A 230,686-nucleotide genomic window follows, 5' to 3' on the forward strand; every position below is an offset into this window, starting at 1 on the left:
ATAGCTTCACAATCAAAACCCCAACATCTTCAATACTTGCTAAAAGCATATTTCTGAAAGTCAAGGCTGATTTAGTTAAACTTTTTTTAGATTTTGATGAAATGAGATTATCTTCTCTAATTTCTATAATTTTAGTAAGTCCTAAAACAAGTTTTAAAACCTCAGAACCAAACTGCTCTCTAAGTTCTTCTTCGGTGCAGTTTGTATCTTCGATCACATCATGCAATAAAGCAGCTAAAATATTGCTTTTATTTTCACTTAAAAATCCAACCAGTGTTGCTACTAAAATAGGATGTACCGCATAAGGCTCTCCACTTTTTCTAAACTGCCCTTCATGGCAAAATATACAGTAATCTACCGCTTTTTCAAGAATGGCATCATGGCCACAAATTTCGAAAAGCAAAACCTTAGCAGCTTCTAAATCTTTACAATTTTTTACATTATCGATTAATTGTTCAAGCAATAATTCTTCATCGATTGGTTTCAACTAAACCCTCTAAAGTGATTTTATTTTCTGCAATTTCATATAAAGCTATATCTGCAAGTTTATTTTTATTTTTATCAAAGTCTACCAAAGGGGTTGCTCCATTTGCCAATTGTTCCGCTCTTTTTGCTACCACTAAAGAAAGGCGATATCTATCATTACCCATTTTTTCCAAAGCTTTTGCCGCTACTTCTTCTATTCTTTTATCCATAATTTTCTCCTTAATTATTTTTAACGGTTGAACAAAGGCTAGTATCACCTTGTATGATTTTAAGTAAATTACCCTCTTCAAACATATTACAAACCACAATAGGAAGTTTGTTATCTTTAGCTAAAGCTATAGCTGTATCATCCATCACTTTAATATTATCTTGCATAGCCTCATCATAACTCAAAGTATTTAAAAATACTGCATCATCAAATTGTTTTGGATCTTTATCATAAACTCCATTAACTTTTGTAGCTTTTATTACCATATCTGCATCAATTTCTACAGCTCTTAAAATAGCTGTTGTATCCGTAGTAAAATAAGGGTTTCCAGTACCTGCAGCAAAAACCACAACACGACCCTTTTCTAAGTGTCTTTGCGCTCTTCTCATAATATAAGTTTCACAAAATGCTTCCATCTGAATGGCGCTTTGAACCCTAACTTCAAGTCCAGAGCTTTCCAAAGCTTCTTGTATAGCAATAGCATTGATAACCGTAGCAAGCATCCCCATATGATCTCCACTTGTCCTTTTAATCAATCCGCCCTTAGCAGCACTTACTCCGCGAATAATATTACCACCGCCTATAACTATGCCTACTTCTATTTGATTTTTTATAAGTTCTTTAATCTCTGAAGCTATGAATTTTAAAATAGAATTTTCTATACCAAAGCCATTTTCACCTGCTAAAGCCTCTCCTGAAAATTTTACCAAAACTCTTTTTCTCTCTTGCATTATTTCTCCTTATTTAACTTGAAATTATATTTTAAATTCCATTAAATTTAGCTAATTTAAGCTAATGAGTTCCAAAGGATTGATATGAAAATTTTTTTGAGTTACTTCAAAAGTAAGATCATTTTTTATTCTACCCACTACGGCACCTTTTTTAATATTCTTACCAACTTTAATATTAGGAGCAATCTTATCTAAATGTGCGTATATTGTATGTATGCCATTATCATGTTCAACAATAACAACTCGAGCTAGCATACTAGTATCTTTAGCAAAAACTATTTTTCCATCTAGCACATTTTTAACAACTGCATCGCTTTTATTGCTTCTTAAAACTACATTCTCGTTAAAAATTTTAAGATTGTAAACAGGATCAACATAATTTCCAAATTTTTGCTTCACAGTAAAAGAATCCAATGGAGCTATGGTTTTTTTTCCTGTGTAACGCTTGACTGAACTTCCTTGATAGCTTGAACCTAATTGTCTTATTTTTTGATTATTTTTTACTATTTTAGTATCATTTTTGTTTGAATTTGCATCTTCTTTATCATTAATAATTTTTAATTGATTTAATGTTTTTCTAAGCTCTTCTTGCTGAGCTTGCAAATCATCGAGTTTTTTTACATATATAGCTCGATCTGTTTTTTGTTTATTAATTTCGCTAATTTGTTTTTGTTTTAAACTTTGAAGCTTGGCTAATTGAGCGTTGTAATCCTTAAGACTTTCATTGATTTTCTTAATCTGAGCTTGTTTATCATCAATAAGCCTGCTTACTCCCTCATAATCTTTAGAAATTTTAAAAATTTCTTCATTTAAAACTTTGTTTAAACTTCCTAAAATTTCAAAAGCCATAAAACTTTCTTCACTTTCAATATAGCCTTGAGGGATAGGTAAATCATAAGCAAAATCTTTAGCCATTAAAGATATAAGCTTACCTTCCATATTTGATTTACTTTTAAGCAAATCTTCATTTTGGCTTGTAAGGATGTTTAACTCTTGATTTTGAGCCTTAGCACTTGCTTCAAGCTTAGAAGTTTGTGAATTTAAGCTTTCAATTTGCAAACTTAGATCTTTCAAACTTTTTTCACCATTTAAAATATCGCTAGCCAAATCTTCAAGTTTTTTATTTAACTGTTCTTGTATGCGTTTATTTTCTTCTAAACTTTTTGTTTTTTCATTTATAGCGTTTGCTAAACTTATATCAACAAACAAAAAAAAACAAAAAAAGATAAGAATATTTTTTCTCATCTTTTAACCTTAAACATAACCGTATTTACACACAACAAGCAAATAAACAAAGTAGCTAAAAAAATTAAAGTCAAATGTAAAATAAAATTAATAGGTGGAAAAATAATATCTACAGCCTTTAAACTTTCTTGGATAATAGAAAGATCAAAAATTTGGGTAAAAAAGGCAAGTAAAATAACAAAAGCAATAAAACAATCAACCACAACCACCTTATAAAGCATAAAAGATCTAAACCAAAACGGAGCTCCAAATAAACACATAATTTCAATACGATCGGTATGTTCATAAAGCCAAATTCTCATCTGTTTTAAAAACAAAACAAAGGCAAGTAAAATAATGATAAACAAAAATAACCAAAAAACAAATTTCATCAAAATAAGCAAAGAGTATATCTTATCATGGGTTTTGGAAAAAGTTTCAACCTTACTAACACCTACAATATTTAAAAGTTGATTTTTAATCGAATTTAGTTCATTTTGATCGGGTAAAGAATTTAATTTTAAAGTATAAAATTTTGGCAGAGAATCTTTTAAAACTTTCAAATTCTTTTCAGAAACATCATTTTTCAAACGATCAATTAAATCCTTAGGATCTAAAGATTCAAGTCCAGCAAAAAATGGTACTTTTGTTTTTACTACATTCTGATCAAGTTCAGTTTTGCTGACAACTATAATATTATAATCTTTATTAACAAGTTCTTCATAATGCTTCAAAGTTGCATTTGTAATCAAAATAAATTCAAAAGCAAACATCATAAAAAGTAAAGATAAAATTAAAGATAAATGTGTTTTAAAAAATTTCATTCATTTTTCCATTTTCTATATTAAAACGACGATAATCCACTCTTAAATTACTAGGAATTCTATGTGTTACCACTATAACACAAGTTCCTAAAAGCTCTCTAGCAGACTTTAAAAGAGTCCATATAATATCAGAAGAATACTCGTCCAAATTTCCCGTTGGCTCATCGCAAAGCAAAAGCTTTGGATTATGAGCTAAAGCCCTAGCCATAGCGACGCGTTGTTGCTCACCACCGCTAAGTTGATTAGGCAATTTATCTGCTTTAAAAGTTAAATTTACATGCTTTAAAAGCTTAGTAGCTTGATCATGGCATACTTTTTTGCTATAACCTTTAATCATTAAAGGCAACATAACATTTTTTTCAACACTATATTCTTGTACAAGTTTATAATCTTGAAAAATAATCCCTATTCTTTGACGTAATTTTAAAAGTTCTAAATTTCCAATTTTATTCATCAAAGATCCACATACTTCAAGTTTACCAGAAATAGGTTCTAAATCTCCATAAAAAGACTTTAAAAGCGTACTCTTACCACTCCCACTTTTACCCGTAATAAAAACAAAATCATCATCCTTAAAAGCAAAACTCGCTTCTTTAATAACTAGTTCATCATAACCTAAAGTAAGTTTATTTGCTTGGATTAAATTAGGCATCCTTTTTCCTTAATTTCCCTTTTTAAATTTTTAAATTATGCTTTATTTTTGCTTAATTTTCAAGAAAAATTATATTTTAAACTGAACTTTTAAAATTTCTTTTAATTCATTTATCGCTTTAATATTTTCTTGAATTTTAAATGGCTCTTTAAAAGCAAAATCAATCGTTTTATCAAGATGCAAATAACAATGTTCAGGCTTATTAAAAGCTCCAAAAGCAACCTTTAAAAGCAAATTCTCATCTTGTTTGTAGATGCTTTCAAAATGCAAGAAAAAATCATCTTTTTTTATAGTAATATTTTTAAAGTTCTGCTCTATTTTTTTCAAATCTTCTTTAGAAAATTCAACCGATGAGAGATTAAATTCATTTAACTCATAGTTTCTACACTCTTGGTTAAAATTCCACACCCAAAGATCATATATATTTTTTTCTTGCTTTTTCCATCTATCTTCATATTTGCTTGAAATTTCTAAATTTTCATTTTTTCTAAGACTAAATTTTGGAACAGGAAAAGTCAAAAATTGTTCTAGAGTAAAATTAAAATACTCAAAACTATCTGTTCTAAGTTCAAAACGACCATTTTGGGTTAAAACCCTAGCACATTCTTTGCAAAAATCTTTCCCAATAACTCGCCTATGAGGCTTTTTGTCCCAAGGAACAGGAAAATGTAAAAAAATCTTTTCAACTGATTTTGATTTTAATACACTCAATAACAATCTTGCATCACTTTGGATTAGCAAAATATTATTTACATTTTGTGCTTTAGCAAGTTTAGCCACTTGAGTTAAAGCTGGGTTGTAAATTTCCACCCCTAAAATTAAAACATTTGGATTTTCTTTTGCTTGATAAAGCAAATGTCTTCCTGATCCAAAGCCTATTTCTATATAAATTTTACCTTGAAGCTTAGACAAAAGCTCATCAAAATTATCAACGATAAATGGTGTTTTTTCAATTAAAGCATTGTTTTTAAGTCCAAAAGCTTCATTGATAATATCCTCACAAAAACCTTCTTTAAAGATTTTTAAAGCCTTTTGCAAATAACCTATTTTAGAAGGTTTTGTATGTTTATCGCCTTTAATCACAAAACCATTTTGTGCTTTTTTAATCTGCAGAAAAAAACTCTCTTCTTGAACCTTTGTATAAATAAGACTAACATTATCATTCTTAGCAAGCCAAAGAAATTCAACATCATCCTTGCTACAAGGCAGATTTATTTCTTTGATCTTTTTGCTTTTAAAATTTGGCACTACTGAGCCGCCTTAACTTTGTTTGAAGGTTCTGAACGAAGCCCGGCTGAATCAATAGCAATAACTTCATAACTATATTCCACCCCTGGCAAAGCTTTTACATCTTTTAGTCGCTTTTCTTTAATGCCTTTAAAAACTGCATTTTGCTCCCCGCCATAGCGTCTTACTTCATACTCAACAGCTCTAGTATCATTATCACTCCATTCTAAATTTATCCCTTCGCTTGTGCTTTGAGCCAAAATAATACTAGGAGCCAAAGGGTTGCCTAAAGTTTTACCTTCTACACCATCTTTTGGCATAGGACTTTCAAGACCATCTTTATCCACCATTGTTACTTTATAATACTTGCTTTTACCTGCTCCTTCTACTATATCCTCATAAGAATTTTTATCAGTCTTTGCCAAAACACTAAAAGGAAGGAAGCTTGAGCTCGTAGAATAAACTTTATAATAAGAAAAATCTTCATACGTAGGAGCATCCCAAGTTAAAATGATTTTACTAGAACCATCTGTGCTAGCACTTAAATGCTCAACTTGAGGAGGTAAAGCCTTGCTTGTAGAACTTACAACTTGACTTGACCCACTCTTTATCCCATTAAAACTCACAGCAATAATTCTATAACTTGAATTTTCATTAGGCTTTAAATCACTATCGATGTATTCAGCGTTTAAACGATTTTTTACTTCTGCAATTTTTTTAAATTCTTTATCATCACCTTTGGTTCTTTCAATAATATAAGAATCAACCCTAAAATCAGGATGCGGACGCCAAATAAGTTTAATACGATTAGGCAAATTAGTCACAGCTTGAACAAAAGGAACAGCTTCAAGTCTTGGAGCTGTGCTCACTTCTATAACCTTGCCATCTTCTGAAATTTGTCCTTGCTCATTAAAGCTTTTCATCATATAACGATACTTAGTACCAGGCTCTAATTTAGTATCTACATAATGAGTTTGAAACTTATCTTTAATAGTGCCTACAAGTTTAAAATCAGGATTTTCATCACTAGAACGATACAAATAAAATCCTTTAATATTTTCATTATATAAAGGCTCCCATTCAAAAGCAATATTACTCATATCACTAAGACTTTTTAAACTTTCAACCTTTGGCAAGCTTTCATTTACAGCAGGCTCTTTACTTGAAGCTAGCGAATTCATTTGCGAAACACTACAAGCGCTAAGCAAAAGAGTTAAAAAACTCAAGTAAAAACTCAAGCGAAATCTTTTCATCATTCTCTCCTAAATTAATTTGTTCAAACATAATATTTTTAAAATCTTCCATCAAAGGTGCTTTAACAAAAATTTGTTCTTTGGTTTTTGGATGGATAAAATACAAAAAATAAGCATGTAACATTATCCTACAATCATACTTACCCTTATAACCATACAAACTATCACCTAAAATATAGCGATTTAAACTAGCCAAATGCGCTCTAATTTGATGAGTTCTTCCTGTAAAAAGCTTAGCAGCCATCAAAGTTAAATTTTCAGTTTTTACTACATTTATAAAAGCTGATTTTGCGTTTTTGCTGAATTTATTTTCCTTATCTATGGCTATTTTTTTAATAGCATTAGAAGGCGAACGCATTAAAAATTTTTCTACTATAATTTTATCTTCTTTTAGTGGCAAATCAATTAACGCAAGGTAAATTCTTCCCATGCTTTTATCTGCAAGCTGTTCACTTAATTTTTGATGGGTGAAATTATTTTTCGCTATTAGTATAGATCCGCTTGTATCTTTATCTAATCTATGGACAAGACCAGCTCTTATCTCTCCTCCTAAATTTGATAAAGTATATTTTTTTTCTATTAACCAATCCACCAAAGTGGCATTTTTAACGCTACTTGCTCCATGAACGACTAAATTTGAAGGTTTATTTAAAACAAGCAAGTCTTCATCTTCGTATAACACATCAATATCAAAATCCACTTCAAACTGAGGTTTTATCTCATTGCAAAGCTTTAAACTTGCAATAGAAACAATATCACCATTTTTAAGCTTAAATGAATTTTTATCTTGAATTTTATCATTAACCTGTACACAATCTTTTTCTATAAGTAAAGCAACTTGATTGCGACTTTGGTTTAATTTTTTAGCCAAAAATACATCAAGCCTTGAATTTTCATCTACTAAAAAAGTTTGCATTTTTTCCTTAGAGGTTTTGATAAATTTAAAATTTTAGTTTATAATTATAGCTTTATATTACCAACTGAAGGCAAATTTTGTTTAGATTAGATAGAAGAATTTTAACTCATTTTGACTATATGCAACCCATTTTATTTTTACCCATAATTCTTATTTCATTTTTCTTAATCTTTGAAGCTAATCCTTTTTTAGCAGAAAAACAGTTTGTTTATGCCTGTGTGGGATTGTTTGCTTTTATGGTTTTTTTCTTCTTTCCCATAAGGAAATTTATTTGGATTATTCCTGTTGCTTATTGGATTAATATTTTTTTATTGCTAAGCGTAGATATTTTTGGGGTTGAAAAATTAGGTGCTAAAAGATGGCTTGAAATTCCTTTTACTCACTTTACTATACAACCTTCTGAAATTTTTAAACCTAGTTTTATTTTAATGCTTGCCTATCTTATTTATCAAAATCCTCCTCCAAAAAATGGATACAAACTTAAACAATTCATCAAACTTAGCTTTTACATCATCTTGCCTTTTTTGCTAATTGCAAAAGAACCTGATTTAGGAAGTGCTATGGTTTTACTACTTGTTGGTTTTGGAGTGCTTTTTATCATGGGAGTTCATTATAAAATTTGGTTAAGTATTGTTATAGCTATAAGTGTTAGCTCTCCTATTATTTATACACATCTTTTAAAACCCTACCAAAAGCAAAGAATTCATGATTTTATTTCAGAAAAACCAAGTTATCAAGTAGCCCAATCAATGATAGCTATTGGAAATGGTGGTTTAACCGGAAAATCTCAAGATGAAGCTACGCAAACTCATTTTAAATTTTTACCTATTTCAACTAGTGATTTTATTTTCGCTTACATGATAGAAAGATTTGGATTTATTGGGGGATTGACATTAATTATATTTTATATTTTACTTATTTTTCATCTACTTAGTTTAAATTATAAACTTAAAGATGATTATTTTGCTAGAGTTGCTATTAATTGTGTTGCATTATTTATTTTTATTTATGCGGCAGTAAATATTTCAATGACTATAGGTTTTGCACCAGTAGTTGGGATCCCTTTGCCTTTTTTTAGTTATGGTGGAAGTTCTTTTACTATTTTTATGATTTTTTTTGGAATTTTACAGCATTTAATCACTTTTAGATATTTTTGGACGGATATAAAGGCTAAATAAAATATTTTTAAGCATTAATAAGATATAATTTTATCTTTTAATTCAACTTAGGCGGATTTATAGCTCAGTTGGTTAGAGCAACCGGCTCATAACCGGTTGGTCGCAGGTTCGAGTCCTGCTAAATCCACCATTCTACATATAAGCTATAGACTCTTTCTTTAAAAAATAACTTTTAGTTCTTTAAATATTTCAATCTTATATAAAAAAGTATGTGATGTGATTTTTTGAAAGATAAAGTGGTGGTTAGAGGCAGAATCGAACTGCCGACACGCAGATTTTCAGTCTGCTGCTCTACCGACTGAGCTATCCAACCACAATGTTTGATAAAGTAAAAATGTAATTGTATCTTTTTTTCTTTAATTTAAGTTTAAATACAAAAATAAAATTTTATTTCCCTTAAAGTTTTAATAAGATAGAATACCCGCTTTAGATCATTATCAAATGGAAATTTTTTGAAACAATTTGGACTAGATAGACGAACTTTTAAAATTTTACTAGCTGGTTATATTATTATTGCATTGTTTGGGGCTTTATTGCTACATTCAAGCTGGGCACATACAACTCCTATTGATTTTTTGGATGCCTTTTTTACAAGCACATCTGCTGTTAGTATGACAGGATTAGTAGTTAAGAACACTGCGGTTGATTTTACCTTAGCAGGACAAATTATTATCTTAGCTTTGGTGCAAATTGGAGGCTTGGGATATATGGGTATAGGTTTATTTGTTTATATACTCATACGCAAAAAAGTTGGTTTTAGTGCAAGAAATTTACTAAAAGAGTCTTTATTTTATCCATCAATGGATGGTTTATTTAAATTTTTTAAAAAGGTTTTGCTGTTCATTTTTACTATAGAATTGATAGGCGCTATACTTCTCACCATGCGTTTTACCCTTGAAATGAATTTTAAAAAAGCTTTATGGTTTGGAATTTTTCATTCTATTAGCGCTTTTAATAATTCTGGATTTACTATATTTGAACATGGACTTATAGCTTATAAACATGATATAGCAATTAATCTTATTATCACTTCTTTGATTATTATTGGAGGGCTTGGATATTTTGTTTTGGTTGAATTATACTTTTTTCAAAGAAAAAAATTGCAAAATTTAAGCCTACATACAAAAATGGTTGTTGTTGCAAGTATTTTTCTTATTTTCTCTTCAACGCTTATTATTTTTGCTTTTGAATACTCAAATCCTCAAACTATAGGACATTTTTCATTTTTTGATAAAATTTTAAGCTCATATTTTATCGCTATTAATTACCGCACAGCAGGATTTAATACTTTAGATATGGGACATTTGCATGATGCAAGCTTATTTTTTGGATCATTGTTTATGGTTATTGGTGGTGCACCAGGTGGAACAGCTGGGGGTATGAAAGTAACAACTGTAATGGTTTTATTGCTCTATGCTTATTGGAGTATCCGCGATGGAAGAGTTAGAATTTTTGGACATGAAATTCCAAGAGAAACTATATCTAAAGCTTTTATTATAGCTGTAGGTTCAGCTGTTTATATAGTAATAGCTGTTATTTTGCTTTCCTTGCTAGAGTCAAAATTTGATTTTATAGCCTTGCTTTTTGAAACTTCTTCGGCTTTTGCAACCGTAGGAATTTCAGTAGGAAATGGTGGAACTTTATCTTTATGCGCTTTGTTTAGTGATCCTAGCAAGGTGATTATCATCATTATGATGCTAAGTGGTAGGATAGGTGTTTTTGCTTTTTTACTCTCGGTATTCAAACAAGACAAAGCTATTCATTTAAAATTCCCTGAAGGAAAGGTTAATTTATAAAGGTAAAATCGTGAAAAATCTTAATTATGGAATCATAGGACTTGGAAAATTTGGATCAGTTGTAGCAGATGAACTCATTGCTGGAGGTCATACTGTTATCGTTGCGGATAAAGATGAGGAAGCTTTAAAAAGTATACAAAATCCTCCAAGTTATGCTTATATTTTAGATTCTACAAATATTTCAGCCCTAAAAGAAGCAGGCTTTCATGATGTTGAAGTTGTTATTGTTAGCATAGGAGAAAATGTTGAAAAATCAATCCTTACTCTTATGGCGCTTAAAGATATAGGTGTTAAAAATATCATTGCTAAAGCAACCTCTAATATCCATGGTCAAATTCTTTCTAAGTTAGGTGCAACAAAGGTTATTTATCCTGAAAAAGAAAGTGCTAAAAGACTAGTAAAAGAATTTTTAACTAAAGATGCTGATTATGAAGTTTTTGATCTTTCAGCAAATACTATACGAGCTATTAAGATCAGTATAGATGAAAAATTAGCAGGAAATTCTTTAAAACATGTAGCACAAAATATGAAAGTGATTTCTTATAAAAAATTAAATAGTGACTGGGAAATACTACCTGATTTAGAAACCACGACAGTTTATAGTGGAGATGTCGTAATACTCCTTGGAACAGTTAAAGAACTTAGAGAATTTGAACACTAAGCAAGATTTAAAGCCTTACAAGCCTTTACAAAACGCTTTAAGGCTGTTTTTTCTTTGGTAGAAATTTTATGATATATAACTTCATCTAAATAATATCTAACATCTTTTATATCTAAATCCCTTGTTTTGGCATAATTTTGCAGTATATAATAAGGAATTTTAATCTTTGTTTTTGGAAATTTTTTCAAAATTTGTTTATATAAAGCTTTTTTTTGCACACAAGAAAATCTAGCAAAAACAAAAGGCAATCCTGTTTTTTCGTGCCATTTTGCACATAAATCGATATATTTAGAAGGATCTTTTAGATAAAGCTTTAAAGCCTTATCACCTATAATTACTTTTCCATCTTGTTTTAATACTTTAGCCAGAGCGTTTGAAGTTGCTGAACTTGGATCTTTGGCATTTGATGTATTTTTTTCTACTAATACACTTAAAACTCTTTTATTAGCACAAATACCCAAATCTAAATTTTTATATTTTTTTCTAGCACTTTCTATGCTTGAAATGATAGCTGCATCAATTCTTCTATAAAATAAATCTTTATTTAGCTTACTTGGAACTCCTTTTTTATACTCCATACTTGCTTTATAACCATTAGGTAGGGGATATTTCTTAAGATATATATGTAAAGGTAAAAGATTAATATAATCAATTTTTCCAAAAATCATCTCTTTTAAAGAGTGTTAAACACTCTATCTCCTGCATCTCCAAGCCCTGGGATAATATAACCTTTTTCATTTAAACCTTCATCAATACAAGCCACAAAAACTTCTACATCATCATGCATTTGGCTAAATTTTTTCAAACCTTGTGGAGCAGCAAGTATGGATATAAATTTTATTTTTTTAACTCCTTGGCTTTTTAAAAAATTACAAGCCTCTATAGCAGTCCCACCTGTAGCAAACATAGGATCTATAACAATAGCAGTGCGTTTTTTTGCATCTTTGGGAAGTTTTTGAAAATAAAAATCCGCCTTTAAAGTTTCTTCATTTCTCACAAACCCCAAAAACCCAACACTTGCATCAGGAATCATCTTAAAAACACTTTCAAGCATTCCTAATGCAGCCCTTAAAATAGGACAAATCATAATCTTTTCATCAAGTTTTTTTACTGTAGTTTTTTGTATAGGTGTTGAAATTTCAATTTCTTTTAAAGAAAAATCTTTACTCGCTTCAAAAAGCAAAAAAGATGAAATTTCATCGATTAACATACGAAATTGAAAGGGCTTTGTCTCTTTAGCCCTTAAAATTCCTAATTTATGTTCGATCAATGGATGATTGATGCAATGAATATTTTTCATTTTAAGCTTTCAAAATAAGCTTTCTCATCAAAATTTTTCACCTTAGCCACACCATCTTTTACCGCAGCTGCTGCTACAGCTGTACTTACTGCAGCTTTTACTCTTTCATCAAAAGGTTTTGGTATAACATAATCTCTTCCAAATTCTAAAGTGCTTAAATTATAAGCTTTTTTAACCGCATCGCTTACAGGAAGTTTTGCAAGATCTGCTAATGCTTTAGCAGCCGCTACTTTCATATTTTCAGTGATTTTACTTGCACGCACATCTAAAGCCCCACGGAAAATAAAAGGAAAACCTAAAACATTATTGATTTGATTTGGATAATCACTTCTTCCTGTTCCTACAATCGCATCTTTTCTAAGTCTAGCTACATCTTCAGGCATCACTTCAGGAATAGGATTTGCCAAAGCAAAAATCACAGGATCTTTTGCCATGCTTAAAACCATTTCATCATCAAGAATTTTTGGTGCACTAAGTCCTAGGAAAACATCAGCTCCTTTTAAAACTTCTTTTAAAGTCTTTTCCTTAGAATCAACAGCAAATTCAAGCTTTTGAGGAGTTAAATCATTTCTATCTTTAGAAATCACTCCTTTGCTATCTACTAAAATAATATTTTCGACCCCTAAATTTCTATACATTTTAGCACTTGCTATACCTGCAGCACCTGCGCCACTTACAACCACCTTAATGTCTTTAAATTTTTTACCACTTATTTCCATAGCATTCATAAGTCCCGCAGTTGAAATAATAGCCGTTCCATGTTGATCATCATGCATTACAGGAATTCCTAAATCTTGCAAAGCCGCTTCAATTTCAAAACATTTTGGCGCAGCAATATCTTCTAAATTGATCCCGCCCACAGTTGGAGCCAAAGACTTGCAAAAATTTACAATCTCTTCTATACTATGAACATCAATTTCTATATCATAAGCATTGACATTTGCAAATTTTTTAAACAAACAAGCCTTACCTTCCATAACAGGTTTTGAAGCCTGTGCTCCTATGTTTCCAAGTCCTAAAACAGCAGAACCATCACTAACTATAGCTACTAAATTAGCCTTATTTGTATAAGTATAAGCAAGCTCATTATCTTTAGCGATTTCAAGGCAAGGTTCTGCAACTCCTGGGCTATACGCCAAAGATAGATCATGGCTTGTAGCCATTGGCTTACTTGGTACAATATCAATTTTCCCACCTAAATGGTATTTTAAAGCTTCTTCTTTTAAATTCATTTTATTTTCCTCTAACTTTTAAAAAATTTTCTATTCTTTTTTTGCACTCATCAACCTCTAAAAATTCTAATACTTCAAAAATACTAGGACTTACCGCACTCCCTGTTAAAGCTATGCGTATAGGCTGAGCCAAATCTTTTAACTTTGCTTCTTTTTTTTCTAAAAAATCATTTGTAAAATCTTCAAAATCTTTACCTGTTTTTTGATCTTTAAGTGTATTAGCAAATGCTTGGAGCAATTCTAAATTATTTTTGTTAATAAATTTTTGTACTGCATTTTCATCATAATTTTGCGGCGCATTAACTATACTTTTTGCACCATTGATAATATCATGCAAGGTTTTTGCACGCTCTCTTAATAAATCAAGTAAAAATCCTGCCTTTTTATAAACAGATAAATCAAAGCCAAGATCCTTAAGCTGACGGTTAATCTCTTCAAAAGGCAAAGTTTTAATATAATGAGCGTTAAGCCATTCAAGCTTTTTAGCATTATAACAAGATGCGCTTTTATTAATATGATAAGGATCAAAAAGTTTTTTCAAATCTTCTAATGAAAAAACCTCATCATCACCATGGCTCCAACCTAAACGCACAAGAAAATTAAGCAAAGCTTGAGGTAAAATTCCCATTTCTTTGTATTCCATAACATCAGTTGCCCCATGTCTTTTTGAAAGCTTTTTACCATCTTCTCCATGTATCATAGCCACATGAAAAAAATTAGGAATTTTAAAACCCAATGCCTCATAAAGCACAATTTGTTTAGGAGTATTTGAAAGATGATCATCTCCGCGAATCACATCACTTACCCCCATTAAAGCATCATCAATAACAACAGTAAAATTATAAGTTGGAGTTCCATCACTTCTTGCAATGATAAAATCATCCATTATATCCTCTGCTTTAAATCTCACCTCGCCTTTAACCCCATCTTTAAAAACAATCTCACCGCTTTGAGGTGCTTTAATACGCACAACAGGCTCTATACCCTGAGGTGGCGTGCCTGTAAATTCTCTATATCTTCCATCATATCTTGGGCGCTCTTTGGCAGCTTCTTGCTTGGCGCGCAATTCTTCTAATTCTTCTTTACTCATATAACAATAATACGCCTTGCCTTCATCTAAAAGCTTTTTAACATATTCTTTATAAAGATCAAAACGCTCTGATTGGTAAGTTACTTCTCCATCATGTTCTAAACCGCACCATTTAAAAGCTTCGATAATTGCTTTAGTAGCTTCTTTGGAATTTCTTTTTAAATCCGTATCTTCGATACGAAGTAAAAAATTTCCACCATTTTTTCTAGCGTATAAATAATTATAAAGAGCTGTTCTAAGTCCACCTATGTGCAAATACCCTGTTGGGCTTGGAGCAAAACGCGTTGTAAGTTTTTCGTGCATTTTTTGCCTTTTCTTAAATTTTTATTGATATAATGCGATATTTATACTTAAATAAAGGTTTGAAATGAAAAAAATTTTATTAAGTTTTGCATTTTTTGCAAGTTTAGCTAGTGCAAATACCATTAATGCTATAGCTGTAGTTGTAGATAAAGAGCCTATCACAACTTATGATATAGATCAAACTATGAAAGCACTTAAAATTGATAGAAATAAAGCTTTAGGCGTACTCATCAATGAAAAAATGGAAATTTCACAAATGAAACAACTAGGTATTGTAGTCAATGATCTAGAGCTTGATGATGCTATAAATAAAATGCTTGCTCAAAACAAAACGACTTTAAATGCTTTCAAAGCAAATTTAAAATCCAAAAATCAAAGCTATGAACAATTTCGTGCAAATTTTAAAAAAGACTTAGAAAAAAGAAAGCTTTATGAAAAAATCGCAAGTATGGCAAAAACTGATTTTAGTGATGATGGAGCAAAAAAATTTTTCGAACAAAATAAAGATAAATTCACTTTTTATACACAAATTAATGCAAATATTTATCTATCAAACAATCCTCAAACTTTAGAAAATATCAAAAATACAAAAAAAACAATCCTTAAACCACAAAATGCATCTTTAAACACAAGTAATGCCGATCCAAGACTTTTAGGGCTTTTATCACAAATTCCTGTTGGAGGCTTTTCCCCTGTTTTAAATGGAAAAAATGGCTATGAACTCTATGAAGTTAAAAGCAAAGATGGGGCACAAACTCCTGAATATGAACAAGTTAAAAATGAAGTTTTAAACGCTTATGTAAGCGAACAAAGACAAAATTTCATACAGGATTATTTTGATAAACTCCGCTCTAAAATCAATATAGAATATTTAAGATAAAAATTACAATTAAAATTTCCCTTTAATAGGGAAATTTTAATGTCTTGCAAGATAATTTGTATCGTAATTATTATTAATAAAATCAGGATTTTCCATCATAGAAAGATGAAAATCTTTGGTTGTTTTTATCCCACTTATAAGCAACTCATCTAAAGCTACTCTCATTTTTGCAATAGCTTTATTACGATCTTCTGCCCAAACTACAAGTTTACCTATCATAGAATCATAATAAGGAGGCACGCTATAGTCTTGATAACAATGACTTTCCATTCTTACATTGCGTCCTGCTGGTGGAATGTATTTAGTAATCTTACCTGGACTTGGCAAGAAAGTTTTGGAATCTTCGGCTGTGATTCTACATTCTATAGAATGCCCATTTAATTTAATACTTTCTTGAGATGGTAAAGCATAACCTTCTGCTACTTTAATCATTTGTTCTATGATATCAATCCCACTTACCATTTCACTTACACAGTGTTCAACTTGCAAACGCGTATTCATTTCTATAAAATAAAAATCCAAATTTTTATCTACTAAAAACTCAAAAGTTCCCGCACCTTCATATCCTATAGCTTTAGCTGCCTTAATAGCAGTTTCATGAAGCCTAGTGCGTGTTTTTTCATCAAGCAAAATCGCAGGGGATTCTTCTATAAGTTTTTGATGGCGTCTTTGCATAGAACAATCTCTTTCGCCCACATGAATCACATTGCCAAAACTATCTCCTATAACCTGCACTTCTATATGGCGTGGATTTTGTATGTATTTTTCCATATACATAGTTCCATCGCCAAATGCTGTCATAGCCTCGCTTTCAGCTGACCAATACGCTTTTTCAAGATCTTTTTCATTTTCAACCACACGCATACCACGACCACCACCACCTGCAGCTGCTTTTAAAATCACAGGATAACCTATTTCTTTGGCAAGTTTTTTAGCTGCTTCAGCTCCTGCCAAAGCCCCATCGCTTCCTGGGATAACAGGTACGCCTGCTCTTTGCATGACTTGTTTTGCTTTTGATTTATCACTCATTAAATTCATAGCTTCCACAGAAGGACCTATAAATTTGATGTTATGTTTAGCACAAATTTCAACAAAATTTTGATTTTCACTTAAAAATCCGTATCCTGGAAAAATCGCATCTGCTTCAGCAATTTCAGCTGCTGTAATAATAGCTGGGATATTTAAATAGCTTTCAGAACTTCTTGCTTTGCCTATACAAATGCTTGCATCAGCGTATTTTAAATACAAAGCATCTTTATCTGCTTCAGAGTACACACAAATTGCTTTTTTACCCATTTCTTTAATCGTTCTTAAAGCACGCAGTGCTATTTCTCCACGATTAGCAATTAATATGCTTTTGATTTCCATTTTATAATTTCTCCACCGCAAATAAAGGCATTCCAAATTCTACAGGCTGACCATCAGCAACTAAAATTTCAGCGATCCTACAATCAAATTCCGCTTCAATTTCATTCATGATTTTCATCGCTTCGATAATAGCTATAGTATCGCCTTTTTTAACCGTACTACCTACTTTTACAAAAGGTGCTGCACCTGGACTTGGAGCTTGATAGAAAGTTCCTACCATAGGGCTGTTTATACTTGGTTTGTTTGATTTTACACTTTGACTAGGTTGAGCTTCGTTTACAACGCTTACATTGATAGGTTGTGGAGCTGGAACTGGAGGACAAACAGGAGCTGGAACATCGCAGCACATATCTCTTTCAAGTTCTATTTCAAAACCATCTTGTTCTTTGATCTTAATTTTACTAATATTTGCTTCAGCAAAAAGGTTTACTAACTCTTTAATTTCTTCTTTTGTCATAAAATTCTCCTACAAAATTTAAGAACTTAACCTTGTATTATATAAAAAAACTTGAAATTTAACTTTAAAAAAGAAAAAAATCATAAAAAATATAGATTTTTTAGGTTATAATCCTTACAAACAATTACAAATATTAAAAGGTTAAAAATGGGCTTAAAAGCGGATAATTGGATAAGAAAAATGGCATTAGAACACAAGATGATCGAACCATTTTGCGAAGCAAATATAGGAAAAGGTGTGGTAAGCTATGGACTTTCAAGCTATGGTTATGATATACGCGTAGGACGTGAGTTTAAAATTTTTACCAATGTTAATTCAACTGTAGTGGATCCAAAAAATTTCGTAGAAGAAAATGTAGTAGATTTTGAAGGTGATGTATGTATAGTTCCTGCAAATTCTTTTACCCTAGCTAGAACTATAGAGTATTTTAAAATGCCTGATGATGTCTTAGCTATTTGTCTTGGCAAAAGCACTTATGCAAGATGTGGTATCATCGTCAATGTTACCCCTTTTGAACCAGGTTTTGAAGGACATATTACTATAGAAATTTCAAATACTACGCCTTTACCTGCAAAAATTTATGCTAATGAAGGCATAGCACAAGTGTTGTTTTTACAAGGTGATGAAAAATGTGACACCACTTATAAAGATAAAAAAGGCAAGTATCAAGCTCAAACGGGCATAACCTTGCCAAGAATTTTAAAATAGGAACACTTGTTGCTTTAATTTTAAAAAACTTAAGCAAAGGAAGGCAAAATGTTTAACAAAAAAAATATCTTAATCACAGGCGGAACAGGCTCTTTTGGAAAAACCTATACTAAGGTTTTGCTAGAAAATTATAAACCTAATAAAATCATCATTTATTCTCGTGATGAGCTTAAACAATTTGAAATGGCAAGCGTTTTTAACGCTTCTTGCATGCGTTATTTCATAGGAGATGTAAGAGACAAAGAGCGTTTAAGCACTGCTATGCGTGATGTGGATTTTGTTATACATGCTGCTGCGATGAAGCATGTGCCTATTGCTGAATATAACCCTATGGAATGTATAAAAACAAACATCCACGGCGCGCAAAATGTCATAGATGCTTGTTTTGAAAATGGGGTTAAAAAATGTATCGCTCTTAGTACAGATAAGGCTTGCAATCCTGTAAATTTATACGGTGCAACCAAACTTGCAAGCGATAAGCTTTTTGTCGCTGCAAACAACATAGCAGGTAACAAGCAAACACGCTTTGGTGTTACAAGATATGGCAATGTTGTAGGTTCAAGAGGTTCAGTGGTGCCTTTCTTTAAAAAACTCATCAGCGAAGGGGCTAAAGAACTTCCTATCACCGATACGAGAATGACTCGTTTTTGGATCAGCCTTGAAGATGGAGTAAAATTTGTACTGAGTAATTTTGAAAGAATGCATGGAGGAGAAATCTTTATCCCTAAAATTCCTTCGATGAAAATCACCGATCTAGCCCATGCTCTAGCTCCTAATTTAAGCCATAAAATCATAGGCATAAGAGCAGGAGAAAAACTACATGAAATCATGATTTCAAGCGATGATAGTCATTTAACCTATGAATTTGAAAACTACTATGCCATAAGCCCTAGCATTAAACTTGTAGATAAAGATAATGACTTTAGTATCAATGCCCTAGGCGAAAAAGGACAAAAGGTAAAAGATGGTTTTTCTTATAGTTCGGATAATAATCCTTTATGGACAAGCGAAAAAGAACTTTTAGAAATCATCAATCACACCGAAGGTTTTTAAAATGCTTACTTATTCTCATCAAAACATCGATCAAAGCGATATAGATGCGCTTACAAAAGCTTTAAAAGATGAAATTTTAACAGGGGGTAAAAAGGTAGATGAATTTGAAGAAGCTCTTTGTGAATATGTGGGCGTAAAACACGCTTGTGTATTAAACTCAGCCACTTCAGCCCTTCATCTTGCCTATACAGCACTAGGCATCAAAGAAAAAATCGTTTTAACCACTCCTTTAACCTTCGCTGCTACGGCTAATGCGGCCTTAATAGCTGGAGCTAAGGTAGAGTTTATCGACATTAAAAACGATGGCAATATTGATGAAAAAAAACTAGAAGCAAGACTTTTAAAAGATAGTAAAAATATAGGAGCTATTAGCGTGGTGGATTTTGGGGGAAATAGCGTTGAAATAGATGAAATTTCAAGCCTTGCTAAAAAATACAATATCCCTTTAATCGATGATGCAAGCCATGCTTTAGGTGCTTTGTATAAAAGTGAAAAAGTAGGAAAAAAAGCCGATCTTTCTATATTTTCTTTTCACCCTGTTAAGCCTATCACTACTTTTGAAGGTGGGGCTGTGGTGAGTGATAATGAAGAGCTTATCACCAAAATCAAGCTTTTAAGAAGCCATGGTATTGTTAAAAAAAGGCTTTGGGATAGCGATATGGTAGAACTTGGCTATAATTACCGCTTAAGTGATGTTGCTTGTGCTTTAGGGATAAACCAGCTTAAAAAACTCGATCATAATCTTGAAAAAAGAGAAGAAATCGCAAGTTTTTACGATAAAGAATTTGAAAAAAATCCGTATTTTTCCACGATAAAAATCAAAGGCTATAAAAAAAGTTCAAGACATTTATATCCTATTTTGCTTTTTCCTGAATTTTATTGTCAAAAAGAAGAGCTTTTTGAAAGCTTACTTCATGCAGGAATTGGCGTACAGGTACATTATAAACCAACTTATGAGTTTAGTTTTTATAAAAAACTCTTAGGAGAAATCAGACTCCAAAATGCGGATAATTTTTACAAAGCCGAGCTTAGCATACCTTGTCATCAAGAAATGAATCTAAAAGATGCAAAATTTGTAAAAGATACTTTATTTAGCATTCTTGAAAAAGTTAAAAAGGGATATTGTGAATAAACTAGACTTTAGAAGCCAAGATTTTAGCCAAACTGGAAAGGCTATGTATGAACTAGCTTGCGAACTTTTTCCTATCCCTAGAAGCATCGCAGGGCAAGGTTTTAGAGATAGCTTAGAAATTTTAAATAAAACTCTGGGCGGGGGGGGGGGATACTCAAATTTCACTCTATAAAAAGTGGCACAAAGGTTTTTGACTGGATAGTCCCTGATGAATGGAACGCCAAAGAAGCCTATATCATCACTCCAGAAGGAGAAAAAATTTGTGATTTTAAAAAGCATAATTTACACCTTCTAAATTATAGCGAAGCTATCGATAAAGAAATCGAACTTGAAGAACTTCAAAATCATCTTTACTCCATAGAAGAAATGCCCGATGCTATTCCTTATGTAACGAGTTATTACAAAAGACGTTGGGGATTTTGTCTCACGCATAATGAAAGAAAAAAACTCAAAAAAGGCAAATACAAAGTCTATATCAATGCGAAACATGATGAAAATGGGGTTTTGGATTATGCTGATTTTATCCTACCTAGTACGCAAAATTCAAAAGATGAAATTTTAATTTCAACCTATCTTTGTCATCCTTCCATGGCAAATAATGAGCTTAGTGGTCCTGTGGTGGCTATTTTCCTAGCAAAATGGCTTTTGAGTTTAAAAGAAAGAAAGTATAATTACCGCTTTGTCATCATTCCTGAAACCATAGGCTCTATAGTCTATCTTAGCAAACATTTAGAGCATTTAAAAAAACATGTTAAAGCAGGCTTTGTGCTTTCTTGCTTAGGCGATGATCATGCTTACTCACTCATACACACACCCAAAAAAAACACTCTAAGTGATAAAGTTGCCTTGCATACGCTTAAAAATAAAAAAAATTTCAAAGCTTTTAGTTTTTTAGATCGTGGAAGCGATGAAAGGCAATACAATGCTCCGCTTGTAAATCTTGGCATTGTAGGAGTATGTCGCACAAGATACCTAGAATACGAACAATACCACACCAGCAAAGATGATCTCAATTTTATCTCTGAAAAAGGTTTAATGGGTGGACTTCAAAGCATACAAGAAATGATTTTAAATCTAGAAATCAACGCTGTATATGAAAACACCATAGTATGCGAACCCAATCTTGGCAAAAGAGGACTATATCATACCCTTAGCACTGCCAATGACATTCCTTTAGCTTGTAATTTTCTAGCTTACTGTGATGGAGAGAATGATATCATCGATATAGCCAATATCTTAAATATGCAAGCTTATGAATTTAAAGAACTTTTGAAAAAAATAAAATTTTATGGACTAGTAAAATGAAATATTTTTTAGAACACAATGGCAAAAAATACTCCGATAAGGATTTAATAGATGCTTTTTATCAACTAGGTATAAAAAGGGGTGATATTTTATGCGTACATACAGAACTTATGAAATTTGGCAAAGCTTTGCTTTCTAGAAATGAATTTTTACAGACTATACTCAATTGTTTTTTTGAAGTTATAGGTCAGGAAGGCACTTTGATCATGCCAACCTTTACTTATAGTTTTTGCAAAAATGAAGTTTATGACAAAATAAATTCCAAAACAAAAATGGGAGCATTAAATGAATATTTTCGCAAACAAACAGGAGTAAAACGCACAAACGATCCTATATTTTCTTTTGCTATAAAAGGAGCAAAAGAAGAATTATTTTTAAAAGATACAACAAGTTGTTTTGGGGAAAATTGTGTTTATGAAGTTTTAGCCAAAGAGAATGGAAAATATATAATTTTTGGTTTAAATGAAGGGCACGCTCTAGTTCATTACGCAGAAGAAAAAAATACAACTTTTTGTAGATATTTTAAAAATTTTAAAGGTATTTTAATAAACGAAAAAAGGAAAGAAAAAACAATAACTATTGACTACTACGTTAGAGATTTGCAACAGTCTTATTTATGCGATATTAATAAAATTAATCCTATAATTCAAGAAACGCAAAATTATAAAAAAATAAATTTTGCTAAAAATTTTATAGAAATTTATAATACTAGAGAATATGTTCAAGCAATATGTCAAGCCTTAACCAATGATAAATTAGCCATATATAAGAAAGATCGATAATGAAACAATTTTATGAAATTTTAGAAAATATACTTGAAACCAAAGTAGATGAAAATACAAATTTAAGCATGGAAAACTGCAAGAACTGGACTTCTTTAGCTCATATTGATATCATCATGAGTTTAGAAGAAGAATTTGAAATCAAATTTAGCAAAGAAGATTTAAGTCTCTTAAAATCTCAAAGCGCTTTACTAGAAAAAATTCAAACCCTAAAGGCAGAAAAATGAAAGAAAATATTGAAAAATTATTTCAAGCCATCGCTCAAAAAAATCCTATCCATTCTAAATATCTTAAAAAAATTGAATTTCCACAAGAAGACGAAGAAGAATTTGATAAATTAATTTCTTATTATATTCAAGATGGTATCAGTATAAAAGAACAATGCGATTGTTATTTATTGATCCTTAACGATACTTTAGAAGAAACAAAATTTTTCATAGAAAATGGGGCTTATCGTTATTCTAGCTTTGATGAAGTTAAGGATAAAGTTTATTTTAATGAAAGTTATATGAAACAATACATGATAGGCCTAGCTCTTTCTTCTTTTGTTTGGATAGCTCATATTAAAGTGAGAAAGTATTTTTCGCAATATTTAAAAAATTTTACTCCAAAAACAACTTATTTTGAAATAGGCCCTGGCCATGGAGAATATTTTGCAAGAGCAGTTAAAAGTGGTAAATTTTCCGCCTTTTATGGACTTGATATCTCTCCAACAAGTTGCGAACTTACTCAAAAAATGGTAAAACAACAAGTAGGGGGATTGATTACAAAATGTGATTTTTTATGTCAAGATTTTTTTACTTATGATTTTGATAAAAAAGCTGATTTGATAGTGATTGGAGAAGTGCTAGAACACGTAGAAAAACCTCTTGAATTCCTTAAAAGATCTAAAGAGCTTCTTAGCGATGGAGGGGAAATTTTTGCAACTATTCCTATCAATGCTCCTGCTATTGATCATATTTATTTATTTTCCCATCCTGATGAAGTTAAAGATTTGATAGAAAAATCAGGCTTAAAATTTAAAGCTTATGAATGTTTTATGGCAAATGATTATAGTTTGGAAAAAGCATTGAAATTTAAAAATGCTATCACTATGGCAGTAGTTTTAAATGCTTAATACAACACTCAATTTACCCCTTCATCATATAGGCGTGGCTTGTAAAAATTTAGAAAAAGAAAGGGAATGTTTTTTTAAACTAGGTTTTTATAAAGAATCAGAATTTATAGATGAAAAACAAGGGGTAAGAGGCGAATTTATCATTCCTTGTAATGAAGCATTTCCACAGTATAGATTTGAACTTTTGCAAAATTTAAACGATAAAGGACCACTAGATAGCTATTTGAAAAATAATACCAAAATGTATCATTTAGCCTATGAAAGTAAAAATATCGCCCAAGATTTAATTCTTTTGGAACAACAAGGAGGCATTTGTATTGTTCCTATTATGCAAGCAAGCTATTTTGCTAAACTTTGTTTTATCATGATGCCAAATAGGCTTTTAATCGAACTTGTGGAGCTAAAATGAATCTTTTTTCACCCCATTTAAAACGCAATGAGCTTATAAAATTCGCCAAAGAATTAGACTTTAGCAAAAGTCAAGATCTTCTTATTAATGTCCATAGAAATCATGCTTTTGAAGGAGTGCAAAGTATCATTGCTCCTTTTTTACATTTTGCTAATTTAAGAGCTGAGTTTAATTTCAGCTCTTATGATGATAGCTTGAGTTTTGATAACTTTAAAGAAGCTAGTTTAGAACTTTTATGGCTAGATTTAACCCGCTATAAAAATAATGTGCAAAATTTTATAGAAGAAAGACTTTTAGAACTAAGAAAAATTTCACAAAACCCTATTTTAGTTCTTAGTTTAGGAGAATTTAAAACAGATAAAAAAATTTTAAATTGTGAAATTTTTAACATAGAAAAACTCATAAAAGAGTATTTTGATGAAGAAGATATTTTAGACTTAGCTAAAGAAGAACTTACAGGCTCTAAGCTTAATAATAAAGCCTTGATTTTTTTAGCACAAATTTTAGGACTTAGTCTCATCCCTGCACTCGTAAAACCCGCTCTTAAAGCTCTTGTACTTGATCTTGATAATACCTTGTATCAAGGAATTTTAGGTGAAGAGGGTATAGATAATCTTAATTTAAGTCCTTTGCACAAAACCTTACAAGAAAAAATTAAAACTTTTAAAAAACAAGGCTTTTTACTTGCCCTAGCTTCAAAAAATGAAGAAAAAGACGCAAAAAAACTTTTTGAAACAAGGAAAGATTTTATCTTACAATGGGATGATTTTGATGCTAGAATGATCAATTGGGAACCAAAGGGTGAAAATATCTTAAAAATTGCTAAAAAATTTAATATAAATACTAACGCTATGCTTTTTATAGATGATAATATCGCCGAGCTTGAAAATACCAAATTTACAGGTGTTAAAACACTTTTATGCGATGAAAATATACTTTATAAAATCAAACTTTTTCCTAATCTTTTAAAACTTTCAAATACCAAAGAAGATCAAATTCGTGCCAAAGATATAGCAGCCAATGCTTTAAGAGAAGAGCTTAAAAACTTAAGCGATGAAGAATATTTTCAAAATCTTGAAATCAGCTTAAATTTTAGCAAAAATGATCTGCAAAATATCCCTCGCATTAGCGAACTTTTGGGTAAAACCAATCAATTTATCGCTAATTACACACGCTTAAATCAAGAAAAAGTCGCACAACACATGCAAAAAGAACTCATTGTAAGTGTGAGTATGAGTGATAAATTAAGCGATAGTGGGATTATCGCCATTTTTGTTTTTTCTTGTAAAGAAGGAAATTTATTTATCGATGATCTTTGCATTTCTTGTAGGGCTTTAGGTAGAAAACTTGAAACTAGAATGTTTTTTAAAGCCTTTGAACTAGCTTTACATTTCTTTGATCTTAAAAACAATAATGCAAGGCTTTACTATCAAAAAGGCGAAAGAAATATGCCATTTTTGAGCTTTTTAGAACAAATTTCCAAAGAATTTGAAAAAAACTCAGCCCTTATTCCATTTCAAAATTTAAACTTCAAAGGACTTATAATCCATGAAAACTAGATTTGATAAAGCTAAAATTTCAGGCATTTGCGTAAGCGTACCTGAACATAAAATTTGCATTGATGATGAGTTAGAAAGCGTTTTTTCAAACGATATCAAAACCCTTAAAAGAATGAAAAAAGTCATAGGTTTAAACACGCGTTATATTTGCGATGAAAACACTTGCGTAAGCGATCTTGGAAAACACGCAGCCAATACACTTTTACAAGGTTTAAATATAGATAAAAATAGCCTTGATGCACTCATCGTAGTAACTCAAAGTCCTGATTTTTTCATGCCTTCTACGGCTTGTTATTTACACCAACTTTTAAATTTAAGCTCCAAAACTGTAGCTTTTGATTTAGGGCAAGCTTGTGCAGGGTATTTATACGGCTTATTTGTCGCTCATTCTTTAATACAAAGTGGCTTAGGTAAAATTTTACTCATTTGTGGAGATACTTTAAGCAAATTCATCCACCCTAAAAATATGAATTTAGCTCCTATTTTTGGTGATGGAGTAAGTGCAACTTTAATTGAAAAAACGGATTTTAACGAAGCTTTTTTTGAGCTTGGAAGCGATGGAAAATATTTTGATAAACTCATCATTCCAAAAGGTGCGATGAGAATACCTAAAGCAGATATTTTCAACGATGATTCACTCATGCAAACTGAGGAGTTTAGACAATTAGAAAATCTTTATATGGACGGAGCAAATATTTTCAATATGGCTTTGGAATGCGAACCTAAAAGCTTTAAAGAAATTTTAGAATTTTCTAAAGTAGATGAAAAAGACATTGCTTTTCATCTTTTTCATCAATCCAATGCGTATTTGGTTGATTGCATCAAAGAAGAATTAAAACTTAATGATGATAAAGTTCCTAATTTTATCATGGAAAAATACGCTAATTTAAGCGCTTGTTCACTACCTGCCCTACTTTGCGAACTAGATACTCCAAAAGAATTTAAAGCGAGTTTAAGTGCTTTTGGTGCAGGGCTTAGCTGGGGAAGTGCGGTGTTGAATTTCAAAGATTTATACACAAAAGATATTTTAATTTACACAAAGGAGAAATAATGACAAAAACTGAATTTTTAGAAGAGCTTAAAGAAGCTATGCATAGAGATGAAGACTTAAATGAAGATATGCTACTTGATGATATAGACGAGTGGGATAGTTTGGCTTTTGTATCTGTGATGGTGCTTTATAAAAATCTTTTTACTTTAAAAATCACAGCCGAGGACTTGAAAAATTGTCAAAAAGTAAGTGATTTAATCAATTTAGCAAAGCTTGATTAAAACCTTTAAGGTTTTAATCTTTTATCACTAATTCAAATTTGTCACCCACATCCTTAAATATAAACACTTTATTTCCACAAGGATAAGAGATGGAATTTTCTTGCATGAAAGATTTTCTTCCTTGTAGTTTTTCAAGCATTAAAGGAAGTTCTTTTCTAAATAAGGCTTTGTCAGGTATACCACAACCATGATCTAAATTTTTAATAAATTTTCCATCAATTTTATTTTCATCTATCAAATTTAAGCTTACATCATATCCTAAAATTTTTAATATTTGCATGGTTTGTTGTTTAAAATTGGCAGGCGTTAGAGGATCTTTATCGCTATGATAACTCACATAAATAATATTTTTATTTTTTTGACTTTGCAAAATCAAATGATCCTTATTTAACAATGTTCTAATAAAATAATTTTCATTATTAAAAAAATAAGGTGAATTTTCTTTACGCGTCCAGTGGGTTTTTAGAAAAAAAATAATCCTATTATGTGGAAAATCTTCATAATAATCACCGTAACTATGTTCCATTTCTCTTCCTAAAATATAATTTAAAGGTGGCAAAGCCGAACCCGAATTATCAATCACACCATCCACATACCAAGGAGCTATCTTTGCTATGAGTAAAGATAGGTATCCTCCATAAGACCCCCCCCCCATAAATTTTTGGTAAATCTGCAAATTTTGGAAAGCATTTAACCAAATCTTTTAAAGCATTGATATGATCAATAGCTGCCATAATGCCAAAATTTTGATAATCTCCATTAGGCGGGATAAAAGTTGAAGTAAAATTTAGTTTAAAGTTATGATCGAGTTTATTTTGCATTTTTAAATTTTCTACATGTTTCACTAAAGAATTCGCTAAAAAAAGCGCATTATCATTATTTATTTCACCATAAGAAAAATGAAACTGATTTAATAAATTTTTAATATTTTCAATATCTTCCTCTTGAAAATATTTGTATGCACTATATTTCTCAACATCTGAACGCCTTTGGCAAAAACAATGATAAAAAACATTTATTGTCACTACATCAAAATTTTTAGCAATATAATTTCTATAAGAATCTAAAAAATATATATTTGCATTAGCTCCATAACCTCCTATGACAAAAACTATAGCTTTGAGATCTTTTTCATCATCATAACTTATGCGATATTCAAGCTTACTGGTTCTTTTAATACCTAGTTCTACATCATCACAAGAATCAATTTCAAAGGTTTGGTTTATGAGCATATATTTTCCTTTTTAATTAATGATCAATTTTAACTGATTTTCTACATCTTTAAAAGTAAACACTTTATTTCCACAAGGATAAGAGATGGAATTTTCTTGCATTAAAGATTTTCTTTTTTGTAATTTTTCAAGCATTAAAGGAAGTTCTTTTCTAAATAAGGCTTTATCAGGTATACCACAACCATGATCTAAATTTTTAATAAATTTTCCATCAATTTTATTTTCATCTATCAAATTTAAGCTTACATCATATCCTAAAATTTTTAATATTTGCATGGTTAGTTCTTTAAAATTTGCTGGAGTTAAAGGATCTTCTTTACTATGATAACTCACATAAATAATATTTTTATTTTTTTGACTTTGCAAAATCAAATGATCCTTATTTAACAATGTTCTAATAAAATAATTTTCATTATTAAAAAAATAAGGTGAATTTTCTTTACGCGTCCAGTGGGTTTTTAGAAAACAACTCACAAAAAAATGATCGCCCTGCATATACATATCCCCATTAGTATCTTTGCTTTTAAATTCCAACTCTCTACCAATAATATAATTAAGCGGTGGAACAGCCGAACCCGAATTATCAATCACGCCATCCACATACCAAGGAGCTATTTTTGCTATGAGCAAGGCTAAGTATCCTCCATAAGACCCCCCCCCATAAATTTTTGGTAAATCTGCAAATTCTGGAAAACGTTTAACTAAATCTTTTAAAGCATTGATATGATCAATAGCTGCCATAATGCCAAAATTTTGATATTCTCCACGCGAAGGAATAAAAGTTGCACTTAGTCTTTCTTCAAAATCATAAGGCAATCGATTTAACATTTTTAATTCTGTCATAATCTCGCTCAAATATTCACAATGACTAACTACAGTATTATTGGCTAATTGATCACATGGAATATTGTATTTACGAAGCACTTTTTCTATTAATTTTAAATCATCTTTTGTAAAATCTGCTAATGTTGAATACTTTTCAACATCCGAACGCCTTTGACAAAAACAATGATAAAAAACATGCACTGCTACAACATCAAAATTTTTAGCAATATAATTTCTATAAGAGTCTAAAAAATATATATTTGCATTGGCTCCATAACCTCCTATTATAAAAACTATAGCTTTAATCTCTTTTTCATCATCATAACTTATACGGTATTCAAGTTTGCTAGTTCTTTTTATATTTAATTCTACATCATCACAAGAATCGATTTCAAAGCTTTGGTTTATGAGCATATAAAGGCCTTTTTTATTAATTTATCGATATTATATTACAAAAAATTAAAAAGGTAAATCATGACAACTCATATCTATGATTTTTTAGAAAAAAGTTTAATCAAATTTAGCGAAAAAACTGCTTTTGTAGAACCCTTTGCCAAAGAAAGAAAGGAAATCACTTACAAAGACTTTGATCTCTTTTCTAAAAAACTAGCCAGTGAAATTTTAAAAACTTTAAAAAATAATAAACCTACTCAAGCTCCTGTTTTAATCATCTTGCCTAAAGGGATTGATTGTTTGATTTCATTTTTTGGAGTGGCACTCAGTGGAAATTTTTATACACTTTTAGATGAAAAAAGTCCTAAAGAAAGAGTAGAAAAAGTCATAGAAGTTTTAAAGCCTAAACTTTTTATCACTTCAAAGGACTTAAATTTTAACTTAGATTTACCTACGCTTTATACACAAGACTTTGAAAGTTTTAATATAGATGAGAGTTTGCTAAAAAATGCTAAAGAAAAACACATAGATACTAATTTACTCTATGTTTTCTTTACAAGTGGGAGCACAGGCATTCCTAAAGGAGTAAGCATAGCTCACAAGAGTGTGATTGATTATACTTTTTGGGTGTGTGAGACTTTTAAATTTGATGAGAATGAAATTTTAGCCAATCAAGCGCCATTTTATTTTGACAATAGCATTTTAGATATTTTTTCAAGTGTAAAATCAGGAGCGACTTTACACCTTTTACCTAATCATCTTTTTGCCTTTCCAAATAAAATTTTAGAATGCCTTGAAAAAGAAAAAGTAAGCACTATATTTTGGGTACCTTCGGTGCTGATTTATTTTGCAAATACTGAAGCTTTGAATAATTTTAGTTTAAACGCCTTAAAAAAGATACTTTTTTGTGGTGAAATCATGCCCAATAAACAGCTCAATATTTGGCGTAAACACTTACCCAATGCCTTATTTACCAACCTTTATGGCCCAACAGAAATCACTGATGTATGTTCTTTTTATATCATCAATCGCACTTTTAAAGATGAAGAACTTTTACCGATAGGAAAAGCGTGCAAAAACACAGAACTTTTAGTTTTTGATGAAAATATGAATTTCATAAGTCCTAAACAAATAGGTGTTAAAGGGGAGCTTTTCGTGCGTGGAACTTCTTTATCTTTAGGGTATTATAATGACAAAGAAAAAACCAAACAAGCTTTTACTCAAAATCCTTTACATGATAATTATTTAGATCTTTTGTACAAAACAGGAGATATAGTTTCTTATAATGAATTTGGCGAACTTTTATGCTATGGAAGAGTGGATAATCAGATAAAATATATGGGGCATAGGATAGAACTTGGAGAAATAGAAAGCGTGATTAACTCTCATGCGAGTATAAAAAATAGTGCTTGTATTTTTAAAGAAGATATTATTTGTTTTTATGAAAGTGAAGAAGAAATTAATTTTAAAGCTTTTTTGAAAGATAAATTACCTTCTTATATGATCCCAAAAAATTTTATTAAACTCGACAAATTTAAGCTTAATCAAAATGGTAAAATTGATAGAAAGGTTTTAAAAGAACTTGTTTAAATAAATATTTTATAATTTCAAAAAACTAAAGGAGAAAAAATGCAAGAAATCAAACAATTTTTTATCAATATAGAAAGAACAGATATCAATGAGAGTATGGAAAATCTAGTAAGTGAAGATTTTATCGATAGTATCGATATCATGGCTTTGGTTGCCGAAATAGAAAAATTTTATAAAAAACCCTTAAAAGCAGAATTTATCACACCTGAAAATTTTGAAAGCTTTGAAAATATCAAAAAAATGCTTGAAACTGCAATGAAAGACTAATCTTTCCTTGCAAGTTCAAGCTGTTCTTTTAAAGAACTGATGATTTCATTTTTAGAAACAATAATTTGTGCTATAAAATCCGCCACATCATCCCAGTCTTTGCTTAGTGTATGAGTTAAAGTATAGTTTTGTTCGTATTCTTCCCAATTTACAGGAGTAAAAAGAGAATTTTTATGCGGGAAATATTTGTTTTTTACCCATTCAAGTGAAGAAGCAAAATAATCCACATAAGCTTTAGCAATATCTTTTTGCACTGCAAATTTTAATCTTTTTTCTTTGCTGCCTTCAAATTTTCTTCTTGCCATAAAAAGCAAAGAATTAAGATTATCCTGCTTTAAATCTTTTTGATTTAATCTTGACATAAGCTCCATTCCTAAAAGATTAAAACTTTCATTTTTGGTTTGTTTTAAAACAAAACTCTCATCCCATTCAAGTCCTAAATGATAAACAAAATCCTTAAGTAAAGTCCCTCCTACATAATCCTCCCTTAGAAGTCTTACTATCAAATTTTCTTCTCCAAATACCTCAGCATGAGTTTTGCAAATCCATTCATAGTCAAAAATATATTTTCTAGGATGATCTTGCGGAGCAAAATCAGCAGAATAATACCCCATATTGTTTTTATGATCTTGAGAACAATGTGAGTTTAAATAACCCAAAGTATCTCTAAAATACACAATAATATAAATTTGAGTAAAACCTAACTCTCTCATAATCTTTTCTAAAATTTCTACATGTTTTTTGGTAGAAAAATCCCAAACTATACCCTCAGCTGAAAAAATAAATTTTTTATCTTTATGTAAAGCACTTTCACTTTTAAAATTTTCTATAGCTCTAAGAAGTCTTTCATTTGTGATATGACTTAAAACACTCTCTTTTTTTAAAATATCTTCTTTTTGAACCAATTCTAAAACCATATCCACCAAAGCCCAATGCCTATTTGCCACTCTAAGACTTTTTGGGTAAATATAAGCTTTTTGCAAAAGTTTTTCCTCGTTTTGCATCAAGAAACCTTGTTTTTCTTGATTTCCTGTATTAGTAGTTCCTATATGTAAATATGCTGTCATTTTATATCCTTTATCTTTATTTTATTTATCATCTCTAACTCAAATTTATCTTCTAAATCCTTAAACACAAATACTTTATTCCCACAAGGATAAGAGATAGAATTTTCTTGCATAAAAGATTTTCTTTTTTGCAATTTTTCAAGCATTAAAGGAAGTTCTTTTCTAAATAAAGCCCTATCAGTCATTCTAAGTCCATGCTCTAAACTTTTTACAAATCTACCATCTATATCATTTTCATCCTTTATTAAATGTAAAGTTACATCATATCCTAATTCTTGATAACACTTATAAAGTTCTATTTTATTTTGCACTGGCGCACCCATATCTTGTATACTATGATAGCTTACAAAAATGGTATTTTTATTTAAATTTGATTGAATTTGAAGATGGTTTGAATTTAAAATTGCTCTAATTAAATAATTTTCATCACCAAAATAATAAGAAGAATTCATATTTCTATTCCAGTATTTATATACAAAACAATAAAGTCTATAACCACTTCCTTCGAAATAAAATTCCCCTTGATTCATTTCTCTTCCTAAAATGCACGCTAGAAATGGCAAGCAAACACCTGAATTATCAATCACACCATCCACATACCAAGGAGCTATCTTTGCTATGAGTAAAGATAGGTATCCTCCATAAGACCCCCCCCCATAAATTTTTGGTAAATCTGCAAATTTTGGAAAGCATTTAACCAAATCTTTTAAAGCATTGATATGATCAATAGCTGCCATAATGCCATAGTTTTGATAATCTCCATTAGGTGGGATAAAATCACAAGAAAGTTCTATTTTTTGATTTTCATCAACCAAACCTGCTTGTTTCATTTCATTAACTTTTTGCTCTATAAGAGGAATAATTTGTTCAAAATTATCTTTATTAACCGATAAATGTCCTAAATTAATATTTTTTAAAATACCATTGATACGCTCTAAATCATCTTGATTGGGAATAAGCTTTGGATTATACTTTTGATCAATACTTCGTCTTGCACAAAAACAATGATAAAAAACATGTACCACTACAACATCAAAATTTTTAGCAATATATTCCCTATCAAAATCTAAAAAAGAAATATTTGCATTAGCTCCAAAACCACCCACTATAAAAACTATGGCTTTAATCTCTTTTTCATCATCATAACTAATGCGGTATTCAAGCTTGCTAGTTCTTTTTATATTTAATTCTACATCATCACAAGAATCAATTTCAAAGGTTTGATTTATGAGCATTATTCCACCCCGTTTGCATTATTTTATTGTATTTTAAAGACAATTATACTTAAATTTTAGTAAAATAAAACACAAAAAACAAGGCTTAACTATGAAAAATCTTTGCATAATCCCTGCTCGTGGTGGATCAAAAAGAATTCCTAGAAAAAATATCATTGATTTCCTAGGCAAACCTTTAATCGCTTACAGCATAGAAAATGCTTTAAATTCAGGTATTTTTGATGAAGTGGTGCTTTCAAGCGATGATGAAGAAATCATAGAAGTAGCCTTAAAATACGGTGCAAAAGCTCCTTTTGTGCGTGATAAAAATTTAAGCGATGATTATGCTTCAAGCACTGCTGTAGTGCAAAATGCCATAGAAATTTTACAAAGCCAAAATCAAATTTATAATCATGTCTGCTGCCTTTATGCTACTGCTCCTTTGTTAAATAAAGACATTTTAAAACAAGCCTATGAAAAATTTATACAAAATCAAAGCAAGTTTTTATTTGCTGCTACTGAGTTTGAGTATCCTATACAAAGGGCATTTTATCTAAATGAAAACAATCAAGTTTATATGTTTGATGAAAAACATTATAAAAGTCGTTCACAAGATCTAACAAAAGCTTATCATGATGCAGGAGCTTTTTATTTTGGTACAAGCAAAGCTTGGCTTGAGGAAGATTTTATATTTAAACCTCATTCTAGCGTGTTTGTATTGCCAAGAAATTTAGTTTGCGATATAGACACCATACAAGATTTGGAATTTGCAAAAATACTTTATAAGGTAAATCATGAAAGTGCTTTTTAGAAGCGATAGCTCCAGTCAAATAGGCTTTGGACACATTAAACGCGATCTAGTCTTAGCTAAACAATATGATGATGTAAGTTTTGCTTGCTTGCCTTTAGAAGGCTCCTTGATCGATGAAATTCCTTATCCTGTTTATGAGCTTAGTAGCGAAAGTATCTACGAGCTTATCAATCTCATCAAAGAAGAAAAATTTGAACTTCTTATCATTGATCACTATGGCATCAGCGTAGATGATGAAAAACTGATCAAGCTTGAAACAGGGGTGAAAATTCTAAGCTTTGATGATGAAATAAAGCCTCATCATTGTGATATTTTACTCAATGTCAATGCCTATGCAAAAGCAAGTGATTATGAAGGTTTAGTGCCTTTTAAATGCGAAGTAAGATGTGGTTTTTCTTATGCTTTAATCAGGGAAGAATTTTATCAAGAGGCCAAAGAAAATAGAGAAAAAAAATATGATTTTTTCATTTGCATGGGTGGAACTGATATAAAAAACCTTTCTTTACAAATTGCTAGCGAATTACCTAAAACAAAAATCATCAGCATTGCAACCAGCTCTTCTAATCCTAATCTTAAAAAATTGCAAAAATTTGCAAAATTACATAACAATATTAGATTATTTATCGATCATGAAAATATTGCAAAATTGATGAATGAAAGCAATAAACTCATCATTAGTGCAAGTTCTTTAGTCAATGAAGCCTTGCTTTTAAAGGCAAATTTCAAAGCTATTTGTTATGTTAAAAATCAAGAATCTACAGCAACTTGGCTTGCTAAAAAAGGGTATGAAGTGGAGTATAAGTATTGATAAAACTTAAAAATTTCACAGAACTTAATTCTCAAGAAATAGAGCTGATTTTTAAATGGCGCAATCACCCCGATATCAATCAATTTATGAAAACAAAATATATTGATTTTGAAGAACATTTAAGATTTTTAAAAAAATTACATCAAGATTCTAGCAAAAAATATTTTTTAGTTTTTCAAGATGAACAGATTATCGGCGTAATTGATTTTGTCAATATCACAACTAAATCTTGCGAATTTGGACTTTACGCAAAACCTAATTTAAAAGGCGTAGGACAAATTTTAATAAATGAAATTATAAAATACGCTTTTGAAAACTTAAAAGTAAATACTCTTAAAGCTTATGTTTTCAAAGACAATCGCAAAGCTTTACAATTATATCAACAAAATCATTTTACTATTTATGATGAAGATAAAGATTTTTACCATATTTGCCTAAAGCAATCTGACTGCAAAGCCTTGCCTAGCTAATTCTTCTTTTACATCTTTAGGGGTGTACTTAGAAAAATGAAAAATATAAGCCCCCGCTAAAGCATCAGCACCCAAATTTAAAGCCTTAACTCCATCACTTGGCTTGCTAAGTCCTCCATTGATAATAAGAGGAATTTTAAGTTTATTTTGAAAGATCTTTAAAAGTTCTAAATCATAACCCTTTGCTTTTCCCTCAAAATCCACAGAAGTTAAAAGAAGCTCTCCAGCTCCTTTTTTTTCGTATTCTAAAGCAAGTTCTAAAGGATTTTTTTCAAGTAAATTTCCTCTATCATAAACACAAAATTGCTCTCCTTTTCTTTTAACATCTATAGAGCAAACTATACATTGAGAACCAAAACGATTTGCCGCTTTACTTATAAAATCTTTATCTTCTAAGGCCTTAGAATTGATAGAAATTTTATCCGCACCTAAATTTAAAATCTTTTGTATATCTTCAAGAGTTTTTATGCCTCCACCTATAGTTAAGGGCATAAAACATTCTTTAGCAAGATCTTCTATACTTTCAAAATCTATTTCTCCGCTTTTTGAAGCATCTATATCTAAGATAATAAGCTCATCAACATTGCGTGCATTATAAATTCTCATTGTTGAAGTTAAATGCCCTATAGTGCGAAAATCTTTAAATTCTATACTTTTAACAAGTTGAGAATTTTTTAATAACACACAAGGGATAATTCTAGTTTTTAACATTTAAAGCCTTATAAAATTTTCTAAAAGTTTTAAGCCTAAATTTTGACTTTTTTCAGGATGAAACTGCGTCGCAAAAATATGATCTTTTTGCAAAGATGCGACAAATTTATGCCCATATTGTGCTTTAGCACTTACAAACTCATCTTTACATTTCACATAAAAAGAATGCACAAAATAAAAATCACTCTTATTATCTATGCCTTGATACAAAGGTTCTTGTTTTAAAATTTCAAGTTCATTCCAACCCATGTGTGGGATTTTTAAATTTAAATCCTCTTCAAATTTGACTACTTCACCTTCTATAAAACCAAGTCCTTCGCAAACTCCACCTTCATAACCCCTTTCTAAAAAAAGTTGCATTCCCAAACAAATGCCTAAAATAGGTTTTTTTTGTACTAAAACTTGCTCTTTTAAAGCTTCTATAAAACCAAGTTCTTTTAAATTTTTCATCGCTTCTTTAAAAGATCCCACTCCAGGTAAAAGCAATTTATCTGCTTTTTGCAAATCTTTTGGATTTTTAGCTATGAAATTTGTAGCTCCTATTTTTTCAAAAGCCTTAGCAACGGAGTTTAAATTTCCCGCCTTGTAATCAATGAGCGCTATCATTTTAAAACACACTCGTCTTTTCTTACCAAAGAACCATCATAATCTCTTATAAATTTGCCATTTTCATCACGTTTAAAAATTTTTTTATTGGTAAAAGAATCTACTATTTTTTGAAATTCTTCCTCGCTAAAACCACTAAATTCAAGGTATTTTTTAATAGCCTTTTTAGGGGGCTTGCCATCGTATTTTTGCACCAAACGCACCCCTTCTTCACGGCTGATATAACCTAAACGAATATCCAAACAAGCATTATCCGTTGCTCTACCAAAGCCGTATTTGCAGTATTTTAAATAATCATGCACATGATTAGAATAACAATCTAAATTTTCAAAATTTTCATAAGTAGTCTCAACAGGATGATCTAGAGTTAAAAAACCATATTTTTTAGAAATTTCAAGAATTTTTTTATAATCCCATTTAAAATAATACCCTAAAAATAGCCCAGTAACCCCTACTCTTTGAAGTTCTTCATCACTTGGATAAGTATATAAAAACAAATCTTTTTCAGTGATACCATTTACCCCAAGCATATCAGAAGCACGATTTCCTAAAAGCCCGCCAAATTCTTCAAGCCACTCTCTGCCTAAAATATTTTTATTTTTACTACTCGCAGGACCGCCATACTCTATCTGCGGACTCTCCCCCCAGATGATCAAAGGCACTCCAAAATTTACCGCTATGCGTGGAACAGAAGTAAAAATTCCCAAATGGTTTTGCCACTCATTATCCCCTGTTCTTATAAAAGCTTCACGGGCAAGTTTTTGATAAACTTTTGGATCACGCTTGATATGGATCAAATCCACGCCAAGATGATTTAAATTGTCTAAATTTTTGCGCCCTATTTTCGTAGGTACGCTAGGCTCAAAACACACACACAAAGGATTAAGTCCAAGTTCAAGCATTTTAACCACTTGAAAAGTAGAGTCTTTTCCGCCACTTACTCCGATAACACAATCATAAACAGGATGTTTTTTGTATTTTTTTATAAGCTCAAAAAATTCTTTTTCTCTTTCTTGCCAATTAATATTTTGATTTTTAGCTTCTTGAGAACGACAAGCATCACAAACACCTTCTTCATCAAAATGTAAATCAGGCTTAGTATCTGGCATCACACATTTTTTACAAAATTTCATAAATTTCCTTTAATTAGTCTTAAATATATATATCGTTATAATTAAATTTTATTTTATGATTTTATATATTTATATTATATAAAAATTAAAAAATGAATGAATTCTATAATTTAAATCCATATGGCATTTTTTGAATGAAACCAAGCAAAATCATAACAAAGTTGTAATATTTATATAATATAAATATATAAATTGAAGAAATATATAATATAATTATATATCATTTTAGTCAGGAAATTTACCAAAGAAAGAAAAGTATGCAAATAGGAAATTTTAACACCGATAAAAAGGTTTTTATCATAGCAGAACTTAGTGCAAATCACGCAGGAAGTCTTGAGATGGCACTTCAAAGTATAAAAGCTGCCAAAGAAGCAGGTGCTGATGCGATAAAAATTCAAACTTACACTCCAGATAGCATGACTCTAAATAGCAACAAAGAAGATTTTATTATTAAGGGTGGGCTTTGGGATAAAAGAAAACTTTATGAGCTTTACGAAAGCGCAAAAACTCCTTATGAATGGCATTCTCAAATCTTTGAAACCGCACAAAATGAAGGAATACTTTGTTTTTCAAGTCCTTTTGCCAAAGAAGATTTAGAATTTCTAAAACGCTTTGATCCTATAACCTATAAAATCGCTTCTTTTGAAGCTAATGATGAAAATTTCGTGCGTTTAATCGCCAAAGAAAAAAAACCTACTATCGTTTCAACGGGCATTGCTACAGAAGAAGAACTTTTTAAAATCTGTGAAATTTTTAAAGAAGAAAAAAATCCTGATTTAATCTTTTTAAAATGCACTTCGGCTTATCCTACTGCCATAGAAGATATGAATTTAAAAGGCATAGCAAGTTTAAAAGAAAAATTTAATGTTGAAGTGGGACTAAGTGATCATAGCTTTGGTTTTTTAGCCCCTGTTATGGCAGTAGCACTTGGAGCTAGAGTGATAGAAAAGCATTTTATGTTAGATAAAAGCATAGAAAGTGAAGACAGTAAATTTAGTCTTGATTTTGATGAATTTAAAGCTATGGTAGATGCAGTAAGACAAGCTGAAAGTGCTTTAGGCGATGGTAAGTTAGATCTAGATGAAAAGGCGCTTAAAAACCGTGTTTTTGCAAGAAGCTTATATGCAAGTAAGGATATCAAAAAAGGTGAAATGTTCAGCGAAGAAAATGTAAAATCCGTGCGTCCTTCTTTTGGACTACATCCTAAATTTTATCAAGAACTTTTAGGAAAAAAAGCTAGCAAAGATATAGAATTTGGCGATGCTTTAAAACAAGGAGATTTCCAATGACCTTCACCCCTACCCAAAAAGAACTCTTTAACAAAAACATTGAGGCTTTAAGTAATATTCTTTTAAAAGAAAGTTTAAAAGAAATTAAATCAAGTAAATTTGAACTTATCTTAGGTAAAGATAATCTAGATATCAATTTAAAAGATACAAGTATAAAAAATAATGGGGGGGGGGTATAATGAAAATTTACTTTATCAAGATTCCATTAAAGAATTGCAAACTATGCTAAATACTTATAATGATAAATATCTACTTTATCCTGTATTATATTTTTATGGTTTTGGAAATGGAATTTTATTTAAAGCTTTATTGCAAAATAAAAATCATCAACATATTGTGGTTTTTGAAAAAGATATAGAAATCATTTGGGTGATGTTTCATATCTTAGATTTTTCAAATGAATTACAAAATTCAAGATTGATGATTTTGCAAACAAGTTCTTTGGATATAGAATTTTTTTCTAATTTTTGCTCTAGCAAACCTTTCTTTCAATTTTCTAGAATTTATTTTTTAGAACTGATGAGTCATTATTATGAAAGATTTCATGAAGATATTTTAGGATTGAATAAAAAATTAGCAGAAAATTTTAAAAATTCTATTGTTTCTCATGGTAATGATCCTCTTGATGCTCTTCAAGGTATAGAGCAATTTGTTTATAATCTTCCTCAAATGATTACCCATCCTAGTTATAAAGAATTACTTTCTAAAAGAAAAAATTTAAGTGATACAGCTATTATTGTTTCTACAGGACCATCTCTTACTAAACAACTTCCTTTGTTAAAAAAGTATGCTAGCAAAGCTACGATTTTTTGTGCCGATAGTGCTTATCCTATTTTAGCTAAACATGGTATCAAGCCTGATTATGTTTGCATGTTGGAACGCGATGAAATAGTAGCTGAATGTTTTAATAATGATTTTGGGGAATTTGATAAGGATATTGTGTTTATTGTTAAATCTGTTACACATCCTCACACTATTAAATATCTTCAAAAAAATAATAGAGTTTTTATACTTGTATCCACCTATGCAAGCTTTATACAATATTTAAAATTAGATTATTTTGGATATTTTAATATGGGATTTAGCGTAGCACATATGAATTTTTTATTAACCATTCATCTAAAATACAAAAACATCATTCTCATAGGTCAGGATTTAGCTTATGCCAAAGATGGGCAAACACACTCTCAAGGTTTTATCCATGCTAATTTACACAATGGAGACTATAAAAGGGACTTAGATAAATTTAGCACTACAGCTTATGGAGGAAATGGAAAAGTTCAAAGTTCTGAAATTTGGACACTTTTTAGACATAACTTTGAAAAAGATATAGTCAATATAAAAATGAATTATCACATCACCACCTACAACTGTACCGAAGGTGGAGCAAGGATAGAAGGAACCATAGAAAAACCTTTTTTATGGGCTTGTAAGAATTTACTTGATAAAGATTTAAATAAACCTTTTGAAAAATTAGAACCTTTAAGTTTAAATAAACAAAATGAGTTTTTACTTAAGGCTTATTATAAAGTTTATCAAAGTATTAAACATTGTAGAGATTTTAACGATAATTTTATTAAAGTTTATGATAAAATAAAAAACTCTTTTATGAGTTTACAAAATTCTCAAAAAAATGAAATTTTTATTCAAGAAATTATTCAAGATATAGATAAAACCAAAACTCAAATAGATGAACTTTACAATACTCAAAAAGATTTGATACAAATTTTAGGTCCCTTACTAACTCAATTTGAACTTAATCTTGCTAGAATTTATGTTTTAAATCCTAAAACCAAAGAAGATGCTTTTAATAAAAGCATTCTTTGGATAAAAGAACATTTAGAATTTATGGAATTAGTTTATGGACATATTAAAGCACAAGAAAATGCTTTGATAAAAAATATACTTCCTTTAGAAGAAAAACTTAAAGAAAGAAAATTAGATAAATGGATGGAAAGGGTGAGAAGGTGAGAAATATTTTAGTTACAGGTGCTGATGGTTTTATAGGTTCTCATCTTTGTGAAAGTTTGGTCAAAAAAGGTTTTAAAGTCAGAGCTTTAAGTCAGTATAATTCTTTTAATTTTTGGGGACATTTAGAAAAAAGTTCTTTTTTAAAAGACATGGAGGTTATAAGTGGAGATTTAAGAGACAGTTTTTTTTGCGAAAAAATCACCAAAAATATAGATGCGATCTTTCATCTTGGCGCTTTAATCGCTATCCCCTACTCCTACACAGCCCCACAAAGCTATGTGGATACCAATGTCAATGGCACTTTAAATATGCTCGAAGCAGCTAAAAAAAACGAGATTTCACATTTTATCCACACCTCAACAAGCGAAGTTTATGGCACAGCCTTTTATGTACCTATCGATGAAAAACACCCTTTACAACCTCAAAGCCCTTATTCTGCAAGCAAAATCGCTGCAGATATGATGGCGCTGAGTTATTATAATTCTTTTAATTTAAATGTCAATATTGCACGCCCTTTTAACACCTATGGACCAAGACAAAGCGCAAGGGCTATCATACCTACCATCATCACACAAATTTTAAGTGGAGCAAAGGAAATCAAACTAGGAGATTTAAGCCCTAAAAGGGATTTAAATTTTGTGCTAGATACTTGCGAGGGTTTTATCTCTCTTTTAAATTTAAAACATTTTGGAGAAGTTTATAATATAGGCTCAGGAGTGGAATACTCCATGCAAGAAGTACTTGATCTCATACAAAAAATTTTAGATTCTAAAGTAAAAATCATCCAAGATGAACAAAGATTGCGTCCTAAAAATAGCGAAGTTTTTAGACTTTGTTGCGATGCAAACAAGCTTAAAAAAGCTACAAATTGGCAAAGCAAAATAAGTCTAGAAGAAGGCTTGAGACAAAGCATAGAGTATTTTAAAGAAAATTTAGAAAATTATAAAAGTGAGCTTTATAATGTTTGAAAAAGAAATTTCTTTTATAAAAAGTCTTTTTAATAAAGAAAATATCGCCCTACATGAGCCTTGCTTTATAGGCAATGAGAAAAAATATCTCTTAGAATGTATCGATAACGGTTTTGTTTCAAGCGTAGGAGAATTTGTAACGCGTTTTGAAGAAGCTTTAAAAGAAAAAACCAAAGCACGCTTTGTCATCGCTACAAATACAGGCACAGCAGCTCTTCATATCGCTTTACTAGCTAATGGTATCGATGAAAACTGCGAAGTCATCACTCAAAGCATAAGCTTTGTCGCTACGGCCAATGCTATCGCTTATACAGGTGCAAAACCCGTTTTTTTAGATATAGATGAAAACACTCTAAGTTTAAGTCCTAAGGCTTTAGAGCATTTTTTAGAAAATCAAACTTATCAAAAAGATAATCTTAGCTATAACAAAACCACACACAAACCCATCAAAGCTTGTGTTATTATGCACACCTTTGGTTTAAGCGCTCATATAAAAGCCATCAAAGAGCTTTGTGAAAAATACCACATCCTTTTAATTGAAGATGCCGCAGAAGCCTTAGGAAGCACCTATGAAAACAAGGACTTAGGCACTTTTGGAAAGTGTGGAATTTTAAGCTTTAATGGCAATAAAATCATCACAGGTGGATGCGGTGGGGCGATATTAAGCGATGATGAAAATTTAGCCAAACTTGCAAGACACCTTAGCACCACAGCTAAAATCCCCCATCCTTACGAATACGATCATGATAGGATAGCTTATAATTACCGTCTTTGCAATATAAACGCAGCAATCTTGCTTGCAGGACTTGAAAATTTAGAACTTTTTTTAGAAAACAAAAGAGAACTTGCTAAAATTTACAAGGATTTTTTTAAAAATCACGATAAATGTAAATTTATCGATGAAAAAAGCAATGAAAAAAGCAATTTTTGGCTCAATACCTTGCTTTTTAAGGATGAGAATTTAAGAAATATCTTTTTAGAAGAATGCTTGAAAAATAATATTTTCGTCCGTCCTGTATGGAAAAGCTTACCGAGTTTAAAAGCTTTTCAAAACTGTCAAAGCAATGAGCTTATAAACACTAAAAAATTAGAAAAACGCTTGATTAATTTACCTAGTAGCGTTAGAATAAAGAAATGATATGCTTAAAATAGGATATTTTGCCGATGGAAAATGGGCTAGAATCTGTCTTTTAAAAATACTTCAAAACCCACAAATTCAAATTAATTTCATCGTTTTAAGAAAAACTAAAGATATAAAACTAGAAAAACTTGCTTTAAGATACCAAATCCCTTGTTATACCCATATCGATATAAACTCTAAAGAATTTCTCAATGAGCTTAAAAAATATTCTAACGACTTGTTGGTTTCTATGAGTTTTGATCAAATTTTTAAAGAGGAGCTTTTAAAATTATATCCTAGAAAAATTATCAATTGTCATGCAGGTAAACTACCTTTTTATAGGGGTAGAAATATATTAAATTGGGCATTAATTAATGATGAAAAAGAATTTGGCATTAGTGTTCATTTTATCGACAAAGGTATTGATACAGGTGATATTATCTTACAAAAAACCTATGAGATAAAAGACAGTGATGATTATACCACTCTTTTAAATTTATGTCATAAAGAATGTGCGAATTTACTCTATGAAAGTCTTATTTTATTTTTAGAAGATAATGTTAAAGCTTATAAACAAAAAGAAGGAGGATTTTATTGCCCCAAAAGAAAAAAAGGCGATGAAATTATAAATTGGACTCAAAGTACCAGAGAGATTTTTAACTTTATCCGTGCTTTAAATACCAAAGATTTAGGTGCTAGTGCCTTTATAGATGAAAAAGAAATAAAAATTTATAAAAGTGAAATTTACAAAGATAAAATTTTTAATGCTCCAATAGGAAAAATTGTTAAAAAAGAAAAAAATTTTTTCATCGTAAGCACTAAAGATGGTGCTTTAAAAATTACCAAATTTAAAGGAGAGGTAAAGATAGGATATAATTTTAAAATATATACAAAAAATGAGGGGGGGGGTAATATTTAGAAATTTAGACTTTTCTTTTAAGAAGAGTGCGTAAAAAATATTGCTATAAATATAAATTATGATATTTTTTAAATAAAACCTATAATTTGTATATCAAACATATAGTAATATTGGAATATTTTTTGCTTTATATGCTAAAAATTATAAGGATAAAAATTATGAAAAAAACTCTTATCATCGCAGAAGCAGGAGTCAATCACAATGGTGATTTAAATTTAGCTAAAAAGTTAATAGAAATCGCAGCAGATTCAGGGGCTGATTTTGTTAAATTTCAAAGCTTTAAAGCCAAAAACTGTATCAGCACAAAGGCTAAAAAAGCACCCTATCAGCTTAAAACCACAGCTAGTGATGAGAGCCAACTTCAAATGGTACAAAAACTCGAACTCGATCTTAAAGCTCACAAAGAACTTATATTACACGCAAAAAAATACAATATCACCTTTCTTTCTACTCCTTTTGATCTTGAAAGTGTAGATCTTTTAAATGAGTTAGGCTTAAAAATCTTTAAAATTCCAAGCGGAGAAATCACCAATCTACCCTATCTTAAAAAAATTGCAAAGCTTAATAAAAAAATCATACTTTCAACAGGTATGGCAAATTTAGGCGAGATAGAAGAAGCTTTAAATGTGCTTTGTAAAAATGGCACTAAACGCCAAAATATCACTCTTTTACACTGCACTACAGAATACCCCGCCCCTTTTAATGAAGTCAATCTTAAAGCCATGCAAAGCTTAAAAGACGCTTTTAAGCTTGATGTGGGTTATTCTGATCACACTCAAGGCATACACATTTCCCTAGCTGCGGTTGCCTTGGGAGCTTGTGTGATAGAAAAGCATTTTACTCTAGACAAAAATATGTCAGGGCCTGATCATAAAGCAAGCCTAGAACCTCATGAACTAAAAACGCTTTGTACTCAAATAAGACAAATACAAAAGGCTATGGGTGATGGCATAAAAAAAGCAAGCAAAAGCGAAAGAAAAAATATCAACATAGTAAGAAAAAGTTTAGTCGCTAAAAAAGATATCCAAAAAGGAGAAATTTTTAACGAAGAAAATCTTACTACCAAACGCCCCGCAAATGGTATAAGTGCTATGAGATATGAAGAGTTTTTAGGTAAAATTGCTACAAAAAACTACAAAGAAGATGAGCTTATCCGTGAGTAAAAGAAAGATTTGTATAGTCAGTGCAACAAGGGCTGAATGGTATCTTTTAAGAAATTTATGCCATGAAATTCAAAACGATAAAGATCTAAGCCTTCAAATCATTGCTACAGGAGCGCATTTAAGTCCTGAGTTTGGACTCACTTATAAAGAAATAGAAAAAGAATTTAAAATCACTAAAAAACTCCCTATCCTGCTTGCAAACGATGATAAAATAAGCCTTTGTAAAAGTATGAGTTTAGCTTTTAGTACTTTTAGCGATGCTTTTGAAGACTTAAAGCCTGATATGGTAGTGATTTTAGGCGATCGTTATGAAATGCTTAGCGTAGCAAGCGTGTGTCTTTTGATGCACATACCCTTAGTGCATTTATGTGGTGGGGAGCTTACTTTAGGAGCTATTGATGATAGTATAAGACACAGCATTTCAAAAATGGCACATTTACATTTTGTAAGTCATGAAATTTATAAAAAAAGGCTTTTACAACTTGGAGAAGAAGAAAAAAGGGTTTTTAATATAGGATCTTTAGCTTCTACTATCATAAAAAATATGAATTTTTTAAGCAAAAAAGATTTAGAAAAAGTCTTAGAAATGAAACTAGATAAAGAACTTTACTTAATCACTTATCATCCTTTAACCCTAAATGTAAAAAATACTCAAAAAGAGATTAAAACCTTACTTAAAAAACTTGACACCCTTAAAAACGCAAGTTTGATTTTTACCAAAGCAAATGCCGATGAAAACGGACTTTTAATCAATGAAATTTTGCAAAATTACTGCCAAAAAAACTCACACAAGGCTAAACTTTTTGATAATCTTGGCTCACAAAAATACCTAAGTCTTATGAAAATAGCCAAGGCCATGATAGGCAATTCTTCAAGTGGTATTAGTGAAAGTCCTTTTTTTAAAACTCCTTGCATTAATATAGGCGATAGACAAAAAGGGCGTTTAAGAACTCAAAATATCATTGATTGTGAAATTAATGATCTTGATCAAGCTTTTGAAAAATTAGAAAGCAAAGAATTTAAACAAAATTTAAAAAATTTTAAAAACCCTTATGATAATGATAAAAATCCCAATAAATTCATAAAAACTTGCCTAAAAAATGTAAATTTAGATACAATTTTACATAAAAATTTCATCGATTTATAAGGCTTAGTGTGGATATAAACAAACTCAAACTCACCCCTGATTCTAGCATAAAAGAAGCTTTAAAAATAGTCGGGCAAGAACGCGTTAGACTAGGCATTATAGTTGATAAAAAGGATAAATTTTTAGGAGTCATTAGCGATTCAAACATCAGAAAAGCTTTAATTAGTGGCAAAACTTTAAAAGATAGTATCAAGGATATTTACACTAAAAATCCCATCACCATAAAAGAAAACACAAGCAAAGAACAGCTTTTAAAACTTTCATCTAAAACCGATATTTACGACTTTCCTGTTTTAGATGAAAAAGGGCAAATTCTTTCTATAAAATCTATCTCATCACTTTTAAAAGCTAATCCAAACTCCATTATCATCATGGCTGGAGGCTTAGGCTCTCGCTTAAAAGAGCTGACTAAAGATACTCCAAAACCTATGTTAAAAGTAGGCAAAAAACCCATTTTAGAAAGCATAGTCCAAAGACTTAAAAATCAAAATTTTGAAAATTTTATCTTTTGTGTGAATTATAAAAAACAAATCATAGAAGATTATTTTCAAAAAGGGCAAAAATTTGGGGTTAAAATTTCTTATATCAAAGAGCGTAAAAAACTAGGTACAGCAGGGGCTTTAAGCCTTATAAAACAAGAATTTAAAGAAAGTTTTCTCGTTATGAATGCAGACATTTTAACCGAGCTTGATTTTAATGATCTTTTAAAAGCCCATAAAAAATCAAAAGCTTTAATGAGCGTTTGCGTGCGTGAGTTTGAGCAACAAATTCCTTATGGAGTAATCACCCAAAAACAAGGTTTTATAGAAAATATAGAAGAAAAACCTACCCAAAAATTCCTAGTAAGTGCGGGGATTTATGTACTTGAAAATGAAATTTTAAATTTAATTGCTAAAAATGAATACTTAGACATGCCCGAACTCATCAAACTTGTATTGCAAAAAGGCAAAGTAAATACCTATATCATCAACGATTATTGGATTGACATTGGAAGGCCAGATGAGTTTTTAAAAGCCAATGAGGATTTTAAATGAAAGTCTTAATCATAGGCTTTGGAAGCATAGGAAAAAAGCATTTTTTAGCCTTAAAAAATTTAAATCATGAAGTAAGTTTGCTTTCTTTAAGTGCTAAAAAAGAAGAATTTAAAAACACTCCAATTTATCGCTCTTTGAAAGAATGTGATTTAAACGAATTTGATCTTTTTATCATCGCAAATATCACTACGGAGCATTTTAACACCTTAAAAACTTTAGATGATCTTGTAAAAGATAAAACCATACTCGTAGAAAAACCTTTATTTGAAAAAAGCCAAAATTTCACAAGTTTAAAAAATCACATTTATGTAGCGTATTTACAACGTTTTCATCCTGTGATTGTCGCTTCAAAAAGGCTTTTAAAAGGTGAAAAAATTTATTTTGCTAGTTTGATTTGTAATTCTTATTTGCCCCATTGGAGAGCTTTAGACTACAGGCAAAATTACAGCGCTAAAAAAGAGCTAGGTGGTGGGGTTTTACTCGATCTTTCTCATGAAATCGATCTAGCCTTTTTTCTTTTTGGAAACTTAGAGCTTATATACTCCCAAAATGCTAAAATTTCAGAGCTTGACATAACAAGCGATGATTTTGCCTTTTTGGCTTTAAAAAATTCACAAGAAGCTAAAATTCATATAGAACTAGACTATTTTTCTAAATTTAACAAAAGAGAAATGACCATCCATACTTTAGAAAAAAGCTTTAAAGCCGATTTGATAAACAATAAAATCGAAATTTATCACAAAGATCAAAGTCAAAAAGTCTTAAATTTTGAAAACGATACGATAAAAACCCTTCAAAATTTACATCAAGCAGTCTTTGAAAAAAACAAAGAACTTTGCGATCTTAAACAGGCTTTAAAAGTGCTTGAAATTTGTGATGAAGTAAGGAAAAAAAATGGCTGAAATTTTATGTACTATTTGTGCTAGGGGTGGTAGCAAAGGCGTTAAAAACAAAAATATTAGAAAGATTAACGAACTTGAAATGATAGCTTATAGTATCATACAAGCTCAAAATTCAAAGCTTTTTAAACACATAGTCATAAGTACTGATAGTGATGAAATCGCAAGTGTAGCCCAAAAATATGGTGCTGAAGTTTTTTTCAAAAGAGAAGCTCATCTTGCCAATGATCGGGCTGCAAAACTTCCTGTCATGCGTGATGCCTTGCTAAGAAGTGAAGAGCATTTTAAAACGTGTTTTGAAACTCTCATAGACTTAGATGCTTCAGCCCCGCTTCGCTCAAGCCTTGATATAAAAAAAGCTTATGAAAGTTTTGTTGAAAATGATAATTCCAATCTCATCACCGCAGTTCCTGCTAGACGCAATCCTTATTTTAACCTCGTAGAAATACAAAATAACAAGGTAGTAAAATCCAAAGAAGGAAATTTTACCACTCGCCAAAGTGCCCCAAAATGCTATGATATGAACGCTAGTATTTATATCTTTAAAAGGGATTATCTTTTAGAAAATGATAGTGTTTTTGGCAAAAACACAGGGCTTTTTGTAATGGATGAAAGCACAGCTTTTGATATTGATAGCGAGCTTGATTTTAAAATCGTAGAGTTTTTAATCTCTTTTAAAAATTTATCGCCAAAGGATTTTTAATGCTTGAAAATAAAATCATCTTTGTAGCAGGAGCTTGTGGGCGTATAGGTAAAGCGCTTTGTCAAAAAATACTTCTTAGCAAAGGTATCCCTATACTCGCAGATATCAACAAAGAACGCTTAAATAAATTGCAAGAAAATTTAGAAACAAATTTTAAAACAAAACTTTTAAGCTTAGAGCTTGATATCACCAAACAAGAAAGCTTACAAACCGCCCTTCAAAAAAGTCAAGAAAGATACGGCAAAATCGATGCTTTTGTTAACTCAAGCTATCCTTTTGGCAAAGATTGGGGTAAAACGCCTTATTATGAACTCAAATACGAACAAATTTGTGAAAGTTTAAATTTACATTTAGCAGGCTTTATGCTAGCCGCTCAAGAATTTGTGAAATTTTTTAAACAACAAGGCTATGGTAATATCATCAATCTTAGCTCCATCATGGGAGTTTATGCGCCAAAATTTGAAAACTATGAAGGCACTTCCATGCAAAGCTCTTTAGAATACAGTGTGATAAAAGCAGGGATTAATCACATGAGCTCTTGGCTAGCTAAAGAGCTTTTTAATCAAAACATACGCGTTAATACCCTAGCAAGTGGAGGAATTTTAGATAATCAAAATGAACTTTTTTTAAAAGCTTATAGAAAATGTTGTGCGAGTAAAGGCATGTTAGATGCTGATGATATATGTGGAACTTTGGTGTTTTTGCTTAGTGATGAGAGTAGATTTATCACAGGGCAAACCTTAGTGGTAGATGATGGATGGGGCTTATGATGACCTTCACCCCTACCCAAAAAGAACTCTTTAACAAAAACATTGAGGCTTTAAGTAATATTCTTTTAAAAGAAAGTTTAAAAGAAATTAAATCAAGTAAATTTGAACTTATCTTAGGTAAAGATAATCTAGATATCAATTTAAAAGATACAAGTATAAAAAATAATGGGGGGGGGTATAATGAAAATTTACTTTATCAAGATTCCATTAAAGAATTGCAAACTATGCTAAATACTTATAATGATAAATATCTACTTTATCCTGTATTATATTTTTATGGTTTTGGAAATGGAATTTTATTTAAAGCTTTATTGCAAAATAAAAATCATCAACATATTGTGGTTTTTGAAAAAGATATAGAAATCATTTGGGTGATGTTTCATATCTTAGATTTTTCAAATGAATTACAAAATTCAAGATTGATGATTTTGCAAACAAGTTCTTTGGATATAGAATTTTTTTCTAATTTTTGCTCTAGCAAACCTTTCTTTCAATTTTCTAGAATTTATTTTTTAGAACTGATGAGTCATTATTATGAAAGATTTCATGAAGATATTTTAGGATTGAATAAAAAATTAGCAGAAAATTTTAAAAATTCTATTGTTTCTCATGGTAATGATCCTCTTGATGCTCTTCAAGGTATAGAGCAATTTGTTTATAATCTTCCTCAAATGATTACCCATCCTAGTTATAAAGAATTACTTTCTAAAAGAAAAAATTTAAGTGATACAGCTATTATTGTTTCTACAGGACCATCTCTTACTAAACAACTTCCTTTGTTAAAAAAGTATGCTAGCAAAGCTACGATTTTTTGTGCCGATAGTGCTTATCCTATTTTAGCTAAACATGGTATCAAGCCTGATTATGTTTGCATGTTGGAACGCGATGAAATAGTAGCTGAATGTTTTAATAATGATTTTGGGGAATTTGATAAGGATATTGTGTTTATTGTTAAATCTGTTACACATCCTCACACTATTAAATATCTTCAAAAAAATAATAGAGTTTTTATACTTGTATCCACCTATGCAAGCTTTATACAATATTTAAAATTAGATTATTTTGGATATTTTAATATGGGATTTAGCGTAGCACATATGAATTTTTTATTAACCATTCATCTAAAATACAAAAACATCATTCTCATAGGTCAGGATTTAGCTTATGCCAAAGATGGGCAAACACACTCTCAAGGTTTTATCCATGCTAATTTACACAATGGAGACTATAAAAGGGACTTAGATAAATTTAGCACTACAGCTTATGGAGGAAATGGAAAAGTTCAAAGTTCTGAAATTTGGACACTTTTTAGACATAACTTTGAAAAAGATATAGTCAATATAAAAATGAATTATCACATCACCACCTACAACTGTACCGAAGGTGGAGCAAGGATAGAAGGAACCATAGAAAAACCTTTTTTATGGGCTTGTAAGAATTTACTTGATAAAGATTTAAATAAACCTTTTGAAAAATTAGAACCTTTAAGTTTAAATAAACAAAATGAGTTTTTACTTAAGGCTTATTATAAAGTTTATCAAAGTATTAAACATTGTAGAGATTTTAACGATAATTTTATTAAAGTTTATGATAAAATAAAAAACTCTTTTATGAGTTTACAAAATTCTCAAAAAAATGAAATTTTTATTCAAGAAATTATTCAAGATATAGATAAAACCAAAACTCAAATAGATGAACTTTACAATACTCAAAAAGATTTGATACAAATTTTAGGTCCCTTACTAACTCAATTTGAACTTAATCTTGCTAGAATTTATGTTTTAAATCCTAAAACCAAAGAAGATGCTTTTAATAAAAGCATTCTTTGGATAAAAGAACATTTAGAATTTATGGAATTAGTTTATGGACATATTAAAGCACAAGAAAATGCTTTGATAAAAAATATACTTCCTTTAGAAGAAAAACTTAAAGAAAGAAAATTAGATAAATGGATGGAAAGGGTGAGAAGGTGAAAGAAGAACTTTTTTTAAAAAATACTCAAGCTTTGTTTGAGGTCGATGAGTTTTTAGCTTGTAGACTGAGATCACTTAAATACTTAACTTTTGCACTTATCCAAGATGAAAATGGAATAAATTTTAAAAAAGATGATATTTTTCTTTATGAAAATCCCAATAAAGAGCTTTTGGAAAACCTTACTCTGTTTAAAACCGAATATAACAAATATCCTGTTTTGTTTTTTTATGGCTTTGGAAATGGAATGTTTTATAAAACTTTATGTAAAAACAAACAACATAAACACATTATCATTTTTGAAGACAATCTTGAAATTTTAACTTTAGCTTTTCATTTATTTGATTTTAGCGAAGAATTAAAAAAAGAGCAACTAATACTTTTTTATACTCCAAATATTAATACAGCACAACTCACCACACTTTTTACTTATGAAATCATTCAAAAAAGTGTAAAAATTTTTAATCTTTTTATCCATAATGATTTTTATCAACAATTTTATAGCACTCAAATACAAAATATAAATACTCAACTGATAGAAATGATACGATTTATCGTTTTAAACAAAGGTAATGATCCACATGATTCTTTAGTAGGGATCAAACATACCCTAGACAATCTCCCTAAAATGTTAAATCATGGAATTTTTCAAGAATTTCTCAAAGAAAGAAGAGCTAAGGTTGAAAATGCTATCATTGTTTCTACAGGACCAAGTCTTATAAAACAACTTCCTTTATTAAAAAAGTATGCTAATAAAGCTACGATTTTTTGTGCAGATAGTGCTTATGTTATCCTTGGAAAATACGGTATAAAGCCTGATTATGTTTGCATGCTAGAACGTGATGATATAGTTTCTAAATGTTTTGATAATGATTTTGGCGATTTTAACAAAGGCATACTTTTCATACTTGCTTCTGTGGTTCACAAAGAAGTATTAGATTTTTTAGAAAAAGATCAAAGAACTTATATGCTTGTACATCGCCCTTTAAATTTTGCAGCTAGTTTAAAACTTGATGAATATGGATATCTTGGAGTAGGACACAGTGTTTCCAATATGATCTATGAACTAGCAGGAGCTTTAAGATTTGAAAATATCATTTTTATAGGACAGGATTTAGCTTATGGCGAGGATGGAAGTTCACATCCTAAAGAGCATATACATGGAAGTCAAGGTGAAGAAATCAGAGGAGAAAAATATACACTAGCTTATGGAGGAAAAGGCAAAGTAAGAACTCAACTCACTTGGAATTTATTTCGTCAAGCTTTTGAAAAAGATATATTTTGGGCAAAAGAAAAACTCAATATCACCACCTACAACTGCACCGAAGGTGGAGCAAGGATAGAAGGAACCATAGAAAAACCTTTTTTATGGGCTTGTAAGAATTTACTTGATAAAGATTTAAATAAACCTTTTGATTTTCCAAAATTTCTAGATAAAAAACTAGCCAAAGAAAAATTAGAAAAAACAAAAAAATATCTCCAAAAAAGCATTTTAGAATCCAAAGAATTTATAAAAAAAACTCAAACTCAGCTTCAAAAGCTTAGATACACTTTAGAAAAAAATGACAAGAATTTTCAAACTCTTGAAAAAATCAAAAATGATCTTTTAAATCTTTTTAAAGAATTTAAAAAACTCAAGCTTTTTAATGAACTTTGTCAAGCTATTTATTTTCATAACGAATGCGAAATTTTAAAATTTGAAGTTTTAAACACAAACAAACAAAAAGAAAATTTAATAGACTTTTTGAAAATACAACACAATTGGTTTATCCAAGGTTTAGGATACCTTGATGCTCAAAACCAAACCATAGAAAAAAGTTTAGAAAATTGGAATTTTGACGATATAATCAAAAAATAATTAGGATTTCCAATGACCTTCACCCCTACCCAAAAAGAACTCTTTAACAAAAACATTGAGGCTTTAAGTAATATTCTTTTAAAAGAAAGTTTAAAAGAAATTAAATCAAGTAAATTTGAACTTATCTTAGGTAAAGATAATCTAGATATCAATTTAAAAGATACAAGTATAAAAAATAATGGGGGGGGGTATAATGAAAATTTACTTTATCAAGATTCCATTAAAGAATTGCAAACTATGCTAAATACTTATAATGATAAATATCTACTTTATCCTGTATTATATTTTTATGGTTTTGGAAATGGAATTTTATTTAAAGCTTTATTGCAAAATAAAAATCATCAACATATTGTGGTTTTTGAAAAAGATATAGAAATCATTTGGGTGATGTTTCATATCTTAGATTTTTCAAATGAATTACAAAATTCAAGATTGATGATTTTGCAAACAAGTTCTTTGGATATAGAATTTTTTTCTAATTTTTGCTCTAGCAAACCTTTCTTTCAATTTTCTAGAATTTATTTTTTAGAACTGATGAGTCATTATTATGAAAGATTTCATGAAGATATTTTAGGATTGAATAAAAAATTAGCAGAAAATTTTAAAAATTCTATTGTTTCTCATGGTAATGATCCTCTTGATGCTCTTCAAGGTATAGAGCAATTTGTTTATAATCTTCCTCAAATGATTACCCATCCTAGTTATAAAGAATTACTTTCTAAAAGAAAAAATTTAAGTGATACAGCTATTATTGTTTCTACAGGACCATCTCTTACTAAACAACTTCCTTTGTTAAAAAAGTATGCTAGCAAAGCTACGATTTTTTGTGCCGATAGTGCTTATCCTATTTTAGCTAAACATGGTATCAAGCCTGATTATGTTTGCATGTTGGAACGCGATGAAATAGTAGCTGAATGTTTTAATAATGATTTTGGGGAATTTGATAAGGATATTGTGTTTATTGTTAAATCTGTTACACATCCTCACACTATTAAATATCTTCAAAAAAATAATAGAGTTTTTATACTTGTATCCACCTATGCAAGCTTTATACAATATTTAAAATTAGATTATTTTGGATATTTTAATATGGGATTTAGCGTAGCACATATGAATTTTTTATTAACCATTCATCTAAAATACAAAAACATCATTCTCATAGGTCAGGATTTAGCTTATGCCAAAGATGGGCAAACACACTCTCAAGGTTTTATCCATGCTAATTTACACAATGGAGACTATAAAAGGGACTTAGATAAATTTAGCACTACAGCTTATGGAGGAAATGGAAAAGTTCAAAGTTCTGAAATTTGGACACTTTTTAGACATAACTTTGAAAAAGATATAGTCAATATAAAAATGAATTATCACATCACCACCTACAACTGTACCGAAGGTGGAGCAAGGATAGAAGTAACCATAGAAAAACCTTTTTTATGGGCTTGTAAGAATTTACTTGATAAAGATTTAAATAAACCTTTTGAAAAATTAGAACCTTTAAGTTTAAATAAACAAAATGAGTTTTTACTTAAGGCTTATTATAAAGTTTATCAAAGTATTAAACATTGTAGAGATTTTAACGATAATTTTATTAAAGTTTATGATAAAATAAAAAACTCTTTTATGAGTTTACAAAATTCTCAAAAAAATGAAATTTTTATTCAAGAAATTATTCAAGATATAGATAAAACCAAAACTCAAATAGATGAACTTTACAATACTCAAAAAGATTTGATACAAATTTTAGGTCCCTTACTAACTCAATTTGAACTTAATCTTGCTAGAATTTATGTTTTAAATCCTAAAACCAAAGAAGATGCTTTTAATAAAAGCATTCTTTGGATAAAAGAACATTTAGAATTTATGGAATTAGTTTATGGACATATTAAAGCACAAGAAAATGCTTTGATAAAAAATATACTTCCTTTAGAAGAAAAACTTAAAGAAAGAAAATTAGATAAATGGATGGAAAGGGTGAGAAGGTGAAAGAAGAAAATAATTTTAACAAAAATTTAAAAGCTTTGAGCGGTTTTGAGTATAACAACTTACGCAAAAAACTTGAGGATCTAAAAGAGCTTAGAGAATTTACTTTCACTCAAGGAAAAGATAATCTTGATATCAATATCATAAAAAAAAGCAATTTAAAAAAAATGTATCAAGATCCCATCAAAGAACTTGAAAAAAATTTAGAATATTTTAAAGATTTTACACGCTATCCTGTGCTTTTTTTTTATGGTTTTGGAAATGGAATTTTATATAAAATTCTACTTCAAAATCAAGCACTTAAAAGAATAATCATCTTTGAAAAAGAATTAGAACTTATCTTTTTGGCTTTAAATTTCATAGATTTTAGCAAAGATTTAAGCTTAGGGCGACTCATTATTTTACATCATGATGATATTAATCTTCCTAAAATGGATAAAGTTTTTCGTTTGATAGGAGATTTGTTTTATCGTTCTTATAACCTACACATTGCCAATGATTTTTATGAACACTATAAAGAAGATATTTTAAAACTTAATAAACTCAATATGCAAACCATCAAAAATCACAATCTTATGCATGGTAATGATCCAAAAGATGCTCTTCAAGGCATAGAGCAATTTGTTTATAATCTTCCTCAAATGATTACCCATCCTAGTTATAAAGAATTACTTTCTAAAAGAAAGGGTATAAGTGATACAGCTATCATTGTTTCTACAGGACCATCTCTTACTAAACAACTTCCTTTGTTAAAAAAATATGCTAATAAAGCTACAATTTTTTGTGCAGATTCTTCTTATCCTATTTTAGCTAAACATGGTATAAAGCCTGATTATGTTTGTATGTTGGAACGCGATGAAATAGTAGCTGAATGTTTTAATAATGATTTTAAAGATTTTGATAAAGACATCATTTTTCTAATAGCTTCTTTGGTGCATAAAAAAACCATTTCTTATCTTGAAAAAAATCAAAGAAAATACATTTTAATTATAAAAGGCCAGCCTTTTGCTAGATACTTGGAACTAGATAATTATGGATATATTAACGGAGGTATGAGTGTATCTCACATGGCTTATGAACTGGCTGAAAATTTAGGACATAAAAACATCATTCTCATAGGTCAGGATTTAGCTTATGCCAAAGATGGACAAACACACTCTCAAGGTTTTATCCATGCTAATTTACACAATGGAGACTATGAAAGGGACTTAGATAAATTTAGCACTACAGCTTATGGAGGAAATGGCAAAGTTCAAAGTTCTGAAATTTGGACACTTTTTAGACAAATTTTTGAAAATTTCATTGCTTTTAGCAAAAGTAAAACTTATAATTGCACTGAAGGAGGTGCTAGGATAGAAAGCGCTATAGAAAAACCTTTTAAAGAACTTTGCGAAGATTTACTCAAAAATAAAAAAGATAAAAAATTTAAAAAATTACAAGTTTTAAATACTAAAGAACAAGTAAAACTCGGATTAAAAATCTATCAAAAAATCAAAAAAAATATGAATTTATCCTTGAATTTTAAAAAAGAGTGTAAAAAAGTTCAAAAACAAATTCACAATCTTACCCATGGAAAGAACAAACTCTCTCTTGAACAAATAAATCAAAATATAGACAAAATCAAAGAAAAACTTTCAAATAAAAAATATCTCTTTTTGCAAGAAATTTTAGGCCCTACTTTACATCACGAACAAAGTATATTAACGCCTTTATATCTTAAAGATATCAAAGATGACTCCGATAAACAAAATAAACTTTTTGCTTGGATTTATGCGCATGAATCTTTGATGGAAAATATCATAGAACTTTTAGAAGCTCAAGACAAAAGACTTAAAATCGCTATTTTACCTTTGCAAGACTTTTTAGAAAAGAAAAAAGCACTTTAAAAGCTTAGATGCATAAAAGCATCTAAGAAATTATTGAAGAAGTTTTAAAACATTTTGTTGAACAGCATTAGCTTGACTCATAGCATAAGAACCTGACTGTGCAAGGATATTATATTTAGAAAAATTTGCACTCTCGGCTGCAAAGTCCACATCTCTTATGGTTGATTCAGCTGCTTTAACGTTTACCTGAGTTACGGTAATGTTGTTTATAGTAACTTGAAGTTGATTTTGTACTGAACCAATGTCAGCTCTGATTTGATCAAGATTTGTTGTAGCCGTTTCAGCTATGTCCATCACTGCCATAGCACCCTTAAGTGTGGTAACACCTGCGGTTTCATCTTTTACTCCAAGAACTGAAGTTTTCATGGTTGCAAATTGTGATAAATTTGACCCAACTGAAAAACCAGAACCAGAAGAAACATTATATACCCTAGAAGCTGCAGATGCAGTTGATATAACTGTTGCATTAGCAGTAAGTATAGCAGAATAACCCTTACTACTACCTATAGAATAACCTGAACCTGCTGAAAATCCACTTCCTGCACTACTCATATAAGCAGAAACAGAAGAAAAACCACCTATCACAACACCTTTATTTACAGAACCAAATCCCATAGCATCAGCGATATTAGCATCAAATCTTCCTTTTGATTCTCTTAAAGAAACAGAAGCTTGAGAAATAAAACTATTTGCACCAAATCCTGCAGCAGTTAATCCTGTACCACTTACTAAAATATCCTTACCATCGTTTTTAACTAAAGACAAGCGGCCATAATTTTCTTTCATATTGGCATTGATAAAAGCACCCCCGCCTATATCACCATCAATTTTAATCCCTCTACCTTCTCTTGAAGTAAGCAAAAGTTGTCCATTAGCATCGATTGAAGCTTCAACTCCGGTAGTATCTTTAACTGAGTTAATTGCAGCGACCAAAGCACCGTTTCCATCACCATCTTCATAGGCTACTTGACCTATAGTTACCCCATTGATAGCAAAGTCATTTGAAGTAGTTCCGGCTCTAACTGCAGCCATACCTCTAGTTTCTACTGTAAAAGTAGCTCTAACACCGGTTTTATCAGCACTTTTATTGATCTCTTCTGCCAAGGCTCCAAGTCCTGTTCCAACTGAAGTTGAAATCACAACTTTTTGAAACTTAAAATCATCTATACCGTTGTAGTTTTTAAGAGTAAATTGCACTTCGCCACTAGATGAAATTCTTCCTCCTGTTTCAAAGCGTGTTAAACCGATTTTAGAAGACTGAGTTGCTCCTATAGTAGCTTTTATAGTTTGATTTGAACTCGCACCGATTTGAAATTCTTGATTGATAAAATTTCCACTTAAAAGTTGTTTACCGTTAAATGAAGTAGTATTTGCGATATTGTCAAGTTCTTCCATTAAACGGTTGATATCTGCTTGAAGCATAGTTCTTGTTTTTAAACTTTGTCCATCTTGAGCTGCTTGAGTTGCCTTAGTTTTGATTGTATCTAAGATTTTAAGTTGCTCATCCATAGCCTTATCAGCAGTTTGTAAGATACCTATAGCATCATTACCATTGTTTATAGCTTGACCTAAAGTAGCTGCTTGTGAACGCAAAGAATCTGCTATAGCCATCCCTGAAGCATCATCTGCTGCGGAGTTGATTCTAAGACCTGAACTAAGTCTGCTTAAAGACTTATCCAGCTCTCTAGCATTAACAACTGAATTTGCATGTGCGTTTAATGCACCGATGTTGGTGTTTATCCTAAAACCCATTTTAAATCCTTTCAAAATATTGCATCGAAAAGATTAAAGCAAGAAGTGTTCCAAGTTTTAGTTTAATTAAAAATTCTAGAGTTTAAAATAAAAAAAGCCTAGTTTAAACTAGGCTTGGATTTATATATATTGCAGCTTTTGTAAACTACTGTAGCAATCTTAAAACATTTTGTTGAACAGAATTAGCCTGTGCCATGGCATAAGAGCCACTTTGAGCTAAGATATTTGCTTTAGAGTAGTTTGCACTCTCGGCTGCAAAGTCTACATCACGGATTTGTGACTCAGCTGCTTTAACGTTTACCTGAGTAACGGTAATGTTGTTTATAGTTGATGTAACTTGATTTTGCACTGAACCAATGTCAGCTCTGATTTGATCAAGATTTGTTATAGCCGTTTCAGCTATGTCCATCACTGCCATAGCACCCTTAAGTGTGGTAACACCTGCGGTTTCATCTTTTACTCCAAGAACTGAAGTTTTCATGGTTGCAAATTGTGATAAATTTGACCCAACTGAAAAACCAGAACCAGAAGAAACATTATATACCCTAGAAGCTGCAGATGCAGTTGATATAACTGTTGCATTAGCAGTAAGTATAGCAGAATAACCCTTACTACTACCTATAGAATAACCTGAACCTGCTGAAAATCCACTTCCTGCACTACTCATATAAGCAGAAACAGAAGAAAAACCACCTATCACAACACCTTTATTTACAGAACCAAATCCCATAGCATCAGCGATATTAGCATCAATTTGTCCTTTTGATTCTCTTAAAGAAACAGAAGCTTGAGAAATAAAACTATTTGCACCAAATCCTGCAGCAGTTAATCCTGTACCACTTACTAAAATATCCTTACCATCGTTTTTAACTAAAGACAAGCGGCCATAATTTTCTTTCATATTGGCATTGATAAAAGCACCCCCGCCTATATCACCATCAATTTTAATCCCTCTACCTTCTCTTGAAGTAAGCAAAAGTTGTCCATTAGCATCGATTGAAGCTTCAACTCCGGTAGTATCTTTAACTGAATTGATTGCAGAAACCAAAGATCCATTGGCATCACCATCCTTATAATCTACTTTACCTATAGTTACCCCATTGATAGCAAAGTCATTTGAAGTAGTTCCGGCTCTAACTGCAGCCATACCTCTAGTTTCTACTGTAAAAGTAGCTCTAACACCGGTTTTATCAGCATTTTTATTGATCTCATCTGCCAAGGCTCCAAGTCCTGTTCCAACTGAAGTTGAAATCACAACTTTTTGAAACTTAAAATCATCTATACCGTTGTAGTTTTTAAGAGTAAATTGCACTTCGCCACTAGATGAAATTCTTCCTCCTGTTTCAAAGCGTGTTAAACCGATTTTAGAAGACTGAGTTGCTCCTATAGTAGCTTTTATAGTTTGATTTGAACTCGCACCGATTTGAAATTCTTGATTGATAAAATTTCCACTTAAAAGTTGTTTACCGTTAAATGAAGTAGTATTTGCGATATTGTCAAGTTCTTCCATTAAACGGTTGATATCTGCTTGAAGCATAGTTCTTGTTTTTAAACTTTGTCCATCTTGAGCTGCTTGAGTTGCCTTAGTTTTGATTGTATCTAAGATTTTAAGTTGCTCATCCATAGCCTTATCAGCAGTTTGTAAGATACCTAAAGCATCATTACCATTAGATATAGCTTGACCTAAAGTATTAGCTTGAGATCTTAAACTATCTGCTATCGCCATCCCTGAAGCATCATCTGCTGCGGAGTTAATTCTAAGACCTGAACTAAGTCTGCTTAAAGAAGCATCTAAACTTTTACTATTTAAATCAGCGTTTGCTTTAGCATTTAAAGCTGCAACATTGGTGTTAATACGAAATCCCATTTTAAATCCTTTTAAAAATTTTCAAGCTCATCCATGAACTTGTTAAATGCTATATCGTGCAATCAAAAAAATATTTTATACTTTAGTAATAAAATTTCATACTTTTGACAAAGACTTGTATTTTTGTTCTAACTTTTCTATAAAATAAAGCAACCATTCATGGTAAGCTTTGATATAGGCTGTGATAAAATGTGTTTCATCTTTTATATGAAGTTTTAATACATCGGAAATTAATTTTCCACGATAAGCAAAAGCTCCTCTTAAAACTTCATCCTGTATAAACTCATCTGTATCTAAAGAGTGATTAAAATTTTCTATGTTTTGATAGACTTTTTCTAAAAATTCCAAAGGCAAGATAAAATCTTTACTGAGTATATTTTCTAAAATTTGTTTTAAAGCTAAGGCATCGTCTAAAAATCTTTTGGCATTTTCTTGATCTTTTTGTATTTTTTCTTTGAATTTAACTAGGAGTTTATCACTTCTATTTTTAGTTAAACTTTTTGGAAGTTCAAATTTGGGTTTTTCTTTTGTAAGGAGTTTTTCACAACATTCTTTAAAGGAAAGTTCTTCAGTGAAATTAATCCTTGCTCCACCTTCAGTAGCATTGTAAAACTTTGCTTTTTGTTCGTTGCAAGCAAAAAGGTATTCTAATTTTATACGATAATCATTCCATGCAATATGAGTTAAAACTTCTCCTTTACCTGCATAGGCAGGGATTTTAAATTTATCTATATTAGCTCCTCCTTCATATTTTTCCCCGTAACTAAAACCTTTTGAATGAGAATTTCCTTCTTCATCAAAAGCTAAATCTTGTCCTATCATGATGATATTTTTAAATCCTAAAGCTAAAGCTAAAGTATAAGAAAAATGACTTACATGAGTACCCGTATCTATATAACCAAAGTCATTAAGGTTAAAGCGTTGATATAAAGCTTTATTTCTTAAAATAATCATACAATTTTCAGCCTTTAAACTACGCACAACATTAGGATGCGTGGCACACTCAAGAGCAATGATGCTTTGTTTTAAATTTTCTTTATTTTGAAAAAATTTCATTGCCAAATCCCTACAATCTAAATTAGTAACATAATCAGGTATTATACCTTCTTTTTCAAGCATACTTAAAGCCCCATCTGCACAAAAGATCACCGCTTTATCTTGATAAGCTTTAAGCAAAGAAAGTTGTTTGGCTAAGCTTGGTCCTGCAGAAACTACTATAGCATTGTCAAATTTGTTTTTTCTTTCGCTTAAGATTCTTTGAAAAGGAATACTTCCAAGCATAGAAGGGATATTTTGCAAAAACTGTCCATGTGTTAGCAAAGGTAAAAAACATGTAATATCTGCATTTCTTATTGCTACACTTGCACTTTTAATACAAAGTTCATTTACAAATAAAATAGAAGCTTCATAGTATTTAAGATAATAATGCGAGCTAATAAACATTTCATATAAACTTAAACACTCTAAAATACTTTGCTGATCAAAAATCATAGCAATTTGAATTTCTAAACCCTTTGCAACACAGTCAAATAATACAACCTTATAAACTTTCAACTCCTCACTCAAATCTATCGTGCTTAAAGCTAGGATAAAAAGTTCGATTTCACTTTCAAATACAAAAAGATGTTTATAGTGTTTGGATAAATTTTTAATAAGCAAAGCATTGCCTATACCATAAATACATACAAAAGGATATCTATGAGTTTTTTCTAAAATACTTTGATAGAAAAAATTTAATTCTTCTTCTAAATTTTCATACATGAAAACATTATGAGTTTTATCATAGATATTTAAATTTTCATCTATACTAAAACGAGAACAAGTTTTATTTTGTATGAAATTTAAAAGTTTATTTCCTAAGGGTTCATTTACCCCACTTAATAAAGCTTGTATGTTTTTTTCTAGCAAATTCATGGAAGTTCCTTAAAAGAATCGATGATAATATTTATTCTTTGCTCTAATTTTTCCATAAAATAAAGCAACCATTCATGGTAAGCTTTAATATAAGCTGTGATGAAACTAGCATTATCTACAATATTTTCTTTATAAACTAAACTTGTCTTAAGCCCTCGCTCATACATCACTGCTTTTAAAATACCATCCTGTATAAACTCATCTGTATCTAAAGAGTGATTAAAATTTTCTATGTTTTGATAGACTTTTTCTAAAAATTCCAAAGGCAAGATAAAATCTTTACTGAGTATATTTTCTAAAATTTGTTTTAAAGCTAAGGCATCGTCTAAAAATCTTTTGGCATTTTCTTGATCTTTTTGTATTTTTTCTTTGAATTTAACTAGGAGTTTATCACTTCTATTTTTAGTTAAACTTTTTGGAAGTTCAAATTTGGGTTTTTCTTTTGTAAGGAGTTTTTCACAACATTCTTTAAAGGAAAGTTCTTCAGTGAAATTAATCCTTGCTCCACCTTCAGTAGCATTGTAAAACTTTGCTTTTTGTTCGTTGCAAGCAAAAAGGTATTCTAATTTTATACGATAATCATTCCATGCAATATGAGTTAAAACTTCTCCTTTACCTGCATAGGCAGGGATTTTAAATTTATCTATATTAGCTCCTCCTTCATATTTTTCCCCGTAACTAAAACCTTTTGAATGAGAATTTCCTTCTTCATCAAAAGCTAAATCTTGTCCTATCATGATGATATTTTTAAATCCTAAAGCTAAAGCTAAAGTATAAGAAAAATGACTTACATGAGTACCCGTATCTATATAACCAAAGTCATTAAGGTTAAAGCGTTGATATAAGGGATCCTCTCTTAAAACTACGCTTTTATTATCCAAACAACAAACCAAACTAGGATGAGTAGCACATGAAAGCACATTTAAAGAAGTTTTATTTTCTTTATTTTGAAAAAATTTCATTGCCAAATCCCTACAATCTAAATTAGTAACATAATCAGGTATTATACCTTCTTTTTCAAGCATACTTAAAGCCCCATCTGCACAAAAGATCACCGCTTTATCTTGATAAGCTTTAAGCAAAGAAAGTTGTTTGGCTAAGCTTGGTCCTGCAGAAACTACTATAGCATTGTCAAATTTGTTTTTTCTTTCGCTTAAGATTCTTTGAAAAGGAATACTTCCAAGCATAGAAGGGATATTTTGCAAAAGATGAGAATAACACTGAAAAGAAATTGTTAAATTTAAACCTAAATTCCTTATAACAATTTTGATATTTTTTTCACAAAGCTCATTTGCTTTATGCCAAATATCTTCATAAAACTTTTTATAATAAACATTATTTACAAACATTTCATATAAACTTAGATACTCAAACATATCTTTCATATCAAAAAGTATAAGTAGTTGAATATCCACTCTTTCTTCTTTGATATCTACAAGATAAATTTTTCCACTACAAAGTTCCTCACTCAAATCTATCGTGCTTAAAGCTAGGATAAAAAGTTCGATTTCACTTTCAAATACAAAAAGATGTTTATAGTGTTTGGATAAATTTTTAATAAGCAAAGCATTGCCTATACCATAAATACATACAAAAGGATATCTATGAGTTTTTTCTAAAATACTTTGATAGAAAAAATTTAATTCTTCTTCTAAATTTTCATACATGAAAACATTATGAGTTTTATCATAGATATTTAAATTTTCATCTATACTAAAACGAGAACAAGTTTTATTTTGTATGAAATTTAAAAGTTTATTTCCTAAGGGTTCATTTACCCCACTTAATAAAGCTTGTATGTTTTTTTCTAGTATGGTCATTGGGTTTCCTTAAATTTTATCTATCTTTAACAATATTTTGTCATCTTTTTCGCTAAATTTATACAACAAATCCTCACAAGGATAAGAGATGTATTTTTCTTTACAATCTTTTTTTGGATTTTGTTTTATTTTTTCTAGCATTAAAGGAAGTTCTTTCTTAATCAAAAGTTTTACTGGAATTCCCATGCCGTGATTTAAGTTTTTAATAAATTTTCCATCAACTTGAGATTCTTTAGTAATAGAATGCAAAGTTGCATCAAAACCAAGTTTCTCAAGCTCTTTATAAAGCATAGTTTTTTCTTTTAAAGAAACATACTCATCATATAATGAATGATAACTTATAAAGCAAGTTTTTAAACATTTTGATTGTTCTAAAAGATGATCTTCCTCTAAAAGATTTCGAATTTTTCTTCTTGCGGGAGAAAAAAAACGAGGCGACGAAGAATTACTTGTCCAAAAAGTTTTTGTCGAACAATGTGTTTTAATATGATGAAAAAAATCAAAAGTAGCAAATTCGCTATACTGCATAAAATCTATTTCCTTTCCAAAACCTACAACTCTCCATAAAAACTTAGCACCACTAGAATTATCTATCACCCCATCTACCAACCAAGGTGCAATCTTAGCTGCCAAATGTGCTAAATATCCCCCATGAGAACTACCTATCATAATAACTGGTATACCCCCCCCCATAGTATCAAAAGGAGCATGTTTTTTAAGGTAAAGTGCAACATTTAAAAGATCTTGAGCTTGCATAATCCCAAAATTTTGATATTCGTTTTTTGCAGGTTGCAAACTCACATGTAAATTTAAAAAATAATTTGGTGTAAAATTACCTTTTTGCTTGCCTTCAACCATTTGATTATTTACAAAATGAAAAATTTCACTCATTTGTTTATAATCTTGAATTTTATCAACATCATAAGGAAGCTTGATATCCGCAGCTTCACAACTTGCTTTTAAAATAAGCTTGTCTATATCATCTAAATAAAAAGTTGATCCAGTTTGAGGACGATTGCCAATACAATGATAATTTACTCCAACAAAAGCTAAATTAAAATTTTTAAGCAAATACTCTACGATAAATTTTAAATATACATCATTACAATCCGCACCCACTCCTTGCACCACAAACACCAAGGCTTCAGGTGTTTTTTCATCATCATACCAAAGCTTAAATTCAAGCTTTGATTCTCTTTTTATACCAAGCTCTACATCATCACAAGAGTCAATCTCATAAGCTTTACTCACTATCATTACATTCCCCCTATTAAAAGATAAGTTTTACTCGCTAGGTTTTTAAAATTTTCATTCTTACTTAAAATCACACAAGCTTTATTACTAGAAGAGCTTGTAAAGTCTATATTTTCTAAATCTTCATGGCTTTGATTGGCTGCGTTGATGATAGTATTTTTACTTGCTTCATTGCTTGAAATTCCCATGAGTATAAAATCAGCTTTATTTATAAAAACAAGTTTTAAGCATTCTTTATCATCACCTACGCGAAAATTTACTTCTTTTATACCGTTAAAATTACTAAGATCAACATTTTCAACCCCGCTTACATTACTCATCGTTTTTATAGAGCTTAAATGATCATTTTTTAAAGTATAAATGCTTATATCGTTGATCAAAGTTTTAAGGTTATTTAAAGACTTACTAACTTCAGCTTCATCCTTACTTGAACTCATTTTTGGTAAAGCAATAGCGGCTAAAATTCCTAAAATAACAATCACAAAAACAAGTTCTAATATGGTAAAAGCTTTTTTCATTTATATCCTTGAAAAATTTTTATTTTTAGGGCTTAAAATATCTTCTTCTATGCTTACAAATTCCTTTTTTTCATAAGCATCAACCGCAGCTCTTGCTATCATCAAAGCATTATCAGAGCAGAATTTTAAAGGAGCTAGTTTTAAATTTATATTATATTTTTGACATAAATTTTGCAAACGCGAACGCAAGTTAAGATTTGCACTAGCTCCACCTACAACGCCAAAATTTTTAAATTTATAAAGATTAAAAATTTTTTCTAATTTATCCATGATATGATCACAAGCTGTATTTTCAAAGGCATAAGCTATTTCTGCTTTTGTGTCTTCATTTAAATTTTCATGCTTTAAAATTTCCAAACGCACTGCATTTTTAAGCCCTGAAAAACTGAAAGCAAGTTCTTTAGAATACTTTAAAGGTATATTAAAAGAGATATTTTTAAGTTTGGCGTTTTTTGCTAAATTTTCTATGATGACCCCACCAGGATAACCTAAATTCATCATTTTAGCCACTTTATCAAAACTTTCTCCAAAGCTATCATCATTTGTACTTGCTAAAAGCTCTAAGCTTGCATCATCTTTAAGATAAAGCACCATGGTATGCCCACCACTAACAAGCAAAATTCCCATATCTAAAGAAATTTTTTCTTCCAAAAAAAGACTATAAATATGACCTTTAAGATGATTTATAGGGATTAAGGGTAAATTTAGAGCACTTGCTAAGGTTTTTGCCATAGAAATTCCACTGAGCAAAGAAACACTAAGTCCAGGTTCATTTGTCACAGCTATGGCACAAAGATTTTTAAAATACTCTTTACATTGCTTAAGTATCTTTGGTAAAGCCTCGCTATGAAGTCTTGCAGCAAGTTCAGGTACCACTCCCCCATAGATACTATGATCTAATTCTTGGGAAATTTTTTTATGAAATTTACATTCTAAGGTGTTTTTATCAATGATAGCTATAGAACTATCATCACAAGAACTTTCTATAGCTAGGATAAGATTTTTCATTCAAATTCCACTAAAATAGAACCTAAGAATTTATCTTTTGATCTTGCCATTTTAAGAGTGTTTAAATCCAAATTTTTAGCATTTTTGATCAACTTGCTATTGGTATTTGCTTCTAAAAGTTGTTGCAAATTCGCCCCTCTTAACTCATAAAATTCCACTCTATAAATTTTACCTGCCATATCTAAAGAATATTGTGTTTGCATATTTTTTTTATGAACTAAAATACCACTTTCATCTTTTGAGTGATCAAAGCCTATGATATTTACGCGCACATTAGCTATCTTTGGAATAAGAAAATTCTCTTTTACTTTTACCTTGGTTCCAAAAGGAACTGTGGTTTCATTGCCATCAACTTGAAAAGTTACTTCATTAAAAGCATCGCTAAATTCTAAATACTCAGGATATAATCTTGTTTGAAAACGATTGCCATATTGGATATAAAAAGAATTTCCTTCTGCGATAACAGCCGTAAGTTCATTGCTTGTGTTATAATTTAACTCTTTATTTACCGGAAAAGGCACATAGTTGATAACCTTTCTTGGATTTTTTAAAGAAAGTAAAATTCTATCATCAAAAAGTTTTACTTCAAGCTCTTTATTTATGGCTTTATCAACTCCTTGCGGAGTGAGTTCGAAATCTCTGCTAAATTCAATTCCTGCGGTTTTTAAATAATTTTCAATTGCCAAAAGATGATAATAAGCTCTTAAATTTACAGGCAGATTTTTACTTGCTTCATTTGCAAAAGCGGCTTTGTGATTTGAAATCACAAAATAAGTTAAAGCTTTAAGCATTTCCGTATCGCCAAGCTCTTGGGTTTTGGTGTTTTTAAGATGATAAGCATGCTTTGGATCAGCAAGTGAAGAATTGACACTATTTACGGTTTGAGTGGCGATATTTTCAAGATCAGGGTATTTGCTTGCATTGATTTCGCTTGTATCAATCACGCTTGAATTTCCCCAACGCTTAGGATTTTGCATCGCATCGATATAAGTGGGTTTATAAAAACCCCAACCATCGTGAAGATTGATCACCATACTAACTTCAGGAAGTAAAATAAGCTCTTTAATGCGTTGAACGGTTTTATAATCAGGATCTTTTGGGCTAATGTTTGCAAATTTACGGTTTAAATCCCCATTATTCCCACGCGAACGCTTGATAATGCTATCAAAAGCTAAATTTGGAGCCACTATAATCTTACCCTTGGTGATATTATAATCACTCAAAAGCAAACTTGCCGCATGAAATCCACCAGGCTCATCACCTTGAATTCCACCAAAAATTAAAACTGTATTATTATCATCTAGACTTTTTCCATTTTCTCCTACGCTAAAGTCTAGCTCTAAAGCAAAAATGCTTGTTATAAAAAATAAAATTGTTAAAAAAATTTTCATTTTAACTCCTTAAATACTCTCTTGTTTTAAAATCATACTCAAAAACCTCTTCTATACTTGAAATTTTAGGCACTCCAAAATGATCAAGGGCTTTAAAAATGCATTTAGTGATATCTAAAAATCCACTTTTATTTTCTAAAAAATTATAAACACCAACTTCATTAGCAGCATTGATGATAACACCTAAATTTGGCTCTTTTAAAAATGTATTTTTAAGCTTAAAAATAGGATATTTTTTTGTGCTGATTGGATGAAATTTTAAAGCAGGTATTTTACTAAAATCAACAGCCTCTAAAATAGGCGTATCTTGTTTTTCAAATATAGCATCTGAAATAGCTAGTTTCATATCTGCTTTTGAAAAATACGCCGTGCTAGCTCCATTTTTAAATTCACACATTGCATGCACTAAAGATCTTGGTTCTATTAAAGCATCAATTTCTTTAAAATCATATAAATGATAAGCCTCTATAATCTCAAAAAGCTTATTTGCCATAGTCGCACTATCTATAGTGATCTTTGCTCCCATGTTCCAATTAGGATGTTTTAAAGCATCTTTGACACTGACTTGATTTAAATCTTTGATTTTATACTTATAAAAAGCTCCGCCGCTTGCTGTGATATAAAGTTTTGCTATATTTTTTTTACCTTCGAGTAAAAATTTTAAAGCTGCATGCTCACTATCAACGGGTAAAAATTTAGCCCCTTTCAAAAAACTCCCAGCTACTACAAGACTTTCTTTGTTAGCTAAAGCTATGTTTTTGCCAAGCTCTTTAGCCTTTAAAGTGCTTTTAAGTCCTGCAAAACCTACAATGGCATTGAGTAAAAGTTTGTCTTGACATTCTGTTAAAATTTGCTCTAAACCTTCTTGCCCTATAAAAACTCTATCGTGTTTAACTAAATGCTTATTTTTTGAATCTTTTATGGCAACAAATTTGGGTTTAAACCTTGCGATTTGCTCATTTAAAAGAGCGATGTTATCCCCACAAGCTAAAGCAGAAATACGAATGTTTTTTAAAGCAGCAAGTTTAAGAGCGTTTACTCCTATGCTGCCCGTGCTTCCAAAAAGTATCATAAAAGAGCAACCATCACAAAAGCAGCAATGATCACCGCATCGATCCTATCGAGCACGCCCCCATGACCAGGGATAAGATCTCCACTATCTTTTACACCTGCTTCTCTTTTAAAATAACTCTCAAGAAAATCTCCAATCACTGCAAAAATCGCTACAAAAAACGAACAAAGCAAAGAAAGCCAAAAACTATAAACAAAAACTCCCAAAATAGTTCCAATAACACTCGCACAAATCAAGCCACCTATAACACCTTCTAAGGTTTTGTTTGGACTTGTTGGAGAAAAAGGAGTTTTACCCATAAGTTTTCCGATAAAATACGCCCCACTATCACAAGCTGCAACGATAATGATAAGCCAAAAAAGTGCAAACATACCCTGATCTAAATACACTTGCCAAAGTGCTAAAATAGGCAAACTAGGATAAATATAAATAAGAGCTGGTTTTAAGGAAGCCTTTTTATAAACCAAATATCCAACGACTAATAACAAAGCTAAAATCCCAAAAAGCAAAGCTTTATGCGACAAACTTCCCAAAATAAAAGCTATAGCCAAAGGGATAATAGAGATATTTTCTAAAGCAAAAAGTTTTTTTGCTTCACTAAAAGATAGATACAATAAAACCGCAAAAACGATAAAATTGATAAAAAATTGATCAATCAACGCGATAATAATAATAGCCCCTATCATCACAAGAGCTGAAATAATTCTAGTTGTATTAAACATATTTTTCCTTATATACTAATATCTAAGCGATGAATGCTTTGTGCGTCTTTAAAATTTGGATCTTTAGACTCATCTTCTTCATTTTTCTCATCATCGCTGGTTTTAGCTTCTTGATTGTGTTTTTTCTTTTTTTCTTCTTGTTCGGCTTTTTCTTTGATCTCTTCTTTGATTTCATGAGTCTCATTGACTTTTTCAAGCTTGTTCAAAGTTTTTTCTTTTTCATTAAATTCAGCCATATTTAGCGTAGCTGCAAAACCTTCTTTTGCAAGCTCATTGCTTGCTTGTGTAGCTGGATAAGCCATATTCTGATTTATATAATTGATACTTCCTAAAGGGCTAACTGGCATTTTAATCCTTTGTGATATTAATACTTTTAAAATTTGTATAATTTACAAACGCCTTTTGCTGAACCTTGACAAAATTTTTTAAGGTATAATCGACCCAATACGAACCTTTCTTTAACTTAGAAAAGCTTACACAAAGCCTTGCAGCAAATTCTATCACATCGAGGCTGATTTTTTGCTTGTTTGATACAATCAAAGTATGTGCGCTAGGAATATCCCTTACATGAAGCCACAAATCATCTTTTTTAGCATTTTTAAGTAAAAATTCATTGCCTTTTTCATTTTTACCCACGCAAATTTTAAACTCGTTAAAATAAAAATTTGCCACAAGATCTTCTTGTTTATGATCTTGATTTTTTTTGCTATTTTTTTTAGGTAGTAAAATTTCAAGCTCTATCTCACTCTTAGCTTGAAGCAATAATTCTTTCAAACTCAAGGTAAAATCTAACTTTTCTTTTAAATTTTGTCTTTGTATGTTTAAATTTTTAGCTTTTTGTTCTAATTTTTTAGCATTTTTATAATATAAATTAGCGCTTTGCTTAGGATTAAATTCAAGCTTAAATTCAAGCTCTTTGCCTTCAAAATCATCAAGCTTAAATTCCCTTTCATAATCTTTTAAAACACTCAAATTTGCAAACAATACATCAGCCCTTTTTCTGTATTCTAAAGCTTTTAAGAGTAAAGAATTTTCTTCATCTAAACTAGAAAAAAGTTCTTGTAAATTTTGTATTTTTTTATCTACTTGTGCAAGTTTTAAATTTTTTATTTGTTTGATTTTACTCTCATAAATACTTGTAAATTTGCGAGAAAAATAATCTGCAAAGTCTTTGATTTCCTCAAAATTTTCATCCATTTTATAAGGCTTTAAAGACTCTAAAATCACATTAGGTTTTACAACACGATAACTTTTATCAATGTGTCTTAAAGCCTCTATGATCAATTTTTTTTTATCTGTAAGAATAACATTGGTATTTTTACCCGTAAATTCAAAATAAATCTTGCTCTCATAGCTTTTATAAGCCTTATTAGCTTTTACACTAAAACATAAAATACGATTGCCTTCAAGGACTTTAACTTCCTTTATAAAAGCATTGCTAAAATACTTTTTAAGCATAAAATCAAAAGGTGCATTATAATTTTTTGCATTAAATTTAGCCGTATAAATCGCACTCATTGCACGAGTAAGATCAAAAATAAATCTTTCTCTATCAAAGCTTAATTCCAAAATATTGTCATTGATACGCTTGATAAAATCGATTTTTTTAAACCGAGAAAAAAAAGTTTGCAATTGTAAAAGTTCTGTGTATTTCATAAAAGAAATTATAAAATATTTTGGCGAATTTTGTGGTAGAATTACATTAAAAAGGAAATTTGTGCAGCTTAATGAGCTAAATTGCGTGATTTTATGTGGTGGTAAATCTAGCCGTATGGGACAAGATAAAAGCAAATTGATTCTTAAAAATCAAAATTTAACTCAATTTCAAGTAGATAAATTTTCTAAAATTTTTAAAAATGTCTATGTGAGTGCGAAAGAAGACAAATTTGAAAACCATTTTAGCTTGATAAAAGATTCTTTAGAATTTGAAGTTTACTCTCCTATGCTTGCGCTTTACTCTATACTTTCAAATTTTAAAAATGAATTTGTTTTTGTTTTAAGTGTAGATAGTCCTAAAGTAGGTGAAAATGAACTTTTAAAAATGCTTCCTTTTTTAGAACAAAACTATAAAATAATCATAGCAAAAACCCCTTTGCATAAACATCCCTTATGTGGCTTTTATCACAGCTCTTTAGCTCAAACTTGTAAAAATTTCTTAGAAAAAAATGAACAAAAAATAGGACTTTTATTTTCTGAGATTAAAACCAAAATTGTAGAATTTGAAGATGAAGATGCTTTTTTAAATCTTAATTTTTATGAAGAATATGAAAAATTTAAAAGCAAGTTAAAATGAGAAAAATTGCTTTATTTTTAAGCTTATGCGTTTTTATATGGGCTAGTGATTTACAACAAGCTTTAGAGTATGAAAAACAAGGCGATTATAAAAAAGCTATGGAAATTTACAAAAAACTCGCTTTAAAAAATTCATCTGTTTTGATTTCTCAAGAACAAAATAACTCAAGTGAAGCAACACAAATGCAAAATTCTATCACTATAAAAAAAGAAGAAAAACAAGACTTTTCTCGCTTAGCTTTGGCTAATTATCTTGGTGAAAATGAAAGCTTTAATCCCCTTGGCATTAGCTCTTATAAGATGAATTATTTTTTACCTTTTGCTTATAGTTTTAATTCTTTAGGAGTAAATAATAATAAGAGTGAGGCGAAATTCCAACTTAGTGTTAAAAAAAGACTTTTTGAAAATTTACTAGGACTAGATGAAAAATATTATATAGCCTATACTCAAACTTCTTGGTGGCAAATTTATGAGCATTCTTCTCCTTTTAGAGAAACCAACTATCAACCAGAATTTTTTATAGATCTTCCTTTATATCTTAAAGATTATGAATTTTTTAACAATCTACGCGTAGGTATATTGCATGAAAGCAATGGCAAGGGAGATGAGAATTTACAATCTCGCTCATGGAATAGAATTTATGTATCTACTGCTATTTTATATAATAAATTTTTATTTGTTCCACGCCTTTGGTATAGAATTCCTGAAAACAAAAAAGATGATGATAATCCTGCCATCTTGCATTATATGGGAAATTTTGATGTGAATTTAGCGTATTTAGGTGATGATTATTTTATCAATCTTATGCTAAGAAATAATCTTAAATTCCACAATAACAAAGGCGCTATACAAGTTGATCTAGGATATGATATTTTTAATAACGGAATTTATTGGTATTTACAATACTTTAATGGCTATGGAGAAAGCCTTATAGACTATAACAAACACTTGCAAAGACTTTCCACTGGATTTTTGATTTCTTACTAAAATATCCTTTGTAGTTTTATCATTTCTTAAAACAAATTTCATTACAATTTCATTTTTGATAATTATTATTACTATAAGGAAAGATTTGTTTTTTAAGCATATATTGAGTTTAAAAGTGCTTATAGCTTTACTTTTATTCTTTGGAATGATAAGTTTATTTATAGGAGTTATCAGTATCAATGTAAAAGATATTCTTAATCTTAACTCCACTCAACTAGAAATCATAACTCTCACAAGAATTCCTAGACTTATAGCAATTTTACTCACAGGAATGAGTCTTAGTATATGTGGGCTTATCATGCAACAACTCACGCAAAATAAATTCGTTTCCCCAACTACAGCAGGGACCATGGATTGTGCTAAATTTGGCATACTTATTTCTTTAATATTTTTTACTGGAGCGTCTTTTTTCACTCAAGCTATCATTGCTTCTATATTTGCACTTTTGGGTTCTTTTATATTTATCCAAATTTTAAGAAAAATCAAACTCAAAGATGTGATTTTTGTACCTTTGATAGGCTTGATGTTTGGAGGTATTATTAGTGCTATAACCACTTTTTTTGCCTATGCTTTAAATTATATACAAAATATCCAAGGTTGGCTACAAGGCAGTATGGCAAATGTTATGCAGGGAAATTATGAATTGCTCTACATTTCTTTACCACTTTTTATACTTGCTTATTTTTTAGCTCATAAAATCACCATAGTTGGCATGGGCGAAGATATAGCTTTAAATCTTGGAATTTCTTATAATGGGATATTATTTTTAGGCTTGATGATTGTAAGCATTATCACTAGCTTAGTGATTGTAAGCGTTGGAATTATCCCTTTTTTAGGGCTAATTATCCCAAATTTAGTAGCTCTTTATCTAGGTGATAATCTTAGAAAAAATCTTATCTATATAGCACTTTGTGGAGCTTTGTTTTTACTTGTTTGCGATATCATTTCAAGACTTGTCATCTTTCCTTTTGAAATGCCTTTAAGTATCACTACAGGTGTTTTAGGATCTTTAATCTTTATCTTTCTTTTGCTAAAAAGGAAAGCTTATGCGTAAAAAAATGCTGATTTTAAGCTTTTTAACACTTGGTATGATAGGGATTTTTATACTTGTGGATTTAAATGGCTTTGATGAGTATGCCTTAAAAAGTCGTTTTTTACAAATTGCAGCTATTATCATAGTAGCTATTTGTATCGCTGTTTCAACAGTAATCTTTCAAACTTTATGCAATAACAAAATTCTAACCCCTGCCATCATAGGATTAGATTCTTTATATATGTTACTTCAAAGTGCTCTTATCTTTTCTTTTGGTGCAGCTAATTTAAGTGTTTATAAAAACGATATCAATTTTTTAATCACTCTAGTTTGTATGGTGGTTTTTTCACTAGGACTTTATAAAATTTTATTTAGTAGCGATAGAAGTATTTATCTTATCATGCTTTTAGGCTTAGTTTTTGGGACACTTTTTAGCACTTTAAGCTCTTTTTTTGAAGTGCTAATCGACCCTGATGAATTCATGGTAATACAAGGAAGAATGTTTGCTAGTTTTGATAATATTGCTTTTGATGTTTTAATTCTTGCTTATATTATTAGCTTTTTAAGTTTTATATGGATTTTTCGCTATATGAAATTTTTAGATCCTTTAAATTTAGGCAAAGATTTAGCGATAAATTTAGGGATAAATTATCAAAAAATTTCAAAACAATTAATGATTATTATAGCTATTTTAACTTCTATTAGCACCGCACTTGTAGGTCCTATAACCTTTTTAGGGCTTTTGGTGGTAAATATCACTTATGAGCTATTTAAAACTGCAAAGCATAGTATTTTGCTAAGCGCTTGTATACTTATTAGTATTTTGGCTTTACTTGGAGGGGTGTTTTTTGTCTCTAGAGTTTTTGATTATAATGCCACTATAAGCGTGGTTATTAATTTCTTAGGTGGGATATATTTTATCTATCTTGTATTAAAGGGTAATAAATTATGATTAAACTAAAAAATATCACCAAATTTTATGATAATAAAGTCATTATTTCAGATCTTAGCCTTGATTTTCATAAAGGCAAAATCACTTCTATAATAGGAGCCAATGGCGCTGGAAAATCCACTCTTTTAGCTCTAGCAAGTCGTTTGATAAAACCTAGTAGTGGAGAAATTTATATCGATGGAATGAATTTAAAAAATTATAAAGAGCAAATCTTAGCACAAAAAATTTCCATTCTCAAGCAACAAAACAATATCAATTTAAGATTAAAAGTTGAAGAATTAGTCGCTTTTGGGCGTTTTCCGCATTCTCAAGGAAGACTTAATACAAACGATAAAATCAAAATCAATGAAGCTTTAGAATACATGGAACTTAACAACTTAAGAAATGAATTTTTAGATACATTAAGCGGGGGACAAAAGCAAAGAGCTTTTATAGCCATGATCATCGCTCAGGATACTGAATTTATAATGTTTGATGAACCTTTGAACAATCTTGATATGAAGCATAGCGTACAAATCATGCAACTAATGAAAAATTTAGTCAAAGACTTTAACAAAAGTATAGCTGTTGTATTACATGATATTAATTTTGCTTCGATTTATTCTGATGAAATCATAGCCTTAAAAGATGGGAAGCTTTTAAAACAAGGCTCAAAAGATGAAATCATCAATCAAGAAAATTTAAAACAAATTTATGATATGGATATACCCGTAAGTCAAATTAATGGTAAGAAAATTTGTATTTATTTTTAAAAAGGAGAAAATATGAAAAAATCTTTAGTTTTTGCATTTTTTGCATTTTTTTTAAGTCTAATCTTAACAGCTTGTAATTCAAACTCAAATGAAAACAACGCAAGTTCTACAACAAAAACCAACACTGCTACGGTGAAAGTTTTGCCTATTAGTATGAGCGATGAGGGTGATAGTTTTTTAGTGAAGGATAGTCTAGGAGAAAATAAAATCCCTAAAAATCCTTCTAAGGTAGTGATCTTAGATCTTGGAATTTTAGATACTTTTGATGCTTTAAAATTAAATGATAAAGTCGTTGGCGTTCCTGCTAAAAATTTACCAAAATACCTACAACAATTTAAAAACAAACCTAGTGTAGGTGGAGTACAACAAGTTGATTTTGAAGCCATTGATGCTTTAAAACCTGATCTTATCATCATTTCTGGACGCCAAAGTAAATTTTATGATAAGTTAAAAGAAATAGCTCCAACTTTATTTGTAGGTCTTGATAATGCAAATTTTTTAAGCTCTTTTGAAAACAATGTCTTAAGCGTTGCAAAACTTTATGGTTTAGAAAAAGAAGCTTTAGAAAAAATTTCAGATATTAAAAATGAAATTGAAAAAGCCAAAAGTATAGTTGATGAAGATAAAAAAGCTCTTATCATTCTTACAAATTCTAACAAAATTTCAGCCTTTGGTCCTCAATCTCGCTTTGGGATTATTCACGATGTTTTAGGGATTAATGCAGTAGATGAGAATATAAAAGTAGGCACACACGGAAAAAGTATCAACTCTGAATTTATATTAGAAAAAAATCCTGATTATATTTTTGTTGTTGATAGAAATGTCATCGTAGGCAACAAAGAACGCGCTCAAGGCATACTCGATAATGTGCTTGTCGCTAAAACCAAAGCAGCACAAAACAAAAAAATCATCTATCTTGATCCAGAATACTGGTATTTAGCAAGTGGAAATGGACTAGAGTCTTTAAAAACTATGATTTTAGAAATCAAAAACGCTGTAAAATAATATAACTTCGCAAGGGCTAGTCTCTTGCTTCGATACTTAATAAAATACTTGGGATTTTCAAGAAAGTTTTAGTGGCGGACAGAGAGGGATTTGAACCCTCGAGACCCGTTAAGATCTGCACCCTTAGCAGGGGTGTGGTTTCAGCCACTCACCCATCTGTCCAATAAAGTAAAGTATGATTATACAAAAAAATAAATAATACCTAGCTTAAAAAGCTAGGAAAAATCAAAGGCTAAGATAAGCCAAAAGCAAAGTTACAACAACCCCTACTCCAAGAACTGCAAATTGCTTACTTCTATCTTTTTTATTTGCAAACAAAGTAATCATAAGCCCTGAAATATAAAGCATAAATAAAGTAATACCAAAGCCTACACTAAGCACAGAAAAATACCAAGCACCCTTATCTTTATGAAGCATAATCATATCGCCAAGTAAAGATCTTGTTTTTAAGGTAATATTGTATTCATTAGTAGATTTTTGAGTTATATTAGCACTATAATGAGTTCCACCTATTGTTATACCTTTATCTTTACTTTTAATGATATCTGTATTAGATGGTACTTTTAAACCATTTGTTTTTAAAAACTCTATTAAAGCTTCTCTTTCTTTACCACTTTCTATAACTTTTGACAATTGATACTGCTCAACTTTTAAGCCCACATCTTGATTAATACCAAAAATATACGCTATACCCGTTAAAGCAAAAAGCAAAGCACAAGGCAAAAAGAACAAACTAAGATAGATATGAACCTGTCTAAACAATTTATTTTTATTGATCATTTTAACTCCTTTTTGATTATCAAAATTTGTGATATTTTGACAAAACAAAGTGAAGCAAAAGTGAATTTTAAATAAAAAGTTTATATTTTTTAAAACAAAGAAAAGAAAAAGCCCTATGATTATAGGGCTTAAGAATTATTTTTTATCAATCACTTGATAATTATAAGGAGCAAGCTCTTTATCATGCTCTAAAAGTTCTTTTGGAGGATTGCCATTAACATCTTTTTCATCTGCATAGTAACGCTCTCCAGCTTTATGATTATTAACATCTACTTTATAATAAAGCTCTCCTGGATTAAATTTTTGAATATCTTCAAAACCTAAATTTGAAGTTTTAAAATCTTTAATTCCATTTGCCGCTGCAATTTCTACAAGTTTAGTTTGTCCCATTCTTGCCATATCAACAGCTTGCAATAACATTCTTGAAGCTTCGCGAGGATTATGAAAACCAGTTGAGTTTTCAGCATTAACAAAATCTGCTCTCATTTGAGCTTTACGATGAAGTTCTAAAACTTCTTTTAGCTCTTCGCTAATTTTTTTCGCATCAGCTTTTCCATCGCTTTGGAATTTTTCCATATTGCCTAGTTCATCACGTAGTTTTTTAGTATCCATAATCAAACTAACAATTGCATACTCTGCCGTTCTTTGATCATGCGCAACGCTATTTTGTATGTCAAGCACTTGAGCTTTTAAATAATCTTCGCTTTGTTTATGACAAGACTTGCAAGCAGAGTTAATATCTCTTAAAGGAGAGGTGATATTGTGTTGAGTAACCTTTTTAGCCCCTTCTCTAACATAAGGCATATGACAATCCACGCAACTTACTCCATTTACAGCATGCACACCGCCACTATAAAGTTCACTTTCTGGGTGTTGAATTTTAATAATTTGTGCCCCTGTTAATTTATGAATAAAATCAGCTCCAAATACTCCACGAACTTTATCATAATAATCATCTAACATTTCAATTCTAAATGGTTGCCCTTTTTTCCACTCACTCCAAGGAAAAGTTAAAACTATACCATCGGTTTCAATCTCTTTAGCTTTATTACCATCTCTCCAAAATTCATACTCATCATAATTTTTCTGAGTTCCATTCCACCATTTTTTAGAACTATCATCTACAATAGTTTCACCCATTACTTTTACTTTTTCCCCTGTTGGTTTAAAATAGTATTCAACATGGCATTGAGAGCAAACTAAAGTTCTCATTTCTTCTCTTGTAGCTTTTACGCCTTGCACTGGATCTTTTTCATATCCTCTAGAAACTAAAGCATTAATAGCTGCTGGACGAGTAAGTCTTAAACTCATATCATTTGGATTGTGACAATCTGCACAAGTTACACCCATTCTTTTACCACCATGTGGACCTGCATGTTCAGGTGAATTTTCCACTATACCATCAACGGCTGGGATATTTTTAATCATAGTCCAATAATTTGTAGAGTTAAAAGCAGTAAAATCTCCTTTAGCAACATTTTTTATAAGCCATGGAGTCCATCCACTATGACAATTCATACAAGCTGCGGGCTGGCCTTTAAAAGCAGCAAGGCCGTGAGCATTAAGAAAATCTTTGTTGTTTCTTGCTGTTTTCATTTGATCTACTTGAACCCAAAAATGCCCTCTTTCTTCATTGAAATCAAGACTAAAAGGATATCCTGCCCAAAGTATGGTTAATTGAGGAAAGCGAATTAATTTTGAATAAGCTAAATTACCACCAAATTCAGTAGCTTTAGGCTCTTCTTTTTCAACTGTTAAATACATTTTTAGCTGCTCTGGAAAAACCTTACCCCATTTTTCAAAATTTGGATCATCATCACTAAGCAAAGAAAAATCAGCATTTGCTGCAATGGCATTTTTATTTGCTTCATCTTCTTTTTTTTGATTGATATCATTATTTAGCCATAAAACTCCCACTATAAGTAAAACCAAAACAACAATACCCAAGCGTAAAATATTTTTTTTCATTCATCTTCTCCTTATTAAATTCCGTGTTTATGTCCAACATCTTTATGACAAGAAGCACAATTTAATGACTTGTCTGCATGTGGATTTGTTGTAGCATTGATAGCTGTTTGAGCAAAATCTGCATGACAGCGTATGCAGTTTTCTTGCACCATTTTTCTGCTTTTTTCAGTCGCACTCAAATTTGTAGGCAACTTATCAAGTTTAAAAGTAAAAGCATAAGCATGTCCTAAACCACTTTGCGCTTTAGCTATCCACTTAGCTACAAAATTATGTGGCAAATGACAATCCACACAAGTTGCTCTTGGTTCGCCTTTGACTTTTTGAGAGTGTGGTCCTGCCATGTATTCGTTATAAACTTCATTCATAATATGGCAGTTATTACAAGATTCACTTGCATTGCTTAAATAAGATGTGCCCTTAGCGTTATAAAAAGTATAAAACCCAACCGCAAAGAAAACAAAAAGCAAAACAAGAAAAATAGTAAAAAGATTCGAAGTTTTCTTCAAAATTTTCCTCCTTAAAATTATCATTTCTTAAAATCTTCAATGAAACAACAATGTCACAGAATTTCCCAGAAATAAATTTTTTAATTTTAACATAGATGAATTTAATATAATTTTAAAGATATATTTACTCTTAATTAACCTAAAAAATTTAAAACTTTTATTCAATAATTTCAAAATAAATGATAAAATACAACTAAAAAAGGAAAAATTAATGCAAACAAGTCCTGATATGTTTATCAATCGCGAACTTTCTTGGCTTCGCTTTAATTCTCGTGTTTTAGACCAATGTTCTAAAAATTTACCCTTGTTAGAAAAATTAAAATTTATAGCTATATATTGCACTAATTTAGATGAATTTTATATGATACGCGTCGCAGGCTTAAAACAACTTTTTTCAGCTGGAGTTAATGCAAGCAGTAGCGATGAAATGACACCGTTGCAACAATTAAAAGCCATACGCAAATACTTACACCAAGAAAAAGAGCTTTTGGAGCGTTATTTTAATGAAATCACAAGTGAATTAGAAAAAGAAAATCTTTTCATAAAACATTATGAGAATTTAGATGAAAATTTAAAACAAAAATGTGATGAGTATTTTTTCTCCAATATTTTTCCTGTTATTGTTCCAATAGCTGTTGATGCTACTCACCCTTTTCCGCATTTAAACAACTTATCTTTTTCACTAGCGGTTAAAATTTGCGATAAAGCGCATCCTGAACTTGTAAAATTTGGAATGATTAGAATTCCAAGAGTTTTACCTCGTTTTTATGAAGTAAGTGCAAATATTTATGTTCCTATAGAAAGTATAGTCCATCAACACGCAGAAGAAATTTTTCCAGGCTATAAACTCTTAGCTTCAGCAGCATTTAGAGTGACTAGAAATGCAGATATGGTAATAGAAGAGGAAGAAGCTGATGATTTTATGATGATTTTAGAACAAGGCTTAAAACTTCGCAGAAAAGGAGCTTTTGTAAGATTGCAAATTCAAAAAGATGCAGATGAGCAAATCGTAGAATTTCTTAATACTCACATGAAAATTTTTCATAAAGATGTTTATGAATATTCTATTTTACTCAATCTCCCTAGCCTTTGGCAAATCGCAGGAAATAAAACCTTTACGCATCTTTTAAGCCCACTTTACACGCCTAAAACTTTACCACCTTTTGATGAAAATTTATCTATTTTTGACGCTGTAGAAAAAGAAGATATACTCATCATACAACCTTTTGAAAGTTTTGATCCAGTTTATAAATTTATCAAAGAAGCAAGCAAAGATCCTGAAGTAATTTCCATAAGAATGACACTTTATAGAGTTGAAAAAAATTCCAATATAGTTCAAGCTTTAATTGATGCTGCAAGTGATGGAAAACAAGTAACTGTGATGGTAGAATTAAAAGCACGCTTTGATGAAGAAAATAATCTTCATTGGGCGAAAGCTTTAGAAAATGCCGGAGCTCATGTTATTTATGGCATTACAGGTTTTAAAGTCCACGCTAAGGTTTCTCAAGTCATACGCAAACAAGGAGATAAACTTAAATTTTATATGCATTTAAGCACAGGAAATTATAATGCAAGCAGTGCTAAAATCTATACTGATGTGAGTTATTTTACAAGCAAAGCAGAATTTGCAAGAGATACGACAAGCTTTTTCCACATCTTATCGGGCTTTAGTAAAAATCGTCGCCTTCAAACTCTTTCAATGAGCCCAAATCAAATCAAAGAAAAAGTTTTAGAAATGATACGCATTGAAACAAGCAAGAAAAATGAAGGTGTGATTGTAGCTAAAATGAATTCTCTTGTGGATAGTGATATCATACAAGCGCTTTATGAAGCAAGTATGGAAGGAGTGCAAATCGATCTTATCATACGCGGAATTTGTTGCTTAAAACCTGATGAAGAATACAGCAAAAACATACGCGTTAGAAGCATCATAGGAAAATACTTAGAACATGCTAGAGTATTTTATTTTAAACATAGTGAGCCAAATTATTTTATATCGAGTGCAGATTGGATGCCAAGAAATTTAGAACGCCGTTTAGAACTTATGACTCCTATATATGATGAAAGAAGCAAAGCTAAATTAGCTCAATTTTTACGCTTGCAACTTAGTGATAATGTTTTAGCTTATAAGCTTAAAAATAATGGAGAATATGAAAAAATTCCTTCTTCTGAAAAAATCATAGATTCTCAACAAACCTTAGAAGAATATGTAAGTAAAATTTATAAAACACTTAAAAAAGATACAGATCAAAGTCGTGCAACGCACTTAGCTTCCAAACTTTTCAAAGAAAACTAAAAGTTTTTAGGGTTTTTTACTCTAAAGACTTATTTACTTGTTTGTTATAAAAAAGGGCTTTAAGATAAAGCCCTAGGAGATTTCCCATAGAAATAAACAATTATTTCTAAACTATAAAAAGATTTAGAAATGATTTTTAAGATTAAAATTTATACTTAAGTCCTACTTGACCACTTAAGTAAGTTTCATTTTTATTATCTACTTTACCTGCTAGTATTTGTTTAGCACCAAAGCCAAGATTCATACTGAGTTGATTTGTAAAATCTACATTACCCCCTACGATAATTTGTCCGTATGTTTTTTTCTTGTTGTTAGCTTCTACACTAGTAAAGAAAGCATTATTTACAGCTAGGTTAGCTGTGTAATCATCACCACTATTGATAACAAATTGTTCTATTTTTGGAGTTACAAAAATATAAGAGTTTTCATTCATATATTTTCTAAATTCAGCACCCACTTCAATACTTACAGAATTGTTTTTCATAGAATCAATATCTTTAGCAATAGCACCATTTTCTGTATGAGATGGAGTATAACTAAAATAATAATTTACTCCCGCAAAAGGTTTAATAAATAAAGTATTATCACTAAAGTCAAACACACGACCTGCATTAGCACTAAGTCCTAAGAATTTACTTGTATAATCTGAGTTATATGCACCATCTATTTGAACATTGTCTTGTTTAGTTGGAGAAACTTGAGCATAAGCTTTAAGATTAAGTTCCCATTGTGGAGCTATATTGATAGTAGAATACATACCTAATTGGAAGTTATCACTTTTTTGTTCTAGATTATTGTCTTTGATTTTAGCATTTGCATAAGTAAAATAAACACCCCATAAAACATCATCATTAGCTTGTTTATCTACACCTATAGTAGCACCATACATTGCACCACTATCTCCATCGATAATGTTAGCACCACCAAAAGCATTAGCCCAAACACTATTGGTATATTCATTTACATAGCTTGGTCTCATATCGCTATCTAAAGCAGCAAATTTAAGGCCATTCATTTTAGAAGCATAAGTTCCAAAAGGATTGTTTAACATTGCTACACGAGAACCTATAGAAACATCATTAGAAATATTCATAGTGGTATTTACTGCACTAGAAGCTGAATTTAGATTAGATACAGATTTACCTGTATTGTCTGTATCTTTTTTGATATCTAAAGCTAGTTTTACACCTTCTCTACTTGCTAAATCTGCTCCTATACTTCCTAATTGTTCTGTGATAGAACGAAGTGCTAGGATAGAAGCTTTATCATTAGAGTTAAGATTTCAATTTGAATTTTTATTTACTAAATCAATGTATTTTTCATCATCGATTTTACCGCCGTTTTTCTCAGCTTCTTCTAACATTGTTTGAAGTTCAGTTTTTTGTTTTTCAAGAGCTTCTTTGGCTTTTGCCCATTCTTCATCTTGATCGGAATCAAATTCATTTTCAAGCAATTTATCGATAGTATCTATATCTACTTGAAGTTGAACTAGCTTATCTTTAGCCGCTGCAGTAGCACCTCCATTGATCACTAAGCATTTATTGCCACCGCAGTTTTGAACGCTAAGTTTATAATCTACTAAGCCTTTTTCTCCATCGCCGTATTTATCTTCATCGCTAATATCTATTATAGTTCCTGCTTCCAAAGGATCTTTGCCTTGAACATCGGTTGAGATATAATCACTTGCGAATTTTAAAAGTAATGCACCCGCGTTATTATTTGATTTTTCTTCTAAGATATCTTTGTTAAAATCTTTAGCTTGAACTATTACTACATTATTTGCTTCTAAGTCTGTATAAGAGCGTTTCATAAGTCCAAAATTTGAATTTGTAAGATTTGCAGCTCCATTTACCTTAACAAAATTTCCATAAGTAGCAAAAAGAGTTTTATCGGCAGTAAAATTTCCATTTATAGTTAAACTACCATTAGCACTTTTTCCTTCAACTGTTCCATTATAAAGAATTATACCCGAGCCTTTTTTCATCCTCGGTAATGGCTTCATCTAATGAACTAGTCATAGTTAAATCTCCATTAATCACCGAAGGTGCAAAAGCTTGTAAAACTATATCTGTTGTTTTAACCTCTTTAGCAGTAGCGTTTAGATTTGTTACATAAGCAGGATGTTCGCTATTATTGTGTTTAAAGCTTAAAGTATTGTTTTTGCCGATACCAATGTTAAATCGATAATCAGCGCTATCATAATCATCGTTTGGTAAATCCCAAACACTCATTTTGATACTTAAATCTTGCCCTTTGTAATTATCAGGATTTTTGAGATTGATATCCTTACCATTTTCTTCAAAATAATTTCCTATATCTGAAGACTCTGTAAGATTGATTTCTTGCGCAAAAGCACCTGAATAAAGCAAAGTTGCTACACCTAAGCTTAGCAATATCTTGCTCGAAGCATTTTTCTTCATAAGTTTCTCCTTCAATAAATTTAAACTGAAGGAAAATTATACCCCCTAAAAATAAGCTTAAAAATAAAACTATAAATTTTTAATGAAAAATTATAAAACTTAATATATCAAAGTTTTAAGGGTAATAAATCGATCTTAACTTCATATAAAAAATTCTAAAAATTTGAAATAAACTTATGATTTACTTAAAATTAGCGTGATGGTGGAAGCGAGGGGAATCGAACCCCTGTCCAAAAATAATCCCACAAAGACCTCTACATGCTTAGCAAAGATGACTACTTCACCCTACTTCGCTCATCTTCCAAAACTCAAAAGCAAGGCTAAGACTTTATTTCACCTCAACGCTTGTCAAACGCAAGGCTACACTATCAAAGATGACCGAAAATTAAGCTAGATAGTATGACTTAAATTTCAGGCTCAACTGAACTTACGCAGCTTTAGCGTAAGCAGGAGCGAATTTAACGTTGTTTGCGTTTAATTTTATTTGGGCTTTTTACGCTTTGCCCAAAGCGACATGCCATCTAAGCAGACTTACTCCTGTCGAAGCCAAGTCGCTCCCTTATTTAGAAATAATATTTGGAACATTAACAATTAAAGGATTAAAAACCGCTAAAACAGAATCATCATTTTCATATGAACGACAATATTTTTCAAACTGATCACTCATCAAAAGCATCCAATCCGTAAATTCATCACTAGCAGGCCCATTAAAGCGATTTGCTTGCGCCATCATCTCTTCACAAAATACACAAAAATCAGTCACTTCTTCAAGATTTAAGCGTCTTGCTGCCCAAGCGGTATTGTGTGCTAAAGTTTCAAGCTCTTTTATGGCTTCTTTATAACGCACGCTATCGCTTCCAAGCTTGATGATTAAAGGTTCAAACCTATCGCACATGGTTCTAAAAAATTGTAAAAATTTTTCTATATCGTCAATTTCATAATCTAATTCTAATTTTGTTAAAATTCCCATTTTTAAACCATAATCATTAAAGTTTAATGTAAATTCTAGCAAATTTTAGCTAAAATCTTATTTTAATTTTTCCAAAATATAAGCAAAGATATGGATAGAATAGTAGAAATAGAAAAATACTCCTTTGATGAAACTTACGAAACTTCGTTGCGTCCTTCAAATTTTGATGGTTATATAGGTCAAGAAAGCATTAAAAAAAATTTAAATATCTTTATAGCTGCAGCCAAAAAACGCAATGAATGTTTAGATCATATACTTTTTAGTGGTCCTGCAGGACTTGGAAAAACAACACTAGCTAATATCATCTCCTATGAAATGGGTGCAAATATCAAAACAACCGCCGCTCCTATGATAGAAAAAAGCGGAGATTTAGCCGCTATTTTAACCAATCTTAGCGAAGGAGATATACTTTTTATCGATGAAATTCATCGCTTAAGTCCTGCTATCGAAGAAGTGCTTTACCCTGCAATGGAGGATTACCGCCTTGATATTATCATAGGTAGTGGTCCAGCTGCTCAAACCATAAAAATCGATTTACCAAAATTTACTCTTATAGGGGCTACAACGCGTGCAGGTATGCTTAGCAATCCTTTACGTGATCGTTTTGGTATGCAATTTAGATTAGAATTTTACAAAGATAGCGAACTTGCCCTAATCTTGCAAAAAGCAGCTTTAAAACTTAATAAAACTTGCGAAGAAAAAGCCGCACTTGAGATCGCTAAAAGAAGTCGTTCAACTCCTAGAATAGCTCTAAGGCTTTTAAAAAGAGTTAGAGATTTTGCCGATGTTAATGATGAAGAGATTATCACAGAAAAAAGAGCTAATGAGGCCTTAAATTCTTTAGGAGTTAATGAGCTTGGTTTTGATGCGATGGATTTAAGATATCTTGAACTTTTAACCGCTGCCAAACAAAAACCTATCGGACTTGCAAGTATTGCTGCGGCTTTAAGTGAAGATGAAAATACCATAGAAGATGTAATCGAGCCTTATTTACTAGCTAATGGCTATATAGAACGCACTGCAAAAGGGCGTATAGCAAGTGCAAAAAGTTATAGTGCTTTAAAACTAAACTATGAAAAAACTTTATTTGAGGAGTAAATTTTGCAAAATGGAAAATTCTTTCTTATAAGCTTTATTTTAGTTATTTTATTTCTTTTACTTTACCTTTTTAAAGGTTTTTTACTTGTAATTATCATAGCTAGTTTAATGGCGGTAGCTACCTCAAACATCAATGCAAAATTTTTAAATCTTACTAAAGGACATAAATTTTTAGCTTCCATTCTTACAACAGCTTGTATGGTTTTGCTTTTCTTTGCACCTTTTGTTTATGCTATGATAGAACTTGCCAAAGCTTTAAAGAATTTTGATATTAATTTAGTTACACAAACACTTGATTATGTCAAAAACTATCAATTCACCTTGCCTGAAAGCTTTAATTTTTTAGAACCTAAAATTAAAGAATTTTTAGCTTCTATAGATTTAAATAGTATTTCTAAACAAATTCTAAGTTATGCTTCAAGTTTTACAAAATCAGGAGCTAAATTTCTTATAGATATGGTTTTAATTTGTGTGTTTTATTTCTTTGCAAATCTATATGGAACAGAACTTGTTATCTATCTTAAATCCATCATTCCTATTGATAAAAAAGAACTCGATGATGTTTTAAGCGAAGTGGGTAATGTTATGGCTGTTGTGCTTTACTCTATGGTAATTGTAGCAATATTTCAAGGTGCACTTTTTGGTTTAATCACAATATTTTATGGTTATGATGGAATTTTAATGGGAGTAATTTTTGCTGTAAGTTCTCTCATACCTGCTATAGGAGGAGCTTTAATTTATGTGCCTGTAAGTCTTTATGAATTTGCCTCAAACAATCTTAACTCAGCTCTTGTTATTTTTATTTATTCTGTAATTGTAATTTCTTTTATAGCAGATACTTTAATCAAACCTTTAATCATCAAATGGATCAACAAAAAACTTGTAAAAACTCCCACTAAAATCAACGAACTTTTAATTTTCTTGGCCATGATAGCAGGAATTTCAACCTTTGGTTTTTGGGGTATTATACTAGGTCCTGCGATTTTAACTTTTTTTGTATCAACTTTAAGAATGTATGTGATTTTAAAAGATAAGAATTTAATTTAACTTGCCTTAAAAAAGGCAAGTTTTATGTTCTAGGCTTTTGGGCCTATCATTTTAGTAGGATCAACAAATTTATTGAAATCTTCTTCGCTAACCAAACCAAGCTCCATTGCGCTTTCTTTTAAAGAAATACCTTTTTTATGGGCATTTTTGGCTACTTTAGCAGCGTTTTCATAACCTATGTATGGGTTTAGAGCGGTAACTAGCATTAAAGAATTATGAAGATTATGATCGATTTTTGCACGATTTGGTTCTATGCCTACAGCACAATGGATATTGAATGAATGCATAGAATCAGCTAACAAATCAAGACTTTGCAAGAAATTATAAATAATCACAGGCTTAAACACATTAAGTTCAAAATTTCCTTGACTTGCTGCAAATCCGATAGCTGCATCATTTCCCATCACTTGTACAGCAACCATAGTAACAGCTTCACACTGGGTAGGATTTACCTTACCTGGCATAATCGAACTTCCTGGCTCATTTTCAGGGATGATAAGCTCACCAAGACCGCATCTTGGGCCTGAAGCTAACCATCTTATATCATTTGCAATTTTCATCAAATTTGCAGCCAAACCCTTCATAGCTCCATGAGTAAAATTGATCGCATCATGACTTGTTAAAGCATGAAATTTATTTGGACTTGAAACAAATTTCGTACCTATAAGTTGAGTTAGCTCTTCACTTACTTTTTGGCTTAATTCTGGATGCGCATTAAGCCCTGTTCCTACTGCGGTTCCTCCTATGGCAAGTTCTCTTAAAGTTGGTAAAGAAGCGATGATTTGCTCTTTTGAATGCAAAAGCATAGAAAGATATCCACTAAATTCTTGTGCTAGAGTAAGTGGAGTAGCATCTTGTAAATGCGTGCGTCCTATCTTGATAATACTATCAAATTCTTTTACTTTTTTTTCAAAAGTTGCAATAAGCTCATCAAGCGCAGGGATAAGCTTTTTCTCTACTTGCTCAACCGCAACGATACTCATAGCTGTTGGAAAAGTATCATTTGAACTTTGACTCATATTAACATGATCATTTGGATGTACAAGCTTTTCTTTGCGAAAATCCCCGCCCATGATTTCAGTGGCACGATTTGCAATAACTTCATTCATATTCATATTGCTTTGTGTGCCTGAACCTGTTTGCCAAATCGCAAGTGGAAAATTATCATCAAATTTACCTGCGATAATCTCATCGCAAGCTTGAACTATAGCATTTTTCTTAGCATCATCAAGTTTGCCAAGTTTGTTATTGACCAAAGCTAAAGATTTTTTAAGATTTGCAAAAGCATAGATTAAAACCTTTGGCATTTTCTCGCAACCGATTTTGAAATTTTCAAAACTTCTTTCAGTTTGAGCTCCCCAATATTTGTCATTTGGGACCTTAACTTCACCCATGGTATCATGTTCAACTCTGTATTCCATAATTTTTTCCTTTGATTAAAATTTTATTTATTATAAGCTAAAAAAATAAATACTTTCAAAAACGTTTTCCTACTGAACTCATTAAATGCAATTCATAGGCATTATGAGAAAATCTATTCATTAACATAAACTGCCAAAATACATTGTTTTTATATAAAAATTCTGAATTAAAACCTTGACTTAAAATATTATCTTTTAATTTATATTTTTGAATAAAAGTAATAGGAAAATCAACAAAACTAGCCTTATTTTCTAAAGTTCTTCCATAAATTCTTTTTTCAAAAATTACAAAAGTAGAAAAAGAAGCTTGATAATCATCTTGCTCTATATTTTTAGCAAGATTAAAACCTAAATTTGCATTTATGCTATGATGTTTTAAACTTTCATAATTTTTAGCAAAAGGACTTTTATTTTCTTTAAAATCTTCTTGATAAAAAAAACTATGTGTAAAATACATTAAAGGATTAAAAATAAAATCTTGACCTAAAATAATATCTTTAGTTACACCAAGCTGGGCTGAAGTTTGCAATGTTTTATATTTGCCTTCAATTGGCTGCTCTACTACAAAACGATTAAGAGTATTAAATCCTACACCTATACCTAATCCACTTAATATTTTTATAAAATCTAAATCATGGTTATAATTAAGCAATAAATCCATGTTATAACTCTTCAAATCACTACCATTATTAAAATTAAATTTAGCGCTAGAAAGAGATAAAGCATAAGCTAAAAAGCCTGATGAGAAATTTTCTCCTAAAGAGATATTAGCACCTGTTTTTTGACCTGAAAAATCTTTATCTTTATAGTATTTATAACTTGGAGTAAGATGCCAAAAATATTCTTCATTGCTAAAAATTCTAGGTAAATAAGTACTAGCAAGTAAGATATTATTGTTTTGTGCAAAATTATTAATATTAAGAGGATGAAGGGTAAATAACATATTATTTTGCATTAAATTAGATTGATTATGATTACTAAAAGTGCTTAAATACCCTGAACCTTCTATTCTATTTAATTTAGTCTTTACATCTATTCCATTATCTAAAGAAGCAAAAAATTCCTGATAAGTCTGACTCAAGTCTGCCCTAGATCGCAATTGTCTTAAAGCATTTCCCAAGCTTGTATTAGGAATTTCGTAAGCATTTGGCTTTAAATTAGGTTTTATTAAGGTTTTATTAATACTCACTAAATCATCACTTAAAACAAAATCAAAATTTAAAGCATAGGTATTTTGTATCAAAACATGATTAAAAGATGATAAACTTTTTTCCAAATCTCCTAAATTAATTTTCACTGGCTTATTTAAGATATAGTATTTAGGTAAAGGAATATATTCTAAATTCCCGCTCCTAATATCATAAGTTTTTGCAATCAGTTTAGAATTTTTATAATTACCAAAATCAAGTTGCAATTTAGAGTCAACTCCTTCTTGAGTATAAGTTCCTTGCACGGTTAAATCATTCAAATCTTCATTTCCAGGTCTAACTATGCCTTTATTGTTTAAATTTTGCCCTACAATACCATTACCGCTTAGTATTGCTTTTTGTTCTACATAAGCATTATTTTTAACTTTTCCTTTAAGCTTTAATTCTCCTTGTTTGATTAAAGTTGCACCCTCATAAGTATTTTGACCACTGATAATCAAAATACCTTCACCTTCTTTAGATAATCCTATGTTAAGATTAGCTAAATGTGTAGGTTTATTAATAGCACTTGATAAATGAGTACTTTCATCCCATTTTCTTTGACTAATATCATTAGAAAATTCAGCATCATAACCTGCAGTGTTTATAGTATAATAAGCTGTATTAGGTTCTTGCTCATATTTTAATACATCCTGATCACTGAGTCTGTTTGCATCTAAAATACTCAGTCCTTTTAACGCCTTTTGTGCATCTAAAATTCCTTGTCCAAATAATTCTTCTTTCTCAACTCTAACTACTCCATTAATAGAACTAATAGTAGAAGTATTAAGTTTTTGTGACTGCGCACTATCTCTATTATCCCAAATATAATCACTATAATCAATCCATTGTCCATTAACTTGAACTTGTATTCCATTGTAAAGCTGTTTTAAATCCCGTTTTATTTCATCTTCTATCCTAGGTGGATCTTGCGAAATATACACAATAAGAAATTTAGGTTGATTTGTTCCATCGGTTACTTGTTTAACAGTAAATTTTGGAGCCTTATAATTTTTATTTGCTGTACTTAACAGTATATCAGCAATTTGCTTACCATCCAAAAAGGGGAAATTTTGCTTGACCAGTGCCGCTGTTCCACTTACCATAGGTGCTGCCATAGAAGTTCCACTTTTTTTTGTAAACTTATCATTAGTGCTTGAATCAACATTATTAATATTTACTCCAGCAGCAACTAAAGAAAAATTCGTAGCTCCCTTAAAACCATTACTAAAATCAGCCAAACCTTGACTTTTAATTATTAAAGTCCCATCTGATTCTAAAGTAATCTCATTTGCATCCAAAGCTCCAACAGCCAACCAAGCTCTTAAAGATTCATCATAACTTGGTAAAATCGCATGCAAAGCAGGGCTAAGAATTCCTTCATTACCAGCAGCAAATACATTTAATACTCCCTTGTCCTTGCTAAGCCTCATCATATCATTAGCAACCTTATCTGCTTTCATAACATATTCCAAAGGAGTATTACAGATATTATAGCTTGTCCCTTGATTAGTTTGAGTACAATCTACTAATCCAGAATTTGAAGCCTTAAGATTAAAATAAGGATAAAAATTAATACCCCAGCTATTATTAATAATACTCACATCTTTGAAAAAATTATAAATATCAGGAATTTGAGTGTAAGAGCCATTTGGAAACACCCCAGCTCCATAAAATTTTGCCCCATAAGCCACTCCATAAGGTTTGCTATCGCCTATCTTTGCTCCAACAGCTATACCTGCTACATGACTTCCGTGTGTTGATTTTTTCAAATCAGGTATAAGCTGTTTCCCAGCTGTATCAGTAGGATAAGTAGACTTTAAAATCTTATCCTTTAAACTAATATGATCTTGATTAAAAGCATCATCGGCTACACCTATTATAATAGTATCTCCACTATACCCTAGCTTATGTACTTTATCAATATGATGAAGTTCAAATTCGCTTAAAGCAAAAAGTTTACAAACTAAAGTTAAACAAAAAAATTTTTTCATTTCTATTCTACCGTTACGCTTTTAGCCAAATTTCTTGGCATATCCACATCATTGCCAAGTCTTATGGAAATTTCCATCGCCAAAAGTTGAGTAATGACCATCATTTCAAAAAATTCACACATATAATGATCTTGCTCATTGGTTTTTATAAAATCATCACTTAAATCAAATTCTAAAGGTGAAATGCTAAGCACTGTAGAATCCCTAGCAATAAGCTCTTCAACATTTGATTTTGTTTTTTCATAAAGCATGTGCTTTGGCATTAAAGCTATAGTATAAAGCTTAGAATCAGCCAAAGCAATAGGGCCATGTTTCATCTCTCCTGCAGGATAACCCTCAGCGTGAAGATAAGATAATTCTTTAAGTTTCAAAGCTCCTTCTAAAGCCAAAGGATAAAACACATCTCTGCCTATAAAGAAAAAGCCATGTCCATCTAAATAACGCTTGGATAAACGATGAATTTTTTCATGTAAAGCCTGTTTTACACTCACGCAATTTGGAGTATGCAAAAGTGCTTTAATTTCAGCAGAAACATTTAAATTTCTTTTTTGTGCCATAAAAATAGCAAGCATCCAAAGTGTTAAAACCTGAGTAGCAAAAGCTTTAGTTGAAGCAACTCCTTTTTCTATGCCCGCACGAGTTAAAAGACTTAGATGTGCTAAACGCACTATATTAGAATTATCCACATTGCAAATTGCAAAAGTCTTAGCACCCTGCTCTTTTGCAATCTTTAAAGCCTCTAAAGTGTCTGCTGTTTCTCCACTTTGAGAAATAACGATAAATAAAGAATCTTTTTTTATAATTGCTTCACGGTATCGAAATTCACTTGCAATTTCTACTTTAGCTTTAACTTTAGCAATTCTTTCAAACAAATAAGCACTTGCCATTGCAGCATGATAGCTTGTTCCACAAGCACAAAGCGTGATTTCATCTACTTGACTTAAATCTTCATTGTTTAGCTCATCAAAAACGACTTCATCGCCTTGAATACGCCCCATTAAAACTTCACTCATCACGCGACTTTGTTCATAAATTTCTTTTTCCATAAAAAAACGAAAGCCGTCTTTTTTTGCATAAGCCTTATCGCCTGAAAGCTTAGAAAAACAAAGTGATTTTAAAATATCATTTTCATAAACGACAAGCTCATCTTTACTCGCGTATCCCAAGCTTAAATCTTCAAGATGCATTACCTCATCACAACTTCCTATCAAAGGCGCATCACCTGAAGAAAAATACCATTCTTTATTTGCATTTTTACCGATAATCAAAGGAGCAGCATTTTTTGCAAAATACACATGATTGGGATCTTTTTTTGTTACTAACAAAGTAGCAAAAGCACCGCGAAGTTCTTTGATGGTTTTTTGCCAAGCTTCAAAAACTCCCAAATTTCTTGCATATAATTCAAAAAGCTGGACAATAACTTCTGTATCGGTTTGACTTAAAAAACTCACGCCTTCTTTTTCAAGTTTATCTTTGATTTCTTTATAATTTTCTATAATACCATTGTGAATCACACAAGAATACTGTCCTAAATGAGGATGTGCGTTGATTTCAGTAGGCTTACCATGAGTTGCCCATCTTGTATGACCTATAGCAAAACCATAACCTTGACTTTCAAAATCCGTGCATTTATTCGCCAAATTTTCAAGCTTTCCTACAGCTTTAAAAAAACTGAGCTCTCCTTCTTGCATCACTGCCATACCCGCACTATCATAGCCACGATATTCCAATTCTTTAAGTCCATTTAGTATAATTTGTTTTTTTTCATTATTTCCTATATAACCTACGATTCCACACATTTTTTTACTCACTTATTAATAAATTAACTAACTTTTGCTCGCTATGTTCTAATTTTTCATTCTTTTGAAAAATAAAAATATTACGCGTCCTTTGTCTTATGGTTTGAATTTTTGCTGCACATAAAACAAGTTCAAGTTCATTAAAAACATTCATCAAATACGCCATTAAACCCTGCTGATCTTTCGTATTAAGACCTAATTTAGCATACATTTTAGAATAGTTTAAGTCTAATTTTAACTCATCTTTTTTAATGATTGGCTTTTTAATTTTTTTCAAATTAAAACCAGAAAGATTTGAATTTAAAAGCTCGCAAAGTTTTAGTTTTTGCTCATCACTGATAATATTATCATATTCAAATCTTAAATAAATTTTATCATCAAAAAGTTCAAAAAAATTCATGAAAATAAGATTTAAATTTGTTAAAGAACTTAAAATAATGGCAATATTAAAATGAAGTGGTGCAACAATTTGCAAACTAAGATTTGTTTCATTACTAAACCAAAATTTAAAATCATTTTCTTTGGCTAATTTAGAAATCATAACAATATCTTCAAAAGTATTTTTTATAATAAAAAGATTTGATTTGATATGTATGATTTTATCTTGCAAAATTTCATCTTGCTCTAAAAAAATCTTACTTCTTTTAAGTGTTAATTCTTTTTTTACTCTTCTTGCGCTTTCTTCAAGTAGATTTTCATCTTCAAAACCTTGTTTTGCATTTTCTAAAAGTTTATCAAGAACTCTAAAATAAAAAGCATTATAATTTAAAGCCTTAGCCTTTAGCCAAGTTAAAGTGTATAAAAGCTCTAAATTTTCTAAATTTTCTAGCTTAGAAACCAAGCTACTTACAACAATAGGATTGTATATATCTTCTTTTTCTACAAGATCTTTTAAGGCATTATTGTTTTTAAATATCTTAAGACCCCATTCTAAAATTTCATTCTTTAAATCAAATTTGGAACAATACGCTCTATATATGCCTGCTAAAGAAATTTCATTTTCACTTTCTATAGCACTTAAAAGTATCACAAGCTTTAAAATCATTTTTTCATCGGTTTTAAGTTTTTGGAGTATCTCAAGCTCATCTTCGTATTTTTCAAATTCACTTAACATAAGAAAAACTTGCTCATCAAAACTATAATTTCCTTCTTCATCACTTAAAAAACGAACTGTCCAAAAAGGCTTGCATAAATCTTTTAAAATTCCACTATCAAGCAAAAGTTTTAAAACACAAAAACTATGCCTTTTATAAAAAATTTTCTCAAAAAGTATTAAAGCTTTTTCTATATCTTTTTTACCGTATTTCAATCTTCTTAGGGCAAAAACCAAGTGAAGATCGAAAATAACCTGTTTATCTTCAAGTTTTAATAAGTATTCTAAAACTTCCACAAGAGTTTTAAATTTATATTCTTGTTTAAGAGTATGATTTAATCCATCTTGAATTTGCTTTGCTAAAAAGTGTGTATAAAAACCTATAGTATGCATACTTTGCAAAGCCTTTTGAACCAACAACTCATTTGCTCCAAAATGTTTTTTAGCTTTTTTATACATTAATTCACTCAAATCATGAACATTAATAAGTAAAAATTCATCCTCATCTTTAGCACTTAATAAATTCATCGCTGATTTTAAAGAAAGTAAAAAATCTCCAGCTAAACGCAACTCGCTTAAATTTTTTTCATCTATAAAATTTAAAGCATAATTTTTTGGAGAAGTCTTAAAAAGAACAAGCAAACTCTCTAAGGATCTTAAATGATTTAATCCGCCAAAATCTTTTAAGATATTAAATTCTTGCTTTATAAATGGAATGTCAAATTCTTTAAAATTTTCTAGCAAAAGCTTGGCAAAATCATTTTTATTTTCTTTTATAATACTCTCAAATTTTATCTTAATCCCTTTAAATAAAATCCTAGAACCACATATGAAACGAGTTTGTATTATAGAAGTCTTAAGCTCATTGCTAGCATTATAAAGTCCATTAAATTCTAAGATAACCGAATCAATTTGCAAATGCGCATCATTTAAAATTTCGATAAAAGCCTTAATCATAGGTTTTAAATGAAAAGCCTTAATATCTTTATAAACAAAAATCAAAGAAATACTTTCATTAAAACAAAGACTATTATTTGCATATGCTTTGCTTGCTAAAACACAAAAAGGGATATTATCACTTGGAGGTGAAAAATCATCAAAATAATCTTTAAGAACTATATCATAAGCTTTTTTTATGAAATTATCCATATTTTTAGAATGATATAAGCTAAACGCCCCTTGCTTAAGAAAAAATTTTCTACAACTTTGGGTATAGGAACTAAGATTTTTTTTAAAAATTTCTAATTCTTTATTTAACAAAATTTCTACTCTCTTTAAAATTTTAATATTTTAATAATAATCTTAACAAAAATATCTTTTATTTTGGCTTTTTCTATAAACTCTTTTTCAGTAAGCAAAAATTATAATGCTTTATTTAAAAACAGCAAAAGAGTAAAATTAAAATGAAAAATTTAATCACCAAACTAGAAAATGAAGAAAGATTAAACCAAGAAGAAGCCAATGCACTTTGGGATCTAGATCTTTTTACCTTAGGCAAATACGCTCACAAAAAACGCACTAAACTTCATGGAAAAAAAGTCTATTTTAATATCAATCGCCATATCAACCCAACTAATATCTGTGCAGATACCTGTAAATTTTGCGCCTTTTCAGCGCACCGAAAAAATCCTAATCCTTATTTGATGACTCATGAAGAAATCATGAAAATCGTCGATGAAACTGTAAAACGAGAAACCAAAGAAGTGCATATCGTTTCAGCTCACAACAAAGATACAACTTGGCAATGGTATTTAGAAATTTTTAAAATGATAAAAGAAAAATATCCTAATCTTCATGTAAAAGCTATGACTGCTGCTGAAATTGATTTTTTACATCGTCGTTTTAAAATGAGTTATGAAGAAGTGATAGAAAAAATGCTTGAATACGGCGTTGATTCCATGCCAGGCGGTGGAGCTGAAATTTTTGATGAAGAAGTGCGTAAGAAAATTTGTCATGGAAAAGTTAGCAGTGAAAATTGGTTTAAAATTCATAAACTTTGGCATGAAAAAAGCAAGCAAAGTAATGCTACCATGCTTTTTGGACATATAGAAGAAAGACATCACAGGATCGATCATATGTTAAGACTGCGTGATCTTCAAGATCAAACCGGTGGATTCAATGCTTTTATCCCTCTAGTTTGGCAAAGGGATAATAGCTTTATACAAACTGATAAAATCATGGATAGTGAAGAAATTTTAAAAACCATTGCCATTTCTCGTTTAGTGCTTGATAATATCAAAAATATCAAAGCTTACTGGGCAACAATGACTTTAAATTTAGCCATGGTAGCACAAGAATTTGGAGCTAATGATTTAGACGGCACTATAGAAAAAGAAAGTATACAAAGTGCAGGTGGTGCAAAGTCCGCCAAAGGCACAAGTTTAAAAACTTTTATCGATATGATAAAAACTTCAAATCTTATTCCTGTAGAACGCGATAGTTTATACAATGAGCTAAAAACCTACTAAGGAGAAAAAATGAGCTTTTTTAAACTCAAAGAAAACAATACGAGTTTTAAAACCGAAGTTATAGCAGGACTTACTACTTTTTTAGCTATGGTTTACATTATCCCCGTAAATTCTAGCATAGTAGGAAATACAGGAATGCCTATAGAAGCTTTAATCACCGCAACAGCTTTAATTACCATAGTTGCAAGTGCTTTTAATGCTTTTTTTGCCAATACTCCTGTAGCTATGAGTGTAGGAATGGGTTTAAATGCTTATTTTACCTTTGCGGTTTGTTTAGGTCAAAACATAGCTTGGCAAAGTGCCTTAGGAGCTGTTTTTATTTCAAGTATTATTTTTCTCATACTTTCTTTTACGCATTTTCGCCTTTGGGTAATCCGCAATATCCCAAAAGATTTACGCCTTGCAATTTGTGCGGGCATAGGTTGTTTTATTGCATTTTTAGGCTTAAGTCAAATGGGTGTGATAATGCATAATAAAGATACCTTAGTCAGCATAGGAAATTTCAAAAGCCCTCATGTGCTTTTTGGAATTTTCACTCTAGCTTTAATCATCTTTTTTTGGGCTATAAAACTTCGCGGAGCTTTTATTTTGGGGGTATTAGCAAGCTCTATTATTGCTTGGATTTTCCATTTAGACAATGCAAGTTTTCCTGTGCAAATCTTTTCTTGGCCAAATTTTAGCATGGAAAATGGTTTAGGAGCCATCTTTTTACAACTTGATATCAAAAGCGCCTTAAATATTACTATGATACCTATAATTCTTACTTTTTTTATCACTCAACTTTTTGATAGCATAGGAACTATCACAGGTGTGGGTGAAAGAGGAAAGATTTTTGATGATCCCAAAAATGGAGAAAAAAAACTAAGCAAAACCTTAATGGCAGATGCAACAGGATCAGCCTTAGGAGCTATGACAGGCACTTCTACAGTTACAGCCTTTGTTGAAAGCACTACAGGGGTTGAAAGCGGAGGAAGAACTGGGCTTACAGCTTTAGTTGTAGCTATTTGTTTTGCTTTTACACTTTTTTTACTGCCACTTTTTAAAGCCATTCCTGCAAACGCAATATATCCCGTACTTGTAATGGTTGGAATTTTAATGTTTATGGAAGTTAAAAATATAGATTTTAAAGATAGTACTATAGCTGTAGCAAGCTTTTTTACTATTATCATGATGCCTTTTACTTACTCCATCACCACAGGTTTTGCTTTTGGTTTTCTTTCTTATTTACTTGTAAGAATTTTTAAACGCGAATGGGATAAAATCAATCTTGGCATTATAGTTTTAAGTTTATTATCTTTGGGTAATTTTTTACTTATGGCACTACAATAAATAAGGATATATAATGATATTTTACTCCTATGAAGAATTTAAAGAAGATGTAAAAATTCTTGCTAAAGAAATTAAAGAAGATTTTAACCCTGATGCACTTTTAGCTATAGCAAGAGGGGGGATGAGTTTAGGACACTCTTTAGCAGTGGCTTTAAAAACGCGTCAACTTTTTGCTTTAAACTCAATTCATTACGATAATACGAAAAAACTTGATACTATTGAAATTTTTAACATTCCTGATTTAAGCAAGCACAAAAAAATTCTACTCATTGATGATATAGTAGATAGTGGAGAAAGTTTAGCAGAAATAAAAAAAGTTTTGCTTGAAAAATTTCCTCATATAGAACTTAAAATTACAACCATTTTTTACAAAAAAACCGCTCTTTTAGAGCCTGATTTTAAAGTAAAAGAAGCTACTGAATGGGTGGATTTTTACTGGGATATAAACCTTGATTAAAAATTTGCTATAATTTTACTTTTAAAATTTTTAGGAGTTTTTGCTTGAGAATAAAATTTATATCTTTTATTTTAATTTTTTTTGCTATTTTTGCTTTTGCTAAAGAACAAAATTTAGATGATTTCGAACAAGAATACCAAAACTATCAAGTAAACGATCCACTTTCAGGATATAACAAAGCTATGACAAGTTTTAATGTGGCTTTGTATGATTATGGTTTGCGTCCCGTTCTTAAGGGCTATAACACTATCACTCCTGAATTTATAAGATTAGGGGTAAGAAATTTCTTTGATAATTTACTTGCTCCTTTGCGTTTTGTAGGCAATATTTTGCAGTTTAAATTTGAAGAAGCGGGAGAAGAATTTAAAAGATTTACCGCCAATACCATTATGGGCTTTGGTGGACTTATGGATGTGGCATCAAAAATGGGTCTTAAAAAACATCCCGCGGACTTAGGAACCGTTTTGGCTCACTGGGGTGTAGGAAGCGGTTTTCATATTGTCTTACCTATACTCGGCCCTAGTAATCTTAGAGATACTCTTGCTTTACCTGCAACTTGGTATGCAAGTTTTACTGCTTACATTGATCCTACTTGGGCAAGTATAGCTATAAGTGCTTATGGATTTGGTAATGAACTTAGTTTTAGACTTGATGAAATTGATGAAATTTATCACAACACGCCTAATTTATATCCATTCTTGCGTGATGCTTACGAGCAAAGACGCAATGAACTTAGCAAATAAAGGAAAATAATGAAAAAAATATTTTTAATCTTGGCTTTATTTTTTAATGCTTTTGCCTTGCAGCTAGATGAAATTTCTAGTACTATGCAAAAAAACATTGATGCAAGCTTAAAACTTTTACAAGATAGCAAAGAAGACAAAAAACAAGCTGCTGATGGAATTTTTAAACTTTTTGATAGCATAATAGATTATAAACTCATGGCAAAACTCAGTCTTTCGAAAAATTATTCTAAATTAAATCCAAAAGAACAAGAAAAATTTACCACAGCCTTTGAAGCAAGTCTTAAAAAAAGTTTTACCGATAAACTCAGTCTTTATAAAGATCAGGTTTTAAAGGTCAAAAATGGTGAGTTAAAAAATGAAAAACGCTATTTTTTAACCACTTCTATGGTAGTAGATGGGGAAGAAAAAAATATCATTTTCAAATTTTACAATGATAATAACAACTGGCTTGTTTATGATGTAGATGTTTTAGGTGTGAGTATAGTACAAACTTATAGATCACAATTTGGAGATATTTTAGCCAACCAAGGCTTTGATGCCCTACTTCAAAAACTTGAGAGTATTGTCATAGAATAATGTTTGCAAAGCTTTTAAAGTTTTTTATTTCTCGTCCAAAAAGTACTTTTTTTGGAACCTTGTTTATATGCCTGTTTTTAAGCTTTTTTGCTTTTAAGCTTAGCGTAGATGCAAGTGCTGAAAGTTTACTTTTAGAAGATGATGCAGATTTAAAAACTTTTAGAGAAATTTCAAAACATTATAAAAGTGATAATTTTTTACTTTTAGCCTTCAAACCCTATGATGAAAAACCTTTTTCAAATGAAAATTTAGCCAAATTAAAAAAACTTCATGAAGAATTAGAAAAGGCCCCTTTAGTAGAGCGCGTTTTTAGCATCATCAATGCCCCTTTGCTTCAAAGTTCACAAAATACGGATTTAAAAGAACTGTTAAAAAATATCCCAAACATAGAAAGCCAAGATATAAACCGCACAAAAGCCCGAAACGAAATTTTAAATAGTCCCTTTTATAAAAATAATATCATCTCAAAAGATGGAAAAGTAACAGGGCTTATTATTTACTTAAAGCCTGATACAGTTTATAATGATCTTGTAGAAAAACGCGATCTTGCTACCGATGAAAAAGAAAAAGATCAAATTCGTCTTGCTATAAAAAAACATCAAGACAAGCAAAAAGTTATCACGAAACAAAGTCTAGATACTATTAAAAGCATAGTTCGAAATTATGAAAAAAATAAAGATACGCTCTACCTTGGTGGCGTAAGCATGATCGCTGATGATATGATAGCTTATATAAAATCTGATCTTGTACTCTATGGTGTTTCTCTTGTATTTTTACTAGGACTTGCACTTTATTATTTTTTCCGTTCATGGCGCTTTGTTTTTTTACCTCTTTTTATTTGTTTTATAAGCTTAAGTGCAGCTAGTGGAGTTTTTGCACTTTTAAATTTTCAAATCACAGTTATTTCATCAAATTACATTGCTTTGGTTTTAATTATCACCTTAAGTGTAGTTGTTCATTTAATCACGCATTTTATCGAAAGCACTCAAAATCATCCCAAAGCTAAAGTTGAGCGCATAGTGCTTGAAACCTTACTAGCCAAAGCAAATCCTAGCCTTTATGCCATTGTTACAACGATGATAGGATTTTTTTCTTTAATGCTTTCAAATATCGAACCTATCATAAAACTTGGTATTATGATGAGTATAGGTATAGGTTTAGCTCTTATCTTTAGTTATTTATTTTTAGCAAGTATCTTAGTTCTTTTGAAACCAAAAAACTATCATAAAAAAGAGTTTAAATTTAATCTTTTAGCCTTTTGTGCTAAAACCGCTCTTGATCCTAAAAAGCGTCGCATGATTTATGGAATTTCAGTTCTTGCTATAATCTTAGCTTTAATAGGCATTTCAAAACTCAGAGTTGAAAATTCTTTTGTCAATTATTTCAAAGATGGCAGTGAAATCAAAAAAGGACTTTTGGTTATTGATAAAAATCTAGGTGGAACCTTGCCTTTAGAAGTCATCATTCGTTTTCCAAATAATAAAAACGATCAAAATACAAGCAATACTCTTGATAGTTTTGAAAGCGAATTTGAAAATTTAGCCACACAAGAAACTTATTGGTTTGACTCTAAAAAAACACGCATTGCAAAAAAAGTTCATGAATTTTTAGAAAATAAAGAATTTGTAGGCTCGATTTTAAGTCTTAATAGTCTTTTAACCCTAGGGAAAAATATCAACGATGGAAAAGAGTTAGATGATTTTGCTCTTGCGTTTTTAAATGAGAATTTACCTGCTAAATTTAAACAAGACTTACTTTCACCTTTTGTAAGTATAGAGAATAACGAGTTAAGATTTAGTATGCGTATTGTTGATTCTGATCCGAATTTAAGACGTAATGAATTTTTAATAGATCTTAAAAAACAGCTCAACGAGCTTGTAAAAAATGATGGAGTAGAAGTTCAAATCACAGGTATAATGGTACTTTATAATAATATGCTCCAAAGTCTTTTTTCATCGCAATTTGATACTCTTATATTTGTAATTTTAGCTATTTTTATACTTTTTATCATTGTTTTTAGAGATTTAAAATTTTCAGTTGCGGCTATATTGGTAAATGTTATTCCTTTAAGTGTGGTTTTTGCTCTTATGGGGCTTTTAGGTATTCCTTTGGATATGATGAGTATTACTATAGCTGCTATTGCTATAGGTATAGGCGTTGATGATGCTATACATTATATTTATCGTTTTAGGGAAGAAATTAAAAACAAAAGCCTAGAAGAAGCCATTATGATTTCTCACCTTAGTATAGGTTCGGCACTTTATTATACCACAATTAGCATAGTTTTAGGTTTTAGTGTTATGATGAGTAGTAATTTCATTCCAACGATTTATTTTGGAATTTTAACCGTTTTTGTAATGATTTTGCTTTTAAGTGGAAGTTTGTTCTTATTACCAAGCTTTTTAATCACTATTTATTCTAAGAAAACCAAGTTTCCAAACCAACATAAAGAGCATATATTAAAACAATAATAGCTATATATTTTAAAAAATTTTTCATTTTTATCCTTTTGTTAAAATCTTTAAAATGATTTTTGCAAGCTCTAAAGCTTTAAAACGATGAGAGATGTTATTCTTCTCATCCACGCTAAGCTGGGCTAAGGTTTTATCAAAACCCTTTGGAATAAAAAGGCTATCATAGCCAAAACCATTTTCACCTTTTTCTGTATCTATTACTTTTCCATGCATGGTTCCATGCGTACTAAATTCCCCCATCAAACCTACCATAGCAATAGCAGCAACATAATGCGCCTTACTTTGTTTAAAACCTTTTTTTATCATTTCATTTACAAGCTTATCACGATTACTTTTATCATCGCCCTTACTGCTAAATCGAGCAGAATAAATTCCTGGATTTCCTTCTAAAACATCTACACAAATACCACTATCATCACTTAAAACGATAAAATCTTTTTTTTGCTTTTCATCCAAAGCATTAAAAACCGCTCTTGCTTTAATCAAAGCATTTTCTTTAAAAGTTTTTCCATTTTCTTCAATCTCAAAAGGCGTTAAAACTTCATCAAAAGCATAAATTTCAAAATCTTTTAAAATTTCTTTAAGTTCTAAAACCTTATGCTTATTACTCGTAGCTAGGATAATCTTCATAACAAAAGCTCCAAAATAATATCAAAACAAAAATATGATTTTATAAAATTTATCCTTGTGTGTAGCTTTTAAATATCAAATGATAAAGCGATGTTAATCAATGCTTAATCCATTTCATAGTAAAATTATCCTAATTTAAATTTCAAATTTAATAGGAAATTGATAATGCTAAATAATGTCTTACCCTTATCTTTCATAGTTGGAACAAGGTTTTTTGGGCTTTTTATAGTTTTGCCAGTTTTAAGTCTTTATGCTTTAAAACTTGAAGGTGCTAATGAATTTTTAGTGGGACTTTTAGTTGGTGTTTATGCCTTAACCCAAATGATTTTACAAATGCCTTTTGGGATTTTAAGTGATAAAATTGGTCGTAAAAAAACCATGCTCATTGGACTGATTATTTTTATAATAGGCTCTTTAATCTGCTCTTTTGCGGAAAATATCTACACCATGCTTTTAGGAAGAATGCTCCAAGGTGCAGGGGCCATTGGAGCAGTAGCTACGGCAATGATAAGTGATTTTATCACAGAAGAAAATCGTGGTAAAGCCATGGCGGTAATGGGTTCTTTTATAGGACTTAGTTTTGCAGCTTCTATGGTAATCTCTCCTTTAATGAGTGTAAAATGGGGTTTATCTAGCCTTTTTGATCTTAGTGTAGCTTTGTCTCTTTTATGTATAATTTTACTTTATACTGTTGTACCTAAAGAAAATAAAATCACTCATGAAAATGAAAAAACTCCTTTTTTTCATCTTATTAAACAAAAAAATTTAGCCCTTATGAATCTTACTAATTTCATGCAAAAAATGCTTATGAGTATAGCATTTTTAAGCATTCCTATTATTCTAGTAAAACATTTAGGCTTTGCTTCTGATAAACTTTGGATTGTTTATAGCGCTTCTATGGTGGCAGGTTTTATCGCTATGGGCTTTGCTGGAAGTTTAGGCGAAAAAAGAGGTTTAGCTAAACAAATTTTACTCTTAGGAATTGTTTTTTTCATACTTGCTTATCTTTTTTTTACTTTTAGTAATTCTATAGATTTTTTTATCATAGCAGTTGTGATTTTTTTTATAGGTTTTAATTTACACGAGCCTATTATGCAAAGTTGTGCATCAAAATTTTGTAAAGTTCATGAAAAAGGCGCAGCATTAGGGTTGTTTAATGCTTTTGGATATGGTGGAAGTTTTATAGGTGGTATTATCGGAGGGATATTTTTACATCTAGATGCCTTAAATCTTTTAGCTATTATTTTAGTAATTTTAGCTCTAATTTGGCTTGTGGCATTATTTTTCTTAAAAAATCCAGCTGATTTTAAAAACCTTTATCTACCTTTAGAAACACCTTTAAATTTCAGTACTTTTAGTGAAAATTTAGGGGTTGTAGATATTTATAAAAACTCTAAAAATCTTGTTGTTAAATTTGATAGCAAACTTACAAATAAAGAAGAATTAGAAGGCAAAATTAAGATCTAATTTTGCCCCGCAAAACCCATTGCTTTTATCATCACTTTTGCCTTGCAATCTGCACAGCAATAAAGTGTTTTGATTTTATTTTCATCATTACCAAATTTAGGTTTCATTAAATTGGCTATTTTTTCTACAGCTTTTTTGGTGGCAAATTCTTTACCACATTCTATACAGGCAAAAAGCTCATCTTTTGCCATGGTTTGATATTCAAAATAAGAAGCTCTAAACTCCATTCCACTACGAACTAATTTTAAAGTATCTTTTTCGGCACAACTTAACTCACAATACCCACAAGTCGTGCAAAGAGAGGCATTAAATTTCAAAGCATTTTCTTGTTTATCAGCGATTAAAGCTCCTACATTACAGGCACCCACACAAGAAAGACAAAGCGTACAGGTGTTAGGATTAATTTCTACCTTACCATAACGCAACCATTCACCACTTTCTATACTGCCAAAATCTTCATTTTTTATCATTTCCTGCATTCTTTTGGCAAAATTTTCTCTTGTAGTTAAGGTGTTATTATGAAAATCATATTTTAAATCTTGTATGAATTCTTGCTCTTTTAAAACATTTTGCAATTCTTTTTCATCTTTAGCAACAAAAATAGCTTTTTTTTGAAATTTTCTCTCAAAAAAAGTATTTAAAAGTACAATAGCCTCATTGCTACCACGAGATACAAAATCCGTATAAAAAACCAAATTTGCTCCACTATTTTGCAAAAGCGTTAAAAAATGCATAGAAGAAAGCCATTTTTCACCCTCTATCATAAAGGGTAAAACATCTTTTGGTAAAGCAAGATTTAAATTTTCTAAAGACATTTTTTTGGGAATAATTAAAATTTTTTTATCTTTATAAAACTCACAAAGGGTAAAAAAACTTTCTCTTGGCATAGGAGCATAATCAAGCGATCCGCTAGGACACACGCTAATACATCCTCCACAACCCAAACAATCCACTTGAGAAAATTCCAAATGTTTATTTTCATCATCTTTTAAAATCGCCACAGTAGGACAAATTTCAGCACATTTTGCACAATGCTCACTGCGTCTTTCGTGGTATTGACACACGCTAGCATTATAGCTAATATAAGTTTTATAATGATATTTTGGACTTTTGCTTTGTAAAAACTCAAGCAATACTTCAAGATTTTCAAAATTTAAAAGATTATAACATCCGCTTTGTCTTGTAAAATCTTTACGCACAACGCTTAAATCTTCAGCTTTAAAAAGTAAAAAATCAAAATCTATTTCCACTTCTTCGCCTTGATTTTTAACCACAGCACAAAGCTCCCCTACACTTCCAAAAACAGCTAAAATTTCTGCACTGCTTAAAGCAATAACCTTAAATCCATGTTCTTTTAAAAACTCTACGGTTTGAGTATCACTATCTACTAAAATCAAACGATTTTGCACTTCTTTGCTTTGTTCTAAATCAAGCCCTAAATCATAAACGCTAGCCCTTGCTTCATAAAGCGTTAAAACATTTTTACTTTGCTCTAAAATTTCATCTTGAGAATTTTTAAAATAAAAATTAATCTCAGGGGCATAAATTTGTGCTTTTTGATTTTTATCATTGCAAATTAATACTTCTTTATCATTTACCTGATCTAAAATTTCAATAGCATCGGGCAAAGGGATCAAAACATCATTTTTTATATAAACAAAATCTTGCATTGTCTTCCTTAATCTCTTTAAAACATCATTTTATAAATTCTATGTTAAAATAACCAAATATTTTCTTAAGGCTTAAGATGAACAAATTTAGAACTTTTCCACAAATTAACACTCTTATTGAAGATGAGAGTTTAAAATCCTATCCTTTTTATATCAAAGCATTTTTTTGTAAAAAAGTTGTCGCAAAACTAAAAGAAAATTTTTCCCAAGATGAAATTTCTAAAGATAAACTACTTTTAGAAATCAAAAAAGAAATCAAAACTTTTTACCGCAAAGATTTACAAAGTGTGATTAATGCAAGCGGAGTGGTTATACACACAAACCTTGGTAGAAGTGTAATCCATGAAAAACTTTATGAAGCGTGTAAAGATATAATTTGTAATTATTCTAATGTAGAGTTTGATTTAGAAAATGGAAAAAGAGGTTCTCGCTATGCTTTGGTGTTGGAAAAACTTAAAATGCTTTTTGAATGTGAAGATGCTTTAGTGGTCAATAACAACGCTGCAGCAGTTTTTTTAGTGCTTAATTCTCTTTGTTATGATAAAGAAGTCATAAGCTCAAGAGGAGAACTTGTAGAAATTGGCGGAAGTTTTCGCATACCTGAAGTGATAAGATCTGCAGGTGTAAAGCTTTGTGAAGTTGGAACTAGCAACAAAACACACTTAAAAGACTATGAACAAGCTATCAATGAAAATACCGCTCTAATTTTAAAAACCCACAAGTCTAATTTCTCTCTTATGGGTTTTCACAGTGAAGTAAATATAAAAGACCTACATGAACTAGCAAAAGAAAAAGGGCTTTTGAGTTATTATGATCTAGGTTCTGGCTGGTGTGAAAATTTAAACGAAAAACTGATTAAAAATGAACCTAAAATCAAAAAACTCGTGCAAGAATGTGATATTTTAAGTTTTAGTGGAGATAAACTTTTTGGTAGTGTGCAAGCAGGCATTATACTTGGAAAAAAAGAACTCATAGAAAAGCTTAAACAAAATCAACTTTTAAGAATGCTAAGAGTGGATAAATTAACCCTATCTTTTTTAAACGAAAGCTTAAAAGCTTATTTACAAAAAGATTATGAAAAAATTATTACCTTAAAACTTTTAAATGATGACTTATCCTTTATAGAGAAAAAAGCTTTAAGAGTGCAAAAAGAATTAAAATTTCAAACCCAGCTTAAAAAAAGCAAAAGTTTAGTAGGAGGAGGTTCTATGCCTGATAAAAGTTTACATACTTATATACTAACTTTTCAAGGAGATGCTTTAAAACTACAAACTCGATTTAGAAAAGAAAATATTATAGGACGCATTGAAAATGATGAATTTGTTCTTGATTTTAGAACTATACGAGAAAATGAACTTCAAAAACTTATTCTTACAATCAATCAAATGGAAAACTTATGAAATCTGTTATTATAGGAACTGCAGGACATATTGATCATGGAAAAACTTCACTCATTAAAGCTTTAAATGGTTTTGAAGGCGATAGTTTAAAAGAAGAACAAGAAAGACAAATCACCATTAATTTAAGTTTTTCAAATCTTGAATTAAAAGATAAAAACATTTCTTTTATCGATGTTCCAGGACATAAAGATTTGGTTAAAACTATGGTAAGTGGAGCTTTTGGCTTTAGTGTTTGTTTATTTGTCGTAGATATTAACGAAGGTTTAAAAGAACAAAGTTTAGAACATTTAGAAATTTTAAAAATTCTTGATATTAAAAATATCATTTTAGTGCTTAGCAAATGCGATCTTTGTGAAAATATAGAGCAAAAAAGTGTAGAAATTTTAGAAGAGTTAAAAAATTTAGATTATCCCATTTTAAAAGTATTTCGCACCAGTATAAAAAATAATCAAGGCATAGAAGAATTAAAAAATTATCTTTATACCATAGAAAACAAAGAAAACGAAGAAGAGCTGATTTTTCATTATTATATCGATAGAGTTTTTTCTCTAAAAGGCATAGGAACCGTCGTTACAGGCAGCTTGAATGAAGGAAGTATCACTTTAAATGAAAAAATCATCTGCTTAGACACTCAAAAAGAACTCATTGTTAAAAATATACAAAATCACGATATCAATCTAGAACAAATCAAAGCTTGTAACCGTGTGGCTTTGAGTTTAAATTGTGATTATAAAGAGTTAAAAAAAGGTTATTTGCTAAGTAAAAAAGGTTATTTTAAAGCCTTTAAAGAATGCGATGCTTTAGTTAAAGCAAAAAATTTACAAAATAGCAAAATGATTTTTTGCGTGGGTTCAAGACAAATAGAATGCAAAATAAATATATTAAAAAAACTAGAAAATGATGAATTTTTTGTGCATTTTAGTTTTGATAAAAATGTATTTTTAAGTTTTGATGAGGCTTTTATTTTATTACAAAACAATCGTGTTATAGGCGGTGGTAAGGTTTTAAATCCTTTAAGCGAACCTTTAAAAAAAGAACAAAAAAATAAATTTTTAATGTTTTTGAAAAATAAAGATTTTAAAGCAGCTTTTTCTTTCTTAAAAGACGCACATAAATATGGTTTTGGTTTGCTTTCAAGCTATCAAAGATTTAAACTCTCTCATCAAAAAGCATTGAAATTAGCAAAAGAATTAAATCAAGTATTTGTCGATGAAAAAAATCTTAATATATATCATTTACAAAGCCTAGAAGAAATTAAAAATTTCATCAAATTCATACTTGAAAAAAATCCTTATGCCATGCTTTCAGCACATTCTTTAGCTTTAAGGATTACTTGGGCAAGTGAAAATTTTTGCGAACTTGGGCTTAAAGAGATGTCAAATTTATTGGATTTTCAAAATGGAATTTATTTTAAAAAAGGCATAGATTTTGAAAAACTTCAAGAAAAAAACAATAATCAATTATATGAAATTTTAAAAAAACAAGGTATTAAACCCGAAGCTCCTTATAATCTTTATGATTTTTTAGAACTTGATAGAAAAAGCGGGGACAATATACTCAAAAAACTTACCCAAAAAGGCTTGGTTGTAAGACTTTCACACAATCTTTTTATAGAAAAACAAGCTCTTGAAAAACTTATGCAAGAATGTTTAAATTTATTAAAAAATCAAAGTCTTGATGTGCAAAGTATGAAAGAATATTTTAATCTTTCAAGAAAGTATGCTATTGCTTATTTAGAATACTTAGACAAATTTCCTCAAGTAAGTAAAGAAGCTGAAAAAAGATTTTTAACAAACATTTAGAAAATCATTATAGAATTAAACATAATTTATTTAAAGGATTTATAAACTATGAAAAAATTAAGTTTAATTCTTGCCTGTTCAGCATCTTTGTTTGCTGCAAGTAATTCAGAAATTAGTGATTTTTATTCAAAAAGCATTAAAGCACAATTTCCAAATGCTACCGTTAGTGTATCAAATCGTCAAAAGGTTGGTAATACGGGTTTTGAAAGTGTTATTGTAAGCGTTGAATTAAATGGACAAAAACAAGAAAACATTCTTTTTACAAAAGATAGTCTTATTACCCCTGATCTTATCGACTTGAAAACGGGAATTTCTTATGCTCAAGAATATGAAATGAAAAAATTTCAAGAAGCAAGAGAAAATTTTACAAAAAATGCTAAAGCTGTAGCACAAAAAGAAACCATGGTAATAGCTTTGGGAGATAAAAATAAACCTGCAATTTATGTTTTTTCGGATCCTGAATGCCCTTATTGTAGAGAACATTTAGCTCAAATTGATGATGAACTTAAAAACTATCAAGTTAATTATATTTTAACTCCAGTACATGGAAAATCTGCTTTTGAAAAATCCGCTCTAATCTACAAAGAAGCAAAAAAAGCAAAAAATGATAAAGAAAAAATCGCAATTTTAAACAAATACTATGATGCAAATATCAAAAATTATCCAAAAGTAAGTGATGCAGAATTAAAAGAAGTTTTTTCCTTATATGAAAAATATCGCTCATTAGGTCTTAGCGCTACTCCAACTATTATTAAATAAACCTAATGTCTAAATTTGCTTTAATTTTAAGCTTTTTTATAGCACTCTTTATGAGTGCTTGCACCAATGCAACTTTCATACAAAGCTTTATTCAAACAAGCAATGAAGGCATTTTTATCAGATCGCAAAAACAACAAAGTTTTAAAATTTCCTTTCAAAATCCTAGCCAACTTCGAACTACTTTGGATAGAGATTTGGCTTTAAAACTTAAAAATTTAGGCTTAAAAGAAGTAAAAGAGAATGCAGATTATGAAATTTTAATCAATCTTGTAGATATGAAAAAGCATTCTTATGCTCAAAAAATCACAACTTCAGCAAGATTTTTTTATGATTTTGATCCTTTGGAAAGTGATGGAGAATGGATGGTAGAAAACTACTATACTATGCAAGTTAATTTACAAATCAACTCTAAAAATCACAATTCTCAAAAAACAAGTCTTCTTGCAAGAACAGCTTATCTTGGAAATAAAGAACGCTGTCAATTATCTTTAGAAAATAAAATTATAAATCAAATAGTGAGTTTTTTTTATTTTTAAGAAAAGACAATCAAGAGTATAAAAACTCTTGATTTTAAGAATTATTAAGCAAAATAAGGTTTGATTTGTTCTACCCAAGCATCAATTCTTGATTCAGTTTGATCTTCTTGATTATCATTGTCAAGAGCAAGTCCAACAAATTTACCATCTACAACCGCATCGCTTGCTTCAAATGTATAACCATCAGTTGAAACTTCTCCTACCAAATTTGCACCTGCATCTTTTAAATTTTGAGCTAATTTACCCATGCCGCCACAAAAAGTATCAGAATAACTTTCACTATCACCCATACCAAATACAGCTACAGTTTTTCCACCAAGACTAAGCCCTGAAAAATCAAAACCATCCCAATCATCTTGTAAATCACCACTTCCCCAAGTTGAAGTTCCACAAATTAATTTATCGTAAGAATTCATTTTAGCTGCATCAATATCTGAGATATTAAAAACATCGCTAATTCCAAGTTTTGAAGCAATTGTATTAGCCGCTCCTTCTGTATTTCCCATAGCACTACCATAGATTACTGCTACTGACATTATTTTCTCCTTATAATTTGATTTGATATTTTATACGGAACTAATTTTAACATAGTTTTGTTTAAATCACACAAAAAATGTTTTATTTCAATAAAATGTGTGAAATTTTTGTTACGCGGACAAACAATATAAAATTTTTCAAAATTGTTTTCTTTTATTAAATTCAATAATCCATGAATTTCATTTTCAATTTTTAAATTATGTGTATTAATCTCTTTGCAAAGTGGTAAAATTGCAAATTTCTTATCTATTATAATAAGATCACCATCTTGATCTATATTTTTTCCATTATTTTGAAAAGAAACCTTATCATAAACATAAGAGCTAAATAAAATTTGCGCATCAAAACAAATGCCATAAAGATAAATTCTTAAAAGTCTTAAAAAATCGACATTTTTAGATATTTTAGTATTAAAAATTAAGCTTTTTCTTTTTTGAAAGCAAAAAGCGTATGCATTAAGCTTGATATTTATATTTTGAATCTTACCAAATGAAACATGCATTATATCATGTAAAAAATTTCCAAATATCATTTTTAAACTCTTGGTATTTTTTGCATATAAAAGAGGAATTTTTAGATCGCTATCAACGCTCGCATTATATTGAGTTAAAAAAGTCAACATAAGCTCTTGATTGTTTAAATAATGATAAATTTGCGGTATAAATTCTCGCTTATCATCAAATCCAAATAACATCTTTAACCTTTATAGCAAGAAAATTCTTTATTAAGATTAAAAATTTTACAATATTCACAATACACACAACTTACACTTCTTTTTGCACAAACTAATGGAATTTTGCGCTTTTTAGCTTCATTTTTGATTTTTTTCATAGTATTATGATTTAAAAAGCTTGTTAACATTACTATACATTCTGTATCACAAGGAATCGGCTTGCGATTAACTCTATTTTCATTACGCGCATCCCAGTGTTCTATTTTTTTAGCACCTAAATCATGTAAAACAGCTCTAATAGGAGTGATTTCATCTGCACCAATAACCAAAACTGACATAAATTCTCCTTTGTGATTTTTAAAATATATTTTGATAATTATTATTATAATATAAAAAAACTAAATTTATTTTGAAATTTATCATGAATAAAATAAAATTATTCAGTTAATTTTAATTTTTAATAGATATAATTTATCAATTAATAAAATTTATTATTTAGGAGAAAACAATGAAAAAATTGACTAACGATTTTGGAAACATTATAGCCGATAACCAAAATTCATTAAGCGCGGGCGCAAAAGGACCTTTACTTATGCAAGATTATCTTTTGCTTGAAAAACTTGCTCATCAAAATAGAGAAAGAATTCCAGAAAGAACCGTTCATGCTAAGGGAAGTGGAGCTTATGGCGAAATAAAAATTACAGCAGACTTAAGTGCTTATACCAAAGCTAAAATTTTTCAAAAAGGCGAAGTTACTCCATTATTTTTACGCTTTTCAACAGTAGCAGGTGAAGCAGGTGCAGCAGATGCTGAACGCGATGTGAGAGGTTTTGCTATTAAATTTTACACCAAAGAAGGAAACTGGGACTTGGTAGGAAATAACACTCCGACATTCTTCATCCGTGATGCTTATAAATTCCCTGATTTTATCCATACTCAAAAAAGAGATCCAAGAACACATTTAAGAAGCAATAATGCTGCTTGGGATTTTTGGAGTTTATGTCCTGAAAGCTTACATCAAGTAACCATTCTTATGAGTGATAGAGGAATTCCTGCAAGTTATCGTCATATGCATGGATTTGGAAGCCATACTTATAGTTTTATTAATGATAAAAATGAAAGATTTTGGGTGAAATTCCATTTTAAAACCCAACAAGGGATTAAAAATCTTACCAACCAAGAAGCTGCAGAGCTTATAGCAAAGGATAGGGAAAGTCATCAAAGAGATCTCTATAATGCTATAGAAAATAAAGATTTTCCAAAATGGAAAGTTCAAGTTCAAATTCTTGCTGAAAAAGATATAGAAAAGCTTGGATTTAATCCTTTTGATTTAACAAAAATTTGGCCTCATAGTCTTGTACCTTTGATGGATATAGGCGAAATGATTCTAAACAAAAATCCTCAAAATTATTTTAATGAAGTTGAACAAGCTGCCTTTAGTCCAAGCAATATCATTCCTGGAATTGGCTTTAGCCCTGATAAAATGTTGCAAGCTAGAATTTTTTCATATCCTGATGCACAAAGATATAGAATAGGAACTAATTATCATCTTTTACCAGTAAATCGTGCAAAAAGCGAAGTGAATACTTACAATGTCGCTGGTGCTATGAATTTTGATAGTTATAAAAATGATGCTGCTTATTATGAACCAAACAGCTATAATAATAGCCCAAAAGAAGACAAAAGCTATCTTGAACCTGATTTAGTCTTAGAAGGCGTAGCACAAAGATATGCTCCACTAGATAATGACTTTTATACTCAACCAAGAGCTTTATTTAATCTTATGAATGATGATCAAAAAACTCAACTTTTTCATAATATCGCCGCTTCTATGGAGGGAGTTGATGAAAAAATTATCACTAGAGCTTTAGAACATTTTGAAAAAATTTCACCTGATTATGCAAAAGGAATTAAAAAAGCTTTAGAAAAATAATTTTTACTTGCCACTTTTGGTGGCAAACTAAAGATTATAATAATTAAGGAAAAACAATGACAACTCTTAGTTTAGAAGAAGAAAAAAGATTTGAAGAGCTTTGCAAAATGGCTTTTAATTTTGCAAGAAATAATGAATGTGAAAATCTTAAAATCATGATAGAAGCAGGTTTAAATATAAATTTAAAAACTCATAAAGGCGATAGCTTGCTTATGCTTGCAGCTTATAATAATTCTTATGAAAGCGCTAAAATGCTTTTAGAAAAAGGTGCAAAAGTAGATGAAAAAAACGATCGTGGACAAACCCCATTAGCAGGAGTTTGTTTTAAAGGATACTTACCTATGTGTGAACTTTTAGTTAAATATGGAGCAAATATTGATGAAAACAATGGTTTAGGAATGACACCTTATACTTTTGCTATTATGTTTGGACGCAAAGATGTGGCAGAATTTTTACTCAAAAAATCTAAAAATAATTTTTTAAAGAAAATAAGCCTAAAAATACTAAAATTTATCAAAAAATTTTAGTTATTTTTTAAATTTCTTCAGATACCTATAGACACTAGGTTCTGAAATTTTTAAAAATTTTGCTACGATAGGAACCGCCCCTTTTATATTAAAAATACCTTTTTCATATAGCTTTTCAGCAATTTCTTCTTTTTGAGTAATGCTTAATTGATAATCAGAATTTAAATAACTAGAATCTACGCTTTGAACTAAAATATCCTCTATCGAGTGACTTAATGTTTCTATACTTGAATCATTTTGAGAAAAACTAATATTTCCTAAAATATCACCCATATCTCCAATTTTTTCTAAATCAATCATCTTGCATATTAAATCTCTCATAATGCTAGTATCATGATTGATACACAAAATACCTACTAATTTGTCATGATTTTTAATAAAAAAAGTAGATCCTCTAATTAATTTTGATTTTCCAACAAGAGCCTTATAATCACATAAAAAATCTTTTTCTAAATATTTTTTATTTTGCATAAGCTCACTTGCAAAAGCAGTCAAGGGAGAATCTAAACTTCTTCCACTAATGTGACTGTTAGCAATTGCTGCAATATAGGCCCCATCTTCAGTAATTACATGAAAAACTATCTCATATTGCTCACCTAAAACTTCTCCTAAAAAATATGTCAACTTTATAAATTGTTGTTTTTGTCCCTCATCCATAAAACTGCCTTCAATAAAAAATTAATATAATATTAAATTCTACTCTTTATACTTTAAAACATTTCTTAAAAATAAAATTTTATTATTATGATAATAAACTATTGACAAATTATTATTGTAGTGATAAAATGCATTCTGCTTAATCTATATTTAACAAAGGAGAATTCATGTCAAACTATCCAAAGGCCATTGGTCCATACTCAGCTTACAGAGAAGTAAATGGACTTTTATTTATATCAGGACAACTTCCTATCAACCCTGATTCAGGCAAAATAGAAAGCCATGATATCAAAGAACAAACCAAACAATCTTTGAAAAATATCGGTGCTATCTTAGAAGAAAATGGTATCAGTTATGATAAAGTGGTTAAAACCACTTGCTTTTTAGCTGATATTAATGATTTTGTAGCATTTAATGAAATTTATGCTGAATTTTTTAAAGCTCCTTATCCAGCAAGAAGTGCTTTTGCAGTAAAAGATCTACCAAAAAAAGCTAAAGTAGAGATAGAGGTCATCGCTCAAAAAGGATAAAATATGCTAGGTATTGTTTTTTCTTTATTTAGTGTTTTTTTACTTGTTTTTATGCTTTATAAAAAAATCAATGCTCACATGGCACTACTTTTAAGTGGTTTGCTTTTACTTTCCTTAGCTGCTATTTTTGGACTTTCTCCACACATTGTTACCAAAGATTCTTTAAATCTAGGTTTTTTTGATATTTTTCAAGTTTTTAATCAAACCATGTCAAGTACATTAGCAGAGCTTGGACTTACACTTATGACTATAGCAGGTTTTTCTGCTTATATGGATCATGTAGGGGCTTCTTATGCACTTTTTAAAGTTTTTGAAAAACCTTTAAAAGCCGTAAAATCTCCTTATGTTTTACTCATAGTTGCTTATTTTATCGTGCAATTTTTAGTTCTTTTCATCCCTTCTCACGCAGGCTTGGCACTTTTACTTATGGTTACTATGTATCCTATACTTGTACGCTCTGGTGTTTCAAAACTTTCTGCCTTAAGTGTGATTGCTATTTGTCAATATATCGATCATGGACCTGGAAGTGGAAATGTGATCATGGCCTCAGAAAAAGCTGAAGTTGATCCTGCAATTTATTTTGTTCATTATCAACTCCCTACAACCTTGCCTATCATTATAACTGTAAGTATTGCAATATATCTTTGCAATAAATTTTTTGACAAAAAAGATAATTTTGTCTTCAATGCGCAAGAAATTGAAAAAGAACTAAATGAAAATGAAGGTAAAGAAAAAGAACTTAAAAAGCCTCCTAGAATTTATGCGATTTTACCTATAATTCCTTTGGTTTTAATCCTAGGATTTAGTTCCGTGCTTGATAGCATCTTGGTTTTAATGGGAATAAGTAGTGCCCAAGAAGTTAAAGCAGCTGCTAACACTGCAATTAAAATGAATGTTCCAGTAGCAATGGTGATTTCAACTTTTGTGGCTATTATTTTTGAAATGATACGCTATAAAAGTATAGTAGAAACTCTTAATTCTATGATGATTTTCTTTAAAGGAATGGGACATTTATTTGTTATCACAGTTTCACTCATCGTTTGTGGTCAAGTATTTGCAAGTGGTCTTTTATCTGTAGGTTTTGTAGATACTTTAATAGAATTTTGCAAAAATGCAGGATTTGGAGTTTTGGCTATTATTATCGCTGTTTCAATCTTACTTGCGGTTTGTGCTTTCTTAATGGGTTCAGGAAATGCGGCATTTTTTAGCTTTGCTCCACTTATCCCAAATATAGCAAAACACTTTGGAGTTGAAGCTATCACTATGATAGCACCGATTCAAATCATGACGGGCTTTGGAAGATGTGTTAGTCCTATTGCACCAGCGATCTTAGCTATCTCAGCTATTGCAAGAGTAAGTCCTTTTGCCGTGGTTAAAAGAACAGCTATTCCTATGCTTGTAGCGGCTATTGTAAATGTTATTATGACTTATATCTATCTTTAAAAAGGAGAAAAAATGAACTCAAAAACTAAACTTATTCATTGCGGTAGAGGTGATCAAAATGTTGAAGTAAGATCAGTCAATCCTACACTTATGCGTGCATCAACCATACTTTTTAAAGATCACGCAACTTGGCAAAAATACAGAGAATTAAGAAAAACAGATCGTGTTTTAAGTTATGGAGCTAGAGGAACAACAACCAATTTTGAACTTGAAAAACTTATTTGCACTCTAGAGGGTGGTTATAGAGCACAACTTTTCCCAACAGGACTTGCAGCATTAGCTATGGTGCTTTTAAACTATGCAAGCAAAGATACACATTTTTTAATCACTGATGCAATTTATGGGCCTGTAAGAACGATTTGTGAATTATTTTTAGAAAAAATGGGCATTGAAATTGATTTTTTAAAAGCTGATGCAAGTGATGTAGAAGAAAAAATCAAACCTAATACCAAGCTTATCTTATGCGAAAGTCCAGGTTCTATACTTTATGAAATCATAGATTTACCAAAACTTTGCAAAATTGCCCATGCGCATAATATCCCTGTAGCTATTGACAATACTTATTCTAGTGGATATTTTCTAAATCCTTTAGAACTTGGAGTGGATATTTCAGTTATCGCCGCTACAAAATATCTTAGTGGACACTCTGATGTAACCATGGGTATAGTAGTAATCAACGAAAAAGAATGGAAAAATTTTGACAAACTTCCAGAAGCTTTAGGCTTTACAACAAGCCCTGATGATGCTTACTTAGTACTTCGTGGTATGAGAACACTAGATGTAAGAATGAAAGCTCATGAAAAAAGTGCTGATGAAATTGTAGAGTTTTTACAAAGCAGAAAAGAAATTAAAACAATTTTCTATCCAAAACTCAAATCCCACTCAAATCATGAAATTTTCATGCGTGATCATAAAGGTGCAAATGGTATGATTACCATAGAATTTGCAGAAGGTTATAACAAAGAGGATGCTATTAAATTTGTAGATGAGTTAGAATATTTTTCTATAGGTGCTAGCTGGGGTGGCTATGAAAGTTTAGCAACTGTAACTACTCCACCAAGAACTGCAACAGACTGGAGCAAAAGAGGTCCATTTGTAAGATTTCATATAGGACTTGAAGATACTAAAGATTTAATTGCTGATTTAGCTAAGGCTTTTGATAGTATTAAAAAATAAGGAAATAAAATGACTGGAATTAGCGTATTTGATCATAAATTATTAGCAGATTCATGGAGCACGCAGGAAATGCGTGCTATTTTTTGCGAACAAAACCGCATACAAAAATGGCTCGATGTTGAAGCAGCTTTAGCAAAAGCACAAGCAAAACTTAAAATTATCCCTAAAAAAGCAGCTGATGAGATCGCAAAAAAAGCTCATTATAAATTTATGGATATGGACTTTATCTTTGCTGAATTTAAAAAAACCAAACACCCTTTAGTTCCTACTGTAAGAGGATTAGAAAAAGCTTGCGATAATAATTTAGGTGAATATGTACATTTTGGAGTAACTACTCAAGATATCATCGATACGGGACTGGTTTTACAATTTAAAGAAGCAATGACTCTTGTAAAAAGCGAATTAAAAGCTATCGCAAAAGCCTTAGCGAAACTAGCTAAAACCCATAAAAACACTGCTATGATGGGAAGAACTTTAGCACTTCAGGCTTTGCCTATTACTTTTGGACATAAAGTGGCTATTTGGTTAAGCGAACTTGAGCGTCATTTTGAAAGAATACTTGAACTTGAAAAAAGACTTTATGTAGGCAGTATAGTAGGCGCTGTAGGAACTAAAGCAAGTTTAAGTGATGAGTGCAATGAAGTAGAAAAACTCACTTTAGAAAATTTAGGACTTGATGTGCCTAATATTTCTTGGCAGAGCGCACGTGATCGCTTTATAGAACTTGGTTTTGTACTAGGCAATATCAACGCAACCTTTAACAAAATCGCTCATGAAATTTTAATCCTTTCACATAATGAAATTGATGAAGTTGCTGAACCTTTTGGCAAAGGACAAGTAGGATCAAGCACTATGCCACACAAAAGAAATCCTGCAGTAAGCGAAAATGCAGTTACAGTAAGCAATGCCTTTAAGGCAAATTTAGCCATTTTAAGCGATATTGAAAGACATGAACATGAAAGAGATGGTCAAGTTTGGAAAATGGAATGGAAGCTTTTACCTGAAATGTTTTTAATGCTTTCTGTGGTTTTAGCAAATATGAAATTCGCTCTTAGTGATTTAGAAGTAAAAAAAGACAAAATGCTTAAAAATTTAAATACTCTTAATGGTTTTGTTTTAGCAGAGCGTGTTATGTTTGCATTAAGTGATCATTATGGAAAACAACATGCCCATGAAATTGTTTATGAAAATGCTATGCTAGGTATAGAAAAACAAAAAACTTTTAAAGAAGTTTTACTTACAGATAAAAGAGTATCTAAGGTATTGAAAGAAAAAGAAATTGATGCTTTACTTGATGCAACAACCTATGTAGGATATGCACCAAAACTTGTAGATGAATTTTTAGCAAAAATCAAAAATAGCGCTATCTTAAAATAGGAAAAATCATGTTCTATAGTGAAATTTTAGCGGATTTTATTTTCAATCTTCAGTATGAAAATATCCCTAATACAGTTGTTCAAAGAGCTAAAGAACTTATGCTTGATAGCCTTGGAACAGCTATAGCAGCAAGCAAGGAAGAATGCATTTTAAACGCCTTTAAAGCTTTTGAAAATTTAAGCACAGAAAAAAATACCCCTGTATGGGTAAATGATAAAAAATTAGATCCTATTTATGCAGCCATGCTAAATGGCATTGCTTCTCATGCGTTAGATTTTGACGATACGCATACAGAAGCGATTTTACATGCAAGTGCGATTTTAACTCCTCTTTGTTTAAGTTATGGTTTTCATATCAGTAAAGATGCTAAAAAAATTATAAAAGCTTTTATTGTTGGCTGGGAAGTTGCTGCTAGAGTAGGTATTGCAAGTAAGGGAACTTTTCATAAGCGTGGTTTTCACACTACAGCTATCGCTGGGATTTTTGGAAGCGTAAGTGCAAGTGCAATCTTGCTAGATCTTAACAAAGAACAAATCATCAATGCTTTAGGACTTGCAGGAAGTTTTGCAAGTGGGATTAATGAGTTTTTATCCAATGGATCTAATTCAAAAGTTTTGCATATTGCCAATGCTATTAAAAACGGTATTATAGTAGCTCATTTTGCTAAAAACCATATGAGTGGACCTTTGAGTATTTTTGAAGGTAGGAATAATATCTTTAAATGTTTTGGCATAGAAGAAGAATGCGATAAAACAGAACTTAGCAAAGCCTTAGGTGAAATTTGGCAAACCATGCAAGTTTCTATAAAGCCTTATCCAAGTTGTCATTTTGCTCATGGGCTTATTGATTGTGCTATTGCTTTAAAAAATGATGGTTTAAAAGCTGATGAAATTAAAAGTATTCATTGCTTTGTAGATGAAGTTCCTATTTCTTTTATCTGCGATCCTTTGGAAGCAAAATACACTCCAAATAGTGCTTATGAAGCTAAATTTTCCATGCCTTTTTTAATGGCTCTAGGATTCTTTGATGGTAAAATCACTCTTGAATCTTATGAAAATTTAAAGCGTAAAGAAGTACTAGAATTTGCTAAAAAAATCAGTTACGAAAAAAGAAAATCTCAAGGCTTTCCAAAATATTTTCCAGGGCATTTAGAAGCCAGTTTGCAAGATGGACGCATAATCCAAAAAGATGTTTTTATCAATAAAGGTAATTTTGATAATCCACTAAGTTTTGAAGAATTAAAAGCTAAATTTTTAGCCAATGCACAAATTTACCTTGATAATGCTAAAGCTAACAAAATTCTAGATCAAATCATCAATCTAGAAAATTTAAACCACTTTTCTTTTTAAATATTATTCCTTCTTTTTATAAGAAGGATAATTTCATTACACTTTTTTATTATAATATTTATTATTAATTTAGGAATTACAATGACTTTAAACGAGTTAAAAGATGGACAAAAGGCTATTATTGTCAATTTAAACGCTCACAAAGAACTCAAAAATAGACTTTTAAGCTTTGGATTTATTAAAAATAAAAACTTGAAAAAAATTCACTCCTCTTTAAAAAATGCCACCATAATGGTAGAACTTGATACAAGTTGTGTTATCCTAAGATCTGATGAAGCTAAAACCATAGAAGTGAATCTTATATGAAAAAAATCAAAATAGCCCTTGTAGGTCAGCCTAATGTAGGCAAAAGTCTTCTTATTAATGCGCTTTGCAAAGCTAATATGAAAGTAGGAAATTTTAGCGGAGTTACTATAGAAAAAGCAAGTGCAAAAACTTTTTACAAAAACTATGAATTTGAAGTCATTGATTTACCAGGAACTTATTCTTTAGATGGATATAGTGAAGAAGAAAAAATCACACGCCATTTTTTAAATCAAAATGACTATGATGTTATTGTTAATGTTTTAGATGCTACCAATTTAGAACGTAATCTTATCCTTAGTGCAGAACTTTTAAGCCTTAATAAAAAAATGCTTTTAGCTTTAAATATGTGCGATGAAGCCAAAAAAGAAGGTATAGAGCTTGACACTTCTGTTTTAAGCCAAGAATTTCAAAGTCAAGTTGTTGAAATTTCAGCAAAAACAAAAGAAAATTTAGAACTTTTGCTGCAAAAAATTATTATTTTATTTGAAAGTAAATTTATTCCAAGATCTCAATTTTATACTCCGCTTTGCGAAAAAGTCCGGAAAAAGAAGATTTATTATATTTTATTAATGAACTTTCAAAAAAAATTATCACACACAAAAAAGAAGAAAGAAATTTAACCAAAAAAATCGATGTCTTACTTATCCATAAATTCTTTGGCTTACCTATATTTTTATTTTTAATGTGGCTTTTATTTCAACTCACCTTTAGCTTAGGGCAAATTCCTATGGATTATATAGAATCAGGCTTTAATGCCTTAGGTGAACTTGTTAAAAACAATATTTCTAATACCTTCATCGCTTCAGCTTTAGCTGATGGGATTATCGCAGGTGTTGGTGCTGTGATACTTTTTTTACCTAATATAATAATTTTATTTTTAGGCATAGCTCTTTTAGAAACCACAGGCTATATGTCAAGAGTAGCTTTCTTACTAGATGGAATTTTACATAAATTTGGTTTACATGGAAAAAGCTTCATTCCGCTAATCACTGGTTTTGGCTGCTCTGTGCCTGCTTTTATGGCTACACGCACGCTTAAAAATAAAAGAGATAGACTTTTAACACTCTTTGTGATTAATTTTATGAGTTGTGGGGCAAGACTTCCTGTTTATGTATTGTTTATCGGTGCATTTTTCCCAAGTGAAGAAGCGGGGAATTACCTTTTTGGAATTTATCTTCTAGGTGCTATTTTAGGGCTTATTGCGGCCAAATTCTTAAGATCCACTGCATTTCGCGGTATTGATGAACCCTTTGTGATGGAAATGCCAAAATATCGTATGCCAAATTGGCATTTAGTATGGTTTATGGTCTTTAATAAAGCTAAAATGTATCTTAAAAAAGCAGAGACCTTTATACTTGTAGCTTCCTTACTTATATGGTTTGCAAGCAATTTTCCAAACAATGAAAGCAATTTAGATGATTTTAGCGCTCAAGAAAGAGCTGTTGAGCAAAGTTATCTAGGGCAATTTGGCAAAACAATTGAGCCTATTTTTTCTCCGCTTGAGCTTGATTGGAAATTAAGCGTATCTTTAGTCAGTGGTTTGGCCGCAAAAGAAGTAATGATTTCTACCATGGGGGTGCTTTATTCTCTTGGAAAAGAAGTGGATGAAACAAGCAGTGATTTAAAAGGAATTATCACTAAAAATATACCTATACCAAGTGCAGTGGCTTTTATTTTATTTGTAATGATTTATAATCCTTGCTTTGCAGCAACTATAGTTTTTTCAAAAGAAAGTGGAAAGCTAAAATACACTCTCTTTCTATTTCTTTTTACCTGTACAAGTGCTTATATAGTAGCTTTTATAGGACTTCATATTGCTAAAATTTTATTAAATTAACTTGCTTTTAATGATGAAATTTTAGCGATATTATCTTCAAAAGCTTTTAAAATGCTATAAGCAACACCTTCAAAATCAAGTCCACCGCAAAGATAGATTAAAGTCATACGAAAAGATTTACTCACATCAAGCTTTGGTTTTTCAGCGTTCATATTTAACTTAAAATCATAAGGACTTGCATGTTTAAAAGCGTAATTTTTTGCCACAATTAAAAAATCATTCTTATCTTTTAAAAATGCGCCTTTAACTAAAATAAAGCTTATCTCAAGATATTTCCAAAAATCTTTTGAAGGCATAGGATTTTCATCAAAATTTTGTTCTATAAAAGCATAGTTTTTTTCAAAAGATTTTTTATAATTTTCTACAAGCAAAGCACCTAATTTATTTTTAGCTATATTTTGTAAAATAAGTTTTATATTGCTTTCAAATTCAAAATCTATTTGTTCTAAAATTTTAATTTGCTCTTCTAGAAAAAATTCTTGTTTTAACTCTTCATTGCAAAGTTTAGCGTAAGAAAAAATATTTGCCATAGGTTTTTCATAATTCCCAAACTCATCCCAAAAATTTTTCTCACTACAGGCTATACAACCATGTCCTGCAGCCACTGGCCAAGAAGTTTTAGCATTAAATTTCACTTTAGGACAGTTGTTGTAAGTATAAGGTCCTTTACAACCTATCTTAAATAAACAAGCTCCATTCTTTGCAGCTTCATCGTCAAAATGTTCAGCAAAAATCCCGCTTTCAAATTTCGCCTTTCTTTCACACATATCATGCAAACATTTACCATAAGCCCACACAGGACGATTTTGCTCATCAAGTTCAGGCAAAACTCCAAATAAAGCAAAAAAACTTAAAGTCGCAATGATATTTATATCACTTGGAGGACAACCTGGAATATTTACTACTTTCTGACTTAAAACTTCGCTAATACCACAAGTTTTACTAGGATTTGGATAAGCAGCCTGAATACCACCATAACTTGAACAAGTACCCACTGCAAAGATAGCCTTGGCTTTAGCGGCTAGTTTTTCTAAAATTTCATAGCCACTCTCTCCTTGCGCTCCTATAGTAAGAAAAAAGGTATCAATGGCTGCAACACCACCTTCAACCGCTAAAATAAAATCTTCTTCCAAAACATACTCTAAAAGCTCTTCAGCCTTAGTGCCATTTGCCGCCATTAAAGTTTCATGATATTCTAAAGAAAAAAAATCAAAAATAAGCTCATCAAAACTTGGCAACTCAGAACGCAACAAACTCTCTCTACACCCTGTACATTCACAAAGATGAAGCCATACTAACTTTGTTTTAGGTGCGATTTGAAAAAATCTTTGAGCAAGAGCTGGAATTTCATTGCCTAAAGATAAATGCCTAGCAAGAATTTTTACACTTTCTTCATTGATAACCTTGTCCTCTTTTAAAGTAGAATTCTCAAGTTTTTTAATGCGATCTTCAAGTATATTTTTTAATTCTTCATTGCTAAGCTTTGCCATTTTTTATCCTTTTTGATTATCCCAACAAAGAACAGTTTGCCCTTCTTCATTTTTTTCAACATCGCCCATACCCATGATGTTATATCCTGCATCAACATAATGTATTTCACCTGTAACACCATTTGCTAAATCGCTAAGTAAATACATAGCCGAATTACCTACATCTTCTATACTAACATTGCGTTTTAAAGGAGAATTGATTTCATTGTATTTTAAAATCATTCTAAAATCCCCTATTCCACTTGCTGCCAAAGTTTTAATAGGACCTGCTGAAATAGCATTAACACGAATTCCTTTTACTCCTAGATCTCTTGCTAAATAACGCACAGAACTTTCAAGTGCGGCTTTTGCTACACCCATAACATTATAATGAGGTACATATTTAACCCCACCAAGATAACTTAAAGTCAAAATCGAACCCTTATCTTTTAAAATAGGTAAAACCGCACGTGTTAAAGAAAGTAAAGAATACACAGAAGTTTGCATAGCTATATCAAAAGCTTCTTTTGAAGTTTCTAAAAAAGAATTTTCTAAAGCTTCTTTTGGAGCAAAAGCAACCGCATGCACTACAAAATCAATCTCGCCTAAATCTTTTTTGATTTTTTCAGCGATAGAATCTAAATGCTCGTTATTATTTACATCAAGCTCATAAACAAAATTAGAATTAAACTCTTGTGCTATAGGTTCTACGCGTTTTTTTAAAGCATCATTTAAAAAAGTAAAAGCAAGCTCGGCTCCTTGATCAAAACATGCTTTTGCTATGCCATAAGCGATAGATTTATTATTCGCAACCCCTACAATAAGGCCTTTTTTACCCTTCATAATCATCTTTTATCCTTTGATTAATTTTATAAAATTTTCTACTTTTAAAGCTGCAGAGCCTATCAAAACTCCACCACAATGATTTACACTTAAAATTTCTTTGATATTATTTTCATTCACACTTCCACCATAAAGCAAAGGTACCTTGGTTAAACTCGCTAAAAATTCAAGCACTTTAGCGATATCTGTACTTTGTGCGCTCACTCCCGTTCCTATAGAATAAATAGGCTCATAAGCGATGATGAGTTTTTCATAATTTAAATCAATAATTTCAAGTTGTTTTTTTAAAAACTCTAAAGTCTTGCCTGAATTTTTTGTATCTAAATTTTCACCTATACAAAAAACAATTTTATAACCATGCTCTTTAGCAAAATCAAATTTAGCCTTAATAAATTCTTCATCTCCTAAAGCTCTTCTTTCAGAATGCCCGATTAAAACACATTTGATCCCAAATTCGTCCAAATGCTCTTTTCCAAGCTCGCCTGTAAAAGCACCATTAACACAAGGATAAAAATTTTGCGCTCCTTGTATGAAGTTATTTTCATTTTCTAAAAATGCTACACTAGGTGGGAAAACGATAATATCATCACATTTTGCTCCCATAGTTTTATTTAAAATTTCAGCATAAATTTTAAAACTTGCTCTTGTGTGATTGCATTTTAAATTTGCAGCAAAGATCATTCATTTTCCTTAGATCTTAAAGCTTTTACGCCTGGAAGTTCTTTACCTTCTATAAGTTCAAGAGAAGCACCACCTCCAGTGGAAATAAAAGTCATTTCATCTGCATCACCTGCGCGCGCAACCACATCAGCCGTATCACCGCCTCCAACAACAGAAGTTGCATGTCCTTCACTGATATAATGACTCATTTTAATGCTACCTTTTGAAAATTTATCAATTTCAAAAACACCCATAGGTCCATTCCACCAAATCGTTTGCGCATCAGAAATCACCTCTTTAAAAAGTCTCACACTCGCAGGTCCTATATCTAAACCCATCCAACCATTTGGAATTTCTTGCGCTGGAACAAATTTCATCGGCGCATCTTGTGAGCACGCAGGAGCGGCTACAACGTCTACTGGAAGATAAATTTTCACTCCTAAATTTTTACCCTTGGTAAGAATTTTATTAGCTTCTTCTAAAAGTTCTTCTTCTAAAAGTGAATTTCCTATATCATAACCTAAAGCTTTTAAAAAAGTAAATGCCATACCTCCGCCTATGATTAATTTATCTACCTTTGGTAATAAATTTGTCAATGCTTGAAGTTTTCCACTTACCTTTGAACCTCCAACAACAGCGACAAAAGGACGTGCTGGATGTTTGATAAGATTGCTTGCAAAATCAATTTCTTTTTGGAGTAAAAATCCTGCGCCTTTGTGTTTTTCATCAAAAAAATTAGTAATCGCCTCTACACTAGAATGTGCTCTATGGCATACTCCAAAAGCATCATTGATATAAACTTGAACCATAGAAGCAAGTTCTTTGGCTAAATTTTCATCATTTTTAGTTTCGCCTTTTTCAAAACGCAAATTTTCAAGAAGTAAAATTTCGCCCGCTTTTAAATTCATAGCTTTGGTTTTTGCATCTTCGCCGATAACATCTTTTGCCATAATAATTTCTTTATCTAAAAGTCTAGCAAGACGCTTAGCCACAGGTTCTAAAGAATATTTAGAGCTAATTTCTTTTGGACGCCCTAAATGAGAGGCTAAAATCACACTACAACCATTATCCAAACAATATCTTATCGTAGGAATAGCTGATCTTATGCGTCTATCATCAGTGATATTTAAAAAATCATCTTGAGGAACATTAAAATCACATCTTATAAAAACTTTTTTCTTAGCTAAATCAATGTCTTTTATAGAAATAATATCACTCATGATTAAGCCTTATTTGCAATATATACTGCCATATCTACTAGACGACTTGAATAACCCCATTCATTATCATACCAAGCAATTACCTTGATAAAATCATCCGCAATCACTTGAGTTAAATCACTTGCTACAATAGCTCCATAAGAACAAGTGATAAAATCGCTTGAAACTCTTTCATCATCATCTACCATTAAAATGCCTTTTAAATTTGTAGTTGCAGCTTTTCTAAAAGCTTCATTGATTTCATCTTTGCTGACTTTACGGCTTAGTTGTGCAGTTAAATCCACGCTTGATACATCAATCACTGGCACACGCATACTTTGTCCATGAAGCTTGCCATTAAGTTCAGGCATAACAAGTTTCATAGCTTTTGCTGCGCCTGTAGAAGTTGGAATGATATTTTGCGCTGCAGCACGAGAACGGCGTTTATCTTTAGCTTTAGCATCAATAATACTTTGTCCATTTGTATAAGCATGTATTGTTGTCATAAGTCCTTTTTCTATGCCAAAATTATCTTGTAAAACACGACAAACAGGACCTAAACAATTTGTTGTACAACTTGCATTAGAAATAATGCTTTCACCCTTGTAAAGTTCTGAATTTACTCCTAAAACATAAGTAGGAGTATCATCTTTTGCAGGAGCACTCATGATCACTTTTTGTACTCCCATATCTATAAATTCTTGACATTTTGCCATAGTTAAATGCGCTCCTGTGCACTCTAAAACAATTTGTGCGCCGTGTTTTGCAAAGTCAAGATCTTTTACATTGCGACTTTTAAATACTTTGATTTTTTTACCATTTACCACTAAATCATCTCCTTCACTATCAACACTGCCTTTAAATTCACCATGTACTGTATCGTATTTAAAAAGGTATTTTGTAAGTTCAATATCCGTAGTATCATTTATCGCCACAAGCTCAATATCATTTCTTTCTAAGATGATTCTTGCAACACATCTGCCTATGCGTCCAAAACCATTTATAGCAACTTTTACAGCCATTTAATTTCCTTTTGCAAAATATAATGCTAATATTCTACAAAAAAAAGGTTAAAATTTTAATGAAGATAGCACTTTTTGGTGGCAGTTTTGATCCACCGCATAATGGTCATAATAGCGTTGTTTTAGAGGCTTTGGAAAAATTAGATATTGATAAACTTATTATTATGCCTACTTATATCAATCCTTTTAAACAAAGTTTTAGTGCTGATGAAAAGCAAAGATTCTTATGGGTTAAAAAACTTTGGGGACATTTGCCAAAAGTTGAAATTTGCGATTTTGAAATCAGGCAAAAACGCCCTGTTCCTAGCATAGAAAGTGTTAAGTATCTTTATAAGCTTTATAATCCTAGTAAATTTTATCTTTTAATTGGCGCAGATCATTTAGAAAAACTTCATCTTTGGCATGATTTTGAAAAACTCAATTCTTTAGTAGAATTTGTTATTGCCAATCGCAATGATATAGGAATTCCTAAGAATTTCAAAGATTTAAAAACCAATAAAAAAATCGCTTCTTCTTTCATACGCGACACTTTAAATACAAATGAGGTTTGTGAAGAAATTAAAGATGAAGTAAAAAAATATTATGAAAAATTACAAAAAAATTGATACAATTTCAAAAATTAAAGGACAATAATGCAAGAAAGAATAGATTTAATCGTTAAAATTTTAGATGAAAAAAAAGCTGAAAATATCAAAACCATTGACATGAGCGAGCAAGAATACTTTGTAAAATATGTCATTATTGCAGCTACTTTAGGAGAAAGACACGCTCTATCTTTGATCGATGAGCTTAAAACACGACTTAAAGCCAAAGGTGAGGAATTTTTAAACATAGATAGTAGTGAAGAATGGAGCGTGATTGATCTTGGTGATATTTTAATCCATCTTTTAACACCAGAACACAGAGGAATTTATAATATAGAAGAATTATTAGAAAATCTTAAAAAAGGTAGGGTTTAAAAAGGCTAAAATTTATTAGTCTTTTTAATTTTTAGAGATTATCGATATATTCTTTAATTTCTTTTTTGATTTTCTCTTTTTGTTCTTTTAAAGCTTCTTTTTTAGCTTTATACTCAGCCTTACTCATATAATCTTTTTGTTCTTTTAAAGCATCAAGTTCTTTTTCGATTTTTTCCACTTCTTGTTCTTTAAGTTTTTTAGCTTCTAACTTTTTATCATAAAACATAGGATCTTTAGCACAATCATTTTGTACTTGTTTTAAAGCAAGCTCTAAGCTTAAAGTTCTAGCTGTATCATTATGCGCTTTAGAAAAACTGATTTCTTTATTGATACGATCGATTTTTCTATCACATTCACTTGCACCAAAAGCAAAAGCACATAGTGTAAGTAGAATAAGTATTTTTTTCATTTTTAATTCCTTTTTAAAATAAATTAAATCGCGGAATATTATCTCATCAATTCTTAAATCTAGCTTTTATATCATTAAACAAAGTAAATACCATACTTTCAAGCTCTTTTGCTCTTTCTAAAGATGTTGCCTCAAAGCGTGTGATAAGATAAGGGCTGGTATTAGATGCACGAAGTAAAGCCCATCCATCGCCAAAATCTATCCTAGCTCCATCAATTTCACAAAGACTTTTAACACCTTTTAAAGCTCCTTTTTCAATCTCTTTTTGAAATTCTTCCACAAGTTTGAATTTTTCTTCTTCATTTACAGGAATTTTAATTTCAGGTGTAGTATAAAGTTTTGGTAAAGCTTTAATCATACTTTCTAGATCAAAACCTTTATAAACAAGCTCCAAGGCTCTTAAAAATGCATAAATTCCATCATCATAACCAAAATATCTATGTTTAAAGAAAATATGCCCACTCACTTCAGCAGCTAAATCAATATCTTTTTCTTTCATCATTTTTTTGATATTAGAATGTCCTGTTTTTCCCATAAAAATAGTTCCAAATTTAGCCACTTCATCAAAAAGATTTTTAGAACATTTTACCTCACCTAAAATGCGTGGATTAGGGATATCTTTAGCAAACAAATAACAAAGCTCATCCCCACAAAATACATGAGTTTTACTTAAAGCAACCATTCTATCAGCATCCCCATCAAAAACAAAAGCCAAAGAATAATCTTGATTTTGATTTAAAAATTCTCTAATCGCACTTAAGTTTTCTTCTTCTGTAGGATCTGGAGCATGGTTTGGAAACTGTCCATCGGGCTCTGCAAACATTACATGAGCTTTTAAATTTAAAGCCTTGATTAAAGGCTTTATCACCACTCCAGCCGCACCATTTGTGCAATCAACACCAAATTTATAATTAAAATCCTTTAAAAAGCTAAATTGCTCGCACATAAATTTCACATAAAGGTTTAAAATATCGTATTTTTCTACTTCTAAATTTTCTTCAATATCATCATCTAAATGCTTATAAACTTCTTTTGAAAACTCTTTTAATTCTACACCAAAAAAACTTTCTTTATTAATAGTAATTTTAAAACCATTATAATCTTTTGGGTTATGAGAGCCTGTTATCATAACATTTGCATCAAATTTTAAGCCCTCATAAAGACTAAAATATCCCAATGGAGTTGGCGCAAGCCCTATATCATAGATTTTTATTCCCGCTTTGTTAAGTCCACTCACTAGATAATTAAAAAGTTCATTTGCACTATATCTTGCATCATAGCCCACGCTTACATTTTTACAACCCCTATTTAACATAGTTTGTCCCAAACAAAAACCTATAGCTTTAACGCTTTTTTCATTCAATTCTTTGTCGTAAAGTCCTCTTATATCATATTCTCTAAAAATCACATCTAACATTTTTTCCTTCAAATTCATCTCTTCTTTGACCTAAATTTATCGTTTTTCTAAAGCAAATTTGGATAGAAAAGAAATTTTTGCTACAATTTTACATTAATTTCACTAAATGAAGGAAAATTTATGGATGAAGAATTAGAAAACGAAGAAACAAAAAAGAAAAAAGGTGGTTCACTTGTAATTATTATTGTTATTTTACTTTTTGTTTTACTTCTTAGTATTATGGGAGTAATTGCTTGGCTTATTTCAAGCAGTTCAAGTGATGAAAGTGAAGTCAAAGAAGCTCCAAAAGAAGAGGCAAAAGCCGATAAACCTAAAGTTTCAGCTCCTGCTCAGCGAGGTAGTGATTTTGCTAATATAGGTCCTATGTATCCACTTGATCCTTTTACCCTAAATTTGCTTAGCGATAGCGGCTCAAGATATGTAAAATGCACTATAGAACTAGAACAAAATAGCGAACTTTTAAAACCTGAACTTGATAAAAAAGTCCCAGTCATTCGTGATATTATTATTCGTACATTAACAGCTAAAACTTTTGAAGAAGTAAGTACACAAAAAGGCAAAGAACGTTTAAAAGATGAGCTAGTTGGAAAAATCAATGAAATTTTAACCGATGGCTTTATTAAAAATGTTTATTTTACGGATTTTGTAGTTTCTTAATGCGTGTAGGCTGTGATATCATCGCCATTTCTAGAATAGAAAAAATTCATTCTAGACATGGCAAAAATTTTTTGGATAAATTTCTAAACCCAAAAGAACAAATACTCATTAAAAATCCAGCAACTCTAGCAGGTCTTTGGGCTGCTAAAGAAGCCGCTAGCAAGGCTTTGGGTGTTGGAATTTGTGAATTATGCAGTTTTTTTGATATTGAAATATCAAAAGATGAAAAAAACGCGCCTAAATTAAAATATTCTCAAAAAATTACAAAAGATTTTAATATCACTCAAACTTCCCTAAGTATTTCTCATGATAATGGTTTTGCTATAGCCATAGTGGCTGTAGTTTGATTATTTTCCTATAGTTTGCTTGTCTAAATTTCTTGAAAGTATGAAATCCACCACAGGTTGTTCTCTTTTGTTTGCTCTTTTACAATGATCTTTTTGAAAAAAATCTGTGATTTTTATAACAATCCTTGCCCATTTTTTGCGATTTCTTTCACGCCACGCATGAGAAGAAACGCTCTCCCAAGCATAGCCATTAAACAAGCTTGCATTTACAAAATGATCTAAGGCTCTAACACCCTGTCTTGCTCGTGCGGTATTAAAAAAAATTCCTATAATCACGATAAAAAGATATCCTAAAACTGCTAAAGGTACTATTGCACAAAGCAGAATAGTCCCTGCTAATTTTTCTTTTAAGCTTCCTTTTAAAGTGCGTTTTACACGACGACGAAAATTGGCGCGAATTTTAGTTCTAACTCTTTTCATAGCTTTCTTTTGCTAAATTTTATCCTCATACCATTAGCCGAACGCACTGTTAAACGCCCTACTACATCAGGTACAAAACCTTCTTCAAGTTCTAGTTTGTAAGTTTTTAAAATATTAGCCAAAATCAAAATCGCTTCTTGCATAGCAAAACCTTGTCCTATACAAATTCTTTCCCCTACCCCAAAAGGCAAATAAGCATCTTTTTTGTACTCTCCTTCAAAACGAGAAGGATTAAATCCATGCGGATTTGTCCAAAATTCTTCATGTCTGTGTATCAGCCAAGGAGCAATCACCACCCCAGAACCTTTTTTAATAAGCTTATCTCTAACTTGAGTATCTTTTTTTGCCTCTCTTGCAAAAAACCCAACAGGAGGATAAAGTCTTAAAGATTCTTTAAAAATATTTGTTAAGTATTTAAACTGTCTTAGATGCGAAATTTCAATGACTCCACCCTGTAAAACCTGAGTAATCTCCTCGTAAGCTTTTTCTTGCTCCTTAGGATAAAGACTAAGCAAATAAAGCGTCCATGTCAAAGAACTTGCTGTGGTTTCATGTCCTGCTAAAAAAAGCATAGCCACTTGATCTAAAATTTCCTCAAAAGAAAAACGCTTATTTGTATCAGCATCCACTACTAAAAGCAAAGATCCTAAAATATCTTCAAATTCTGCATTATCTGCCATATCATATCTTGGTTTTATGATATCACTTAAAACCTGTCTGATCACATCTCCGGCCTTAGCACGCTTACAATCTCCTAACACATAAGAAAGCCATTTTGGAAAACGAAACATACGACGCATGGCTGTATGCACGCTTTGCTCTTGAAAAGTCACAAATGCGTTTAAGATTTTTTTACCTTTTTCCTCATCGAGTTTTGAAGACATAATGGTGCGAAAAATCACATCAGCGGTAATAAAAGTCATAGCTTCATCTACTTCGATAACAGCATGATTTGGATACTTGCTAAAACGATCCATCATATCTGCCACAGCTTCACTCATAAGATTAAACACTTTATTGATACGAGTCATTTCAAAACTTGGACGCAAAAGCTCTCTTTGTTTTTTCCAAACTTCACCATTTGTAGTAAAAATACTCTCCCCTAAAAGCGGACTTAAAAGCTCATGTAAAAATGCACTTTTAGGAAATTCTCTAACCTCATCAACCATCATTCTTTTAACTTCTTTAGTGTCATTTATGACATAAAGATCAAAATTTGGCATCTTCACATAGCCTGTTTGCATTTTATAACTACGCTCATAAAGCCCGTCAAGCCAAGATCTACGCTTTAACAAAAAAGTTAAAAGCGTAGAAGCTTTATTTTTATAAGGTTTTGGAAAAAAGGGGCATTCACTCATATTTTTACCTTTTCTTCTAAAAATTTAGGCATTATGATGAAAGAAAAAAAATCATAATCACCTTTAACACTAATACTATAAAGATATAAAAAGTGCGCTTTGTTTTTATCTCTTTTTATTTTTTTATACTCATGTTTTTCATATAAAGTGTGAAATTTAGCACTTAAAAATGGGGGTGTAAATTTAGCATTTACGCCACTCGTGCGGAAAAAATCCACTTGAGGAAAACATGCTCCATCAATAATCGATGTGTAATCATACCATTTTAAATCAAACCTTGAAACAAATTCAAGCTTCTTTCTAAATTCATCCGCTTTTTTTTGATAACTCACTAAAGGAATGCATTCTCCTAGAGTAAGAATTTTTAACTTATGAAGTAAAGATAAATCTAAATTTTGTCTTAAAATACACTCCAAAACTTCTATACAAACTATAGTTCCAACACTATGTGCTACTAAAACAAGTTCATAATCTTGTTTATTTTCATTTTGTTTTAGCTTATCTACTATGGTATTCGCAAAAAGCTTGATTCTTTCTTGCATAGTGCCTGTTTTTTTATCTTGCCAAGTAGCACAAAAAGCACAAATTCTTGCTATCCAAAATACAGCTAATTTCTTACCTAATTTAAATAAAAAATGATTTAGTAAAAATCCTAAAAAACATCCTATGATGATAGCTAAAGAAAAATGCATATAATTTTGCAAAAAAGCAAAACTTCCAAAAGCCAAAACCAAAGAAAATAGTAACGAAAATAACACATAAAAAAAAGGATAATAACCTGTGATAAGTTGATAAATCGACTCTTTGCCAAATTTGATAAAAAGCCCTGTGATAGTATAAATTCTAAAAAAACTATAACAATCTGCCAAAGCATCTTTATAATTTTCTGACCAATTTTTCTTAACAATATCATTCCATGTTAAAAAATGATATTTAGTTTGTACTCCTTCGCAAGAAATTTGAAAAAAAGGAAATTGCTCATTTTTTTCAATTTTACTTAAATTAACTTTAATGCTAAAAGCATGAGAATAATCTTTTAGGTTTTTTTTAAATAAATCATAATAAAATCTATAACTTTTAGGATCATATCCTGCTATATAAAATACTTCCCTATCCATACAATAATTTCTTTTTGCTTTTAATTATAACAACTTTGCTTTAAAAGCTCTCTTAATCAAAGCTTTTTAGTCTTATTTGTCTAAAAAGAAATTTTTATAAAAATTGCCGTTGAATTGATTAGTTTGTAAAAGATATTTTTTAAAATTACATACCAAAACAGGATTGGGTTTATAAGCATGAGCTTCACGCCAAAAAAATTGAAGTTTTTTTGGATAAGATAAGCCTTCAAAATCATAAAAAGCATTGCCACAAACCTTAGTCGGACAGCCTTCTAAAATAGCACTAAGGCCTACTGTTGAATTTATAGTAATACAACCCAAAGCCTTTCTTAAAAGAACTGGCAAGTGGGTATCATGAACATATAAAACTCTTCCTTCTATATGATATTTTTGACTTAAATCATTTATGAGTTTAGAATAATTCTTATAGCCCCTATCCATGGGATGGTGTTTAAAAACTAGATAAGATTTAGCTCTTGCATGGTTTGCAAAAGAAAGTATGGTTTCCTCTATAAAGTGCTCTATGCTTTTTTTGTAATGATATTTAATTTGCGTATCGCTATAAACTTGTAAAATCGCCAAAAAGTACTTTTTTTCTAAATTATAAATCTTTTCATTTAGTTTTTTTTCTGTAATATTATAAAGATACTTTCTATACAATGATCTAAACCAAAATAAAAATTCAAAAGGATATAAAGTGCGATGATGAAGTTTGTTGTTAAAAAATGGAGCCAAAATAAAAGCAAACAACCAATACAAAAAAGCATCAAAAGCCATAAATTTAAATCCACCTGGAATTTCTTTTATGCTTTCTTTGGTAAAAATATTTTGAGAAAGATAAAAATTTTTATCACGCGGTAAAGAAGAATTTGCATTCACCCCATCTTTTTCCAAAGTAATACAATAAGGCCTTAAATATCCTTCTTCAAAAATCCATATTTCAATTCCTAATTCTTTAGCCACTTTAATAGCCTTAGCATGTATAATGCGACAATCATTATACATTAAAATAGCATCGATTTTTTTATTTTGAAAAAAATCTCTATAGAAATTTTCAAGATCTTTTTCATCACACTTACACCTCGTTCCGCTAGGATAGAAAAAAAAATCTCCGCCGTTAAAATTGAGTTTAAAAACTTTGGTTTGGTTTTTTCTCATTTTCACTGCAAGATGATGAAAAAAATTTCCCACAGGCCCTTGCAAGAGTAAAACATTTTTACCGCTAAATTCTTTTTTAATTTTAGTGCTAAATCTCATTTCTTTGCTAAAAATTCATAAAATCTTCTTATTTTTCTAAGCATAAAAGTTTTAAAATCTATTGCCAATTTTATATATTTTTTTGAAAAATAAGCTTTTTGTAAATTTAGCATTATATCTAAACAAACTTCAATTTCACATAAAGTTTTTGTTTTAGGATTTATATATCTTGGATATATGATCAAAGCACCTGCTACAAGCTCTTCTAGGCTTAGTTTTCTTGTTCTTCTTTCACATCTATATTTATCTTTTGTTAAACCCCAGCCCGCATAAAAAGGCATACCATAAGTAAAAACTTTTTTAGCTCTTAAAAGAGCATCAAAACCACTTGTAGAAGTAATAGTGTGAATTTCATCAGCAATTTTTATAGCGCTATCAATACTGCAATCTTTTACAATCTCATCACAAAATTCCAAGATGAGTGTTTCATCTTTTAAACCTACACGGTTGCCGCTTAACACATCAGGATGGGGTTTAAAGATGATATAAGCATCTTGATTTTTAGCACGCACCTCCTTAAGCAAATCAAGAGTAGATAAGCCAAAACCCCCTAAAATCATCGAAGTATCATCTTCAACTTGAGCAGGGATTAAAATAATCTTTTGTCCTATTTTGGCATTGATTTTTAAGTCTTCATGCTTTAAGCCATTGTATTTTGAAAAGCGGTTCTCAAGTAAGATTTTTATAATATTTTTTGCCCTATTTAGCATATTTTCATCAAAAATTTCGTTTTGCAAAAGCTCTTCTAATTTACTTGCTTTATTTGGATCTATGTAAAGTCCTTTATCATCAACGATTAAAGAAAAAGGGCGCGTAAGATCAGATCCTAAAGAGATTGAGCGAATAAATCCATCTTCAACTAAAGAAATTTTGGGAGTAAAATGGAGCAAATTCTCATCTTGCGCTTTTTTTATAAGAGTAGTTTTAAGAGCGTTATAATCTATCCTTTTACCCCAAATGAAAAATTTATCATTTTCTTTAAGTTTATATCTAGCTAAAGATTTTAAAGAATTTAAAAAAATAATTTTATTATCTTTGGCCTTAAAAAAAGGCTTGATAAAATGCCTTTTCCATAAGGTAAAACCTAACATAAAAAGCCTGTTAGAATTTGCCTTTTCTATATCTTTATATTTTGCTAAAGTTTTAATAGTATCAAAAATATTACTTTTTTGATTTAAATAGGGATTAAAATACTCAGCATAAAGTATATAAGCAGCATAGAAAACTTCTTCTAAACTTCTTTTTTGCATCCTTCTTTTACGCTCTAATTTATCTTTTGTTAGACCCCAACCTGCATAAAAAGGCATACCATAACAAATACACTCACATTCTTGCATCAAAGCTTCAAAACCCATACCAGAAGTTTTGGTATAAACCTTATCAAAAAACTCAAGTAAGGCTATGGGATTAAAATTTTCAGTGATTAAAATACATTCTTTAGGTAAGGAATTTATATCTAAATCACTTTGTTTTTTACCGCTTAAAACATCAGGATGGATTTTTATATAAATTTTAGATTTAGGATTTTCTTTTATGGCATCTTTTATCATATCGACGGTTTTAAAACCTTTAGCAAGCCCAAATTCAAGTGAGGCATCATTGGCCGTTTGGGTGATGATTAAAACCCTTTTTTCATCTTTTTGAAAATAATCATCTGGAATATCAAGATTGTTATTATACTTGCTAATTTTATATTTTTTGATAAGCTCTATAGCTTTTTTAGCTTGCTTGATTTCTTCATCTTTAAATTCATAAGTATTTAAAAGATTTTCAAGCTTTGAAGGTGCTGTTGCATCATAATAAATGCCTATATCATCTTTAACCATAGAAAAACTTGGGCTATTTTCAACCCCTAAGTTTAATGAGCGGATAAATCCATCTTCTAAAAGTATGAATTTAGCCTTATATTTTTTAGCTAAATTTATAGCTTTTAAACCTGATTTTTTGCGTCCCCAGCCAAGGAAAAGATCATCTTTATTTATTTTTGAATTTTTCTTATACAAAGAAATGGTGTAAAAATTTCTAACATTAGCAATAAGTTTTTTTGATATTGAGTAATGCTTCACAATGCCAATTTCTTTATTATAAGTTCAACTTTTTCTTCTAAATTATTTCGACAAGAATTATTGATCACTAAATCAGCCTCTGGTTTATCAAATTCTATATCAACACCAACTACATTATCAATTTCTTTATTTAAAGCCTTAGTATAAAGCCCTTTTTGATCTCTTTGTATTAATTCATGTATATCGCATTCTATATAAATTTCATAATAATTTTTTAATTGCTTTCTATTATAATCATAAATCTCATTAAACATTGAAATCGTAGTGACAATAACCATCATACCTTGATCGTTTAAAAATTTTGCAAATTTAGCTCTTTTCAAAGCCATATCTATGCGACCTTGTCTATCGTATGCATAATGTCCTAATATTTCTCTTAACTCATCTCCATCGAGATAAATAAGGTTTTTATATTTTAGTTTTAATTTCTCATACAAAGCTTGACCTATAGTTGTTTTTCCACTTCCAGCTAAACCAGTAAGCCAAATAATATAAGGACTATTTATCAATTTGCACCTCTAAATCACTCATAAAATCAATTTCACACCAATTGCCATCAATTTCCACTGCTTTTGCGTTGTTGTATTTTTCAATTAAAGCTTGCAAAAAACTTGTCATGTACATATTTTCAAAATTTTTATTATCATATAAAATATCTCGATCAAGCATTTCATAAAAAGCAATAACTTCGGAAAGAAATTGATAAGAAAATTTAAAAAGTCCTATATATTGAGCTTCTATCTCATCATAGGCATTAGCTTTTTTTCCAAGTTCTATAATATAACCATTTGTCATCTTTAATGTTTCAGCATCTTCTAAAGGATTTGCAAAGCGTTTGCTCCAAAGCTTACGCCAAGACTTATCAACTACTATAGCAAGTTCTTCTTTGGCATTTATAAGCTTTTGCACGCAATCTTGAAAATAAACAATATCCGCATAAGAAATAATCAAATCTTGTTTTTCTTCGATGCATTTTAATATAAAATCTTTAGCGCAAAAAAAAGTATGAACCATATTGGTTTTATCATATTTTGAATTAATAAAAAAATGCTCGATATCATATTTATTAAGATAATTTTTTAGCACTTCGTTTAAATATCCACCCACAACAGCTATTTCATTTATACCTGCTGATTTTAAAGCTTCGATTTCATAATCTATGATTTTTTTATTCTTATACTCAACCATACACTTTGGTTGATCTTTTGTTAAAGGCATCAGCCTTGATCCAAAACCTGCTGCTAAGATAATTGCATTCATATTATTCCTTGATTAAACTAAACCACTCTCTTAAAATTTGAATATTATTAAGCCCATTTTCTCTTTCAATATGCCACATTATACCAAAAATATTTTCATACTTATGTTTAAAAGCTTCTATGGTATTATCTTCTGCTAAGCAAAGTTCTACAAGATCTTCGCCTAATTTTTCAATAGCAAAATTATGAAAAGAATTGCTTATAAATTTTTCTTTTGAGAAAAATACTTCATGTTTGCCTATATGATTTTCACAAGGACTTATATGGCTGTTAAAATAATGAGCTATCATCTGAGCCCCTCTGCAAATTCCTAAAAGTGGTATTTTTTCTTCTAAACAAATTTCTATAACTTGCTTTTCATATAAATCTCTCTTTTTGGATAAAACATTAGGACTATAAAAACTTAAATCATTGCCACCACTTAATATCACAGCTTTTATTAGATGTTTATAATAAGAAAAATCTATTTCATAGCTAAGAGGAAGAGGAGTAAAATTTTTAAATAAATCTTTATTAAATAATTTTCCCCAATCCAAAGCCAAACATTCTCTTTCTTCATGATAACTATCGTTGCAAATAAGCCTTTGAGTAATACCTATAAACAAAATATTTGCTCACTTTCACATTCTATATTTATTTTTTTAGCTTTTAAATATTTTTCAAAATTTTCTTCTCCAACTCCTATAACAGCAGGCATTCCAAGTTCTGAGGCACGAATGGCCATATGCGAATTAGCACCCCCATAACATGTAATAAGTCCTGCTATATTTTTCGTAAATAAATAATCATATCCGGGATCTGCCGCATAAATTAAAACAATCTTTCCTTCTAAATCTTTATCATTTTCCTTTGCCGTAAATGCAGTAATACTCTTTTGTGTAATGAAATTTGGAATAATGCTATGATTATAAAAAGAAAAAATTTCATCGGCATTGCAAAGCAAAGAAGGAAGTTTTATAGCTTGTGTAAGTTCATATTCTTTTTTATTGCGATTAATTTCTTCTACAAACTGCTCTTTTGGATTTATAGAATAAAGACTAGAATAAAGATTTAAAATGCTTTTTATATCAAGATGAGCCAAATCTTCTTTTTCAATGCCATAATATTTGCCTAATTCTTCTATATAAACTATAGCTTTAGAAAGCAATCTAGTGAATTCAAATTTAACGAGCTCTCTACCCTCGATAGCCTGTTTTAAAAAATCAAAAAATTCACAAGCATTAATCTCTAATCCATGCTCTCTAAGTAAAGCATTTAAAGCTTTTGTCTTTTCTTTTGAAAAAACAAAAGCTTTATCTTGTAAATAAACTTTACTATCTTTTTGATCCACATCAAAATAAAGTTCAAAATCTTCATCATATCTTGGAGATAAAATATTATAAGTTCCTGCTCTTAAATGTCCAAAATCTTTCAAAAATTGATCTTTGTTGTGAAAATTAAGATGGTTTGTTTGTTTGCTTAAATTTTTGCTCACTGTATTGAGTGAATTTAAAAAATCATCTTTTTCCTCTTTGGTTATAAAATCAATCTCAACTAAAGAATTTAAAAGTTGCATTGCTACAAATGCAGCCCTAGCCACCCCCGCAAAAGGCAAGGTTCCATAACGCTTGCATTCTTCAATAAGCCAATAAATTTTATCAATTAAAGAAAAATTAGAATTAATAATACCATCATATCTTTCTTTTAGCTTATAAGCTTTTTGTATATCTTTTAAATAAAGCCCTGATCTAGGATTAATAATCTTATTTGTAAGTTCTAATAATGAAAATTCTAATCTTTTGATTTCATTTTCATTAAAACCATGATTTAAAAGTTCTTCTAATTTTTTAGAACTATTAAAGTCATAACAAGAATAAACAATATTAAATTCAATCTTATCGTGCAATTCATGATTTTTATTAAGCTTATCTAAGTAAAAATTGACAAGTTTTTGTGCAATATTTTCATCTAATTTTTTTGGTATAAAAGAATTAAAAGATAATCTTACATCCACATAAGGAATGCCTAAAAAAGAATGGATTAAAGGATGGGATCTTAGATCTCTATAACCATAATTATCTCTTTGATACGCCCAGATATTATCCGTAATGATTTCTTTATATAAACTAAAAGCTAAACGCTTAGGTCTTAACCCTATGATTTCAGCTGGATTCCAATCAGGCATTACCCCAAAAATGGCTTTATCTCCCAAAACTCTAGATCTTGATTCTTTTAAAGACTCAAAACGTTTATAAAATCTATATAAAGCTTCTTTTGGTAAAGAATGAAATAAATTATTTTTTTCATGCATAACCAAAGGACGCACTTGTAAGCAAAAAAGTTCTTCCTTATCATCTTGAATAGCAAATGCAAATTCAACATCTAAAAAATGACAATCATATAAAACTTCTAATTCTTTTATAAGTTCTATAATTTTTTGAAGTCTAATATCTTTAAATTCTAAATAATTTCTGTAATGATAGTAAGTTTTTGCACTCTTACTGCTTCCATCTGTAATAGAGCTATTTGAACCATTTTCATCATATTGAAGACAAAAATAAGGGGAAAAATTATCTTTATCAACGCTAAAACCAACTCCACAAAGAGTAATGTTTTCAAGCATAGGTTGAACTAAAATTTCATCACTTTTTGATGGCATAGAATTGGCAACTTCATATAAAGCTTTTAATAACTCATCTTTAGAATCAGCTTTAATATTTGCCAAAGAAAGAAAAGCACCTGCATTGGAGTTTTTCATGCTATCTTCACTTAAAGAAGAACTTCTTATAATGAGTCTATTAGCCTTTAAGGTTTGAATGTCCTGTAAAACTTTATCTTCATTTGATATTAATTCTTCAAGCGAAGTTAAAACCAAAGGTAGAACTTTTGCTTTTTTTAATTTTGTTTGTAAATTTTTTAAATTTTGTGCTTTGGTTTTAAATTTTAACTCCGCCATGTTTTTCCTTAGTTTTATATTTTTTTAGCACTCCAACAACGAGTGGTATATTTTATGCTAAATTCCTTAGGAAGTCTTTGTGAAATTTTATTACTAATTTTATTAAAAAGTTCATTTCCTTCATTAGTCTCCAAATCCCAGTAAGGATTTTTAACACTCTTCCATGCATTAATATAATTTTCAATGCTTTGATGAAAATAAAAATCCTCTTCAATATAAACAATATTATCAAAAAGATCCTTTCGACTCTCTATAATTGGTCTTTGATCTTCTCTTCTTGTTCCCCTTGTATAATTTGGTACAAATTCTACAATAGTATCTTCAGCTATTTTTTGCACAGGATCGTTTAAATCCCTGTGATTCCACATACAAGAAAAATATCCCTCTGATTTTAATAAGCGATGTGCTTCCTCTAAGGCTTCATTTCTATCCATTACATTAAAACTACTACCAAAAGTCACCCAATCAAATTCACTATTTTGGAGTGTTGAGTTTAAGCCTGTTGCTCTAACCCAGTCAATCTTTTGATCCTTGGTTCTTTCTATCCCAATCTCACGCATCGCATCATTTGGTTCTACAGATACTACCTTACATCCTCTTTCTAAAAGCATAATGCTTAAATTTCCAGTTCCTGCACCGATATCAGCGACTTTAATATCTTTTTTTCCAACTAAGCTAATAAGCATATCTATAGTTTTTGGAGCATAATTTGGTCTATAGCTATAAAATTTAGCATGCTTGGTATAATCCCACACTTGTTCTACTAGTTTTTGCATTTTATTTCCTTTTTTCATCTTTGACAAGCTTGATGAAAAAAAGGAGGTATTTTATGCTTTTCTAGCTGTCCATGCTCTTATTTTATAAGGAATCTCTATACTTTGCATATGAGAAATTTTAGCTTCTATCATCTCTAAAATTTCCTTCCATCTTTTTTCACCTGCTTGTGCTTGTATATCATTTACAGAATGCCAAGCTCCAAGATAACGCTCTTTATCCCAAAACTCTTTATAGTCACACTCCATAAAAAAGCAGTCTATGAAATCTCCTGTTGAAACAAGAATTTCTTCCCATTTTTTAACATTTTGAGTGCCACTGCTTACACGAGCAAGATCTGGAACAATATGTTTAATCTCCTTTTCAATTTCATCAAAAACCGAACCCTCTACAATGTGGCGAGGATTCCAAATCGCAGTAAAATACCCCCCCCTGTCAATATACGATTAAATTCTGGGAGAGATTTTTTAGGATCTGTCCAATGGAAAGAACTAGCCATGATGACCCAATCAGCTTGATTATTGCTCATGCAGGTTTCTTCGCCACTCCCTTTATGCCAAGAAATATTTGATAAATTTTGTGTAAATTTTTGCCCTTCTTCGCGCATATTATCGTTTGGTTCCACAGCACTAATTTGGCATCCAAACATTTCTCCCAACATCTTAGTAAGTTTTCCAGTTCCAGCTCCTACTTCAACAATATTTAAATCTTTAAAATTTTTATTTTTATCATTGATACAAGCTACAAGTTTTTCAAGTAAAAACGGACTATAAGCAGGTCTATTGTGATAATGTTTTGCAACTTTTGTAAAATCCCCTTGTTTCATATTGATTCCTTTCTCTAAATTACATAATATTAATTATAACTTTTTTTTATTAATTTACAAGTCTTTTTCATAGATATCACCATCATCCAACTCCTTGCACATTTTTTCAAATTCTTGATAGTATTTCCAAGAAGCTACTATTTTTTGATTAGTCTTTTTAGTAAAATTTATTTCATGTTTTAATACATTCTTTAATTTTATTCTCACTTGCTTATTATCTCTTAAATAATTTAAAATATCATTTTCACTGAATAATTTCTTCTTCTCTTCTTTTATTTTATTCTCAAATACAATCATAAATTTTCTCAAATATTGTTGAGTCTGCAAAAAAAGACAAGAATCGCTTAATAATCTATTTTTATCATTTTTATCGATTAAAAATAAAATTTCATCTTGAATATCCCAATTGCTTTTAGAAAAAAAATCTTTTTTCATATCAATCAATTTTTCTTGATTGCAATATAACATCATTTTCCTAAAGGTTATTATGATTTCTATTGGATGAGTGAAAATGTCTTTTTTATTATCATATTGATTAGTTGGATATAATACCAAAGTTAGTGGCAACATATCCATTACTTTTGAAACAAAAGGAGTAATAAAAATTTCTTTTAAATTCTCACTAGGATATTGGAAATTTAACTTCTTAGATAAATTGCAAAAAGTAGTATAACACCTATTTCCGACTATATCTTTAGTATCTAAAATAAATACTTCAGTTATATTTTTAAAATAAGTAATTTTTGAAAATATATCAAAATAATTTGGATAATCAACAATAGTATCAACTTTTTCCAAACTTGGATAATCTTTCATTTTATAATATTTATTTACCAAAGCTTCATTAGGATTCAATGTTAAGTCAAATTTCGTAATATGTTTTACAATATGATTTGTTAGACTTTTCAATCTCTCAATAGGATCTCTTAGCAAAACAACCAAGGGAACATTAAAATCTACTAGATAAAATAATTTTTGAGTTATTTTATCCCATTGACATGAAAAAATATTATATTCTTTTGAGGCGATAAATACATTATATGCTATTTTATATTTTTCTTTTTCAGTTTCACTTGTCCAATTTCTATTTATTTTTAATAATTTAAAATATAAAAACATCGCCATATGTCCACAAGACCCACCAGTAATAAAAATAAAACGATAATTTCTTGGCAAAGGCAAATTCATCTCCCAAGCAAGTTCAGCTGGAATATTTTTATAATTAATTTTTTCATTTTCATCATTTAGTTTTTTGGGATCAAGTAGTGAAGGATAAGGATGATTTTCTTTTTTATATTTTTCTTTAAAACCATCTAATAATAGCCATTCTTCTATAAGATCAAAATTTTGTATAAAATAATTAAAGTTGTGAAAGATATTATCTAGTATTGCTTTATAATCTTGATGAATTTTTAATATATGTTTTATTCTTGGAAATTCTTTTAAAAATAATTGTTTATTATCTATCAATCCTTTAAGGATACTAGAGTTAATCTGATCAAATTCTTTAAAAATTTCTCTAAAAATTTGAAATTCTTTTTTAGCTTTTTTAATATTATTTTTTAATTTAAATCCACCGCCTTTATACCAAGTTTTATCAGCTTTGATTAAAACTTCACCTAGCATATAAGATAAATGAAATTTATATTTTAAAGCTTGCTCATAATCACTACATGCTTCTAAACTTGGATATTTGAGTTGAGGAAAAACTTGTATGGTTTGTTGATAAATTTTTTGTTCTTTTTTGTGTTGTCTTTTTATTTGATAAAGTTTTTTAAATAATGCTATATACCCCCCCCCATTGTTTGTAAAGTCAATCATAGCTTGACCTAGTTTATAAGCTAAATGATTTTTTACTCTTTCTATAGCTGAGTTTGGGTTATACATAGGGTTTCTCCTTTAAAAATGGCTTTGGTTGGTTGTAAAATTATAATAACCCTCGGGCACACCAATATCTATAAAATAATCATCAAAAATTTCAGCCCTAGCCTTTAATTTTATATAATTTTCTTGTAAAAATTCTTCAAAAGAAAATTTTTTCTCTAAATCAAATTTATCAAAAATATCTTTTTTTAGTAAGTATATACCACCATTGATTAAACCTTGTTTTTTAAATACCTTTTCCTCAAAAGAAATTACAAGACATTGTTCATCAACATTTACTGTGCCATATCTATCAAAATCATTCATTTGTTTTAAAGCAAGGCAAATTTTACTTCCATTTAGCTTTAATTTGCTTAAATCTATGCCAAAAAAAGTATCGCCATTTAAAACATAAGCCTCGTTTTTTATAATTTTCAAAGCCTCTTTTATAGCTCCACCCGTTCCTAGAGGCTCTTTTTCTATACTGTATTTTATTTTTATGCCTAAAAACTCATCTTTAAAATACTCTTTTATCACTTCATATTTGTATGATACCGCTAAGATAACTTCTTTTATGCCTTGCTTTTTAAGATACTCAAAAATAAATTCTAAAAAAGGCTTATCATTTATCGGTGCCATAGGCTTTGGAATGTCTTTTATAACACTTTTAAGCCTTGTTCCTAAGCCGCCACAAAGTATTATTGCTTGCAAGAAAAACCTTTGCCAAAAAGCTCTTCTTCAACGATAGCACAAATAATATGTCCTATTAAAATATGTGCTTCTTGAATTCTTGGTGTGCAAGTTGAAGGTACTTTTATACAATAATCACAAAGCTCATTCATAGCCCCGCCATTAGCTCCGCTTAAGCCTATGCTTATGATTTCTTTTTGCTTGCAAAGCTCTAAAGCCTTTAAAATATTTTTACTATTTCCACTTGTAGAAATTCCTATAAAAACATCTCCTTTAACACCCTGTGCTTGCACTTGTCTTGCAAATAAATTTTCATAACCATAGTCATTGCCAATAGCTGTTAATATGCTAGTATCTGTAGTAAGTGCAATACTTGCGATACCAGGTCTATCAAAATAAAACCTACTTACAAATTCCCCTGCGATATGCTGTGCATCTGCAGCACTACCACCATTTCCTGCAAGTAAAGTTTTGTTACCATTTTTATAAGCTTTTATGACTTCTAATGAAGCATTTTTAATAAGAGTTATCAAATTCTCATCTTTTAAAATTTGCTCTTTTACTAAAATTGATTCTTGAAAATGTTCTTTTATATAAGAATTTAAATTCTCCATGATTTAACTCCCTCTTTTGTAAATGAAAAATCCTGCACATAACCTTGCTCTTTGCTTAAAGCTTTGATTAAGTTGTATTTTTTAGTAGGATCTACAAAGAAAAACATAAATCCACCTGCTCCTGCTCCACTAGTTTTGCCACTATAAGCTCCATTTTGCATAGCTAAATAATAAATTCTTTCAAGCTCATCATTGCTAACGATTTCAGAAATGATTTTTTTTGACTGCCAAGATTTTCCTAAAATTTGTGCCAAAGTATCAAAATCTGCCTTAAATAAAGCTTCTTTCATCTTTATAGCATCTTGCTTTATAGCATGCATTGCCTCTAAAGACTTTTCATCTCCAAGCTTTCCTTTTTTATGCTCTTCTATATCTTTTGCTTCTCTTGTGATATTTGTAAAATAAAGCACAGTTCTAGCTTCAAGCTCACTAGCTATCCAGTTTTTAATACGCAAAGGATTGACAATGACTCTTTTATTATCATAAAATTCCATAAAATTAAAGCCACCAAAAGTTGCGGCGTATTGATCTTGTGCTCCACCTACTATACCTAAATCTTCTCTTTCTATCTCATAAGCAAGTTTAGCAATTTCATATTCTCCTAAAGGTAGATTAAGCCATTCTGCAAAGGCTTTTATAACCCCTACAACCAAAGTTGAGCTTCCGCCCAAGCCGCTACCACTTGGTACATCTGAATAAGTGTGCAAAGAAAAACTCAAAGGTTTTTTTGTAAAATCTTTTACAATACGATTATAAATGCTTTTAAAAATATCTAATTTTCCATCATTTTCTAAGAATTCTTTACTTTCGTACTCAGAGTAAGAATTTGTATCAGGCGAATCAAAAATGATTTTTCCATCTTCTCTTTCGATCAAAGTGCAATGTATATATAAAGATATAGTCGCATTTAAAACATAACCTGTGTATTTATCACAATATAAATTTATATCAGTTCCACCACCTGCTAAACCAAGACGCAGAGGAGTTTGTGTACGTATGGTTTTCATCTATTTAATGGTATCCTTCCTTTTTTTATCTCATCTCTCCAATGGTTTAATAAATCTTCAAACATCTGCCTAGCTGGAATTTCTGGCTTCCAGCTGATATAGTTTTTGATTTTAGTATTGTCAAACATTTGATAGTCTGCATCAATAGGACGCAATCTTTGCTCATCTTGTTCTATTTTTATATCTTTTCTTGTAGAAAATCCTAAAAGTATATCTATAACTTCAGGAAGCTTAAAAGCCTCTTCTCCTGCTATATTAAAAGCTTCTCCGCAAGGAATATTACCCTTTTGACTCTCAAGAGAAAGTAGATAATAAGCCCTTATAGCATCTCTGGCATCTTGAAAGGTTCTTACGCTTGAGAGATTTCCAACCTTGATAACAGGCTCTTGATAACCCGCTTCAATTAAAGCAATTTGTTTTGCAACTGTGCTTTCAAAAAACACATCAGAACGTCTTGGACCACTATGTGTTCCCATTCTAGTAACATAAGTTTTTATACCATAAGCCTCACCGTAAAATCGTCCCAAATAATCCGTACCAATTTTACTTATACTATAAGGACTTGCACCATGAAAAGTTGTATCTTCATTTAGCTTCACACCTGCTTTTGCCCTACCATAAACTTCACTAGAAGAGCACACATGCACCACAGGATCATACCCCTCTTTTGCCTTTAAAATTCTAATGTTTTCCAAAATATTTGCTGTGCCTATGATATTTGTTTGTAATGTTTCTATAGGTATATCAAAAGAGGTTTTTGGGTAAGACTGCGCGGCCAAATGAAAGATCACATCCGGTATTTTGCTCTCAAAAAGCTTTTGAATACTTGAATAATCATTCAAATCAGCATAAAAAATGCTGATTCTATCTTTTTTATTAATCCTATTACTTAGATGATAGATATTATCCATAGGTTCTTGCCAACGCATCATACCTATAACATCATAGTTAGTATTTTCTAGTAAAAAATCTGCCATTTGTGAGCCAACTTGACCCGTAAAACCTGTAATTAATGCTGTTTTTTTCATAGATTATCCAATACTTTTTTAAACAAACTAATTTGTTCGCTAATGCTAAATTGGTGATTACCTACAAAAAATCCTTTCTCGTGAATATATTTTGCATTTTTCAGATCTTGATGAATTTCATAATCAAAATATTTAATCACTTCATTTTGTGTAAAATCTCCAGTAGCTATAGGACGATATTCTATATCATTTTCTTCTAGTTTTTTAATAATATCTTTTCTTTGCAATTTCGAATTTGGTCTAATCACCAAAGAAAATCCAAACCATGAACTACTTCCAATTTCTTTTTGCATAATAAATTCAGGATGATTTTGAAAGTATTCACAGAATAATTTCGCATTTTCTCTACGATGTTTTAAAAACATGGGTAATTTTTTAAGCTGTTCTACACCAATAGCTCCACTCATTTCCACCGGACGCACATTATACCCTGGCAACACAAAACGAAATGATTCACTAAACCAATCATCACTTTTATTGGCTACTAAATTTTCTTTTGGAAGGTTTCTAGTCCAACCATGCGCTCTTAAACATAGCAAAATATGATACAGCTCCTCATCATCTGTGATAACAAAACCACCTTCCATTGTGGCCATATGGTGAGAAAAGAATGTTGAAAAAGTTCCCATAATACCAAAAGTTCCAGTTTGCTTTCCCTTATACTCTGCACCCATTGATTCACAATTATCTTCAAGCAAGATAATATCTTTTCCCTTAATAAGATTATTAATTGCATCAAAATCATTAGGATTTCCTAATAAATTTACAATCATAATCATTTTTGTTCTATCACTAATGGCGCTACTTAAAGCATCTAAGTTGTAATTTAGTGTTTCTAAATCTATATCTACAAATTTTAATTTCAAGCCATACTGGTAAAACGGATAATAAGTAGTACTCCATGATACCGCGGGAACTATAACTTCATCCCCTCTTGTTAATTTAGGGTTTTTTGTATAAAACAAGGCTGCTGTTGCTATCAAATTTGCAGCTGAACCTGAACTTGTCATAACTGCATACCTCGAGCCTGTAAATTTAGCAAAATCTTTTTCAAATTCAGCTACCTTTTTACCCATGGTAAACATATCGCTTTTAATAACATCTTGTATTGCTTGTAATTCCTTTTCATCCCAAGTTGATGAGGCTAGTGTATATTTCATTTATTCTCCTTTATTTAAATACCAATCATACATCATTTTAATACCATCTTTAAGTTCAATTTTGTGTCTCCAACCTAAAGAATGAATTTTAGAACAATCCATTAAACGATCCATTGTGCTATCTGGTCTATTAGGATTAAAAATCAATTTTCCTTTAAATCCGACAATTTGTTTAACCATTTGAGCAACTTCTGCTATACTATAATCAATACCTGTTCCAATATTAATATGTGTATTTTTTATTTTTTCATCTTTTTTATATAAATCAGAAAAATTTACATTTTCCATAACATAAATAGCAGCATCAGCCAAATCATCACTATGTATAAATTCTCTTCTAACTTTCCCTGTCCCCCAAATTTCCACACAATCTTTTAAAATACCAAAATCAGTTAAATCTTTCTTCGCTTCAACAAATGAGTTCATTTTTAAATCTTTTAAAATTTCATCCTCTCTTTCTTCTTCTAGTAGTTTAGCTAGATGAAATTTTCTAAGTAGTGCTGGTAGCACTCTAGACTTTCCAAAGTCAAAATTTGCTCTTGTTCCATATAGATTATTTAAAGCTAAAGTTATAAAATTGGTTCCGTATTGAATATTATATGATTCACACATCAATGTACCTGATATTTTTGCAACACCAAACGAGGTTGCATTATATTCTAATATATCAGTCAACATACTTTCTTCTTTGATAGGGTTGAGAGTTTTTTCAGGATACATATAACCTGAACCAAAAAAAACTAATTTTTTTACTCCAAATTTAAAAGATTGATGGATAATATTATTTTGTATAGTTATATTTTCATATATAAAATCTGCTCTTTGAGATACATTAGCAGCACCACATGGCAAAACTGCTGCCAAAAAAACATATTCTGGCTGCTCGTTTTTAAAAAATTCAATCACAGCTTGTTGATTCAGTAAATCAAGTTCTTGTCGTGTTTTAAGAATTAAATTTTCATATCCTCTTTTTTTTAAGTTTTCTACTAAGGCAGTACCAGCTGTACCTTTGTGTCCTGCTATATAAATTCTAGAATCTTTATTCATTAAAATCCTTTAGTATGATCATTAATTGTTGCATCAATATCCCTATCTGATAATATAGGATTATTCGTTGGCCAATCTATAGCAATTCTACTATCATTCCATGCGTAGGTAAATTGTTCTTTGGCATCAACATATTCACCCTCATAAGCCCACTTATAATAATATAAAGCATCACTTTTTGAGCTAACATACTGCGCATTTCCAAAATAAGGTGGGATTAGAATTAATTTCTGATTATTTTGATTGATAATAAATTTTTCCCATTTTAGATAAGTAGGAGAGTCTTTTCTACAGTCAACCACCACTTGATGCACTTCTCCATACACACAAGTTACCAACTTCCACGACTTGTGATCTCCATGAATTCCTCTTAAAACATTTGGTTTTGATAAGGTAAATTTATCCAAAACAAAATTTAGGTTATCAGGAATCAAATGCTTTAAACAATCTTCAGAAAATGCTGACCAAATTTCCCCTCTCAAATCTCTAAATTTATTAGGAGTTATTATATATACTCCTTTTAAAATTTTTGATTCTTGTATATCAAATTCTATAGCCATCTTTACCCCTTTCCAATCTCTTTTCTCAACCTTTTTATCTTAAACCACAGCTTGATATACCCCCCCCCCATACCAAGTATTATTAGCTTGTATAATAGCTTCACCTAATCTGTAGCTAAAATATTTTTTAATTTTTACCGCTTCTTGATAATCATTATAATCTTGTAATTTTGGTAAAGCTAAAGTTGGATTTAACTTGATGATCATTTGATAATTTTTTTGTTCTTGATTATACTGTTTATATTCTTTTATTAAATTAAAAGGCAACCTAAAATAACCACCTATTGTTTTAGAATTTGTTACTGCAATTTGTCCTAGTCTATAAGCAAGATGGTTTTTAATACGAGATGGTGCTCCTAGTAAAAGTGGTTTTTCCTGTATTTTTTTAATAGCATGACTGATTTTTTGGGATTCTGTATCTAATTTATGATTTAAATGTTCAATACATAAGACAAAAAAAGGTAACTCTTTTAAAGACATATACAAATATCTCTCTGCATGTTTTACATTACCTTCGCTTTGATAAATCAATGCCGCAGCATGAGATAAATTTGGATATTTTTCATTTGCGTATTTTTTATAGTTATCAAAAACTTTGCCACTGGTATATGAATTATAAAATTTATTCAACAACCACTTTTTAAAACTATAATATCTTTTATTAAAATTTATCTTTAATAACTCTTCTGCCTTATCAAATTCATTATTAAGTAGATAACTATTTGCTAAAAATATATCATATAGTTCATTTTCTGAATCAAACTGCCGAGCTTTTTTTAAATACCAAATCATTTGTTCTTTATCTCCAAATTTAACAGCCATTAAATACAAGTGATAATATGAAAAAGCCACTTGCAAAGGATGAATACCTGAGATCGTTTCTATGTATTGATTTAAAATTTTATATTGTTGATTTATGCTAAAAATATTATATAGTGAGACTTGATGTATACCTTTTATAGAAATTGCAACTCTTGAAAAATTTGAATTACCGCTTGAATAAATTCTTGACGATTTAGACATTAAAATGATTTCCAAAAATGTCCTTTCATTGCCATTTAGATGTTTAGTAAATGTGAAATCAGTAAAAGTATACACTTTTGCTTTAAAATTTTTAGTATTAAAAAACCTTTTTATATCTTCACAAGTCTTAGTGTCATCCTGAAATAATATAACACTGTTGTTTGTTTGCAACTCTTCTTCTATTTTTGCTACCGCCAACTCAATAGGCAATGCTTTATAAGCATAATTTCCAGCTCTTCTTATATTATCACAGTAGACTATTTCGCCACCTCTAATATGAACAGCACTATAACCTCCTATTGTTTGAATTTGCTTTTTTAGTTCTATAACCAAATCTTCTAGTTTTTCATTAAATTTAATCAAATTCCAAAATTCATTAGTTTTAACAAAAAAATCTTCTTCATCAAAATCGTAAAATTGTTCTTTAAGATTGCACAAAGGTGCATATATATTTTTTTTATTTAAAGATAATAAATCTTTAAAATATATTTTTTTGTCTACAATTAAATGACACTCAAATGGCTCTAGTTTAGCAGTATAAGAGTATTTGTTGCAAAATTCTTGAGAAAACAATTCATCTTCACTAAAAATATCAAATAACACATCTAAATTTTTATTATTTTTATTAAAAAAACTCATAGGCCCATTGGGCTTTGGCCAAACAAAACCAAAAGCACAGTTGAGTTTTTGAGCTATATACCATGCATTAAACATAGCATTTAATCTTGCCCCAAATCCATCTTTTCTAGCAGAAATAACCAATATATCATGTTCCATTAAGACCCTTTCTTCAACCTTTTTATCTTAAACCACAGCTTGATATACCCCCCCCCATACCAAGTATTATTAGCTTGTATAATAGCTTCACCTAATCTGTAGCTAAAATATTTTTTAATTTTTACCGCTTCTTGATAATCATTATAATCTTGTAATTTTGGTAAAGCTAAAGTTGGATTTAACTTGATGATCATTTGATAATTTTTTTGTTCTTGATTATACTGTTTATATTCTTTTATTAAATTAAAAGGCAACCTAAAATAACCACCTATTGTTTTAGAATTTGTTACTGCAATTTGTCCTAGTCTATAAGCAAGATGGTTTTTAATACGAGATGGTGCTCCTAGTAAAAGTGGTTTTTCCTGTATTTTTTTAATAGCATGACTGATTTTTTGGGATTCTGTATAAAATCCTGGCATATAAATATCAATCAAATCTTTTAAAAAAATATTGTTCTTTATATTTTTAAAATACTCCAGTGCTTTACGGGTATCTCTTTTTAAATAAAAAACAATCATCTTTAGGAAATATAAATATACACTATCATTTTTATTTACCTCCAATAGCAAACCAAAAACTTCCTTTTTTAAAACCATAGCAGAATTTATAAAAATCGGTAAAAAAGTAGAATGCCTATATTTTATTATTATTGAAATATATTTTTCGGCTTGCTTATATTTTTGTTTTAAACACAAACATTCCAAAATACCTATTCTATATAAATCATTACTATTATCATAGCGCAAAGCTTTTTTTATATATTTTAATCTCTCTTCTATGTCAAAGTTTAATTCTCTTGATAGCATAAAAATATAAAAATATGAATATGCCTTCTGATAAGAATTTAATTTAATAAAGCCTAAATTTTTCTTTATATAACTATATCTTTGTTGTAAAGACAAAATTTTATAATAAGGATCTGGATTTTTTGAAAAAGCTATTAAATTTGCCAATCTAGCAAAATTAGATCCCCCGGTATAAATTTTTTCAGAATAAGACATAAGGGTAATTTCAAAAATAGCTCTATGTGTATCTTTTAATACACTAACATTGAAAAGCGAATTAACACTAAAAAGTTTTCTTTTTTTATTATAATATTTCTCTAATGCAACCACCAATTCCTCATCGTCACCAAAAACTACAACATTTGCATCACAGAATATACTTTCTATAATACCCATTGCTATTTCTAGCGGCATTGCCTTATACCACCAATTTCCTAAGTTTTTAAAACCATCTGCCACGATAATATCACCACTCCGAATATGAAGTGAAATAAATTGACCTAAATTTTTATGAATTTTCTTTGCTTCATTTATCAAAAAAGAAACATCTGCAGAAAATTCTATCAAATTCCACATTGTTTTTATATTTTCATAGTAATCTTTCTGATCAATTTCCTCTATCCAAACACTTAAATCAACACTTGAAATATAATACAAATAATCAACTTCGTGGTAATTTTTCTCCTTTAATAAATTGGCATATTTTATTTTTTTTTCCGCATTAATACCATAATTATGACTTAATCCGCTATTTGTATAAGAATATTTTTCAATAAATTTTTTGTCAAAAATTTCTAATTCATTTCCTATATTTCTGCCAATAAAATTAGCTTGTTTTTCTTTTTCAAAAACTTCGCCATTGAAATTAGTTTTTTCACTCCATATAAAACCAAAATGAGCATTTTCTTTATGCGCTAAATACATTGCATTTAATATTGCTAGGATTCTACAACCTAGCCCATCAACTCTTGCACCAATAAATAAAGGTCTAGTGCTTTTTCTAATCATAACTTGAATTTTAGAAAGATGTAGATAACCTTTGCCATCTAAGGATATTTTAACATATCTAGCTTTCATTGGAATAGGTAACACTACTTCACACTCTATACCTGCTTTTAAAAAACTACTCAATCCTTTATGAATTAATAACCATGTTTTTCCATCTTTAGAAATTTCTATAGTTAATTTTCTAGCCACCTCATGAAAACAATATATTCTATTAAAAATTCTGATAATTTCAATAGCATATTCTTTTTCTAAATCTACCATCCACCAAGGACTATTTTCTAAATTTGTATGAAATGCATAATCAACACTTTCTAAGTTACTATCAATTGCTCTTTGCGGATCATTAGTTTTTGACCATCGTGACAAAGAACTTTGAAAAGCTTTTTTATCAATAGCAATATCAAGTAAATCATTTTCCTTTAAGCGCATCTTTACCCCTTTCCAATCTCTTTTCTCAACCTTTTTATCTTAAACCACAGCTTGATATACCCCCCCCCATACCAAGTATTATTAGCTTGTATAATAGCTTCACCTAATCTGTAGCTAAAATATTTTTTAATTTTTACCGCTTCTTGATAATCATTATAATCTTGTAATTTTGGTAAAGCTAAAGTTGGATTTAACTTGATGATCATTTGATAATTTTTTTGTTCTTGATTATACTGTTTATATTCTTTTATTAAATTAAAAGGCAACCTAAAATAACCACCTATTGTTTTAGAATTTGTTACTGCAATTTGTCCTAGTCTATAAGCAAGATGGTTTTTAATACGAGATGGTGCTCCTAGTAATTTTTTGTCATTTTTAAGTGTGAATAAATATAACAAATGCAATTTATCATATTTGACATGAACTTGAGAGAGAATTTCAAAGAAAGAATCTTTAAAAATCATCATTGGGTTTAGAAGATCTTTAATAAAATTCACAAAGTCATTTCTAAAAATATCAGCCAAAAACGCTTCTGCTTTTTCATAATGCTTTTGACGCAAAAAACACTCTAATATGCAAATTTTATACAAACTATTTGCTGGATCTAGTCCTAAAGCCTTGAAGGCTATATTTTCTAGTTCACTCCAAGGTTTTTTTATAAGTCTTCCCCTCGTATATAAATACAAATATTTATAAGCTTCTTGTAAAGGTTTTAAAATAAGATTATTATCACTATTATGGATTATAAGATCATATCTTTGTTGGTTTGAAAATACTTGGGAAATGTATGTTGCTTCCTCTCCAAGCCCAACCCTTGAAGCAAATTTTGAAAAATTTGAATCTCCTGTATATACTTTTTCTGCAAAACCCATGAGAGCTATTTCAAAAAAAGCTCTATCATTTTCATCTTGGATATCATTATCTATAAATTCATCAACTACAAAGATATTTTCTATTTTTTTTGCAAAGCAGTAGCGTTGTAAAACTTTTGCACCATCAAGATCATCCGAAAATAAAACGATTTTATTATCTTTTGTTTTTTGTCTGATTATTTCAAAAACCAATTCCAAAGGCGAAAATTTATAAACAAAAAAACCTGTATTTTTATATAATTCATTTAATGCCACATCAGCAATTCTTATATGAATTGCGGTAAAATTACCTAACTGTTTAGCTATTTTTCTTGCTTTATTTATTATATTTTTAATTCTTGGATGAAAATCAATCTGTTGCCATAAATTTTTCATATTCTCATAGTAATCTTTTTTGTCAATACCATTAATATAATTAAAACAAGGAATATGAGAAATATATATATCTCCATCTTTGACTATTAACTCTTCTAGAGTAGTTTTAAACACGCTATGATGCTGTTTTAAACCATAAGGCATCCCTGGGTTTTGAAAAGAAGTGCCCATAGAAAAACTCTCTATAAAATCTTTGGAAAAAATATTTTTTTCATTATCGCATTCAAGACTTCTGAAATTATTTTGAGTTTTAATTTCTTCCCATTTTTTCATTTGTTCTTCTGAATCTGGCCAAAAATAATAAAAATCTTTTTGTGTTTTTTTTGCCAAATACATTGCGTTTAAGATTGAACCCAATCTAGAGCATAATCCATCTTGTCTTGCCGCTATAATCTTACCCATTTCAATCCTTTATTTTAATTCTTTTGGAGTTGCGATTAAAAACAACTCTTGAACGATGTGCGGTTCTATTGTTTTTCGAATTTTAAAGTTATAATTGTCTAATGAGTTTATGGCAAAATCAATAACTCGAAATAAAATTTCTGCAGAATAAGATATATTAATATGAAGTATTGGTCTAAAAATTTTTATTGTAGAAAACATTCCTATTAAACAATCATATTCATCTCCATTAACCCATATATTGATCATTTTTGGCTTAATACATAATTCTTCAACAAGATTATCTATTGTATCCATAAAAACAGAATGAGATTGAATACTTAAACTTGTCTTATTACCATTATCAATTCTATTACTAACATATACTGACTGTTTCTTAGAACCTATTGCCAAATTATAAGACATAATTTTTTCTTGTTTATTGTTTAATTTAACACTTTCTAAAAACAAATCATAAACTTTATTTGAAGCTTCAAAACAATACAATTTTTTATCTGTATATTTGCTTAAATAAAAAGAACTTAAGCCATTGCCTATACCTATATCAATAATATCATTACTTTTAATATAAGAAAAATAACTACCTTTTATAAAACATTCATGAAGTAAAGCATAAGAATTAGTTTGTTGAATCAAGGTTATAAAACCACCATACATATAAACATCTATAGGTTGACCCTCTAAAAAAAGATTTCCAACAGAATGTTTCAATCCTATTAGTTCATTTCTTAAAATCAATCTTTTTTTATTATCAAAATATTCTGATTCAATATATTGTTTATTTGTTTTTTTTGATAATAATTTTATTTGAAAAATATAATGCAATAATTCAAGGCTTTTTTTATCAAAATATTTTTGTAATTTTAAAAATTGATTATAATATTTTTCATAACCTTTAATCCATTCACTATTGCCGATACGATAAGTTAAATTTGCATTATCAATATCCTCCTTTTCCCTGCCAATTCTAAATTTAAATTTAAATTTATCAAATGATAAATGAATATTAAATATTCTTAATTTATAGTATCTTTTTTTCCATAGTATAGATACCGGTTTTAAACCAAAAATCAATAACTGTAAAACTTTTTTATCTTTTTCTTTTTTTCTATCTAGATAAATATATTTATTATTCAAAGATTGAAAAGAAAAACCCACTTTTTTTTGCTCTTCCAAACCAAAAACTTTTTTTGCTTCCACATTATAAATAGTGGTTTTATTTAAATTTCTGGGCATATAAATACGCTTATTAATAGCATCTATTACATCTTCTATTCTAATGTTATCAATACATGAATATTTTTGACTTTCTGCTTTACAAGGGGAGGTCCAAGGACAATGTTTACCTTCGGTACATTTAAGACAAATATTATTTTTTGGAAAAACATTTATATTATTATAATAATTAACCATATAATTAGGTTCAGCTTCACTATATAACACTACGCTAGGACAGCCTACAGCATTAGCCATATGCATTAGCCCTCCTATACCACCTACAAATAAATCTGAGTTATATAGCGTGCTAGCAACTTCTCGCAATGTCAGCTTTTCTCTTAGATCCAAGGCACCTCTTAATGGTAAATCTTTTTTAGTACCAATTTGAATAAAATCATACCTATCTTTTAACTCATCAACAACTTGTTGCAATTTTCCAAATGGATAAGTTTTATATCTCTGCAATCCTCCTGAAATAATAGCTATTTGCTTTCTATTTTCAGATACAAATCTCCCAAATGTTTTTTCTTTTTCACTTAGAGGAAAATGCAAATCAACTGCAATATCACCTTCCAATCCAAGTTTAGAGCATACATTTGCAACTATATGGCTGGGTCCATATGTCCTTATGTATTTACCTTTTTCTTTATTAAAAGACTCTTGTGTTAAAAAAATAGGCTTTATACCATAACTTGTCATCAGATCAAATTGTTCTTTTTGATATATATGAGGTTTAATTTCTTTAAGATTAATGACTTTTACAAATTTCACTTCTTTCCACAAGTCTGGTAGAGTAGTTCCTATCAAAAAAATTTGTTTAGTTTTCTGATGCAACAATTCCAAAGATCTCATCATAATGATCTGATCTCCAATATTTCTAAAAGTAAAATAAATATTTTTAAAGCCCATAATTTTAGCTATATAAGGAGTAATTTGATTGGTGGTATAAAGATTTATATTTTTATCTTTATTGATAAATTGAATAATTAAATTTGATATTTTCTTACCAGCCTTACCATCTTCTATACATCCAACATTCTCTAACCACTCTTTTAGCTTTTGCTTATAAGTATCATAATCAAAATTTGCAATACAATTTTCTAGCTCATTAAAATTTTTAGACAAACCAAAAGGTAGTTTTGAATAATCATGATAAAGTTTAGAAGTTAAAATAAAAGTATCATAATCCTTTGCATAAATAAATATAGGTTTATAAGTCAATGCAAAATCACAAATAATAGAAGAATAATCCGAAATCAAAACATCACATTCTTTAACAAGCTCCATCACATCAGGATAATCAAAAGCATCGATAATATTATCATTCTTAAAATCAAATTTTAAATTTCTATGAGTTCTTATTAAAATAACAAAATTAACTTGAAATTTTTTTTCCAATATAAATTTTAATTTTTTAAAATCTAATTCAAAGTTATTAAAACTATCTTCTCTTTTGGTTGGAGCATATAATACAATTTTTTTATCGGGATCCAAGTTGTAATAAGAATAAATATTCTTATTACAACTTGAAAATAAACAATCACTTCTTGCATGTCCAATTTCAATAAATTTAGCATTCTTATCAAAAGTATTTTTATATACATTACTTTCAAAAAAACTATTAGTAATCCAATAATCCATATCAGTACATGCTTCATGCACTGTATCTATGTTATCAGATATCGATACATGCTTCATTCCAAATGAACCATGCCAAGTTTGCAAATACAACTGATCTGGTCTTTTACTAAATCCCATTTTCTTATAATAAATATGAATTTGATTATTGATAAAAACCCTACAAGTGCTTAAATGAAAAAAAGTTTTTATTGAATTAGGCTCTACAAATAGAACATTAGGATATTTATCTTGATACTCATGATGTAATTTTTTATTTAAAATCCAAATACACTTAATTTGTGCATTACTTTGCAACAACTCTTCAAAAATAGCTTTTGGATTGCAATCAAATCTACTTGCAGAATGCGCAATAAAAACTATTTTATTTTTACTTAATGGTAAAAATCTAAAAATTTTAAATAAATATTTTTTTATTTTATTCATTTACTTCCTTAATATATTTAATCATATCATCTAAAGATTGATTTAGGTCAAATAATGGTGTCCAACCTAATTGATATATTTTTTTAGAATTTAATCTCCTCGAAAAAGATGGAAGGTATTGAGATGTATCTCTTTGTAAATCAAAAACAACTTGTACATTTAGTTTAGCTGAAATAGTTTTTGCTAAATCATAAATACTGATAAAAATATTTGGATTTGATATATTATATATTTCAAACATTTTTTTTTCACACATCACAAAAATAATAGCCGTAGCAACATCAAATACATCTATATATTCTCTTTTTGTTTCACCTTTGGTAAATAATGTAATTTGAGATTTTTTTATTGCTGAGCGGATAAAATCCATATAAACTCTATTATCATTAATTTGTGCCGTTGGACCAATAGCCTGTGTTAATCTCACTATAGCAGTACTCAATGAGTATTTTTTTGAGTATGAATGAACCATAAATTCACTAATTTGTTTGGCTAAAGGATATGAATTTCTAATATTAGTAACACTGAATTTTCCTATATCATCTTCAACAATGTTATCACCTATTACATCTCCATAAATTTCCATTGTTGATAAAAATATAATTTTTTCAACATTATTTTTCTTTGAGAAATCTAGAATATTTTTAGTATTAGTATATATAATATCTACAGTATCTATAGGATTTTCAATAAAAAAATCACTTTGCGTAGGTGCTGCACAATGGATAACAATATCAATCTTATCTTGTATTTTATATAAATCTTCATATATATCAATCTTATCTATATCACCACAAATTTCTTGAAAACGATCAATCATCTTATCTTTGTTTCTAACAAGACAATATAATTTTGCATTACCATGCAAAATTAAAGTCAAAATTGAACCTATATAGCCATTTGCTCCGGTGATAAGTATTTTTTTATTTGCTATTTTATTAATATGAGTTCCAAAATTATTTTTTAATAGTTTCAATCTTTTTTTTAAAATTTCATTCATACTTTACACCCCAAAAATACTTTCAATTGTTTGCGCTTGCATTAATGCTTGAACCATATAAAAATCTTTTGGTGTTGTTAGCTTTATATTATTATTTGAACACTCAACAAAATAAAGCTCTTTGCCATAATGAGATGCCATTGATGCAGAATCAATAAATTCAAAACAATCTTTTTGCGCCATCATATGCAAATTATAAATATCTTGAAATTGAAATATTTGAGGAGCTTTAACATGAAAACATTTATCTCTATTTAAAATACTGGCTTCTTGTTCGTTATATAAAATAGTCTCCGTAGCTTTAGAAATACTAATCGCATTACCTTTTAAATATGCACAAGATAAACCCTTGGAAATTTCATCATGTGTAATCAAAGGACGAACTCCATCATGAATTACAATATAAGGATTTATTTTTGAATATTTTTTTATAGAATCAAGACCGTTAAAAATAGATTTTTGTCCAGTATCTCCACCTTCTACAATACTTATAATTTTTTTTATTGAATATTGTTTAATGCTACAATGCAAATCATTTATATACTCTTTTAAACAAACAACCACAATACCATCTATTTCTTGATGTTTTGAAAAAATTTCTAAAGTATGAATAATAATAGGTTTATCATTAATCAGTAAAAATTGTTTTGGCATTCCAGAAATCAAATTCATTCTCTGGCCAGTTCCTCCAGCAAAAATCAATGCAATATTTTTCAATTCTAATCCTTGTTTTGTAAGCTTATTATGAATTTTACAACTTCTTGGCAAGAATTTCCTCTACAATTAGCCATAAAAGACTTCCATAAATCAATCTTATACACAGCTTGTTTTATAAATTTTATCAATTCTTCTTGTTTATAACATACATTCTCATCACCCACAAGTTCACATGGATGATAATATAACTGTTTTTTTTGCACAAAATATTCCTCTAAATCCGGAACAAATAGCACTATAGGTCTTCTAAAAAAAGAATAATCAAAAATAATTGATGAATAATCACTTATAAGTATATCGCTAATTGATAAAACAAAATCTAACTCAAGATCACTTACATTTATAATATTATTATTATTATATTTTAAAGTAGGATGCGATCTATAAATAATCACGTAATCTTCTAATTGTTTATTTATTTTTTCTATATCAAAACATTTTAAATTGCGTTTAAAATGTTTATTTTCTCTAAATGTAGGCGCATATAAACATATTTTTTTTCCATTAATTTGAGGATACAGTAAAAAAAAATTTTTTTTATCCTCTACAGAATTTCTTTTAAATAACAAATCTGTTCTTGGTAGACCGTAACTTATAATATTTTTTTTTCCAACATTAAACATACGAGAATACTCTTTTGTTAATTTTTCATCTGAAATATTCAAAAAAGATATATTACGATGAATTCTTGCATTTTTTTTAAAATAATTTGTTTTGTCAAAAGCAACTTTTTTATATAGTCCTCCACCATGCCATAATTGAATCACTTTTGTAGATGAAAAAAGTTTTATATGTGATAAAAAATAATTTGATTGATCTATTATAATAACACTAGAACTAGCAATTGATTTTATGTTATTTATAGATTTATTATTCAAAATAATTTTATATTTAATATTCCATAAAATAAATTGTTTTTCTATTTCTCTTAAATTTGAATATAAAGTACTAGAATCAGAATATATGATTGAAATCATATTTTTTTTAAAATTAAAAATATATAAAATACAATAAATTAATTGAAAAATTATACATTTTAATTGCAAAAACATAGCTATACCCTCCCTATTGCATAAAGTTGAATAATCCCTACAACTCTTTCTTCTTTCCCTACTATAATTTCTTTGATTTTATGTTTTAGCATGATCTCCTCTGCTTCACTTGCCATAGCATCAGCATCGACTACTTTAGGATTTGTACTCATGATTTCTTTGGCTCTAAAATCAAATCTTGGTTTATCGCTTGTCTTTAAAGCACGACGCAAATCCCCATCAGTGATGATACCAACCAATTTTTCATTTTCAAGTACCACACAAAGCCCTAGCTTTCCACTAGTCATCACATCAACAAGATCGTTAAATTCAGTATCAGGATGCACTATAGGAAGGTTACTTGAAACCATAAGATCTTTTACCTTGGTTAAAAGCTTACGCCCCAAACTCCCCCCTGGATGAAAAAGGGCAAAATCATCAGGCTTGAAATTTCTTACCTTCATCAAAGCAGCAGCTAAAGCATCCCCCATAACCAAAGTTGCGGTTGTCGAAGACATAGGAGCAAGTTGCAAAGGACAAGCTTCCTTTTCCACAGCTATATTTAAAAATATATCGCTTTGCTTTACAAGGGTGGAATTTTTTTTACCACACATTACTATAAGTGGAATTTTACGCTTTTTTATAGCTGGAATGATTTTTAAAATTTCTTCAGTTTCTCCTGAATTTGAAATAGTAATTAAAACATCTTCAGGAGTTAGCATTCCAAGATCTCCATGCAAAGCCTCTCCTGGATGGATGAAAAAGCTTGGCGTTCCTGTACTTGCTAAAGTAGCTGCTATCTTAGCACCTATATGACCCGATTTACCCATTCCACTGACTATGCAACGCCCTTTGGTGTTTAGCATCAAATTCACAGCTTGATTAAAATTTTCATCTAAATTTTTAGCCAAATCCAAAATAGCTTGTGCTTCTTTTTCAAAGACTTCTTTGGCTATTTCAAGAGTATTCATATTTAAACCTTAAAGATTAAGCACAACATTGGTTGCGATAGCAATTTGATAAAGAATTTGAGTTAACATTGAAAAAATTTGCAAATTCTCACTATCTACTTTTGGCAATACCAACACAGAATCACCTGGTTTCATATCTATACCACTATGATATTTTTCAGCTTTTCCATTGCTTCGTATCACCAAAACTTTTGAAGTATCCGCTCTTTCTCCATAACCTCCTGCAAGATTGATATAATATCTTAAATCTTTGCCCTTATCATACACAAAAGCTCCAGGTAAAGAAACCTCACCTTGAACTATGATGAGATTATTCTTACTTGGTACATTAATAGTATCACCATCTTCTAAAATAACCGAATTATAAGACTTTGGATTATCAATGACAATTTGACCCTTAGGCTCTACTTGCTTAGCTCTTTGGATAAATTCTAAAATCGTTTTTGCTTGTTGAGCTCTTATAGCTGCACCTTGAGCTGTAACAGAACCACTAGTTAAAGCTAGAGTTTCAAGCTCTTTAAGCTGAGCATTGATAAGTTCTTTTTGAGTTCTAGCTACACTTTTTCTAAACACTTGTAAAGCTTGCATGTTTGATTGTGGATTGGCTTTAATTAATTTAGAAATATCTTCTAAAGTCGTTCCTTTACCCACAACTAAAGTTTTTAAACCATTATGCTCGCCATTTACACTTATAGTTATATTTTCAGAAACATACTCAGGGTGAAATTCTACCTCATCTCCCGTTCTAAGTAAAACTTTTGAAAATTGCATTTTATTATAAGCACTGACATCAAGTTTATGATCTTCACCATAACTTTTTACGATAGCATTAGTCACGATAGGTTTAGCACCTGATACTCTAGCTAAGTCAGCTAAAGTTTTAATATCATTTGAAAGTTCAAAACGAAAAGGTCTTTGCACATCACCGTTAACAAAAGCGTAATTTTGAACATTTCCTACTAAAATAACATCTCCGCTTCTAAAAGGAAAAAGATCCATTTGCCCCTTTAGTAAAAAATCATATAAATCAATATTTTTTATCACGCTGTTATTACGCAAAATTTGAATATCTCTAAAACTTCCATATTCTAAATTTATACCCCCTGCTTTATCAAGATACTGGATCACTGAATCCGAACTAAGTCCTTGATAAAGTCCTGGAGCATTAACACTTCCTGTTACAAAAACACTGACATTTTGATAAACATTCATATCTGCATAAACAAAAACATTGCTTTTATAGATTTTATTAACACGTGCTTTTATAACACTTACAAGGGCACTATTTTTCACACCTAGTAAATTTACAGCTCCTACTTTAGGGATAAAAATATTTCCTTGAGAATCCACCACTAAAACTTGCGAAAACTCAACAGCTCCCCAAATTTTAAGACTGATTTGATCACCAACTGCGATCTTATAATCTGGGTTATAAACTCTTTGATTGTAATTTTTAAAATTTCCATTAAAAAGATGAGCGCCAAATACTAAAATTTGATGAATTTTTGTAAGATTATTTTCTTTATTTGCTATATCATAATTTGAGCTTAAATTTTGATCTATGCTAGTTGTAGTAGAACCTTGATCCTCTGCTGAAATGATTTGTGAAACATCCACAGCTCCAAAACATAAAATACAACTAAAAAGTAAAATTAATATTTTTTTCATTTTAATACTTATGCTCCTCTATTATCATTTTAATAAATTTAACAATCCCAAAAATCAAAGATAATACAATAAATGCTGTTAAAATATCATAAATTCTTTCAGGATATTTTGCGCTTTCTGGAATATCTGGACTTTGAATGATGACAAGTTGTTTTATTTTTCTTAATGCTTCTATTCTAGCACTTTCATAAGCTTTTAAAGCTGCTTCATAAGCTTTTTGCGCAAAAGTAGCTTCTATAGTTAGATCTTGAAATTTAGCAGCCAAATCATTAAGCTTTTGAGAAGAATTGTTAGCTGAAATTTTAGATTTTTCCCTTAAAAGCTGTTTTTTAATCGCTTCAATTTCTGCTTTAAGTGCTACTACTTCAGGTGCTGCATCATTCATATAGCTTTGTAAAGTTAAAAGTTTAGCTTCTTTTTGAGCTAAATTAGTCTCAATTTGCGCAACCAAACTTGCTTTAGCTTCAGCTTGTTTCAAGGGATCAAAAACCCCATATTTATTTTGAAAAGCAATCAAATCATTTTGTGCTTTTTGATATCGTTCTTTGTATTTTTGTACTTCATTTTCAGCAAAAGCCATTTGTTCTCTAGCTGCTTTATGAGAGATTTCGTTGATAAACTTTTCGCTTTCTTGCATAATAGTTTGAGCAATCAAATGAGCTGATTTAGGTGTAAAACCTTCTACTTCTACCTGCAAAAGCTTAGTAGTTTCATCCGTATGCACCTTAACTCTTGCTTGGTAATATTTAAGATAAGATTCTATCGAACTTGAATCCCAAATTTTAAAAGGCAAATCTATATGTTGTTCTTGATAAAGACTTTTAAGTTTAATTTTCTCATCCAAAATTTTTAACATATCACTTGATTCTATATAACCTTTTAGATAATTTAAATCTTCGCTTGCTGTAGAAGTACTACTAAGCAAAGACAAGATTCCACTTGTTTGAGCACTTTCTCCACTTGTTGATCTAACATCTAAAATCATCGTGCTTACATATCTTGGCGCTGCAATCAATGTATAATAAATCACAACAAAAATCATTATAAACCAAACAATTTTAAAAGAATCAAATACACTTAAATCTTTGATTTTTTCTAATAAAGTTTTATTTTCTTCCATTAAGCTTTTCCTTGATATACAGCTATTCCTTCATCTACATCATCATAAACCGTAATTTGTCCATTTTTCATATAAATTATTTTATCACACCATTCTTTAATTTCAGCTACATTATGAGATACCATAATCACCTTTGATTTGCTTAATCTTTCTCTATATAATTTCACGCTTTTTTCCCTAAAAGCAGGATCTCCAACAGCTCCAGCTTCATCGATTAAATAATAATCAAAATCAAAGGCCATACTAAGTCCAAAAGCTATTCTAGCACTCATTCCCGAAGAATAAGTCTTCATAGGCTCATCAAAAAATTTTCCTATTTCAGCAAAATCTTCCACAAATTTTACTTTTTCTTGAAGTTCTTTACCCTTGTATCCATACACCCTAGCTACAAATTTAGCATTATCTCTGGCAGTTAAAGAACCTTGAAAAGCTCCATTTAAACCCAAAGGCCAAGATAATTTTTTATTAGTAATTATCTTGCCACTATCAGGAAGCTCTGCTCCGCTTAAAAGTCTCATGAGAGTGGACTTGCCTGCGCCATTATATCCCATTAAACCTATGCTACAATTTTCAGGAAATTCAAAAGTAAAATTTTTAAAAACATAATGCCTTCCACCACTAAATAAAGGATAAGATTTAGTTAGATTAATTAGCTTTATCATTCTTTTTTTGCCGCCGTTAGAGCTTGTCTATTATAGTAGTAAATAAAAAGCCCTATAAATAAAACAAGTAAAATCCAAAATATAGCATAAAAATAACTATATTCATCTTGCAAAGGATAATTTTCAAAAAAATTAAATCTTAAAAGCTCCATTATGTGAAGCAAAGGATTGTAATAAAATATATCAAGTAAAGGACGAGGAGTTAACCAGGTGGGAAATATAATCCCAGAACTCCAATAAAATACTATACTAAAATAAGCTAATAAAGTTCTTAAAGGTTCTACAAAGTGCCAAACAATAGCAAAACAAATCCCTAAAGCAAAAGCTGAGCATATGAGTAAAAAAATACAAAATAAAACTCCAAGTAAATGAACAGGAAATACATCGAGTCTAAAGAACCACCCTGCAAAAAAAAGCACAGTGATAAAAATCACAAAATAAATACAAAATTCAAGCAAAGTTCTAGCAATAAATACATGTATAGGTTTTACAGGTTTATAGGCAAACAAAGATAAATTTGCCCCTATTCCATTCATAAGCTGAGTTACTATACTTCTAAACATAAAAAAAGGCATAATGCCTGAAATCAAAAACATAAAAATAGAAATTCCTTCAGGCATAATTTGATGATGATATTCCCTAATAACAGTTCCTATAATAGTCACCAAAAGCACAACACTCATAGGCTCTCCAACTACCCATATATATCCAAGATACCTATTTTTTCCAAATCTAGTTTTTAACTCTCTAAAAAATAAAGCGTGAATTACATTTAACATTTATTTTCTATACCTAACAATTTACATAAACCATAATCATAACTCATTTTTTTAAACAAAATCATAAAAATTTATTTTTTACAAAACTCAAGCTTTTTACTAAGTCCTAAAGCATTGTTAGTAAATTTAAGCCAAAAAAGCTCTAAGGCATAAATTTTTGCACTTTTATCAAGTTTAGCAAAGGGAAATTTAGAAAAATAAATTTTCATTTGCTCCTTGCTTGCCATTTTAAACTCGGCCTTAGCTTACACACCTTTTAAAAAGGCTATTTTACTTTCTTTGGCTATATTAAGTGCTATACTTGAATTTTCACTGGCTAATCTTATATGCTTAGTATCTTCATGAGAAGCGATAATAAAAGCTAAATTCTTCTCATCAAAAGCATAAAAAGCACTAGCTGTATAAACACCTTTTTCATCAATCATAGCCCAAGATAAAAGCTGCTCATTTTTTATAAATTCTAAAATTCTTTCATCCATATTGTAAAAATTATACTAAAATATTTTTAAAAATAACCGATTTTTAATTTAAACTATAAATATAAGGGGAAGAAATGCAAATTGATGCTAGCAAAAACCAAAGTTTTTCGATGGATTATACAACAAAAAGTGGCAAACATTTAGCCTTATCTATGTATGACAATCAAAGCGTGAGTTATGCAAATAATGAAGAAGGTAAAACTCTTAATCTTAAGCGTCAGTATGGCTTTAGCTTTACTTTTGAAGGCTCTAAGCTCACACAAAATGATCTTGATGAGATTAAAAATGCTATGAAAGAAGTTGAACCTATGATCAAAGACTTTTTAGCAAATTCTAAAGTCGGAGAGTTAAAGCCAAAAGAAATTATAGAATCAGCTATGCAAATGGCAAATGTTCTACCAACACCAAATGATGAAAACCATCAAAATGCTATTATGAATAATTTTACAAATAAACTCAGTGATTTACTAAAACAAAATCAAACAGATGATAAAGATATCAATGCTTCCATGCTTGAAGATAGCAAAAAACTTCTTGATGAAGTTTTAGAACAAATGAAAAAACAACTTGAAAAACAGCAAGAAAAAGCCAAGGAAAATCAAGATAAGACAGATGATAGTTTAAATCTTTACGCTTAAATCATATAATATTAAAAATTATCAAGGAGTTTTTAAATGACAAATATCGAAATTTTAGAAAATATGCTCAAACTCCAACAAAAACTCAACGATGAAACAAACGGCTTAAATTGGGAAAATGGCTACACCAAAGAAGGAAAACTGATCAGTTGGAGACGCTGTATTTATATGGAATGTGCAGAACTTATAGACTCTTTTACATGGAAACATTGGAAAAATATTTCAAGTCCAACAAATTGGGAAAATGTGCGTATAGAGATTGTCGATATTTGGCATTTTATTTTAAGTCTTTTACTTGAAGAGTATCGCGATAAAAACAATAAAGATTTCAAAGCTATAGCCACAGAAGTTAATGCTGTAAGCGTGTTTCAAGATTTTTGCAAAGAAGAAGAATACCCTAATGAGGGTGATATTTATGGCATTTTAAATGATATAGAGCTTATTATCCATAAATGCAGTGGTTTTGGATTTAATCTTGGAGAATTACTTTCAACCTATTTTACCCTAGCTATTAAATGTGGGCTAAATCTTGAAATTCTTTATAAGACCTACATAGGTAAAAATGTTTTAAATATTTTTAGACAAAACAATGGTTACAAAGATGGCAGCTATAAAAAAACTTGGAATGGCAAAGAAGACAATGAAGTTTTAGCTCAAATTTTAGAACAAGAGCTTGATTTTGATACTATTTATAAAAAACTAGAAGAATGCTACAAAAAGGCATAATTTGGATATTTTAAAACTTGCAATCAAAGATTTTTTAAGTCTTAAATTTTTAAAATTTGCCTTAATTCCTTTGATTTTTAGCCTTATACTGATGCTTTTTTTAGGAGTACTTGGCTTTTCGGCCTTGCTTGATTATTTTAATTCTTTATTTAGCGTTGGAGAAGATTCGTTTTGGGCGTGGTTTTATGCTCTTCATTTTGTACAAATTTTAATCACCATCATAAGTTTTTTATTTTCAGGTTTTATTGTTGTTTTTGCTTCGGTTTTTTTAGCCCTTTTTATCACTTCTTTTCTTACTCCTTTTATCGCTAAAGAAATCAACCAAAAATATTACCATTATGATAATACAAACGAAGTTTCAACCTTAAAAACTATCTTTGAAATTTTTAAAATATTTATAAAATTTATAGGGATTTTATTGCTTTGCACCTTGGCTTTATTTTTACCTTTTATCAATATTTTTGTATATTATCTTGCTTTTTATTATCTCTTTCACAAACTTTTAATGATTGATGTTACAAGCACGATTTTAGACAAAGAAAGTTTTAAAAATTTTCATTCTGATTTTTCGCCTTTAGAGTTTAAATTTAGCACTCTTTGTTTTTATCTACTCTCATCAGTACCACTTTTAGGACTTTTTTTGCAAGTATTTTTTGTGATTTTTCTCACACATTTAAGCTATCAAAGAATTTTAAAACTAAAAGCTAAGGCTTGAAATATCGATTTTGTGATTGTATAAATAAGCTCTTAAAAGTCTTGGAATTTTAGCTATTCTACACTCTTCTTTGAAATTTTTAGGTAATTTTTGACAAGTTTCATACTCAAAAACAATAGCTTGTTCGTTTTTATATGCAAGTGCTATTTTACCACCTAAAACACAATCACCCTTTAAAAGCTCTTTTCTTTGTGCCGTGCTTAAAAGCAAACCTTTCATTTTCACCGCTCTAGCAATCAAGCTTTCATTTTTAGGGCAAATAAGAAGTCCTTGAATTTCTTTGATATTTTCAAAATCATAAAGTTTTTTCCTGTCTTCATCAAGATAAGAAAAACTTCTTTTTAAACCCTGATGAAATTCACTCACAAAGGCATTAGAGAAATTTTTTCTTATATAATTTCTAAAATATTTTTCATTTTCATTACTTTCATCATGGAAATAAAAAATATCTTTTTCTTTTAAAAAAGATGAAATTTCATCTTTACTTATAAAGAGTAAAGGGCGTAAAAGTGTATAATTTGAGCGTTTTTCACATTCTTGCATACCTAAAATTTCAGCCAAACCTGCGCCTCGTGAAAGTTGCATCAAAAACCATTCAAATTGATCGTTTAAATGATGGGCTAAGATAAGATGGTCATAACCTTGCTCAAGACAAATTTTTTCAAAAAAATCATAGCGAAAATCTCTGGCTTTTTTTTCAAAGTTACTTTGAAATTTAGGAGCGTGTTTTATGAAAATTTTTTTATGAAATTTTAAAGCAAGTTCTTTGGCTTTTAACTCTTCTAAATCACTATTTTTTCTAGTTTTGTAATTTATCATCACAAGATCAAAGTCGATCTTTTCTTGCATTAAAAGATAAAAAAGCACACTAGAATCACTTCCATAAGAAAAAGCGAGTAAATTTTTACCCCTTTTTAAAAGGGCTAAAATTTCATCTTTAATTTGCATCTACTTTTCTTAAAGCCTTAGCAAGGAGTTTTTTATCAAGGTTTTGTAAAATTTCACATTCATAAATTTGCCCCATTTCCAAATTTCCACATTCGCTTTCATTAATAAGAATTTCCCCATCAATCTCTCTATCCCATCTTAAATCTTTAGCTGCGATAAAAAACTCTCCCTCGCTACTTTCTCCTGTGCAAACTACTAAACGCTTTTGCCCTACTTCTTTTTCAAAACTTTTTTCTATCACTTCATCAACAATTTTTTCTATGATTTTAAGCCTTTTATTGATCACTTTAAAAGGCACTTGCTCCATATCAAAAGCGGCTGTATCTTCTTCCTTAGAATACGCAAAAACACTCACCCTATCAAAACCAAAGTCTTTAACAAACTCACAAAGCTCTTCAAAATCTGCCTCACTTTCACCTGGATGCCCTACGATAAAGCCCGTGCGTAAAAAGCTATTTGGCGCACTTTTCATTAAATTTAGCATTTCTTTAAGTCTTGTGCTATTTGCCCCACGCTTCATGATTTTAAGCATATTATCACTTATGTGCTGCAAAGGCATATCAAAATAATTTACAAAAATTTCAGAAGCTATAATGCGTTTGATCAAAGCTTCACTCGCGCTCGTAGGATAAAGATATAAAATTCTAGCCGCTCTTATGCCTTTGATTTTTTCCACCTCATCGATTAAGCGTATAAGCCCATCTTTTTCACCCTTATCAAACAAATAAGAACTCGTATCTTGTGCAATAAAAGAAAAGTCCTTATAACCTCTAGCTACCAAATCTTTAAGCTCAGCTATAATGCTACTTATCTCGCGAGATTTTAACTTGCCTTTAAAACTTGGGATAGCACAAAAAGAGCATTTTTGATTACAACCTTCGGCGATTTTTATAAAAGCATGGGAATTTGAACCTGTGATAATACGTTTAGAATTTTCACTTTGCAAATAAGTCGAATTTGAAAATAAATTTGTTTTTTTAAGTATCATTTCATCGATTCTTTCATAATCACCCACACCTGTGAAAAGATCAACCTCAGGAAGTTCTTTCATAAGTTCTTCGCGGTAACGCTGCATCAAACAACCCGTAACCACCAAAAGAGAATCTTTTTTTCTTTGTTCGTGCAAATCCAAAATCGCATTAATACTTTCTTTTTTTGCACTATCGATAAAACCACAAGTATTTACGATTATAACATCAGCTTTGCTTGGTTCATCGCAAAGTTCATAAGCACTAAGGCGCCCTAGCATGATCTCACTATCGACTAAATTTTTATTACAACCTAAAGACATAAGATAAAGTTTTGACATTTTTTTCCTATATTAAAGTTTTCTTTTGATATAATTTTTGACTTTAAAAATATAATTATAGCAAAGAAATTTTATGGATAATTACGAATTTAGCGAACTTTTAAAAACTTTAAAAAACAAAGTCGGCAACATAGCCTCCATCATCAAGCCTGAAAATATCCAAACAAGGCTTAAAGAAATCGAAGAGCTTGAAAATTCTCCTTCTTTTTGGAGTGATGTTAAACAAGCAGGAATCATAGGTAAAGAAAAAACTAAAATCACCAATCTACTTAAAAACTATGAAAATGCTTTTAATACCCTAAATGACGCAAGCGAACTTTTCGATCTGGCCAATAGCGAAAACGATACAGAAACACTTGAAGCTTTATTTAATGATGCACCAAAACTTGAAGATACCATCACAAGTCTTGAAATTTCCATGCTTTTAAGCGGGGAAAATGATGGTAAAAATGCCATTGTTTCCATTCACCCAGGTGCAGGTGGAACGGAAAGTAATGACTGGGCAAGCATACTTTATAGAATGTATTTAAGATTTTGTGAAAGAGAAGGTTTTAAAGTCGAAACTTTAGACTTTCAAGAAGGCGAAGAAGCAGGACTTAAAGATGTGAGCTTTTTAGTTAAAGGAGAAAATGCTTATGGTTATTTGAAGGCTGAAAATGGTATCCATCGTTTGGTAAGAACTTCTCCTTTTGATAGTGCAGGACGCCGTCATACAAGCTTTTCAAGTGTTATGGTAAGCCCTGAACTTGATGATGATATAGAAATTGAAATCGAAGAAAAAGACATAAGAATAGATTATTACAGAGCAAGCGGTGCAGGCGGACAACATGTCAATAAAACAGAATCGGCTGTGAGAATCACGCATTTTCCAACCGGCATAGTCGTACAATGCCAAAATGACAGAAGTCAGCACAAAAACAAAGCCACCGCTTTTAAAATGCTAAAATCTCGCCTTTATGAACTTGAACTCATGAAACAACAAGATAGTGCTAATACTGGAGAAAAAAGCGAGATAGGTTGGGGGCATCAAATCCGTTCTTATGTGCTTTTCCCTTATCAGCAAGTCAAAGACAATCGCAGCGGAGAAGCTTTTTCTCAAGTGGATAATATCCTTGATGGGGATATCAAAAAAATGATAGAAGGCGTTTTAATTTCCTTAAAAGCGGAGTAACAGGCTTAAAAATAAGTAATTTCTGCAAAATGTCGGTATAAAAAAATTAGAAAGATAGCGGGATTTTCCCGCTTGTTTTATTATCTTGCATAAAACCTAAGAGCATCATTCACAGAACAATAAACTCTTTTCTTAAAATCTTTATCGCAATAAACACTCACAACTTTATAGTCTTTTTATCGTTTGGATTTAATAAGAAAACATAGTTTGAGTATGGAGTTTTATCTATTTCTAAATCACGCTTCATTTCTTTAATTTTGCCTTCTGGATTGTTAATATCACTAATTGTTCTGACTGAAGTATAATCATAAAGTTTATAATTTGGATATTTTTTCATAATCTCTTGATTACCTAAATCAAACATAGCTTGATCGTTGCCATTGTTTTTTTACTCGACTAAATCGCCATCGCCACAACCTATAATCAAAGTCATAGCTCCTAAAGCCAAAGCACTTGTTAAAATCTTTTTCATTATTTTTGCTCCTAGTTTTAAAATTAAATTAATATAACTATACCTAAATTTAAAATTTAAATATCATTTTTGCAATAAATTCTAAAGTAAAAATCACATAAAATTTAACTCATAATTATTTCACTCAAACAAATTTTTATGCAAAATTTCTTCTAAAACCACAGTAGCATAAGAGCCTTTTTGCAAGAAAAACTCTATACAAAAATGAGCTTTTTCTTCATCATAACGCCATTTTAACTCTTCTAAATATCCCCACATAAAGCGTCTTGAACCTTGCATTTTAGCCTTAAACTCCAAAGTATCTTTAAAAATTTCATTTTCTAAATTTAAGGCCAAACCTTCTCCTGTTTCATAAGCCTTAGCACCGATTAAAAGCCCCATGGCGCTTATATCTCTTGCCTTAAAACGCCCAAGCTCAGCACTTAAATCCTCGCATAAAAAACACTTTCCAAAAGGATAATGCCCCAAAACCTCACCTTTTAAAAGCTTAAAAAATTGTTCTTGTTTTTTAAGTTCCTTAGCTTCTTCTTTAGAAATTTTATAAATTTGGATCAATTCTTTTTCGCTAAAATCATTTGCAAAATGTGATAACTCCACTCTTTTACTCAAATAGCGATTAAAAAGCTCACTTTGAAAAGCTGAAATTAAAAACTCTTTCATTTTTACATTTTTCATTTTTTTGCCACGCAAAATTTCAAGCCCTTCTTTATAATTATCCCCAAATTTTCCAAAACGCTGATAACCAAAATAATTCGTAAAACCTTGCTTATCTAAATTCATCAAAGCTTGTTCTAGTTTTAAAGCATCGCTTGGTAAAACTTTTTTTAAGCGTATGAAAAAAGTATTTCCTTTTAAATGCCCTATTCTTAGCTTGTTTTCATGGATAAAAGTTTCTAAAATTTTAAGTTTAGGATGAGAAAAATTTGACAAAAAACTCTCAAATTTTTTAGGCATAGAAAGGTATTGAAAAGTTGATCCTTGCTTGTCTTTAAACCCTGCATAACCAAAATCTCTTATTTTAACCCCGCTTGTTTCGCTTAAAATTTTTAAAGCTTCATTTGTGGTTAAATCTTTTTTATTGATATGCAAAATAAGATGTTCACCCTTACCGCTAAATTCATACAAAGGCCTTTCACGCACTACAAAATCATCGCTATTTTTACTAAAATACGCATTAATAGGACTGTGTTTTAAACTATACAAAGGCTTAAAAATGGTGTTCTCTTCCTCTAAATTCATATTTTCCTTTCACTGCTTTTCCAAAGATATTTAATTTCACGCCGTGTTTTTTGGCTATTGTTTTTATATTTTGACGCTCTTTTTCATCAAAAGCAAACAAAATTTCATATTCTTCTCCGCTATAAAGCGTATAATCATCAAGTTTTTTAAACCAAGAAATACCGCATTTATTTAAGGCTAAAAGTCTTGATAAATCCTTGCTTAAACCATCTGAAATATCCATAGCACAAGAAATTAAAGGTGCGATTTCATAAAAAAAACTAGCTCTTAATTTTGGCTTTATAAATACATGGTTTGGTTTTAAAGTGCCCCCATTTTGTAAAATTTCAAGCCCTTTTAAACTTCGTCCTAATTTTCCCGTATAAGCAAGTAAATGCCCCTTTTTTAAACCTTTTCTAAAAACAGCTTTATCGTTAATCTTTGAAATGATAGTAAGACTAATGTCTATTTTATCATTGCTTATAGTATCACCGCCTATGATTTTTATATTAAATTTCCTAGCTGTTTTTAAAAAACCTTTTTGCAAGGCTTTGATCTCATTTTCGCTTAAATTTTTTGGTAAAGCAAGTCCTAAAAGTGCGTATTTTGGTACAGCATTCATTGAAATAGCATCTGAGATATTAACAAGCATTGCTTTTGTAGCAATTTGCTCTAAGCTAAACCACTCTCTTTTAAAATGCACATTTTCAAAAAACAAATCCTTACTAAAACACCAATCATCAATAATAGCTCCATCATCGCCATTTTTTTCATTTAAAAAAGCTTTGATAATAAAATCTTCTTTGTTCATAATGCGTGATTTTATAAAATTTCCTTTTAAATTCTAGTGAATTTTAGAATAATTTTATATAATATAAAAATATTTAAGGAAAAACCATGAAAAAATTAGAATTAAGAATTTTTAGATTTGATAAAACCAAGGATTATGAGGCTTATTATAAACCTTATATTTATGATAATTATGAAAATTTTGCAAGTTTTTATGATCTGCTTTTGCAAGTTCAAGATGATGATATTTATTTTGATTTTGATAAAGATGAAGATACTTACATAGTTGTAAATAAGCAAATCATACCACTTTTTACACCTTTAGAAAAAATAGCAAAAGAATTTGATTTTAGTCTTTGTATCGAGCCTTTAAGCACAAAAAGAGCCATTAAAGATCTTATCATCGATAAAAATGATTTTTTAGACAAATACAAATATCTTGAAAAATTTGGTGATGAAGAGGATAAAAAACTTTATGCAAAATATGATTATTTATATTATGCAAGTGAAATTTTAGACTATCTTCCTGAATATATGGGCGATGGAGTGTTTTATTTGGCTTCAAAAATGATAGAAAAATATCCTGAAAAAAAGATAGAAATTTTAAAAACTCTAGCAGATAAAGAAAAGGGTATTTTTTATCATCTTGAAAGCAAAAATGAAATTTTAGAAATAACGATCAAAAACCTACAAAATGAAATTTTAAATTTAGGGCTTTTTGATAAAAATATTTTACACTTTGATTTACCTAAAACCAATGCTTTTGATAATGAGATCAAAGAACTTAAAGAAATTAAACATAATTTTAAAGATTTCAATATAGCTTTTTATGGTTTTAATGCTTGCGATACTTTAAAATCCAAACTTAAGGCTAAATTTATTTCCTATGAAAACAGTATAAAAAATAATGGCTTTAGCTTGCTTAATCTAAATCCTACGCTAAGCTATAAAATAGCCGCAGATATTGTTTTGGACGCTTATGATAGCGGGGCTGATTTTATGGTAGTAAAAGAAGAAAAAGATTTTTATCTTTTTGATACTTGTGCTAAAAAACTTATGCAAACAAGTGGAAGGGAATTTGAAGACTTTTATATTTTAAGCCGTTTTGAGTTTTTAGCCCTTATCCAAGGCATACAAGCTCCATCATTAAAAAATCACACTTTAAAGGTTAATTTGATATGAAAATCTCTTTAGAATGCAAAGATCTCATCATAGAAAAAACTTTAGAACTTTTTTTAAAAGATCATTTGGTAATGAAAAAAAATTGTGATTTCATCATTAGCGATGAAAAAATTTATACCGCAAAACCCTTATTTATCATCTCTAAAAACTCTCCATTTTTAAGCATACCATTTAGCAAAGAAGCCTTGTTTGAGTCTTTAAATGAATTTGATAATGCCTTAAAAGCAGCAGCTTTGCAACTTGCACTTGAACAAAAAAGACTGCTTGAAGAAAAAATTGACGCTATTGCTTTGGAATTTAAAAAAGATTATGAAAATAAAATCGATCTTGCCATAAAAGATCTTAAAAACAAACTCGTAAAAGCACTTAATGATGAATGATGAATTTATAAGCGTTAAAGACTTTTTTAATCACAATGAAAAAAGAAAAAAATTTCTTCAAAAACAAGAAATTAAACCTCCTAAAGAAAAAACAAAAAAAACTAAAGAAACAAAGCTTTATACAAATATAGAAAGTGGTAAATACAAAGGGAAAAAACTACTTTTACCTAGTCTTACAACAACAAGAAGTACTAAAAGCATAGTCAAAAGTTGTGTTTTTAATGTAATAAGAGAAGATTTAAGAAGTAAAATTTTCATTGAAGCCTTTGGAGGAAGTGCTTTAATGGCGGCTGAAGCACTAAGTAATCATGCTTTAAAAGCTTATGCTATAGAACTTGATGCAAAAGCTTATAAAATTGCTTTAGAAAATGCTAAAAATATAGATCCAAATTTAGAAGTGATCCATGCAAATACTTTTGAAATTTTACCTAAACTCATAGAAAATTCAAAAAATGAAATCATCTTATATCTTGACCCACCTTTTGATACCAGAGAAGGTTTTAGCGATATTTATGAAAAAATTTATCATTTTTTAGAAAATTTAGATTTAAAGACTTTAAATTTAATCATTTTTGAACACCACTCAACCATAAAAACTCCCGAAAAAATCCAAAATTTTCAAAAAGTCAAAGAAAAGAAATTTGGATCAACTAGCTTAAGCTTTTACGCTTCTTAACTTACTTGGAACACTTCTTGCTTGATCTATCATCAACAATAGATTAAAGGAAGAATCCATGAGAGTTTTAACGATATTTTTACTCTTTATGACAAGCATTTTTGCAGTGCAAATCAAGGATGTAGCAAACACTGTAGGTGTAAGAGATAACCAACTTATAGGTTATGGACTTGTTGTAGGGCTTAATGGAAGCGGCGATGGAACAAGCTCTAAATTTACACTACAATCCATCTCAAACCTTTTGCAAGGTATGAATATCAAAGTAGATCCTAACGATATCAAATCAAAAAATACCGCAGCTGTTATGGTTACAGCCAAACTTCCAGCCTTTGCAAAAAGCGGAGATAAACTTGATATTACCGTTTCATCTATGGGTGATGCAAAATCTTTACAAGGCGGAACACTTTTGCTGACTGCACTTCGTGGGATTGATGGTGAAATTTATGCCATAGCACAAGGCTCTATCTCAACAGGAGGTTTAACACCTAGACCAGGAGGAGCAGGTTCTCACTCAACTGCTGCAACTGTAATGGGCGGAGCTAATGTAGAAAGAGAAATTCCACAAAATTTTAGCCAAAACAATGATCTAACCTTAAGTTTAAAAGTAGCGGATTTTAAAACCGCAAACGATATAGAAAGAGTTTTAAATACTGTCTTTGGCGAAGAAGTAGCTAAAGCCATCGACTCTCGCACAGTAAAACTCAAAAAACCTGAAGATCTTTCAAATGTTGATTTTATGGCAAGAGTTTTAGAACAAGATATAGCTTATAAACCACAAAGCAAAGTTATCATCGATGAAAGAACAGGAACAGTGATTGCTGGAGTTGATGTAGAGGTAGAACCTGTTTTAATCACTCATAAAGATATCACTATAAAAATAGATCCAAACAATAACGCAGTAGCTAATCAAAATGAAATCGATATGAAAGATGGTGGTTTTGTAGATCCAAGTTCAAATACCTTAAGAATCAACAATGCAAAAAGCACAGTTGCAAATATAGCTAGAATGCTTAACAAACTTGGAGCAACCCCAAATGACATTATCGCTATTATGGAAAATTTAAAGCGCGCAGGTGCAATTAACGCGGATTTGGAGATCATCTAATGAAAGTGGATAATTTTTTAAATACTTATAGTATGAATAGCGCTTTACTTGATCGTGCAGCCAAAGCAAGAAGTTTAGAATCAAGCATCAAAATAAATGACAATGATATAGTTACAAAGAGCAAAGAAGATAAAGCCTTAAAAGAACAAACGGATGCTTTTGAGGCATTTTTTTTAAAGCAAGTTTTAGATGTATCTTTAAAAAGTCAAAATTCACTCTTTGGAAAAGATGCCAGCGATGAAATATACTCTTCCATGTATAATGATACCATGAGTAAAGCTTTAAGTGGAGGTATGGGTTTTTCAAAATTATTATACGATTTTTTAAAAGAAAGGGGTTAAGTTTTTTAAATTTGGGTCGATATGGTTTGTAGAGGATTATAACTAAGATCAAGGAGGCAGAAATGATCAATCCTATACAACAAAGTTATGTGGCAAATACCACATTAAATACAAATAGAATAGATAAAGAAACTAAAACAAACGATACTCAAAAAACGGAAAATGATAAAGCGAGTAAAATCGCAGAGCAGATTAAAAACGGTACTTATAAAATCGATACAAAAGCTACGGCTGCTGCGATTGCTGACTCTTTAATCTAAAACTTTCATTCTCCTTTTTTTGAGAGAGAAAAGGAGAAAATATGCTTAAACAAAGACTTGATGAAGTAAATGCTATCTTAGCAAAACTTATTGCTTTAACCGAAGAAGATATAGAAAATATCAAAGTGGCTAAACATGAGAGTGTAACGCCAAGTGTAGAAGAAAAAAACAAACTTATCGCGGAATTTATTACAGCTAAAAAACAACTTGATGTTGCCTTGGTTGAGCTAAATAATAGCTCTACAAAAGGGCTTAGTGAACTCTTAGATGATGAAGATAAACAAAAACTAGATCTACTTAAAAAAAATCTTCAAAACCTTCATAGTAAAAACAAAGAGTATGCTAAATTTGTTCTTATTGTCAAAGATTTTCTTGATGGCTTAGTAAATAAAATGTTTGATATCAATGATGGAACAAATAATGCTTATGGAGATAAAAAGACAAATCCAGAGTCAATTTTCAAGATCAATGTATAAGGATTTATAATGGGTATTTTTGGAACATTATACACAGGTGTTACAGGCTTAAAGGCAAGCGAAGTTCAAATCGCAACAACTGGAAATAATATCTCAAATGCTAATGCAACTTTTTATACACGCCAAAGAGTGGTGCAAACTACAAATGGATATATTACAACAGGTGGAGTTCAAGTAGGCACAGGAACTGCTGTAGAAAGTATAGTGCGTTTGCATGATGAGTATTCTTACTATAAATTAAAAGGTGCATCTACTCAACTAGAATATACTAAATATATGGCTTCCACTTTACAAGAAATTGCGCAGCGTTTTCCCGACTTACAAAATACTGGAATTTTGCAAGATTTAGAAAATTATAACAAAGCTTGGAATGATTTTGCATCTAACCCCAACGAAAATGCCACAAAAATAGCCCTTGTAAAAGCTTCTCAGACCTTAACAGAAAGCGTTAATAACACTTTTGCAACCTTAGATAAAATCCAAAAAAAAGTAAATGATGATATTAAAAATACAGTTGATGAGATTAATAGAATTGGCGAAGAAATTGCTACTATAAATAAACAAATTTATGGACAAGAAGCCTTACCAACAGAACACGCAAATGAACTTAGGGATAGAAGAGATGAACTTGAGCTTACTCTTTCAAAGCTAGTTAGTGCAGTTGCAAGCAAAAATGAAATCAATCAAGACAATCGCCTTGATACAACCATCACTGATCCAGGACATCAATACAATCTAAGTATAGAAGGTTTTAGTATAGTAGATGGAATAAATTTTCATCCTTTAAAGCTTGATTATGATGATAAAAATAAATCTTATAGCATTTATTATGAAACTCCTGATGAAAAAGTTCGTGATCTTACTGCAAAAATTAGCGGTGGACAGCTTGGTGCTCAACTTGACTTACGCGGTAGAAACTATAGCAAAAGCGAAGGAAAATATGAAGATGGAATTATCCAAGGTTATATGGATTCTTTAGATACTTTTGCTAAGACCATGATCAATGAAACTAACAATCTTTATGCAAGTTCTGCGAAAAGTTCTGTTACTTCTGATTATCTATCTGGGCTTAAGGGAGATATTCCTTTAGTTAATTACGATAGAACCATACAACCAGGAAGTTTTGATATAGTCATTTATGATGATAAAGGCGATAAAAAACTCACCAAAACCATCACCATAGATGTAAATACAACCATGAATGATATCATGCGTCAAATCAATGCTAATACAGATGATAATGACAATAAAAATTCAAACGATGATGTTGATGATCATATCAATGCAAGTTTTAGCTACGATGCAAAAACTGGAGATGGTTTATTTCAAATCAATGCAAAATCAGGTTTTAAGGTAGCCATTGAAGATAAGGGCACAAATTTCGCAGGTGCGTTTAGTATAGGTGGTTTTTTCAGCGGAACTGATGCAAGTAATATGAAAGTAAAAGATTCCATCTTAAATGATCCAAGCACAGTAAGAGCAAGTTTAAGTGGGGTTGATAGTGGAAATGACATGGCAAATAAAATCATCCAACTTCAATATGAAAAAGTTAATTTTTATAATGAAGATGGCACTATCGATAATCTTACCATGGAAGAATATTACCGCAAACTTACAGGTAAAATAGCCTCAGATGGTGAAAATAACAATGTCGTCAATTCAAGCAATGAAACTCTTTATAATTCTGTTTATAGCGAGTACCAATCTAAAAGTGGCGTAAATACAAATGAAGAATTAGCCGCCCTTATACAATATCAATCAAGTTACGGTGCAGCAGCAAAAATCGTCTCAACCGTAGATCAAATGCTTGATACCTTACTAGGGCTTAAATCTTAAGCTCTAGTAATATCAAATGAAAAATTTTATCCATCTTAAAGCTAAGCTCGATTTTTTAGCCAATCAAAAAAATACCAATCATTCCCTTTTTGAAACTCCAGATCCTTTGCAAATTGCTAAAATTCACAATGATGAATTTATTGCCTTAATTTGTGCTTTATTTGCCTATGGAAATGCTAAAAATATAGTAAATTTTCTAAAGAAACTTGATTTTTCTTTATTAAACCTTCAAGAAAAACAAATAAAAAAAGAACTTAAAAATTTAAAATACCGCTTCCAAAATGAAAAAGATATACAAGAAATTTTTATCACTCTTTCAAGGCTGAAAAATGAAATTTCACTCTACGAACTTTTTTATCAAGCCTATCAAGAAAGAGAAAATACCACAGATGCCATCTTAGCTTTTATGCAAAAAATCAAAACCTTAAATTCATATTCAAGTTATGGATATGATTTTTTCTTTGGAAAAATTTGGCAAAACACTCCTACTTCACCTCTTAAACGCTATAATATGTATCTAAGATGGATGGTTAGAAAAGATGAACTTGATCTTGGACTTTTTACCAAAATTCACACCAAAGATCTTTTAATTCCACTTGATACACATGCACATAAAATTTCCTTGACTTTAGGACTTCTAAAGCGTAAAATATATGATTATAAAAGTGTTTTAGAACTCACACAAAATTTAAAAAAATTAGATGCAAATGATCCCATAAAATATGACTTTGCACTCTATCGTTTAGGGCAAAGTAAGGAAATTGACAAATTTAAGGAGTGAAGAATGGGTTTTGAGCACTTAAATACGATTTATTATTTCATACTTTTTTTTGTAGCTCTTTTTGCTGGTTTTATAGATTCTATTGTAGGTGGAGGAGGACTTATTACTCTACCAGCACTCATAGCCTGTGGAATTCCTGCGCATTTATCCTTAGCAACAAACAAACTCCAAAGCGTCTTTGGTTCTTTTACGGCTACTTTAACTTATTTTAAATCCACCACTCTACCTCATCTTGCTTGGGGTGTTTTTTTCACAGCCTTAGGAGCAGCTATAGGAAGTTATAGTGTTCTTTTTGTAAAAGATGAGCAATTAAAGCTTATTATCTTAATCTTTTTAACTCTTACCTTCTTATATACAGCCTTACGTCCCAACTTAGGCAAACACGAAAGCGAACCTAAAATAAAAAATATCAAAATTTTTCATTTAATTTGTGGCTTAACTTTAGGATTTTATGATGGATTTTTAGGGCCTGGAACGGGTTCATTTTGGATTTTTGCTTGTGTGATGCTACTAGGTTTTAATATGAGAAAAGCGAGCATTAATACTAAAATTTTAAATTTCACAAGCAACATCATTGCTCTTGCTATATTTTTATGGCAATATGAACTTTTATGGGCTGTAGGTTTGCTTATGGGTGTAGGACAAGTTTTAGGAGCTTATTTAGGCTCAAAACTTGTATTAAAAACTAATGGAAAGTTTATAAAAACTTTATTTTTAATCGTTGTAGGAGCTACTATTATTAAAGTAGCTTGGGATTATTTTAGTCAAAATTGACCCCTGAGCTAAGCTCCCACATAGGTAAAAATATACCTAAAGCCAAAAACAAAACTAAAAGCGCTACAAATAAAGTCATCATAGGCTCTAAAAAAATCAAAAATCTATCCATCAAATTTTCGCTTTTTTGTTGATAATATTTGGCAATTTCTTCACTTAATACTTCAAGTCTTCCACTTTTCATCGCAACACTAAGCATAGAAAACACCAAAGAATCAAAAATATCAATCTTTTTAAAAGCCTGACTTAACTCAAGACCAGAATCTATAAAACTAAAAAGTTTTTTATACTGAAAAATTAAAAATTTATTTTCAAGCCCTATAATAGCTAAATCAAAAGCTTTAGATATTGAAATTCCATTTTTTAAAAGCAAAGAAAAAACCATAAAAAAATAATAATTTTGATTATAAATAATCAAACGAGAAATCAAAGGTACTTTTAAAAATAAAAAATCGCAAGAAAAAGCAAAAGAATGAAAATTTTTATAAGCTAAAATAAGCATAACAATAAAAATAACAAACAAAAATATGCAAAAAATTCCATAGTCATCTAAAAAATTATAAATTTCTAACATTACATGCGTGATAAAAGGCAAACTCGCGCCTAAATTTTCAAATAAATCTTTAAAATTAGGCACTACAAAAAGCATTAAAAACAAAAATGCTCCGATAATACTTAAAAAAACCAAAGTAGGATATCTAAAAGCCTTTTTTAATTGTTTTTGACTCTCTAAGCTTTTTTCTCGAAGTTTAGAAATTTGACTAAACACTTCACTGATTTTTCCTGTCTTTTCAGCCGTTTTAATCAAAGCTAACTCCGCACGATTTAATCCAAAATTAGCATTTTCAAAAGCTTGATTTAGATTTTGGGCTAAAATTAAATTGTCTAATATTTTTTTCATAATCTTGCAAGAGTGCATAAGATATAATTCTCTAATCGCTTCTTGAACACTTAATCCAACTTCACACAACAAAGCTAGCTCTTTAAAAAAGAGTATAAAATTTTCATCTTTTAATCTCTGAAAATTAGATTTTTGAATTTCTTTTATATCAATGATTTTCCAATTCTTTGATAAGGCTTTTGCTTGTGCTGTATTTAAATTTTCAGCTTTTATAGTTTTTGTATAATTTTGATTGTTTTTAAGAAATTCCACTTCATAAAATTTCATCTTACAACCCTTAAAAGCTCATCTATACTTGTAAGACCTTCTTTGGCTTTTTTTAAACCTTGTTCAAACATAGTTTGAAAGCCATATTTTTTTGCAAGCTCCATTAAAATCGTTTTATCTTGATTTTCCCTAATTGCACAAGATAAATCTTCATTGATCTCTAAGCACTCAGCGATTAATTCTCTGCCAAAAAATCCACTATGATGACAACGCTCACATCCTTTTGGTTCAAAAAATTCACCTTCAAATTCAATATAATGTTTTTTGCTTTTTTGCTTACACCAAGGACAAAGTTTTCTAACCAAACGCTGTGCTATAACAAGACTCAAAGCCGATGCTATCAAGTAACTTTTTGCTTGCATATCCAAAAGCCTATCAATGGTACTAAGAGCATCATTAGTATGCAAGGTGCTTAAAAGCAAATGACCTGTTAAAGAAGCTTTAAGTGCAATATCTAAACTTTCTTCATCGCGAATTTCTCCTATCATGATAATATCAGGATCTTGCCTTAAAATTGCTCTTAAAACACTATTAAACTCGACTCCAACTTTTGAATTGAGCAAAATTTGCTGCACTAAAGGAATTTTATATTCTATAGGATCTTCTGCGGAAATAATCTTTTTTTCAATACTTTTCAACTCATTTAAACACGCGTATAAAGTTGTGCTTTTACCACTACCTGTAGGACCGGTTAATAAAATCATTCCATTGGGACGATGTAAAATCTTTTTTAAAATTTTTAAATTTTTATCTCCAAGATTTAGTTTATGCAAATCCAAAATTTCTTTATCATATTTTAAAATTCTTATAACAACACTTTCGCCATAAATCAAAGGCAAACATGAAACACGAAAATCATATCTTTCATTTTCAAAATCTAATTCAAAACTTCCATCTTGCGTTTTTCTTGATTCAGCTAAATTCAAACAAGCTAAAAATTTGACATGAAAAACCAAAGCTTCATAAATATCCTTCTCAAAAATAGCAAATTCACGCAAAATTCCATCAACCCTAAACCTAATCAAAGCATCATCATTCCTTGCTTCTATATGAATATCACTCGCATGAAAAGATAAAATTTCATGTAATAAAAAATCAAAAATTTGACTGATGCAACTTTGATCATCTCTTTTGTGATTTTCTTGCCATTCAAGTCTAAGCTTAATGCTTAATCTTTTAATCTCCTCTTGAATGCGAATTTGATTTAAAATTTTAGCTATCTTTAACTCATCGGCAATTGCAGTGTCGATTTTTTCACAAATCATAAAAGTCTTAACTTGCTCTAAAAGCTCTAAAGAACAAGGTTTGGATCTAATAATCATAAAGCCGTCATTGTTTTTAATAAGCAGAAATTTAAATTTTAAAAGTAAAGAAAAAGGTATACCTTCATAAATAAAATCATTATCTTCATCTAAATCAACAAAATGCAAATTACAAAAATTTGCTAATTTTTTAAAAAAATCCCAAGAAGTGATATTAAATTTAGTGCAAATTTCATCAAGACTTATTTCATTATCAATATAAGCTTGAAAAATTTTATCCATTCTACTTTCCACCTAATTCTATTAAACCATAATAATTTATATAAGCATCTAAAGCACTTTGAGCTTCTTTTTCTTCGCCTAAAGCTCTTTTAGCCTGAGCAAAAATCAGCCAAGAATCTTGTTTTTGTTTGTCAAGTTCATTGGCTTTTAAAGCCCAAAATATTGTCTTTTGATAAGCTTTAATATCAAAATACTTCTTAGCTAAATTTAATGCCTTTTCATAGCTTGGATTTTGATAAAAAGATTTTTTTAAATCAGAAATATTTAAAATTTTAGAATCAATTTCTATCTTGCTAATATGTGTATTTTCCTGCACCGCTTTAACTTCTTCTAGTTCTTTATATAACTTTTCCCTAGAAATCTTATTTTTTTCTTGTAAAATTTGCGCTTGAAGAATCTTTTGCTCCAAATGCTTTTTATGTTCAATAGCTTGCAAATAAATATTTTTTTGCTTATTATATTTTTGCATTAGCACAAAAAAACAAAATGCTATTACTGATATTAGAATAATTAATAATAAATATTTTAAATATTTTTTAAGTAAAAAGTATTTATACCTAAGCTCAAGCTCTTTAATTCTTTCTTGCATATCTTACCTTAATAAGCCATTCTCTAAAGCACTAAGCTTTAAAATATACTCTTGACTTTTGTTTTTATCAAAAAAACTATTTATCTCATAAAAACTTTTTAAAGTTTTATCAATATATCTTAAATTTCCTTGAGAAATTTTTTGTAAAAACTTAAGACATTTATTTGAAAAATTCATTCCGAATTTCAATTTAATATAATCATCAAGTTCTAAAAGACTAATATTTTTCAATTTAAAACAAGCACTTAAACGACTTTTAAAATGCTCTTTTTTAAGTATATTTAACTTTTTATGAGAACTTAAAACAAAACTTATAGAATCACTATAAATCCTAATGCTTTCTAGCATTGCATAATCATACATTCCTACTTCATCAAGAATGATTAAACTCTGACCTTGTGAAATCAAAAACTCAATTTTTTCTTTTAAGAAACTCTGATCTTTAAAATTTTCATTAATAAAATCAACATTATATTTTTTTGCCAATCTTTGCAACAATACACTTTTACCGCTACCACTTTTTCCCCATAAAAAAATAAAAGCTTTTTGGCTTTCTAAAATTTGATTGATTTGATGAAAAATTTCTTCTCTAAATGGAATAATTTTACTCATAATGCTTAAATCCTAGATCTTTAAGACTTGGAGCATTTACACTATCTACTATACTTGGAGTGATAATAAAAACAATTTCGGTTGCTTTAGAATTTAAAACTTCTCCTTTAAACAAAGAACCTAGGATTGGAATTTTTGATAGAAAATTGATAGAATTTTTCTCATTAGATTTATCGTGAGAAATCAATCCACCTAAAATTAAAGTTTGATTATTCTCTACTTGCACAACACTAGAAAGCTTTTTTTGTATGGTATCAGGAGCAATAGTTCTTGGTTCTTTTTGTCGTTTATTATCTTCTGGATACTTAAAATCACTTAAGCTTGGATTAATCCTGAGCATTATTTTTCCATCATCAGAAATTTCAGGCAAGATATTGAGTAAAATGCCTACAAAAATAGAATAATTGTTATAACTTTCACTAACAGTAGTCCCATTTTCAGTGCCTTTAGAACTTTCTTTAACTTGATAATTTATAGTATCACCTACAGAAATAATGGCTTGTTGGTTATTTAAAGCCATAAGCTTTGGATTAGAAAGCACGCTAGTTTTTCCATTTTGAGAAAGAAAGTTAATAATAGAATCAAAATTTAAATTCGCCCTTAAACCCAAATTCTTAACAAAACCTTGCCCATTTTGAAACTGAATAAAAGAATTTTCATTATTTACTTGCGAATTTAAACCTATATTAAAATTTTGCCAATTAATCCCACTAGAATGGCTTTCATTTAAACTCACAGCAAGTATGCTAACATCGATAATAACTTGTTTTTTAAGACGATTTTCTAGTTTTTGCAAATAATTTTTCACACTTTTTAACTGAGAATTTGTTCCAGTTACTATAATAAGACCTGCATTGGGATTTATAATGGGAGTTTTAGCCTCATAATCTTCATGAGAATTTTTTAATAATACAATAATCTCTTTTTCTATATTTTGCCAAAAATCAAATTTTTCCATACTTTTAATCATATTGTCTTCTGCGTCATCAAAACTACCGCTATATTCACTTTGCCTTGGTTTAGCGTCTACAGACGCTTTAGTTATGCTTTGTCCTTCTCTGATAGAAGTGATATAACTTATCTTAAAAATCTTCGTATTAATGCCTGAAATTCTTAAAATTTTACCATCAAAATCATAGCTAAGATCATGCTCTTTGATAAAAAAATTAAAAATTTCGTCTAAACTCATTTGATGAATATTGACAGAGTTTTGCAATATTTCTAATTTTTCTTTGGCAATTTTATCTTTAACAATAATACTAAAAGAACAATATTTTGCAAGCTCATCAAGACTTTCTTGTATGCTTAATTTTTCATTAATACTGATATCAAAAAGACGCTTTTGACAATCTAAAGCATAAAGATAATGGCAAAAAAGAATGTTAATTAATATTAATCTTATCATTTTTATTTATTTGGATTGCAATTTCTAAATTATCATATTGGAATTTAATCTCTTTAGTATTTATTTCATATATTATAGCATCATCAATCATATCACCTTTTTTATACCATCGATCATAAATTTTTACTTTATCAAGCATAATTGCAGTAATTTTAATATGTCTTAATTTTTCAAAAGTAGGATTCACAAATGGGTTTTGAAGAGTATTAAAATTTATACGATTTTCTTTATCTATAAGTTTAAAATACTCTTCAAAATTATCTTGTGCAAACAAAGTGCTAAAACACAATGTAGCACTAAAAATATATTTTATCAGCTTTCAACCTCATTGCTATAATCAGCCATAGTGATACGCTTAAGCTGTCTATAGCGACGTTGAGCGTCTTTTTTATTGCGTTCAAAAAGCTCAGCAGCGTGTTCAGGATTTGCTTTTTTAAGTGAATTATAACGCACTTCATTCATCAAAAATTGCTCATATAAATCCCAATCAGGTTCTTTTCCTGTTAGAGTTAAAGGATTTTTTCCTTGCTCTTCTAAACGAGGATCAAAGGTATAAAGTGGCCAATAACCACATTTTGTAGCAAGCTCACCTTGCTCTCCTGAGTAACCCAGCCCACCTTTAATACCATGAGCTATACAAGGAGAATAACAAATCACCAAAGATGGTCCATCATAGGCCTCAGCTGCAGTGATAGCTTTGATAAGATGAGTATAATTTGCCGTTGAATTTACTTGTGCTACAAAAATATAACCATAAGTCATAGCAATTTGACCTAGATCTTTTTTCTGTATAGGTTTGCCTGCTGCTGCAAACTGTGCTACAGCTCCTGTTCTAGAAGATTTTGAACTTTGACCGCCTGTATTAGAATAAACTTCTGTATCAAGCACTAAAATATTTACATTTTCTCCACTTGCTAAAACATGATCAAGTCCGCCATAGCCTATATCATAAGCCCAACCATCACCACCAAAAATCCAGTGAGATTTTTTACTTAAATACTGTTTAAGCTCTAATATATCTTGTACGGCTTTAATATTTTTATTTTGCTCTAAAATAGGGATCATTTTATCTTTAATTTCCACAGACATAGCACCATTGTCTTTATTTGCAATCCAATCTTTAAAAAGAGCTGATAAAGCATTTGGAACTTCTTGCATACTTTCATTCATGATATGTTCAATGCGGTGTCTTGTATTTTCAGTTGCAATTTTCATACCCAAACCAAACTCAGCATTGTCTTCAAAAAGTGAATTTCCCCAAGCAGGACCGTGTCCATTTTTCACACTTTTTCTATAAGGAGTTGATGGAGCTGAACCCCCATAAATAGAACTACAACCTGTCGCATTAGCCACAATCATTCTTTCACCGAACAATCTTGTAATTAAAGTAATATAAGGAGTTTCTCCACATCCAGGACAAGCTCCATGGAATTCAAATAAAGGTTGGGCAAATTGTGCTCCTTTTGTAGTTTCTTTATTTAAAATATCATCTTTGTATGTGATTTCTTTAAATAAATAATCCGCATTTTCTTGCTCACCAAAATCCATCTCTTCTTGAAGTGGTACCATAACCAAAGATTTTTCTTTAGTAGGACACTCATGAACACAAAGCTCACAGCCTGTACAATCAAGTGGAGAAACTTGAATTTTAAAGCTTAATTTTTCTCCTTTGGTTCCTTTAGCTTCTAAAGCATGATCTTTTACACCGCGAGGTGCATTTGCCATTTCTTCATCATTAATCAAAAATGGCCTGATAACAGCATGCGGACAAACTGAAGCACATTGATTACATTGGATACAATTTGCCTCTATCCATCTTGGTACCATAACCCCAACACCGCGTTTTTCGTATTCGGTTGTGCCGTGTTCAAAACTTCCATCTTCATAACCTAAAAAGGCTGAAACAGGTAAATCATCACCCTTAGCCGCATTCATAGGTTTTACGATTTTTTCAACAAATTCAGTACCTTTATAGGCATTGGTTTGTTCTTTTTCTTTAAGCTCTAAATTTTTCCAATTTGGATCCACTTCAACTTTTACAAGTCCATCAGCACCCACATCAATAGCCTTGTAATTCATTTCTACAATAGCATCGCCTTTTTTACTATAAGATTTATACGCAAGCTCTTTCATGTATTTTTGTGCATCTTCATAAGGAATGATTTTTGCAAGTTTGAAAAAGGCTGATTGCATAATGGTATTTGTACGATTTCCCAAACCTATATCACGAGCTAGTTTGGTTGCATTGATGATATAAAAATTTACTTCTTTTTCAGCTAAAGTTTTCTTTACTGCATCTGGAAGTTGTCTTATGGTTTCTTCAGCATTCCAAATACTATTTAAAAGGAAAGTTCCTCCTTTGCGAATTCCTGCTAAAACATCATAAATTTCCAAATAAGCCGCTACCGAACAAGCGATAAAATGCGGAGTTGAAACAAGATAAGTTGAACGGATAGGTTTTTTAGAAAATCTTAAATGGCTTCTTGTATAACCCCCTGATTTTTTAGAATCATAAGCAAAATAAGCTTGAGCGTAAAAATCCGTTTTATCTCCGATGATTTTAATCGAGTTTTTATTTGCACCCACAGTTCCATCAGCACCAAGTCCGTAAAATAAACATTCGATCGTACTTTCATCTCCAAGTGAAATTTTCTCTCCAGTACTCAGTGAAGTGTGAGTTACATCATCAACTATACCTACAGTAAAGCCATCTTTTGGATTATCAAGTTTAAGATTTTCAAATACTGCTATCATTTGAGCAGGATCAACATCCTTTGAAGAAAGTCCGTATCTTCCACCCACTATAACAGGAGCATTTTCTCTTCCATAGAAAGCTGATTTTACATCAATATAAAGCGGCTCCCCAAGACTTCCTGGTTCTTTGGTTCTATCTAAAACCGCGATTTTTTTCACTGATTTTGGCATAACATCAAAGAAATATTTTAAACTAAATGGACGATAAAGATAAACTTTTAAAATCCCTACCTTTTCACCCTTAGCATTAAGATAGTCCACTACCTCTTCAAGTGCTTGAGTTACAGAACCCATAGCAACAATCATACGCTCTGGCTCTTTGTGTCCATAATAAGTAAATGGTTTGTATTCTCTACCTGTAATTTTTGAAATTTCTTGCATATATTCATTAACAACATCAGGCAAAGCATCATAAAAACGATTGCTTACTTCTCTAGTTTGAAAATAAATATCATCATTTTGTGCTGTTCCACGTGTTTTTGGATTTTCTGGATTTAAAGCATTATTTCTAAATTCAAGCAAAGCTTCTCTATCTAATAATCTATCAAAATGCGCATAATCCATCACTTCAACTTTTTGAATTTCATGGCTTGTTCTAAAACCATCAAAAAAATGTAAAAATGGCACTCTTCCCTTAATTGCAGCTAAATGTGCTACACCAGCTAAGTCCATAGTTTCTTGCACAGAATGCGAACAAAGCATAGCAAAACCAATTTGTCTTGCTGCATAAATATCTTGATGATCACCAAAGATAGACAAAGCTTGAGCAGCCAAAGAACGCGCTGCTACATGGATTACACAGGGGAGTAATTGACCTGCTATTTTATACATATTTGGAATTTTAAGGAGTAATCCTTGAGAAGCCGTATAAGTTGTAGTCAAAGCCCCAGCTTGTAAAGATCCATGCACACTACCTGCAGCTCCTGCTTCACTTTGCATTTCTACGATTTTTACAGGAACTCCAAAAAGATTTTTTTTACCTGCAGCTGCCCACATATCGGTGTAATCAGCCATAGGAGAACTAGGTGTAATAGGATAAATTCCAGCAACTTCAGTAAAAGCATACGCAGCGTATGCAGCAGCCTCATTTCCGTCCATAGTTTTCACAATTTTACCCATTGAGACCTTCCTTTATATTGATAATTTTTATAATTTTTTAGCTACCAATTTACTATAAATTCTCTTAAAAGGCGTTTAACGAAAACTTGAAATTAGTTTAATCTAGCTATATAATTAACAGCCTCATATGCGTTTAAAAATACCATAGAATGGGTTTTTAATTCATTTTCATTGCCATAGCCACAAGTTAAGGCTAAAGGAGTGATATTAGCAGAAATTGCAGCTTGAATATCTAATATTGTATCGCCTATCATATAGGCATTTTCTTGAGTTTTATTGAGTCTTTTTAAAGCTAAAATTATAGGTTCGGAACTTGGCTTTGGATTTGTGACATCTTCAAGAGTAATTAAAGTTTTAAAGAATTTTTTAACTCCCAAATAATCAAGTAAAATCGGAGTAAATTTACCACCTTTTGTTGTAACTATACCAAGATCTGCAATTTCGCTTCCAAGTTCTAATGCCTCTTTTGCTTTAGGCAAAAGAGTGGTTTGTTCTAAATAAATTTGTGTATAAATTTCACGATAAGTTAATACAAATTCTTTACTTAAATTTACTTTATCTGGATAAAGCATTCTAAACATTTGCTCTAAAGGATAACCTATGAGATTTTTGATTTCTTCATTATTTTTAGAAGTTAATCCAAGGGCTTTAAAAGCTCCTTGGAAAGAATTTAAAATAGCATCAGTAGAATCAATTAAAGTGCCATCTAAATCAAATAAAATAGTTTTATTCATTATCTTAAAATAAATTTAGCATCCACTCTTCTATTATCCGCTCTACCTTCTTTAGTGTCATTGCTTGAGCGAGGATTATCTTGACCATAACCTACTGTTTTGATGCGACTTTTTTCTACACCATATTTTTCAAGTTCATTAGCAACACTTTTAGCACGTCTTTCAGAAAGCTTTTGATTATAAGCTCTTGAACCAATATTATCTGTATGTCCTTCAAGAATAGTATCATATCTTTCATTTTCATCTAAAACTTTTGCAATTTCTTTGATTTTTTCTTGAAAAGTTGGATTTATAGTAGTTTTATCAAAACCAAAATGACCTTCCAAAGAAATAGTTTTTTCGCAACCATTTTCATCTAACAAAGCACCTTCTCTTGGTTCAACAGGACATTTTGCTTGTGGAGCTGGACGAGTATCAGCAACTTCTTCTACAGCTTTTTCCTTTTTGCCACCAAAACCAAAACTAATACCTAAAGTTGAAACCCAATTATGGTTTGCATGATTAAAATTAATTTGATCTCTAGTTTCAAGTCTTAAAGCCAAAGAATCACTAAGACGGAATTTTACACCCGCGCCATAATGTCCAAATCCACCGCTTTTATTATCATAAGCAGCATTTGAAAAATCCTCATATCCTCCACCTGCTAAACCATAGAAATAAAATTTCTCACCTACATCAATACCTTTAATAGCACTCAAATAAGTTCTTGTAATATCTGTAGTTTTATTTGTATTTGTATATTTAACATCAGAATAATGCTCTAACCCAAATTCTAATTGATCAAGCCAAAAATCGTCAAAATGATAACCAAGTCTAACACCTGGTGCATAACGATTATCCATATCTAAATTACCTTCAAAGTAATTATAGTTTAAAGTTGGAGTGATTTCAAATTTTACATTGTTATCAGCACCAAATAAAACACTTGCCAAACCTAAACATAAGAATATTTTTTTCATAGAAAAAACCTTTCATTGTGTTATAAAATAAAAATTTAAATTTTGCAATTATAACATAAATGATAGAAAAAAGGATGAGTTTTATAAAAAATTGTAGAAAGGTGGGAAAATCCCACCAAAAATATTAACGTTTAGAGAATTGTGGGCTTCTTCTTGCTTTGCGGCGTCCATATTTTTTACGCTCAACAGTTCTACTATCTCTAGTAAGAAGTCCTTTAGGTTTTAATAAGGCTCTAAAATCAGCATCCATAGCTGCTAAAGCTCTTGAAATTCCATGTCTTAAAGCTTCAGCTTGAGCACTATAGCCCCCGCCTAAAGTAGTTGCTTTAATATCCATTGAAGTTTCTTGTTTAGTCACAAGTAAAGGTTGAACCACTTTAAGCTTAATCGCCTCGTGTCCACCAAGCCAAGTGTTTAAATCAACACCATTAACACTAATTTTACCACTACCTGGTTTTACCCATACCTTTGCGATAGCAGTTTTTCTCTTACCTGTTGCGTATGTTGTTGCCATGATTATTTTCCTTCTTTAGCAATTTGTGCAGTGTGTGGGTGCTCACTACCCGCATAGATTTTTAATTTTTTAAGCATAGCTCTGCCCAAATTTGTTTTAGGAAGCATACCTCTAACTGCTAATTTATATAATTTTGCAGGATTTTTTTCAAGTAAATCACCAAATTTTTCGCTTTTTACACTTCCAAAATATCCTGAATGTCTATGATAAAGCTTATCTTCTGCTTTATTAGCACCTGTAAATATAGCTTTTGAAGCATTGATGATAATTACATAATCACCACAATCAACATTTGGAGTAAAGCAAGGTTTGTTTTTACCTCTCAAAATTGTTGCTACTTCAGTTAAAAGACGACCAAAGCGTTTGCCTTCTGCGTCTAAAACAATCCATTCTCGTTTTACTTCGTTTGGCTTTGTTATCTTTGTCATAATTTTTACCTTTGCCAAAAATTTAAAATGTGATTGTATAAAAAATAATATTAATTTTTACTTAATTTAAGTAAAAATAAAGTTTATATTTCCAAAATTTGAATTTCATTTTCCAAACAATAAACTATAAAAGCACGCACTTTATCTTTTTGCAAAATTTCACTAATGGCGATCTTATAAGTTCCTACCTGCTCTTTATGTTTATCTTGCATAGCAAGACCTGTTTTATAATCAATTATAAAAGCTTCTTCATCTTTTAAAGCAAGCAAGTCTAATTGTTTAATTTCTCCATTAAAACTCAAAGCTTGTTCTTTTAAAAGCTTTCCATCACCAATCAAATTTTGAAATTGAATATTTTTAAGTAAAATTTCAATTCTTTTAAAAAGCTTTTCAAAATCACTCTCATCTAAAAAATGTCTAAATTTACTCTTGCATCTTTGAGTAAGTATTTGAAAATTTTCACCCTTAGGAAGTTTTAAATTTTGCATAAAAAAGTGAAAAGCATTTCCAAAATATAGTTCTTTACTATCAAGCCTTTCTTCGCTTTGAATTTCTTGCAAGGTAATTTTTTCAAATTTTTGCAAAGTTTGAATGCTTTCTTTTTTAACGCCTAAAATTTGTTCTTTGCTTTCTAAAAAACCTCTCTCTTGAGAATGTATATTTAAAAATCCCCCCTTAAAATAACTTGGATAATTTCCATTTACACTTTCTTCATTTCTTTTTATGATGATCAAACTTTCCTTAGCTCTTGTAAAAGCCACATAAAGTTTATTAATATCATCTTCATAATTTGCTCTTGTAATATTTTCTTTAAAAAGAGTATAAATAGGCTCTTTAGTAAGCTCTCGAATTTTATCTTTAATATGGAGTTGCCAACCTTGATTGATATCATATTCAAGCATGATATCTTCATTGTTTGAATTGTTTTTAGATAAACTATCAAGTAAAATCACATGATCAAATTCCAAACCCTTAGATTTATGCACACTCATAATACTAATTCCCATATTTTGTTCGCTTACTATTTTCAAAGCACAAGGCTCAAATAAAAGCTTTAAAAAATTCTCCTTAGTTTTAGCATATTCGATAAATTGTATTAAAGCGATATCATTTAAATCAAGTTTTAATTCTTTTATTAAAAAAAGTACATTTTCCATAGCATTTTTTGAAAAATCAAGGGTAATTTTTCTCGGCTCAAAACCTAAAAGTTCCTTTAAAAATACCAAGTAAAACTCATCACCAAAAATACAATATTTAGCATATTCTAAAACAAGTCTTACACTTGCTTTATTTTCAAGTAAAACATTGCTTTGAGTAAATGCAGGAATATTTTGCTCTCTTAAAAAATCCAAAACCATATCTGCATCGCTATTTTTCCAACACAAAATACAAATATCATCATAAGAAATATTTTTAGATCTTAAAAAATTAATTTGCTCAAATAAAGTTTCTAAAGTCTTTTCCTTAATTTCTTGGGCTTGGTTTTTAACCTTTTGTTCCTTAGACTCCACAATACGCACAAAACCGCCTTTTTTACTTTCTAAGGCAAATTGTTCTTTATAATCTTTGATTTTTTCTTTAAAAGTTTCATTAACAAAATCAACCAAAAGCTCTTTAGAACGATAATTAGTATTTAAATTATCACTTTTAATTTGACTAAATTCTTGTTTTAACAAATCAAATAATTCTTTTTTTCCTTTACGAAAGCGATAAATACTTTGTTTTTTATCTCCTACATAAAAAAAAGTGCGATTTTTCTTAACCCCTTCTCCTGAAACAAGCTCAGCGATCAAAGGGCGTAAAATTTGATATTGGATCACGCTTGTATCTTGAAATTCATCAATAAGCAAATGCGAAATAAAACCATCTAAACGAAAATAAATCATATCCTTAAATTCACTGGTTATTAACTCATAAACTTTTTTACTCACATCTTGGAAATTTAAGGTATTTTTATCTTTATGAAATATATTTTTAGCTTCACTATAATGATTTAAAAGATTCATTAAATTAGCAATTTTATAATTTTCAAGCTCTATGGCATAGGTATTTAAAGCATTTATAAGCTCCATTCTTTTTGCACTAAAATGCAAGTTAGTACTTTCTAAATCTTGTAAATATTTTGTACTTTCAAATTTTGTCATAAAACTTGATTGCATAAACACGGATAAATCTAAAACTTCACTTTTGAAATTGTCACACAAATTTTTATAATTTTTTACATGAGTAAGACCCAAACAATAACTTCTTAACTCACTATAAGCTTTATTGATATAAGCTTTAGTTGGATTTAGAATTTTAGGACGATTTTGAAAATAAGCATTCTCATAAAATTTTTCAAGCTCGTTAAAAAAATTTTCTTTCTCATCAACTAAATTAATATAATAAGCCAAATCTTTTAATTCATCTTTTTTAAGAAGTTTTAAAAAAATCTCTCTTACATCAAGCCTCTCTTCACTCATTGTAAAATCACTACTTAAGCCCAAATTTAAAGCAAAAACACGCAAAATTTTTCCGAAAAAAGCATCAAAAGTACTGATTTTTAACTCTGTTCTTAAAAATTCTTCTTTTTTAGCATCTCTTAAAGAAATAAGCTCTTCTTTATCTTTACCTAAAAGCTTGCAAAGTTCATTGCATTCACTGGTTTTATTTTCTTTTTCTAAGTTTAAAAAAGTCTCAATAATTCTTTTTTGCATTTCATTAGCAGCTTTTTTGGTAAAAGTCAAAGCTAAAATTTCATTAATCCTAGCTCCTTTTAAAATAAGTGCTACAAAACGCACACTCAGGGCAAAGGTTTTTCCGCTTCCTGCACTCGCTTCTAATGCCAAAAAAGGCTCAAATTGACTCATTTTAATTCCTTTTTATAAATGAGTTTATAAGGACAATACTCATCTTGTTCATTTTCAAACTCTATTTCTTCCTTACTCATAAGAACTAAATCTTTAAGTCTTTCTCTTAGCTCATCTAAACTTTTGGCTTTTTGATGCAATATTTGCATACTATTTAAATCATAAAAACCCACGCTTGCATTTTCATCATATAAAGCTTGGTAAAAAGCAAGTTGATAAGAATTACTTGGCACTTTTCCACTTTTATAATCAATAATCAAATTACCTTCTTTTGAACTATCGATACGATCTATAGTACCCTTAAGTTTTATACTATCTGTTCCGAGCTTTAAAATATTGTTTAACTCAAGCTCTGTATGTGCGACATAAAAGCCTTTTGAAAAATGCTCTTTTTCATTTTTAGCAAATTGTATAAATTTTAATTTAAATACTTCAAGATCAAGTTCACTGATATTGTATTTTTGATATTCTTTATCCAATAAATTTGCAAAAACTTTTATATCAAAATCATTATTTGCATAATTTTTATAATAAATTTCAAGCATTTTATGGATAAAATTTCCTTGATTTTTCGCTTTGCTTTCCTCGCTTAAAACCCTAGGTTCTGCTAAATTTAAAATATAACGATAATAATAAGTTCTTTTTTGATTTTCCAATAAATTAAAACGACTAAAAGAAAGCGGAAACTCGAAAGGATTATGCTTTAAAATAGGAGCTTTTATAGGAGTTAGATTAGGTTTTATGCCTTCATAGTCTAATTTTAAAGCATTAAGATAAGCTTTTTGGTGGATATGAGTTTCATAAAAAAAGTCAAAATCAAGTTCATCTAAAAAACGTGATTTGCTTTTTTCTTCATTTTCCACAAAGCAAATACTTACTTCTAAAGCATTCTTCATCAAGCTTTCATAATAAAATCTTTGTAAATTTTCTCTTCTATCATAGCTAATCAATCCTGCTTTTTTACGCACTTCATTGTTTAAAAAAAGCTCATTAACACTTCTTTTAGGAATAAATTCTTCATTAAAATCAACCAAAATCACTCCATCAAAACAAAGCCCACGACTTTCTAAAAGTCCCATTACCGTAACCTTACCTCCACCTACATCACTAAGGGAAAGTTGTGAAATTTGCATGAAAAAAAGATGGATCAACTCTTTAAGAGTTAAAGACTGATTTTTCAATAAATCTTTAATAAAATAAAGTTCTTTTCGTATCAAATAAATAAGCTCTTGCTTTTCATTTTCTAAAAACAAAGCAAGTAATTTTTCAAAATATTCAAAATCACATTTCTCATCAAAATACTTTTTAAACTCTATAAAATCAAGTTTTAAAGAATGTAAAAGCGTATTGTGATAATCAAAAATCATCTGCGTGTCTTCAAAATAATCCTCTTGATTTTTATAAATAAAAGAAGCACTACTAGCACTTTCATAAAGTGCTTGAAATTTTTGATAAAACAAACTCTCTTTAATACTAATTCCACTTGCAAAGTTAAGCATATTGTCTTTATCAAAAAGTCTTAAAAACTCACAAAAACTTTCATCTGGAGTTATAACTGCAATATTTTCAGGCTTTAAACCTTTGCGTACAAAATGTGAAATTTCATCCATAACAAAAGCACATTGCAAAGCCCTTAATTCAAAAGATTTGAGTTTCATTTTTGAATTTTTTGTTTTAAAAATTTCTTCTTTTAAGATCTCTTGTTTTGAAAGATTGATTTCATAATGAGTGTTTATTTTTAAATCAAATATTTTTAAAAAATCAAGTTTTAAAAGATATTCAAGATTAAATTTACTCGTTTTAAAACTTAAAACCACTTCTTTAATCTGAGAAATTTCACTTAATAAATTTTCTTCAAATTTACTTAAAAAACCTTGCAAATCATAAACTATAGCTTCATACTCATCTAAAAAATCTTTATTAAGAGTGTAATTTTTAGGTAAAGAAAGATCATCATAAAAAGAATTCTTTTCAAGCAAAGCAAGATAATTCTTATATACCTCATCTAAAATTTCCAAATGTTCATTATAGGTGGCATAATAATCATTGTTTTTAAGATCTTCTATGCTTTTTTTTTCCAAACTCAGTTCTTTAAAAAAAGAAAAAAGATATTCGTTATTTTTCAAAAAAGCAAAAAATTCTACCGAAATTCCTAGTTTTTTTTCTAAATCCTTACTTTTTAGACAAGCTTCTTGCATTAAAAGCAAACTTTCATAAGAACTTGCTTTATGAAAATTGCTCAAACAAACTTTATCTAAAAATTCACCTATATGAATAGCACTATCTAATAAAGCATTTTGCTGTTTTTTTTGATTATAATATTCTCTAATTTGCCTTGAAGAGCTAAAAATTCTTAATTTCATTGAGCATTTAATTCGTAGCTAAAAAAACCCACTGTTTCTTGATTTGCATAAAACTTTAGCTTAAGCTCCCATCTACCTTTATCTAATTTAGGTAAAGCGATACTTAAAATTCCATTTTTAACTTGTCCTTCTAACTTTTGATCAAAATTTTTAGTGAATGGTCTTGTAAGAAGAACTTGAACTTTTAAATCATTAGAATTTATATTTTGTAATGCAGAAATTTTAAAATTTGCAACATAGGAATTTTGATCCACTTCATAACTAGGAATTTTTCTTTTACCTATAAAAGTGATTTTATCATTTTGAAAATTTACTTTAAAAAATTTATCAAAATTTACTTGTTGTTTTTGTATTTGATTGTAATTATTTTCAACATTTTGATAAGAGTCAAAATAAAAATCATCCTCATACACAGGATGGTGACTTGCTATAAAAATCGTTACAATACAAGCAATAATTATAGCCAAAAGTGAAAGCAAAATACCATAAGGCCAAAAACTTTTTTTAGTTTCTAACATTTTTTTTCCTCTTTATTCTTCTTTGTGTATAGTATAACAATGCAAAGCAAATAAATCCATAGATAAGTATTCTTAAAATATTGATAGTATCACGATTTGCATTACCTATAGAATGTTCTAATTGTAATCCCAAGGATTTTGCCACACGATCTACAATATCTGCATAACCATTAAGTATAGCAGCATTATAAATATCACCTTTATTTGTAGCTAATATCGGCAAAATAGATCCTGTTCCAGGATAAGGACTAAGCACAGCTTCTTTATCAATCAAAGCTAAAGCACCTTTTGAGCCCACTATATCAACTTTGTGAGAATTTTTTGACAAAAGAAGCAATATATAAGATTGAGGAAGTTCTTTTTGTTTATTTAATAAAGTTTCAATTTCAGTTTTATCACCAACCATAACGCCGATAAAAATATTACTTTTTTGGTAAAGCTCTTTTCCTATAAGATTAATCTCGTTACTTACTTTTTGACTTAAAATATTTTCATTAAAAAGTACAGCATCAAGAGCAAAAACCCTAGAAGGCAATAAAACAAAGAAGAAGATAGCTAAAAAAAAGCCATCTTGTAATATTTTTTTCATCCTATATGAAGATGATTTACGGTCAAAACCGACCAAGCGGTGATTGCAGCAGCAACAACTAAACCAATAACAATTAAATATTCCAAAGCCTTACTCATTGTGCTTCCTTTATACTTCTATGATCTTGTTCTTTTGAACCAAACATCTTTACACTTTGTACATCTTTAAGACTATATGGCTTTTGCATCACTTCTTGCTGAGCTTTAAGACCCCAAATAGTTAAAACTGCTAAGATAGTAAGCAACAAAACCGTAGCAATTAACATACCTGTAACACCTGAAAGAGAAAACACGCATCTATTATTATTTTCCATCATTCACCCCTTGAAAGAGAAATTACATACTCGCCAACAGCTTCTTTTTGAATATCATTAAGTGTTGGAAAACTCGGCATTGTTCCTATAAAACCAGCCTTACCACTATGTAAAACATCTACTACAAAAGCTGCAGAACCGTATTTTGTAAGATCTGGGAACATTCCATCTTGACCTTTTCCATCTTCTCCATGGCATGCTGCACAAGTTGCATAAGCTTCTTTACCTTTTGCTACTAAATTTTCATTTGCAGTTTTCTTAATAGCTGAAAGATCTTTTGCTACATAAGCAGCAATAGCAGGGATATCTTCTTCTGCTACACCTAAATCAGCAGCACCAAGCATTTCTCCACCTGGAAAATTCATACCTTTTGAACCATGTTTAATTACATTGATTATACCTTCTTCACTACCCCAAATATTTAAATTTTGAGCTTTACCATTGATACCATCTCCTGTAATTCCATGACAAGCCGAACACTGAACTAAAAAGATATTTTGACCCATTGCTATTTTATCTTCAGGAGATAAATTTTTAAATTTTTCTTCAAATTTTGTATTATGAGTTGCTACTTCTTCATTATATTGACCTATACTTGAAAAAGAATTTAAAGGATATCCCCATAGAAAATACCAAATAGCCCAAACAATAGTCAGGAAAAATACCACAGCCCAACCAGTAGGAACAGCATTTTTATACTCTCCTATTCCATCCCAACTATGTTCACTAAGCTCTGACTCGCCTTTTTTTTCTTTCATTTGCTTAAACATTCTACCCACAATAACCAGTGTGATTAAAATGATAAGAATAGCTCCAATTAAAGATAAGAGATTAACATTATCTTCTAAATTTAACCATTGCATTAAGCACTCCTTTTACTTTCTAATACACTATCATCAATATCATCTTTTAAGGCAAGGTTTGCATAATTTTCATAATTTCTCTCGCCTTTTTTTTCTGTTCTATATAAATGATACAAATACGCATATAATACTATTGACAAAAACATCACGAGTGCAAAAAAACCATAACCTTGGAAAATCTCCCACTCATGTTTTTGAACTGTTGCTAAATCAAATGTGATTAAATTTTTAATCACATCAAAAACTATTGATAAATGTTCCATCATCTTACTTTAAACTATTTAAATAAGCGATCAAAGCAACTATTTCTTTGATTTCACCTTTAGCAAAAGCATCTTTTACTTCTTGATTTTTCATTTGATCAACTATAGCCTGAGCTTCAGCTTTTACTTCAGCTTGTGCATCCTCCCAAGAACCAAGTTTTGTTCCATTTTCTGCATCATAAGGAACATTGAAAACTTTTTTCACAGTTAAAGCCTCAGCATAAGCAGTTTCAATATCTGCATTATTTTTAAACATATGCTTATATGAAGGCATAATAGAATCTGGAACAACAGAAGTAGGATCCCACATATGATTTTCATGCCAATCAGCCGTTCTATAATTTCCTACACGAGCAAGATCAGGTCCTGTTCTTTTTGAGCCCCAAAGAAAAGGTCTATCATAAGCAAATTCACCACTTACAGAATACATACCATAACGATCTGTTTCTGATTTAAATGGACGAATAAGCTGTGAATGACAAGCATTACAACTATCTTTAATATATACTGCACGCCCTGCAAGTTGTAAAACCGTATAAGGTTTTTTACCTTCAATTGGTCTTGCATTTTCTGCAAAATTTGGTAAAACTTCAACTATGCCTGCATAAGCAATCACTACAAAAACAGCTACAGCAAAAAAGAATGGATTTTTTTCTAACCAACTAAACATATTTTCTCCTTTTTATGCTGCCATAGGCGAAGCGCTTTTTGGTTCTTTATCAAGCACTCTTCCACAAGCAATTGTTTTGTAAATATTATAAGTAAACATAAAGAAACCGATAAGATACAACAATCCACCAATCGCTCTAATCCAATAATAAGGAACAATAGCCACAACAGTATCAATAAAGCTATAAAGCAAGTTACCATACTCATCTGTCGCTCTCCACATCATACCTTGAGTAATACCCGCAATCCACATTGAAGCAAAATAAAGAACTATACCTGTGGTTTGGATCCAAAATTGAGCTTCCATTAAAGATTTGCTATAAAGCTCTCTTTTGAAAACTCTAGGAGTCATATGATAAAGCGCAGCCATAGTCATAAATCCTACCCAACCTAATGTTCCATCATGAACATGTCCTGGAATCCAATCTGTAAAGTGTGCTAAAGCATTAACAGATTTAATTGAAAGAATTGGCCCTTCAAGTGTTGAGAACATATAGAAAGTTGATGCCAAAATCATAAATTTAATCAACGGACTCTCGCGAAGCTGACTCCACTCACCTTTCATAGTAAGCAAGATATTAATCGCTGAACCCCAAGAAGGTAAAATCAATACTACAGAGAAAACCGAACCCATAGTTTGCATCCAATCAGGTACAGTTGAATAAATCAAATGGTGACCACCTGCCCAAAGATAAACAAACATTAAGCCCCAAAATGCAAATAAAGAGAGTTTATAAGAGAAAATCGGCTGACCACTTTCTTTTGGCAAGAAGTAATAAATTTGAGCAATAATACCCACAGTAAATACAAATGCCACAGCATTATGTCCATACCACCATTGTACTAAAGCATCATTTGTTCCTGCATACATTGATACACTATGCCACCATTTACCCATTCCAGTAACAAAATAAGTTGGTACTTCCATGTTGTTAAAAAGATAAAGCATAGCTATACCTAAAAATGTAGCTATATAATACCATAGAGAAATATAAAGGGTTTTTTCACGGCGAATTCCAATAAGTCCAAAAATACTTACACCCCATAAAACCCAAACAAGAACAACAAGAATATCTAAAGGCCACTCAAGCTCTGCATATTCTTTAGATGTAGTCACACCCATAAACAAAGATATAACAGCTAAAACCATAGTAAGCATATAAAGCCAAAAATGAAGCTTACCAACAGCCATTAAAAATCTTGACTCAGCCATACTCACTTTAAGAACACGCTGACCTATATAATACCAAGTTGCCCAAATCCCTGAAAGCATAAAACCAAAAATCACACCCGAAGTATGAAGTGGTCTAAGTCTTGAAAAAGTGGCATATTCTCCTGCTAAATAGTTTAAATTAGGATATGCCATTTGAAAAGCTATAAGAGTTCCTATAGCCATACCAACAATGCCGAACAATATGGTCGCAAACATAAAATATCTTGTAACCGTATAGTCGTAATTTAATACATTACCTGGATGCATCGACTTTCTCCTTAAAATTTTTGATAACAAGAGAATATTATAGAATATTAATTATACATTTTTTCTTAAAAACAACAATTTTGTTAATCATTTGTTATGCTTTATATTTTAAGGTTAAATCAGTCTTATTTATTGATATTTATCTTATAACCTAAACTTGGCACATTTTTTATAAAATCTTCACCCACTTTATCTCTTACTCTTTTTATAAAAGTTCTAACAGCAGTATCGCTCACATGTTCACCTATCCAAACATTTTTCTTAATATCTTCATGCAAAACCAAAGCCCCAGGTTGCTTTAAAAGCAAAGAAATAAAAGCCAATTCTTTTTTAGTTAAAACAATTTCTTCACCACTGTAAATTAAAGTTCGTTTAGTTTTGTTAAATTGATATTCTTCAGAAATTTTTACAAGCATATTTGCTTCAATTTTTTCACCTATCAGATAATCTAAAACTTTAAACAACTCTTCTATATCAACAGGTTTAATCAAATATTTATCTATACCAATATCAATAGAACGCAAAAGTCTCTCTTTCTCTGAATACGCACTAAGAACAACAATTGGAACATCATCTGAAATTTCTTTAATCTCTCTTGCCATATCCAGTCCATCCATAATAGGCATAGCAATATCTGTGATAACTAAATCTGGCTTAAATTTTTTAAATTTTTTAAGCCCCTCATCTCCATTTTGAGCTCCGATTACTTTACTAAAGCGTTCGCTTAATATATTAATCATCGATTCTCTAGCCTTAACCTCATCTTCAACTACTAATATTATCAATTCTTTACATTCTTGTGACATTTCTACTCTACCCTCTCTTTTAGTTTTAAAAATATCTCAAAACAAGCCCCGTCTTTTCCATTTTTAACTTTTATTTTTCCTTGGAAACTTTCGATAATTTGTCTACTTATATAAAGTCCTACTCCTATACCTTGACTAGGATGTTTTGTTGTAAAATAAGGTTGAAAAATTTTATCTAAATTTTCTTTATCAATCCCACCAGCATTATCTTTTATTGTAATTTTCAGATAATTTTTTCCAAATTTTGAAAAATTTATTGTTATGATTTTCCTTTTTTTGTTTTTAAATGCTTCTATTGAATTTAAAATCAAATTAAGAAAAACTCTTATTAAACCATTCTCATATGCCAAAACTTCATAATCACTTTTCGAAACAATATTAATATTTACATGATTTTTTTCTATAGTTTCAAAAGCAATTTCCAAGGCTTTATTTAAAGTCTCTTTTATAAATACACACTGCTCTACTCCTTTGTTAAACAAAGTTCTAAACACATCAATTGTTTCTGACATATTTTTAATCATATCTTTTGATTGTGAGTAAATTTCAGCAAATCCTTTTTCATCTTTAAGATTTTGCTTCATTTGAAACATGGCAATACCGAGCTCATTTAACGGTTGTCTCCATTGATGTGCTATATCGCTAATCATTTGTTCTAATGAAGATTTCAAAATCTCTTCATATGCTATTTTAATATCTTTTTCATTTTTTTCCAAGGCAATTTGCATTTTTTTCTCAAATTTTTTACCTAACTGTATAAATTCTTGTTGGTGATTTTTAACTGTATTTTCAAGATTAATACTTAATTCTCTTAATTTAGCGTGATTTAGAGCAAGCTCTTCATTAAGCTTAAAAGAATTACTAACATCATGAGAGAATGCTACTATTTCTATTAATTCATTATTTTTATCCAATATGGGGATTAATAAAGTTTCAAGATAGAAAGTTTTGCCTAATTTATCAATATTTTTAAAAATAACTTGATAAGGTTTTTTATATGAAAGTTTTTTTAAAAGTTCTTCAATATAACATTCCTCAACATCTGGATGTTTAAATATTGAATGTTTTTTTCCTATAAGCTCTTTTTTACTATATCCACTTATTTGACAAAGTTTATCACTGACAAAAATTAAATTTCCTTGAACATCAGCTCTTGAAAAAATTGTATTTTTTTCAAGAGCTTTAAAAAACTGATCTTTAAAAAAATCTTTCATTGAAAAGCCTTAAAACCTATATAGGCAAGATTTATACCGTAACAAACAATAACGCCATACGATAAATAATTAAATAAATTTTTCAAAAAATCACTAAAAAACTGTGAAATTTTAGAAAAAAATAACATCGCAGGTAAAGTTGATATTCCAAAAATCATCATTACCAAAATACCTTCAAAAATATTTTGCTTACTCATTGCATTGGCTATAAAAAAATACACCAATCCACAAGGAACAAAACCATTTGAAAATCCTAAAAATATGGCTGATTTTAATCCTTTAAAATTTTTAGATTTTTTAATAATTTTCTTTACAAAACTATCAAAAAAAACATTATTTTCAATAAAAGATAACATATTGCCTCTAAAAATAAGAGCAAAACCCAAAATCATCATAAATATACCAAGAATAAAAAATGACAAACTTTGAACCTTAGCATTGATTGCCAAGATATTCCCAAAAGTCCCAAAAATTATCCCTAAAACAATATAAGCAAAAATTCTAAACAAATGATAAATAAAAGTTAATAAAAATAAATTATTGCTTTTTGAATTCAAATTTATAAAAAGTAAATTAAAACCACCACACATAGAATAGCAGTGTCCAAAACTAGATAAAAAAGCAACGCTGATAATAGCTAAAAAATCTATACTCACATCAAATTCATAAATTCTTTAAAAATATACTTACTTTCATGAGGACCTGAAGAACTTTCTGGATGATGTTGTACTGAAATAATAGGATAGTCTTTATATCTTACTCCTTCAACATTATCGCCAAATAAATTTCTATGAGTGATATGAGCCACTTGAGCTAATTCTTCTGGAACATTATAATTATGATTTTGTGCGGTAATTTCTACCGTTTTTGTATCAAGATTGATCACAGGATGATTTGCTCCATGTTGTCCAAATTTCATTTTATAAGTTTCATATCCAAAAGCATTACTTAAAAGCTGGTGACCTAAGCAAATTCCAAGCATAGGAATTTTAGCTTCTGCAAGTTTTTTAATCTCTGCAATCTCTTGTTTTAAAATCCTTGGCTCACCTGGACCATTAGAAAGAAACACGCCTTGAATTTCACCTTTTTTATACAGAGTAATCAACTCATCTGCTTTAACATTATATGGATAAACTTCTACTTCAAAACCTACTTCTACAAGTTCATTTAAGATATTTGTTTTAACACCATAATCTATAACAGCAACTTTTTTCTCACTTCTTTTAGCATCATTAAATTTTTGAAAACTAGCGTTCCAAACGCCTTGTTTATGAGAATAATTTTTCTTAGTGCTAACTTCTTTTACAAAATTTACTTCATCAATTTTTGCTGATTTTTCTAAGGCGATTTTTAAATCTTCTTTATTTGAAATTTCAGTTGAAATTACAGCTCTTAAATTGCCATTATTTCTTATCATTTTTACTAGATATCTCGTATCAAGTTCATAAATTCCTATTTTTCCATGTTTTTCAAGATAATCTTGCAGACTTTCTTTAGCACGAAAATTTGAAAAACTGGAACTTAATTCACGCATTAAAACACCACTTGCAAAAATTTCCTTGCTTTCATTATCATTTTCATTGGTTCCCGCTATACCAATTTCTGGCATGGAAAATACGATAAATTGCCCTGCATAAGAAGGATCTGAAATAATTTCTTGATACCCTGTTAAAGAAGTGTTAAATACAAGCTCTCCAAAAAAAGTACCGCTCTTTCCAAAAGCCTTAGTACTTAAAAAAATATCATTTTCTAAATAAATATAAGCCTTCATTAAAACATACCTTTTTTTCTGAGCTCTTCTTGATAGAGTTTTTCAAAGATAAGATCGTATTCTTCGCTACCTGGAATAGGTTTTGTTTTATAATTGCTAATTTTCTCATAAACCTCATCTTCAAGTTTTTCATAAATTTTAAGATAAGACTCTATGCTTGAAAAGATTAAATTTTTAACTCTATTTTCACTCACTATAAAATTAATATAATCATTCTCTACAAGTTCTTCTAAAATTTGATGCGCTAGATGATTATGTCTATCTTCAGAATCTAAAATCACATTAAATTCAGGAGCTAACTTTTTCTTCACAAGCCAAAACATATTTTTACGATCTACTTGCATAAGCTCCATTTCATCTTCTTGTTGCTCTAAAAGCTCTTTTACTCTTTCATCTAATTTTCTTTCATTTAGAATATCTTTCTCTAAAACTTCTATTATACATACCTTAAGCTTTTCTAATTGATCTTTAATTTCTACAAAAGAAGAATTAGCTATATCTAACATCATTTTATTTGCGATATAAGGAATATGTGGTAATTTTATACGCATCTTAAAAACCTTTTATTTGATAATGTTTGAAATAATAGCTTATTTTTGGTAAAAGAATGTTAAAAATGAAAAATTTTCATTATTTTAATCACCTAATTACTAGCATTATTATCTAAATTTTTCAAAAGCAAAGTAAGCTCGCTAGCTTTTTTTGGATCCATTTTAGATAAAACACCTGAAATTTTACGCGATTCCAAAGAAAGCATTATTTTGCTTGCATCCTCTGCATCCATTTGACTTAAAACATCTGCAATGGCTGCATCTTTCATTTGGGAATAAATTTCTTTAACCCTACCTTGAGTTTTATCATTGATTGAATTTAAAATCTTTTGTTGTTCTTCTACAAGCCTTGCGTTTTCAAGCTTTAATTCTTCAATTTTTGCCAAAGTTGCATTAACCTCAGCCTCTTTTTTTTCTAAATTTTCAAGCCTTTCTTTTTGCAAAGCTTCAAAAGAGGCTTTATAAGCTTCTAAAGATTGTCTTGCTTCATCAAATTCTCTAGTTTGCAATTCAATTTGAGCTTTTCTAGCTTCAAAATACTGCTCACAATCTTGTTCAGCTCCAAAAACTACACTTGAAATAAAAACTAACAATATAAATTTTTTAATCATCTTTTTCTCCTTTGAAAAAACGACTGATTGCAATTTCATCTAAAAATTTTTCTTCAGCCTTGGCAAGTTCTTTTTGCTTTTGTTTAATTTCCTCGGCTTCTAAAACCTTCATTTTTTCATAATCTAAATGTGCTTTTTGATATAAAAACTGATAATGATTCATTTCTTTTTTAGAAAGTTCTACTTTCTCCTTAGCTCTTGCCAAAGCCTCGCGTCCTACTTGTGCCATACTTAAATTCGATCTTAACTCTGCTATAGATCCTGATTTTGGCAATACGCCTAAACTTTCACACTCTTGGCGTGAAAGTTCATAAGCTTTTTCATGTTCAAGCTGTCTTTGTTTGGCTTGATTAAGATTTGATTCTGCTTTATCAAGTTGTTGTTTTCTTACCTTTACAACAGAATTATATTTACTTTTCATAAGATGATAGTATCATCTCTTTCAGGGCTAGTAGAAATATACTTTACCTTAACCCCTGCAAGCTCTTCAAGTCTTGCTATATATTTTTTAGCATTTTCTGGCAATAAATCATAATCTTTTATACCAAAAACTTTATCCCAACCATCCATTTCTTCATAAATAGGTTGAACATTTTCTAAATCACTTGGTATATAGTCGATTTCCATACCCTTATATTCATAAGCACGACAAATTTTTATCTTTTCAAAACCATCTAAAACATCAAGCTTCATCAAAGATAAAGCATCAAGACCATTAAGCCTTGCTGTATATCTTACAGCAACCGCATCAAACCATCCACAGCGTCTTTTGCGTCCCGTGCTTACGCCAATCTCTTTTCCAATTTGCGCAATTTTTTCTCCATCTTCGCCCTTATCCTCAGTAGGAAAAGCTCCATTTCCCACACGCGTTGCATAAGCTTTTACAATACCTATAATATTTCCCGCTTCTTTAGGATTTAACCCAAGTCCTGTTAAAGCGCCTGCTGAAATAGTACTTGAACTTGTAACATAAGGATAAGTTCCATGATCAATATCAAGCATAGAGCCCTGAGCTCCTTCTAAAAGTACTCTTTTATCTTCATCTAAAGCCTTCCAAAGCATTCTTGTAGTATCTGTAATATAAGGAGTTAAAATTTCATTAAAACGTTTTAAATCAGCAAGCAATTCTTCAGCACTTGGAATTTCAATTTCAAGCATTTCAAAAAAAGTTTTATTAGCTTCAAAATCTTTTATCAAAGCCTCGCAAAGTCTTTGTGGTTCTAAAAGCTCTCCAACTCTATGTCCTGTACGATTAATCTTATCTGCATAAGAAGGTCCTATACCCTTACCTGTTGTTCCTATGGCATTTTTGCCTTTGAGCTTTTCTTTTGCAATGTCTATTAAAGAATGATGTTTTAAATTTAAATGAGCTCTATCGCTGATATATAATCTACCTTTTAAATTTTCAAATTGAGCCATTTCAGCAATCAATACTTCAGGAGAAACCACAACTCCATTTCCGATAATATTAATACATCTTGGATGCAAAACTCCACTTGGCATAAGATGAAGCGCATATCTTACACCATTTACCCAAATCGTATGTCCTGCATTGTGTCCACCTGCACTTCTGCAAACAAAATCATAATTTTCACATAATTTATCAACTACCTTACCTTTTCCTTCATCGCCCCATTGAATGCCGACAATAATATCTGCTTTGCTCATAAAAATTTCCTTGATTTTACTTAATATTGGCGAGAAGATGAGAGAATCGAACTCCCCAAAGAATAGTCAACTATCCTTTCATCTGATTTGAAGTCAGTGGCGATCACCAGATACGCTAATCTTCCAAAGTGATAATTATAGCGATTTTTAATGAAAAACAAAATAAATTTATCAATATTCTTTTTGACTTCATATTAAATTTAAGCTATAATCTCACTCTTTTTTAGCATCAAGTTTTGATGATTACATTTTTAGGATCTTTCTTTGAATTCTTTTAAACAAAAATATTTAATCAATTTTTGGGACAATTCCCGTTCTATGATTGCACTTGGAATTTTAAGTGCAGTGTATTTTGGGATTTTTGGTGGCGTTTGGGCTGTTACTGGAGAAATGACACGTTGGGGTGGCGAGTTTTTAGAGCTTTTAGGTATGAATTTAGATGGATATTCTTATTACCAAAAGCAAAATTTAAATGGAACCCCTTTAACAAGAACTGATGGTATTATGCTCATAGGTATGTTTATAGGTTGTTTAGTAGCCGCACTTTTAGCTAACAAAGTCAAATTTCGTCTACCTGCTAGCAATATAAGAATTTTTCAAGCAATAGTAGGTGGAATTCTTTCAGGATATGGAGCAAGACTTGCATTTGGATGCAATTTAGCTAATTTTTTTACAGGTTTACCTTATTTTTCTTTACACACTTGGCTTTTTACTGTTTTTATGGTTTTAGGAATTTATCTAGGAGTGAAAATTTGCAACACTTCCTTTTTTAAACCTAAAGCTAAATTAGAACGTGTAAATAAAGAAAACTTGCCGTTAAACAAGCAAAGTTTGCGTACAAAATTATATTTTAACTTAGGCATATTGCTTTTCATAGCCTTTTTAGTTTGGGTGTTTTATCTTGTTTTTACAAATGGCAATATCAGCACACAAAACAAACAAAGTCTTCTAGCTTTAGCACTGATTTTTGGTTTTGTTTTTGGCTTTGTTATTTCTAGAGGGCAAATTTGTTTTACTTCTTGCTTTAGAGATTTATTTTTATTTGGTAGAGATAATGCTATAAAAGGCGCATTAATCGGTATGATTATCGCCTCTTTAATCGCTTTTGCTTTTATCTTGCAAGGTCATACTAGCAAACTCATAGAACTTTCTCCTGCTGTAGCTGTGGGAGCATTTTTGTTTGGTTTTGGTATAGTTTTTGCCGGAGGTTGCGAGTGTGGTTGGACTTATCGTGCCTTTGAAGGACAAAGTCATTTTATAATAGTAGGAATTGCAAATATAATAGGAACTATGATTTTAGCTTTAAGTTATGACTTTTTACCAAAAGCTTTTAAAGAAGGTATAAAAATCAATCTTTTAACTGAATTTGGCAATTTAAATGGATTTTTTATCAACCTTATTTTATTCATCTTAATGTTTGTTTTTGTAGTATTTTACAAAAAACACTTTTTTAAAAATCAACTTAAAGGATAAACAGTGAAAATTACTTATAGTTTAAATTTACAAGGTGAAGCTTGTCCTTATCCTGCTATAGCAACACTTGATGTCTTACCTAAGCTTAAAAGTGGAGAAATTTTGGAAGTGCTTTGCGATTGCCCACAAAGTATCAATTCCATACCTCAAGATGTAAAAAACCGTGGTTTTAAAGTGCTTGAAATCGATCAAAGTGGACCCACACTAAGATTTTTAATCCAAAAGCCTTAAAAAAGGCTTTTATTCTCAAAGCTCTTTTAACATCTTTTCATAAGCTGCCTTAGTTCCAGATCTTACATTTGTAAACAAACTTGCAATAATAATCACCACCGAAGCTACTAAAAACCCTGGAACTATTTCATAAAGACCTGAATTTGCAAAATTCTTCCAAAGCACCACAGTAGCAGCTCCTGTTATCATACCTAAGATCGCTCCTACTCTTGTCATCCTACTCCAAAATAAAGAAAAAAGCATTACAGAACCAAAAGAAGCTCCAAATCCAGCCCATGCATAAGAAACTATACTCAAAACACTTGAGTTTTTATCAGTAGAAATCAAAAACGCTATTACAGCTACCAATAAAACACCTAATTTACCTAAATTTAATACAATATGACTTGGTACATCTTCTCTAAAAATCTTTTTATAAAAATCTTCCGCTATAGTAGAACTTGAAACCAGCAATTGTGAACTTGCCGTACTCATAATAGCCGCTAAAATAGCACTGAGTAAAATACCTGCTATCCAAGGATTAAATAAAAGCTGCGACATCACGATGAAAATCTTTTCAGGATCTTGCAAACTTAATTCAAATTTATGCACATAAGCTATACCTAAAATACCTATCATACAAGCACTTAAAAGACAAACCGCCATCCAAGCAATACCTATAAAAGTGGCCATAGGAATATCTTTAGTAGAACGAATCGACATAAAACGCACTAAAATATGTGGTTGACCAAAATAACCCAAACCCCAAGCAAGTGCAGATATAATGCTTATAATTCCTACTCCTTCGCCCATAGATAAAGCTTGTGGCTTTATTTCTCTTACTATATTCATCGCTTCACCAAAACCACCTAAATGATAAAGCATAACCAAAGGTACAATAATTAAAGCCATCATCATTAAAAGCCCTTGTATCATATCCGTCCAACAAACCGCCTTATATCCACCTAAAAAAGTATAAGCAACAATAATAATCGTTCCAGTAGTTAAAGCATAATCGTATCTGATACCAAAAGTACTTTCAAAAAGTTTTGCTCCGCTTACAAGCCCTGATGAAACATAAAAGGTAAAAAATATCAAAATTACCACCGCACATACAATGCGCAGTATATGTTTATCATCATCAAAACGAGTTTCAAAATAATCAGGAATAGTCAAAGAATTTGCAATCACACTGGTATAAATTCTAAGTCTTTTTGCCACAAAAATCCAATTTAAACTAGCTCCTATAGTAAGCCCAATTGCAATATAAGAATCTATAAAACCACTTACATATAAAGCTCCCGGTAAACCCATTAAAAGCCAACCACTCATATCAGAAGCCCCTGCGCTAAGTGCAGATATCACAGGCCCCATAGTACGCCCACCTAGAAAATAATCCTCTGAATTTTTATTTTGCTTATAAAAATAAAAACCTATATAAAGCATTAATAAGGCATACACTACAAACATCACTGCTATTGGGGTATTAATTTGAACCACTTCCATCAATCTCTCCTTGATCATTAAGATATTGCTCTAATGCCTAAATTTCCATAACGATGAAAAGATATACTTAAAGCTTTTTCATTAAAATAATTTAAAAGTTCAAAACGACCATTTAATAATGGCTTTTCTCTTATAATGATTTTAGCAAGCTTTGCAGCCTCTTTATAAATCTCATCATTTACATCTGGCTTTGCTAAATAACGCACTCTTTCATATTCTTTAATACTCTTGATAAAATTTTCTTTATTTTCTTTTAAAAACAATACTTTTGCTCCTATGCTTTGAACAATTCGTTCTATCATACTAACATCTTGTTCATTATAACTGATACTTAGATCAATATTTGCAATATTTGCACCTAAAACCACACCTAAAACATCTTTTAAGCTTTCATTTCCACAAAGTCTTAAAACCATATTCTTTATTTTAGTATAAGAAAAAAGATTATCTTCTCCACGAATATTGACATAATCTTTTGAAACACTAAACTCGTTTTTATAATGATAAGCATAAGATTGAGACATTTTAATTAAATTGTTTATAAAATCTTGTGCTTCTTTTAAATCTATTTGTGCTAATTTTTTTGAAAATTTATCTTCAATTAAATGATCATCAAAATCTTCTTGCTTAATCTCTAAAAATTGAGTAATATAATTATAAATTCCCACTTTTCTACCCAAACCTATAGCTGATTTTTTAATCCCACCAAAAGGTTGACGCAGCACTATAGCCCCTGTGGTTGGTTTATTGATATAAATATTTCCTGCTTCTATGTGAGTGTGAAAATACTCCCATTCTCTTTCATCTAAGCTTTCAAAACCTGCAGTTAAACCATAACCTGTGGAATTTACTATATCAATAGCTTCTTTTAAGTCTTTAGCCTTCATCACACTTAAAATCGGTACAAAAAGTTCATTCATATGAGTAAAATCACCCTTTTTAGTGCCATATTTTATGCCTGGAGTCATCAAATAAGGATTATCCTCTAAAAACTTAGGTTTTAATGCCCATTCTTCATAAGGTTGTAATTCATCTAAGGCCTTTTGAACTTTAGAACTTGGCTTATCAGCTAAAGTACCTAATTTATTTTTAAATTCAAAAGGATTGCCCACTGCCATAGAACTCGCAGCATCCACTAAAGTCTTTTTAAATTCTTCATCATGATAAACCTCTTCTTCTAAGACTAGCAAAGAAGTAGCTGAACATTTTTGACCGCTATTGCTAAAAGCAGAATGAATGATATTTTTAATCGCACTATCACGATCAGCAAATTTAGAAACTATAGTCGCATTCTTTCCGCCAGTTTCAGCACTTAAAAGCAAGGTTGGATTAGCTTTTAACATGGCATAAGCAGTATCCTCTCCTCCTGTAAGAATTGAAAATTTAATCGCTTCATCAATAAGTAAATATTTAGAAATATCACTTCCTTTTGAAGGTAAGAAAATCAAAGCATCTTTTGGAATACCCGAATCCCAAAAACACTTACAAAGCATATAACCTGTTAGAGTTGAAAGTGAAGAAGGTTTGTAAATCACCACATTACCTGCGGCTAGTGGTGCAGCTATAGTACCTACTGAAATTCCTATAGGAAAATTCCAAGGAGCTATGGTAACCCCTATACCTTTAGGTGTGAATGTAACTTTTGGATTTTGTTTTTTAAGCTCTTCTAAAGAGTGCGGATAAAACTCTATAAAATCAATAGCCTCGCTTACTTCAGGATCGATCTCTAAAAAGGTTTTGCCCACTTCTAAAGCTGCCAAACCTATCAAATCCCCTCTTCTTTCTCTCATCAGTTTTGCACTTTTGGCTAAAATTTGATAAATTTCATCATGACTTTTTTGTGTAAATTTGGAATTTTTAGCTACTTCTAAAGCTTGTTTGATTTCTTTTTCTCCTGCTAAATAAGCCTTTCCTATAACTCTATCTTCGATCTTATCTTTAACTTCTAAAACATTTAAATTTTCTGCTTTAAAATCAAGTTCGCCTATAACAGGATAAACATCATAATCTTTTAAATTTTCATATTTAGTTTTAATTTCTTTAGCCCACGCTCTATTTTGTGCTAAAATAAAATCCGTATCGCTTTCATTGCTAAATTTTTTACTTTCATAAGAACTTATGATATTTGATTCTTTATTTCTATCTTGCTTACGATGTGTAGTATTATCAAGAGTTTTTATGCCTTCTAAAGATTTTAAAAAAAGTTCTTTTTGGATATTCCAGTTCTTATCTCCTACTTTAAGATTGAAAAAATAACGCATAAAATTATCTTCACTTGTATTTTCATCAAGGCGTCTTACAAGATAAGCAATGGCATTGTTAAAATGTGCTTCATCGCAAACTGGGGCATAAAGGATTAGATCATGCATTTTAGATAACTCATAAGAACATTGTAAACTCATACCTTCAAGCATTTCAAAAGTAAAAAAATCCAAAGCACCCACTTCACTTATGCGTGTATAAGCATAAGCAATCTCAAAGATATTATGACTTGCAATTCCTATGTTGATGTATTTATAATTGTCTCCTTCAAGAATAAAATCAAGCATTTTATTATAATTACTATCAGTATCTATTTTTTTGTAAAAAGTAGGAAGCTCCCAACCCCTTTGAGACGCAATGGTTTCTTCACTTTCCATATTAGCACCCTTAACAAAACGGATCTTAATAGGCTTCATACCTTTTAAAACCCTCTCTTTTGAAAAAGCAAAAAGTTTTTTAAGATACTTATAAGAATCAGGAATATAAGCTTGCAAAACAATCCCTGCTTTAATATCAAATTTAGCCACACTTTCCATAAAAGCTGCAACGGTGAGCTCTAAATCCCTAAATTCTTCCATATCAAGATTGATAAATTTAGATACACCTTGTTTTTTCTCTTCTTCTAAGGCTAAAGCATAAAGATAATCTAGTCTTTTTACGACCTCTTCTTTGGAATAATTAAAATCTATAATATTAATTTGTGAAAAAATAGTAGTAATTTTTATGGAAATATAAGTGATATAGCTTGATTTTAAGGCTTCTTCGTATTTTTGCATACGATATTTACTCTCAGCTTCACCTAAAACCTCTTCGCCGATTAAATTCACATTTAAGGTAATTTTATCTTGCTCTTTTCTTTTCTTAATATGTGGTTCTAAAACACTAGGATTTGCATCTAGAACCATAGCTTTAGTATCTTCTCTTAAATGTTTGACAAAAAAAGGTACACTTAAATTAGGAGCAAATTTGCCAAAATTTAAAAAGCTAAAAAGTAGGAATTTTTCAAAAGTGCTAAAAAAATCCGCTATGCCATATTTACTCAAAGTATATTCTATAAGCTCAAAACTTGCATTTTTATCTTTACATCTAAAAGAACGATCTAAAAGCTCTATAAGCATAACTTTATTTTTGGGATTATTAAGAAGTTTTTGCATTTTAGCATGAAATTCTTTTTCAGAATTTGAAATATTGGCTTCTATTTGTCCTTGTAATTCTTCAGCTAAGGCTAAAGCTTTTTGTATCATTTCGTATCTCCTAAGATAAAATAAATTTTAATAAATAATATATAAATAAGATAAAAATAATATTTTAAATCATAGAAAATGTATAAAAAATGATAAAAAAAATTTTAATGGGTATATAAGTAACAAAAATTAAGAAATGATAATATCATTTTCTTGCTTATTTACAACCTTGGCAATAATTTTAGCTTGAATATTTTCATCTTCTAGTTTTTTTAAACATTCTAAGGAATCTTTTTCACTTATAGAAATTAAAAGTCCTCCTGAAGTTTGTGGATCACAAAGTAATAATTTTTCTTCATTTAAATCAGGGGTAAGTTCTTTTATAAATTCTAAATTTTTATAAGCTCCAGCAGGAATTAAACCCATATTAAAATACTCTTTTACTCCATCTAAAAAAGGAAGTTCACTTTCAAAAATTTCAAAAGAAATATTTTTATTTAGCATTTCTTTTAAATGTCCTAAAAGTCCAAAACCTGTAACATCACTCATGGCACTTGGATGAAATTTAAGAGCAATTTGACTGGCTTTATAATTTAACTCCATCATGTTTTTAAGCATTATATCTAAATGTTTTTGATTTAACATTTGCGCCTTTAAAGCTGTACTTAAAATTCCTGTTCCTAAAGGCTTGGTTAAAATGATACAATCTCCGATTTTAGAAGTATTATTAGCAATAAATTTACTAGGATGTACTTTTCCTGTAACACTAAGTCCAAAAAAAAGCTCGGTGCTTTCTATAGTATGGCCACCCACGACTAAAGCATTACATTCTTTAACTTTATCATTTGCACCTTCTAAAAGCTCTTTTAAGATGTTTAAATCATGATTGCAAGTATCAAAACCTACTATATTTAAGGCATTAATTACCTCTGCACCCATAGCAAAAACATCGCTTAAAGCATTTGCTGCAGCAATAGCACCAAAATGATAAGCACTATCTACTATAGGAGTGATAAAATCAAGCGTTTGCACCAAAGCTAAATCGGGGCTGATTTGATATACGCTTGCATCTTCATTATTTCCGATATCACTAAGTAAAGCAGGAGTTTTTTGCATGAAATTTAAAATTGTTTTAAGACCACCCGGGCTTAATTTCGCTGCTCAGCCTGCTGCTTTAACAAAATGCGTTAAATTTTGATTTTTATATTGCAGTGTTTTTCCTTATAGAGTAATGATTTTTGCTTTACCAAAAAGCTCGTTTAAAATTTCATAAGCATTGCCTATATTTCCTATTTTAAGTTCTTTGCTTTTATTAAAAAATTCTAGACAAGCTCCACAACTTATGATCTCAATACCTAAATTTTCAAGTTCTTTCATAGCTAAATGTGCTTTATGATTTTCATCAACATTGATTAAAACACTTTCATTTACGCAAAGAATTTTACTTGGAGCATGATCTAAATTTTTTAAGGTACTTAAAAATCCTACAAGTAAATTTTGTCCGAATTCACCCTCACCCACTTTGTCGGTTTTTAAAAATAAAACATTATAATCGTGAATATTTACTTCACTAGAATCAAAATTCTTTTTTTGTACTTTGATGCAAAACTCTTGTGCATTTTCATCTACAACAGGGTTTAAATTTAAAGAGTTAAGAAATTTTACAACATTATTTTTTGAAATAATAGAATTTAAAACAATTTCTAAAATTTCATTTTCTTGAAGTTTTTCAAGAGCATTTTTTGTTTCAACTATAGGCTGAGGACAAGATAGATTGCGACAATCAATTTTCATTATTTTTCCTTGATATTAGCTTTGAAAAATAATATTATTTTATTACTTGTTTTGTGTTTAAAAATTTTAAATAATATAGAAAAAATTTAAAAGCTCAAAAATGAGCTTTTTTAAAATCTTTTTTTATTCACATCTTCAAGAATTGCCGCAGCAATTTGATTGACTTCATTTGTTATATTATTGGTGACATTTGCAACTTCGACATTTTCCTTAGTTACAGTTTCAAGTTGTGCTATAGCATCGTTAATCTGTGTGATTCCTGCTGTTTGTTCTTTTACAGATTCTGCTACTTCATTTACGCTTTGAACAAGTATATTAATATTTGCCTCGATTTCAGATAAGGATTTTCCTGTTCTTTCCGCAAGCTGTCTTACCTCATCTGCAACAACTGCAAAACCACGCCCATGTTCTCCAGCACGTGCAGCTTCAATAGCTGCATTTAAAGCAAGAAGATTCGTTTGCTCAGCGATATCTTTAATCACATTGACAATATTTTTTATATCATCAGCTTGTGAAGCAACCTCAACTGTTTTTCCACTTACATTTTGCATAGAAGAATTAATCTCCTCTACAGCTGCAGCCGATTGTTCTAAAGAACTCGCTTGTGCATTAGAGCCATCAGCAAGTTTTTGCATAGAATTTTTTAACTCTTCTGACTGATTGGCTAAATCTTTAGCAAAATTTGAAGAAGCTACAAGCATCTTTTTAATTTCTTTGCCTAAAATATTAGTTGTAATCTCAACTTCACCTTTAGCATTAAATACTTCTGTACTAAAATCAAGAGCCTTGTAACTATCAAAAACTCTATTAATTTCATTCATATTAGAACCAATTTTACTTTGTAAAACATCAAGCATCCTATTAAGAACATTTTTAAGTTCTACTAATTGAGGATTTATAGGATTTTTAGTAATTCTTGCAGTTAAATTACCCTTTTCGATTTCTCTAGCAGTTTGCACCGATTCATCTACAGCATTTTGATCTTGTTCTAAAGATATTTGAATCTTTTCAATATTTTCATTTATGATTCTTCCCATTGCTCCTAGCTCATCATTAGCACGAATTTCAATAGCCTTAGGTTCAATTTTTTCATGATTTAAAAAACGGAAAAATGATTCTAAAGAACTAAGAATCACAGGCAATCTAGATGCGACAATTTTTCTTACGCAATAATAAACCACTCCTAAAACAACAAAAATAAAAATAAAAGATGCACCAAGAATAATTAATTGTAATTTTTTTAAGGGTTTAAATACTGAATATTTAGGAGCAGTTACCAAAACTGCCCAAGAACTATCTTGCACTTTAAAACTATTAATCGCAGCATAAGAATCATCACCATCAGAAGCTATATAGTTAAAAACTCCATTTTTTCCTTCACTTATGGCCTTATAAGTTTCTTGTGCACCTTTATTAGGATTGATATCTTTTAAATTTTTTAAAACTAGATTTTTATTTGGATGTATCGCCATAAAACCATCTGAATTTAAAAGAACTCTTAATTCACCATCATATTTTTGACCTTTAGGGTCTAAAAGATAAGTAGCAATATCTGAAAAATCTAAAGTCATGCCTATGACACCTACAACTTGATTTTTTCGATCAAAAATAGGCATAGCAACATTTACAGCATCAAAATCTTGACCTTCTAAATTCATCTTAATAGGACGGCCTATATATACTTTATTTTCCCCATATTTTGCTTTTTTTAATATATCTTGCACAACTTGCAGATTAGCTATTTCATCACTAGCTTGTATTGCTTTTATTCCGCCTTTATTATCCTTTTCTTCATCAGCGTAAAGCATAACAAATTTTCCACTTTGAGTATTAAAAAATTTACTCTCTTCTTTAAAGTATTCTGGCGGATCAATAAGATACAAATAAGTAAAATTAGAATAAGCACTATTATCAAAAGTATTGGTTATAATATTTGTTATATTGTCTATATCTAAATCTTCTTTAGAGGTTGATCTAAACATTTCTGTTAAAGTACCTGAAATACTTTTATTTAAAGCGATCATTTCCCCAAAAATTCCTTGAGTTTGAGTAGCATATTCTTTCGTGATAGAAGCAAGAATATCTTCTGTATTTTTGGTAATATTTTGACTTACTTGTTTTGTGATTAATGAAATTAAAATAACAAGTCCAATAACAACAACAGCTGCCACAGAAAAAATAAGTTTTAAACCTATATTTAAAGATTTAAACATCTTATAACTCCTAAAAAATAAAAAATTTAGATTCTAATTTTAACATATTTTTAAAAAAATAATATTAATTAATTATAAAAAAATTATGTATTAGTATTTTTTGATAGAAGATTTATTTTTTTCCTTTTAAAAACAATTCTTTAAAGCGTTTATTAGCGTATTCTTCTATGTCTTTTTGCAAAATAGAGTAATTTTCCATCAATTCCATAGCTCTAGGAGTAAGTTTTGTTCCTGATTCTTTAGAGCGTCCTTGTCTTGTGCTAACTAAAATTTCTTGAGAATTTTTTTGTAAGGTTTGTAAATGCATCCAAGCTTTTTTATAATTAATCCCCATAAGTTTAGAAGCATGTAATAAACTACCTGTTTGTCCGATAAGTTCTAAAAGTTCTGTTTTTCCTCGACCAAAAAGCAAATCTCCATCCGCATTTTCAATCCAAGTTTTTGTTCTTACTATAAATTGCTTACCTTTTTTTTCTTTAAAACAACCAAGTTGACAATACTTTACATCAACCTTATAAGTTTTTAAAGCTGAACGCATACCTTTAAGTCCACAACCTTCTTTAGCAATATCTCTTGCATCTTTACAAAAAATTCTACGCTTTTCATCTAAACTAGGTTCTATTTTTTTAAGCACTTCAATCTTTGCTTTTTCAAAATCTAAATGTCCAAATTGCCCCAACTCGCAATTATCAATTCTCATGTGATTTTCATCGGCTAATTGTCCGATTTTTTCTATATTTATATTAAATTTCTTTGCAATTTTAAAAGCCGTACCACAATCTAATTTTTCATTGCTATTTAACAATTCTCTCATATATGAGATGATTTCTTTTTCTTGATTTTTATCCATGAATTCTAAATTCTCCACTATAAATATTGATCTTATTTTCTCTAGCAAAACCACAAAGCGTTAAATCAAATTTTCTTGCTATCATAACCCCTAAACAAGTAGGAGCCGTGCGTGAAACAAGCACTGGAATTTTATGCATAACTGCTTTAGCTACCATTTCAGAACTTAGCCTTCCACTAACCATTAAAAAACATTGACTTAAATCAACCCCAGCTAAATGTGCTTTTCCTAAAGCTTTATCTATGGTATTATGTTGAGCTATATCTTCACCTATAAAAAAAGTTTTCTCATCTACAAAAAGCTTAGCCGTATGCACACAGCCTGTTTTCTCGTAAAGCTCGCATTGAGTATAAAAAGTACTCATTTGTTTTAAAATTTCACCTTTGCTAAATTTTGCATCAGAACTAATTTTACTCGCTTCAATGGCTTCTGGATCGATATTTGCAGTATGTGCTCTACCACAACCACTTATAACTACACCTTCAGCATTAAGCTTTGCTAAATTTTCTTTATCAATCTTTGCTTTAATATGCACACTCATACCATCATCTTTTGTTTCTATACTCTCAATATCACTTACTTTCGCAATGATATTTTCACTCATTAAATATCCTATTGCTAATGCCTGTTCATCTACAGGAGTTGCCATTAAAGCACCTACTTTTTCATCATTAATAAAAATTTCAAGCTTAATTTCACGCACTAAAGTATCATCACATGTAAAAGATTCATTGCCTTTATATTTTAAAATTTGAGTTGTAAATAACGGATCCATACCTTATCCTTTAAATATCTTTAAATAATATTATATCAAAAAAACATAAATAACAAATTCACATATGGAAAAATAGATTTTAGATTCAACTTATAAAATAAAATTCGTTCTATTTATTTCAAAAAAGCTTAAAACTACCGCTATGCAATAACATAGCGGTTAAAGATTAAATTTTTACATTAGGATCATAAGAAAAACTAGGTTCAATTTGCTTTTTATTGCTTAATTCTTTATACCAATAAGAATGTAAAATATAAACCTCTTCTTCTTCTTTATAACCACTAATCATAGAATGGATACTGCCTTTGATTGCAAATACTGCCATATAAATATGCACACCAAAAAACACTGCACACACTATACCCAAGAAATTATGCACTATAGCTGAAATTCTTAAAAGTTCAATTTGAGTTAAACCAAAAAGACCTTGAATTGCCGTGGAATTAAAATCAAGAAAATACATAAATCCACCTGTAATTATCATCAAAAATCCACCAAATACAGCTATATAATACCAAGATTTTTGACCAAAATTAAACTTACCTGCAGGTACAGGACGTTTTACTTTGCTTAAATAACCACCTACTATCATCATCCATCTGATATCATAACTTGCAGGAAGCATTCTTTTAATCCACCATAAAAACATAGGGATTATAGAGATGATAAATAAAACCGTTGCAAAAGCATGTAAATTTTTACAAACCCTTACAAAAAGTCCGCCTCCAAAAGTCGCCCCAAACATCATCACAAAACCAGTTGGCACTAAAATCACCCAAGAAATTGCCGCGATAAAATGAAAAAGTCTTTCAAATAATGTAAAAGCATAAATTTTCTTTCCATCGTGTGAAAATTGCTTAGGTCCTATAACCATATAATGCAAAGCAAATGCAGATAATACCGCAATAACAGCGATTAAAGCTATAGTAGCTATATATTCACCTTGCAAAGTTGTCCAAAGTTTGCCAAAAGTATCATAATTTGGGATATTTGTAATACGATGAAAATCCCAAATTTGAGTATCTTGTCCCATTCTCTCGCTACCATAAGCAAATAAACTCACTACGCTTAATAAAAGCGTTACAAATACTTTTCTCATAAGCGTTCCTTTCCTGTGTAAGCAATCTTCCATTCCAAACTTTCCGAAGGATTTGGAATGCCATAATTTCTATTCATAAGTCTATTATGATAAATCTCTTCTATTTTAGAACTTTCACCTACTAAAAGTGCTTTTGTTGAACACATCGCAGCACATACAGGGACTTTTCCTTCTGCGATACGATTTTGACCATAAAGTTCTCTTTCTTTTTCTGAATTCGTTGCTTCAGGGCCACCTGCACACATAGTACATTTATCCATAATGCCTTTATTTCCAAAAACACTATCTTTTGGAAATTGTGGTGCACCAAAAGGACAAGCATAAAGACAATATCCACAACCTATGCAAATTTCTTTATCGTGTAAAACAATACCATCAGCACGGATGTAAAAACAATCCACAGGACAAACGATAGAACAAGGAGCATCATCACAATGCATACAAGAAATAGAAGTTGAAACTTCTTTTCCTTGAATTCCTTCATTTAAAGTAATCACACGGCGGCGGCGAATATGAATAGGAAGCTCATGTGCTTCATCACAAGCTACCGCGCAACCATTACAATCAATACAACGCTCATTATCACAAAAGAATTTCAAGCGTTCTTTTTCTAAATTTGCAAAATTTACCTTACTCATTTTCCATCCTTACTGATTCTACAAAGTCCACCTTTAGTCTCTGGAATCTGACACATGATATCATAACCATAATTTGTTACCGTATTAGCACTTTCTCCGCTTGCATAAGGCTTAGTTCCTTCTGGGAAATTGTGCGTTAAATCCACGCCTTGCATAACTCCTGTAAAATGGAAAGGCAAGAAAATCATATCTTTTGCTACACCTGGATTAACCTTCACTCTTACATGAATTTTAGTACCTTCTGGAGAATGCACCCAAATCATATCTCCTGCTTTAATGTCTTGCTCTTTTGCTAATTCAGGATTGATCTCACAAAACATTTCAGGTGTTAAACGCGTTAGATACATAGATGCTCTATTTTCCATACCTGCACCATTTAAATTCACAAGTCTTGCAGTAACAAGATTAAGCGGGAATTCTTTAGAATAATCCTTAGCTTGTTGCACAGAAACAAATTTAGTATCCACGCGGTAAAGCGCTTTTTGATCTTCAAAACTTGGATATTTTTGCACCAAATCGTTTCTTGGAGAATGTAAAGGCTCACGGTGGAGTGGAATTTTATCTTTAAAAGTCCAAACTACAGCTCTAGCTTTAGCATTTCCATAAGGAACTATGCCTTTTTCTATACATTTAGTTGCTATGATATTGCTATCATCATAAGACCAAGTTGATCCCATTT

Annotated in this window: 211 protein-coding genes, 4 tRNA genes, 1 other RNA gene and 7 pseudogenes (2 of these 223 only partly in view); 85 read left to right on the forward strand and 138 right to left on the reverse strand. The window is 30.2% G+C overall.

Annotated features, from left to right (window positions below; genetic code table 11):
- The 9 genes from FBF22_RS06170 to FBF22_RS06210 all read right to left on the reverse strand — a co-directional run.
- Positions 1 to 487, reverse strand: the start of a protein-coding gene (locus FBF22_RS06170) for a bifunctional (p)ppGpp synthetase/guanosine-3',5'-bis(diphosphate) 3'-pyrophosphohydrolase (RefSeq protein ID WP_002884356.1). The gene continues 1,709 nt to the left of window position 1, outside the view; 487 of the gene's 2,196 nt are visible here — the first part of the coding sequence; its start codon is at positions 485 to 487; the stop codon falls past the left edge of the window.
- A complete protein-coding gene (locus FBF22_RS06175; protein WP_002853464.1) occupies positions 471 to 695 on the reverse strand; it encodes a DNA-directed RNA polymerase subunit omega in 225 nt (74 codons plus the stop codon). Before FBF22_RS06175 ends, FBF22_RS06170 begins: the two co-directional genes overlap by 17 nt.
- 10 nt (positions 696 to 705) lie before the next feature.
- Positions 706 to 1,425, reverse strand: a complete 720-nt coding sequence (gene pyrH / locus FBF22_RS06180; RefSeq protein ID WP_002858454.1) for a UMP kinase — start codon at positions 1,423 to 1,425, stop codon at positions 706 to 708.
- A 51-nt stretch (positions 1,426 to 1,476) separates the two neighbouring features.
- Complete coding sequence (locus tag FBF22_RS06185; protein WP_002884353.1) at positions 1,477 to 2,670, reverse strand: M23 family metallopeptidase; 1,194 nt, start codon at positions 2,668 to 2,670, stop codon at positions 1,477 to 1,479.
- Positions 2,667 to 3,473 carry an FtsX-like permease family protein gene (locus FBF22_RS06190; protein ID WP_002861969.1) on the reverse strand — a complete coding sequence of 269 codons (807 nt, stop codon included), beginning with the start codon at positions 3,471 to 3,473 and terminating at the stop codon, positions 2,667 to 2,669. The genes FBF22_RS06185 and FBF22_RS06190 overlap by 4 nt, the downstream gene beginning before the upstream one ends.
- On the reverse strand, positions 3,460 to 4,125 hold the full coding sequence (locus FBF22_RS06195) for an ABC transporter ATP-binding protein (protein ID WP_002853534.1): 666 nt from the start codon (positions 4,123 to 4,125) through the stop codon (positions 3,460 to 3,462). The genes FBF22_RS06190 and FBF22_RS06195 overlap by 14 nt, the downstream gene beginning before the upstream one ends.
- Positions 4,126 to 4,194: 69 nt before the next feature.
- On the reverse strand, positions 4,195 to 5,373 hold the full coding sequence (gene trmB, locus FBF22_RS06200) for a tRNA (guanosine(46)-N7)-methyltransferase TrmB (protein ID WP_002884351.1): 1,179 nt from the start codon (positions 5,371 to 5,373) through the stop codon (positions 4,195 to 4,197).
- Positions 5,373 to 6,608 carry a fibronectin type III domain-containing protein gene (locus FBF22_RS06205; RefSeq protein ID WP_079264879.1) on the reverse strand — a complete coding sequence of 412 codons (1,236 nt, stop codon included), beginning with the start codon at positions 6,606 to 6,608 and terminating at the stop codon, positions 5,373 to 5,375. Before FBF22_RS06205 ends, trmB begins: the two co-directional genes overlap by 1 nt.
- Positions 6,553 to 7,521 (reverse strand): RluA family pseudouridine synthase, encoded by a 969-nt coding sequence (locus tag FBF22_RS06210; protein WP_002869673.1) that lies wholly within the window; start codon positions 7,519 to 7,521, stop codon positions 6,553 to 6,555. The genes FBF22_RS06205 and FBF22_RS06210 overlap by 56 nt, the downstream gene beginning before the upstream one ends.
- Before the next feature lie 77 nt (positions 7,522 to 7,598).
- On the opposite strand from FBF22_RS06210, the gene FBF22_RS06215 reads away from it, so the two are divergent.
- Together FBF22_RS06215 and FBF22_RS06220 are read left to right on the forward strand one after the other, a co-directional pair.
- Positions 7,599 to 8,699 carry an FtsW/RodA/SpoVE family cell cycle protein gene (locus tag FBF22_RS06215; protein ID WP_002853654.1) on the forward strand — a complete coding sequence of 367 codons (1,101 nt, stop codon included), beginning with the start codon at positions 7,599 to 7,601 and terminating at the stop codon, positions 8,697 to 8,699.
- Positions 8,700 to 8,752: 53 nt separating this feature from the next.
- Positions 8,753 to 8,829, forward strand: a tRNA-Ile gene (locus FBF22_RS06220).
- Positions 8,830 to 8,936: 107 nt separating this feature from the next.
- Here FBF22_RS06220 and FBF22_RS06225 read toward each other — a convergent pair.
- Positions 8,937 to 9,012: transfer RNA gene (locus FBF22_RS06225), tRNA-Phe, on the reverse strand.
- A 139-nt stretch (positions 9,013 to 9,151) separates the two neighbouring features.
- On the opposite strand from FBF22_RS06225, the gene FBF22_RS06230 reads away from it, so the two are divergent.
- Together FBF22_RS06230 and FBF22_RS06235 are read left to right on the forward strand one after the other, a co-directional pair.
- Complete coding sequence (locus FBF22_RS06230) at positions 9,152 to 10,495, forward strand: TrkH family potassium uptake protein (RefSeq protein ID WP_002884343.1); 1,344 nt, start codon at positions 9,152 to 9,154, stop codon at positions 10,493 to 10,495.
- A 10-nt stretch (positions 10,496 to 10,505) separates the two neighbouring features.
- A complete protein-coding gene (locus tag FBF22_RS06235; RefSeq protein ID WP_002884341.1) occupies positions 10,506 to 11,156 on the forward strand; it encodes a TrkA family potassium uptake protein in 651 nt (216 codons plus the stop codon).
- Here the strand turns inward: FBF22_RS06235 and FBF22_RS06240 are convergent.
- From FBF22_RS06240 to gltX, 4 genes are read right to left on the reverse strand one after another with little or no spacing between them, the layout of a single operon-like run.
- Positions 11,153 to 11,824, reverse strand: coding sequence for a menaquinone biosynthetic enzyme MqnA/MqnD family protein (locus tag FBF22_RS06240; RefSeq protein ID WP_002857885.1), 672 nt, complete (start codon positions 11,822 to 11,824; stop codon positions 11,153 to 11,155). The genes FBF22_RS06235 and FBF22_RS06240 overlap by 4 nt on opposite strands.
- Positions 11,825 to 11,829: 5 nt before the next feature.
- A complete protein-coding gene (upp, locus tag FBF22_RS06245; RefSeq protein ID WP_002831283.1) occupies positions 11,830 to 12,456 on the reverse strand; it encodes a uracil phosphoribosyltransferase in 627 nt (208 codons plus the stop codon).
- Positions 12,453 to 13,688 carry a malic enzyme-like NAD(P)-binding protein gene (locus FBF22_RS06250; RefSeq protein ID WP_002859330.1) on the reverse strand — a complete coding sequence of 412 codons (1,236 nt, stop codon included), beginning with the start codon at positions 13,686 to 13,688 and terminating at the stop codon, positions 12,453 to 12,455. The genes upp and FBF22_RS06250 overlap by 4 nt, the downstream gene beginning before the upstream one ends.
- A gap of 1 nt (position 13,689) precedes the next feature.
- Positions 13,690 to 15,081, reverse strand: coding sequence for a glutamate--tRNA ligase (gene gltX, locus FBF22_RS06255; protein WP_002884340.1), 1,392 nt, complete (start codon positions 15,079 to 15,081; stop codon positions 13,690 to 13,692).
- 64 nt (positions 15,082 to 15,145) lie between these two features.
- Between gltX and salC the strand changes: the two genes are divergently transcribed.
- Positions 15,146 to 15,961, forward strand: a complete 816-nt coding sequence (gene salC / locus FBF22_RS06260) for a peptidylprolyl isomerase SalC (protein WP_002853648.1) — start codon at positions 15,146 to 15,148, stop codon at positions 15,959 to 15,961.
- 36 nt (positions 15,962 to 15,997) lie between these two features.
- On the opposite strand, the gene FBF22_RS06265 is transcribed toward salC, so the two are convergent.
- On the reverse strand, positions 15,998 to 17,329 hold the full coding sequence (locus tag FBF22_RS06265) for an acetyl-CoA carboxylase biotin carboxylase subunit (RefSeq protein WP_002884339.1): 1,332 nt from the start codon (positions 17,327 to 17,329) through the stop codon (positions 15,998 to 16,000).
- A 1-nt stretch (position 17,330) separates the two neighbouring features.
- Positions 17,331 to 17,786: an acetyl-CoA carboxylase biotin carboxyl carrier protein gene (accB, locus tag FBF22_RS06270; RefSeq protein WP_002853623.1), complete on the reverse strand. Its 456-nt coding sequence runs from the start codon at positions 17,784 to 17,786 to the stop codon at positions 17,331 to 17,333.
- A gap of 147 nt (positions 17,787 to 17,933) precedes the next feature.
- Here accB and dcd point away from each other — a divergent pair, with 147 nt between their 5' ends.
- The 11 genes and pseudogenes from dcd (at position 17,934) to FBF22_RS06325 (ending at position 27,123) form a co-directional block, all read left to right on the forward strand.
- On the forward strand, positions 17,934 to 18,494 hold the full coding sequence (dcd, locus tag FBF22_RS06275) for a dCTP deaminase (protein ID WP_002859334.1): 561 nt from the start codon (positions 17,934 to 17,936) through the stop codon (positions 18,492 to 18,494).
- 48 nt (positions 18,495 to 18,542) lie between these two features.
- Positions 18,543 to 19,547: a UDP-N-acetylglucosamine 4,6-dehydratase (inverting) gene (gene pseB / locus FBF22_RS06280; protein ID WP_002859335.1), complete on the forward strand. Its 1,005-nt coding sequence runs from the start codon at positions 18,543 to 18,545 to the stop codon at positions 19,545 to 19,547.
- 1 nt (position 19,548) lies between these two features.
- Entirely contained in the window at positions 19,549 to 20,679 is a 1,131-nt protein-coding gene (pseC, locus tag FBF22_RS06285; protein ID WP_002884338.1) for a UDP-4-amino-4,6-dideoxy-N-acetyl-beta-L-altrosamine transaminase, read from the forward strand.
- Positions 20,672 to 21,984: pseudogene (locus FBF22_RS06290) on the forward strand (DUF4910 domain-containing protein). The gene pseC and the pseudogene FBF22_RS06290 overlap by 8 nt, the downstream one beginning before the upstream one ends.
- Positions 21,981 to 22,766, forward strand: a complete 786-nt coding sequence (locus tag FBF22_RS06295; RefSeq protein ID WP_002884337.1) for an AAC(3) family N-acetyltransferase — start codon at positions 21,981 to 21,983, stop codon at positions 22,764 to 22,766. The pseudogene FBF22_RS06290 and the gene FBF22_RS06295 overlap by 4 nt, the downstream one beginning before the upstream one ends.
- Positions 22,763 to 22,993: an acyl carrier protein gene (locus tag FBF22_RS06300; protein WP_032585015.1), complete on the forward strand. Its 231-nt coding sequence runs from the start codon at positions 22,763 to 22,765 to the stop codon at positions 22,991 to 22,993. The genes FBF22_RS06295 and FBF22_RS06300 overlap by 4 nt, the downstream gene beginning before the upstream one ends.
- The gene (locus tag FBF22_RS06305) at positions 22,990 to 23,883 is read left to right on the forward strand and encodes a class I SAM-dependent methyltransferase (RefSeq protein WP_002826596.1); all 894 of its coding nucleotides are present in this window, start codon (positions 22,990 to 22,992) and stop codon (positions 23,881 to 23,883) included. Before FBF22_RS06300 ends, FBF22_RS06305 begins: the two co-directional genes overlap by 4 nt.
- Positions 23,876 to 24,292, forward strand: a complete 417-nt coding sequence (locus tag FBF22_RS06310) for a VOC family protein (protein ID WP_002791673.1) — start codon at positions 23,876 to 23,878, stop codon at positions 24,290 to 24,292. Before FBF22_RS06305 ends, FBF22_RS06310 begins: the two co-directional genes overlap by 8 nt.
- Positions 24,289 to 25,851, forward strand: a complete 1,563-nt coding sequence (locus tag FBF22_RS06315) for an HAD family hydrolase (RefSeq protein WP_002834160.1) — start codon at positions 24,289 to 24,291, stop codon at positions 25,849 to 25,851. The genes FBF22_RS06310 and FBF22_RS06315 overlap by 4 nt, the downstream gene beginning before the upstream one ends.
- Entirely contained in the window at positions 25,841 to 26,902 is a 1,062-nt protein-coding gene (locus FBF22_RS06320) for a beta-ketoacyl-ACP synthase III (protein WP_002810160.1), read from the forward strand. Before FBF22_RS06315 ends, FBF22_RS06320 begins: the two co-directional genes overlap by 11 nt.
- The gene (locus FBF22_RS06325) at positions 26,902 to 27,123 is read left to right on the forward strand and encodes an acyl carrier protein (RefSeq protein WP_002789840.1); all 222 of its coding nucleotides are present in this window, start codon (positions 26,902 to 26,904) and stop codon (positions 27,121 to 27,123) included. Before FBF22_RS06320 ends, FBF22_RS06325 begins: the two co-directional genes overlap by 1 nt.
- 13 nt (positions 27,124 to 27,136) lie before the next feature.
- On the opposite strand, the pseudogene FBF22_RS08555 reads toward FBF22_RS06325, so the two are convergent.
- Together FBF22_RS08555 and FBF22_RS06340 are read right to left on the reverse strand one after the other, a co-directional pair.
- Positions 27,137 to 28,355, reverse strand: a pseudogene (locus FBF22_RS08555) (DUF2920 family protein).
- A 12-nt stretch (positions 28,356 to 28,367) separates the two neighbouring features.
- Complete coding sequence (locus FBF22_RS06340; protein ID WP_052777637.1) at positions 28,368 to 29,594, reverse strand: DUF2920 family protein; 1,227 nt, start codon at positions 29,592 to 29,594, stop codon at positions 28,368 to 28,370.
- Between the two features lie 60 nt (positions 29,595 to 29,654).
- Between FBF22_RS06340 and FBF22_RS06345 the strand changes: the two genes are divergently transcribed.
- Together FBF22_RS06345 and FBF22_RS06350 are read left to right on the forward strand one after the other, a co-directional pair.
- Complete coding sequence (locus FBF22_RS06345; protein ID WP_002885469.1) at positions 29,655 to 31,163, forward strand: AMP-binding protein; 1,509 nt, start codon at positions 29,655 to 29,657, stop codon at positions 31,161 to 31,163.
- A gap of 39 nt (positions 31,164 to 31,202) precedes the next feature.
- The gene (locus tag FBF22_RS06350; RefSeq protein ID WP_002777686.1) at positions 31,203 to 31,430 is read left to right on the forward strand and encodes an acyl carrier protein; all 228 of its coding nucleotides are present in this window, start codon (positions 31,203 to 31,205) and stop codon (positions 31,428 to 31,430) included.
- Here FBF22_RS06350 and FBF22_RS06355 read toward each other — a convergent pair.
- Both FBF22_RS06355 and FBF22_RS06360 read right to left on the reverse strand, forming a co-directional pair.
- Positions 31,427 to 32,497 carry a hypothetical protein gene (locus FBF22_RS06355; RefSeq protein ID WP_002826465.1) on the reverse strand — a complete coding sequence of 357 codons (1,071 nt, stop codon included), beginning with the start codon at positions 32,495 to 32,497 and terminating at the stop codon, positions 31,427 to 31,429. The genes FBF22_RS06350 and FBF22_RS06355 overlap by 4 nt on opposite strands.
- Positions 32,494 to 33,732: a DUF2920 family protein gene (locus FBF22_RS06360; protein WP_165433227.1), complete on the reverse strand. Its 1,239-nt coding sequence runs from the start codon at positions 33,730 to 33,732 to the stop codon at positions 32,494 to 32,496. The genes FBF22_RS06355 and FBF22_RS06360 overlap by 4 nt, the downstream gene beginning before the upstream one ends.
- 91 nt (positions 33,733 to 33,823) lie before the next feature.
- Between FBF22_RS06360 and pseF the strand changes: the two genes are divergently transcribed.
- From pseF to pseH, 3 genes are read left to right on the forward strand one after another with little or no spacing between them, the layout of a single operon-like run.
- Positions 33,824 to 34,522: a pseudaminic acid cytidylyltransferase gene (gene pseF / locus FBF22_RS06365; protein WP_002798276.1), complete on the forward strand. Its 699-nt coding sequence runs from the start codon at positions 33,824 to 33,826 to the stop codon at positions 34,520 to 34,522.
- Positions 34,506 to 35,330, forward strand: coding sequence for a UDP-2,4-diacetamido-2,4,6-trideoxy-beta-L-altropyranose hydrolase (pseG, locus tag FBF22_RS06370; RefSeq protein WP_002784879.1), 825 nt, complete (start codon positions 34,506 to 34,508; stop codon positions 35,328 to 35,330). Before pseF ends, pseG begins: the two co-directional genes overlap by 17 nt.
- A complete protein-coding gene (gene pseH, locus FBF22_RS06375) occupies positions 35,327 to 35,800 on the forward strand; it encodes a UDP-4-amino-4,6-dideoxy-N-acetyl-beta-L-altrosamine N-acetyltransferase (protein WP_002885001.1) in 474 nt (157 codons plus the stop codon). The genes pseG and pseH overlap by 4 nt, the downstream gene beginning before the upstream one ends.
- On the opposite strand, the gene FBF22_RS06380 is transcribed toward pseH, so the two are convergent.
- The 3 genes from FBF22_RS06380 to pseA are packed head-to-tail and all read right to left on the reverse strand — an operon-like array spanning position 35,765 to position 38,250.
- On the reverse strand, positions 35,765 to 36,511 hold the full coding sequence (locus FBF22_RS06380) for a HisA/HisF-related TIM barrel protein (protein ID WP_052777634.1): 747 nt from the start codon (positions 36,509 to 36,511) through the stop codon (positions 35,765 to 35,767). The genes pseH and FBF22_RS06380 overlap by 36 nt on opposite strands.
- Positions 36,512 to 37,117: an imidazole glycerol phosphate synthase subunit HisH gene (gene hisH / locus FBF22_RS06385; protein WP_072225600.1), complete on the reverse strand. Its 606-nt coding sequence runs from the start codon at positions 37,115 to 37,117 to the stop codon at positions 36,512 to 36,514.
- Positions 37,114 to 38,250: a pseudaminic acid biosynthesis protein PseA gene (gene pseA, locus FBF22_RS06390; protein WP_002784894.1), complete on the reverse strand. Its 1,137-nt coding sequence runs from the start codon at positions 38,248 to 38,250 to the stop codon at positions 37,114 to 37,116. The genes hisH and pseA overlap by 4 nt, the downstream gene beginning before the upstream one ends.
- 257 nt (positions 38,251 to 38,507) lie before the next feature.
- Between pseA and pseI the strand changes: the two genes are divergently transcribed.
- The 15 genes and pseudogenes from pseI (at position 38,508) to FBF22_RS06470 (ending at position 57,931) form a co-directional block, all read left to right on the forward strand.
- Positions 38,508 to 39,539, forward strand: a complete 1,032-nt coding sequence (gene pseI, locus FBF22_RS06395) for a pseudaminic acid synthase (protein WP_002859862.1) — start codon at positions 38,508 to 38,510, stop codon at positions 39,537 to 39,539.
- Positions 39,536 to 41,510: pseudogene (locus FBF22_RS06405) on the forward strand (motility associated factor glycosyltransferase family protein). The gene pseI and the pseudogene FBF22_RS06405 overlap by 4 nt, the downstream one beginning before the upstream one ends.
- A complete protein-coding gene (gene legB, locus FBF22_RS06410) occupies positions 41,507 to 42,478 on the forward strand; it encodes a 4,6-dehydratase LegB (protein ID WP_002885828.1) in 972 nt (323 codons plus the stop codon). Before FBF22_RS06405 ends, legB begins: the two are co-directional and overlap by 4 nt.
- The gene (gene legC, locus FBF22_RS06415; RefSeq protein WP_002859864.1) at positions 42,471 to 43,616 is read left to right on the forward strand and encodes an aminotransferase LegC; all 1,146 of its coding nucleotides are present in this window, start codon (positions 42,471 to 42,473) and stop codon (positions 43,614 to 43,616) included. The genes legB and legC overlap by 8 nt, the downstream gene beginning before the upstream one ends.
- 1 nt (position 43,617) lies before the next feature.
- The gene (locus FBF22_RS06420) at positions 43,618 to 44,517 is read left to right on the forward strand and encodes a methionyl-tRNA formyltransferase (RefSeq protein ID WP_002885819.1); all 900 of its coding nucleotides are present in this window, start codon (positions 43,618 to 43,620) and stop codon (positions 44,515 to 44,517) included.
- A gap of 158 nt (positions 44,518 to 44,675) precedes the next feature.
- On the forward strand, positions 44,676 to 45,680 hold the full coding sequence (legI, locus tag FBF22_RS06425) for a N,N'-diacetyllegionaminate synthase (protein WP_002885817.1): 1,005 nt from the start codon (positions 44,676 to 44,678) through the stop codon (positions 45,678 to 45,680).
- Positions 45,673 to 46,827: a GDP-N,N'-diacetylbacillosamine 2-epimerase (hydrolyzing) gene (gene legG / locus FBF22_RS06430; protein WP_002885814.1), complete on the forward strand. Its 1,155-nt coding sequence runs from the start codon at positions 45,673 to 45,675 to the stop codon at positions 46,825 to 46,827. The genes legI and legG overlap by 8 nt, the downstream gene beginning before the upstream one ends.
- Positions 46,828 to 46,835: 8 nt before the next feature.
- The gene (locus tag FBF22_RS06435) at positions 46,836 to 47,861 is read left to right on the forward strand and encodes a nucleotidyltransferase family protein (RefSeq protein ID WP_002885812.1); all 1,026 of its coding nucleotides are present in this window, start codon (positions 46,836 to 46,838) and stop codon (positions 47,859 to 47,861) included.
- Complete coding sequence (gene ptmF, locus FBF22_RS06440) at positions 47,858 to 48,763, forward strand: L-glutamine-D-fructose-6-phosphate isomerase subunit (protein ID WP_002885811.1); 906 nt, start codon at positions 47,858 to 47,860, stop codon at positions 48,761 to 48,763. Before FBF22_RS06435 ends, ptmF begins: the two co-directional genes overlap by 4 nt.
- Positions 48,756 to 49,463 (forward strand): CMP-N,N'-diacetyllegionaminic acid synthase, encoded by a 708-nt coding sequence (legF, locus tag FBF22_RS06445; RefSeq protein WP_002885802.1) that lies wholly within the window; start codon positions 48,756 to 48,758, stop codon positions 49,461 to 49,463. The genes ptmF and legF overlap by 8 nt, the downstream gene beginning before the upstream one ends.
- Positions 49,463 to 50,233 carry a flagellin modification protein PtmA gene (gene ptmA / locus FBF22_RS06450; protein ID WP_002788728.1) on the forward strand — a complete coding sequence of 257 codons (771 nt, stop codon included), beginning with the start codon at positions 49,463 to 49,465 and terminating at the stop codon, positions 50,231 to 50,233. Before legF ends, ptmA begins: the two co-directional genes overlap by 1 nt.
- On the forward strand, positions 50,233 to 52,206 hold the full coding sequence (locus FBF22_RS06455; protein WP_052777771.1) for a motility associated factor glycosyltransferase family protein: 1,974 nt from the start codon (positions 50,233 to 50,235) through the stop codon (positions 52,204 to 52,206). The genes ptmA and FBF22_RS06455 overlap by 1 nt, the downstream gene beginning before the upstream one ends.
- Positions 52,203 to 54,062: a motility associated factor glycosyltransferase family protein gene (locus FBF22_RS06460; protein WP_057096568.1), complete on the forward strand. Its 1,860-nt coding sequence runs from the start codon at positions 52,203 to 52,205 to the stop codon at positions 54,060 to 54,062. The genes FBF22_RS06455 and FBF22_RS06460 overlap by 4 nt, the downstream gene beginning before the upstream one ends.
- A gap of 12 nt (positions 54,063 to 54,074) precedes the next feature.
- A complete protein-coding gene (locus tag FBF22_RS06465) occupies positions 54,075 to 56,048 on the forward strand; it encodes a motility associated factor glycosyltransferase family protein (RefSeq protein ID WP_168940557.1) in 1,974 nt (657 codons plus the stop codon).
- Positions 56,045 to 57,931, forward strand: coding sequence for a motility associated factor glycosyltransferase family protein (locus tag FBF22_RS06470; RefSeq protein ID WP_079716833.1), 1,887 nt, complete (start codon positions 56,045 to 56,047; stop codon positions 57,929 to 57,931). The genes FBF22_RS06465 and FBF22_RS06470 overlap by 4 nt, the downstream gene beginning before the upstream one ends.
- Before the next feature lie 30 nt (positions 57,932 to 57,961).
- On the opposite strand, the gene FBF22_RS06475 is transcribed toward FBF22_RS06470, so the two are convergent.
- The 12 genes from FBF22_RS06475 to FBF22_RS06530 all read right to left on the reverse strand — a co-directional run bounded on the left by FBF22_RS06475 (position 57,962) and on the right by FBF22_RS06530 (position 72,905).
- Positions 57,962 to 59,683: a flagellin A gene (locus tag FBF22_RS06475; protein ID WP_168940558.1), complete on the reverse strand. Its 1,722-nt coding sequence runs from the start codon at positions 59,681 to 59,683 to the stop codon at positions 57,962 to 57,964.
- Between the two features lie 145 nt (positions 59,684 to 59,828).
- A complete protein-coding gene (locus tag FBF22_RS06480) occupies positions 59,829 to 61,550 on the reverse strand; it encodes a flagellin A (RefSeq protein ID WP_126681072.1) in 1,722 nt (573 codons plus the stop codon).
- 96 nt (positions 61,551 to 61,646) lie between these two features.
- Entirely contained in the window at positions 61,647 to 63,464 is a 1,818-nt protein-coding gene (locus FBF22_RS06485; RefSeq protein ID WP_168940559.1) for a motility associated factor glycosyltransferase family protein, read from the reverse strand.
- Complete coding sequence (locus FBF22_RS06490) at positions 63,461 to 65,284, reverse strand: motility associated factor glycosyltransferase family protein (protein ID WP_052777759.1); 1,824 nt, start codon at positions 65,282 to 65,284, stop codon at positions 63,461 to 63,463. Before FBF22_RS06490 ends, FBF22_RS06485 begins: the two co-directional genes overlap by 4 nt.
- 9 nt (positions 65,285 to 65,293) lie before the next feature.
- Positions 65,294 to 66,541 carry a DUF2920 family protein gene (locus FBF22_RS06495; RefSeq protein ID WP_002896074.1) on the reverse strand — a complete coding sequence of 416 codons (1,248 nt, stop codon included), beginning with the start codon at positions 66,539 to 66,541 and terminating at the stop codon, positions 65,294 to 65,296.
- Complete coding sequence (locus FBF22_RS06500; RefSeq protein WP_165433262.1) at positions 66,541 to 67,056, reverse strand: prepilin-type N-terminal cleavage/methylation domain-containing protein; 516 nt, start codon at positions 67,054 to 67,056, stop codon at positions 66,541 to 66,543. The genes FBF22_RS06495 and FBF22_RS06500 overlap by 1 nt, the downstream gene beginning before the upstream one ends.
- Positions 67,057 to 68,064 carry a tRNA (adenosine(37)-N6)-threonylcarbamoyltransferase complex transferase subunit TsaD gene (tsaD, locus tag FBF22_RS06505; protein ID WP_002884179.1) on the reverse strand — a complete coding sequence of 336 codons (1,008 nt, stop codon included), beginning with the start codon at positions 68,062 to 68,064 and terminating at the stop codon, positions 67,057 to 67,059.
- Entirely contained in the window at positions 68,061 to 69,455 is a 1,395-nt protein-coding gene (locus tag FBF22_RS06510; RefSeq protein ID WP_002853606.1) for a M99 family carboxypeptidase catalytic domain-containing protein, read from the reverse strand. The genes tsaD and FBF22_RS06510 overlap by 4 nt, the downstream gene beginning before the upstream one ends.
- 1 nt (position 69,456) lies before the next feature.
- Positions 69,457 to 70,527, reverse strand: a complete 1,071-nt coding sequence (gene dxr, locus FBF22_RS06515) for a 1-deoxy-D-xylulose-5-phosphate reductoisomerase (protein WP_002884178.1) — start codon at positions 70,525 to 70,527, stop codon at positions 69,457 to 69,459.
- A complete protein-coding gene (locus FBF22_RS06520; protein WP_002884177.1) occupies positions 70,524 to 71,249 on the reverse strand; it encodes a phosphatidate cytidylyltransferase in 726 nt (241 codons plus the stop codon). Before FBF22_RS06520 ends, dxr begins: the two co-directional genes overlap by 4 nt.
- Positions 71,250 to 71,257: 8 nt before the next feature.
- Positions 71,258 to 71,596, reverse strand: coding sequence for a hypothetical protein (locus FBF22_RS06525; RefSeq protein ID WP_002875268.1), 339 nt, complete (start codon positions 71,594 to 71,596; stop codon positions 71,258 to 71,260).
- Position 71,597: 1 nt separating this feature from the next.
- A complete protein-coding gene (locus FBF22_RS06530; RefSeq protein ID WP_002884176.1) occupies positions 71,598 to 72,905 on the reverse strand; it encodes an NFACT family protein in 1,308 nt (435 codons plus the stop codon).
- Between the two features lie 61 nt (positions 72,906 to 72,966).
- Between FBF22_RS06530 and FBF22_RS06535 the strand changes: the two genes are divergently transcribed.
- The 6 genes from FBF22_RS06535 (at position 72,967) to ceuB (ending at position 78,270) form a co-directional block, all read left to right on the forward strand.
- Positions 72,967 to 73,542 (forward strand): molybdenum cofactor guanylyltransferase, encoded by a 576-nt coding sequence (locus FBF22_RS06535; protein WP_002884175.1) that lies wholly within the window; start codon positions 72,967 to 72,969, stop codon positions 73,540 to 73,542.
- Positions 73,539 to 74,528 carry a phospholipase A gene (locus tag FBF22_RS06540; RefSeq protein WP_002860788.1) on the forward strand — a complete coding sequence of 330 codons (990 nt, stop codon included), beginning with the start codon at positions 73,539 to 73,541 and terminating at the stop codon, positions 74,526 to 74,528. The genes FBF22_RS06535 and FBF22_RS06540 overlap by 4 nt, the downstream gene beginning before the upstream one ends.
- A gap of 85 nt (positions 74,529 to 74,613) precedes the next feature.
- Positions 74,614 to 75,582: an ABC transporter permease gene (locus FBF22_RS06545; RefSeq protein ID WP_002882700.1), complete on the forward strand. Its 969-nt coding sequence runs from the start codon at positions 74,614 to 74,616 to the stop codon at positions 75,580 to 75,582.
- Positions 75,575 to 76,513, forward strand: a complete 939-nt coding sequence (locus FBF22_RS06550) for an iron chelate uptake ABC transporter family permease subunit (protein ID WP_002884174.1) — start codon at positions 75,575 to 75,577, stop codon at positions 76,511 to 76,513. The genes FBF22_RS06545 and FBF22_RS06550 overlap by 8 nt, the downstream gene beginning before the upstream one ends.
- Entirely contained in the window at positions 76,510 to 77,265 is a 756-nt protein-coding gene (locus FBF22_RS06555) for an ABC transporter ATP-binding protein (RefSeq protein WP_052786822.1), read from the forward strand. The genes FBF22_RS06550 and FBF22_RS06555 overlap by 4 nt, the downstream gene beginning before the upstream one ends.
- Positions 77,266 to 77,277: 12 nt before the next feature.
- Positions 77,278 to 78,270, forward strand: a complete 993-nt coding sequence (gene ceuB, locus FBF22_RS06560; RefSeq protein ID WP_002867307.1) for an enterochelin ABC transporter substrate-binding protein CeuB — start codon at positions 77,278 to 77,280, stop codon at positions 78,268 to 78,270.
- A gap of 72 nt (positions 78,271 to 78,342) precedes the next feature.
- On the opposite strand, the gene FBF22_RS06565 is transcribed toward ceuB, so the two are convergent.
- From FBF22_RS06565 to nrfH, 4 genes are all read right to left on the reverse strand, one after another.
- Positions 78,343 to 78,432 (reverse strand) — tRNA-Ser (locus tag FBF22_RS06565).
- 63 nt (positions 78,433 to 78,495) lie between these two features.
- Positions 78,496 to 79,050: a membrane protein gene (locus FBF22_RS06570; protein WP_002884169.1), complete on the reverse strand. Its 555-nt coding sequence runs from the start codon at positions 79,048 to 79,050 to the stop codon at positions 78,496 to 78,498.
- Positions 79,051 to 79,185: 135 nt separating this feature from the next.
- Positions 79,186 to 81,018: an ammonia-forming cytochrome c nitrite reductase subunit c552 gene (locus FBF22_RS06575; protein WP_002884168.1), complete on the reverse strand. Its 1,833-nt coding sequence runs from the start codon at positions 81,016 to 81,018 to the stop codon at positions 79,186 to 79,188.
- Positions 81,019 to 81,032: 14 nt separating this feature from the next.
- A complete protein-coding gene (gene nrfH, locus FBF22_RS06580) occupies positions 81,033 to 81,548 on the reverse strand; it encodes a cytochrome c nitrite reductase small subunit (protein ID WP_050552387.1) in 516 nt (171 codons plus the stop codon).
- A gap of 163 nt (positions 81,549 to 81,711) precedes the next feature.
- Between nrfH and FBF22_RS06585 the strand changes: the two genes are divergently transcribed.
- Positions 81,712 to 83,820 carry an RNA degradosome polyphosphate kinase gene (locus FBF22_RS06585; RefSeq protein WP_223209795.1) on the forward strand — a complete coding sequence of 703 codons (2,109 nt, stop codon included), beginning with the start codon at positions 81,712 to 81,714 and terminating at the stop codon, positions 83,818 to 83,820.
- A 142-nt stretch (positions 83,821 to 83,962) separates the two neighbouring features.
- Here the strand turns inward: FBF22_RS06585 and FBF22_RS08630 are convergent, their stop codons facing one another.
- From FBF22_RS08630 to FBF22_RS06600, 5 genes are all read right to left on the reverse strand, one after another.
- Complete coding sequence (locus FBF22_RS08630) at positions 83,963 to 84,913, reverse strand: autotransporter outer membrane beta-barrel domain-containing protein (RefSeq protein ID WP_002934884.1); 951 nt, start codon at positions 84,911 to 84,913, stop codon at positions 83,963 to 83,965.
- Positions 84,914 to 85,102: 189 nt separating this feature from the next.
- A complete protein-coding gene (locus tag FBF22_RS08635) occupies positions 85,103 to 85,804 on the reverse strand; it encodes a hypothetical protein (protein WP_002902430.1) in 702 nt (233 codons plus the stop codon).
- Complete coding sequence (locus FBF22_RS08640) at positions 85,773 to 86,240, reverse strand: hypothetical protein (RefSeq protein WP_002860417.1); 468 nt, start codon at positions 86,238 to 86,240, stop codon at positions 85,773 to 85,775. Before FBF22_RS08640 ends, FBF22_RS08635 begins: the two co-directional genes overlap by 32 nt.
- A 200-nt stretch (positions 86,241 to 86,440) precedes the next feature.
- Positions 86,441 to 86,799, reverse strand: a transfer-messenger RNA (tmRNA) gene (gene ssrA / locus FBF22_RS06595).
- Positions 86,800 to 87,210 (reverse strand): hypothetical protein, encoded by a 411-nt coding sequence (locus tag FBF22_RS06600; protein WP_002783915.1) that lies wholly within the window; start codon positions 87,208 to 87,210, stop codon positions 86,800 to 86,802.
- Between the two features lie 90 nt (positions 87,211 to 87,300).
- Here FBF22_RS06600 and ruvB point away from each other — a divergent pair, with 90 nt between their 5' ends.
- Together ruvB and FBF22_RS06610 are read left to right on the forward strand one after the other, a co-directional pair.
- A complete protein-coding gene (ruvB, locus tag FBF22_RS06605) occupies positions 87,301 to 88,308 on the forward strand; it encodes a Holliday junction branch migration DNA helicase RuvB (protein WP_002859650.1) in 1,008 nt (335 codons plus the stop codon).
- Positions 88,309 to 88,311: 3 nt separating this feature from the next.
- On the forward strand, positions 88,312 to 89,355 hold the full coding sequence (locus FBF22_RS06610) for an AI-2E family transporter (RefSeq protein ID WP_002859651.1): 1,044 nt from the start codon (positions 88,312 to 88,314) through the stop codon (positions 89,353 to 89,355).
- Positions 89,356 to 89,384: 29 nt separating this feature from the next.
- On the opposite strand, the gene fumC is transcribed toward FBF22_RS06610, so the two are convergent.
- From fumC to FBF22_RS06630, 4 genes are read right to left on the reverse strand one after another with little or no spacing between them, the layout of a single operon-like run.
- Positions 89,385 to 90,776, reverse strand: coding sequence for a class II fumarate hydratase (fumC, locus tag FBF22_RS06615; RefSeq protein ID WP_002859652.1), 1,392 nt, complete (start codon positions 90,774 to 90,776; stop codon positions 89,385 to 89,387).
- A gap of 55 nt (positions 90,777 to 90,831) precedes the next feature.
- Complete coding sequence (locus FBF22_RS06620; RefSeq protein WP_002884166.1) at positions 90,832 to 93,957, reverse strand: S8 family serine peptidase; 3,126 nt, start codon at positions 93,955 to 93,957, stop codon at positions 90,832 to 90,834.
- A 2-nt stretch (positions 93,958 to 93,959) separates the two neighbouring features.
- Positions 93,960 to 95,756, reverse strand: a complete 1,797-nt coding sequence (glmS, locus tag FBF22_RS06625; protein ID WP_002884165.1) for a glutamine--fructose-6-phosphate transaminase (isomerizing) — start codon at positions 95,754 to 95,756, stop codon at positions 93,960 to 93,962.
- A gap of 4 nt (positions 95,757 to 95,760) precedes the next feature.
- A complete protein-coding gene (locus FBF22_RS06630; RefSeq protein WP_002856480.1) occupies positions 95,761 to 98,109 on the reverse strand; it encodes a hypothetical protein in 2,349 nt (782 codons plus the stop codon).
- Between the two features lie 143 nt (positions 98,110 to 98,252).
- Between FBF22_RS06630 and mqnE the strand changes: the two genes are divergently transcribed.
- The 6 genes from mqnE to FBF22_RS06660 are packed head-to-tail and all read left to right on the forward strand — an operon-like array spanning position 98,253 to position 104,896.
- On the forward strand, positions 98,253 to 99,317 hold the full coding sequence (mqnE, locus tag FBF22_RS06635; protein ID WP_002884164.1) for an aminofutalosine synthase MqnE: 1,065 nt from the start codon (positions 98,253 to 98,255) through the stop codon (positions 99,315 to 99,317).
- Between the two features lie 9 nt (positions 99,318 to 99,326).
- Positions 99,327 to 100,646 carry an NCS2 family permease gene (locus tag FBF22_RS06640; protein ID WP_002884163.1) on the forward strand — a complete coding sequence of 440 codons (1,320 nt, stop codon included), beginning with the start codon at positions 99,327 to 99,329 and terminating at the stop codon, positions 100,644 to 100,646.
- A gap of 13 nt (positions 100,647 to 100,659) precedes the next feature.
- The gene (locus FBF22_RS06645; RefSeq protein ID WP_002852389.1) at positions 100,660 to 101,103 is read left to right on the forward strand and encodes a phosphoribosyltransferase family protein; all 444 of its coding nucleotides are present in this window, start codon (positions 100,660 to 100,662) and stop codon (positions 101,101 to 101,103) included.
- 44 nt (positions 101,104 to 101,147) lie between these two features.
- Positions 101,148 to 101,846 carry a VacJ family lipoprotein gene (locus FBF22_RS06650; RefSeq protein WP_002859657.1) on the forward strand — a complete coding sequence of 233 codons (699 nt, stop codon included), beginning with the start codon at positions 101,148 to 101,150 and terminating at the stop codon, positions 101,844 to 101,846.
- A gap of 9 nt (positions 101,847 to 101,855) precedes the next feature.
- Positions 101,856 to 102,425, forward strand: a complete 570-nt coding sequence (locus FBF22_RS06655) for a phospholipid-binding protein MlaC (RefSeq protein ID WP_002856450.1) — start codon at positions 101,856 to 101,858, stop codon at positions 102,423 to 102,425.
- Positions 102,425 to 104,896, forward strand: a complete 2,472-nt coding sequence (locus tag FBF22_RS06660) for an RND family transporter (RefSeq protein ID WP_002884161.1) — start codon at positions 102,425 to 102,427, stop codon at positions 104,894 to 104,896. Before FBF22_RS06655 ends, FBF22_RS06660 begins: the two co-directional genes overlap by 1 nt.
- Positions 104,897 to 104,926: 30 nt before the next feature.
- Here the strand turns inward: FBF22_RS06660 and rdgB are convergent, their stop codons facing one another.
- Complete coding sequence (gene rdgB / locus FBF22_RS06665; protein ID WP_002884160.1) at positions 104,927 to 105,529, reverse strand: RdgB/HAM1 family non-canonical purine NTP pyrophosphatase; 603 nt, start codon at positions 105,527 to 105,529, stop codon at positions 104,927 to 104,929.
- 165 nt (positions 105,530 to 105,694) lie between these two features.
- Here rdgB and FBF22_RS06670 point away from each other — a divergent pair, with 165 nt between their 5' ends.
- The gene (locus FBF22_RS06670; RefSeq protein WP_002884159.1) at positions 105,695 to 106,996 is read left to right on the forward strand and encodes an MFS transporter; all 1,302 of its coding nucleotides are present in this window, start codon (positions 105,695 to 105,697) and stop codon (positions 106,994 to 106,996) included.
- On the opposite strand, the gene FBF22_RS06675 is transcribed toward FBF22_RS06670, so the two are convergent.
- Positions 106,993 to 108,666 carry a 4Fe-4S dicluster domain-containing protein gene (locus FBF22_RS06675; protein ID WP_165433261.1) on the reverse strand — a complete coding sequence of 558 codons (1,674 nt, stop codon included), beginning with the start codon at positions 108,664 to 108,666 and terminating at the stop codon, positions 106,993 to 106,995. The genes FBF22_RS06670 and FBF22_RS06675 overlap by 4 nt on opposite strands.
- 77 nt (positions 108,667 to 108,743) lie before the next feature.
- On the opposite strand from FBF22_RS06675, the gene selA reads away from it, so the two are divergent.
- From selA to FBF22_RS06695, 4 genes are read left to right on the forward strand one after another with little or no spacing between them, the layout of a single operon-like run.
- On the forward strand, positions 108,744 to 110,066 hold the full coding sequence (gene selA, locus FBF22_RS06680; RefSeq protein WP_052777761.1) for an L-seryl-tRNA(Sec) selenium transferase: 1,323 nt from the start codon (positions 108,744 to 108,746) through the stop codon (positions 110,064 to 110,066).
- Positions 110,063 to 111,868 carry a selenocysteine-specific translation elongation factor gene (gene selB, locus FBF22_RS06685; RefSeq protein ID WP_002884156.1) on the forward strand — a complete coding sequence of 602 codons (1,806 nt, stop codon included), beginning with the start codon at positions 110,063 to 110,065 and terminating at the stop codon, positions 111,866 to 111,868. Before selA ends, selB begins: the two co-directional genes overlap by 4 nt.
- 48 nt (positions 111,869 to 111,916) lie before the next feature.
- Positions 111,917 to 112,627 carry a DsbA family protein gene (locus FBF22_RS06690; RefSeq protein ID WP_002855861.1) on the forward strand — a complete coding sequence of 237 codons (711 nt, stop codon included), beginning with the start codon at positions 111,917 to 111,919 and terminating at the stop codon, positions 112,625 to 112,627.
- Between the two features lie 5 nt (positions 112,628 to 112,632).
- Positions 112,633 to 113,163: a hypothetical protein gene (locus FBF22_RS06695; protein WP_002884155.1), complete on the forward strand. Its 531-nt coding sequence runs from the start codon at positions 112,633 to 112,635 to the stop codon at positions 113,161 to 113,163.
- A 44-nt stretch (positions 113,164 to 113,207) separates the two neighbouring features.
- Here the strand turns inward: FBF22_RS06695 and fldA are convergent, their stop codons facing one another.
- Genes fldA through FBF22_RS06710 form a run of 3 tightly spaced genes read right to left on the reverse strand, consistent with a single transcriptional unit; the run spans position 113,208 to position 114,711 of the window.
- The gene (gene fldA, locus FBF22_RS06700; RefSeq protein WP_002855629.1) at positions 113,208 to 113,699 is read right to left on the reverse strand and encodes a flavodoxin FldA; all 492 of its coding nucleotides are present in this window, start codon (positions 113,697 to 113,699) and stop codon (positions 113,208 to 113,210) included.
- The gene (locus tag FBF22_RS06705; RefSeq protein WP_002884154.1) at positions 113,699 to 114,394 is read right to left on the reverse strand and encodes a hypothetical protein; all 696 of its coding nucleotides are present in this window, start codon (positions 114,392 to 114,394) and stop codon (positions 113,699 to 113,701) included. The genes fldA and FBF22_RS06705 overlap by 1 nt, the downstream gene beginning before the upstream one ends.
- A gap of 2 nt (positions 114,395 to 114,396) precedes the next feature.
- A complete protein-coding gene (locus FBF22_RS06710) occupies positions 114,397 to 114,711 on the reverse strand; it encodes a DUF2325 domain-containing protein (RefSeq protein WP_002855637.1) in 315 nt (104 codons plus the stop codon).
- Positions 114,712 to 114,881: 170 nt separating this feature from the next.
- Between FBF22_RS06710 and FBF22_RS06715 the strand changes: the two genes are divergently transcribed.
- Together FBF22_RS06715 and FBF22_RS06720 are read left to right on the forward strand one after the other, a co-directional pair.
- Positions 114,882 to 116,306 carry a catalase gene (locus FBF22_RS06715; protein WP_002885231.1) on the forward strand — a complete coding sequence of 475 codons (1,425 nt, stop codon included), beginning with the start codon at positions 114,882 to 114,884 and terminating at the stop codon, positions 116,304 to 116,306.
- A gap of 56 nt (positions 116,307 to 116,362) precedes the next feature.
- On the forward strand, positions 116,363 to 116,833 hold the full coding sequence (locus tag FBF22_RS06720) for a Cj1386 family hemin-binding protein (protein ID WP_002868475.1): 471 nt from the start codon (positions 116,363 to 116,365) through the stop codon (positions 116,831 to 116,833).
- Here the strand turns inward: FBF22_RS06720 and FBF22_RS06725 are convergent, their stop codons facing one another.
- Positions 116,834 to 117,490: a transcriptional regulator gene (locus FBF22_RS06725; RefSeq protein WP_002858310.1), complete on the reverse strand. Its 657-nt coding sequence runs from the start codon at positions 117,488 to 117,490 to the stop codon at positions 116,834 to 116,836.
- 167 nt (positions 117,491 to 117,657) lie between these two features.
- Between FBF22_RS06725 and FBF22_RS06730 the strand changes: the two genes are divergently transcribed.
- From FBF22_RS06730 to feoB, 7 genes and pseudogenes are all read left to right on the forward strand, one after another.
- Positions 117,658 to 118,020, forward strand: a complete 363-nt coding sequence (locus FBF22_RS06730) for a RidA family protein (protein WP_002885233.1) — start codon at positions 117,658 to 117,660, stop codon at positions 118,018 to 118,020.
- A 3-nt stretch (positions 118,021 to 118,023) separates the two neighbouring features.
- Positions 118,024 to 119,463 carry a C4-dicarboxylate transporter DcuC gene (gene dcuC / locus FBF22_RS06735; protein ID WP_002885236.1) on the forward strand — a complete coding sequence of 480 codons (1,440 nt, stop codon included), beginning with the start codon at positions 118,024 to 118,026 and terminating at the stop codon, positions 119,461 to 119,463.
- 12 nt (positions 119,464 to 119,475) lie between these two features.
- Positions 119,476 to 120,639 (forward strand): PLP-dependent aspartate aminotransferase family protein, encoded by a 1,164-nt coding sequence (locus FBF22_RS06740; RefSeq protein ID WP_002885237.1) that lies wholly within the window; start codon positions 119,476 to 119,478, stop codon positions 120,637 to 120,639.
- Positions 120,640 to 120,648: 9 nt separating this feature from the next.
- A complete protein-coding gene (purB, locus tag FBF22_RS06745; protein ID WP_002885239.1) occupies positions 120,649 to 122,016 on the forward strand; it encodes an adenylosuccinate lyase in 1,368 nt (455 codons plus the stop codon).
- Between the two features lie 8 nt (positions 122,017 to 122,024).
- Positions 122,025 to 123,365, forward strand: a complete 1,341-nt coding sequence (locus FBF22_RS06750) for an MmgE/PrpD family protein (RefSeq protein WP_038401648.1) — start codon at positions 122,025 to 122,027, stop codon at positions 123,363 to 123,365.
- An 81-nt stretch (positions 123,366 to 123,446) separates the two neighbouring features.
- Positions 123,447 to 123,671 carry a ferrous iron transport protein A gene (locus tag FBF22_RS06755; protein ID WP_002779147.1) on the forward strand — a complete coding sequence of 75 codons (225 nt, stop codon included), beginning with the start codon at positions 123,447 to 123,449 and terminating at the stop codon, positions 123,669 to 123,671.
- Positions 123,668 to 125,508: pseudogene (gene feoB, locus FBF22_RS06760) on the forward strand (ferrous iron transport protein B). The gene FBF22_RS06755 and the pseudogene feoB overlap by 4 nt, the downstream one beginning before the upstream one ends.
- On the opposite strand, the gene FBF22_RS06765 reads toward feoB, so the two are convergent.
- Genes FBF22_RS06765 through gap form a run of 5 tightly spaced genes read right to left on the reverse strand, consistent with a single transcriptional unit; the run spans position 125,505 to position 130,701 of the window.
- Positions 125,505 to 126,998 carry a hydrogenase small subunit gene (locus tag FBF22_RS06765; RefSeq protein WP_165433260.1) on the reverse strand — a complete coding sequence of 498 codons (1,494 nt, stop codon included), beginning with the start codon at positions 126,996 to 126,998 and terminating at the stop codon, positions 125,505 to 125,507. The pseudogene feoB and the gene FBF22_RS06765 sit on opposite strands and share 4 nt — an antisense overlap.
- A gap of 3 nt (positions 126,999 to 127,001) precedes the next feature.
- Entirely contained in the window at positions 127,002 to 127,826 is an 825-nt protein-coding gene (gene fabI / locus FBF22_RS06770) for an enoyl-ACP reductase FabI (RefSeq protein WP_002780456.1), read from the reverse strand.
- A gap of 3 nt (positions 127,827 to 127,829) precedes the next feature.
- Positions 127,830 to 128,501, reverse strand: a complete 672-nt coding sequence (locus tag FBF22_RS06775) for a triose-phosphate isomerase (protein WP_002859678.1) — start codon at positions 128,499 to 128,501, stop codon at positions 127,830 to 127,832.
- Positions 128,498 to 129,700, reverse strand: a complete 1,203-nt coding sequence (locus FBF22_RS06780) for a phosphoglycerate kinase (protein ID WP_002875244.1) — start codon at positions 129,698 to 129,700, stop codon at positions 128,498 to 128,500. The genes FBF22_RS06775 and FBF22_RS06780 overlap by 4 nt, the downstream gene beginning before the upstream one ends.
- 2 nt (positions 129,701 to 129,702) lie before the next feature.
- Complete coding sequence (gap, locus tag FBF22_RS06785) at positions 129,703 to 130,701, reverse strand: type I glyceraldehyde-3-phosphate dehydrogenase (RefSeq protein ID WP_002868484.1); 999 nt, start codon at positions 130,699 to 130,701, stop codon at positions 129,703 to 129,705.
- Positions 130,702 to 130,760: 59 nt separating this feature from the next.
- Here gap and nadD point away from each other — a divergent pair, with 59 nt between their 5' ends.
- Together nadD and rsfS are read left to right on the forward strand one after the other, a co-directional pair.
- Positions 130,761 to 131,306, forward strand: coding sequence for a nicotinate (nicotinamide) nucleotide adenylyltransferase (gene nadD, locus FBF22_RS06790; RefSeq protein WP_002780449.1), 546 nt, complete (start codon positions 130,761 to 130,763; stop codon positions 131,304 to 131,306).
- A 27-nt stretch (positions 131,307 to 131,333) separates the two neighbouring features.
- Positions 131,334 to 131,660: a ribosome silencing factor gene (gene rsfS, locus FBF22_RS06795; protein ID WP_002858238.1), complete on the forward strand. Its 327-nt coding sequence runs from the start codon at positions 131,334 to 131,336 to the stop codon at positions 131,658 to 131,660.
- A gap of 31 nt (positions 131,661 to 131,691) precedes the next feature.
- Here rsfS and FBF22_RS06800 read toward each other — a convergent pair whose 3' ends face one another.
- Complete coding sequence (locus tag FBF22_RS06800; RefSeq protein ID WP_002860386.1) at positions 131,692 to 132,069, reverse strand: DUF1090 family protein; 378 nt, start codon at positions 132,067 to 132,069, stop codon at positions 131,692 to 131,694.
- 46 nt (positions 132,070 to 132,115) lie between these two features.
- Positions 132,116 to 133,504, reverse strand: a complete 1,389-nt coding sequence (pgmL, locus tag FBF22_RS06805; protein WP_079264894.1) for a phosphoglucosamine mutase PgmL — start codon at positions 133,502 to 133,504, stop codon at positions 132,116 to 132,118.
- Between the two features lie 102 nt (positions 133,505 to 133,606).
- On the opposite strand from pgmL, the gene fliL reads away from it, so the two are divergent.
- Both fliL and acpS read left to right on the forward strand, forming a co-directional pair.
- Positions 133,607 to 134,143, forward strand: coding sequence for a flagellar basal body-associated protein FliL (gene fliL / locus FBF22_RS06810; protein ID WP_002780442.1), 537 nt, complete (start codon positions 133,607 to 133,609; stop codon positions 134,141 to 134,143).
- Positions 134,143 to 134,490 carry a holo-ACP synthase gene (acpS, locus tag FBF22_RS06815; RefSeq protein WP_002857939.1) on the forward strand — a complete coding sequence of 116 codons (348 nt, stop codon included), beginning with the start codon at positions 134,143 to 134,145 and terminating at the stop codon, positions 134,488 to 134,490. The genes fliL and acpS overlap by 1 nt, the downstream gene beginning before the upstream one ends.
- Here acpS and FBF22_RS06820 read toward each other — a convergent pair whose 3' ends face one another.
- The 32 genes and pseudogenes from FBF22_RS06820 to FBF22_RS06975 all read right to left on the reverse strand — a co-directional run bounded on the left by FBF22_RS06820 (position 134,491) and on the right by FBF22_RS06975 (position 171,852).
- Positions 134,491 to 134,910, reverse strand: a complete 420-nt coding sequence (locus tag FBF22_RS06820; RefSeq protein ID WP_002780440.1) for a hypothetical protein — start codon at positions 134,908 to 134,910, stop codon at positions 134,491 to 134,493. It lies immediately after the preceding gene.
- Positions 134,907 to 136,268 (reverse strand): cytochrome P450, encoded by a 1,362-nt coding sequence (locus tag FBF22_RS06825; RefSeq protein WP_002780438.1) that lies wholly within the window; start codon positions 136,266 to 136,268, stop codon positions 134,907 to 134,909. Before FBF22_RS06825 ends, FBF22_RS06820 begins: the two co-directional genes overlap by 4 nt.
- Complete coding sequence (locus tag FBF22_RS06830; RefSeq protein WP_002885249.1) at positions 136,265 to 137,386, reverse strand: hypothetical protein; 1,122 nt, start codon at positions 137,384 to 137,386, stop codon at positions 136,265 to 136,267. Before FBF22_RS06830 ends, FBF22_RS06825 begins: the two co-directional genes overlap by 4 nt.
- Before the next feature lie 72 nt (positions 137,387 to 137,458).
- Positions 137,459 to 138,643 carry a capsule polysaccharide modification protein KpsS gene (gene kpsS, locus FBF22_RS06835; RefSeq protein WP_002885250.1) on the reverse strand — a complete coding sequence of 395 codons (1,185 nt, stop codon included), beginning with the start codon at positions 138,641 to 138,643 and terminating at the stop codon, positions 137,459 to 137,461.
- Positions 138,640 to 140,709 (reverse strand): capsular polysaccharide biosynthesis protein, encoded by a 2,070-nt coding sequence (locus tag FBF22_RS06840; protein ID WP_002885252.1) that lies wholly within the window; start codon positions 140,707 to 140,709, stop codon positions 138,640 to 138,642. Before FBF22_RS06840 ends, kpsS begins: the two co-directional genes overlap by 4 nt.
- On the reverse strand, positions 140,706 to 141,218 hold the full coding sequence (locus tag FBF22_RS06845) for a cytidine diphosphoramidate kinase (protein WP_052777764.1): 513 nt from the start codon (positions 141,216 to 141,218) through the stop codon (positions 140,706 to 140,708). The genes FBF22_RS06840 and FBF22_RS06845 overlap by 4 nt, the downstream gene beginning before the upstream one ends.
- On the reverse strand, positions 141,208 to 141,969 hold the full coding sequence (locus tag FBF22_RS06850) for a CTP:phosphoglutamine cytidylyltransferase (protein ID WP_002825812.1): 762 nt from the start codon (positions 141,967 to 141,969) through the stop codon (positions 141,208 to 141,210). Before FBF22_RS06850 ends, FBF22_RS06845 begins: the two co-directional genes overlap by 11 nt.
- A 1-nt stretch (position 141,970) precedes the next feature.
- The gene (locus FBF22_RS06855; protein WP_002885258.1) at positions 141,971 to 142,573 is read right to left on the reverse strand and encodes a gamma-glutamyl-CDP-amidate hydrolase; all 603 of its coding nucleotides are present in this window, start codon (positions 142,571 to 142,573) and stop codon (positions 141,971 to 141,973) included.
- Entirely contained in the window at positions 142,564 to 144,903 is a 2,340-nt protein-coding gene (locus tag FBF22_RS06860) for a PEP-utilizing enzyme (RefSeq protein ID WP_002872738.1), read from the reverse strand. The genes FBF22_RS06855 and FBF22_RS06860 overlap by 10 nt, the downstream gene beginning before the upstream one ends.
- Positions 144,904 to 144,917: 14 nt before the next feature.
- On the reverse strand, positions 144,918 to 145,679 hold the full coding sequence (locus tag FBF22_RS06865; RefSeq protein ID WP_002885261.1) for a class I SAM-dependent methyltransferase: 762 nt from the start codon (positions 145,677 to 145,679) through the stop codon (positions 144,918 to 144,920).
- A gap of 51 nt (positions 145,680 to 145,730) precedes the next feature.
- Positions 145,731 to 146,503, reverse strand: a pseudogene (locus FBF22_RS06870) (class I SAM-dependent methyltransferase).
- Positions 146,504 to 146,557: 54 nt separating this feature from the next.
- Complete coding sequence (locus FBF22_RS06875) at positions 146,558 to 148,390, reverse strand: DUF2972 domain-containing protein (protein ID WP_032581071.1); 1,833 nt, start codon at positions 148,388 to 148,390, stop codon at positions 146,558 to 146,560.
- A gap of 12 nt (positions 148,391 to 148,402) precedes the next feature.
- Positions 148,403 to 149,077, reverse strand: a complete 675-nt coding sequence (locus FBF22_RS06880) for a nucleotidyltransferase family protein (RefSeq protein ID WP_002885276.1) — start codon at positions 149,075 to 149,077, stop codon at positions 148,403 to 148,405.
- The gene (gmhA2, locus tag FBF22_RS06885) at positions 149,065 to 149,670 is read right to left on the reverse strand and encodes a D-sedoheptulose 7-phosphate isomerase (RefSeq protein WP_002860371.1); all 606 of its coding nucleotides are present in this window, start codon (positions 149,668 to 149,670) and stop codon (positions 149,065 to 149,067) included. Before gmhA2 ends, FBF22_RS06880 begins: the two co-directional genes overlap by 13 nt.
- On the reverse strand, positions 149,658 to 150,677 hold the full coding sequence (gene hddA / locus FBF22_RS06890) for a D-glycero-D-manno-heptose 7-phosphate kinase (RefSeq protein WP_002885278.1): 1,020 nt from the start codon (positions 150,675 to 150,677) through the stop codon (positions 149,658 to 149,660). The genes gmhA2 and hddA overlap by 13 nt, the downstream gene beginning before the upstream one ends.
- The gene (locus tag FBF22_RS06895; protein ID WP_002885281.1) at positions 150,674 to 151,705 is read right to left on the reverse strand and encodes a GDP-mannose 4,6-dehydratase; all 1,032 of its coding nucleotides are present in this window, start codon (positions 151,703 to 151,705) and stop codon (positions 150,674 to 150,676) included. Before FBF22_RS06895 ends, hddA begins: the two co-directional genes overlap by 4 nt.
- Complete coding sequence (locus FBF22_RS06900; RefSeq protein WP_002868499.1) at positions 151,702 to 152,865, reverse strand: DegT/DnrJ/EryC1/StrS family aminotransferase; 1,164 nt, start codon at positions 152,863 to 152,865, stop codon at positions 151,702 to 151,704. Before FBF22_RS06900 ends, FBF22_RS06895 begins: the two co-directional genes overlap by 4 nt.
- Complete coding sequence (locus FBF22_RS06905; protein WP_165433259.1) at positions 152,866 to 153,912, reverse strand: GDP-L-fucose synthase; 1,047 nt, start codon at positions 153,910 to 153,912, stop codon at positions 152,866 to 152,868.
- Positions 153,912 to 154,472 carry a dTDP-4-dehydrorhamnose 3,5-epimerase family protein gene (locus FBF22_RS06910; RefSeq protein ID WP_002868501.1) on the reverse strand — a complete coding sequence of 187 codons (561 nt, stop codon included), beginning with the start codon at positions 154,470 to 154,472 and terminating at the stop codon, positions 153,912 to 153,914. The genes FBF22_RS06905 and FBF22_RS06910 overlap by 1 nt, the downstream gene beginning before the upstream one ends.
- Before the next feature lie 39 nt (positions 154,473 to 154,511).
- Positions 154,512 to 156,272, reverse strand: a complete 1,761-nt coding sequence (locus tag FBF22_RS08560) for a hypothetical protein (RefSeq protein ID WP_248276696.1) — start codon at positions 156,270 to 156,272, stop codon at positions 154,512 to 154,514.
- Positions 156,272 to 158,494 (reverse strand): discoidin domain-containing protein, encoded by a 2,223-nt coding sequence (locus FBF22_RS06920; protein WP_070308464.1) that lies wholly within the window; start codon positions 158,492 to 158,494, stop codon positions 156,272 to 156,274. The genes FBF22_RS08560 and FBF22_RS06920 overlap by 1 nt, the downstream gene beginning before the upstream one ends.
- A 2-nt stretch (positions 158,495 to 158,496) precedes the next feature.
- The gene (locus FBF22_RS06925) at positions 158,497 to 160,143 is read right to left on the reverse strand and encodes a sugar transferase (RefSeq protein WP_032593127.1); all 1,647 of its coding nucleotides are present in this window, start codon (positions 160,141 to 160,143) and stop codon (positions 158,497 to 158,499) included.
- Positions 160,144 to 160,152: 9 nt separating this feature from the next.
- Positions 160,153 to 163,425, reverse strand: a complete 3,273-nt coding sequence (locus tag FBF22_RS06930) for an FkbM family methyltransferase (protein ID WP_165433235.1) — start codon at positions 163,423 to 163,425, stop codon at positions 160,153 to 160,155.
- Entirely contained in the window at positions 163,418 to 164,425 is a 1,008-nt protein-coding gene (locus tag FBF22_RS06935) for an NAD(P)-dependent oxidoreductase (RefSeq protein ID WP_002884805.1), read from the reverse strand. Before FBF22_RS06935 ends, FBF22_RS06930 begins: the two co-directional genes overlap by 8 nt.
- Before the next feature lie 3 nt (positions 164,426 to 164,428).
- On the reverse strand, positions 164,429 to 165,142 hold the full coding sequence (locus FBF22_RS06940) for an IspD/TarI family cytidylyltransferase (RefSeq protein ID WP_002868243.1): 714 nt from the start codon (positions 165,140 to 165,142) through the stop codon (positions 164,429 to 164,431).
- Positions 165,143 to 165,144: 2 nt separating this feature from the next.
- Positions 165,145 to 166,194, reverse strand: a complete 1,050-nt coding sequence (locus FBF22_RS06945) for a CDP-glycerol--glycerophosphate glycerophosphotransferase (RefSeq protein WP_002868242.1) — start codon at positions 166,192 to 166,194, stop codon at positions 165,145 to 165,147.
- A 2-nt stretch (positions 166,195 to 166,196) separates the two neighbouring features.
- Positions 166,197 to 167,144 (reverse strand): KpsF/GutQ family sugar-phosphate isomerase, encoded by a 948-nt coding sequence (locus FBF22_RS06950; protein ID WP_002868241.1) that lies wholly within the window; start codon positions 167,142 to 167,144, stop codon positions 166,197 to 166,199.
- Positions 167,145 to 167,153: 9 nt separating this feature from the next.
- The gene (locus FBF22_RS06955; RefSeq protein ID WP_002868240.1) at positions 167,154 to 168,812 is read right to left on the reverse strand and encodes a polysaccharide biosynthesis/export family protein; all 1,659 of its coding nucleotides are present in this window, start codon (positions 168,810 to 168,812) and stop codon (positions 167,154 to 167,156) included.
- A 1-nt stretch (position 168,813) separates the two neighbouring features.
- Complete coding sequence (locus FBF22_RS06960) at positions 168,814 to 169,932, reverse strand: capsule polysaccharide transporter (RefSeq protein ID WP_002858848.1); 1,119 nt, start codon at positions 169,930 to 169,932, stop codon at positions 168,814 to 168,816.
- Complete coding sequence (locus FBF22_RS06965) at positions 169,932 to 170,594, reverse strand: ABC transporter ATP-binding protein (RefSeq protein ID WP_002781126.1); 663 nt, start codon at positions 170,592 to 170,594, stop codon at positions 169,932 to 169,934. The genes FBF22_RS06960 and FBF22_RS06965 overlap by 1 nt, the downstream gene beginning before the upstream one ends.
- The gene (kpsM, locus tag FBF22_RS06970) at positions 170,591 to 171,373 is read right to left on the reverse strand and encodes a capsule polysaccharide transporter KpsM (protein WP_002884796.1); all 783 of its coding nucleotides are present in this window, start codon (positions 171,371 to 171,373) and stop codon (positions 170,591 to 170,593) included. Before kpsM ends, FBF22_RS06965 begins: the two co-directional genes overlap by 4 nt.
- 71 nt (positions 171,374 to 171,444) lie before the next feature.
- A pseudogene (locus FBF22_RS06975) lies at positions 171,445 to 171,852 on the reverse strand (hypothetical protein).
- Between the two features lie 74 nt (positions 171,853 to 171,926).
- Between FBF22_RS06975 and ciaI the strand changes: the two are divergent.
- The 3 genes from ciaI to FBF22_RS06990 are packed head-to-tail and all read left to right on the forward strand — an operon-like array spanning position 171,927 to position 173,931.
- Entirely contained in the window at positions 171,927 to 172,490 is a 564-nt protein-coding gene (ciaI, locus tag FBF22_RS06980) for an intracellular survival protein CiaI (protein WP_002826203.1), read from the forward strand.
- A gap of 36 nt (positions 172,491 to 172,526) precedes the next feature.
- Positions 172,527 to 173,216 (forward strand): dUTPase, encoded by a 690-nt coding sequence (gene dut, locus FBF22_RS06985; protein WP_002858851.1) that lies wholly within the window; start codon positions 172,527 to 172,529, stop codon positions 173,214 to 173,216.
- 1 nt (position 173,217) lies between these two features.
- Positions 173,218 to 173,931 carry an EI24 domain-containing protein gene (locus FBF22_RS06990; RefSeq protein WP_002819467.1) on the forward strand — a complete coding sequence of 238 codons (714 nt, stop codon included), beginning with the start codon at positions 173,218 to 173,220 and terminating at the stop codon, positions 173,929 to 173,931.
- On the opposite strand, the gene tilS is transcribed toward FBF22_RS06990, so the two are convergent.
- A complete protein-coding gene (gene tilS / locus FBF22_RS06995) occupies positions 173,914 to 174,879 on the reverse strand; it encodes a tRNA lysidine(34) synthetase TilS (RefSeq protein WP_002858852.1) in 966 nt (321 codons plus the stop codon). The genes FBF22_RS06990 and tilS overlap by 18 nt on opposite strands.
- On the reverse strand, positions 174,869 to 176,188 hold the full coding sequence (gene rimO / locus FBF22_RS07000; RefSeq protein WP_002858853.1) for a 30S ribosomal protein S12 methylthiotransferase RimO: 1,320 nt from the start codon (positions 176,186 to 176,188) through the stop codon (positions 174,869 to 174,871). Before rimO ends, tilS begins: the two co-directional genes overlap by 11 nt.
- A 73-nt stretch (positions 176,189 to 176,261) precedes the next feature.
- Between rimO and prfB the strand changes: the two genes are divergently transcribed.
- Positions 176,262 to 177,359, forward strand: a complete 1,098-nt coding sequence (gene prfB / locus FBF22_RS07005) for a peptide chain release factor 2 (protein ID WP_002884793.1) — start codon at positions 176,262 to 176,264, stop codon at positions 177,357 to 177,359.
- A gap of 157 nt (positions 177,360 to 177,516) precedes the next feature.
- Here the strand turns inward: prfB and FBF22_RS07010 are convergent.
- The 3 genes and pseudogenes from FBF22_RS07010 to FBF22_RS07020 all read right to left on the reverse strand — a co-directional run bounded on the left by FBF22_RS07010 (position 177,517) and on the right by FBF22_RS07020 (position 179,860).
- Positions 177,517 to 177,831: pseudogene (locus tag FBF22_RS07010) on the reverse strand (hypothetical protein).
- A gap of 120 nt (positions 177,832 to 177,951) precedes the next feature.
- Positions 177,952 to 179,070: a tRNA pseudouridine(13) synthase TruD gene (gene truD, locus FBF22_RS07015; RefSeq protein ID WP_002867255.1), complete on the reverse strand. Its 1,119-nt coding sequence runs from the start codon at positions 179,068 to 179,070 to the stop codon at positions 177,952 to 177,954.
- Complete coding sequence (locus FBF22_RS07020) at positions 179,039 to 179,860, reverse strand: thiamine-phosphate kinase (protein ID WP_002867254.1); 822 nt, start codon at positions 179,858 to 179,860, stop codon at positions 179,039 to 179,041. The genes truD and FBF22_RS07020 overlap by 32 nt, the downstream gene beginning before the upstream one ends.
- A gap of 86 nt (positions 179,861 to 179,946) precedes the next feature.
- On the opposite strand from FBF22_RS07020, the gene FBF22_RS07025 reads away from it, so the two are divergent.
- From FBF22_RS07025 to FBF22_RS07070, 10 genes are all read left to right on the forward strand, one after another.
- Entirely contained in the window at positions 179,947 to 181,020 is a 1,074-nt protein-coding gene (locus FBF22_RS07025; RefSeq protein WP_002884790.1) for a DUF5644 domain-containing protein, read from the forward strand.
- On the forward strand, positions 181,017 to 181,400 hold the full coding sequence (locus FBF22_RS07030) for a hypothetical protein (protein WP_002858858.1): 384 nt from the start codon (positions 181,017 to 181,019) through the stop codon (positions 181,398 to 181,400). The genes FBF22_RS07025 and FBF22_RS07030 overlap by 4 nt, the downstream gene beginning before the upstream one ends.
- A complete protein-coding gene (gene rsmD, locus FBF22_RS07035; protein WP_002869781.1) occupies positions 181,393 to 182,076 on the forward strand; it encodes a 16S rRNA (guanine(966)-N(2))-methyltransferase RsmD in 684 nt (227 codons plus the stop codon). The genes FBF22_RS07030 and rsmD overlap by 8 nt, the downstream gene beginning before the upstream one ends.
- 58 nt (positions 182,077 to 182,134) lie before the next feature.
- On the forward strand, positions 182,135 to 183,181 hold the full coding sequence (locus FBF22_RS07040) for a flagellar basal body P-ring protein FlgI (RefSeq protein WP_002826014.1): 1,047 nt from the start codon (positions 182,135 to 182,137) through the stop codon (positions 183,179 to 183,181).
- The gene (locus FBF22_RS07045) at positions 183,181 to 183,522 is read left to right on the forward strand and encodes a hypothetical protein (RefSeq protein ID WP_002884788.1); all 342 of its coding nucleotides are present in this window, start codon (positions 183,181 to 183,183) and stop codon (positions 183,520 to 183,522) included. The genes FBF22_RS07040 and FBF22_RS07045 overlap by 1 nt, the downstream gene beginning before the upstream one ends.
- A gap of 62 nt (positions 183,523 to 183,584) precedes the next feature.
- Entirely contained in the window at positions 183,585 to 183,782 is a 198-nt protein-coding gene (gene flgM / locus FBF22_RS07050) for a flagellar biosynthesis anti-sigma factor FlgM (protein WP_002792053.1), read from the forward strand.
- Positions 183,783 to 183,823: 41 nt separating this feature from the next.
- The gene (locus tag FBF22_RS07055) at positions 183,824 to 184,258 is read left to right on the forward strand and encodes a flagellar protein FlgN (protein ID WP_002779263.1); all 435 of its coding nucleotides are present in this window, start codon (positions 183,824 to 183,826) and stop codon (positions 184,256 to 184,258) included.
- Between the two features lie 9 nt (positions 184,259 to 184,267).
- Complete coding sequence (gene flgK / locus FBF22_RS07060) at positions 184,268 to 186,094, forward strand: flagellar hook-associated protein FlgK (protein ID WP_002855300.1); 1,827 nt, start codon at positions 184,268 to 184,270, stop codon at positions 186,092 to 186,094.
- A 16-nt stretch (positions 186,095 to 186,110) separates the two neighbouring features.
- Complete coding sequence (locus FBF22_RS07065; RefSeq protein ID WP_002851318.1) at positions 186,111 to 186,875, forward strand: TIGR02757 family protein; 765 nt, start codon at positions 186,111 to 186,113, stop codon at positions 186,873 to 186,875.
- Positions 186,876 to 186,878: 3 nt separating this feature from the next.
- Positions 186,879 to 187,649, forward strand: a complete 771-nt coding sequence (locus FBF22_RS07070) for a TSUP family transporter (protein WP_002873601.1) — start codon at positions 186,879 to 186,881, stop codon at positions 187,647 to 187,649.
- On the opposite strand, the gene FBF22_RS07075 is transcribed toward FBF22_RS07070, so the two are convergent.
- From FBF22_RS07075 to FBF22_RS07220, 30 genes are all read right to left on the reverse strand, one after another.
- Complete coding sequence (locus tag FBF22_RS07075; protein WP_002873600.1) at positions 187,636 to 188,817, reverse strand: type II secretion system F family protein; 1,182 nt, start codon at positions 188,815 to 188,817, stop codon at positions 187,636 to 187,638. The two genes, FBF22_RS07070 and FBF22_RS07075, sit on opposite strands and share 14 nt — an antisense overlap.
- Positions 188,814 to 190,373: a GspE/PulE family protein gene (locus FBF22_RS07080; protein WP_032582256.1), complete on the reverse strand. Its 1,560-nt coding sequence runs from the start codon at positions 190,371 to 190,373 to the stop codon at positions 188,814 to 188,816. Before FBF22_RS07080 ends, FBF22_RS07075 begins: the two co-directional genes overlap by 4 nt.
- Positions 190,363 to 190,950 (reverse strand): hypothetical protein, encoded by a 588-nt coding sequence (locus FBF22_RS07085; protein ID WP_002884783.1) that lies wholly within the window; start codon positions 190,948 to 190,950, stop codon positions 190,363 to 190,365. Before FBF22_RS07085 ends, FBF22_RS07080 begins: the two co-directional genes overlap by 11 nt.
- A 3-nt stretch (positions 190,951 to 190,953) precedes the next feature.
- The gene (locus FBF22_RS07090) at positions 190,954 to 191,562 is read right to left on the reverse strand and encodes an ATP-binding protein (protein ID WP_002851464.1); all 609 of its coding nucleotides are present in this window, start codon (positions 191,560 to 191,562) and stop codon (positions 190,954 to 190,956) included.
- Complete coding sequence (gene mshL, locus FBF22_RS07095; RefSeq protein WP_002871859.1) at positions 191,555 to 192,967, reverse strand: pilus (MSHA type) biogenesis protein MshL; 1,413 nt, start codon at positions 192,965 to 192,967, stop codon at positions 191,555 to 191,557. Before mshL ends, FBF22_RS07090 begins: the two co-directional genes overlap by 8 nt.
- The gene (locus FBF22_RS07100; protein WP_002855438.1) at positions 192,945 to 193,256 is read right to left on the reverse strand and encodes a hypothetical protein; all 312 of its coding nucleotides are present in this window, start codon (positions 193,254 to 193,256) and stop codon (positions 192,945 to 192,947) included. The genes mshL and FBF22_RS07100 overlap by 23 nt, the downstream gene beginning before the upstream one ends.
- Before the next feature lie 23 nt (positions 193,257 to 193,279).
- Positions 193,280 to 196,840, reverse strand: a complete 3,561-nt coding sequence (gene nifJ / locus FBF22_RS07105) for a pyruvate:ferredoxin (flavodoxin) oxidoreductase (RefSeq protein WP_002884781.1) — start codon at positions 196,838 to 196,840, stop codon at positions 193,280 to 193,282.
- A gap of 92 nt (positions 196,841 to 196,932) precedes the next feature.
- Entirely contained in the window at positions 196,933 to 197,574 is a 642-nt protein-coding gene (locus FBF22_RS07110) for an HAD family hydrolase (RefSeq protein WP_052777740.1), read from the reverse strand.
- On the reverse strand, positions 197,574 to 198,533 hold the full coding sequence (gene cadF / locus FBF22_RS07115; RefSeq protein WP_002858867.1) for a fibronectin-binding outer membrane protein CadF: 960 nt from the start codon (positions 198,531 to 198,533) through the stop codon (positions 197,574 to 197,576). The genes FBF22_RS07110 and cadF overlap by 1 nt, the downstream gene beginning before the upstream one ends.
- A 124-nt stretch (positions 198,534 to 198,657) precedes the next feature.
- Complete coding sequence (gene rpsI, locus FBF22_RS07120; RefSeq protein WP_002851459.1) at positions 198,658 to 199,047, reverse strand: 30S ribosomal protein S9; 390 nt, start codon at positions 199,045 to 199,047, stop codon at positions 198,658 to 198,660.
- Positions 199,048 to 199,049: 2 nt separating this feature from the next.
- Positions 199,050 to 199,475 (reverse strand): 50S ribosomal protein L13, encoded by a 426-nt coding sequence (gene rplM / locus FBF22_RS07125; protein WP_002884779.1) that lies wholly within the window; start codon positions 199,473 to 199,475, stop codon positions 199,050 to 199,052.
- Between the two features lie 83 nt (positions 199,476 to 199,558).
- Positions 199,559 to 202,324 carry a RecB-like helicase gene (locus tag FBF22_RS07130; RefSeq protein WP_002884778.1) on the reverse strand — a complete coding sequence of 922 codons (2,766 nt, stop codon included), beginning with the start codon at positions 202,322 to 202,324 and terminating at the stop codon, positions 199,559 to 199,561.
- A complete protein-coding gene (locus tag FBF22_RS07135; RefSeq protein ID WP_002869789.1) occupies positions 202,321 to 204,687 on the reverse strand; it encodes a PD-(D/E)XK nuclease family protein in 2,367 nt (788 codons plus the stop codon). Before FBF22_RS07135 ends, FBF22_RS07130 begins: the two co-directional genes overlap by 4 nt.
- Positions 204,684 to 205,205, reverse strand: coding sequence for a FixH family protein (locus FBF22_RS07140; protein WP_002851150.1), 522 nt, complete (start codon positions 205,203 to 205,205; stop codon positions 204,684 to 204,686). The genes FBF22_RS07135 and FBF22_RS07140 overlap by 4 nt, the downstream gene beginning before the upstream one ends.
- Positions 205,192 to 205,794 (reverse strand): hypothetical protein, encoded by a 603-nt coding sequence (locus tag FBF22_RS07145; protein WP_002884777.1) that lies wholly within the window; start codon positions 205,792 to 205,794, stop codon positions 205,192 to 205,194. The genes FBF22_RS07140 and FBF22_RS07145 overlap by 14 nt, the downstream gene beginning before the upstream one ends.
- The gene (locus FBF22_RS07150) at positions 205,791 to 205,892 is read right to left on the reverse strand and encodes a hypothetical protein (protein WP_002858872.1); all 102 of its coding nucleotides are present in this window, start codon (positions 205,890 to 205,892) and stop codon (positions 205,791 to 205,793) included. Before FBF22_RS07150 ends, FBF22_RS07145 begins: the two co-directional genes overlap by 4 nt.
- Positions 205,889 to 206,110, reverse strand: coding sequence for a DUF4006 family protein (locus FBF22_RS07155; RefSeq protein WP_079264888.1), 222 nt, complete (start codon positions 206,108 to 206,110; stop codon positions 205,889 to 205,891). Before FBF22_RS07155 ends, FBF22_RS07150 begins: the two co-directional genes overlap by 4 nt.
- On the reverse strand, positions 206,107 to 206,970 hold the full coding sequence (locus FBF22_RS07160) for a cbb3-type cytochrome c oxidase N-terminal domain-containing protein (protein WP_002851306.1): 864 nt from the start codon (positions 206,968 to 206,970) through the stop codon (positions 206,107 to 206,109). Before FBF22_RS07160 ends, FBF22_RS07155 begins: the two co-directional genes overlap by 4 nt.
- Entirely contained in the window at positions 206,970 to 207,233 is a 264-nt protein-coding gene (locus FBF22_RS07165) for a cytochrome c oxidase, cbb3-type, CcoQ subunit (protein WP_002804842.1), read from the reverse strand. The genes FBF22_RS07160 and FBF22_RS07165 overlap by 1 nt, the downstream gene beginning before the upstream one ends.
- Positions 207,234 to 207,237: 4 nt before the next feature.
- Entirely contained in the window at positions 207,238 to 207,903 is a 666-nt protein-coding gene (ccoO, locus tag FBF22_RS07170) for a cytochrome-c oxidase, cbb3-type subunit II (protein WP_002851187.1), read from the reverse strand.
- A gap of 12 nt (positions 207,904 to 207,915) precedes the next feature.
- The gene (gene ccoN, locus FBF22_RS07175; RefSeq protein ID WP_002860335.1) at positions 207,916 to 209,382 is read right to left on the reverse strand and encodes a cytochrome-c oxidase, cbb3-type subunit I; all 1,467 of its coding nucleotides are present in this window, start codon (positions 209,380 to 209,382) and stop codon (positions 207,916 to 207,918) included.
- Between the two features lie 125 nt (positions 209,383 to 209,507).
- Positions 209,508 to 210,188 carry a butyrate response regulator transcription factor BumR gene (bumR, locus tag FBF22_RS07180; RefSeq protein WP_002858876.1) on the reverse strand — a complete coding sequence of 227 codons (681 nt, stop codon included), beginning with the start codon at positions 210,186 to 210,188 and terminating at the stop codon, positions 209,508 to 209,510.
- A gap of 2 nt (positions 210,189 to 210,190) precedes the next feature.
- On the reverse strand, positions 210,191 to 211,402 hold the full coding sequence (bumS, locus tag FBF22_RS07185; protein WP_002851243.1) for a butyrate sensor histidiine kinase-like phosphatase BumS: 1,212 nt from the start codon (positions 211,400 to 211,402) through the stop codon (positions 210,191 to 210,193).
- On the reverse strand, positions 211,399 to 212,058 hold the full coding sequence (locus FBF22_RS07190) for a sulfite exporter TauE/SafE family protein (RefSeq protein WP_002867237.1): 660 nt from the start codon (positions 212,056 to 212,058) through the stop codon (positions 211,399 to 211,401). Before FBF22_RS07190 ends, bumS begins: the two co-directional genes overlap by 4 nt.
- Positions 212,055 to 213,173 (reverse strand): glutamine-hydrolyzing carbamoyl-phosphate synthase small subunit, encoded by a 1,119-nt coding sequence (carA, locus tag FBF22_RS07195; protein ID WP_165433234.1) that lies wholly within the window; start codon positions 213,171 to 213,173, stop codon positions 212,055 to 212,057. Before carA ends, FBF22_RS07190 begins: the two co-directional genes overlap by 4 nt.
- Entirely contained in the window at positions 213,173 to 213,724 is a 552-nt protein-coding gene (locus tag FBF22_RS07200) for a DUF507 family protein (RefSeq protein ID WP_002851269.1), read from the reverse strand. Before FBF22_RS07200 ends, carA begins: the two co-directional genes overlap by 1 nt.
- A 92-nt stretch (positions 213,725 to 213,816) precedes the next feature.
- Entirely contained in the window at positions 213,817 to 214,335 is a 519-nt protein-coding gene (locus FBF22_RS07205) for a MotE family protein (RefSeq protein ID WP_002851265.1), read from the reverse strand.
- The gene (locus FBF22_RS07210) at positions 214,328 to 214,756 is read right to left on the reverse strand and encodes a flagellar export protein FliJ (RefSeq protein ID WP_002797496.1); all 429 of its coding nucleotides are present in this window, start codon (positions 214,754 to 214,756) and stop codon (positions 214,328 to 214,330) included. Before FBF22_RS07210 ends, FBF22_RS07205 begins: the two co-directional genes overlap by 8 nt.
- The gene (locus tag FBF22_RS07215; RefSeq protein ID WP_002855302.1) at positions 214,753 to 216,003 is read right to left on the reverse strand and encodes an adenylosuccinate synthase; all 1,251 of its coding nucleotides are present in this window, start codon (positions 216,001 to 216,003) and stop codon (positions 214,753 to 214,755) included. Before FBF22_RS07215 ends, FBF22_RS07210 begins: the two co-directional genes overlap by 4 nt.
- A gap of 27 nt (positions 216,004 to 216,030) precedes the next feature.
- A tRNA-Sec gene (locus FBF22_RS07220) sits at positions 216,031 to 216,128 on the reverse strand.
- A 139-nt stretch (positions 216,129 to 216,267) separates the two neighbouring features.
- On the opposite strand from FBF22_RS07220, the gene yedE reads away from it, so the two are divergent.
- Positions 216,268 to 217,476, forward strand: a complete 1,209-nt coding sequence (gene yedE, locus FBF22_RS07225) for a selenium metabolism membrane protein YedE/FdhT (RefSeq protein ID WP_002851361.1) — start codon at positions 216,268 to 216,270, stop codon at positions 217,474 to 217,476.
- Between the two features lie 3 nt (positions 217,477 to 217,479).
- A complete protein-coding gene (gene yedF, locus FBF22_RS07230) occupies positions 217,480 to 217,707 on the forward strand; it encodes a sulfurtransferase-like selenium metabolism protein YedF (RefSeq protein WP_002851188.1) in 228 nt (75 codons plus the stop codon).
- A gap of 15 nt (positions 217,708 to 217,722) precedes the next feature.
- On the opposite strand, the gene putP is transcribed toward yedF (FBF22_RS07230), so the two are convergent.
- The 10 genes from putP to FBF22_RS07280 form a co-directional block, all read right to left on the reverse strand.
- A complete protein-coding gene (putP, locus tag FBF22_RS07235) occupies positions 217,723 to 219,192 on the reverse strand; it encodes a sodium/proline symporter PutP (protein WP_002884774.1) in 1,470 nt (489 codons plus the stop codon).
- Between the two features lie 17 nt (positions 219,193 to 219,209).
- Positions 219,210 to 222,698, reverse strand: coding sequence for a proline dehydrogenase family protein (locus FBF22_RS07240; protein WP_002884773.1), 3,489 nt, complete (start codon positions 222,696 to 222,698; stop codon positions 219,210 to 219,212).
- A gap of 129 nt (positions 222,699 to 222,827) precedes the next feature.
- Positions 222,828 to 223,850: a selenide, water dikinase SelD gene (gene selD / locus FBF22_RS07245; RefSeq protein WP_079254328.1), complete on the reverse strand. Its 1,023-nt coding sequence runs from the start codon at positions 223,848 to 223,850 to the stop codon at positions 222,828 to 222,830.
- A gap of 9 nt (positions 223,851 to 223,859) precedes the next feature.
- Positions 223,860 to 224,432, reverse strand: coding sequence for a sulfurtransferase-like selenium metabolism protein YedF (gene yedF / locus FBF22_RS07250; protein WP_002884771.1), 573 nt, complete (start codon positions 224,430 to 224,432; stop codon positions 223,860 to 223,862).
- Between the two features lie 110 nt (positions 224,433 to 224,542).
- Complete coding sequence (ccaA, locus tag FBF22_RS07255) at positions 224,543 to 226,645, reverse strand: aspartate chemotaxis receptor CcaA (RefSeq protein WP_002833220.1); 2,103 nt, start codon at positions 226,643 to 226,645, stop codon at positions 224,543 to 224,545.
- A 112-nt stretch (positions 226,646 to 226,757) separates the two neighbouring features.
- Positions 226,758 to 227,495: a winged helix-turn-helix domain-containing protein gene (locus FBF22_RS07260; RefSeq protein WP_002867231.1), complete on the reverse strand. Its 738-nt coding sequence runs from the start codon at positions 227,493 to 227,495 to the stop codon at positions 226,758 to 226,760.
- Positions 227,488 to 228,270, reverse strand: coding sequence for a formate dehydrogenase accessory sulfurtransferase FdhD (fdhD, locus tag FBF22_RS07265; protein ID WP_002867230.1), 783 nt, complete (start codon positions 228,268 to 228,270; stop codon positions 227,488 to 227,490). The genes FBF22_RS07260 and fdhD overlap by 8 nt, the downstream gene beginning before the upstream one ends.
- 166 nt (positions 228,271 to 228,436) lie before the next feature.
- Positions 228,437 to 229,369 (reverse strand): formate dehydrogenase subunit gamma, encoded by a 933-nt coding sequence (locus FBF22_RS07270; protein ID WP_002867229.1) that lies wholly within the window; start codon positions 229,367 to 229,369, stop codon positions 228,437 to 228,439.
- Positions 229,366 to 230,007: a formate dehydrogenase FDH3 subunit beta gene (fdh3B, locus tag FBF22_RS07275; protein WP_002851264.1), complete on the reverse strand. Its 642-nt coding sequence runs from the start codon at positions 230,005 to 230,007 to the stop codon at positions 229,366 to 229,368. The genes FBF22_RS07270 and fdh3B overlap by 4 nt, the downstream gene beginning before the upstream one ends.
- Positions 230,004 to 230,686 carry the 3' end of a formate dehydrogenase subunit alpha gene (locus FBF22_RS07280; protein ID WP_079254195.1) on the reverse strand. 2,122 nt of this gene lie beyond the right edge of the window, so the window shows 683 of its 2,805 coding nt (coding positions 2,123-2,805); the start codon falls outside the window, past its right edge; its stop codon occupies positions 230,004 to 230,006. The genes fdh3B and FBF22_RS07280 overlap by 4 nt, the downstream gene beginning before the upstream one ends.

It is taken from the genome of Campylobacter sp. CFSAN093260, from assembly GCF_012890095.1.
Taxonomy (GTDB): domain Bacteria; phylum Campylobacterota; class Campylobacteria; order Campylobacterales; family Campylobacteraceae; genus Campylobacter_D; species Campylobacter_D jejuni.

Bases quoted from the DNA above. Each gene is read 5' to 3' on its own strand.
- FBF22_RS06175 (WP_002853464.1), bottom strand. From the start codon at position 695: ATGGATAAAAGAATAGAAGAAGTAGCGGCAAAAGCTTTGGAAAAAATG.
- pyrH (WP_002858454.1), bottom strand. From the start codon at position 1,425: ATGCAAGAGAGAAAAAGAGTTTTGGTAAAATTTTCAGGAGAGGCTTTA.
- FBF22_RS06185 (WP_002884353.1), bottom strand. From the start codon at position 2,670: ATGAGAAAAAATATTCTTATCTTTTTTTGTTTTTTTTTGTTTGTTGAT.
- FBF22_RS06190 (WP_002861969.1), bottom strand. From the start codon at position 3,473: ATGAAATTTTTTAAAACACATTTATCTTTAATTTTATCTTTACTTTTT.
- FBF22_RS06195 (WP_002853534.1), bottom strand. From the start codon at position 4,125: ATGCCTAATTTAATCCAAGCAAATAAACTTACTTTAGGTTATGATGAA.
- FBF22_RS06205 (WP_079264879.1), bottom strand. From the start codon at position 6,608: ATGATGAAAAGATTTCGCTTGAGTTTTTACTTGAGTTTTTTAACTCTT.
- FBF22_RS06210 (WP_002869673.1), bottom strand. From the start codon at position 7,521: ATGCAAACTTTTTTAGTAGATGAAAATTCAAGGCTTGATGTATTTTTG.
- FBF22_RS06240 (WP_002857885.1), bottom strand. From the start codon at position 11,824: ATGATTTTTGGAAAAATTGATTATATTAATCTTTTACCTTTACATATA.
- upp (WP_002831283.1), bottom strand. From the start codon at position 12,456: ATGAAAAATATTCATTGCATCAATCATCCATTGATCGAACATAAATTA.
- FBF22_RS06250 (WP_002859330.1), bottom strand. From the start codon at position 13,688: ATGAATTTAAAAGAAGAAGCTTTAAAATACCATTTAGGTGGGAAAATT.
- gltX (WP_002884340.1), bottom strand. From the start codon at position 15,081: ATGCACGAAAAACTTACAACGCGTTTTGCTCCAAGCCCAACAGGGTAT.
- salC (WP_002853648.1), top strand. From the start codon at position 15,146: ATGAAAAAAATTTTATTAAGTTTTGCATTTTTTGCAAGTTTAGCTAGT.
- FBF22_RS06265 (WP_002884339.1), bottom strand. From the start codon at position 17,329: ATGGAAATCAAAAGCATATTAATTGCTAATCGTGGAGAAATAGCACTG.
- accB (WP_002853623.1), bottom strand. From the start codon at position 17,786: ATGACAAAAGAAGAAATTAAAGAGTTAGTAAACCTTTTTGCTGAAGCA.
- dcd (WP_002859334.1), top strand. From the start codon at position 17,934: ATGGGCTTAAAAGCGGATAATTGGATAAGAAAAATGGCATTAGAACAC.
- pseB (WP_002859335.1), top strand. From the start codon at position 18,543: ATGTTTAACAAAAAAAATATCTTAATCACAGGCGGAACAGGCTCTTTT.
- pseC (WP_002884338.1), top strand. From the start codon at position 19,549: ATGCTTACTTATTCTCATCAAAACATCGATCAAAGCGATATAGATGCG.
- FBF22_RS06295 (WP_002884337.1), top strand. From the start codon at position 21,981: ATGAAATATTTTTTAGAACACAATGGCAAAAAATACTCCGATAAGGAT.
- FBF22_RS06305 (WP_002826596.1), top strand. From the start codon at position 22,990: ATGAAAGAAAATATTGAAAAATTATTTCAAGCCATCGCTCAAAAAAAT.
- FBF22_RS06310 (WP_002791673.1), top strand. From the start codon at position 23,876: ATGCTTAATACAACACTCAATTTACCCCTTCATCATATAGGCGTGGCT.
- FBF22_RS06315 (WP_002834160.1), top strand. From the start codon at position 24,289: ATGAATCTTTTTTCACCCCATTTAAAACGCAATGAGCTTATAAAATTC.
- FBF22_RS06320 (WP_002810160.1), top strand. From the start codon at position 25,841: ATGAAAACTAGATTTGATAAAGCTAAAATTTCAGGCATTTGCGTAAGC.
- FBF22_RS06325 (WP_002789840.1), top strand. From the start codon at position 26,902: ATGACAAAAACTGAATTTTTAGAAGAGCTTAAAGAAGCTATGCATAGA.
- FBF22_RS06340 (WP_052777637.1), bottom strand. From the start codon at position 29,594: ATGCTCATAAACCAAAGCTTTGAAATCGATTCTTGTGATGATGTAGAA.
- FBF22_RS06345 (WP_002885469.1), top strand. From the start codon at position 29,655: ATGACAACTCATATCTATGATTTTTTAGAAAAAAGTTTAATCAAATTT.
- FBF22_RS06350 (WP_002777686.1), top strand. From the start codon at position 31,203: ATGCAAGAAATCAAACAATTTTTTATCAATATAGAAAGAACAGATATC.
- FBF22_RS06355 (WP_002826465.1), bottom strand. From the start codon at position 32,497: ATGACAGCATATTTACATATAGGAACTACTAATACAGGAAATCAAGAA.
- FBF22_RS06360 (WP_165433227.1), bottom strand. From the start codon at position 33,732: ATGCTCATAAATCAAACCTTTGAAATTGATTCTTGTGATGATGTAGAA.
- pseF (WP_002798276.1), top strand. From the start codon at position 33,824: ATGAAAAATCTTTGCATAATCCCTGCTCGTGGTGGATCAAAAAGAATT.
- pseG (WP_002784879.1), top strand. From the start codon at position 34,506: ATGAAAGTGCTTTTTAGAAGCGATAGCTCCAGTCAAATAGGCTTTGGA.
- FBF22_RS06380 (WP_052777634.1), bottom strand. From the start codon at position 36,511: ATGTTAAAAACTAGAATTATCCCTTGTGTGTTATTAAAAAATTCTCAA.
- hisH (WP_072225600.1), bottom strand. From the start codon at position 37,117: ATGATAGCGCTCATTGATTACAAGGCGGGAAATTTAAACTCCGTTGCT.
- pseA (WP_002784894.1), bottom strand. From the start codon at position 38,250: ATGAAATTTTGTAAAAAATGTGTGATGCCAGATACTAAGCCTGATTTA.
- pseI (WP_002859862.1), top strand. From the start codon at position 38,508: ATGCAAATAGGAAATTTTAACACCGATAAAAAGGTTTTTATCATAGCA.
- legC (WP_002859864.1), top strand. From the start codon at position 42,471: ATGTTTGAAAAAGAAATTTCTTTTATAAAAAGTCTTTTTAATAAAGAA.
- FBF22_RS06420 (WP_002885819.1), top strand. From the start codon at position 43,618: ATGCTTAAAATAGGATATTTTGCCGATGGAAAATGGGCTAGAATCTGT.
- legI (WP_002885817.1), top strand. From the start codon at position 44,676: ATGAAAAAAACTCTTATCATCGCAGAAGCAGGAGTCAATCACAATGGT.
- ptmF (WP_002885811.1), top strand. From the start codon at position 47,858: ATGAAAGTCTTAATCATAGGCTTTGGAAGCATAGGAAAAAAGCATTTT.
- legF (WP_002885802.1), top strand. From the start codon at position 48,756: ATGGCTGAAATTTTATGTACTATTTGTGCTAGGGGTGGTAGCAAAGGC.
- ptmA (WP_002788728.1), top strand. From the start codon at position 49,463: ATGCTTGAAAATAAAATCATCTTTGTAGCAGGAGCTTGTGGGCGTATA.
- FBF22_RS06455 (WP_052777771.1), top strand. From the start codon at position 50,233: ATGACCTTCACCCCTACCCAAAAAGAACTCTTTAACAAAAACATTGAG.
- FBF22_RS06465 (WP_168940557.1), top strand. From the start codon at position 54,075: ATGACCTTCACCCCTACCCAAAAAGAACTCTTTAACAAAAACATTGAG.
- FBF22_RS06475 (WP_168940558.1), bottom strand. From the start codon at position 59,683: ATGGGTTTTAGGATAAACACCAACATCGGTGCATTAAACGCACATGCA.
- FBF22_RS06480 (WP_126681072.1), bottom strand. From the start codon at position 61,550: ATGGGATTTCGTATTAACACCAATGTTGCAGCTTTAAATGCTAAAGCA.
- FBF22_RS06485 (WP_168940559.1), bottom strand. From the start codon at position 63,464: ATGAATTTGCTAGAAAAAAACATACAAGCTTTATTAAGTGGGGTAAAT.
- FBF22_RS06490 (WP_052777759.1), bottom strand. From the start codon at position 65,284: ATGACCATACTAGAAAAAAACATACAAGCTTTATTAAGTGGGGTAAAT.
- FBF22_RS06495 (WP_002896074.1), bottom strand. From the start codon at position 66,541: ATGATAGTGAGTAAAGCTTATGAGATTGACTCTTGTGATGATGTAGAG.
- FBF22_RS06500 (WP_165433262.1), bottom strand. From the start codon at position 67,056: ATGAAAAAAGCTTTTACCATATTAGAACTTGTTTTTGTGATTGTTATT.
- tsaD (WP_002884179.1), bottom strand. From the start codon at position 68,064: ATGAAAAATCTTATCCTAGCTATAGAAAGTTCTTGTGATGATAGTTCT.
- FBF22_RS06510 (WP_002853606.1), bottom strand. From the start codon at position 69,455: ATGAAAATTTTTTTAACAATTTTATTTTTTATAACAAGCATTTTTGCT.
- dxr (WP_002884178.1), bottom strand. From the start codon at position 70,527: ATGATACTTTTTGGAAGCACGGGCAGCATAGGAGTAAACGCTCTTAAA.
- FBF22_RS06520 (WP_002884177.1), bottom strand. From the start codon at position 71,249: ATGTTTAATACAACTAGAATTATTTCAGCTCTTGTGATGATAGGGGCT.
- FBF22_RS06525 (WP_002875268.1), bottom strand. From the start codon at position 71,596: ATGCCAGTTAGCCCTTTAGGAAGTATCAATTATATAAATCAGAATATG.
- FBF22_RS06530 (WP_002884176.1), bottom strand. From the start codon at position 72,905: ATGAAATACACAGAACTTTTACAATTGCAAACTTTTTTTTCTCGGTTT.
- FBF22_RS06540 (WP_002860788.1), top strand. From the start codon at position 73,539: ATGAGAAAAATTGCTTTATTTTTAAGCTTATGCGTTTTTATATGGGCT.
- FBF22_RS06550 (WP_002884174.1), top strand. From the start codon at position 75,575: ATGCGTAAAAAAATGCTGATTTTAAGCTTTTTAACACTTGGTATGATA.
- FBF22_RS06555 (WP_052786822.1), top strand. From the start codon at position 76,510: ATGATTAAACTAAAAAATATCACCAAATTTTATGATAATAAAGTCATT.
- ceuB (WP_002867307.1), top strand. From the start codon at position 77,278: ATGAAAAAATCTTTAGTTTTTGCATTTTTTGCATTTTTTTTAAGTCTA.
- FBF22_RS06570 (WP_002884169.1), bottom strand. From the start codon at position 79,050: ATGATCAATAAAAATAAATTGTTTAGACAGGTTCATATCTATCTTAGT.
- FBF22_RS06575 (WP_002884168.1), bottom strand. From the start codon at position 81,018: ATGAAAAAAAATATTTTACGCTTGGGTATTGTTGTTTTGGTTTTACTT.
- nrfH (WP_050552387.1), bottom strand. From the start codon at position 81,548: ATGATAATTTTAAGGAGGAAAATTTTGAAGAAAACTTCGAATCTTTTT.
- FBF22_RS08630 (WP_002934884.1), bottom strand. From the start codon at position 84,913: ATGAATATTTCTAATGATGTTTCTATAGGTTCTCGTGTAGCAATGTTA.
- FBF22_RS08635 (WP_002902430.1), bottom strand. From the start codon at position 85,804: ATGAAAAAAGGCTCGGGTATAATTCTTTATAATGGAACAGTTGAAGGA.
- FBF22_RS08640 (WP_002860417.1), bottom strand. From the start codon at position 86,240: ATGAAGAAAAATGCTTCGAGCAAGATATTGCTAAGCTTAGGTGTAGCA.
- FBF22_RS06600 (WP_002783915.1), bottom strand. From the start codon at position 87,210: ATGGGAATTTTAACAAAATTAGAATTAGATTATGAAATTGACGATATA.
- ruvB (WP_002859650.1), top strand. From the start codon at position 87,301: ATGGATAGAATAGTAGAAATAGAAAAATACTCCTTTGATGAAACTTAC.
- fumC (WP_002859652.1), bottom strand. From the start codon at position 90,776: ATGGAATACAGAGTTGAACATGATACCATGGGTGAAGTTAAGGTCCCA.
- FBF22_RS06620 (WP_002884166.1), bottom strand. From the start codon at position 93,957: ATGAAAAAATTTTTTTGTTTAACTTTAGTTTGTAAACTTTTTGCTTTA.
- glmS (WP_002884165.1), bottom strand. From the start codon at position 95,756: ATGTGTGGAATCGTAGGTTATATAGGAAATAATGAAAAAAAACAAATT.
- mqnE (WP_002884164.1), top strand. From the start codon at position 98,253: ATGAAAAATTTAATCACCAAACTAGAAAATGAAGAAAGATTAAACCAA.
- FBF22_RS06640 (WP_002884163.1), top strand. From the start codon at position 99,327: ATGAGCTTTTTTAAACTCAAAGAAAACAATACGAGTTTTAAAACCGAA.
- FBF22_RS06645 (WP_002852389.1), top strand. From the start codon at position 100,660: ATGATATTTTACTCCTATGAAGAATTTAAAGAAGATGTAAAAATTCTT.
- FBF22_RS06655 (WP_002856450.1), top strand. From the start codon at position 101,856: ATGAAAAAAATATTTTTAATCTTGGCTTTATTTTTTAATGCTTTTGCC.
- FBF22_RS06660 (WP_002884161.1), top strand. From the start codon at position 102,425: ATGTTTGCAAAGCTTTTAAAGTTTTTTATTTCTCGTCCAAAAAGTACT.
- rdgB (WP_002884160.1), bottom strand. From the start codon at position 105,529: ATGAAGATTATCCTAGCTACGAGTAATAAGCATAAGGTTTTAGAACTT.
- FBF22_RS06670 (WP_002884159.1), top strand. From the start codon at position 105,695: ATGCTAAATAATGTCTTACCCTTATCTTTCATAGTTGGAACAAGGTTT.
- FBF22_RS06675 (WP_165433261.1), bottom strand. From the start codon at position 108,666: ATGCAAGATTTTGTTTATATAAAAAATGATGTTTTGATCCCTTTGCCC.
- selA (WP_052777761.1), top strand. From the start codon at position 108,744: ATGAACAAATTTAGAACTTTTCCACAAATTAACACTCTTATTGAAGAT.
- selB (WP_002884156.1), top strand. From the start codon at position 110,063: ATGAAATCTGTTATTATAGGAACTGCAGGACATATTGATCATGGAAAA.
- FBF22_RS06690 (WP_002855861.1), top strand. From the start codon at position 111,917: ATGAAAAAATTAAGTTTAATTCTTGCCTGTTCAGCATCTTTGTTTGCT.
- FBF22_RS06695 (WP_002884155.1), top strand. From the start codon at position 112,633: ATGTCTAAATTTGCTTTAATTTTAAGCTTTTTTATAGCACTCTTTATG.
- fldA (WP_002855629.1), bottom strand. From the start codon at position 113,699: ATGTCAGTAGCAGTAATCTATGGTAGTGCTATGGGAAATACAGAAGGA.
- FBF22_RS06705 (WP_002884154.1), bottom strand. From the start codon at position 114,394: ATGTTATTTGGATTTGATGATAAGCGAGAATTTATACCGCAAATTTAT.
- FBF22_RS06710 (WP_002855637.1), bottom strand. From the start codon at position 114,711: ATGTCAGTTTTGGTTATTGGTGCAGATGAAATCACTCCTATTAGAGCT.
- FBF22_RS06715 (WP_002885231.1), top strand. From the start codon at position 114,882: ATGAAAAAATTGACTAACGATTTTGGAAACATTATAGCCGATAACCAA.
- FBF22_RS06720 (WP_002868475.1), top strand. From the start codon at position 116,363: ATGACAACTCTTAGTTTAGAAGAAGAAAAAAGATTTGAAGAGCTTTGC.
- FBF22_RS06725 (WP_002858310.1), bottom strand. From the start codon at position 117,490: ATGGATGAGGGACAAAAACAACAATTTATAAAGTTGACATATTTTTTA.
- FBF22_RS06730 (WP_002885233.1), top strand. From the start codon at position 117,658: ATGTCAAACTATCCAAAGGCCATTGGTCCATACTCAGCTTACAGAGAA.
- dcuC (WP_002885236.1), top strand. From the start codon at position 118,024: ATGCTAGGTATTGTTTTTTCTTTATTTAGTGTTTTTTTACTTGTTTTT.
- FBF22_RS06740 (WP_002885237.1), top strand. From the start codon at position 119,476: ATGAACTCAAAAACTAAACTTATTCATTGCGGTAGAGGTGATCAAAAT.
- purB (WP_002885239.1), top strand. From the start codon at position 120,649: ATGACTGGAATTAGCGTATTTGATCATAAATTATTAGCAGATTCATGG.
- FBF22_RS06750 (WP_038401648.1), top strand. From the start codon at position 122,025: ATGTTCTATAGTGAAATTTTAGCGGATTTTATTTTCAATCTTCAGTAT.
- FBF22_RS06755 (WP_002779147.1), top strand. From the start codon at position 123,447: ATGACTTTAAACGAGTTAAAAGATGGACAAAAGGCTATTATTGTCAAT.
- FBF22_RS06765 (WP_165433260.1), bottom strand. From the start codon at position 126,998: ATGGCAAAGCTTAGCAATGAAGAATTAAAAAATATACTTGAAGATCGC.
- fabI (WP_002780456.1), bottom strand. From the start codon at position 127,826: ATGATTATGAAGGGTAAAAAAGGCCTTATTGTAGGGGTTGCGAATAAT.
- FBF22_RS06775 (WP_002859678.1), bottom strand. From the start codon at position 128,501: ATGATCTTTGCTGCAAATTTAAAATGCAATCACACAAGAGCAAGTTTT.
- FBF22_RS06780 (WP_002875244.1), bottom strand. From the start codon at position 129,700: ATGAGTGATATTATTTCTATAAAAGACATTGATTTAGCTAAGAAAAAA.
- gap (WP_002868484.1), bottom strand. From the start codon at position 130,701: ATGGCTGTAAAAGTTGCTATAAATGGTTTTGGACGCATAGGCAGATGT.
- nadD (WP_002780449.1), top strand. From the start codon at position 130,761: ATGAAGATAGCACTTTTTGGTGGCAGTTTTGATCCACCGCATAATGGT.
- rsfS (WP_002858238.1), top strand. From the start codon at position 131,334: ATGCAAGAAAGAATAGATTTAATCGTTAAAATTTTAGATGAAAAAAAA.
- FBF22_RS06800 (WP_002860386.1), bottom strand. From the start codon at position 132,069: ATGAAAAAAATACTTATTCTACTTACACTATGTGCTTTTGCTTTTGGT.
- pgmL (WP_079264894.1), bottom strand. From the start codon at position 133,504: ATGAATTTGAAGGAAAAAATGTTAGATGTGATTTTTAGAGAATATGAT.
- fliL (WP_002780442.1), top strand. From the start codon at position 133,607: ATGGATGAAGAATTAGAAAACGAAGAAACAAAAAAGAAAAAAGGTGGT.
- acpS (WP_002857939.1), top strand. From the start codon at position 134,143: ATGCGTGTAGGCTGTGATATCATCGCCATTTCTAGAATAGAAAAAATT.
- FBF22_RS06820 (WP_002780440.1), bottom strand. From the start codon at position 134,910: ATGAAAAGAGTTAGAACTAAAATTCGCGCCAATTTTCGTCGTCGTGTA.
- FBF22_RS06825 (WP_002780438.1), bottom strand. From the start codon at position 136,268: ATGAGTGAATGCCCCTTTTTTCCAAAACCTTATAAAAATAAAGCTTCT.
- FBF22_RS06830 (WP_002885249.1), bottom strand. From the start codon at position 137,386: ATGGATAGGGAAGTATTTTATATAGCAGGATATGATCCTAAAAGTTAT.
- kpsS (WP_002885250.1), bottom strand. From the start codon at position 138,643: ATGAGATTTAGCACTAAAATTAAAAAAGAATTTAGCGGTAAAAATGTT.
- FBF22_RS06850 (WP_002825812.1), bottom strand. From the start codon at position 141,969: ATGAATGCAATTATCTTAGCAGCAGGTTTTGGATCAAGGCTGATGCCT.
- FBF22_RS06860 (WP_002872738.1), bottom strand. From the start codon at position 144,903: ATGGCGGAGTTAAAATTTAAAACCAAAGCACAAAATTTAAAAAATTTA.
- FBF22_RS06865 (WP_002885261.1), bottom strand. From the start codon at position 145,679: ATGCAAAAACTAGTAGAACAAGTGTGGGATTATACCAAGCATGCTAAA.
- FBF22_RS06875 (WP_032581071.1), bottom strand. From the start codon at position 148,390: ATGTATAACCCAAACTCAGCTATAGAAAGAGTAAAAAATCATTTAGCT.
- gmhA2 (WP_002860371.1), bottom strand. From the start codon at position 149,670: ATGGAGAATTTAAATTCTTATATAAAAGAACATTTTCAAGAATCAATT.
- hddA (WP_002885278.1), bottom strand. From the start codon at position 150,677: ATGAAAACCATACGTACACAAACTCCTCTGCGTCTTGGTTTAGCAGGT.
- FBF22_RS06895 (WP_002885281.1), bottom strand. From the start codon at position 151,705: ATGAAAAAAACAGCATTAATTACAGGTTTTACGGGTCAAGTTGGCTCA.
- FBF22_RS06900 (WP_002868499.1), bottom strand. From the start codon at position 152,865: ATGAAATATACACTAGCCTCATCAACTTGGGATGAAAAGGAATTACAA.
- FBF22_RS06905 (WP_165433259.1), bottom strand. From the start codon at position 153,912: ATGAATAAAGATTCTAGAATTTATATAGCAGGACACAAAGGTACAGCT.
- FBF22_RS06910 (WP_002868501.1), bottom strand. From the start codon at position 154,472: ATGGCTATAGAATTTGATATACAAGAATCAAAAATTTTAAAAGGAGTA.
- FBF22_RS08560 (WP_248276696.1), bottom strand. From the start codon at position 156,272: ATGGAACATGATATATTGGTTATTTCTGCTAGAAAAGATGGATTTGGG.
- FBF22_RS06920 (WP_070308464.1), bottom strand. From the start codon at position 158,494: ATGCGCTTAAAGGAAAATGATTTACTTGATATTGCTATTGATAAAAAA.
- FBF22_RS06925 (WP_032593127.1), bottom strand. From the start codon at position 160,143: ATGGGTAAGATTATAGCGGCAAGACAAGATGGATTATGCTCTAGATTG.
- FBF22_RS06930 (WP_165433235.1), bottom strand. From the start codon at position 163,425: ATGAATAAAATAAAAAAATATTTATTTAAAATTTTTAGATTTTTACCA.
- FBF22_RS06935 (WP_002884805.1), bottom strand. From the start codon at position 164,425: ATGAATGAAATTTTAAAAAAAAGATTGAAACTATTAAAAAATAATTTT.
- FBF22_RS06945 (WP_002868242.1), bottom strand. From the start codon at position 166,194: ATGTTTTTGCAATTAAAATGTATAATTTTTCAATTAATTTATTGTATT.
- FBF22_RS06950 (WP_002868241.1), bottom strand. From the start codon at position 167,144: ATGAATACTCTTGAAATAGCCAAAGAAGTCTTTGAAAAAGAAGCACAA.
- FBF22_RS06955 (WP_002868240.1), bottom strand. From the start codon at position 168,812: ATGAAAAAAATATTAATTTTACTTTTTAGTTGTATTTTATGTTTTGGA.
- FBF22_RS06960 (WP_002858848.1), bottom strand. From the start codon at position 169,932: ATGGAAGAAAATAAAACTTTATTAGAAAAAATCAAAGATTTAAGTGTA.
- FBF22_RS06965 (WP_002781126.1), bottom strand. From the start codon at position 170,594: ATGATAAAGCTAATTAATCTAACTAAATCTTATCCTTTATTTAGTGGT.
- kpsM (WP_002884796.1), bottom strand. From the start codon at position 171,373: ATGTTAAATGTAATTCACGCTTTATTTTTTAGAGAGTTAAAAACTAGA.
- ciaI (WP_002826203.1), top strand. From the start codon at position 171,927: ATGCAAATTGATGCTAGCAAAAACCAAAGTTTTTCGATGGATTATACA.
- dut (WP_002858851.1), top strand. From the start codon at position 172,527: ATGACAAATATCGAAATTTTAGAAAATATGCTCAAACTCCAACAAAAA.
- tilS (WP_002858852.1), bottom strand. From the start codon at position 174,879: ATGCAAATTAAAGATGAAATTTTAGCCCTTTTAAAAAGGGGTAAAAAT.
- rimO (WP_002858853.1), bottom strand. From the start codon at position 176,188: ATGTCAAAACTTTATCTTATGTCTTTAGGTTGTAATAAAAATTTAGTC.
- prfB (WP_002884793.1), top strand. From the start codon at position 176,262: ATGGATAATTACGAATTTAGCGAACTTTTAAAAACTTTAAAAAACAAA.
- truD (WP_002867255.1), bottom strand. From the start codon at position 179,070: ATGAATTTAGAGGAAGAGAACACCATTTTTAAGCCTTTGTATAGTTTA.
- FBF22_RS07020 (WP_002867254.1), bottom strand. From the start codon at position 179,860: ATGAACAAAGAAGATTTTATTATCAAAGCTTTTTTAAATGAAAAAAAT.
- FBF22_RS07025 (WP_002884790.1), top strand. From the start codon at position 179,947: ATGAAAAAATTAGAATTAAGAATTTTTAGATTTGATAAAACCAAGGAT.
- FBF22_RS07030 (WP_002858858.1), top strand. From the start codon at position 181,017: ATGAAAATCTCTTTAGAATGCAAAGATCTCATCATAGAAAAAACTTTA.
- rsmD (WP_002869781.1), top strand. From the start codon at position 181,393: ATGAATGATGAATTTATAAGCGTTAAAGACTTTTTTAATCACAATGAA.
- FBF22_RS07040 (WP_002826014.1), top strand. From the start codon at position 182,135: ATGAGAGTTTTAACGATATTTTTACTCTTTATGACAAGCATTTTTGCA.
- FBF22_RS07045 (WP_002884788.1), top strand. From the start codon at position 183,181: ATGAAAGTGGATAATTTTTTAAATACTTATAGTATGAATAGCGCTTTA.
- flgM (WP_002792053.1), top strand. From the start codon at position 183,585: ATGATCAATCCTATACAACAAAGTTATGTGGCAAATACCACATTAAAT.
- FBF22_RS07055 (WP_002779263.1), top strand. From the start codon at position 183,824: ATGCTTAAACAAAGACTTGATGAAGTAAATGCTATCTTAGCAAAACTT.
- flgK (WP_002855300.1), top strand. From the start codon at position 184,268: ATGGGTATTTTTGGAACATTATACACAGGTGTTACAGGCTTAAAGGCA.
- FBF22_RS07065 (WP_002851318.1), top strand. From the start codon at position 186,111: ATGAAAAATTTTATCCATCTTAAAGCTAAGCTCGATTTTTTAGCCAAT.
- FBF22_RS07070 (WP_002873601.1), top strand. From the start codon at position 186,879: ATGGGTTTTGAGCACTTAAATACGATTTATTATTTCATACTTTTTTTT.
- FBF22_RS07075 (WP_002873600.1), bottom strand. From the start codon at position 188,817: ATGAAATTTTATGAAGTGGAATTTCTTAAAAACAATCAAAATTATACA.
- FBF22_RS07085 (WP_002884783.1), bottom strand. From the start codon at position 190,950: ATGCAAGAAAGAATTAAAGAGCTTGAGCTTAGGTATAAATACTTTTTA.
- FBF22_RS07090 (WP_002851464.1), bottom strand. From the start codon at position 191,562: ATGAGTAAAATTATTCCATTTAGAGAAGAAATTTTTCATCAAATCAAT.
- mshL (WP_002871859.1), bottom strand. From the start codon at position 192,967: ATGATAAGATTAATATTAATTAACATTCTTTTTTGCCATTATCTTTAT.
- nifJ (WP_002884781.1), bottom strand. From the start codon at position 196,840: ATGGGTAAAATTGTGAAAACTATGGACGGAAATGAGGCTGCTGCATAC.
- FBF22_RS07110 (WP_052777740.1), bottom strand. From the start codon at position 197,574: ATGAATAAAACTATTTTATTTGATTTAGATGGCACTTTAATTGATTCT.
- cadF (WP_002858867.1), bottom strand. From the start codon at position 198,533: ATGAAAAAAATATTCTTATGTTTAGGTTTGGCAAGTGTTTTATTTGGT.
- rpsI (WP_002851459.1), bottom strand. From the start codon at position 199,047: ATGGCAACAACATACGCAACAGGTAAGAGAAAAACTGCTATCGCAAAG.
- rplM (WP_002884779.1), bottom strand. From the start codon at position 199,475: ATGACAAAGATAACAAAGCCAAACGAAGTAAAACGAGAATGGATTGTT.
- FBF22_RS07130 (WP_002884778.1), bottom strand. From the start codon at position 202,324: ATGAGTCAATTTGAGCCTTTTTTGGCATTAGAAGCGAGTGCAGGAAGC.
- FBF22_RS07135 (WP_002869789.1), bottom strand. From the start codon at position 204,687: ATGAAATTAAGAATTTTTAGCTCTTCAAGGCAAATTAGAGAATATTAT.
- FBF22_RS07140 (WP_002851150.1), bottom strand. From the start codon at position 205,205: ATGTTAGAAACTAAAAAAAGTTTTTGGCCTTATGGTATTTTGCTTTCA.
- FBF22_RS07145 (WP_002884777.1), bottom strand. From the start codon at position 205,794: ATGAAAAAAATATTACAAGATGGCTTTTTTTTAGCTATCTTCTTCTTT.
- FBF22_RS07150 (WP_002858872.1), bottom strand. From the start codon at position 205,892: ATGAGTAAGGCTTTGGAATATTTAATTGTTATTGGTTTAGTTGTTGCT.
- FBF22_RS07155 (WP_079264888.1), bottom strand. From the start codon at position 206,110: ATGATGGAAAATAATAATAGATGCGTGTTTTCTCTTTCAGGTGTTACA.
- FBF22_RS07160 (WP_002851306.1), bottom strand. From the start codon at position 206,970: ATGCAATGGTTAAATTTAGAAGATAATGTTAATCTCTTATCTTTAATT.
- FBF22_RS07165 (WP_002804842.1), bottom strand. From the start codon at position 207,233: ATGGAACATTTATCAATAGTTTTTGATGTGATTAAAAATTTAATCACA.
- ccoO (WP_002851187.1), bottom strand. From the start codon at position 207,903: ATGTTTAGTTGGTTAGAAAAAAATCCATTCTTTTTTGCTGTAGCTGTT.
- ccoN (WP_002860335.1), bottom strand. From the start codon at position 209,382: ATGCATCCAGGTAATGTATTAAATTACGACTATACGGTTACAAGATAT.
- bumR (WP_002858876.1), bottom strand. From the start codon at position 210,188: ATGTCACAAGAATGTAAAGAATTGATAATATTAGTAGTTGAAGATGAG.
- bumS (WP_002851243.1), bottom strand. From the start codon at position 211,402: ATGAAAGATTTTTTTAAAGATCAGTTTTTTAAAGCTCTTGAAAAAAAT.
- carA (WP_165433234.1), bottom strand. From the start codon at position 213,173: ATGAAGGCTTATATTTATTTAGAAAATGATATTTTTTTAAGTACTAAG.
- FBF22_RS07200 (WP_002851269.1), bottom strand. From the start codon at position 213,724: ATGCGTATAAAATTACCACATATTCCTTATATCGCAAATAAAATGATG.
- FBF22_RS07205 (WP_002851265.1), bottom strand. From the start codon at position 214,335: ATGATTAAAAAATTTATATTGTTAGTTTTTATTTCAAGTGTAGTTTTT.
- FBF22_RS07210 (WP_002797496.1), bottom strand. From the start codon at position 214,756: ATGAAAAGTAAATATAATTCTGTTGTAAAGGTAAGAAAACAACAACTT.
- FBF22_RS07215 (WP_002855302.1), bottom strand. From the start codon at position 216,003: ATGAGCAAAGCAGATATTATTGTCGGCATTCAATGGGGCGATGAAGGA.
- putP (WP_002884774.1), bottom strand. From the start codon at position 219,192: ATGGAAGTGGTTCAAATTAATACCCCAATAGCAGTGATGTTTGTAGTG.
- FBF22_RS07240 (WP_002884773.1), bottom strand. From the start codon at position 222,698: ATGATACAAAAAGCTTTAGCCTTAGCTGAAGAATTACAAGGACAAATA.
- yedF (WP_002884771.1), bottom strand. From the start codon at position 224,432: ATGAAAATTGATTGTCGCAATCTATCTTGTCCTCAGCCTATAGTTGAA.
- ccaA (WP_002833220.1), bottom strand. From the start codon at position 226,645: ATGTTTAAATCTTTAAATATAGGTTTAAAACTTATTTTTTCTGTGGCA.
- FBF22_RS07260 (WP_002867231.1), bottom strand. From the start codon at position 227,495: ATGGATAAAAATCAAGAAAAAGAAATCATCTCATATATGAGAGAATTG.
- fdhD (WP_002867230.1), bottom strand. From the start codon at position 228,270: ATGGATCCGTTATTTACAACTCAAATTTTAAAATATAAAGGCAATGAA.
- FBF22_RS07270 (WP_002867229.1), bottom strand. From the start codon at position 229,369: ATGAGAAAAGTATTTGTAACGCTTTTATTAAGCGTAGTGAGTTTATTT.
- fdh3B (WP_002851264.1), bottom strand. From the start codon at position 230,007: ATGAGTAAGGTAAATTTTGCAAATTTAGAAAAAGAACGCTTGAAATTC.